Source organism: Streptosporangium sandarakinum, assembly GCF_013409935.1.
Lineage (GTDB): Bacteria > Actinomycetota > Actinomycetes > Streptosporangiales > Streptosporangiaceae > Streptosporangium > Streptosporangium nondiastaticum.
Map to the genome: position 1 here is coordinate 2,565,936 of NZ_JACCCO010000001.1, position 226,849 is coordinate 2,792,784.

224 protein-coding genes, 3 tRNA genes and 2 pseudogenes (2 of these 229 only partly in view) are annotated in these 226,849 nt (G+C 71.7%); 77 read left to right on the forward strand and 152 right to left on the reverse strand.

The window, feature by feature from the left end; all coding sequences use genetic code 11:
* The 3 genes in view from HDA43_RS11260 to HDA43_RS11270 are tightly spaced (at most 50 nt apart) and all read left to right on the forward strand, a layout consistent with a single transcriptional unit that may run on beyond the window.
* On the forward strand, positions 1-527 hold the 3' portion of the coding sequence (locus HDA43_RS11260; protein WP_179819662.1) for an ABC transporter permease. Its footprint begins 190 nt before the window's first position; only the last 527 of its 717 coding nucleotides appear in the window; its start codon lies off the left edge, out of view; the stop codon is at positions 525-527.
* Between the two features lie 50 nt (positions 528-577).
* The gene (locus HDA43_RS11265; RefSeq protein ID WP_179819663.1) at positions 578-1,930 is read left to right on the forward strand and encodes an AAA family ATPase; all 1,353 of its coding nucleotides are present in this window, start codon (positions 578-580) and stop codon (positions 1,928-1,930) included.
* Between the two features lie 2 nt (positions 1,931-1,932).
* Positions 1,933-2,400 (forward strand): hypothetical protein, encoded by a 468-nt coding sequence (locus HDA43_RS11270; RefSeq protein ID WP_179819664.1) that lies wholly within the window; start codon positions 1,933-1,935, stop codon positions 2,398-2,400.
* Between the two features lie 73 nt (positions 2,401-2,473).
* On the opposite strand, the gene glmM is transcribed toward HDA43_RS11270, so the two are convergent.
* The 3 genes from glmM to rplM all read right to left on the reverse strand — a co-directional run bounded on the left by glmM (position 2,474) and on the right by rplM (position 4,867).
* The gene (glmM, locus tag HDA43_RS11275) at positions 2,474-3,829 is read right to left on the reverse strand and encodes a phosphoglucosamine mutase (protein ID WP_179819665.1); all 1,356 of its coding nucleotides are present in this window, start codon (positions 3,827-3,829) and stop codon (positions 2,474-2,476) included.
* A gap of 1 nt (position 3,830) precedes the next feature.
* Positions 3,831-4,352, reverse strand: coding sequence for a 30S ribosomal protein S9 (gene rpsI, locus HDA43_RS11280; RefSeq protein ID WP_179819666.1), 522 nt, complete (start codon positions 4,350-4,352; stop codon positions 3,831-3,833).
* Between the two features lie 71 nt (positions 4,353-4,423).
* A complete protein-coding gene (gene rplM / locus HDA43_RS11285; protein WP_179819667.1) occupies positions 4,424-4,867 on the reverse strand; it encodes a 50S ribosomal protein L13 in 444 nt (147 codons plus the stop codon).
* A 410-nt stretch (positions 4,868-5,277) separates the two neighbouring features.
* On the opposite strand from rplM, the gene HDA43_RS11290 reads away from it, so the two are divergent.
* The 3 genes from HDA43_RS11290 (at position 5,278) to HDA43_RS11300 (ending at position 9,536) form a co-directional block, all read left to right on the forward strand.
* On the forward strand, positions 5,278-5,982 hold the full coding sequence (locus HDA43_RS11290) for a CAP domain-containing protein (protein ID WP_179819668.1): 705 nt from the start codon (positions 5,278-5,280) through the stop codon (positions 5,980-5,982).
* Between the two features lie 115 nt (positions 5,983-6,097).
* A complete protein-coding gene (locus HDA43_RS11295) occupies positions 6,098-7,336 on the forward strand; it encodes a hypothetical protein (protein ID WP_179819669.1) in 1,239 nt (412 codons plus the stop codon).
* A 106-nt stretch (positions 7,337-7,442) separates the two neighbouring features.
* Positions 7,443-9,536, forward strand: a complete 2,094-nt coding sequence (locus tag HDA43_RS11300) for a hypothetical protein (RefSeq protein ID WP_179819670.1) — start codon at positions 7,443-7,445, stop codon at positions 9,534-9,536.
* Here the strand turns inward: HDA43_RS11300 and truA are convergent.
* The 50 genes from truA to HDA43_RS11550 form a co-directional block, all read right to left on the reverse strand.
* The gene (gene truA, locus HDA43_RS11305; RefSeq protein ID WP_179819671.1) at positions 9,526-10,404 is read right to left on the reverse strand and encodes a tRNA pseudouridine(38-40) synthase TruA; all 879 of its coding nucleotides are present in this window, start codon (positions 10,402-10,404) and stop codon (positions 9,526-9,528) included. The two genes, HDA43_RS11300 and truA, sit on opposite strands and share 11 nt — an antisense overlap.
* A 119-nt stretch (positions 10,405-10,523) precedes the next feature.
* Positions 10,524-11,045 (reverse strand): 50S ribosomal protein L17, encoded by a 522-nt coding sequence (gene rplQ, locus HDA43_RS11310; RefSeq protein WP_179819672.1) that lies wholly within the window; start codon positions 11,043-11,045, stop codon positions 10,524-10,526.
* Between the two features lie 85 nt (positions 11,046-11,130).
* Positions 11,131-12,147, reverse strand: coding sequence for a DNA-directed RNA polymerase subunit alpha (locus HDA43_RS11315; RefSeq protein WP_179819673.1), 1,017 nt, complete (start codon positions 12,145-12,147; stop codon positions 11,131-11,133).
* 100 nt (positions 12,148-12,247) lie between these two features.
* Positions 12,248-12,874, reverse strand: coding sequence for a 30S ribosomal protein S4 (gene rpsD, locus HDA43_RS11320; protein ID WP_179819674.1), 627 nt, complete (start codon positions 12,872-12,874; stop codon positions 12,248-12,250).
* Between the two features lie 20 nt (positions 12,875-12,894).
* Complete coding sequence (rpsK, locus tag HDA43_RS11325; protein WP_020542285.1) at positions 12,895-13,299, reverse strand: 30S ribosomal protein S11; 405 nt, start codon at positions 13,297-13,299, stop codon at positions 12,895-12,897.
* Positions 13,300-13,344: 45 nt separating this feature from the next.
* Positions 13,345-13,725, reverse strand: a complete 381-nt coding sequence (rpsM, locus tag HDA43_RS11330) for a 30S ribosomal protein S13 (RefSeq protein WP_179819675.1) — start codon at positions 13,723-13,725, stop codon at positions 13,345-13,347.
* 216 nt (positions 13,726-13,941) lie between these two features.
* Positions 13,942-14,055, reverse strand: coding sequence for a 50S ribosomal protein L36 (rpmJ, locus tag HDA43_RS11335; RefSeq protein WP_003956441.1), 114 nt, complete (start codon positions 14,053-14,055; stop codon positions 13,942-13,944).
* Positions 14,056-14,079: 24 nt separating this feature from the next.
* Positions 14,080-14,301, reverse strand: coding sequence for a translation initiation factor IF-1 (gene infA, locus HDA43_RS11340; protein ID WP_012887858.1), 222 nt, complete (start codon positions 14,299-14,301; stop codon positions 14,080-14,082).
* 198 nt (positions 14,302-14,499) lie between these two features.
* Positions 14,500-14,988 (reverse strand): hypothetical protein, encoded by a 489-nt coding sequence (locus tag HDA43_RS11345; RefSeq protein WP_179819676.1) that lies wholly within the window; start codon positions 14,986-14,988, stop codon positions 14,500-14,502.
* 245 nt (positions 14,989-15,233) lie between these two features.
* A complete protein-coding gene (locus HDA43_RS11350; RefSeq protein WP_246423957.1) occupies positions 15,234-15,665 on the reverse strand; it encodes a DUF1707 SHOCT-like domain-containing protein in 432 nt (143 codons plus the stop codon).
* Between the two features lie 52 nt (positions 15,666-15,717).
* On the reverse strand, positions 15,718-16,536 hold the full coding sequence (gene map / locus HDA43_RS11355) for a type I methionyl aminopeptidase (protein WP_179819678.1): 819 nt from the start codon (positions 16,534-16,536) through the stop codon (positions 15,718-15,720).
* Positions 16,537-16,743: 207 nt separating this feature from the next.
* Entirely contained in the window at positions 16,744-17,394 is a 651-nt protein-coding gene (locus HDA43_RS11360) for an adenylate kinase (RefSeq protein ID WP_179819679.1), read from the reverse strand.
* Positions 17,394-18,710 (reverse strand): preprotein translocase subunit SecY, encoded by a 1,317-nt coding sequence (gene secY, locus HDA43_RS11365; protein WP_179819680.1) that lies wholly within the window; start codon positions 18,708-18,710, stop codon positions 17,394-17,396. The genes HDA43_RS11360 and secY overlap by 1 nt, the downstream gene beginning before the upstream one ends.
* Before the next feature lie 177 nt (positions 18,711-18,887).
* Complete coding sequence (rplO, locus tag HDA43_RS11370; RefSeq protein ID WP_179819681.1) at positions 18,888-19,343, reverse strand: 50S ribosomal protein L15; 456 nt, start codon at positions 19,341-19,343, stop codon at positions 18,888-18,890.
* Positions 19,344-19,345: 2 nt separating this feature from the next.
* Positions 19,346-19,528 carry a 50S ribosomal protein L30 gene (gene rpmD / locus HDA43_RS11375; protein WP_068896549.1) on the reverse strand — a complete coding sequence of 61 codons (183 nt, stop codon included), beginning with the start codon at positions 19,526-19,528 and terminating at the stop codon, positions 19,346-19,348.
* 3 nt (positions 19,529-19,531) lie between these two features.
* Positions 19,532-20,164: a 30S ribosomal protein S5 gene (rpsE, locus tag HDA43_RS11380; RefSeq protein WP_179819682.1), complete on the reverse strand. Its 633-nt coding sequence runs from the start codon at positions 20,162-20,164 to the stop codon at positions 19,532-19,534.
* 34 nt (positions 20,165-20,198) lie between these two features.
* Positions 20,199-20,582 (reverse strand): 50S ribosomal protein L18, encoded by a 384-nt coding sequence (gene rplR / locus HDA43_RS11385; protein ID WP_179819683.1) that lies wholly within the window; start codon positions 20,580-20,582, stop codon positions 20,199-20,201.
* Between the two features lie 2 nt (positions 20,583-20,584).
* Positions 20,585-21,127, reverse strand: coding sequence for a 50S ribosomal protein L6 (gene rplF, locus HDA43_RS11390; protein ID WP_179819684.1), 543 nt, complete (start codon positions 21,125-21,127; stop codon positions 20,585-20,587).
* Positions 21,128-21,144: 17 nt separating this feature from the next.
* Positions 21,145-21,543 (reverse strand): 30S ribosomal protein S8, encoded by a 399-nt coding sequence (gene rpsH, locus HDA43_RS11395; RefSeq protein ID WP_179819685.1) that lies wholly within the window; start codon positions 21,541-21,543, stop codon positions 21,145-21,147.
* 154 nt (positions 21,544-21,697) lie between these two features.
* Positions 21,698-21,883 (reverse strand): type Z 30S ribosomal protein S14, encoded by a 186-nt coding sequence (locus HDA43_RS11400; RefSeq protein ID WP_068896544.1) that lies wholly within the window; start codon positions 21,881-21,883, stop codon positions 21,698-21,700.
* 2 nt (positions 21,884-21,885) lie between these two features.
* The gene (rplE, locus tag HDA43_RS11405) at positions 21,886-22,470 is read right to left on the reverse strand and encodes a 50S ribosomal protein L5 (RefSeq protein ID WP_179819686.1); all 585 of its coding nucleotides are present in this window, start codon (positions 22,468-22,470) and stop codon (positions 21,886-21,888) included.
* On the reverse strand, positions 22,470-22,775 hold the full coding sequence (gene rplX, locus HDA43_RS11410) for a 50S ribosomal protein L24 (RefSeq protein WP_179819687.1): 306 nt from the start codon (positions 22,773-22,775) through the stop codon (positions 22,470-22,472). Before rplX ends, rplE begins: the two co-directional genes overlap by 1 nt.
* Complete coding sequence (gene rplN, locus HDA43_RS11415; protein WP_179819688.1) at positions 22,776-23,144, reverse strand: 50S ribosomal protein L14; 369 nt, start codon at positions 23,142-23,144, stop codon at positions 22,776-22,778.
* A gap of 233 nt (positions 23,145-23,377) precedes the next feature.
* On the reverse strand, positions 23,378-23,659 hold the full coding sequence (gene rpsQ / locus HDA43_RS11420; protein WP_179819689.1) for a 30S ribosomal protein S17: 282 nt from the start codon (positions 23,657-23,659) through the stop codon (positions 23,378-23,380).
* Complete coding sequence (rpmC, locus tag HDA43_RS11425) at positions 23,652-23,888, reverse strand: 50S ribosomal protein L29 (protein WP_068928352.1); 237 nt, start codon at positions 23,886-23,888, stop codon at positions 23,652-23,654. The genes rpsQ and rpmC overlap by 8 nt, the downstream gene beginning before the upstream one ends.
* Positions 23,888-24,307 (reverse strand): 50S ribosomal protein L16, encoded by a 420-nt coding sequence (gene rplP, locus HDA43_RS11430; protein ID WP_012887838.1) that lies wholly within the window; start codon positions 24,305-24,307, stop codon positions 23,888-23,890. Before rplP ends, rpmC begins: the two co-directional genes overlap by 1 nt.
* Before the next feature lie 2 nt (positions 24,308-24,309).
* Positions 24,310-25,155, reverse strand: a complete 846-nt coding sequence (gene rpsC, locus HDA43_RS11435) for a 30S ribosomal protein S3 (protein WP_179819690.1) — start codon at positions 25,153-25,155, stop codon at positions 24,310-24,312.
* The gene (gene rplV, locus HDA43_RS11440; RefSeq protein ID WP_179819691.1) at positions 25,155-25,508 is read right to left on the reverse strand and encodes a 50S ribosomal protein L22; all 354 of its coding nucleotides are present in this window, start codon (positions 25,506-25,508) and stop codon (positions 25,155-25,157) included. The genes rpsC and rplV overlap by 1 nt, the downstream gene beginning before the upstream one ends.
* 35 nt (positions 25,509-25,543) lie before the next feature.
* The gene (rpsS, locus tag HDA43_RS11445; RefSeq protein ID WP_179819692.1) at positions 25,544-25,822 is read right to left on the reverse strand and encodes a 30S ribosomal protein S19; all 279 of its coding nucleotides are present in this window, start codon (positions 25,820-25,822) and stop codon (positions 25,544-25,546) included.
* A gap of 11 nt (positions 25,823-25,833) precedes the next feature.
* Positions 25,834-26,670, reverse strand: coding sequence for a 50S ribosomal protein L2 (rplB, locus tag HDA43_RS11450; protein WP_179819693.1), 837 nt, complete (start codon positions 26,668-26,670; stop codon positions 25,834-25,836).
* 92 nt (positions 26,671-26,762) lie between these two features.
* On the reverse strand, positions 26,763-27,065 hold the full coding sequence (rplW, locus tag HDA43_RS11455; RefSeq protein ID WP_179819694.1) for a 50S ribosomal protein L23: 303 nt from the start codon (positions 27,063-27,065) through the stop codon (positions 26,763-26,765).
* On the reverse strand, positions 27,065-27,712 hold the full coding sequence (gene rplD, locus HDA43_RS11460) for a 50S ribosomal protein L4 (RefSeq protein WP_179819695.1): 648 nt from the start codon (positions 27,710-27,712) through the stop codon (positions 27,065-27,067). Before rplD ends, rplW begins: the two co-directional genes overlap by 1 nt.
* Positions 27,709-28,362 (reverse strand): 50S ribosomal protein L3, encoded by a 654-nt coding sequence (gene rplC / locus HDA43_RS11465; RefSeq protein ID WP_179819696.1) that lies wholly within the window; start codon positions 28,360-28,362, stop codon positions 27,709-27,711. The genes rplD and rplC overlap by 4 nt, the downstream gene beginning before the upstream one ends.
* Before the next feature lie 14 nt (positions 28,363-28,376).
* Positions 28,377-28,685: a 30S ribosomal protein S10 gene (rpsJ, locus tag HDA43_RS11470; RefSeq protein WP_012887830.1), complete on the reverse strand. Its 309-nt coding sequence runs from the start codon at positions 28,683-28,685 to the stop codon at positions 28,377-28,379.
* A gap of 317 nt (positions 28,686-29,002) precedes the next feature.
* On the reverse strand, positions 29,003-30,196 hold the full coding sequence (gene tuf / locus HDA43_RS11475; RefSeq protein ID WP_179819697.1) for an elongation factor Tu: 1,194 nt from the start codon (positions 30,194-30,196) through the stop codon (positions 29,003-29,005).
* Between the two features lie 155 nt (positions 30,197-30,351).
* Entirely contained in the window at positions 30,352-32,400 is a 2,049-nt protein-coding gene (gene fusA, locus HDA43_RS11480; protein ID WP_218912117.1) for an elongation factor G, read from the reverse strand.
* Positions 32,401-32,487: 87 nt separating this feature from the next.
* A complete protein-coding gene (gene rpsG, locus HDA43_RS11485) occupies positions 32,488-32,958 on the reverse strand; it encodes a 30S ribosomal protein S7 (protein WP_179819699.1) in 471 nt (156 codons plus the stop codon).
* A gap of 2 nt (positions 32,959-32,960) precedes the next feature.
* Complete coding sequence (rpsL, locus tag HDA43_RS11490; RefSeq protein WP_012887826.1) at positions 32,961-33,332, reverse strand: 30S ribosomal protein S12; 372 nt, start codon at positions 33,330-33,332, stop codon at positions 32,961-32,963.
* A gap of 516 nt (positions 33,333-33,848) precedes the next feature.
* The gene (locus HDA43_RS11495; RefSeq protein ID WP_179819700.1) at positions 33,849-37,736 is read right to left on the reverse strand and encodes a DNA-directed RNA polymerase subunit beta'; all 3,888 of its coding nucleotides are present in this window, start codon (positions 37,734-37,736) and stop codon (positions 33,849-33,851) included.
* Between the two features lie 26 nt (positions 37,737-37,762).
* Positions 37,763-41,233, reverse strand: coding sequence for a DNA-directed RNA polymerase subunit beta (rpoB, locus tag HDA43_RS11500; RefSeq protein ID WP_179819701.1), 3,471 nt, complete (start codon positions 41,231-41,233; stop codon positions 37,763-37,765).
* Positions 41,234-41,678: 445 nt separating this feature from the next.
* Positions 41,679-42,194, reverse strand: coding sequence for an Rv1363c family protein (locus tag HDA43_RS11505; protein WP_179819702.1), 516 nt, complete (start codon positions 42,192-42,194; stop codon positions 41,679-41,681).
* Positions 42,191-42,772, reverse strand: a complete 582-nt coding sequence (locus tag HDA43_RS11510) for an Rv1363c family protein (RefSeq protein WP_179819703.1) — start codon at positions 42,770-42,772, stop codon at positions 42,191-42,193. Before HDA43_RS11510 ends, HDA43_RS11505 begins: the two co-directional genes overlap by 4 nt.
* A gap of 284 nt (positions 42,773-43,056) precedes the next feature.
* A complete protein-coding gene (gene rplL, locus HDA43_RS11515) occupies positions 43,057-43,452 on the reverse strand; it encodes a 50S ribosomal protein L7/L12 (protein WP_179819704.1) in 396 nt (131 codons plus the stop codon).
* An 82-nt stretch (positions 43,453-43,534) separates the two neighbouring features.
* Positions 43,535-44,059, reverse strand: a complete 525-nt coding sequence (gene rplJ, locus HDA43_RS11520) for a 50S ribosomal protein L10 (RefSeq protein ID WP_179819705.1) — start codon at positions 44,057-44,059, stop codon at positions 43,535-43,537.
* A 421-nt stretch (positions 44,060-44,480) separates the two neighbouring features.
* On the reverse strand, positions 44,481-45,332 hold the full coding sequence (locus HDA43_RS11525; protein ID WP_179819706.1) for an SCO4651 family lipoprotein: 852 nt from the start codon (positions 45,330-45,332) through the stop codon (positions 44,481-44,483).
* A gap of 201 nt (positions 45,333-45,533) precedes the next feature.
* Entirely contained in the window at positions 45,534-46,247 is a 714-nt protein-coding gene (rplA, locus tag HDA43_RS11530; protein WP_179819707.1) for a 50S ribosomal protein L1, read from the reverse strand.
* A 167-nt stretch (positions 46,248-46,414) separates the two neighbouring features.
* A complete protein-coding gene (gene rplK, locus HDA43_RS11535; RefSeq protein WP_179819708.1) occupies positions 46,415-46,846 on the reverse strand; it encodes a 50S ribosomal protein L11 in 432 nt (143 codons plus the stop codon).
* A gap of 117 nt (positions 46,847-46,963) precedes the next feature.
* Positions 46,964-47,734 carry a transcription termination/antitermination protein NusG gene (gene nusG / locus HDA43_RS11540; RefSeq protein WP_179819709.1) on the reverse strand — a complete coding sequence of 257 codons (771 nt, stop codon included), beginning with the start codon at positions 47,732-47,734 and terminating at the stop codon, positions 46,964-46,966.
* A gap of 77 nt (positions 47,735-47,811) precedes the next feature.
* A complete protein-coding gene (gene secE / locus HDA43_RS34950) occupies positions 47,812-48,060 on the reverse strand; it encodes a preprotein translocase subunit SecE (protein WP_179819710.1) in 249 nt (82 codons plus the stop codon).
* A 77-nt stretch (positions 48,061-48,137) separates the two neighbouring features.
* Positions 48,138-48,210 (reverse strand) — tRNA-Trp (locus HDA43_RS11550).
* Positions 48,211-48,508: 298 nt separating this feature from the next.
* Between HDA43_RS11550 and HDA43_RS11555 the strand changes: the two genes are divergently transcribed.
* Positions 48,509-49,714, forward strand: coding sequence for a pyridoxal phosphate-dependent aminotransferase (locus HDA43_RS11555; RefSeq protein WP_179819711.1), 1,206 nt, complete (start codon positions 48,509-48,511; stop codon positions 49,712-49,714).
* Between the two features lie 52 nt (positions 49,715-49,766).
* Here the strand turns inward: HDA43_RS11555 and HDA43_RS11560 are convergent, their stop codons facing one another.
* Positions 49,767-50,048 carry a hypothetical protein gene (locus HDA43_RS11560; RefSeq protein WP_179819712.1) on the reverse strand — a complete coding sequence of 94 codons (282 nt, stop codon included), beginning with the start codon at positions 50,046-50,048 and terminating at the stop codon, positions 49,767-49,769.
* Positions 50,049-50,252: 204 nt separating this feature from the next.
* Between HDA43_RS11560 and HDA43_RS11565 the strand changes: the two genes are divergently transcribed.
* Positions 50,253-51,272: an adenosine deaminase gene (locus HDA43_RS11565; RefSeq protein ID WP_179819713.1), complete on the forward strand. Its 1,020-nt coding sequence runs from the start codon at positions 50,253-50,255 to the stop codon at positions 51,270-51,272.
* Positions 51,273-51,309: 37 nt separating this feature from the next.
* Here the strand turns inward: HDA43_RS11565 and HDA43_RS11570 are convergent, their stop codons facing one another.
* The 5 genes from HDA43_RS11570 to HDA43_RS11590 form a co-directional block, all read right to left on the reverse strand.
* A complete protein-coding gene (locus HDA43_RS11570) occupies positions 51,310-52,221 on the reverse strand; it encodes a hypothetical protein (protein ID WP_179819714.1) in 912 nt (303 codons plus the stop codon).
* A complete protein-coding gene (locus HDA43_RS11575) occupies positions 52,208-52,795 on the reverse strand; it encodes an RNA polymerase sigma factor (protein WP_218911684.1) in 588 nt (195 codons plus the stop codon). Before HDA43_RS11575 ends, HDA43_RS11570 begins: the two co-directional genes overlap by 14 nt.
* Positions 52,796-52,938: 143 nt before the next feature.
* Complete coding sequence (locus tag HDA43_RS11580) at positions 52,939-55,125, reverse strand: ATP-binding protein (RefSeq protein ID WP_179819715.1); 2,187 nt, start codon at positions 55,123-55,125, stop codon at positions 52,939-52,941.
* A 268-nt stretch (positions 55,126-55,393) separates the two neighbouring features.
* Complete coding sequence (locus HDA43_RS11585; RefSeq protein WP_179819716.1) at positions 55,394-57,607, reverse strand: ATP-binding protein; 2,214 nt, start codon at positions 57,605-57,607, stop codon at positions 55,394-55,396.
* 77 nt (positions 57,608-57,684) lie between these two features.
* Positions 57,685-59,877: an ATP-binding protein gene (locus tag HDA43_RS11590; protein ID WP_179819717.1), complete on the reverse strand. Its 2,193-nt coding sequence runs from the start codon at positions 59,875-59,877 to the stop codon at positions 57,685-57,687.
* 497 nt (positions 59,878-60,374) lie between these two features.
* Here HDA43_RS11590 and HDA43_RS11595 point away from each other — a divergent pair, with 497 nt between their 5' ends.
* From HDA43_RS11595 to HDA43_RS11605, 3 genes are all read left to right on the forward strand, one after another.
* The gene (locus HDA43_RS11595) at positions 60,375-61,085 is read left to right on the forward strand and encodes a class I SAM-dependent methyltransferase (protein WP_229811395.1); all 711 of its coding nucleotides are present in this window, start codon (positions 60,375-60,377) and stop codon (positions 61,083-61,085) included.
* Positions 61,086-61,310: 225 nt separating this feature from the next.
* Positions 61,311-63,185, forward strand: coding sequence for an acyl-CoA dehydrogenase family protein (locus HDA43_RS11600; protein ID WP_179819719.1), 1,875 nt, complete (start codon positions 61,311-61,313; stop codon positions 63,183-63,185).
* A 393-nt stretch (positions 63,186-63,578) separates the two neighbouring features.
* Positions 63,579-63,770 carry a hypothetical protein gene (locus tag HDA43_RS11605; RefSeq protein WP_179819720.1) on the forward strand — a complete coding sequence of 64 codons (192 nt, stop codon included), beginning with the start codon at positions 63,579-63,581 and terminating at the stop codon, positions 63,768-63,770.
* 253 nt (positions 63,771-64,023) lie between these two features.
* Here HDA43_RS11605 and HDA43_RS11610 read toward each other — a convergent pair whose 3' ends face one another.
* From HDA43_RS11610 to HDA43_RS11660, 11 genes are all read right to left on the reverse strand, one after another.
* On the reverse strand, positions 64,024-65,169 hold the full coding sequence (locus HDA43_RS11610) for an acetyl-CoA C-acetyltransferase (protein WP_179819721.1): 1,146 nt from the start codon (positions 65,167-65,169) through the stop codon (positions 64,024-64,026).
* Positions 65,170-65,244: 75 nt separating this feature from the next.
* Complete coding sequence (locus HDA43_RS11615; RefSeq protein WP_179819722.1) at positions 65,245-66,867, reverse strand: DUF2079 domain-containing protein; 1,623 nt, start codon at positions 66,865-66,867, stop codon at positions 65,245-65,247.
* A 140-nt stretch (positions 66,868-67,007) separates the two neighbouring features.
* Entirely contained in the window at positions 67,008-67,820 is an 813-nt protein-coding gene (locus HDA43_RS11620) for a class F sortase (protein WP_218911685.1), read from the reverse strand.
* 46 nt (positions 67,821-67,866) lie between these two features.
* Positions 67,867-68,826, reverse strand: a complete 960-nt coding sequence (locus HDA43_RS11625; RefSeq protein WP_179819724.1) for a hypothetical protein — start codon at positions 68,824-68,826, stop codon at positions 67,867-67,869.
* A 187-nt stretch (positions 68,827-69,013) separates the two neighbouring features.
* The gene (locus HDA43_RS11630; protein WP_179819725.1) at positions 69,014-70,459 is read right to left on the reverse strand and encodes an MFS transporter; all 1,446 of its coding nucleotides are present in this window, start codon (positions 70,457-70,459) and stop codon (positions 69,014-69,016) included.
* Between the two features lie 107 nt (positions 70,460-70,566).
* Positions 70,567-71,922: a glycerophosphodiester phosphodiesterase family protein gene (locus HDA43_RS11635; protein WP_179819726.1), complete on the reverse strand. Its 1,356-nt coding sequence runs from the start codon at positions 71,920-71,922 to the stop codon at positions 70,567-70,569.
* A gap of 101 nt (positions 71,923-72,023) precedes the next feature.
* Positions 72,024-73,499, reverse strand: coding sequence for a glycerophosphodiester phosphodiesterase (locus HDA43_RS11640; RefSeq protein ID WP_312873188.1), 1,476 nt, complete (start codon positions 73,497-73,499; stop codon positions 72,024-72,026).
* A 162-nt stretch (positions 73,500-73,661) separates the two neighbouring features.
* Positions 73,662-74,708 carry a class I SAM-dependent methyltransferase gene (locus HDA43_RS11645; protein WP_179819727.1) on the reverse strand — a complete coding sequence of 349 codons (1,047 nt, stop codon included), beginning with the start codon at positions 74,706-74,708 and terminating at the stop codon, positions 73,662-73,664.
* A gap of 30 nt (positions 74,709-74,738) precedes the next feature.
* The gene (locus tag HDA43_RS11650; protein ID WP_179819728.1) at positions 74,739-75,041 is read right to left on the reverse strand and encodes a hypothetical protein; all 303 of its coding nucleotides are present in this window, start codon (positions 75,039-75,041) and stop codon (positions 74,739-74,741) included.
* Positions 75,042-75,256: 215 nt separating this feature from the next.
* A complete protein-coding gene (locus HDA43_RS11655; RefSeq protein WP_179819729.1) occupies positions 75,257-76,120 on the reverse strand; it encodes a class F sortase in 864 nt (287 codons plus the stop codon).
* A 15-nt stretch (positions 76,121-76,135) separates the two neighbouring features.
* Positions 76,136-77,959, reverse strand: coding sequence for a hypothetical protein (locus HDA43_RS11660; RefSeq protein WP_179819730.1), 1,824 nt, complete (start codon positions 77,957-77,959; stop codon positions 76,136-76,138).
* Positions 77,960-78,251: 292 nt separating this feature from the next.
* On the opposite strand from HDA43_RS11660, the gene HDA43_RS11665 reads away from it, so the two are divergent.
* Complete coding sequence (locus HDA43_RS11665) at positions 78,252-79,397, forward strand: acyl-CoA dehydrogenase family protein (RefSeq protein ID WP_179819731.1); 1,146 nt, start codon at positions 78,252-78,254, stop codon at positions 79,395-79,397.
* A 59-nt stretch (positions 79,398-79,456) separates the two neighbouring features.
* On the opposite strand, the gene HDA43_RS11670 is transcribed toward HDA43_RS11665, so the two are convergent.
* A complete protein-coding gene (locus HDA43_RS11670; RefSeq protein WP_179819732.1) occupies positions 79,457-79,999 on the reverse strand; it encodes a hypothetical protein in 543 nt (180 codons plus the stop codon).
* 101 nt (positions 80,000-80,100) lie between these two features.
* Between HDA43_RS11670 and HDA43_RS11675 the strand changes: the two genes are divergently transcribed.
* Together HDA43_RS11675 and HDA43_RS11680 are read left to right on the forward strand one after the other, a co-directional pair.
* Complete coding sequence (locus HDA43_RS11675) at positions 80,101-80,262, forward strand: hypothetical protein (RefSeq protein WP_179819733.1); 162 nt, start codon at positions 80,101-80,103, stop codon at positions 80,260-80,262.
* A gap of 251 nt (positions 80,263-80,513) precedes the next feature.
* A complete protein-coding gene (locus tag HDA43_RS11680) occupies positions 80,514-81,389 on the forward strand; it encodes a TspO-related membrane protein (protein WP_179819734.1) in 876 nt (291 codons plus the stop codon).
* Positions 81,390-81,535: 146 nt separating this feature from the next.
* On the opposite strand, the gene HDA43_RS11685 is transcribed toward HDA43_RS11680, so the two are convergent.
* The 5 genes from HDA43_RS11685 to pdxH all read right to left on the reverse strand — a co-directional run bounded on the left by HDA43_RS11685 (position 81,536) and on the right by pdxH (position 87,673).
* Entirely contained in the window at positions 81,536-82,312 is a 777-nt protein-coding gene (locus HDA43_RS11685; protein WP_179819735.1) for an alpha/beta fold hydrolase, read from the reverse strand.
* A gap of 173 nt (positions 82,313-82,485) precedes the next feature.
* Positions 82,486-84,726 (reverse strand): ATP-binding SpoIIE family protein phosphatase, encoded by a 2,241-nt coding sequence (locus tag HDA43_RS11690; protein ID WP_179819736.1) that lies wholly within the window; start codon positions 84,724-84,726, stop codon positions 82,486-82,488.
* Positions 84,727-84,852: 126 nt separating this feature from the next.
* Positions 84,853-85,554 carry an iron-dependent transcriptional repressor DtxR gene (locus tag HDA43_RS11695; RefSeq protein WP_179819737.1) on the reverse strand — a complete coding sequence of 234 codons (702 nt, stop codon included), beginning with the start codon at positions 85,552-85,554 and terminating at the stop codon, positions 84,853-84,855.
* A gap of 159 nt (positions 85,555-85,713) precedes the next feature.
* A complete protein-coding gene (locus HDA43_RS11700) occupies positions 85,714-86,961 on the reverse strand; it encodes an MFS transporter (RefSeq protein WP_312873190.1) in 1,248 nt (415 codons plus the stop codon).
* Between the two features lie 58 nt (positions 86,962-87,019).
* Positions 87,020-87,673, reverse strand: coding sequence for a pyridoxamine 5'-phosphate oxidase (pdxH, locus tag HDA43_RS11705; protein ID WP_312873191.1), 654 nt, complete (start codon positions 87,671-87,673; stop codon positions 87,020-87,022).
* 170 nt (positions 87,674-87,843) lie between these two features.
* Here pdxH and HDA43_RS11710 point away from each other — a divergent pair, with 170 nt between their 5' ends.
* Together HDA43_RS11710 and serC are read left to right on the forward strand one after the other, a co-directional pair.
* Positions 87,844-88,950, forward strand: a complete 1,107-nt coding sequence (locus tag HDA43_RS11710; protein WP_179819739.1) for a citrate synthase 2 — start codon at positions 87,844-87,846, stop codon at positions 88,948-88,950.
* Positions 88,951-89,112: 162 nt separating this feature from the next.
* Positions 89,113-90,228, forward strand: a complete 1,116-nt coding sequence (serC, locus tag HDA43_RS11715) for a phosphoserine transaminase (RefSeq protein ID WP_179819740.1) — start codon at positions 89,113-89,115, stop codon at positions 90,226-90,228.
* Positions 90,229-90,418: 190 nt separating this feature from the next.
* Here the strand turns inward: serC and HDA43_RS11720 are convergent, their stop codons facing one another.
* Together HDA43_RS11720 and HDA43_RS11725 are read right to left on the reverse strand one after the other, a co-directional pair.
* Positions 90,419-91,081, reverse strand: coding sequence for a response regulator (locus HDA43_RS11720; protein ID WP_179819741.1), 663 nt, complete (start codon positions 91,079-91,081; stop codon positions 90,419-90,421).
* A complete protein-coding gene (locus HDA43_RS11725) occupies positions 91,078-92,169 on the reverse strand; it encodes a sensor histidine kinase (RefSeq protein ID WP_218911686.1) in 1,092 nt (363 codons plus the stop codon). The genes HDA43_RS11720 and HDA43_RS11725 overlap by 4 nt, the downstream gene beginning before the upstream one ends.
* A gap of 247 nt (positions 92,170-92,416) precedes the next feature.
* Between HDA43_RS11725 and HDA43_RS11730 the strand changes: the two genes are divergently transcribed.
* Positions 92,417-92,809: a DUF6223 family protein gene (locus HDA43_RS11730; protein WP_246423958.1), complete on the forward strand. Its 393-nt coding sequence runs from the start codon at positions 92,417-92,419 to the stop codon at positions 92,807-92,809.
* Positions 92,810-92,852: 43 nt separating this feature from the next.
* On the opposite strand, the gene HDA43_RS11735 is transcribed toward HDA43_RS11730, so the two are convergent.
* The 9 genes from HDA43_RS11735 to HDA43_RS11775 all read right to left on the reverse strand — a co-directional run bounded on the left by HDA43_RS11735 (position 92,853) and on the right by HDA43_RS11775 (position 101,076).
* Positions 92,853-93,458: a GntR family transcriptional regulator gene (locus tag HDA43_RS11735; RefSeq protein ID WP_312873192.1), complete on the reverse strand. Its 606-nt coding sequence runs from the start codon at positions 93,456-93,458 to the stop codon at positions 92,853-92,855.
* Between the two features lie 146 nt (positions 93,459-93,604).
* Complete coding sequence (locus tag HDA43_RS11740) at positions 93,605-94,258, reverse strand: rhomboid family intramembrane serine protease (RefSeq protein WP_179819743.1); 654 nt, start codon at positions 94,256-94,258, stop codon at positions 93,605-93,607.
* Positions 94,259-94,510: 252 nt separating this feature from the next.
* Positions 94,511-95,275, reverse strand: a complete 765-nt coding sequence (locus HDA43_RS11745) for a crotonase/enoyl-CoA hydratase family protein (RefSeq protein WP_179819744.1) — start codon at positions 95,273-95,275, stop codon at positions 94,511-94,513.
* 9 nt (positions 95,276-95,284) lie between these two features.
* A complete protein-coding gene (locus HDA43_RS11750; RefSeq protein WP_179819745.1) occupies positions 95,285-96,058 on the reverse strand; it encodes an SDR family NAD(P)-dependent oxidoreductase in 774 nt (257 codons plus the stop codon).
* A gap of 37 nt (positions 96,059-96,095) precedes the next feature.
* Complete coding sequence (locus HDA43_RS11755; protein WP_179819746.1) at positions 96,096-96,443, reverse strand: STAS domain-containing protein; 348 nt, start codon at positions 96,441-96,443, stop codon at positions 96,096-96,098.
* Positions 96,444-96,556: 113 nt separating this feature from the next.
* Positions 96,557-97,366 carry an energy-coupling factor ABC transporter ATP-binding protein gene (locus HDA43_RS11760; RefSeq protein WP_218911687.1) on the reverse strand — a complete coding sequence of 270 codons (810 nt, stop codon included), beginning with the start codon at positions 97,364-97,366 and terminating at the stop codon, positions 96,557-96,559.
* A complete protein-coding gene (gene cbiQ / locus HDA43_RS11765; protein WP_179819747.1) occupies positions 97,363-98,127 on the reverse strand; it encodes a cobalt ECF transporter T component CbiQ in 765 nt (254 codons plus the stop codon). The genes HDA43_RS11760 and cbiQ overlap by 4 nt, the downstream gene beginning before the upstream one ends.
* A complete protein-coding gene (locus tag HDA43_RS11770; protein WP_179819748.1) occupies positions 98,127-99,179 on the reverse strand; it encodes an energy-coupling factor ABC transporter permease in 1,053 nt (350 codons plus the stop codon). Before HDA43_RS11770 ends, cbiQ begins: the two co-directional genes overlap by 1 nt.
* A gap of 70 nt (positions 99,180-99,249) precedes the next feature.
* Positions 99,250-101,076: a glycosyltransferase family 2 protein gene (locus tag HDA43_RS11775; protein WP_179819749.1), complete on the reverse strand. Its 1,827-nt coding sequence runs from the start codon at positions 101,074-101,076 to the stop codon at positions 99,250-99,252.
* A gap of 371 nt (positions 101,077-101,447) precedes the next feature.
* Here HDA43_RS11775 and HDA43_RS11780 point away from each other — a divergent pair, with 371 nt between their 5' ends.
* Together HDA43_RS11780 and HDA43_RS11785 are read left to right on the forward strand one after the other, a co-directional pair.
* Positions 101,448-102,122, forward strand: a complete 675-nt coding sequence (locus tag HDA43_RS11780) for a hypothetical protein (RefSeq protein WP_179819750.1) — start codon at positions 101,448-101,450, stop codon at positions 102,120-102,122.
* Positions 102,123-102,320: 198 nt separating this feature from the next.
* Positions 102,321-103,061: a hypothetical protein gene (locus HDA43_RS11785; protein WP_179819751.1), complete on the forward strand. Its 741-nt coding sequence runs from the start codon at positions 102,321-102,323 to the stop codon at positions 103,059-103,061.
* Positions 103,062-103,076: 15 nt separating this feature from the next.
* Here the strand turns inward: HDA43_RS11785 and HDA43_RS11790 are convergent, their stop codons facing one another.
* Positions 103,077-103,472 (reverse strand): STAS domain-containing protein, encoded by a 396-nt coding sequence (locus HDA43_RS11790; RefSeq protein WP_179819752.1) that lies wholly within the window; start codon positions 103,470-103,472, stop codon positions 103,077-103,079.
* A 430-nt stretch (positions 103,473-103,902) separates the two neighbouring features.
* On the opposite strand from HDA43_RS11790, the gene HDA43_RS11795 reads away from it, so the two are divergent.
* Positions 103,903-105,174: a carboxylate-amine ligase gene (locus HDA43_RS11795; protein WP_179819753.1), complete on the forward strand. Its 1,272-nt coding sequence runs from the start codon at positions 103,903-103,905 to the stop codon at positions 105,172-105,174.
* Positions 105,175-105,267: 93 nt separating this feature from the next.
* On the opposite strand, the gene HDA43_RS11800 is transcribed toward HDA43_RS11795, so the two are convergent.
* The 3 genes from HDA43_RS11800 to HDA43_RS11810 form a co-directional block, all read right to left on the reverse strand.
* A complete protein-coding gene (locus HDA43_RS11800) occupies positions 105,268-106,434 on the reverse strand; it encodes an FAD-dependent monooxygenase (protein WP_179819754.1) in 1,167 nt (388 codons plus the stop codon).
* 101 nt (positions 106,435-106,535) lie between these two features.
* Positions 106,536-109,880: a BTAD domain-containing putative transcriptional regulator gene (locus HDA43_RS11805; protein ID WP_179819755.1), complete on the reverse strand. Its 3,345-nt coding sequence runs from the start codon at positions 109,878-109,880 to the stop codon at positions 106,536-106,538.
* Positions 109,881-110,041: 161 nt separating this feature from the next.
* Positions 110,042-110,647 carry a CGNR zinc finger domain-containing protein gene (locus tag HDA43_RS11810; RefSeq protein WP_312873193.1) on the reverse strand — a complete coding sequence of 202 codons (606 nt, stop codon included), beginning with the start codon at positions 110,645-110,647 and terminating at the stop codon, positions 110,042-110,044.
* Positions 110,648-110,714: 67 nt separating this feature from the next.
* On the opposite strand from HDA43_RS11810, the gene HDA43_RS11815 reads away from it, so the two are divergent.
* Positions 110,715-111,089 carry a YybH family protein gene (locus HDA43_RS11815; RefSeq protein WP_179819756.1) on the forward strand — a complete coding sequence of 125 codons (375 nt, stop codon included), beginning with the start codon at positions 110,715-110,717 and terminating at the stop codon, positions 111,087-111,089.
* 193 nt (positions 111,090-111,282) lie between these two features.
* Here HDA43_RS11815 and HDA43_RS11820 read toward each other — a convergent pair whose 3' ends face one another.
* Complete coding sequence (locus HDA43_RS11820; RefSeq protein WP_179819757.1) at positions 111,283-111,840, reverse strand: TetR/AcrR family transcriptional regulator; 558 nt, start codon at positions 111,838-111,840, stop codon at positions 111,283-111,285.
* Positions 111,841-111,898: 58 nt separating this feature from the next.
* Between HDA43_RS11820 and HDA43_RS11825 the strand changes: the two genes are divergently transcribed.
* A complete protein-coding gene (locus HDA43_RS11825) occupies positions 111,899-112,876 on the forward strand; it encodes a DsbA family oxidoreductase (RefSeq protein WP_179819758.1) in 978 nt (325 codons plus the stop codon).
* Between the two features lie 184 nt (positions 112,877-113,060).
* Here the strand turns inward: HDA43_RS11825 and HDA43_RS11830 are convergent, their stop codons facing one another.
* Together HDA43_RS11830 and HDA43_RS11835 are read right to left on the reverse strand one after the other, a co-directional pair.
* Complete coding sequence (locus HDA43_RS11830) at positions 113,061-113,717, reverse strand: maleylpyruvate isomerase N-terminal domain-containing protein (RefSeq protein ID WP_179819759.1); 657 nt, start codon at positions 113,715-113,717, stop codon at positions 113,061-113,063.
* Positions 113,718-113,920: 203 nt separating this feature from the next.
* Complete coding sequence (locus tag HDA43_RS11835) at positions 113,921-114,562, reverse strand: TetR/AcrR family transcriptional regulator (RefSeq protein ID WP_179819760.1); 642 nt, start codon at positions 114,560-114,562, stop codon at positions 113,921-113,923.
* A 128-nt stretch (positions 114,563-114,690) separates the two neighbouring features.
* Here HDA43_RS11835 and HDA43_RS11840 point away from each other — a divergent pair, with 128 nt between their 5' ends.
* The 3 genes from HDA43_RS11840 to HDA43_RS11850 all read left to right on the forward strand — a co-directional run bounded on the left by HDA43_RS11840 (position 114,691) and on the right by HDA43_RS11850 (position 117,782).
* Entirely contained in the window at positions 114,691-115,563 is an 873-nt protein-coding gene (locus HDA43_RS11840; RefSeq protein WP_179819761.1) for an SDR family oxidoreductase, read from the forward strand.
* 222 nt (positions 115,564-115,785) lie between these two features.
* Positions 115,786-116,988 carry a hypothetical protein gene (locus tag HDA43_RS11845; protein WP_179819762.1) on the forward strand — a complete coding sequence of 401 codons (1,203 nt, stop codon included), beginning with the start codon at positions 115,786-115,788 and terminating at the stop codon, positions 116,986-116,988.
* Positions 116,989-117,236: 248 nt separating this feature from the next.
* A complete protein-coding gene (locus HDA43_RS11850) occupies positions 117,237-117,782 on the forward strand; it encodes a hypothetical protein (RefSeq protein ID WP_179819764.1) in 546 nt (181 codons plus the stop codon).
* 139 nt (positions 117,783-117,921) lie between these two features.
* Here the strand turns inward: HDA43_RS11850 and HDA43_RS11855 are convergent, their stop codons facing one another.
* Positions 117,922-118,221: a hypothetical protein gene (locus HDA43_RS11855; protein ID WP_179819767.1), complete on the reverse strand. Its 300-nt coding sequence runs from the start codon at positions 118,219-118,221 to the stop codon at positions 117,922-117,924.
* A 240-nt stretch (positions 118,222-118,461) separates the two neighbouring features.
* On the opposite strand from HDA43_RS11855, the gene HDA43_RS11860 reads away from it, so the two are divergent.
* Together HDA43_RS11860 and HDA43_RS11865 are read left to right on the forward strand one after the other, a co-directional pair.
* A complete protein-coding gene (locus HDA43_RS11860) occupies positions 118,462-119,079 on the forward strand; it encodes a superoxide dismutase (protein WP_179819769.1) in 618 nt (205 codons plus the stop codon).
* 263 nt (positions 119,080-119,342) lie between these two features.
* Positions 119,343-119,753, forward strand: coding sequence for a hypothetical protein (locus tag HDA43_RS11865; RefSeq protein WP_179819772.1), 411 nt, complete (start codon positions 119,343-119,345; stop codon positions 119,751-119,753).
* Here the strand turns inward: HDA43_RS11865 and HDA43_RS11870 are convergent.
* Positions 119,677-120,192, reverse strand: a complete 516-nt coding sequence (locus HDA43_RS11870; protein ID WP_179819774.1) for a hypothetical protein — start codon at positions 120,190-120,192, stop codon at positions 119,677-119,679. The two genes, HDA43_RS11865 and HDA43_RS11870, sit on opposite strands and share 77 nt — an antisense overlap.
* Positions 120,193-121,231: 1,039 nt before the next feature.
* Here HDA43_RS11870 and HDA43_RS11875 point away from each other — a divergent pair.
* Together HDA43_RS11875 and HDA43_RS11880 are read left to right on the forward strand one after the other, a co-directional pair.
* Positions 121,232-121,975, forward strand: a complete 744-nt coding sequence (locus HDA43_RS11875; RefSeq protein WP_179819776.1) for a tyrosine-type recombinase/integrase — start codon at positions 121,232-121,234, stop codon at positions 121,973-121,975.
* A gap of 99 nt (positions 121,976-122,074) precedes the next feature.
* Entirely contained in the window at positions 122,075-122,686 is a 612-nt protein-coding gene (locus HDA43_RS11880) for an SMI1/KNR4 family protein (RefSeq protein ID WP_179819779.1), read from the forward strand.
* Positions 122,687-122,783: 97 nt separating this feature from the next.
* Here the strand turns inward: HDA43_RS11880 and HDA43_RS11885 are convergent.
* From HDA43_RS11885 to cysS, 4 genes are all read right to left on the reverse strand, one after another.
* A tRNA-Thr gene (locus HDA43_RS11885) sits at positions 122,784-122,856 on the reverse strand.
* A gap of 118 nt (positions 122,857-122,974) precedes the next feature.
* Complete coding sequence (locus HDA43_RS11890) at positions 122,975-123,853, reverse strand: DMT family transporter (protein WP_218911689.1); 879 nt, start codon at positions 123,851-123,853, stop codon at positions 122,975-122,977.
* A 335-nt stretch (positions 123,854-124,188) separates the two neighbouring features.
* Positions 124,189-125,157, reverse strand: coding sequence for a 23S rRNA (guanosine(2251)-2'-O)-methyltransferase RlmB (rlmB, locus tag HDA43_RS11895; RefSeq protein ID WP_179819784.1), 969 nt, complete (start codon positions 125,155-125,157; stop codon positions 124,189-124,191).
* A gap of 23 nt (positions 125,158-125,180) precedes the next feature.
* Entirely contained in the window at positions 125,181-126,581 is a 1,401-nt protein-coding gene (gene cysS, locus HDA43_RS11900; protein WP_312873196.1) for a cysteine--tRNA ligase, read from the reverse strand.
* Between the two features lie 420 nt (positions 126,582-127,001).
* On the opposite strand from cysS, the gene HDA43_RS11905 reads away from it, so the two are divergent.
* A complete protein-coding gene (locus HDA43_RS11905) occupies positions 127,002-128,516 on the forward strand; it encodes a DUF2637 domain-containing protein (RefSeq protein WP_179819787.1) in 1,515 nt (504 codons plus the stop codon).
* Positions 128,517-129,065: 549 nt separating this feature from the next.
* On the opposite strand, the gene HDA43_RS11910 is transcribed toward HDA43_RS11905, so the two are convergent.
* The 4 genes from HDA43_RS11910 to HDA43_RS11925 form a co-directional block, all read right to left on the reverse strand.
* On the reverse strand, positions 129,066-129,338 hold the full coding sequence (locus HDA43_RS11910) for a GlsB/YeaQ/YmgE family stress response membrane protein (RefSeq protein WP_179819789.1): 273 nt from the start codon (positions 129,336-129,338) through the stop codon (positions 129,066-129,068).
* 92 nt (positions 129,339-129,430) lie between these two features.
* On the reverse strand, positions 129,431-129,697 hold the full coding sequence (locus HDA43_RS11915; protein ID WP_179819791.1) for a GlsB/YeaQ/YmgE family stress response membrane protein: 267 nt from the start codon (positions 129,695-129,697) through the stop codon (positions 129,431-129,433).
* A gap of 303 nt (positions 129,698-130,000) precedes the next feature.
* On the reverse strand, positions 130,001-130,468 hold the full coding sequence (ispF, locus tag HDA43_RS11920; RefSeq protein ID WP_179819793.1) for a 2-C-methyl-D-erythritol 2,4-cyclodiphosphate synthase: 468 nt from the start codon (positions 130,466-130,468) through the stop codon (positions 130,001-130,003).
* A gap of 17 nt (positions 130,469-130,485) precedes the next feature.
* Entirely contained in the window at positions 130,486-130,968 is a 483-nt protein-coding gene (locus tag HDA43_RS11925; RefSeq protein ID WP_012887713.1) for a CarD family transcriptional regulator, read from the reverse strand.
* Positions 130,969-131,229: 261 nt separating this feature from the next.
* On the opposite strand from HDA43_RS11925, the gene HDA43_RS11930 reads away from it, so the two are divergent.
* Positions 131,230-131,838: a copper chaperone PCu(A)C domain-containing protein gene (locus HDA43_RS11930; RefSeq protein WP_179819796.1), complete on the forward strand. Its 609-nt coding sequence runs from the start codon at positions 131,230-131,232 to the stop codon at positions 131,836-131,838.
* A 90-nt stretch (positions 131,839-131,928) separates the two neighbouring features.
* Here the strand turns inward: HDA43_RS11930 and HDA43_RS11935 are convergent, their stop codons facing one another.
* Together HDA43_RS11935 and HDA43_RS11940 are read right to left on the reverse strand one after the other, a co-directional pair.
* Positions 131,929-132,618 carry a response regulator gene (locus HDA43_RS11935; RefSeq protein ID WP_179819799.1) on the reverse strand — a complete coding sequence of 230 codons (690 nt, stop codon included), beginning with the start codon at positions 132,616-132,618 and terminating at the stop codon, positions 131,929-131,931.
* The gene (locus HDA43_RS11940; protein ID WP_179819802.1) at positions 132,615-133,811 is read right to left on the reverse strand and encodes a sensor histidine kinase; all 1,197 of its coding nucleotides are present in this window, start codon (positions 133,809-133,811) and stop codon (positions 132,615-132,617) included. Before HDA43_RS11940 ends, HDA43_RS11935 begins: the two co-directional genes overlap by 4 nt.
* A gap of 146 nt (positions 133,812-133,957) precedes the next feature.
* Between HDA43_RS11940 and phoU the strand changes: the two genes are divergently transcribed.
* Positions 133,958-134,614, forward strand: coding sequence for a phosphate signaling complex protein PhoU (phoU, locus tag HDA43_RS11945; protein WP_179819805.1), 657 nt, complete (start codon positions 133,958-133,960; stop codon positions 134,612-134,614).
* 247 nt (positions 134,615-134,861) lie between these two features.
* On the opposite strand, the gene HDA43_RS11950 is transcribed toward phoU, so the two are convergent.
* The 5 genes from HDA43_RS11950 to mshA form a co-directional block, all read right to left on the reverse strand.
* On the reverse strand, positions 134,862-135,605 hold the full coding sequence (locus HDA43_RS11950) for a phosphoglyceromutase (protein ID WP_179819807.1): 744 nt from the start codon (positions 135,603-135,605) through the stop codon (positions 134,862-134,864).
* Between the two features lie 144 nt (positions 135,606-135,749).
* Positions 135,750-136,658: an isocitrate lyase/PEP mutase family protein gene (locus tag HDA43_RS11955; RefSeq protein ID WP_312873198.1), complete on the reverse strand. Its 909-nt coding sequence runs from the start codon at positions 136,656-136,658 to the stop codon at positions 135,750-135,752.
* A 60-nt stretch (positions 136,659-136,718) separates the two neighbouring features.
* Positions 136,719-137,600, reverse strand: a complete 882-nt coding sequence (locus HDA43_RS11960) for a cytochrome P450 (protein ID WP_179819810.1) — start codon at positions 137,598-137,600, stop codon at positions 136,719-136,721.
* A gap of 105 nt (positions 137,601-137,705) precedes the next feature.
* On the reverse strand, positions 137,706-138,185 hold the full coding sequence (locus tag HDA43_RS11965; RefSeq protein WP_179819812.1) for a type III secretion system chaperone family protein: 480 nt from the start codon (positions 138,183-138,185) through the stop codon (positions 137,706-137,708).
* Between the two features lie 121 nt (positions 138,186-138,306).
* A complete protein-coding gene (gene mshA / locus HDA43_RS11970) occupies positions 138,307-139,545 on the reverse strand; it encodes a D-inositol-3-phosphate glycosyltransferase (RefSeq protein WP_218912126.1) in 1,239 nt (412 codons plus the stop codon).
* Between the two features lie 144 nt (positions 139,546-139,689).
* Here mshA and HDA43_RS11975 point away from each other — a divergent pair, with 144 nt between their 5' ends.
* From HDA43_RS11975 to HDA43_RS12045, 15 genes are all read left to right on the forward strand, one after another.
* Positions 139,690-140,427 (forward strand): SDR family oxidoreductase, encoded by a 738-nt coding sequence (locus HDA43_RS11975; protein WP_179819818.1) that lies wholly within the window; start codon positions 139,690-139,692, stop codon positions 140,425-140,427.
* A gap of 2 nt (positions 140,428-140,429) precedes the next feature.
* The gene (locus HDA43_RS11980; protein ID WP_179819821.1) at positions 140,430-141,266 is read left to right on the forward strand and encodes a class I SAM-dependent methyltransferase; all 837 of its coding nucleotides are present in this window, start codon (positions 140,430-140,432) and stop codon (positions 141,264-141,266) included.
* A gap of 215 nt (positions 141,267-141,481) precedes the next feature.
* The gene (locus tag HDA43_RS11985; RefSeq protein WP_179819823.1) at positions 141,482-141,838 is read left to right on the forward strand and encodes a BlaI/MecI/CopY family transcriptional regulator; all 357 of its coding nucleotides are present in this window, start codon (positions 141,482-141,484) and stop codon (positions 141,836-141,838) included.
* Positions 141,835-142,761 carry a M56 family metallopeptidase gene (locus HDA43_RS11990; protein WP_179819825.1) on the forward strand — a complete coding sequence of 309 codons (927 nt, stop codon included), beginning with the start codon at positions 141,835-141,837 and terminating at the stop codon, positions 142,759-142,761. The genes HDA43_RS11985 and HDA43_RS11990 overlap by 4 nt, the downstream gene beginning before the upstream one ends.
* A gap of 163 nt (positions 142,762-142,924) precedes the next feature.
* Positions 142,925-143,464, forward strand: a complete 540-nt coding sequence (locus HDA43_RS11995; RefSeq protein WP_179819828.1) for a helix-turn-helix domain-containing protein — start codon at positions 142,925-142,927, stop codon at positions 143,462-143,464.
* Positions 143,461-143,907: a hypothetical protein gene (locus HDA43_RS12000; RefSeq protein WP_179819830.1), complete on the forward strand. Its 447-nt coding sequence runs from the start codon at positions 143,461-143,463 to the stop codon at positions 143,905-143,907. Before HDA43_RS11995 ends, HDA43_RS12000 begins: the two co-directional genes overlap by 4 nt.
* A 225-nt stretch (positions 143,908-144,132) precedes the next feature.
* Positions 144,133-144,471, forward strand: coding sequence for a DUF2516 family protein (locus tag HDA43_RS12005; RefSeq protein ID WP_179819832.1), 339 nt, complete (start codon positions 144,133-144,135; stop codon positions 144,469-144,471).
* Positions 144,472-144,649: 178 nt separating this feature from the next.
* Entirely contained in the window at positions 144,650-145,207 is a 558-nt protein-coding gene (locus HDA43_RS12010; protein WP_246423959.1) for a GNAT family N-acetyltransferase, read from the forward strand.
* Positions 145,208-145,312: 105 nt separating this feature from the next.
* Entirely contained in the window at positions 145,313-146,326 is a 1,014-nt protein-coding gene (locus tag HDA43_RS12015; protein WP_179819835.1) for a LacI family DNA-binding transcriptional regulator, read from the forward strand.
* Positions 146,313-147,881, forward strand: a complete 1,569-nt coding sequence (locus HDA43_RS12020) for a serine/threonine protein kinase (protein WP_179819838.1) — start codon at positions 146,313-146,315, stop codon at positions 147,879-147,881. The genes HDA43_RS12015 and HDA43_RS12020 overlap by 14 nt, the downstream gene beginning before the upstream one ends.
* Positions 147,882-148,138: 257 nt before the next feature.
* Positions 148,139-149,758: a cellulase family glycosylhydrolase gene (locus HDA43_RS12025; RefSeq protein WP_218911690.1), complete on the forward strand. Its 1,620-nt coding sequence runs from the start codon at positions 148,139-148,141 to the stop codon at positions 149,756-149,758.
* A 304-nt stretch (positions 149,759-150,062) separates the two neighbouring features.
* Positions 150,063-153,002, forward strand: a complete 2,940-nt coding sequence (locus HDA43_RS12030) for a glycoside hydrolase family 48 protein (protein WP_179819840.1) — start codon at positions 150,063-150,065, stop codon at positions 153,000-153,002.
* A gap of 295 nt (positions 153,003-153,297) precedes the next feature.
* A complete protein-coding gene (locus HDA43_RS12035) occupies positions 153,298-155,823 on the forward strand; it encodes a glycoside hydrolase family 9 protein (RefSeq protein ID WP_179819843.1) in 2,526 nt (841 codons plus the stop codon).
* A 192-nt stretch (positions 155,824-156,015) separates the two neighbouring features.
* Positions 156,016-157,575 carry a cellulase family glycosylhydrolase gene (locus tag HDA43_RS12040; RefSeq protein ID WP_179819845.1) on the forward strand — a complete coding sequence of 520 codons (1,560 nt, stop codon included), beginning with the start codon at positions 156,016-156,018 and terminating at the stop codon, positions 157,573-157,575.
* A 156-nt stretch (positions 157,576-157,731) separates the two neighbouring features.
* Positions 157,732-159,363 (forward strand): endo-1,4-beta-xylanase, encoded by a 1,632-nt coding sequence (locus tag HDA43_RS12045; protein ID WP_179819848.1) that lies wholly within the window; start codon positions 157,732-157,734, stop codon positions 159,361-159,363.
* A gap of 73 nt (positions 159,364-159,436) precedes the next feature.
* Here the strand turns inward: HDA43_RS12045 and HDA43_RS12050 are convergent, their stop codons facing one another.
* From HDA43_RS12050 to HDA43_RS12070, 5 genes are all read right to left on the reverse strand, one after another.
* Positions 159,437-160,780, reverse strand: a complete 1,344-nt coding sequence (locus tag HDA43_RS12050; protein ID WP_179819851.1) for an FAD-binding oxidoreductase — start codon at positions 160,778-160,780, stop codon at positions 159,437-159,439.
* Positions 160,781-160,948: 168 nt separating this feature from the next.
* Positions 160,949-161,503 (reverse strand): SGNH/GDSL hydrolase family protein, encoded by a 555-nt coding sequence (locus HDA43_RS12055; RefSeq protein WP_179819853.1) that lies wholly within the window; start codon positions 161,501-161,503, stop codon positions 160,949-160,951.
* A 368-nt stretch (positions 161,504-161,871) separates the two neighbouring features.
* Complete coding sequence (locus tag HDA43_RS12060) at positions 161,872-162,567, reverse strand: RNA-guided endonuclease TnpB family protein (RefSeq protein ID WP_376770473.1); 696 nt, start codon at positions 162,565-162,567, stop codon at positions 161,872-161,874.
* A 657-nt stretch (positions 162,568-163,224) separates the two neighbouring features.
* Positions 163,225-163,938: a sulfotransferase family protein gene (locus tag HDA43_RS12065; RefSeq protein ID WP_179819858.1), complete on the reverse strand. Its 714-nt coding sequence runs from the start codon at positions 163,936-163,938 to the stop codon at positions 163,225-163,227.
* 157 nt (positions 163,939-164,095) lie between these two features.
* Entirely contained in the window at positions 164,096-165,121 is a 1,026-nt protein-coding gene (locus HDA43_RS12070; RefSeq protein ID WP_179819861.1) for a neutral zinc metallopeptidase, read from the reverse strand.
* Between the two features lie 147 nt (positions 165,122-165,268).
* Here HDA43_RS12070 and HDA43_RS12075 point away from each other — a divergent pair, with 147 nt between their 5' ends.
* Both HDA43_RS12075 and HDA43_RS12080 read left to right on the forward strand, forming a co-directional pair.
* Positions 165,269-167,005 (forward strand): DUF2207 domain-containing protein, encoded by a 1,737-nt coding sequence (locus tag HDA43_RS12075; protein WP_246423960.1) that lies wholly within the window; start codon positions 165,269-165,271, stop codon positions 167,003-167,005.
* Positions 167,006-167,222: 217 nt separating this feature from the next.
* Positions 167,223-167,642, forward strand: coding sequence for a hypothetical protein (locus tag HDA43_RS12080; RefSeq protein WP_179819863.1), 420 nt, complete (start codon positions 167,223-167,225; stop codon positions 167,640-167,642).
* A gap of 64 nt (positions 167,643-167,706) precedes the next feature.
* On the opposite strand, the gene HDA43_RS12085 is transcribed toward HDA43_RS12080, so the two are convergent.
* Entirely contained in the window at positions 167,707-168,639 is a 933-nt protein-coding gene (locus HDA43_RS12085; RefSeq protein WP_218911691.1) for an asparaginase, read from the reverse strand.
* 72 nt (positions 168,640-168,711) lie between these two features.
* On the opposite strand from HDA43_RS12085, the gene dtd reads away from it, so the two are divergent.
* The 7 genes from dtd to HDA43_RS12120 all read left to right on the forward strand — a co-directional run bounded on the left by dtd (position 168,712) and on the right by HDA43_RS12120 (position 175,576).
* A complete protein-coding gene (gene dtd / locus HDA43_RS12090; protein WP_179819868.1) occupies positions 168,712-169,137 on the forward strand; it encodes a D-aminoacyl-tRNA deacylase in 426 nt (141 codons plus the stop codon).
* A gap of 114 nt (positions 169,138-169,251) precedes the next feature.
* Positions 169,252-170,265 (forward strand): Lrp/AsnC family transcriptional regulator, encoded by a 1,014-nt coding sequence (locus tag HDA43_RS12095; RefSeq protein ID WP_179819871.1) that lies wholly within the window; start codon positions 169,252-169,254, stop codon positions 170,263-170,265.
* A gap of 5 nt (positions 170,266-170,270) precedes the next feature.
* On the forward strand, positions 170,271-171,191 hold the full coding sequence (locus HDA43_RS12100) for a polysaccharide deacetylase family protein (protein WP_179819873.1): 921 nt from the start codon (positions 170,271-170,273) through the stop codon (positions 171,189-171,191).
* 62 nt (positions 171,192-171,253) lie between these two features.
* Positions 171,254-172,552 (forward strand): MFS transporter, encoded by a 1,299-nt coding sequence (locus tag HDA43_RS12105; RefSeq protein WP_179819875.1) that lies wholly within the window; start codon positions 171,254-171,256, stop codon positions 172,550-172,552.
* The gene (locus tag HDA43_RS12110; protein ID WP_179819878.1) at positions 172,552-173,352 is read left to right on the forward strand and encodes an SDR family NAD(P)-dependent oxidoreductase; all 801 of its coding nucleotides are present in this window, start codon (positions 172,552-172,554) and stop codon (positions 173,350-173,352) included. Before HDA43_RS12105 ends, HDA43_RS12110 begins: the two co-directional genes overlap by 1 nt.
* The gene (locus tag HDA43_RS12115; protein WP_179819880.1) at positions 173,349-174,416 is read left to right on the forward strand and encodes a ketopantoate reductase family protein; all 1,068 of its coding nucleotides are present in this window, start codon (positions 173,349-173,351) and stop codon (positions 174,414-174,416) included. The genes HDA43_RS12110 and HDA43_RS12115 overlap by 4 nt, the downstream gene beginning before the upstream one ends.
* Entirely contained in the window at positions 174,413-175,576 is a 1,164-nt protein-coding gene (locus HDA43_RS12120; RefSeq protein ID WP_179819883.1) for a M20 family metallopeptidase, read from the forward strand. The genes HDA43_RS12115 and HDA43_RS12120 overlap by 4 nt, the downstream gene beginning before the upstream one ends.
* 94 nt (positions 175,577-175,670) lie before the next feature.
* On the opposite strand, the gene ygfZ is transcribed toward HDA43_RS12120, so the two are convergent.
* From ygfZ to HDA43_RS12140, 4 genes are all read right to left on the reverse strand, one after another.
* Entirely contained in the window at positions 175,671-176,657 is a 987-nt protein-coding gene (ygfZ, locus tag HDA43_RS12125) for a CAF17-like 4Fe-4S cluster assembly/insertion protein YgfZ (RefSeq protein WP_179819885.1), read from the reverse strand.
* Between the two features lie 20 nt (positions 176,658-176,677).
* Positions 176,678-177,091, reverse strand: coding sequence for a Fur family transcriptional regulator (locus tag HDA43_RS12130; RefSeq protein ID WP_179819887.1), 414 nt, complete (start codon positions 177,089-177,091; stop codon positions 176,678-176,680).
* 96 nt (positions 177,092-177,187) lie between these two features.
* Positions 177,188-177,676 (reverse strand): DUF5946 family protein, encoded by a 489-nt coding sequence (locus tag HDA43_RS12135; protein WP_179819890.1) that lies wholly within the window; start codon positions 177,674-177,676, stop codon positions 177,188-177,190.
* A 416-nt stretch (positions 177,677-178,092) separates the two neighbouring features.
* Positions 178,093-178,602 (reverse strand): heme-binding beta-barrel domain-containing protein, encoded by a 510-nt coding sequence (locus tag HDA43_RS12140; RefSeq protein WP_179819892.1) that lies wholly within the window; start codon positions 178,600-178,602, stop codon positions 178,093-178,095.
* A 69-nt stretch (positions 178,603-178,671) separates the two neighbouring features.
* Here HDA43_RS12140 and HDA43_RS12145 point away from each other — a divergent pair, with 69 nt between their 5' ends.
* On the forward strand, positions 178,672-179,034 hold the full coding sequence (locus HDA43_RS12145; protein WP_179819894.1) for a DsrE family protein: 363 nt from the start codon (positions 178,672-178,674) through the stop codon (positions 179,032-179,034).
* Between the two features lie 29 nt (positions 179,035-179,063).
* On the opposite strand, the gene HDA43_RS12150 is transcribed toward HDA43_RS12145, so the two are convergent.
* The 4 genes from HDA43_RS12150 to HDA43_RS12165 all read right to left on the reverse strand — a co-directional run bounded on the left by HDA43_RS12150 (position 179,064) and on the right by HDA43_RS12165 (position 186,465).
* A complete protein-coding gene (locus HDA43_RS12150; RefSeq protein ID WP_179819897.1) occupies positions 179,064-179,786 on the reverse strand; it encodes a type 1 glutamine amidotransferase in 723 nt (240 codons plus the stop codon).
* On the reverse strand, positions 179,776-181,077 hold the full coding sequence (locus tag HDA43_RS12155; RefSeq protein ID WP_179819900.1) for a MurT ligase domain-containing protein: 1,302 nt from the start codon (positions 181,075-181,077) through the stop codon (positions 179,776-179,778). The genes HDA43_RS12150 and HDA43_RS12155 overlap by 11 nt, the downstream gene beginning before the upstream one ends.
* Positions 181,078-181,340: 263 nt before the next feature.
* Entirely contained in the window at positions 181,341-184,328 is a 2,988-nt protein-coding gene (locus HDA43_RS12160; RefSeq protein WP_179819902.1) for an ATP-binding protein, read from the reverse strand.
* A 175-nt stretch (positions 184,329-184,503) separates the two neighbouring features.
* Positions 184,504-186,465, reverse strand: coding sequence for a hypothetical protein (locus HDA43_RS12165; RefSeq protein WP_179819905.1), 1,962 nt, complete (start codon positions 186,463-186,465; stop codon positions 184,504-184,506).
* Between the two features lie 165 nt (positions 186,466-186,630).
* On the opposite strand from HDA43_RS12165, the gene HDA43_RS12170 reads away from it, so the two are divergent.
* The 3 genes from HDA43_RS12170 (at position 186,631) to HDA43_RS12180 (ending at position 188,950) form a co-directional block, all read left to right on the forward strand.
* Positions 186,631-187,272, forward strand: a complete 642-nt coding sequence (locus HDA43_RS12170; RefSeq protein WP_179819907.1) for a hypothetical protein — start codon at positions 186,631-186,633, stop codon at positions 187,270-187,272.
* A complete protein-coding gene (locus HDA43_RS12175; RefSeq protein WP_179819909.1) occupies positions 187,272-187,901 on the forward strand; it encodes a hypothetical protein in 630 nt (209 codons plus the stop codon). Before HDA43_RS12170 ends, HDA43_RS12175 begins: the two co-directional genes overlap by 1 nt.
* Positions 187,902-188,185: 284 nt before the next feature.
* On the forward strand, positions 188,186-188,950 hold the full coding sequence (locus tag HDA43_RS12180; protein ID WP_179819912.1) for a hypothetical protein: 765 nt from the start codon (positions 188,186-188,188) through the stop codon (positions 188,948-188,950).
* On the opposite strand, the gene HDA43_RS12185 is transcribed toward HDA43_RS12180, so the two are convergent.
* The 10 genes from HDA43_RS12185 to HDA43_RS12225 all read right to left on the reverse strand — a co-directional run bounded on the left by HDA43_RS12185 (position 188,940) and on the right by HDA43_RS12225 (position 195,562).
* Positions 188,940-190,253: a hypothetical protein gene (locus HDA43_RS12185; protein WP_179819914.1), complete on the reverse strand. Its 1,314-nt coding sequence runs from the start codon at positions 190,251-190,253 to the stop codon at positions 188,940-188,942. The genes HDA43_RS12180 and HDA43_RS12185 overlap by 11 nt on opposite strands.
* A 240-nt stretch (positions 190,254-190,493) precedes the next feature.
* The gene (locus HDA43_RS12190; protein WP_179819916.1) at positions 190,494-190,790 is read right to left on the reverse strand and encodes a DUF1416 domain-containing protein; all 297 of its coding nucleotides are present in this window, start codon (positions 190,788-190,790) and stop codon (positions 190,494-190,496) included.
* Positions 190,790-191,629, reverse strand: a complete 840-nt coding sequence (locus HDA43_RS12195; protein ID WP_179819918.1) for a sulfurtransferase — start codon at positions 191,627-191,629, stop codon at positions 190,790-190,792. Before HDA43_RS12195 ends, HDA43_RS12190 begins: the two co-directional genes overlap by 1 nt.
* Before the next feature lie 15 nt (positions 191,630-191,644).
* On the reverse strand, positions 191,645-192,040 hold the full coding sequence (locus HDA43_RS12200; protein WP_179819920.1) for a DUF4395 domain-containing protein: 396 nt from the start codon (positions 192,038-192,040) through the stop codon (positions 191,645-191,647).
* Between the two features lie 61 nt (positions 192,041-192,101).
* Entirely contained in the window at positions 192,102-192,185 is an 84-nt protein-coding gene (locus HDA43_RS36665; RefSeq protein WP_355638486.1) for a putative leader peptide, read from the reverse strand.
* A gap of 133 nt (positions 192,186-192,318) precedes the next feature.
* Complete coding sequence (locus tag HDA43_RS12205; RefSeq protein ID WP_179819922.1) at positions 192,319-192,744, reverse strand: thioredoxin family protein; 426 nt, start codon at positions 192,742-192,744, stop codon at positions 192,319-192,321.
* Positions 192,745-192,806: 62 nt separating this feature from the next.
* Complete coding sequence (locus tag HDA43_RS12210; RefSeq protein ID WP_179819924.1) at positions 192,807-193,685, reverse strand: anti-sigma factor family protein; 879 nt, start codon at positions 193,683-193,685, stop codon at positions 192,807-192,809.
* Positions 193,682-194,194, reverse strand: coding sequence for a sigma-70 family RNA polymerase sigma factor (locus tag HDA43_RS12215; protein WP_179819927.1), 513 nt, complete (start codon positions 194,192-194,194; stop codon positions 193,682-193,684). The genes HDA43_RS12210 and HDA43_RS12215 overlap by 4 nt, the downstream gene beginning before the upstream one ends.
* A gap of 302 nt (positions 194,195-194,496) precedes the next feature.
* Positions 194,497-195,177, reverse strand: a complete 681-nt coding sequence (locus tag HDA43_RS12220; protein WP_179819929.1) for an LmeA family phospholipid-binding protein — start codon at positions 195,175-195,177, stop codon at positions 194,497-194,499.
* Between the two features lie 133 nt (positions 195,178-195,310).
* A complete protein-coding gene (locus HDA43_RS12225; RefSeq protein ID WP_179819931.1) occupies positions 195,311-195,562 on the reverse strand; it encodes a MoaD/ThiS family protein in 252 nt (83 codons plus the stop codon).
* 207 nt (positions 195,563-195,769) lie between these two features.
* Between HDA43_RS12225 and HDA43_RS12230 the strand changes: the two genes are divergently transcribed.
* Positions 195,770-196,483 (forward strand): winged helix-turn-helix transcriptional regulator, encoded by a 714-nt coding sequence (locus tag HDA43_RS12230; RefSeq protein ID WP_179819934.1) that lies wholly within the window; start codon positions 195,770-195,772, stop codon positions 196,481-196,483.
* Between the two features lie 148 nt (positions 196,484-196,631).
* On the opposite strand, the gene HDA43_RS12235 is transcribed toward HDA43_RS12230, so the two are convergent.
* Positions 196,632-198,431 (reverse strand): bifunctional metallophosphatase/5'-nucleotidase, encoded by a 1,800-nt coding sequence (locus HDA43_RS12235; RefSeq protein ID WP_179819936.1) that lies wholly within the window; start codon positions 198,429-198,431, stop codon positions 196,632-196,634.
* A 129-nt stretch (positions 198,432-198,560) separates the two neighbouring features.
* Between HDA43_RS12235 and mshD the strand changes: the two genes are divergently transcribed.
* A complete protein-coding gene (gene mshD / locus HDA43_RS12240) occupies positions 198,561-199,559 on the forward strand; it encodes a mycothiol synthase (RefSeq protein WP_179819938.1) in 999 nt (332 codons plus the stop codon).
* Between the two features lie 108 nt (positions 199,560-199,667).
* Here the strand turns inward: mshD and HDA43_RS12245 are convergent, their stop codons facing one another.
* From HDA43_RS12245 to dcd, 3 genes are all read right to left on the reverse strand, one after another.
* Entirely contained in the window at positions 199,668-200,672 is a 1,005-nt protein-coding gene (locus HDA43_RS12245) for an inorganic phosphate transporter (protein ID WP_179819940.1), read from the reverse strand.
* Positions 200,673-201,290: a DUF47 domain-containing protein gene (locus tag HDA43_RS12250; protein ID WP_179819942.1), complete on the reverse strand. Its 618-nt coding sequence runs from the start codon at positions 201,288-201,290 to the stop codon at positions 200,673-200,675.
* A gap of 638 nt (positions 201,291-201,928) precedes the next feature.
* A complete protein-coding gene (dcd, locus tag HDA43_RS12255) occupies positions 201,929-202,504 on the reverse strand; it encodes a dCTP deaminase (RefSeq protein ID WP_179819944.1) in 576 nt (191 codons plus the stop codon).
* 120 nt (positions 202,505-202,624) lie between these two features.
* Here dcd and HDA43_RS12260 point away from each other — a divergent pair.
* A tRNA-Gly gene (locus HDA43_RS12260) sits at positions 202,625-202,698 on the forward strand.
* Positions 202,699-202,777: 79 nt separating this feature from the next.
* On the opposite strand, the gene HDA43_RS35915 is transcribed toward HDA43_RS12260, so the two are convergent.
* From HDA43_RS35915 to HDA43_RS12275, 3 genes are read right to left on the reverse strand one after another with little or no spacing between them, the layout of a single operon-like run.
* On the reverse strand, positions 202,778-203,101 hold the full coding sequence (locus tag HDA43_RS35915) for a tyrosine-type recombinase/integrase (RefSeq protein WP_179823127.1): 324 nt from the start codon (positions 203,099-203,101) through the stop codon (positions 202,778-202,780).
* Positions 203,068-203,361, reverse strand: coding sequence for a hypothetical protein (locus HDA43_RS12270; RefSeq protein ID WP_179819946.1), 294 nt, complete (start codon positions 203,359-203,361; stop codon positions 203,068-203,070). Before HDA43_RS12270 ends, HDA43_RS35915 begins: the two co-directional genes overlap by 34 nt.
* The gene (locus HDA43_RS12275; protein ID WP_179819949.1) at positions 203,345-203,704 is read right to left on the reverse strand and encodes a hypothetical protein; all 360 of its coding nucleotides are present in this window, start codon (positions 203,702-203,704) and stop codon (positions 203,345-203,347) included. The genes HDA43_RS12270 and HDA43_RS12275 overlap by 17 nt, the downstream gene beginning before the upstream one ends.
* 316 nt (positions 203,705-204,020) lie before the next feature.
* Here HDA43_RS12275 and HDA43_RS12280 point away from each other — a divergent pair, with 316 nt between their 5' ends.
* Positions 204,021-204,896, forward strand: a complete 876-nt coding sequence (locus HDA43_RS12280; RefSeq protein ID WP_179819952.1) for a DUF5919 domain-containing protein — start codon at positions 204,021-204,023, stop codon at positions 204,894-204,896.
* On the forward strand, positions 204,893-205,717 hold the full coding sequence (locus HDA43_RS12285) for an inositol monophosphatase family protein (protein WP_179819954.1): 825 nt from the start codon (positions 204,893-204,895) through the stop codon (positions 205,715-205,717). The genes HDA43_RS12280 and HDA43_RS12285 overlap by 4 nt, the downstream gene beginning before the upstream one ends.
* Before the next feature lie 390 nt (positions 205,718-206,107).
* Here the strand turns inward: HDA43_RS12285 and HDA43_RS12290 are convergent, their stop codons facing one another.
* Both HDA43_RS12290 and HDA43_RS12295 read right to left on the reverse strand, forming a co-directional pair.
* Positions 206,108-206,503, reverse strand: a complete 396-nt coding sequence (locus HDA43_RS12290) for a DUF6463 family protein (protein ID WP_376770500.1) — start codon at positions 206,501-206,503, stop codon at positions 206,108-206,110.
* 781 nt (positions 206,504-207,284) lie between these two features.
* Positions 207,285-207,722 carry a spore-associated protein A gene (locus HDA43_RS12295; protein WP_218911694.1) on the reverse strand — a complete coding sequence of 146 codons (438 nt, stop codon included), beginning with the start codon at positions 207,720-207,722 and terminating at the stop codon, positions 207,285-207,287.
* A 130-nt stretch (positions 207,723-207,852) separates the two neighbouring features.
* Between HDA43_RS12295 and HDA43_RS12300 the strand changes: the two genes are divergently transcribed.
* Both HDA43_RS12300 and HDA43_RS12305 read left to right on the forward strand, forming a co-directional pair.
* Positions 207,853-208,005 carry a GNAT family protein gene (locus HDA43_RS12300; protein ID WP_179819958.1) on the forward strand — a complete coding sequence of 51 codons (153 nt, stop codon included), beginning with the start codon at positions 207,853-207,855 and terminating at the stop codon, positions 208,003-208,005.
* A 1,020-nt stretch (positions 208,006-209,025) separates the two neighbouring features.
* Entirely contained in the window at positions 209,026-209,658 is a 633-nt protein-coding gene (locus HDA43_RS12305) for a hypothetical protein (protein WP_179819960.1), read from the forward strand.
* Positions 209,659-209,665: 7 nt separating this feature from the next.
* Here the strand turns inward: HDA43_RS12305 and HDA43_RS12310 are convergent, their stop codons facing one another.
* The gene (locus tag HDA43_RS12310) at positions 209,666-210,610 is read right to left on the reverse strand and encodes a DUF4279 domain-containing protein (protein ID WP_179819962.1); all 945 of its coding nucleotides are present in this window, start codon (positions 210,608-210,610) and stop codon (positions 209,666-209,668) included.
* A 32-nt stretch (positions 210,611-210,642) separates the two neighbouring features.
* Entirely contained in the window at positions 210,643-211,038 is a 396-nt protein-coding gene (locus HDA43_RS12315; protein WP_179819965.1) for a hypothetical protein, read from the reverse strand.
* Positions 211,039-211,433: 395 nt separating this feature from the next.
* Between HDA43_RS12315 and HDA43_RS12320 the strand changes: the two genes are divergently transcribed.
* The 5 genes and pseudogenes from HDA43_RS12320 (at position 211,434) to HDA43_RS12340 (ending at position 214,575) form a co-directional block, all read left to right on the forward strand.
* Positions 211,434-211,886, forward strand: a complete 453-nt coding sequence (locus HDA43_RS12320; protein ID WP_179819967.1) for a hypothetical protein — start codon at positions 211,434-211,436, stop codon at positions 211,884-211,886.
* 55 nt (positions 211,887-211,941) lie between these two features.
* Positions 211,942-212,415: a DUF3995 domain-containing protein gene (locus HDA43_RS12325; protein WP_246423962.1), complete on the forward strand. Its 474-nt coding sequence runs from the start codon at positions 211,942-211,944 to the stop codon at positions 212,413-212,415.
* A pseudogene (locus HDA43_RS12330) lies at positions 212,408-212,509 on the forward strand (IS5/IS1182 family transposase); the annotation flags it as partial. The gene HDA43_RS12325 and the pseudogene HDA43_RS12330, both read left to right, overlap by 8 nt.
* Positions 212,510-212,700: 191 nt before the next feature.
* On the forward strand, positions 212,701-213,897 hold the full coding sequence (locus HDA43_RS12335; RefSeq protein WP_179819972.1) for a sensor histidine kinase: 1,197 nt from the start codon (positions 212,701-212,703) through the stop codon (positions 213,895-213,897).
* Positions 213,898-213,921: 24 nt separating this feature from the next.
* Positions 213,922-214,575 carry a response regulator gene (locus HDA43_RS12340; RefSeq protein WP_179819974.1) on the forward strand — a complete coding sequence of 218 codons (654 nt, stop codon included), beginning with the start codon at positions 213,922-213,924 and terminating at the stop codon, positions 214,573-214,575.
* A gap of 352 nt (positions 214,576-214,927) precedes the next feature.
* Here HDA43_RS12340 and HDA43_RS36670 read toward each other — a convergent pair.
* Positions 214,928-215,143, reverse strand: a pseudogene (locus HDA43_RS36670) (GNAT family N-acetyltransferase); the annotation flags it as partial.
* 463 nt (positions 215,144-215,606) lie between these two features.
* Here HDA43_RS36670 and HDA43_RS12350 point away from each other — a divergent pair.
* Complete coding sequence (locus HDA43_RS12350; protein ID WP_179819977.1) at positions 215,607-216,215, forward strand: hypothetical protein; 609 nt, start codon at positions 215,607-215,609, stop codon at positions 216,213-216,215.
* A 290-nt stretch (positions 216,216-216,505) separates the two neighbouring features.
* Here the strand turns inward: HDA43_RS12350 and HDA43_RS12355 are convergent, their stop codons facing one another.
* Positions 216,506-217,453 (reverse strand): alpha/beta fold hydrolase, encoded by a 948-nt coding sequence (locus tag HDA43_RS12355; RefSeq protein WP_218911695.1) that lies wholly within the window; start codon positions 217,451-217,453, stop codon positions 216,506-216,508.
* 89 nt (positions 217,454-217,542) lie between these two features.
* Here HDA43_RS12355 and HDA43_RS12360 point away from each other — a divergent pair, with 89 nt between their 5' ends.
* Both HDA43_RS12360 and HDA43_RS12365 read left to right on the forward strand, forming a co-directional pair.
* Positions 217,543-218,130 carry a TetR/AcrR family transcriptional regulator gene (locus HDA43_RS12360; RefSeq protein WP_179819982.1) on the forward strand — a complete coding sequence of 196 codons (588 nt, stop codon included), beginning with the start codon at positions 217,543-217,545 and terminating at the stop codon, positions 218,128-218,130.
* A gap of 212 nt (positions 218,131-218,342) precedes the next feature.
* A complete protein-coding gene (locus tag HDA43_RS12365; RefSeq protein WP_179819985.1) occupies positions 218,343-218,846 on the forward strand; it encodes a nucleotidyltransferase domain-containing protein in 504 nt (167 codons plus the stop codon).
* Between the two features lie 116 nt (positions 218,847-218,962).
* On the opposite strand, the gene HDA43_RS12370 is transcribed toward HDA43_RS12365, so the two are convergent.
* The gene (locus HDA43_RS12370) at positions 218,963-219,865 is read right to left on the reverse strand and encodes a LysR family transcriptional regulator (protein WP_179819987.1); all 903 of its coding nucleotides are present in this window, start codon (positions 219,863-219,865) and stop codon (positions 218,963-218,965) included.
* Between the two features lie 91 nt (positions 219,866-219,956).
* On the opposite strand from HDA43_RS12370, the gene HDA43_RS12375 reads away from it, so the two are divergent.
* Positions 219,957-221,162 (forward strand): MFS transporter, encoded by a 1,206-nt coding sequence (locus HDA43_RS12375; RefSeq protein ID WP_179819990.1) that lies wholly within the window; start codon positions 219,957-219,959, stop codon positions 221,160-221,162.
* Positions 221,163-221,260: 98 nt separating this feature from the next.
* On the forward strand, positions 221,261-224,371 hold the full coding sequence (locus HDA43_RS12380; RefSeq protein WP_179819992.1) for an AfsR/SARP family transcriptional regulator: 3,111 nt from the start codon (positions 221,261-221,263) through the stop codon (positions 224,369-224,371).
* A gap of 6 nt (positions 224,372-224,377) precedes the next feature.
* Here the strand turns inward: HDA43_RS12380 and HDA43_RS12385 are convergent, their stop codons facing one another.
* The 3 genes from HDA43_RS12385 to HDA43_RS12395 all read right to left on the reverse strand — a co-directional run.
* Complete coding sequence (locus HDA43_RS12385) at positions 224,378-225,235, reverse strand: ABC transporter permease (protein WP_246423964.1); 858 nt, start codon at positions 225,233-225,235, stop codon at positions 224,378-224,380.
* Positions 225,232-226,230 (reverse strand): efflux ABC transporter ATPase subunit, DrrA-related, encoded by a 999-nt coding sequence (locus HDA43_RS12390; protein ID WP_179819994.1) that lies wholly within the window; start codon positions 226,228-226,230, stop codon positions 225,232-225,234. The genes HDA43_RS12385 and HDA43_RS12390 overlap by 4 nt, the downstream gene beginning before the upstream one ends.
* Before the next feature lie 134 nt (positions 226,231-226,364).
* Positions 226,365-226,849 carry the end of a BtrH N-terminal domain-containing protein gene (locus HDA43_RS12395; RefSeq protein WP_179819997.1) on the reverse strand. The gene runs 499 nt beyond the window's last position, so only the last 485 of its 984 coding nucleotides appear in the window; its start codon lies off the right edge, out of view; its stop codon occupies positions 226,365-226,367.

Genomic DNA, 226,849 nt, shown 5'->3' on the forward strand with positions numbered 1-226,849 from the left:
GCCTGATCGCGGGCACCGGGGTGATCGCCCCGGAGATCGAGGACGGCACGGTCGTCCACCTGCTGTCCAAGCCGATCTCCCGGCCGGTCATCGCGCGGACGAAGTTCGTCGTCGCCGCCTCCCTGCTCGCCCTGTTCGGCGCCGTCCCGACCTTCGCCGCGTCCTACCTGCTGGTCGGCTCCGAGTCCGGCATCGCGTACGGCTTCGCCGCCGGCGCCCTGGCCGGGGGCGTCGCGTACGCGGCGGTGTTCATGCTGCTGGGCATCATCACCCGGCACGCGGTCACGATCGGCATCGCCTACGCCCTGGTGTGGGAGGGCGTGGTCGGCAACTTCGTGCCGGGCGCCCGCAGGTTCTCCATCCAGCAGTGGGCCCAGACCGTCGCCGACCAGGTGTCGTCCTCGGCGTTCCTGTCCACCGGGATCACGATCGGCTTCGCCGCCGTCGCCCTGCTGGTCGTCACCATCGGCGCGATCGTCTGGGCCGGCCACCGCCTGCGAGGCTTCTCCCTCACCGGCGACGAGTAGTTCCGGTAGCATGCGCGCCCCGGCGAGGGGCGCGCATGTACCGTTCAGGTATGAGGTCTCGCCTGACGGAGCTGCGTCTCACCGAGTTCAAGACCTTCCGTGACGCGACGCTCCCCCTGGGCGGCATGACGACGCTCATCGGTCGCAACAGCAGCGGGAAGTCGAATGCGCTGGACGGTCTGGAGGTGCTGTCCCGCCTGGCGTCCGGAGCGGACCTCGTCGACGCGCTCGACAGCAGGCGAGGCGATGAGGGTCCGCTGCGAGGAGGCATGGAAGGATGCCCGCCCCACGGAAGTGACAGATTCCGACTGGGCTGCACCCTCATTTCGACGGATCGGCTGGACAGGGGATATTTCCAGGTCCTCCTCGACGTCACCGTCCAGGTTCATCCGGAACCGGAGATCCTCGGCGAGACACTCGTCGGCATTTCGGAAGACCACCGCTCGACGCGAAACCCTCAGGGCCGGATGATCCATGACCTGCTAAGAACGGCGGACGCCCAGCCGGGGTCCGGCGGCATCGACGCCACCTGGTACAACGGCCGTCCAGGCCGGGACCCGAAGGCGTCGTTCCGCTCCACGCGTCTGCTCACCAGCCAGCTTCCGCTGCGGCTCCCGGGCGAGACGGAGGCCGAGCGCCGGGTGGTCGCCGCGGCAGAGGACGTCCTGGAGGCGCTTCGCGGGGTCTTCCACCTGGACCCCGTACCCCATCTGATGCGGCAGTACGTTCCCAGCCGTGACATGCGGCTGCGGAGGACCGCGGAGAACCTCTCCGCCGTGATCGGTCACATGGAGCGGCACGACCCCGATCGGTTCCGGCAGCTCGTCACCCGCGTACGCGATCTCGTCGAGCACGACGCGACCAGGATCGAGGTCATCCGTTCCCAGCTCAACGACGTCATGGTGGCCCTGCGTGAGGACGGAGCGGTCACTCCGGCCAGGGAGATGAGCGACGGTCTGCTGAGGTTCACCGCGATCGCCACGAGCCTGCTCCGCCAGGGACGGGACCTCGACCTCGGTGTACGCGGCGCGGAGGATGACCGCAGATTCCCGACTCTGGTCATCGAGGAGTTGGAGAACGGCCTGCACCCCTCGCAAGCCAGTCAGATACTCGATCTGGTCAGGCAGGCCACACAGGAGGACGCCTCACAAGTGATCTTCACCACGCACAGCCCCGCCTTGCTCTCCGCCCTGAACGCGGACGATCACGAACATGTCGTCGTCTGCTCCCGTGATCGCGACACCGGCCTCTCCCATCTCCGGAGGCTTCCGCAGATGGAGGGGTATCCCAGCCTGATGGCCCAGGGCGATCTCGGCACGGTCGTCACCTCCGGCCTCCTGGAGCGGCCTCCCGCCCGCGAACGCGACTTCACCGAGTTCGACCGGCTGATGGGAATCGGCTGACGGTGAGACGCAGGGTGGAGTTCGTCGACACGTCGGTGCTCTGCAACATCCTCGACATTCCCGGTAAGAACCAGAGCCGGGAGAACGTGGTACGGCAGTGGCGGGAGGAGAAGAGGGATTGCGACCTCATCCTGCCCGTCACCGCGGTGATCGAGACGGGCAACCACATCGCTCAGCTCCCGGACGGCCGGATTCGCAGGGACCGTGCCGAGAAGCTTCAGCAGTTCCTCGAACTGGTCATCACCGGCCAGGCGCCCTGGGTCCTGCACACCGTCGAGTGGGGGGAGGGCTTCCTTCGACGGCTCCTCGCCGGAGCCGGCACCGGGATACCGTTCTCCGATCACGTGATGGCGAAGCTCGGCCTCGGAGACCTCTGCATTCTCACGGAGCGGGAGCTCTACCGGAGCAGGGTGACCGGGGTGGAGGTCGGCATCTGGACGCTCGACGGCCAGCTTCACTCCCACTCATGACGAAAGGGGGCATGGCCCGCGTGTGACACGCGGGTCATGCCCCCTTTCGTTCGGGCTGCGGGCCGTACGGAGGTCAGGCGCAGGCCGTGCGGACGACCTCGGCCAGGCGGCCCGCCATCAGCTCGGCCTGCTCCGCCGAGGCGGCCTCGACCATGACGCGGATCATCGGCTCGGTGCCGCTCGGCCGGATCAGCACCCGGCCGGTCTCACCGAGCTCGGACTCCGCCACGGCGACCGCCGCCGACAGCTCCGGAACCGAGGCCTTGGCCCGGTCGACGTCCTTGACGTTGATCAGGACCTGCGGCATCCGGGTCATCACCGAGGCGATCTCGGCCAGCGGCCTGCCCTCGCGGGCGACCACCTGCAGCAGCTGGAGGGAGGTCAGCACGCCGTCGCCGGTGGTGGCGTGGTCGAGCATCAGGACATGGCCGGACTGCTCGCCGCCGAGGTTGTAGCCGCCCGCCTTCATGGCCTCCAGCACGTAGCGGTCGCCCACGGCGGTCTCGATCACCTCGATGCCGGCGTTCCGCATGGCGATCTTGAAGCCCAGGTTGGACATGACCGTGGCGACCACGGTGTCGGCCGCCAGCCTGCCCTCGGCGCGCAGCGCCAGGGCGAGCACCGCCATGATCTGGTCGCCGTCGATCACCTCGCCGGTGTGCGCGACCGCCAGGCAGCGGTCGGCGTCACCGTCGTAGGCGATGCCGACGTCGGCCCCGCCGGAGACCACGGCCTCCTGGAGCCGCTCCAGGTGGGTCGAGCCGACCCCGGAGTTGATGTTGAGGCCGTCCGGGCTCGCGCCGATGGTCTCGACCGTCGCGCCGGCCCTCCGCAGGGCCTCGGGGGCGACCACGTGGGCCGCGCCGTTGGCGCAGTCGATGACCACCCGCAGGCCGTCCAGGCGGCCCGTCATGGTGGACAGCAGGTGGGACACGTAACGATCGGCCTCGCCGTACGCCTCGCGCACGCGGCCGACCGCGGCACCGACCGGGCGGTCCCACTTCTCGCCGAGCCGCCGCTCGATCTCGTTCTCCACCGCGTCGGGCAGCTTGTGACCGGTGCGGGTGAGGAACTTGATCCCGTTGTCGGGGGCGGGGTTGTGGGAGGCGGTGATCATCACGCCCGTGTCGGCTCCGAGAGCCGTGGTGAGGTAAGCGACCGCCGGGGTGGGCAGCACGCCGAGCCGGAGGACGTCCACGCCGGACGACGCAAGGCCGGCGACCACGGCGGCCTCCAGGAACTCTCCTGAAGCCCGCGGGTCCCGGCCCACGACCGCGACGGGGCGGTCGTGCCGCCCCGTACCGGCGTTGAACGCTCCGGCATCGCCGAGGACATGAGCCGCGGCCACGGACAACTCCATGGCCAGCTCGGCCGTGAGGTCGCTCCCCGCGACCCCACGGACCCCGTCGGTGCCGAAGAGGCGCCCCAACTTAACGCTTGCTGTACTGCGGAGCCTTGCGGGCCTTCTTGAGACCGTACTTCTTGCGCTCGGTGGCGCGGGCGTCACGGGTCAGGAAGCCGGCCTTCTTCAGCGGCGGGCGGTTGACCTCGACGTCCAGCGTGGCCAGCGCGCGGGAGAGACCCATGCGCAGGGCACCGGCCTGGCCGGTCACGCCGCCGCCGTCGATGCGGGCGATGACGTCGAACTGGTCCTCGGCGCCGAGCGTCACGAAGGGCTCGTTGACGATCTGCTGGTGGACCTTGTTCGGGAAGTAGACGTCCAGCGGACGGCCGTTGATCGTCCACTTGCCGGTGCCCGGCACGATGCGGACGCGGGCGACGGCCTCCTTGCGGCGGCCGGTGCCGTAGGAGTTGCCCGTCGTGATGGGCTTGCGAACGGCGGCCTCGCCGCCGGCAACGGACTCGGTGGTGTACTCGGAGGGGAACTCCTCCGACAGATAAGCTTCCTGCTCGCCCTCGATGGGCGTCTCGACACCGGTGGGCTCAGCCACGGTTCTCCTCTTACTTTCCTACTTGGCGCCGGCCATCGGGCCGACGCTGCTGGCGATAAGCAGCTGGGCGACTACTGGGCGATCTGGGTCAGCTCGAACGGCACCGGCCTCTGGGCCTGGTGCGGGTGCTCGGAGCCGGAGTAGACCTTGAGCTTCTTGATCATCTTTCGGCCGAGGGCGTTCTTGGGCAGCATGCCCCGCACGGCCTTCTCGACGGCGCGGTCAGGACGCTTGTCCATGAGCTCGCCGTAGGTCATGGAACGCAGACCACCGGGATAGCCCGAGTGACGGTAAGCCTTCTTCTGCTCCAGCTTGTTGCCGGTCAGCGCGACCTTGTCGGCGTTGATGACGATGACGAAGTCACCGGTGTCGACGTGGTTGGCGAAGGTCGGCTTGTGCTTACCGCGAAGCAGGATCGCGACGTGGCTTGCCAGCCGGCCGAGCACGATGTCGGTGGCATCGATGATGTGCCACTGACGCTCGACTTCAGCAGGCTTGGGTGTGTACGTGCGCACGGTCGTATGCCTTCTTTGCTCGCGTCTTCGGGACTGTCGGAAACGACAGCGGCTTGGTCGGTAGGTGCGGGCACACGACAGCCCGGACCTTCCGTCTCCCAATCCTCAGGAGATGACGCCGGACGCGCCGCGTATCGGTCTTGATGGAGGAGACCAATTCGCACACAACGAACTAAGAGGATACCGGCGGTGGAGGACATGGGTCAAAAAGACCCGGCCGCACGCCGATGCCTGTGACCAGTGTACCCATGACCGGCGACTGCTCCGGGATCGGCGCGCCCGGGCCCGCAGAACGGTTCCGCTACGTTCCGGGCATTCTCTTCTTCCTCTTCCGAAACATCTCTATCTTTGACAGCGGTATGTGGCAGTTCCCTCACCCCCGGCGCACCCATCGGTCCAGCCTTCGCCGCATGGGGCTGTTCGCATGCCTGACCCTCGTGCTGCTGCTGGGTTTCCTGCTCGGCAGGAACAGCCGCGAGGTGACGACCACCGGCCAGGTGTACCTGAACAACTCCGACCCGGCGCGACCCTCCCCCTCGGCCTCCGGACCGGAGGGCTTGGCCGGCCGGGCCCCGCTCGCCCGGGTCGTGCGCCCCACCGCCCCCGTGACACCGTCGCCGCAGCCGACCACGCGCGCCAGCAGGGGTCCCCGCCACCCCCTCACCGACCCCACCGACGACGCCCCCCGCTACCTCAACGGCGACGGCACGGGCACGACCCGGGTCATGACGTCCCTGAGCACGATGGAGCGCGAGGTCGTCCGGCTGACCAACGCCGAGCGCAGACGGGCCGGCTGCGCGCCGCTGCGGATCGACTCGCGGCTGGTCAGATCGGCCCGGGCCCATTCCACCGAGATGGCGACCAGCGGACTCTTCTCCCACAACTCCCCCGACGGCGCCTCGCCCTGGAAGCGGATGGAGGCGGTCCGTTACCGCGACGGGGGCGCCGAGAACATCGGCCGCGGCTACTTCACCGCCGCCGAGACGGTCCGCAACTGGATGGCCAACCCCGGCCACCGGCGCAACATCCTCGACTGCAGGCTCGCCGCCACCGGCGTCGGCCTCGCCGAGGGCCCGGACGGCCCCTGGTGGACGCAGGATTTCGGCTACAGCTAGACCGCGCCCAGGCCGCGCCGCGCGGGGCGGGCCCCCCGGCGGGGTCCCGGACCGATCCGCGCGGGCGGGCCTCCGGCGGGCGGAAGATCCGCAGCACATGGCCTAGTCTCGGCGCATGGGTTTTCCCGGTGAACCGCCGCGCCGCCAGCCGTACGTCCTGCCCGACGCGCCGACACCGCCCTCGCGCGGTGAGCGCCCGCCCGGGCCCGCGTCGCACGACCGGCCCGGAGGCCCACCCGCCGGTGACGGCGGTTGGTTCGCCTCGCCGGGCAGGCCGCACGAACAGCCGTACGACCCCTCGGAACCCGGCGGCACGTCCGCGCAGCAGCCCTACCGCATGCCCGAGCCGCCGTACGCGCGCGAGCGGAACCCCGCGTCCGAGCCGCCCTATCCGCGGGAGCCGCGCGACGCGTTCGAGCCCCCGAGCGACCCCTCCGGACCCCGCGACGAGTCGGGACGGCCGTACGGCGCGCCGGAACGCCACGGAGCCGCCTCCCCCGGGGAGGGCGCCCGGCACGGCGCCGCGCCGTACGAGCGGGACCCCCGACCGCCCGCGGGGGCGTCGCGCGCCGATGAGCGGGCCGGGGCGTCGAAGCGTCCGCGTCAGGCGTGGAGCCCCTATGACGAGGGCCCCCGCTCCTACCGGCCGTTCATCTTCATCGGGGCCGGACTGGCCGTACTGGTCGCCGCGGGGTTCGGCCTGGCGGCCCTCGCCGGCTCCGACGACGTCCCGCCGGCCGCCACCGCGAGCCCGCCGGCCCGGACCTCCGGCGCGCAGCTGCCCGACGCGCCGGGCGGCAAGTTCGGGTTCGCCGCCTCGCGGGCCACCGATCCCAGCAGGCTCACCCTCAACGAGGTGTTCAAGCGGAAGAAGGTCGCCCACGGCGGCCAGCGGTTCGAGATGACCGTCCGCAGGAACGACACCAAGTGCAAGGACGCCGTGGTGGGCGACAAGCTGCAGAAGGCGCTCACCGACGGCAAGTGCACCCAGCTGCTGCGGGCCAGCTTCCGCGACTCCTCGGGGAAGATCATCGGCACCGTCGGGGTCGCCAACCTCAAGACGTCGGCCGCGGCGTCCAAGGTCGTCTCCACGGTGCGGGGCAAGTCCCTGGAGGAGTATCTCAAGGCGCTGCCCGGTAAGGACAAAGTCACCAAATCTCTCGGCAGCGGCGAGGCGTTCGCCGGCGGATGGGCCCACGGCCACTACGCCGTGCTGATCTGGTTCCAGTACAAGGACGGGCACCTGCCGAAGAAGACCGAGGTCAAGAAGTTGAACCAGGCGGCCTTCGGGGCCGTCGACGCGACCGTCACCCCCGTTCTGGAGGCGCGCTCGCTGACCGGGAAGCGCCCCTGACAGAGCGCCCGTCCGCCCGTTTCCGGCCCGGAAACGGGCGGGCCGGAAAGGGCGCGGACGTCCATACCCGCCTGACGATCTTGCGGCTATCGCTACGCTTCCCCGTATGCGTGGCCAGGAATCCGGGTCCGAGCACGAACGCGAAGCCGAACGTTCGGCCGCACCGACGACGCCGCCGCCGAGTTTCGGCCAGCCTTCGCCGCCGGTGCAGCGGACCGCCCCCTCAGGTGACGACCAGCCCTACGACCAGTCCCGCGACCCCTCGGCGTGGCCGGAGCGGGCTCCGGGCGCGGCCCAGCCGTGGACGGTCCCCGACGACGGTGCCCCCTACGACTGGTACGCCGACCCCGACGACGAGGTGTCGACCCCACAGCCCTCCCAGCCTCCACAGCCCCCCGCCTCGCGGCGCGGCGCCCCCCAGCCGGGGGCGTCCGTGCCGCCGGAGCACTCCGGCCCGCCCTGGGCGGGCCCCGCGGCCCCGCAGAGCCCCCAGGGCCCCCAGGACGCTCAGGGCGCTCAGGGCGCCGGATCCGGGGCGCCGCCGTGGGCGGCGGCCCCCCAGGCCCCCCAGGCCCCTCAGGGCCCCTCCTCGCCGCCGTGGGCCCCGCCGGTGGGACCGGGCGGGTCCGCTCCCTCCCCGTCCGGCCCCGCCTGGGCGGGTCCACCGGCCCCGCCGGGCGCGCCGGGCCGGCCCGGCGGTCCGGGCGACGGGCCCGGCGGCCCCGTCCCGCTGACCACCGCGCCGATCGTGCCGGGGGCCCCGCCCTGGCAGCCGCCGCCGGCCTTCACCGCCGCCGCCGCCGGGATGCAGGTCTGGCCCTCCACCGAACCCGGGGCCCACGACGCCCCGAGGTGGCCGGCCGCCACCGGCGAACCGGTCTGGACCGAGCACGACGACGCCGCGGGCCGTCCCGGCGAGTCAGGTGACGCCGCCGTACGGCCGCCCGGCGCGGGCGGCCCCGGGGGCGATCCCGCCGGTACGGCCGGGCCCGGCCGTCCGGCCGCCACGGAGCGGCCCGCCGCTCCCGCCGGTACGGCGCAGGACGGGCCCGCACCGGGGGACCCGGCCGCGCACGCCGGAACGGCCGCCCCCGGTTCTCCCGGTTCCCTCCCCGCGGCTCCCGCCGTACCGGACGCGGCCGCGCAGGCGCCCGCCGGACAGGCCCGGCCCGGCACGCCGGGCCCGGCACGCGAGGGCGCGGCGGCCCCCGGGACCGCGGAGGCCGCCTCCCCCGCGCCCCCCGGCCCGGCGCCGGCCGAGGAGGCGACCCCGCCGGGCGGCATACCGGAGCTGCCTCCGCTCTTCCCGCCCATCCCCGCGTCGCAGGCGGCCCAGCCGCCCGTCCCGATGCAGGCGGTCGCGCAGGAGCGCGGCCCCTTCACCCCACCCTCGGCGGTGGCGCCCGCCCCGCCCGCGCCGTCCACCGCGCCCCCCTCCGCCCGGCGGAACCGGGTCGTGATCCTGGCGGCCGCGGCGGTGGTCCTGGCGGCCGGCGTCGGCACCGGCGTCGTCCTCGTCCAGCGGTCCTCCGACGACCCGAAGCCGCCGGCCGTGGCCGAACCGGTCCCCACCACCGGGGAGGCCGGGCCCACGGACGACCCGGCGGCCGCGGAAGAACCGAAGCTGACCGACACCCAGGTGATCAACTCGGAGAAGACCGACCCCGGCAGGATGACCGTGAAGGACGCCTTCACCAAGAAGGTCACCGTGGGCTCGGCCACCTTCGTCCGGGTCAGGACCGACGTCACCAAGCAGTGCCAGGAGGCGGCGGCCGGGAAGTTCGCCAGCGCGCTGAGCAACCGCGACTGCCGTCAGGTGCTGCGGGCGACGTACGTGGACAAGAAGCGGAAGTACGCCGTGACCACCGGGATCGCCATACTGCCTGACCGGGCGTCGGCCATCGCGGCCGACCAGGAGAAGAACCTCGGCAGCAACCTGTGGTTCCGCGGCCTGCCCGGGTCCGCCGGCTCCGGGGCCGAGCGCGTGAGCATCGCCGGCGGCTACGCGTCGGGGATGGTGTGGGGCCGCTACATCGTCTTCAGCTACGCCACCTTCAGCGACGGCCACACCCCGGCGGCCAAGGAGAAGGTCCTCGGCAGGGTCAGCGGGGCCTTCCGCGACCAGACCGCCAAGGCCGTCGAGAAGCGCGCGGTGGCCGGGCAGGCGGGTCAGACCGGCGGCGCGGCCGTCACCGACTGAGCGTGCGCACCCGGCGGGTCTCTTTGGCCCGCCGGGCCAGCTCCCCGGGCTCGGGGTAGCGCACCTCCTCCAGGCACAGGCCGTGCGCCGGCGCGACGCGCACTCCGGAGTCGCGCACGGCCCGGGTCAGCACCCCGCCCGGCCAGTCCACCGGCAGGCGGCCCTCGCCGACGGGCAGCAGCGCCCCGATGAGCGCGCGGACCATCGAGTGGCAGAACGCGTCGGCCACCACGGTGGCCACCAGGACGTCGCCCTCCCGCACCCAGTCGAGCCGCTGCAGCTCGCGGATCGTGGTGGCGCCCTCGCGTTTCTTGCAGAACGCGGCGAAGTCGTGCTCGCCGAGCAGGGTCCGCGCCGCCTCGTTCAGCCTGCCGAGGTCGAGGGGCCGGCCGTACCAGATGACCTCGTGGCGCCGGAGCGGATCCACCCCGCCGGGCGCGTCGCAGACCCGGTAGGCGTAGCGGCGGGACACCGCGGAGAACCGCGCGTCGAAGCCCTCCGGGGCCACCGTGACGCCGTACACCCTGACGTCCGGCGGCAGGACCCCGGTGAGCCTGCGGCCCAGCACGGGAAGCCGTACGGCGACGCCCTCCGCCGTTTCGAGGCCGGGGAGGGGCTCGGTCCGGCGATGCCGGCTGTCCAGCGCGCCCAGCGTCCCGGCGTCCACGTCCACGTGCGCCACCTGGCCCCGGGCGTGGACCCCCGCGTCGGTCCGGCCGGCCACGGTCAGCGCCGGCGGCTCGGGGACCCTGAGGACCTTCCCGAGCGCCTCCTCGATCTCACCCTGGACCGTCCGCCGCCCCGGCTGCCTGGCCCAGCCGGAGAAGTCGGTGCCGTCGTAGGCGAGGTCCAGGCGCAGCCGTACCACGATGTTCCTCCCATGAAGCGCGCTTTGAGCTCAGAACCCCTGACGCGGAGCCCTTGAACGCGGAACGGGCCCGGCACCCGCGAAAGGGGATGCCGGGCCCGTTCAGCGGGCCTGACGGATCAGGCTTCGTCCTTCTTGGCCTCGGCCTCCTCGGCCTTCGGGGCCTCGGCGGTCTCCTCGGCCGGAGCCTCGGCGGCCGGGGTCTCCTCAGCCTTGGGGGCCTCGGTCTCCTCGGCCTTCGGGGCCGGGGCGGCCGGAGCCGTGGTGGTGCGGACCGTGTTCAGCGGCTCGGACACCAGCTCGATGACGGCCATCGGGGCGGCGTCGCCCTTGCGGTTACCGATCTTGGTGATCCGGGTGTAGCCACCGGGACGCTCGGCGAAGGTCGGGGCGATCTCCGTGAACAGGTGGTGGACGACGCCCTTGTCGCGGACGACGGTCATCACCTGGCGACGGTTGTGGATGTCGCCCTTCTTCGCCTTGGTGATCAGCCGCTCGGCCAGCGGGCGAAGCCGCTTGGCCTTGGCGACCGTGGTGGTGATCCGGCCGTGCTGGAACAGCTGGGTGGCCAGGTTCGACAGGATCAGCCGCTCGTGAGCAGGGCTTCCACCGAGACGGGCACCCTTGGTGGGCTGAGGCATTTCGATCTCCTTGTAGTTAACCCGCCCCGGCCGTACGAGGTACCGGGGTCGGGCCGGCGGGTCCTAGGACCCCCGATGATGAAACTCAGTACTGCTCGGTCTCGACGTACGCGCTGTCGTCGTCGTCGTAGCCGCCGCCGGCCACCGCGGTCGGGTCGAACCCGGGCGGGGAGTCCTTGAGCGCGAGCGACATCTCGTGCAGCTTCTGCTTGACCTCCTCGATGGACTTCGCACCGAAGTTGCGGATGTCCAGCAGGTCCTGCTCGCTGCGGGCCACGAGCTCACCCACGGTGTGGATGCCCTCGCGCTTGAGGCAGTTGTAGGAGCGGACCGTGAGGTTCAGCTCCTCGATCGGCAGCGCCAGGTCGGCGGCCAGGGCCGCGTCCGTCGGCGACGGGCCGATGTCGATGCCCTCGGCCTCGACGTTCAGCTCGCGGGCGAGGCCGAACAGCTCGACGAGGGTCTTGCCGGCCGAGGCCACCGCGTCGCGGGGCTTCATGCACGGCTTGGTCTCGACGTCCAGGATCAGACGGTCGAAGTCGGTGCGCTGCTCGACACGGGTCGCCTCGACCTTGTAGGTGACCTTGAGCACCGGGGAGTAGATGGAGTCGATCGGAATACGGCCGATCTCCTGGCCCGGCTGCTTGTTCTGCGCGGCGGAGACGTAGCCGCGACCGCGCTCGACGGTCAGCTCCATCTCCAGCTTCGCCTTGCCGTTCAGGGTGGCGATGCGCAGCTCGGGGTTGTGCACCTCGACGCCCGCGGGGGGCGCGATGTCGGCGGCGGTGACGTCACCGGGGCCCTGCTTGCGCAGGTACATCACGACCGGCTCGTCGTGCTCGGAGGACACGACCAGCTCCTTGAGGTTCAGGATGATGTCGGTGACATCCTCCTTGACCCCCGGGACGGTCGAGAACTCGTGCAGCACGCCCTCGATGCGGATGCTCGTCACGGCCGCGCCCGGGATGGACGACAGCAGCGTGCGGCGCAGCGAGTTGCCGATGGTGTAGCCGAAGCCCGGCTCCAGCGGCTCGATGACGAACTTGGAGCGGGTCTCCTCGAGGGACTCCTCGAGGAGGGTGGGACGCTGAGCGATCAGCATGTGGGTTCTCCCCCTGGATGGCGACGCCCGCTATTTGACGTCGCTCGCTACAAACAGCATAGGTGCCGTACGGCTCAGCCGTACGGCACCCGCGTGAGCGCTACTTGGAGTAGAGCTCGACGATCAGCTGCTCCTGGACCTGCGTGTCGATCTGCTGACGGACCGGGAGCTGGTGGACCAGGATGCGCATGGCCTCGGGGGCCACACCCAGCCAGGCCGGGAAGGTACGGTCACCGGCGGTGGCGCGGGCGACCTCGTAGGGCAGGAGGTTGCGCGAACGCTCCCGCACCTCGACGATGTCGTGCTCGCGAACGCGGTACGACGGGATGTCGACCTTCTTGCCGTTCACCAGGAAGTGGCCGTGGCGCACCTGCTGGCGGGCGGCGTCGCGGGACTCGGCGAAGCCGGCGCGGTAGACCACGTTGTCGAGACGGCTCTCCAGGATCTGGAGGAGGTTCTCGCCGGTCTTGCCGCCCTTGCGGTTGGCTTCCTCGTAGTAGTTGCGGAACTGCTTCTCGAGGATGCCGTAGATGCGGCGGGTCTTCTGCTTCTCACGAAGCTGGAGCTGGTACTCAGACTCCTTCGGACGGCCGCGGCCGTGCTCACCCGGCGGGTAAGGACGGATCTCGATGGGGCACTTCGCGGACTCGCACTTCTTGCCCTTGAGGAAGAGCTTGGTCTTCTCCCTGCGGCAGAGCTTGCAGTCCGCACCCGTGTAACGAGCCATTTTCTATCTTCTCCTGGGCGTCAGACGCGACGGCGCTTGGGCGGACGGCAGCCGTTGTGCGGCACGGGGGTGACGTCCTGGATGGACCCGACCTCGAGCCCGGTCGCCTGCAGCGAGCGGATCGCGGTCTCACGGCCGGAGCCGGGGCCCTTGACGAAGACGTCGACCTTGCGCATGCCGTGCTCCATGGCGCGGCGGGCGGCGTTCTCAGCGGCCATCTGGGCGGCGAACGGGGTGGACTTACGAGAGCCCTTGAACCCGACGTGGCCGGCGCTGGCCCAGGAGATCACGTTCCCGTTCGGGTCGGTGATCGAGACGATCGTGTTGTTGAACGTGCTCTTGATGTGGGCGTGCCCATGAGCGACGTTCTTCTTCTCCTTGCGACGCACCTTCTTGGGCGCGCCCTGGCGGCTCTTAGGAGGCATTGCTTGCCTTCACTCCTGAGGTCTTCGGTCCTGCGGCTGCGCGGACTACTTCTTACCGGGCTTCTTCTTGCCGGCGACGGTCTTCTTCTTGCCCTTGCGGGTACGCGCGTTGGTCTGCGTGCGCTGACCGTGCACGGGAAGGCCGCGGCGGTGCCGGATGCCCTGGTAGCACTGAATCTCGATCTTGCGGCGGATGTCGGCCTGGACCTCGCGGCGGAGGTCACCTTCGATCTTGAAGTTGGCCTCGATGTAGTCACGCAGCGGGACGAGCTCGTCGTCCGTGAGCTGGTGAACGCGAAGGTCGCCGCTCACACCGGTGGCCTTGAGGGCCTCCAGCGCGCGGGTGCGGCCGATTCCGTAAATGTAGGTGAGAGCGATCTCCAGCCGCTTGTCGCGGGGGAGGTCGACGCCAACCAGGCGAGCCATGGTCGGGCATTCTCCTTCGTTGTGGCGGAGGTCCTGCGCCGCACTGCCCCTCCCCATGCCCAGGGGCGAGGGCCCCGGCCTCCGACCGGGGGTCTCCCGCGTGGTCCGGCCCGGTGAGGGCCGCCTGCACGGGTGTGAGACGCGCTTGCTTTCTTCGGCCCCACATGGGACGAGTCCGCCACGTGGAGCGGACTCATGTAAGGCCTTGCTCTTCGACTAGCCCTGGCGCTGCTTGTGGCGCAGGTTGTCGCAGATCACCATGACGCGACCGTGCCGGCGGATCACCTTGCACTTGTCGCAGATCTTCTTGACGCTCGGCTTGACCTTCATAGTCCTAATTCGTCCCTCAGACGCTTACTTGTATCGGTAGACGATCCGCCCACGACTGAGGTCGTAGGGGCTCAGTTCGACGACAACCCGGTCGTCGGGAAGGATCCGGATGTAGTGCATTCGCATCCGCCCGCTGATGTGGGCCAGGACCTTGTGGCCGTTGTCGAGCTGCACCCGGAACATCGCATTCGGGAGCGACTCAACCACAGTGCCCTCGATCTCGATGGCGCCGTCTTTCTTGGCCATGGCCCTCGCGTTTCACTGATCGGTCGTCTGAGGCATCGGAACACTAAGCAGCCGCGACCACGCGCTTCGATGAGAGCGACGGTTGCGAACCGCCGACGCGCAATGGTCATAGTGAACCGAAGAAGGAGTGTACGGCACCGGGCGATGAAATGCGAAACAGACGGCCGGTACCTTGACACAACCGCTATCCAGGATACCTCAGATCGGGCCGTCCCCTTGCGCCGCCGGGGTCTCGCGGTCGCCGCGCGCCCGGCGGCCGATCGCCAGCGTCAGCCCCGTCCCCAGCACCGTCACCACGGTGGCGAGCGCCCCGAACAGCCACAGCGTCCGGACGGCGGACGCCGCCTCCGCCTCCCGGTCCGGGTCCCCGCCGGAGTGCCCGGCGGGCAGCGGCGCGCCCACCGTGAACGTGCCGTTGTACGGCCCGCCCCGGACGCAGCGGACCGTGACGACGTAGGAGCCGGGGGTGGTGTCGAAGCTGACGCGGGCGGTGCCGTACATCGCGCCGTCGTGGTCGCCGAGCCGGGCGGAGGTGCTGTCGAAGGCGGCGGAGTAGGCGACGGCGGGGGCGACGCACGGGTCGACGGAGACGATCACGAGCTGTCCCGGGCGGGCCGTGGACGGGGTGACGCTCACGTCGTCCCCCGCGGCGGCGCCACCGGAGAGCACGAACACGACCGCGCACATCCCGAGGACTCTCACGCACGTCGCGACGTCGCGACCAGGCCCCATCGCCCACCCCCACCTCACGGCCCACCGATGGCGATCATGTACCCGGCCGCCCGGTGACCAAGATCCTCAGGGGGTAAAGATCACGCACAACGCCGGAAAGGCCCCCCGGCGGCGGACCGCCGGAGGGCCTTTCCGGAAGACGAGGGTCTCGTACGGCCACGGCCCGGCCGTACGGTGCCGGGCCCGGCACCGGGGGACCGTCAGGGATCCCGGCGGCGGCCCGAGCCGGAGAACATCGTGATGACCAGCAGGACCATGCCCCACGGCCCCATCACCCACAGCGGCCAGGGATAGGCGAAGTCGAGACCGCTCACCAGGCCGACGAAGAACCAGATCCCCCAGTTGACGGCGCCGACCACCGCCCAGGCCTGCCACGCCTCCTTGAGGTCGCCGGACCCCTTGCCGGACTTGGCCTTCCCGCTCCGCTCCGGCTGCCGGGAGACGGGCTCGGGAAGGCTCCGCAGATCGACGTCGGGGAGGTCGGAGGTCAGCCGGGCCAGCTCGCCGTAGGTCTTGCTGGTGTAGAGCTGCTCCAGACGCTCGTCGAACTCCTCCGTGGTGAGCCGGCCCTGCGCGTAGTGCTCCCTCAGCGCCGCGGCGACCCTGTCACGGTCTCCGTCAGAGGCTCGCATCTCCGGACCAACCGCCATCGGCATCACATCCGCTCACCGGCGGGCAGATCGCCTAGCCCGCGTCTCCCAACAGGTCGGCAAGCCGCTCTCTTCCCCCGTCAAGGGCGGTCAGTACCCACGGACCATTATCGGTCACCGCGACGCTGTGTTCGAAGTGCGCGGAGGCCTTTCCGTCGACGGTCACGACGGTCCAGTCGTCGGCCAGCACCCTGGTCCGGTCGGTGCCGAGGTTCAGCATCGGCTCCACGGCGAGGCACATGCCCGCCTCGAAGCGCGGCCCCCGGCCCGGGCGGCCGTGGTTGGCGACCCACGGGTCCATGTGCATCTCGGTGCCGATGCCGTGCCCGCCGTACTCCTGGGGGATGCCGTAGCGGCCCTGGGAACGGACGTACCTCTCGATCTCGTGGCCGATGTCGGAGAGGTGGCGGCCGACGGTGAGCGCGGCGATGCCCCGCCACATGGCCTCCTCGGTGACCCGCATCAGCTCGGTCAGCTTGGGATCCACCTCGCCCACCGGGATCGTGACGGCGGAGTCGCCGTGCCAGCCGTCGAGGATGGCCCCGCAGTCGATCGAGATGATGTCGCCCTCGCGCAGCGGGCGCCGGTCGCTCGGTATCCCGTGGACGACCTCGTCGTTCACCGACGCGCAGATCGTCGCCGGGAAGCCCTGGTAGCCCTTGAAGGAGGGGATCGCGCCCTCGTCCCTGATGGCCTTCTCCGCGATGCCGTCGAGGTCCAGCGGGGTCATCCCCGGCTGGACGCTCTCGCGGAGCAGTTGCAGCGTCCGGCCGACCACCAGGCCCGCCGCCCGCATCTTCTCCAGCTGCTCGGGCGTCTTCAGCTGGATTCCGTGCCTGTTCTTCTTGAACACGTGCGCACCCCCTGGGGTGGTTCAACGGGCGGTCGAGGGGCCCAATTCCCCCGATTCTGCCCTAAATGACAACACGCCACCCGTGGGGTTTCCATGGGTGGCGTGCTGGATGACATGTCTCCGGACTTCCGGCCCCGGCTCCGCGGGTCGTTCCCCGGGAACGGGACCCGAGCCGGGCCGTTCCCGGTCCGGGACCTGGGCGGGCCGCTAGTCGGCGAAGGGACGCAGGGCCTCCATCGCGCGCTGGGTGATCTCCTCCACCGGACCGGTGGCGTCCACGCCGACCAGGAGGTTCTCGTCGGCGTAGAAGGAGACGAGCGGGGCGGTCTGCTCCTGGTAGACCTCCAGCCGGTGGCGGACGGTCTCCTCGGAGTCGTCCTCGCGCTGGTACAGCCGGCCGCCGCAGACGTCGCAGACGTCGTCCTTCTTGTCGTCGAAGTCGACGTGCCAGATGCGGCCGCACTGGCCGCAGGTACGGCGGCCCGCCAGCCTGCGCACGACCTCCTCGTCGTCGACCACGAGTTCGAGGACGACGTCGAGGGCCGCGCCGAACTCCGAGAGCATCTTCTTCAGGATCTCGGCCTGGGGCACGTTCCTGGGGAAGCCGTCGAGCAGGAAACCGTCCTGCGCGTCGCTCTCCGAGAGGCGGTCGCGGACCATCGCGATCGTCACCTCGTCGGGCACGAGGTCGCCGCGGTCCATGTACTCCTTGGCAATCCTGCCGAGCTCCGTGCCGCCCGAGACGTTGGCACGGAAGATGTCACCTGTCGAGATCTTCGGGATGGACAGGTTCGATGCGATGAACTGGGCCTGCGTCCCCTTACCCGCTCCGGGGGGCCCGACCAGGACGAGACGCACTACTTCAGGAAGCCTTCGTAGTTGCGCTGCTGGAGCTGGCTCTCGATCTGCTTCACGGTGTCGAGACCGACACCAACCATGATCAGAATGCTCGTTCCTCCGAACGGGAAGTTCTGACTCGCACCGACGACCGCGAGCGCGACGATCGGCACCATGGAGATCAGGCCCAGGTACAGCGCGCCGGGAGCGGTCAGCCTCGTGAGCACATAGTTCAGGTACTCAGCCGTCGGCCGGCCCGGGCGGATGCCCGGGATGAAACCACCGTACTTCTTCATGTTGTCGGCCACTTCAACGGGGTTGAAGGTGATGGACACGTAGAAGTAGGTGAAGAAGACGATGAGCACGAAGAAGGTGGCCATGTACGCCGGGGTGTCGCCCCGCACCAGGTTCTGCTCGATCCACTGGACGACCTGGTTCGGCTCCTCCGCGGAGTTGCTGAAGAGGGTCGTGAGCAGCTGCGGGAGATACAGCAGCGAGGAGGCGAAGATGACGGGGATGATGCCCGCCTGGTTCACCTTCAGGGGGATGTAGGTCGAGGTCCCGCCGTACATCCGGCGGCCGACCATTCGCTTGGCGTACTGCACGGGAACCCGGCGTTGCGCCTGCTCGACCATGACCACCAGGGCGATCATCGCGATACCGGTGATGATCACCACCGCGAAGACGAAGGCGCCCTTCTGGCGGGCGATGTTCAGCAGCTCGGCCGGGAAGACCGCGATCACCTGGGTGAAGATCAGGATGGACATGCCGTTGCCGACGCCGCGGTCGGTGACGAGCTCACCCAGCCACATGATGACGCCGGTGCCGGCGGTCATCGTCAGCACCATCGTGATGATGGCGAAGATGTTGTCCTTGTCGATGAGGATCTCCTCGCGGCACTGCGGGAACAGCTGCCCGCTGCGCGCGAGGGCGATGAAGGCGGTGGACTGCAGGATCGCCAGGCCGATCGTCAGATAACGCGTGTACTGCGTGATCTTCGACTGCCCCGCCTGCCCCTCCTTCTTCAGGGCCTCCAGCCGGGGAATGACCACCACGAGGAGCTGGAGGATGATGCTCGCGGTGATGTAGGGCATGATGCCCAGCGCGAACACTGAAAGTTTCAGCAGGGCGCCACCGCTGAACAGCTGCACCATGCCGTAGATGTTTCCGGAATCGCCGGCCTGCGCCTGCTGGAGGCATCGGGCGATGTTCTCGTTGTTTACACCCGGGGTCGGAAGAACCGAGCCGAGTCGGAAAAGCGCGATGATGCCCAGTGTGAAGAGCAGCTTCTTACGCAGGTCCGGCGTACGGAACGCTCGGGTAAACGCGGTCAGCACGGTCCCTCCTGCGCGCCTGAAAGGCGAGGTCGGTCAACTATGGTGCGGGGGTGGCGCATCTTTACTATCTCAAGTCAACGAGCCCGCGTGAGTAGTCGAAGCCCACTGTCCAGCGAACTCTAACGCACTACGGGCGCGGGGGCCCATTATGAGCCCCCGCGCCACGTCATGCCATGCCTACAGCTCGGAGACGGAGCCACCGGCAGCGGCGATCTTCTCCTTCGCGCTGGCGGAGAAGGCGTGCGCCTGCACGTTCAACGCCACGGAGATGTCGCCGGTACCGAGCACCTTCACCGGCTGCTTCTTGCGAACCGCACCCCTGGCGATCAGCGCCTCGATGGTGACGTCGCCACCCTCGGGGAAGAGCTCGCCGAGCCTGTCCAGATTGACGACCTGGTAGGTCGTCTTGAACATGGCGTTGGAGAAGCCCTTCAGCTTGGGCAGGCGACGCTGGAGCGGAACGTTGCCACCCTCGAAACCGGGGGTGTTGGTGGTCCTGGCGTGCGTGCCCTTGGTGCCACGGCCCGCGGTCTTGCCCTTGGACGCCTCGCCGCGACCCTTGCGGACCTTCGACTTGTTGGCGCCGGGAGCCGGCCGCAGGTGGTGAATACGGAGCGGAGTGTTCTCTGCCATGTCTAGTCGACCTCTTCCACGGTGACGAGGTGCGTCACCACGGAGACCATGCCGCGGATCTCCGGGCGGTCCTCCTTGACGACGACATCGCCGATGCGCTTCAGACCGAGCGAGCGCAGCGAGTCACGCTGGTTCTGCTTGCCACCGATCTTCGAGCGAACCTGAGTGATCTTCAGGCGTGCCATCGCCTAGCTCACCGCCTTAGCCGCCGCGGCCTCGGCGATGCCCTCGGCACGAGCCTTGAGCATGGCCTTGGGCGCGACGTCCTCGATCGGCAGGCCACGGCGGGCGGCGATCTCCTCGGGCCTGCTGAGGCCCTTCAGAGCCGCCACGGTGGCGTGCACGATGTTGATCGGGTTGTCCGAGCCCAGAGACTTGGACAGCACGTCGTGGATGCCGGCGCACTCCAGCACGGCGCGCACCGGGCCACCGGCGATGACGCCGGTACCGGGCGAGGCCGGGCGGAGGAAGACGACACCGGCCGCCTCCTCACCCTGCACGATGTGCGGGATGGTGCCCTGGATGCGGGGCACGCGGAAGAAGTGCTTCTTGGCCTCCTCGACGCCCTTGGCGATGGCCGCGGGCACCTCCTTGGCCTTGCCGTAGCCGACGCCGACCAGACCGTTGCCGTCGCCGACGACGACGAGGGCGGTGAAGCTGAAGCGTCGACCACCCTTCACGACCTTGGCCACTCGGTTGATCTTCACGACGCGCTCGATGTACGAGACGCCCTTGTCAGCGTTGCCACCGCGGCGGTCGTCACGACGACCATCACGCCGCTCGCCACCGGCGGCACCACCGCGACGCGGTGCTCCAGCCATTAGTGGTTCCTCTTCTCATTCGTAAGACGGGCCATCAGAACTCCAGCCCGCCTTCGCGGGCGCTGTCCGCGAGGGCCGCGATGCGACCCGCGTAGCGGTTGCCACCGCGGTCGAACACGACGGCGGTGATCCCGGCGGCCTTGGCCCGCTGAGCGAGAAGCTCGCCGACCTGCTTGGCCTTGTCGGTCTTGGCGCCGGCGGCCGAACGCAGGGAGGCGTCCATGGTGGAGGCGCTCACCAGCGTGTGGCCCTGAGCGTCGTCGACGATCTGGACGAACAGGTGCCGCGTGGAGCGGTTGACGACCAGGCGGGGACGCTCGGCCGTACCGACGACCTTCTTGCGGACTCGGCCGTGGCGGCGGGCCCGCGAGACGGCGCGGGCGGCCGTGTGCTTGCCGAACGCAGTCTTGCCAGCCATGCCTACTTACCAGCCTTTCCGACCTTGCGGCGGACAACCTCGCCCTGGTAGCGCACACCCTTGCCCTTGTACGGGTCGGGCTTGCGCAGCTTGCGGATGTTCGCGGCGATCTCGCCGACCTTCTGCTTGTCGATGCCGTCCACGTGGAACAGCGTCGGCTTCTCGACGCGGAAGGAGATGCCCTCCGGCGCGTCGATGATCACCGGGTGGCTGAAGCCGAGCGAGAACTCAAGCTGGGTCGGGCCCTTGGCCTGGACGCGGTAACCGACGCCCACGATCTCCAGGGTCTTGGAGTATCCCTGGGTCACACCGGTCACCATGTTGGCGATCAGCGTGCGGGACAGGCCGTGCAGCGCACGGATCTTGTTCTCGTCGCTGGGGCGCGTGACGGTCACATTGCCGTCCTCACCCTTGGCGACCTCGATCGGCTCAGCGACCGTGTGTGAAAGCGTGCCCTTGGGGCCCTTGACCGTAACATTCCGGCCATCGATGGCGATGTCCACGCCGTTCGGTACAGGGATGGGCAGCCGTCCGATTCGCGACATGCTGTGACTTCTCCCTTCTACCAAACGAAGGCGAGGACTTCCCCGCCCACTCCACGCTTGCTGGCCTGCTTGTCGGTCATCAGACCGCCGGACGTCGAAATGATCGCGACGCCCAGCCCGCCCAGAACCCGAGGCAGGTTGTCCTTCTTCGCATAGACCCGCAGGCCGGGCTTGGAGACCCGGCGCAGGCCAGAGAGCGAACGCTCACGGTTCTGCCCGAACTTGAGCTCCACCACGAGGTTCTTTCCAACCTTGGCGTCTTCGACGCTCCAGGACTGGATGTAACCCTCCTGCTGGAGGATCTCGGCGATGTGCGCCTTGATCTTCGAGTACGGCATCGCCACGGTGTCGTGGTACGCCGAGTTCGCGTTTCGCAGACGCGTGAGCATGTCTGCGATCGGGTCGGTCATCGTCATGGCCGGTGGCCTTCCTCACCGCGGTTTCCCCAGGGGACCTGCGGTGCGGTCATGGGCGCCTGGAACGGCGCCCGGTGAATGGACTTACTGGTGTGGCCGGTGGCGCCGCGCGGCTCCACGTGCCCCGATGGGACCCGTACGGCCGCGCGGACGGCTACCAGCTCGACTTGGTGATGCCGGGCAGCTCGCCCCGGTGCGCCATCTCGCGGAAGCAGATGCGGCACAGGCCGAACTTCCGGAAAACGGCGCGCGGGCGACCACAGCGCGAGCACCGAGTGTACGCCCGGACCTCGAACTTGGCCTTGCGAGCAGCCTTGACCTTGAGCGACGTCTTCGCCATGATCAGGCCTCCTTGAAGGGGAATCCGAGGTGCTTGAGCAGCGCCCGGCCCTGGTCGTCGGTCTTAGCGGTGGTCACGACCGTGATGTCCATGCCCCGCTGGCGGTCGATCTTGTCCTGGTCGACCTCGTGGAACATGACCTGCTCGGTGAGGCCGAAGGTGTAGTTGCCGTTGCCGTCGAACTGCTTGGGCGACAGACCGCGGAAGTCGCGGATACGCGGCAGCGCCAGCGACAGCAGCCGGTCCAGGAACTCCCACATCCGGTCGCCGCGCAGCGTGACGTGGGCGCCGATCGGCATGCCCTCACGCAGCTTGAACTGGGCGATGGACTTGCGGGCCCGGACGACGGCCGGCTTCTGACCGGTGATCGCGGTGAGGTCGCGGACGGCGCCTTCGATGAGCTTCGAGTCGCGAGCGGCCTCGCCGACGCCCATGTTCACCTTGATCTTGGTGATCGTGGGCACCAGCATGATGTTCTCGATCCCGAACTCCTCGCGCAGCTTCGCGATGATCTCCTCGCGGTAGCGCTGCTTGAGGCGCGGGGCGGGCCGCGCGGCCTGGACGGTCTCGGTGGTCTCAGCGGTCATCAGTTGTCCTCACCCGACTCGTCGGAGGCGGACTTGGCCGACTCCTTCTTGGCAGGCTTCTCGTCATCCTTGAGCTTCTTGACGTTGCTCACGTGGATGGGAGCCTCCATGGTCTGCACACCGCCGGTCTTGGCGCCGCGCGGGCCCTGGTGGGTCTCCTTGGAGTGCTTCTTGATCAGGTTGACGCCCTCGACCACCACGCGCTCCTCGCGCGGGAAGGCGGCGATCACCCGGCCCTTGGCACCCTTGTCCTTGCCGGCGATGACCTGAACCAGGTCACCCTTCTTCACGTGAAGCTTCGGCATTTACAACACCTCCGGCGCGAGCGAGATGATGCGCATGAACTTCTTGTCACGCAGCTCGCGTCCGACCGGACCGAAGATACGCGTGCCACGAGGGTCACCGCTGTCCTTGATGATGACGGCGGCGTTCTCGTCGAAGCGGATGTAGGAGCCGTCGGGCCGGCGGCGCTCCTTGACAGTGCGGACGACGACCGCCTTGACGACGTCGCCCTTCTTCACGGTGCCGCCCGGAATGGCGTCCTTGACCGTGGCGACGATGATGTCGCCGATTCCCGCGTAGCGCCGGCCTGAGCCACCGAGCACCCGGATGCAAAGGATCTCCTTGGCACCCGTGTTGTCGGCGACCTTGAGCCGCGACTCCTGCTGGATCACTTGTACTCCTGTTTGTCTCGCCGGTTCTCACCCTCGGGTGAGCCTTGCGGAACCTGCTGGGTCTTTTTCCCCCGGGACAGCCCTGCGGGCGGGTCCGCCCGTCGCAGCCTACGCGGTGCGACGGGGTTCTGCCGCCTGCGGGCCGCCGCCGCAGGCGGGGCGAAGGTCTTCTTCGCCCCCTTGGACACCACCGTGGGGAGTGAACGGATCACTCCCCACGGGGCGCGCGTTCTTTACTTGGCCTTCTCGAGGATCTCGACGACCCGCCAGCGCTTGCTGGCCGACAGCGGCCGGGTCTCCATCAGAAGAACGCGGTCGCCGACGCCGCAGGCGTTGGCCTCGTCGTGCGCCTTGTACTTGGTCGTCCGGCGGATGACCTTGCCGTACAGCGGGTGCTTGACGCGGTCCTCAACGGCGACCACGACGGTCTTGTCCATCTTGTCGCTGACGACCAGGCCCTCACGGGTCTTGCGGTAGTTCCGCGCCTGGGTCGTGCTCTCAGCGGTCTCAGCCATCGATCGACTCCTTCTCAACCGTAACGATGCCGAGCTCCCGCTCACGCATCACGGTGTAGATACGGGCGATCTCGCGGCGGACGGCGCGCAGCCGCCCATGGCTCTCCAACTGGCCGGTCGCGGCCTGGAAGCGGAGGTTGAACAGCTCCTCCTTGGCTTCCTTCAGCTTCTGGACCAGGGTGTCCTGGTCCTCCGCCCGCAGCTCACCGGCGGTCAGGCCCTTAGCCATCACGCCTCACCCACTTCACGCTTGACGAACCGGCACTTCATCGGGAGCTTGTGCATCGCACGACGCAGAGCCTCACGAGCCACCGGCTCGGCGACGCCCGACAGCTCGAACATGACGCGCCCGGGCTTGACGTTGGCGATCCACCACTCCGGCGAACCCTTACCGGAACCCATGCGGGTCTCGGCCGGCTTCTTGGTCAGCGGACGGTCCGGGTAGATGTTGATCCAGACCTTGCCGCCACGCTTGATGTGCCGGGTCATCGCGATACGAGCCGACTCGATCTGGCGGTTGGTCACGTAGGAGTGCTCAAGCGCCTGGATGCCGAACTCGCCGAACACGACCCTGGTGCCACCCTTGGCGGCGCCGTGACGGTCAGGCCGGTGCTGCTTGCGGTGCTTGACCCTGCGAGGGATCAGCATGGTCAGCTCCCTTCAGCACCCGGCTGCGTAGCCGGGCCGGTCTCGGGGGCAGCCTGCGAGGCCGCCTCGTTCCTGGGGGCGCGGTCACCGCGACCGGCGCCACCGCGGCGCGGACGGTCGCCGGCGCCACGACGAGGACGGTCGGCGCCGCCACGACGGTCGTCGCGGTCGCGACGCTGACCGGCGCGGGCGCCGGCGGCGGCCGCCTCGCGCTCGGCGCGGCTGGTCGGGGCCTCACCCTTGTAGATCCACACCTTCACGCCGATGCGGCCGAAGGTGGTGCGGGCCTCGTAGAGGCCGTAGTCGATGTCGGCGCGGAGCGTGTGCAGGGGCACGCGGCCCTCGCGGTAGAACTCCGAACGCGACATCTCGGCGCCGCCCAGACGGCCGGAGCACTGCACCCGGATGCCCTTGGCGCCGCTCTTCATCGCCGACTGCATCGCCTTGCGCATGGCCCGCCGGAACGAGACACGGCTGGACAGCTGCTCGGCCACACCCTGCGCGACGAGCTGGGCGTCGATCTCGGGGTTCTTGACCTCGAGGATGTTCAGCTGGACCTGCTTCTTGGTCAGCTTCTCGAGGTCACCGCGGATCCGGTCGGCCTCGGCGCCGCGGCGGCCGATGACGATGCCCGGACGGGCGGTGTGGATGTCGACCTGTACCCGGTCGGTGGTCCGCTCGATCTCCACCTTGGAGATGCCGGCCCGCTCCATGCCCTTCTTGAGCATGCGGCGGATCGCCACGTCCTCGGCGACGTACGACTTGTAGAGCTTGTCGGCATACCACCGGCTCTTGAAGTCGGTCGTGATGCCGAGGCGGAACCCGTGCGGGTTTACCTTCTGACCCACTAGCGGGTCCTCCCCTTCGGCTCGCGGGACTCCACGATCACGGTGATGTGGCTCGTCCGCTTGTTGATCCGATAGGCACGACCCTGGGCGCGGGGACGGAACCGCTTCAGGGTCGGGCCCTCGTCGACCCACGCACGGCTCACGAAGAGCGTGTCGCGGTCGAGCTTGAAGTTGTGCTCCGCGTTCGCAATGGCGCTCGACAGCACCTTGTACACGGTCTCGCTCGCCGCCTGGGGAGCGAACTGCAGCACGGCCTGCGCCTCCGAAGCGGGCAGCCCGCGAATGAGGTCCACCACACGGCGGGCCTTCATGGGCGTGTGGCGCGCGAACCGCACCTGAGCCCTGGCTTCCATCGCTTACTCCTCTTACTTCTGCTTCGCTGAGGCGCTTACCGCCGGCTGCGGCGGTCTTCCTTGACGTGGCTGCGGAACGTCCGCGTGGGGGCGAACTCGCCGAGCTTGTGACCGATCATCGACTCGGTGACGAACACCGGGACATGCTTGCGGCCGTCGTGGACGGCGATCGTGTGACCGAGCATGTCGGGCACGATCATGGAGCGCCGCGACCACGTCTTGATGACGTTCTTGGTGCCCTTCTCGTTCTGCGAGTCCACCTTCTTCTGAAGGTGGTCGTCCACGAAGGGACCCTTCTTAAGGCTACGTGGCATTTTGGCTGCTCCTACCGCTTCTTCCGCTTGGTCCTACGGCGGATGATCAGCCGGTCGCTGGCCTTGTTCGCCGCACGAGTACGACCCTCGGGCTTGCCCTTGGGGTTCACCGGGTGACGGCCGCCGGAGGTCTTACCCTCACCACCACCGTGCGGGTGGTCGACCGGGTTCATCGCGACACCGCGAACGGTGGGGCGCTTGCCCTTCCACCGCATACGGCCGGCCTTACCCCAGTTGATGTTGCCCTGCTCGGCGTTGCCGACCTGGCCGATGGAGGCCCGGCAGCGGACGTCGACCTGGCGCATTTCGCCGGAGGGCATGCGCAGCGTGGCGTACTGGCCCTCCTTGGCGAGAAGCTGGATCTGCGCACCGGCGGACCGGCCCAGCTTGGCGCCACCACCCGGACGGAGCTCCACCGCGTGGATGAAGGTACCGGTCGGGATGTTGCGCAGCGGGAGGCAGTTACCCGGCTTGATGTCGGCCGTGGGGCCGTTCTCGATCAGGTCGCCCTGCTTGAGACCGGTCGGGCAGAGGATGTAGCGCTTCTCCCCGTCGGCGTAGTGCAGCAGTGCGATGCGGGAGGTGCGGTTCGGGTCGTACTCGATGTGAGCGACCTTGGCCGGGATCCCGTCCTTGTCGTGGCGCCGGAAGTCGATGATCCGGTAGGCGCGCTTGTGGCCGCCGCCCTGGTGACGGGTGGTGACCCTGCCGTGGACGTTGCGGCCGCCCTTGCTGTGCAGGGGCGCCAGCAGCGACTTCTCGGGCGTGCTGCGCGTGATCTCGGCGAAGTCCGAGACGCTGGCGCCGCGGCGACCCGGGGTCGTCGGCTTGAGCTTACGGATGCCCATCTTTTTCGTTCATCCTTTGTCGGTTGATCCGGCCGAATGCCCCCCGTCGTGGGACGGGGGGCGCTCCGGCCGGGTACTTACGTGCGAGCGGGTCAGCCGACCTGACCGAAGATGTCGATCCGGTCGCCTTCGACCAGGCTCACGATCGCGCGCTTGGTGCTGGGACGCTGGCCGAAGCCGAACTTGGTCCGCTTGCGCTTGCCCTGGCGGTTGATGGTGTTGACGCTGGCCACCTTGACGCCGAAGATCTGCTCAATGGCGATCTTGACCTGCGTCTTGTTGGCCGTCTTCCGCACCAGGAACGTGTACTTGTTGTGCTCGTCGATCAGGCCGTAGCTCTTCTCGGAGACAACCGGCTTGATGATGATGTCGCGCGGGTCGGCGATCTTCTCCATCAGGCGTCTTCCTTCCCGCTCTTGCCCAGACGCGCCACGACCTGGTCGTACGCCGCCTGGGTGAAAACGACGTCGTCGTAGCAGAGCACGTCGTAGGTGTTCAGCTGTCCCGCGTCCAGCAGGTGGACCTCGGGAGCGTTACGCAGGCTGAGCCAGGTGAGCTCGTCACCCTCGTCGACGACGACGAGGACGCTGCGAGCCTGCGTGATCTTCCGCAGCGACTCCAGAGCCGCCTTGGTCTTCGGGGTCTCGCCCTCGACCAGGCCGCTGACCACATGAACGCGGCCGCCGCCGGCCCGGTCGGAGAGGGCGCCGCGCAGCGCGGCGGCCTTCATCTTCTTGGGCGTCTTCTGGCTGTAGTCCCGCGGGACCGGGCCGTGGACGGTGCCACCGCCGGCGAACTGCGGGGCGCGGGTCGAGCCCTGGCGGGCGCGGCCGGTGCCCTTCTGGCGGTACGGCTTCTTGCCGCCGCCGCTGACCTCACCGCGGGTCTTGGCCTTGTGGGTGCCCTGCCGGCGAGCGGCGAGCTGGGCCACGACGACCTGGTGGATCAGAGGAATGTTGACCTTGGCGCCGAAGATGTCTTCGGGCAGGTCGACGGTGCCCGCCTTGGCCCCGCGCACGTCGAGGACGTCAATGGTGCTCACTTGGCAGCCCCCTTCTTGGCAGAGGTGCGGACGAGGACCAGGCTGCCGTTGGCGCCGGGGATCGCACCCTTGATCAGGATGAGATTCTTCTCGGCGTCCACAGCGTGGACCTTGAGGCTCTGGATGGTGGTGCGGACGTTGCCCATCCGACCGGCCATGCGCAGGCCCTTGAAGACGCGGCCCGGGGTGGCGCAGCCACCGATGGAACCCGGCGAGCGGTGCTTGCGCTGGGTACCGTGCGAAGCGCCCAGACCCCCGAAGCCGTGCCGCTTCATGACACCGGCGAAGCCCTTGCCCTTGCTCTTGCCCGTCACGTCAACGAACTGGCCGGCCTCGAAGGTGTCGGCCAGAAGCTCCTGGCCGAGGGTGTAGTCGCTCGCGTCGTCGGTACGGATCTCCGCGAAGTAACGGCGCGGGGTGATGTCGTGCTTGCGGAGGTAGTCGCCGAGCGGCTTGTTGACCTTCCGGGGGTCGACCTGCCCGAAGCCGAGCTGGATGGCGGAGTAGCCGTCCTTCTCGGCGGTGCGGACGCGGGTCACCACGCACGGACCGGCCTCGACGACGGTCACCGGGACCATCCGGTTGTCCGCGTCGAAGACCTGGGTCATGCCGAGCTTCTTGCCCAGGACGCCCTTGATCTGCTTAGCCATGTCAGTGCGTTCCCTCAGAGCTTGATCGAGATGTCAACGCCGGCGGGAAGGTCGAGTCGCATGAGCGAGTCGACCGTCTTCGGCGTCGGGTCGATGATGTCAATGAGCCGCTTGTGCGTGCGCATCTCGAAGTGCTCGCGGCTGTCCTTGTACTTGTGCGGCGAGCGGATGACGCAGTACACGTTCTTCTCGGTCGGCAGCGGAACCGGGCCCGCGACCTTAGCGCCAGTCCGCGTCACCGTCTCGACGATCTTCTTGGCCGAGCTGTCGATGACCTCGTGGTCATAGGCCTTGAGCCGGATGCGGATCTTCTGTCCCGCCATAATGGCCTCGGTGTCCTTCGCTGTCGTCTGAAAAAGTTGCGTGCGGCCTGTGGCCGCTATGTGATGGCCGAGTCCGCCGGGCCTGGCGGCCCGCGCCGTCTCCGGCGTGGCGTCCTCGTCCGTGCCCCACGTAGCAGACGCTTACGGTCTGCGCTTTCTTCCGTGATCTGGCAGTTACTTCGGTCACTTCGGCCGAACCAACTGCGAGATCACGGTTCGTGGGTCCCGCCCGGCGGCGCGCGCCGTACGGCACGGCCACCTCGTGGTGCGGCGGCCGGCCCCCTGAGTCGAGGGCCGACCGCCACTCCGCGATCGTACTACTTGATGATCTTCGTCACACGGCCGGCGCCGACGGTGCGGCCACCCTCGCGGATCGCGAACTTGAGGCCCTCCTCCATCGCGATCGGCTGGATGAGCTGGACGGTCATCTCGGTGTTGTCACCGGGCATGACCATCTCGGTGCCCTCCGGCAGGTTCACAACGCCGGTCACGTCAGTCGTACGGAAGTAGAACTGCGGACGGTAGTTGTTGAAGAACGGCGTGTGGCGGCCACCCTCGTCCTTCGAGAGGATGTAGACCTGGCCCTCGAACTCCGTGTGCGGAGTCGTGGTGCCCGGCTTGATGACACACTGGCCGCGCTCGACGTCCTCGCGCTTGATGCCGCGGAGGAGCAGACCGACGTTGTCACCGGCCTGGCCCTCGTCGAGGAGCTTGCGGAACATCTCGACACCGGTGACCGTGGTCGTGGTCTTGGTGTCCTTGATGCCGACGATGTCGACGGTCTCGTTGACCTTGACGATGCCGCGCTCGATACGGCCGGTGACGACGGTGCCGCGACCGGTGATCGAGAACACGTCCTCGATCGGCATGAGGAACGGCTTCTCGGTCTCACGGGTCGGCTCGGGGACGTTCTCGTCCACGGCGGTCATGAGCTCGATGATGCTGTCGCCCCACTTCTCGTCACCCTCAAGGGCCTTGAGAGCGGAGACGCGGACGACCGGCAGGTCGTCGCCGGGGAACTCCTGGGCCGAGAGAAGCTCACGGACCTCGAGCTCGACGAGCTCCAGGATCTCCTCGTCGTCGACCATGTCGGCCTTGTTGAGGGCCACGACGATGTAGGGGACGCCGACCTGGCGGGCCAGGAGGACGTGCTCCTTCGTCTGCGGCATCGGGCCGTCGGTGGCGGCGACCACGAGGATCGCGCCGTCCATCTGGGCCGCACCGGTGATCATGTTCTTCACGTAGTCGGCGTGACCGGGGCAGTCCACGTGAGCGTAGTGGCGCTTCTCGGTCTGGTACTCGACGTGCGCGATGGAGATCGTGATGCCGCGGGCCTTCTCCTCGGGCGCCTTGTCGATCTTGTCGAACGGGGTCGCCTCGTTGAGCTCAGGGAAACGCTCGTGGAGCACCTTGGTGATCGCCGCGGTCAGAGTGGTCTTGCCGTGGTCGATGTGCCCAATGGTGCCGATGTTTACGTGCGGCTTGGTCCGCTCGAACTTGGCCTTGGCCACTGTCTGTCTCCTTAGAGATTCTGACTTGACTTGCGTCTTTTCACTCGGGCTTGGGGAGGTCGGTCCCTCGCGGGACCGACCGGCGAGTATTCGCTCCCCGCACCCCCGGCAGGGAGGCGATCAGATCGCCTCCGCCACCGGAACGGATGCCGGACTTACTCGCCCCGCACCTTCGCGACGATCTCCTTGGCGATGTGCGCAGGCACTTCCGCGTAGGAGTCGAACAACATGCTGAAGCTGGCGCGCCCCTGCGTCTTGCTACGAAGGTCACCCACGTAGCCGAACATCTCAGAGAGCGGCACGAGCGCCTGGACGATACGCGCGCCGGCGCGCTCGTCCATCGCCCGGATCTGCCCGCGGCGGCCGTTGAGGTCGCCGATGACGTCGCCCATGTAGTCCTCGGGGGTGGTGACCTCGACGGCCATCACCGGCTCCAGGATCACGGCGTCCGCCTTGCGCGCGGCCTCCTTGAAGGCCATCGATCCAGCGATCTTGAAGGCCATTTCGGACGAGTCGACCTCGTGGAAGGCGCCGTCCTGCAGGGTGACCTTCACCCCGACCATGGGGTAGCCGGCGAGAACACCGAACTCGGCGGCCTCCTGGGCGCCCGCGTCCACCGACGGGATGTACTCCCGCGGGATGCGGCCACCGGAGACCTTGTTCGCGAACTCGTAACCGTCGTTGCCTTCGCCGAGCGGCTCGAGGTCGATGATGACCCGGGCGAACTGGCCGGAACCACCGGTCTGCTTCTTGTGGGTGTAGTCGACCTTCTCCACCTTGCGGCGGATGGTCTCCCGGTAGGCGACCTGCGGCCGGCCGACGTTCGCCTCGACCTTGAACTCGCGGCGCATCCGGTCGACGAGGATCTCCAGGTGGAGCTCGCCCATACCCCAGATGACCGTCTGGCCGGTCTCCTCGTCACGGCGGACCTGGAAGGACGGGTCCTCCTCGGCCAGCCGCTGGATCGCGGTGCTGAGCTTCTCCTGGTCGCCCTTGGTCTTGGGCTCGATCGCGACGTTGATGACCGGGGCCGGGAACGTCATCGACTCCAGGACGACCTGGTGGGCCGGGTCGCACAGGGTGTCACCGGTGGTGGTGTCCTTCAGGCCCATCACGGCGACGATCTGACCGGCGTGCGCGGACGGGCGCTCCTCGCGCTTGTTCGCGTGCATCTGGTAGATCTTGCCGATCCGCTCCTTGCGGCCCTTCACGGAGTTGATGACCCCGGAGCCGGACTCGAGGGTGCCCGAGTAGATGCGGATGTAGGTGAGACGGCCGAGGTGCGGGTCGCTCATGATCTTGAAGGCCAGCGCGGCGAACGGCTCGCTCACGTCCGCGTGACGCTCGACGGTCTCCTCCTCGTTGCCGACCGCGTGGCCCTTGAAGGCCGGGATGTCGGTCGGCGCCGGGAGGTAGGCGACGATCGCGTCGAGCAGGGGCTGGACGCCCTTGTTCTTGAACGCGGTGCCGGTCAGGACCGGGTTGATGGCGCTGGCCAGCGTCGCGCGGCGGATGGCCGCGACCAGCTGCTCCTCGGTGGGCTCGGTGCCCTCCAGGAAGAGCTCCATCAGCTCGTCGTCGTTCTCGGCGACGGTCTCGACGAGCTTGTCGCGCCACTCACGGGCGGCGTCGGCGTACTCGGCCGGGATGTCGACGACCTCGTACATCTCGCCCTTGGCCGCCTCGGCGCTCCAGAGCAGGCCCTTCATCTTCACCAGGTCGATGACGCCCTTGAAGTCGGCCTCGACGCCCCAGGGAAGCTGGAGGACCGCCGGAGTGGCGTTCAGCCGGCTGACCATCATGTCGACGCAGCGGTGGAACTCCGCGCCGACGCGGTCCATCTTGTTGACGAAGCAGATACGGGGCACGCCGTAACCGTCGGCCTGGCGCCAGACCGTCTCGGACTGCGGCTCGACACCCGCCACACCGTCGAACACGGCGACGGCGCCGTCGAGGACGCGGAGCGAGCGCTCCACCTCGATGGTGAAGTCGACGTGGCCCGGCGTGTCGATGATGTTGATCGTGTGACCGAGCCACTCGCAGGTCGTAGCAGCGGAGGTGATGGTGATACCACGCTCCTGCTCCTGCTCCATCCAGTCCATCGTGGCTGCGCCCTCGTGGACCTCACCGAGCTTGTAGTTGATGCCGGTGTAGAACAGGATGCGCTCGGTCGTGGTGGTCTTGCCCGCGTCGATGTGGGCCATGATGCCGATGTTTCGGACCTTGGCCAGGTCAAGAGCGGTCGTGGTGGCCACTTCTCTCGCGTCCTCGTCGTCTCGTCGAACCCGCTGTTACCAGCGGTAGTGGGCGAAGGCCTTGTTGGACTCGGCCATCTTGTGGGTGTCCTCGCGCTTCTTGACGCTGGCGCCGAGGCCATTGCTGGCGTCGAGCAGCTCGTTCATGAGGCGCTCGGTCATGGTCTTCTCGCGGCGGGCGCGGGAGTACTGCACCAGCCAACGCAGGGCCAGGGTGGTGCTGCGCGCGGCGCGCACCTCGACCGGGACCTGGTAGGTCGCACCGCCGACGCGGCGGCTGCGGACCTCGAGGGTGGGCTTGACGTTGTCCAGCGCGCGCTTCAGGGTGACGACCGGGTCGTTGCCGGTCTTCTCCCGAGCACCTTCGAGGGCGCCGTAAACGATGGACTGCGCGATGGAGCGCTTGCCGTCCAGGAGCACCTTGTTGATGAGCGCGGTGACCAGCGGCGAGTTGTGGACCGGGTCAGCCATGAGCTGACGACGACCAGGAGAACCCTTGCGAGGCATTCTTACTTCTCCTTCTTCGCGCCGTAACGGCTACGGGCCTGCTTGCGGTTGCGGACACCCTGGGTGTCGAGCGAGCCGCGGATGATCTTGTAGCGAACACCCGGCAGGTCCTTCACACGACCGCCACGCACGAGCACGATGGAGTGCTCCTGAAGGTTGTGGCCGACGCCCGGAATGTAGGCCGTGACCTCGATGCCGTTGGTGAGCCGGACACGCGCGACCTTGCGGAGGGCGGAGTTCGGCTTCTTGGGGGTCGTGGTGTAAACGCGCATGCAGGTGCCGCGTCGCTGGGGGCTGGCCTTGAGCGCCGGGGTCTTGGTCTTGGTGACCTTATCCTGGCGGCCCTTGCGGACCAGCTGCTGAATCGTAGGCACCGCGTCTCCGTTCGTGCTTGCCGGTGATTCGAATGTTGTTGCCTTTGCAGGTACTGCCGGTGTCATGACCTGCGAAGTGGCCGCCCACTCCGACCCACGCGGTCGGGCGTGTCGCGCACTTGTCGCGCCATCTCCGAACCTGCCCGGTGGAGGGGGCCACACGGCGCCTCTGCCGACTCCCCGTGGGAACCTGTCGACGCGCACGCATGAGAGCCCATGAAGACATGGGCACGATGGGCAAGACTACCCAGTCAAGCGCAACGCGTCAAAACCATTGCGCCTGCCGGCCGTCTCAGTGGACACCCGTATTCGTGCCATGACTCCCGCGACCGACTCACCGCCGGCCGCTGCTGGGTCCATGACGAGTTTACCGGTCGTGCGGGACTTCTCCGGCCGTTCTTCTCGTTAACATCCGGCCTCCACCGCAACATTCCGGTCAAGAGAGATCAATAAGAATTCGGCGGAAAAGCGGACGGCGCCCGCCCCCGGAGGGGACGGGCGCCGTCGGCGTCACACTCAGCGGTTGTACTGACCGAAGTCGTACTCCTCCAGCGGCACGGCCTCGCCGGAGCCCGAGCCGAAGGTGTAGTCCGCCGCGGAGCCGTCGTAGCCGCCGACCGTGTACATCGCGGCCTTGGCCTCCTCGGTCGGCTCGACCCGGACGTTGCGGTACTGCGGCATGCCGGTACCGGCCGGGATGAGCTTACCGATGATGACGTTCTCCTTGAGGCCGAGCAGGGAGTCGGACTTGGCGTGGATCGCCGCGTCCGTGAGCACCCTGGTCGTCTCCTGGAAGGACGCCGCCGACAGCCAGGACTCGGTGGCCAGCGACGCCTTGGTGATGCCCATCAGAACCGGGCGGCCGGAGGCCGGCGTGCCCTGCTCCGCCACGCACTCGCGGTTCATCCGCTCGAAGCGGGGCCGCTCGACGAGCTCACCGGGCAGCATGTCGGTGTCACCCGACTCCAGCACGTTCACGCGCTTGAGCATCTGCCGGACGATGATCTCGATGTGCTTGTCGTGGATGGACACACCCTGCGAGCGGTAGACCTGCTGGACCTCGGCCACCAGGTGCAGCTGCACGGCCCGCGGGCCGAGGATGCGCAGCACCTCGTTGGGGTTGACCGCACCGGCGACCAGCTGCTGGCCCACCTTGACGTGCTGCCCCTCCGAGACCAGCATCCGCGACCGCATCGAGACCTGGTAGGCGACCTCGTCGGAGCCGTCGTCGGGAACGATGACGATCTTCCGGGTCTTGTCGGTCTCGTCGATGCGGACCCGGCCCTCGGCCTCGCTGATCGGGGCGACGCCCTTGGGGACGCGCGCCTCGAAGAGCTCCTGGACACGGGGCAGACCGTGGGTGATGTCCGCACCCGCCACACCACCGGTGTGGAAGGTACGCATCGTCAGCTGGGTGCCGGGCTCGCCGATCGACTGGGCGGCGATGATGCCGACCGCCTCGCCGACGTCCACGAGCTTGCCGGTCGCGAGCGAACGGCCGTAGCAGGTGGCGCAGACACCGATCTTGGCCTCGCAGACGAGGGCGCTGCGGGTCCTGACGGTCTCCACTCCGGCCTCGACCAGCGCGGTGACGTGGATGTCGTTGATGTCGACACCCGCGCTCGCGATGACCTTGCCGTCCACCTCGACGTCCTCGGCCAGGATGCGGCCGTGCACGTTGCTCTCGGCGTTCTCGGCCTTGACCAGGTTGCCCTGGGCGTCGCGCTCACCGACGTGCAGCGGGACGGCGCGGTCGGTGCCGCAGTCGATCTCGCGGACGATGACGTCCTGCGCGACGTCCACCAGACGACGGGTCAGGTAACCCGAGTCGGCGGTACGCAGCGCGGTGTCGGCCAGACCCTTCCGCTGTCCGTGGGTGGAGATGAAGTACTCCAGCACCGACAGGCCCTCGCGGAACGAGGCCTTGATCGGACGCGGGATCGTCTCACCCTTGGTGTTGGACACCAGACCGCGGATGCCGGAGATCTGCCGGACCTGCATCAGGTTTCCTCGGGCACCCGACTGGACCATCATCCAGACCGGGTTGCTCTTCGGGAACGCCTGCTGCATGTCGTCGGTCACGTCGCTGGTGGCGTGGGTCCAGATCTCGATGAGCTCCTGGCGGCGCTCCTCGTCCGTGATCAGACCGCGCTCGTACTCGCGCTGAACCTTGTCGGCCCGGCGCTCGTACGTCTCCATGATCGTGGCCTTGTTCGGCGGCGCGATGACGTCCTCGATGGAGATCGTCACACCGGCCCGGGTCGCCCAGTAGAAGCCGGCGTCCTTGAGCGCGTCGAGCGCGGCCGCCACCTCCACCTTCGGATACTTCTCGGCCAGCTCGTTGACGATGGCCGAGAGCTGCTTCTTGCCGACCTGGAAGTTGACGTACGGGTAGTTCGCCGGGAGCGTCTGGTTGAACAGGCAGCGGCCGAGCGTGGTCTCCAGGCGGTAGGGGTCGCCCGGCTCCCAGCCCTCGGGGCCCTGCCAGCCGCGCGGCGGCGGGACGTCCCCGTCGACCCGGACCTGGATCCTGGCCTGGATGTCCAGCTCGCGGCGGTCGAAGGCCATGAGGGCCTCCGACACCGAGCCGAAGATCCGGCCCTGACCCGGCGCGTTCTCGCTCTCGTCCTTCTCGGTGGTCAGCGAGTACAGGCCGATGACCATGTCCTGGGTGGGCATGGTGACCGGCTTGCCGTCGGCCGGCTTCAGGATGTTGTTGGTGGACAACATCAGGATGCGGGCCTCGGCCTGCGCCTCGGCCGACAGCGGCAGGTGCACGGCCATCTGGTCACCGTCGAAGTCCGCGTTGAACGCGGTGCAGACGAGCGGGTGGATCTGGATGGCCTTGCCCTCGACCAGCTGCGGCTCGAAGGCCTGGATGCCCAGGCGGTGCAGGGTGGGCGCGCGGTTGAGCAGCACGGGGTGCTCGGTGATGACCTCTTCGAGGACGTCCCACACGACCGGGCGGGCCCGCTCGACCATCCGCTTGGCCGACTTGATGTTCTGCGCGTGGTTCAGGTCGACCAGGCGCTTCATCACGAACGGCTTGAAGAGCTCCAGCGCCATCTGCTTGGGCAGACCGCACTGGTGCAGCTTCAGCTGCGGGCCGACGACGATGACCGAACGGCCGGAGTAGTCGACACGCTTGCCCAGGAGGTTCTGGCGGAACCGGCCCTGCTTGCCCTTCAGCATGTCGCTGAGGGACTTCAGCGGGCGGTTGCCGGGACCGGTGACCGGGCGGCCGCGGCGGCCGTTGTCGAACAGCGCGTCGACGGCCTCCTGGAGCATCCGCTTCTCGTTGTTCACGATGATCTCGGGCGCGCCGAGGTCGAGGAGACGCTTGAGGCGGTTGTTCCGGTTGATCACCCGGCGGTACAGGTCGTTCAGGTCCGAGGTCGCGAACCGGCCACCGTCGAGCTGCACCATCGGGCGCAGGTCCGGCGGGATGACCGGGATGCAGTCGAGGACCATGCCGTTGGGCGAGTTGCGCGTGTTCAGGAACGCGGACACGACCTTGAGACGCTTGAGGGCGCGGGCCTTCTTCTGGCCCTTGCCGCTGCGGATCGTCTCGCGGAGGTTCTCGGCCTCGGCGTCGAGGTCGAAGTTGGACAGGCGCTCCTGGATGGCCTGGGCGCCCATGCCGCCGCGGAAGTAGCGGCCGAAGCGGTCGCGCATCTCGCGGTAGAGCAGCTCGTCGCCCTCGAGGTCCTGGACCTTGAGGTTCTTGAAGCGGCTCCAGACCTCCTCCAGGCGGTCCAGCTCGCGCTGGGCCCGGTCGCGGAGCTGGCGCATCTCACGCTCGGCGCCCTCGCGGACCTTGCGGCGCTGGTCGCCCTTGGCGCCGGCGGCCTCCAGCTCGGTCAGGTCGCTCTCGAGCTTCTTCTGACGGGCCTCGACGTCGGCGTCACGGCGCTGCTCGATGTGCTGCCGCTCGACGGAGATCTTCGCCTCCAGCGACGGCAGGTCACGCTCGCGCAGCTCCTTGTCCACGTGCGTGATCATGTAGGCCGCGAAGTAGATGACCTTCTCCAGGTCCTTCGGGGCCAGGTCGAGCAGGTATCCCAGACGGGACGGCACGCCCTTGAAGTACCAGATGTGCGTGACCGGCGCGGCCAGCTCGATGTGGCCCATCCGCTCACGGCGCACCTTGGCCCGGGTCACCTCGACGCCGCAGCGCTCACAGATGATGCCCTTGAAGCGGACGCGCTTGTACTTGCCGCAGTAGCACTCCCAGTCCCGGGTCGGACCGAAGATCTTCTCGCAGAAGAGGCCGTCCTTCTCGGGCTTGAGGGTCCGGTAGTTGATGGTCTCGGGCTTCTTCACCTCGCCGTGCGACCACTGACGGATGTCGTCGGCCGTCGCCAGTCCGATCCGAAGCTCGTCGAAGAAGTTGACGTCCAGCATTTGTAATCCCCTCCTCAGCTTCTAGATCAGACCTCTTCGACGCTGCTCGGCTCGCGCCGGGACAGGTCGATGCCGAGCTCCTCCGCCGCGCGGAAGACGTCCTCGTCGGTGTCGCGCATCTCGATGGACATGCCGTCGCTGGAGAGCACCTCGACGTTCAGGCACAGCGACTGCATCTCCTTGATGAGCACCTTGAAGGACTCGGGGATGCCCGGCTCGGGGATGTTCTCGCCCTTGACGATGGCCTCGTAGACCTTCACGCGGCCCAGCACGTCGTCGGACTTGATGGTCAGCAGCTCCTGCAGGGCGTAGGCGGCGCCGTAGGCCTCCAGCGCCCAGACCTCCATCTCACCGAAGCGCTGGCCGCCGAACTGGGCCTTACCGCCGAGCGGCTGCTGGGTGATCATGGAGTACGGGCCGGTCGACCGCGCGTGGATCTTGTCGTCCACCAGGTGGAGCAGCTTCAGGATGTAGATGTAACCGACCGAGATCGGGTGCGGGAACGGCTCACCGGAGCGGCCGTCGAACAGCTGCGCCTTTCCGTTCGGGCCGACCATGCGGCCGCCGTCGCGGTTGACCAGCGTGCTGCCGAGCAGGCCGACGATCTCCTCCTCGCTGGCGCCGTCGAACACCGGGGTGGCGACGTTGGTGCGCGGCTCGACCTCGGCGAAGCCCTTGTCGCGCAGCCGCTCGGCCCAGGCCTCCTCGATGCCGGAGATGTCCCAGCCCCGGGCGGCGATCCACCCCAGATGGGTCTCCAGCACCTGCCCGACGTTCATCCGGCCCGGCACGCCGAGCGGGTTGAGGATGATGTCGACCGGGGTGCCGTCCTCCAGGAACGGCATGTCCTCCACCGGGAGGATCTTGGAGATGACGCCCTTGTTGCCGTGCCGGCCCGCGAGCTTGTCCCCATCGGTGATCTTGCGCTTCTGCGCCACATAGACCCGGACCAGCTCGTTGACGCCCGGCGGCAGCTCGTCGCCCTCCTCACGGGAGAACACCCGCACACCGATGACCTTGCCCTGCTCACCGTGCGGCACCTTCAGCGAGGTGTCGCGCACCTCACGGGCCTTCTCCCCGAAGATCGCGCGCAGCAGCCGCTCCTCCGGCGTCAGCTCGGTCTCCCCCTTCGGGGTGACCTTGCCGACCAGGATGTCACCGGGCACGACCTCGGCGCCGATGCGGATGATGCCCCGCTCGTCGAGATCGGCCAGCACCTCCTCCGACACGTTCGGGATGTCCCGGGTGATCTCCTCGGGGCCCAGCTTGGTGTCGCGGGCGTCGACCTCGTGCTCTTCGATGTGGATCGACGACAAAACGTCGTCCTGCACCAGCCGCTGGGACAGGATGATGGCGTCCTCGTAGTTGTGGCCCTCCCACGGCATGAACGCCACCAGGAGGTTCTTGCCCAGCGCCATCTCACCGTCGTCGGTGCAGGGACCGTCGGCGATGACCTGACCGGCCTCGATGCGGTCGCCCTCGGCCACGATCGGCTTCTGGTTGAAGCAGGTGCCCTGGTTGGAGCGCTTAAACTTCGCCACCCGGTACGTCGTGCGGGTGCCGTCGTCGTTCATCACCGTGACGTAGTCGGCCGAGACCTCCTCGACCACACCCGCCTTCTCGGCGTTGATCACGTCACCGGCGTCGGTGGCGGCGCGGTACTCCATGCCCGTGCCGACCAGCGGTGCCTCGCTCTTGAGCAGCGGCACCGACTGGCGCTGCATGTTGGAGCCCATGAGCGCGCGGTTGGCGTCGTCGTGCTCCAGGAACGGGATCATCGCGGTGGCGACGGACACCATCTGGCGCGCCGAGACGTCCATGTAGCCGACCTCGGAGGCGCGCACGGACTCGAACTCGCCGCCCTTGCGGCGGACGAGCACGCGGTCCTCCAGGAAGCTGCCGTCCGCGGCGATCGGCGTGTTCGCCTGCGCGATGACGTGCCGGTCCTCCTCGTCGGCGGTGAGGTACTCGACCTCTTCGGTGACCCGGCCGTCGACGACCTTCCGGTAGGGGGTCTCGACGAAGCCGAAGGAGTTGACCCGGCCGAAGGAGGCCAGCGAGCCGATCAGGCCGATGTTGGGGCCCTCGGGCGTCTCGATCGGGCACATGCGGCCGTAGTGCGAGGGGTGGACGTCACGGACCTCGAAGCCGGCCCGCTCCCGCGACAGACCACCCGGACCCAGCGCGGACAGACGCCGCTTGTGCGTCAGGCCGGCCAGCGGGTTGGTCTGGTCCATGAACTGCGACAGCTGGGAGGTGCCGAAGAACTCCTTGATCGACGCCACGACCGGGCGGATGTTGATCAGGGTCTGCGGCGTGATCGCCTCGACGTCCTGGGTCGTCATCCGCTCACGCACCACGCGCTCCATCCGCGCCAGGCCCAGCCGGACCTGGTTCTGGATCAGCTCGCCCACGTTGCGCAGCCGCCGGTTGCCGAAGTGGTCGATGTCGTCGGTCTCCACGACGATCTCACCACCGCCGGCCCCGGCCATCGACGTCTCGCCCGCGTGCAGCTTGACGATGTACTCGATCGTGGCGACGATGTCGTCCTCGGTCAGCGTGCCCTGGGTGATGTCGGCATCGACGCCCAGCTTCTTATTGATCTTGTAGCGGCCGACCTTGGCCAGGTCATAGCGCTTGGAGTTGAAGTACAGGTTCTCCAGCAACGCCTGCGCCGACTCCCGCGTCGGCGGCTCACCCGGCCGCAGCTTGCGGTAGATGTCCAGCAGCGCGTCGTCCTGACCGGCGGTGTGGTCCTTCTCCAGCGTGGCGCGCATCGACTCGTACTGGCCGAACCGCTCCAGGATCTGCTCACTGGTCCAGCCCAGCGCCTTCAGCAGCACCGTGACCGCCTGCTTGCGCTTGCGGTCGATGCGCACCCCGACGCTGTCACGCTTGTCGATCTCGAACTCCAGCCAGGCCCCCCGCGAGGGGATCACCTTGCAGCCGTACAGATCCTTGTCGGAGGTCTTGTCGACACTGCGGTCGAAATAGACACCGGGAGAGCGGACCAGCTGGGAGACCACGACACGCTCGGTGCCGTTGATGATGAAGGTGCCCTTGCCGGTCATGAGCGGGAAGTCGCCCATGAACACGGTCTGGCTCTTGATCTCACCGGTGGTGTTATTGATGAACTCCGCCGTGACGAACATCGGGGCGGAGTAGGTCATGTCCTTGTCTTTGCACTCGTCAACGGAGTACTTGGGCGGCTCGAACCGGTGGTCGCGGAACGACAGGGACATGGTCCCGGAGAAGTCCTCGATGGGACTGATCTCCTCGAAGATCTCTTCGAGACCCGACTGGGCCGGAACGTCCTTGCGCCCGGCCTGGCGAGCCGCCTCGACCCGCCCCTTCCACTTCTCGTTGCCCAGCAACCAGTCGAACGACTCGGTCTGCAGAGCGAGAAGGTCGGGAACCTCAAGGGGTTCCTGGATGCGTGCGAACGACACACGACGGGGACCAGCGGGTACGGCGGAGGCGTTGCGCGAGGCTGCCAACAGATGTCCTTCCGAGGGCTCGCGGCGGACTGACTACACGCACGCCAGACGACCATGCATCGGAGCACCAAAAGAAGCGGGTCGTCAAAGGGCAGCGCAAAGGGGCAGTGTAGCCGAACGGCATACACCTGTCCAGTCCACTCTCGCTGCATGCTCCACGTTGGTCGCAGCATCGCCCGTCAGCGCCGAAACGTCAAGCCCGCGAGCTGACATTTCAGCCGAGGAACGGCCGAGACGCCGGGAGTTCTCCCCGCCGCGAACCGCGCGTCACCATCGGCCTCAGGACGATACCCGACGACCCGCCGAGGCTAACGCTCAGTCGCACGACGGCTCGAACGCTAGCCCATGCCGGGCCGACGATCGACACTACCGTGGCTCATCTACCCCGATCGGCACCGAACCCAAACATGAATTTTGCCGATAATTGACCGGCGCGCCACGCCGGTCAGGCGGGAGGAGGGGTGCCGAGCAGGGTGGACAGCTCCGCCACCAGCCAGCGTGAACCCTGCTTCACCATGCCCAACCGGGCACGGTTCTGGACGACCTGCCGCCGGGGCTCGCTCTCGCCGGGCGGGGTCCTGACCGTGCCGACGTTCGTGAACAGCAGCACGTCGACCCGGCCGGCCCGCACCGACTCCACCGCCGCGCCCGCCACCGTCACCTGCTGGACCGTGCGCTCCTGCCTGACCTGCGGGGCCAGCGACTTGGCGAGCTGGCGGTAGTGCTCGGTGAGGCCGCCGGTGGTGTATCCCGCCGCCCGCGTGAAATCCTGCTCGATCGTGCGGTAGTCGTACGAGAGCATGTCGGGGGCGGCCAGGCGGGCCGCCGCGAGCGCCTCGCGGCCGTCGGCCTCCTCCTGGCGCAGCCGGCTCAGGTCGCCGTACACGACCCAGGTCACCACCGCGAGCACGAGCGCGACGGCGCCCAGCGCCGCGGCGACCGTCCGGGATCCGCCCCTCACGCGACCTGCTCCACCTTCGACACGAGCCAGCCCCCGAAAGTCCTGACCAGCTGCATCCGCCACCGGTAGAACTGCTCCCGGGGGGCGCTCTCGCTCCCGTCCCCCCGGACCACCGCGTCGCCGACCACGAGCGCCACGGCCGTGTCCCCCGTCAGCGAGACGATCCCGGAGGCGCGCAGCGCCCCGGTCCGCAGGAGCCTGTCCCTGACCGTGGTCTCCCGCAGGGAGGCGGCGTCACGGGCGTACTCCGCCCGCGCCTGCCCGGTCGAGGTGTCGAGGACGCGCCGCATGTCGGCGTCGACGTTCTGGTATCCGACCGACATCAGGGTCATGGCGTGCTCCCTCGCCGCCCTGAGCACCGCCTCGCGATCGTCGGCCGCCGCCCGGGCCTCCCGCAGGCCCACGCCCGCCCACAGGGCCGCCCCGAGCAGCACCAGGATCAGCAGGCCCGGTGCGAGACCGGCGGGCCCCGGGAGGCGACGCCGGGAGGCGTTCATCGGAACCCCACCTCCCATCCCGGCCCGCGTGACGCGAGCCGGCGGCCGTACGGCGCGGGCCACCGGGCCGGTGAGCCCCATCGGGCGGATCATAACCCGCCGGCGGCCGGAGCCATCGGCCTTTCCACACCGAGGAGGACGCGGAAGAGCACGGGAGCGGGGAGGAACCCGTGGCGGAAGGTGAGAGGCGCGGAAGAAGAGCGGGAAAGGGCCGGGGACCGGAAGGCGGGGAGAGCCCTGGGAAGGAGCGGAGGGCGGGAAGGGCCCTGGAAGGGCCGGAGAAGACCCCGGAGACACGAAAAGAGCGGGCCACCGGCACCTGGTGGACCCGCTCTTTCCGCGGTGATACTTCTTACGCGACGGTCTTACTTGACGGTCACGGTGGCGCCGGCGCCCTCAAGGGCGGCCTTGGCCTTCTCAGCCTGCTCCTTGTTGACCTTGCCGTCGAAGACGGGCTTGGGAGCGCCGTCCACGAGGTCCTTGGCCTCCTTGAGGCCCAGGCTGGTCAGGGCGCGGATCTCCTTGATGACCTGGATCTTCTTGTCGCCGGCGGCCTCGAGGATGACGTCGAACTCGTCCTGCTCCTCGGCCTCCTCGGCGGCACCGGCGGCGCCACCGGCGGCCGGGGCGGCCGCGACGGCGACCGGGGCGGCGGCCTTGACGTCGAAGGTCTCCTCGAAGAGCTTCACGAAGTCGGACAGCTCAAGGAGGGTCATCTCCTTGAAAGCGTCGAGCAGCTCGTCGGTGGTGAGCTTCGCCATGGTTTCCTCCGTATGGATCTAAAAACTTAAGAACTGGGACCGCGGTTCGTGTGCGCTAATCCCCCGGGCCGCCTGCGCGGACCTACTCGCCCGCCTCCGCGCGCTTCGCACGCAGAGCCTCGGCCAGCTGAGCCATGTTGGTGGGCAGCGCGTTGAAGACAGCGGCCGCGTGGCCCTGCTTGGCCTTCAGAGCGCCGGCCAGCTTCGCGAGGAGAACCTCACGCGACTCAAGGTCGGCAAGCTTGCTGATCTCGTCCGGCGTCATCGACTTGCCGTCGACGACACCGCCCTTGATGACCAGGAGGGGATTGGCCTTGGCGAAGTCACGCAGACTCTTGGCAGCCTCGACCACGTCGCCCTTGACGAACGCGATCGCCGACGGACCCGCGAGCAGGTCGTCGAGCTGGTTGATCCCGGCCTCGTTGGCCGCGATCTTGGTCAGCGTGTTCTTCACCACGGCGAACTTCGCATTCTCACCGAGAGAGACGCGCAGCTGCTTGAGCTGCGCGACGGTGAGACCGCGGTACTCGGTCAGAACGGCGGCGCTCGAGCCTTCGAAGCTGCTCTTGAGCTCGGCTACGGCCGTCGCCTTCTCCGCCTTCGCCATGGGCCTCCTTCCATATGTGCCGCCGGCAAAGGCCCGAGAAAAGAACAAGCCCCGGCGCAGGCGCACGGGGCTCACATAAGGAAGGCATTTTCCCAATGGAAACTCACTACACACCTACGCGGGCCGTCCACGACGTGGATCCTTGGGTCGACACACCATGAGGCATGACGACGACCGGCGGTCTTCGGCACGCACAGCATACGCCCTGCCGGAACATGTGCCAAATCGCCGTACGAACCACGTCCGGCCCCGGCCGCCTCCCCTCGGCGATCCCCCCGCTCCCGGCCGCGCCGGGCCGTACGGCGCCTCACAGGCCCGCGAACCGCCGGTTTCCACCCTCGAAGCCGTACGGCCCGCGCCCCGGGCCGGAAGGGGCCGGGGCGCGGGCCGTACGAGAGATCGGTCGGGCCAGGCGGCGACGTCAGTTGCCGCCGGTGCGCCCGCGCAGCTCCTCCACCTGGTCGGCGGGCGGGGCCGCGACCTGCACGGGCTCGTTGAAGTTCTTGAAGAGCACCGTCGCGTTGAACGTGGTGCCCTGCTCCGAGCCGCTCATCGTGACCTTGCGGGGCAGGCTCTGGGCGTCGGCCCACAGGTCGAACTTCACGTCCTTGACCTCCGCGAGCTGCCGCTGGAGCTGCTCGCGCTTGGCCGGGTCGATGGCCTGGGCGGCCTTGTCCACCGGGAAGGTGCCGCTGTAGTGGGTGGTCTCCACGCCGCCCACCGTCTCGGTGCCGACCGCCTTGACGTCCTCGGACGTCGTGAGCATCTTGACCGTCCCGGCCAGGTCGAACTGCTGGGCCTGGGCCATGAAGTCGCGGATCTTCGCCTGCTCCCCGGCACCGAGGTCGGTGAGCGAGACCTTGGCCCACGGCTTGGTCGTGTCGGCGAACTGCCGCAGCGTCTCCGACTTCACGTAGACCGAGTCGTCGGTGAGGATCGCGCGCACCCCACCGGGGACGTTCTGCCCGCCGAAGGCGATCGTGCTCAGTGTGACGTCCGCGGCGAGCGCGGGCTTGCTCTGGTAGCGCACGGTGCCCTGGATCTTGCCCGTCCCCTGGTCACCGCCGGTGGTCTCGGCCACCAGGTCGGCGGTGTAGGAGGTGGCCTCCTCCGCCTTCTGCGCGCTCTGCAGCACCGCGTCGGCGGCGGCCAGCTTGATGTTCCCGAGGGAGCCGGCGCTCGTCACGCCGGAGCCGGCGCTCTGCGCACCGCATCCCGTGGCCGTGACCAGCGCGGCCGCTCCCAGTGCGAGTGCGGGAGCATATCGGCGCATTAATCATCACCCCTTCGTTTCCCCCTCAACCTGCCCCAGACACTACGCGGCGAACGTGTCGTCCGCGTCGTCCGCAGGAACGAAGGAAACACGAAGGGCCTCAACCGAATGGCCGATTCGGTTGAGGCCCCGGGGTCCGCGCGGATCCCCGCCGTGGCGGGGTCTACGCGCGGACTCTCGCGTTCGAAGAGGTGATCGCCGTCAGGCTTCGGCGTCGGCGGCCGCCACCCGCGTCACGTTCGGGTCGACCGGGATGCCGGGGCCCATGGACGTGGTGAAGGCGACCTTCTTGACATAGCGACCCTTGGCCGCGGACGGCTTGAGACGCAGCACCTCCTCAAGGGCGGCGGCGTAGTTCTCGATGAGCTGACGCTCGGTGAACGACACCTTGCCGATGATGAAGTGCAGGTTCGCGTGCCGGTCGACACGGAACTCGATCTTGCCGCCCTTGATGTCGGTGACGGCCTTGCCGACGGCCGGGGTGACGGTGCCGGTCTTGGGGTTCGGCATGAGGCCACGCGGGCCGAGCACGCGGCCCAGGCGGCCGACCTTGCCCATGAGGTCCGGCGTGGCGACGACCGCGTCGAAGTCGAGACGGCCCTTGGCGACCTCGTCGATCAGCTCGTCGGCGCCGACGATGTCGGCACCCGCGGCGCGGGCCTCCTCGGCACGGTCACCGGTCGCGAAGACCAGGACCCGGGCGGTCTTACCGGTGCCGTGCGGGAGGTTGACGGTGCCGCGGACCATCTGGTCGGCCTTGCGGGGGTCGACGCCCAGCCGCAGCGCGACCTCGACGGTCGCGTCGAACTTGGCGACGCTGGTGTCCTTGGCCAGCTTGACCGCCTCGGCGGGGCTGTAGAGGTTCTCGCGGTCGATCTGGGCCGCTGCGTTGCGGTAGCCCTTGCTGCGCTTCACTTGCTCACTCCTGGATCCGAGTGTCCGTGGTACGGGCCAGCGCCTGGCCCCTCCACATGCTTCGAGGTCGTGGTGCCGGCGCGACGTCGGCCGCGCCCGCCTCCGGGGCACTCACGGGACCGGTGGACCTCCTCGGTCCACGCCCGCTCACGCCCGGCTCGCCGTTACTAGTCGGCGATCGTGATGCCCATCGACCGGGCGGTGCCGGCGATGATCTTCTCGGCCGCCTCGATGTCGTTGGCGTTGAGGTCCTGCATCTTGGTCTGGGCGATCTCGCGCAGCTGGTCGCGGGTCAGCTTGCCGACCTTGTCCTTCTGCGGGACGGGCGAGCCCTTGGCCACACCGGCGGCCTTCTTGATCAGCTCAGGCGCCGGGGGCGTCTTCGTGACGAAGGTGAAGGTGCGGTCCTCGAAGATGGTGATCTCAACGGGGATGATGTTGCCGCGCTGGGCCTCGGTGGCAGCGTTGTACTGCTTCACGAAGTCCATGATGTTGACGCCGTGCGGACCGAGGGCGGTACCGACCGGCGGGGCGGGCGTGGCCTGGCCAGCGGGAAGCTGGACCTTGACCAGTGCCGCGATCTTCTTCTTAGGAGGCATGGTTCTCTCCGGGTCCTCTTCGGGTTGACGCGGCTCCCGCGCAGAGCGTGCGGGAGCATGTCGGCGGGCCGTGCTTCGCGGACACGGCCACCGAACGACTTAGTGTATGTGAACCGGTCAGATCTTCGAGACCTGGTTGAACGACAGCTCGACCGGGGTCTCACGACCGAAGATCGACACCAGCACCTTGAGCTTCTGCGACTCGACGCTGATCTCGCTGACCGTCGCGGGGAGCGTCGCGAAGGGGCCGTCCATGACCGTGACGGACTCGCCGACCTCGAAGTCGACGGTCGCGGCGGCGGCCTTGGAGGTCGTCTTCTTGGTCTCCTCGGACGGCTCGGGCGCGAGCAGCTTGGCGACCTCGTCGATGCTCAGCGGGCTCGGCTTGTTGGACAGGCCGACGAAGCCGGTCACGCCGGGGGTGTTGCGCACCGCGGACCAGGACTCGTCGGTGAGCTCCATCCGGACGAGGACGTAGCCGGGCAGCACCCGCTCCTTGACGAGCTGGCGCTTGCCGCTCTTGACCTCGGTCACGTGATGGGTCGGCACCTCGACCTGGAAGATGTAGTCCTCCATGTTGAGGGACTGCGTGCGGGTCTCGATGTTCGACTTCACGCGGTTCTCGTAGCCCGCGTAGGAGTGGATGACGTACCACTCGCCGTACTGGCCCCGCAGCTCGCGCTTGAATTCCTCGACCGGGTCGACGTCGGGAAGGACGTCTCCGTCCTCATCGACGGCGCCGGCCGGGGCCTCCGCGGCCTCGGTCTCGGCCTCGACGTCAGTCTCGGCTGGCTCGACCGGCGAGCTCGCCTCGACGTCGACGGCCTCTTCCGGCTCGCTCACCCGGTCCTCGGGGTGCTCGCCGGCCGTCTGTGAAGACTCGGACACGGTGACTCATTCTCTTTCCGTCGATGGCTATTGACTTACCGCGGTACGACGCGGGGATGAGCGCGCCCGGCGGCGGATCAGGCTCCGCCGAAGATCCGCAGCACACCTTCGGTGAGGATCGCGTCGAGACCGGCCACGATCGCGACCATGATCAGAACAAAACCCAGGACGATGACGGTGTAAGAGATGAGCTCCTTGCGCGTGGGCCAGATGACCTTGCGCAGCTCAGCGATGACCTGTCGGTAGAAAAGGGCAGGAGAAGTACGCTTGGCCTTCTTCTCACCGCTCGGCTTGTCTGCGGTTTCGCCGCGCGTGTCGATCGCCACAGTCCTCACCCGAAATCCGTCGTGTCCAACGCATGTCTGCGGCGCGCTAGACGCCCTGATGCGCGGACCGCTCCTCGCAGGGCACGAGGGACTCGAACCCCCAACCGCCGGTTTTGGAGACCGGTGCGCTACCAATTGCGCTAGTGCCCTAAGACATGAACCACCATACATCGGTTGGACCGAAGTTTGTCCGTGGCTCACGGTCTTGACCGCCGATTCACGCGGAGGGCGGTAAGACCATGCCGGAGTCTACGTGGGAATGGCCCGTACGTCGAACCGGCGGACGATCGTCCTGGTCACGCCTCCTTTCGACCCGCCGGGCCGCATCCCCGCGCCGGGGCCCGCCGTACGGCCCGGCGTCTCCGGCGGCTTCGCCGGTCCGGCGCGCGGACGTCCACATCATGGATGGGCGTCGGAAGGCGGGCCACGGTTCTGTAACCATGGAGCCATGACCCGTCCTCGCATCTCAGCGCGTATCTCCGCGATCTCCGAGTCCGCCACGCTCGCCGTGGACGCCAAGGCCAAGGCGATGAAGGCGGCGGGCCGCCCGGTCATCGGCTTCGGCGCGGGCGAGCCGGACTTCCCGACTCCCGGCTACATCGTCGAGGCGGCCGTCGAGGCGTGCCGGAACCCGCGCTTCCACAAGTACACCCCGGCCGGCGGCCTTCCCGAGCTGAAGCAGGCCATCGCCGACAAGACGCTCCGCGACTCCGGCTACCGGATCGAGGCGGCCCAGGTGCTGGTCACGAACGGCGGCAAGCAGGCGGTCTACGAGGCGTTCGCCACGCTGCTCGACCCGGGCGACGAGGTCCTGGTCGTCGCGCCGTACTGGACGACCTACCCCGAGGCGATCAAGCTGGCCGGCGGCGTCCAGGTCGACGTCGTGACCGACGAGACCACGGGCTACCTCGCGAGCGTCGAGCAGCTGGAGGCGGCCCGCACCGACCGGACCAAGGTCCTGCTGTTCGTCTCGCCGTCCAACCCGACCGGCGCCGTCTACAGCCCCGAGCAGGTCGAGGCGATCGGCCGGTGGGCCGCCGAGCACGACCTGTGGGTCGTCACCGACGAGATCTACGAGCACCTGACGTACGGCGACGCGAGCTTCGTGAGCATCGCCACCGCCGTCCCCGAGCTGGGCGACAGGGTCGTCGTGCTGAACGGCGTCGCCAAGACCTACGCGATGACCGGCTGGCGGGTCGGCTGGCTGATCGGCCCCAAGGACGTCGTCAAGGCCGCGACCAACCTGCAGTCGCACGCCACCTCCAACGTCTCCAACGTGGCCCAGGCCGCGGCGCTGGCGGCCGTCGCCGGCGACCTGTCGGCCGTGGCGGAGATGCGTGAGGCGTTCGACCGCCGCCGCAGGACCATGGTCCGCATGCTGAACGAGATCCCCGGCGTGGTCTGCCCGGAGCCGAAGGGCGCCTTCTACGCCTACCCGTCGGTCAAGGAGCTGCTGGGCCGGGACTTCGGCGGCCGGCGGCCGCAGACGTCCGCCGAGCTCGCCGAGCTGATCCTGGAGGAGGCCGAGGTCGCGCTCGTGCCCGGCGAGGCGTTCGGCACCCCGGGCTACTTCCGGCTGTCCTACGCGCTGGGCGACGACGACCTGGTCGAGGGCGTCAGCCGGGTCGCCAAGTTCCTCACCCAGTCGCGCTAGCCGTACGGCCGGCCCGGCCGCGGGGAGGCGAACCCCCGCGGCCGGGCCCGGCTCACTCGACGGAGACGCTGACCCCCTCCTCCACGACGGCGGCGGTGTCCGGGCTCAGCACGAGGACGACCTCCCCGGTGCAGTAGGGGCCGTTCCAGATGTAGACGTAGTCGTCGGTCTGGTTCTCGACGTCGAGCGGGAAGACGTCGGAGCCGTAGCAGCCGCTGGGGTCGTAGTAGACCGCCCCGTTGATGATCAGCGCCCCCTGGGCCGCCTGGGCGGGCTGGGAGACGGTCAGGGCGAGCGCCGCGGCCGCGGCGAGTGCGCCGAGTGTGGTGGTCACGCGTCTCATTGGTGCCTCCTGCTCGTGCGGGGCCGCCGTCTGCGACCCGGCCCCAACAACGTAAAGTAATCGCAAAGAGGCGTAGAGTAACCGCGTGGTGAAACCCGTCTTCCCCTGGAGCCCCAGCCGCCCCGGCAGTCTCCTGCGTCGGGCCGCCCCGCCGTACGGTGCGCGGGAGTGCCGCGGGTAGGGCACCATATGGAAATGGCACGTCCCCTGCGCGCACTGCCCAAGGCTCATCTCCACCTGCACTTCACCGGTTCGATGCGGCACACCACCCTGGTGGAGCTGGCCCGGGGACACGGCCTGCACCTGCCGGACGCGCTGGTCCAGGACTGGCCGCCGAAGCTGCGGGCGACCGACGAGCGCGGCTGGTTCCGCTTCCAGCGGCTGTACGACATCGCCCGGTCGGTCCTGCAGCGGGAGGACGACGTCTACCGGCTGCTGCGGGAGGCCGCCGAGGACGAGGCGGCGGAGGGGTCGCGCTGGCTGGAGATCCAGGTGGACCCGTCGGGGTACGCCCACCGGTTCGGCGGTCTCACCCGGACCCTGGAGCTGATGCTCGACGCCGCGCGCAAGGCCGCCGGGCACGCGGGGATCGGCGTGGCCGTCGTGGTGGCCGCCAACCGCACCCGGCACCCCCTCGACGCCAAGACGCTCGCCCGGCTCGCCACCCGTCACATGGACCAGGGCGTGGTCGGGTTCGGGCTGTCCAACGACGAGCGCCGGGGCCGGGCCCGCGACTTCGACGGGGCGTTCCGGCTCGCCAAGCGGGCCGGGCTGCTGTCCCTGCCGCACGGCGGAGAGCTGCTGGGCGCCGGCAGCGTGGCCGAGTGCGTCGACCTGCTCGGCGCCGACCGGGTCGGGCACGGCGTGCGGGCGGCCGAGTCCGAGCGGCTCATGGAGCGCCTGGCGGAGCGGGGGATCACCTGCGAGGTCTGCCCGTCCTCCAACGTCGGGCTCGGCGTGGCCGAGCGGGCCGAGGACGTGCCGCTGCGGCGGCTCTTCGACGCGGGCGTGTCGATCGCGCTGGGCGCCGACGACCCGCTGCTGTTCGGCTCGCGGCTGCTGCGGCAGTACGAGCTGGCCAGGGAGGTGTACGGCTTCGCCGACGCCGAGCTGGCCGAACTGGCCCGGCAGTCCATCCGGGCCTCGGCGGCCCCGGAGCACGTGCGCCGGGATCTGCTCGCGGACATCGACGCCTGGCTGGCGTCCCCGGCCTGAGCCGTACGGCGGAACCCGGCTCGGCGGGCTCAGGGGCTCAGCGGGCCGACCGGGCGATCTCCAGGGCACGCCGGAGGTCGGCGACCCCCTCCAGGCGCAGGCCCGTCCTCCCCTTCTGCCAGATGAGGGTCGGGTCCGCCCGGCGAGGACGGGCGGGTGCCTCACCGACCCCCGTGCGGGGCAGGTAGACCAGGCCGTGCGGGCCCGGGATCCACCATCCCGTCGAGGCGCCGACCGTCACCTGATCGGGCCAGGGCGGCCCCAGTTCCTTGCGGAAGACGACCTGGAGCACGCCGTCGTACTCGTCCAGCCGGATGCCCGGCCAGAGCAGCGACACCACCCGGCCGCCGTCGGCGACCCGGACGTCGGCGGGGTCCTCCAGCCCGGTGGGGACCGAGACGGGGAAGGCCGCCTGCCGCCGGGCCTCCTCCAGCGTGACCCGCCGCTCCCCCGGAAGCGGCTCGGCCACCCCGGAGGGCAGCGGCCCGGGGCCGCCGACGCGCAGCTCGATCCCGGCGAACCGCAGGACCCGCGCGACCGCCGCCTGCCCCGCCGGGGTGACCCCGAGCAGGAGGGCGGCGGCGACCACGACCGCGACGACCGCGCGCCGCCGGGTGACGCGCCCCGGCCCCCGCCCGTCACCGCGCCGCCCCGGCGCGCGCCGCGGTCCGGGACGGGAGGACGGTTCCGGGCGCGGACCGCCGCCGGGCGCCCCGGCGGGACGGCCCTCCCCGGCGGCTTCGAGCCGGGCCCGTACGGCCAGCGCCACCTCGGCCGGGGGCGGCGCGGGGACCTCCAGTGCCTCCCCCAGGGCCAGGAGCGCGGCCTCGACGCCGCCGGTGTCACCGGGCGCGGCGGCCCTGGAGGGATCGTCCCCGGACGGCACACCGCCACCGGCTCCGGCGCCCTCGGACGGGACGCCCGGCGGGGTGTCGTCAGGTGAGGTCACGGTCCACCTCCTCGCGCAGCCGGCGCAGGCCCCGGGAGGTCCGGGACTTGACGGTGCCGACCGGCAGCCCGAGCACCTGCGCGGTCTCGGCCTCGGACAGCTGCAGGAAGTACCGGCAAATGACCGCCTGGCGTTCCCGCTCCGGAAGCGCGCGCACCAGGTCGAGGAGCCGGGCGCGCCGGTCGGTGGCGACGGCCGCGTCCTCGGAGCTCTGCGACGCGCCCGGCGGGCCGAGCTCGGTGACCCGCGCGGCCAGCTCCGCGCGGCGGCCCCGGGAACGGGTCAGGTCATGGGTCTCGTTGGCCACGATCCGCAGCAGCCAGGGGCGGAACGGCGCGCCGCGCCGGAAACCGCCCAGGTGGCGGTACGCCTTGACGAACGCCTCCTGGACGACGTCCTCCGCCTCGTCGCCGGCCCCGAGCATCGCCGCCGTGCGGTGCGCGAGCGCGCTGTAGCGGGCGACCAGGACCTCGTAGGCCGCCAGGTCGCCGTCCAGGGAACGGGCGATCGCCTCGTCGTCGTCCGCCGGGGGCTCCTTCGGGGGGTGCCGCCCCGGGATCGGGGCGCGCCCCAAGATTCCACCGCATCACGGCGTCCCCGGGAAGCCCCCCGGGGCCCCGGGGGAGTCTCCGCACGAACCGCCTCACGGCCGCGGCCCCTCCCGGGAAGCCCCGGACCCGCGGGAGTCCCCGGGCACGCGCCGATCGCGGCGGCCCCTCAGCCGAGGGCGTGGAGCACCGCGGAGCCCGGGTCGTCGTCGCATCCCTCGGCGAAGGCGGCGTCGTAGGCGTCGTCGCCGAGGAGCTGCCGGGCGGTCCGCTCGGCGACCGTCCCGGGCTCGCACACGCTCTCCCGGCCGGGTCCGCGCGCCCCGGACAGGCCGCGCATCCGCTTCTCGGCGCCCTGCAGGCGGGCCGTACGGCGGGCGTCCCCCTGGATCGAGGCGATCACCGCGAGCTGGCCCAGGGCCTCCGCCGCGCCCGCCGTGTCGCGCAGGCGCCACCGGGCGGCGAGCGACCGCCCGGCCGCCCGCGCCGCCTCGTCGGCCTCACCCAGGCCGAGCCGGGCGATGGACAGCACGTGGTCGCACTGGGCGCGGGCCCAGAGCTCGCCGCGGGCCTCGCACTGCCGCCCGGCCTCCTCCAGCGTGGCGACGGCCCGGGCGAACTCGCCGCGCCAGGTGTCCGCGATCGCCGCGACCACCAGGGCGAGCGGCTCGCCGACGGTCATCACCCCGGCACGGTGGAAGTGCTCACGGACGCGCCGTACGGCGGGCCGTACCTCACCGAGGGCGCCGGTGAGCAGGGCGTGGCAGGCCAGTGCCAGCCGGGCGTGCCCGGCGGCCGCGTGGTCGGACCAGTCGAGGGCGGCCGACAACGCCGCCTCGGCCCTGCGGTGGGCGCGTTCCGGGTCTCCCTGGGCGGCGGCCACGCACGCGTCGACCCACAGCAGCCGGGGCAGGCCGGGATCGGCCACCGGTGCGGCGGCGATCACCCGCCCCAGGTGGCGGCGGCCCTCGTTCAGCCGGCCCATGCAGTGCCAGACGATCCACAGGACCCCGGCGAGCTCGGCGGACAGCGGATCGGACGGCGAGCCGAGCACGCGGCGCAGGTCGGGCAGCGAGAACCGCAGCCGGGCGGCCCATTCCTCCTGCGCCGGGCCGTACCAGCCGGCCTCGGCGCGACGGGCCAGCCCGAGGTGGTGGTGGCGGTGCCGCCGGACCATCCGGGCCTCTTCCCCGAGCCGGGCCAGCCGCTCCGCGCCGTACTCCCTGACCGGTTCCGGTTGCCGGTAGCCGCCGGGGACCGGGGTGAGCAGCCCCTTGGCCGCGAGGCCGGCCAGCAGGTCCGGCACGCCGTTGAGACGCTCGTCGCCGCACACCCACCGGGCGGACTCCGGGTCGATGGGGCCGGCGAAGACCGACAGGCGGGCCCAGAGCAGCCGTTCGGCCGGGGAGCACAGCTCATGGCTCCAATCGATCACGGCGCGCAGCCGCTGGGGGCGGAAGAACGGCGGGTGGGCGGCCGGCCGGGGCTCGAACCGCTCCTCCAGCCGGTCGGCGAGCCACTCCACCGGTCCGGCCGGGGACCCGGCGGTAGGAGAAGCGGCCGGGAGCTGCCCGGCGGCGAGTTCCAGGGCGAGCGGGACGCCGCCCAGCAGCCGGCAGATACGCTCGGCGGCCCCGATGGCCGCCTCACCCGTCACCAGGCCGGGCGCCACCGCCTCGGCCCGGTCGAGGAAGACCCGGAGCGCGTCGTCGGTCGCGGCGTCGGCCGGGTACGGGGCGGAGGTCCACGGATCCGGAGTCCCCGGTTCTGGGGTCCGCTGTTCTGGGGTCCGCTGTTCTGGGATCCGCTGTTCTGGGGTCCGCGGGACCGGAGTCCTCGGGGCGAAGGTCCTCGGGGCGGGGGGACGGAACGGCTCCACGGGCAGCACCGCCTCGTGCGGCAGTCCGAGCGGCCGCCGGGAGGTGAGCAGGAGGCGCACGCCCGGCGCCTCGGCCCGGATTCGGACGGCGAGCTCGCGGCAGGCGGCGGCGAGCCGGTCGCAGGAGTCGAGGATCAGCAGGAGGTGTTTTCCCGCGAGGAACTCGACGAGCAGGTCGTCCTGCGGCCGGGTGGACCGCTCCGGCATGCCCATGACGGCCGCGACGGCGTGCGGGAGCAGGCCGCCGTCGCGCTCGCCGGACAGCTCCACCAGCCAGGCGCCGTCCGGGTGGAAGTCGCGGCACTCCGCCGCCGCTCTGAGGGCGATCCGTGTCTTGCCGACGCCCGCCGCGCCGGTGATCGTGACCGACGACGTGTCGGCCAGGAGTTTCAGCGCCTTCGTGACCTCGGCCTGGCGTCCGACGAAACGGTTCGGTTCCGCGGGCAGGTTCCCTCGCCACCATGGATGGGGTTCCACCGGTTCGCGCTCCCTCCTGCTGGGCTTCCTGCTGAACGTGGGTCGCTCAGGAATCGCATCCCGTCAGGGTCACGGACCGGGCCACAGGCCCCTTGCCGGTGGGGGTTTCCTTCTCCTCCGGCGCATATCTCACCGCCGCGCCGAGGCCGAACTTCCCCCACGCGTAGGGAAATTACGAAAACATCCCTTTTGTCGGACCGGGGAGGGCGCGCCGAATCCGGCGGACCGGCGTGGGTCCCGGAAGGATTCGGCGCGGGTCCCGGAAGGGTCAGGTCCGGGAGGAGGCGCGTCCGGTGGGCGGGTGGACGGCGTCACCGGCGTTCCGGATCAGCGCCACGGCGACCCCCGGCGCCGTGGCCAGCCCCCGGGCGAACGCCCAATCGTGCGCGACGTCGCCCGCCAGCGCCCGGGCCCTACGTTCCGTCCGCTCCCGCCCGACCGCGAAGCCGGGCGTGCCGTACACGGGCCCGCCGTACACCGGCGTGCCGTGACCGGACCCATCCCACCCCGGTGACCCGCCCACCGGCGCACCGGATCCGGACGGGCCGCCCGCGGCGTCCGGGAGCGTGCCGTGCGCGGGTCCGCCGCCGGTGGCCGCGTCGCCGGTGAACACGCCGTTCACCGACGCGCCGGAGTCCTCCCGCGCCCGCCGGGACGCCCCCAGCAGCCAGGCGGCCCGCCGCCCGTCACCACGGCGCGCCGCCGCCGCGGCGAGCTGCTCCATCGCCAGGGCGGCGCCGATCCCGTCGCCCAGACGCCACCTGGCGTCGAGCGCCGCCCGCGCGGAGGTCTCGGCCGCGCCCGCGTCCCCCCGGCCCAGCTCGGCCAGCGAGCGCACCTGCTCGCCCTCCGCGCGCGTCCACAGTTCACCGCGTACGGCGCGGCGCGCCCGCCGGTCGAGTATCGCCACCGCCCGGTCGAACGCCCCCCGCGCGCACAGGGTCCGGGCGAGCGTCACCTCGGCGAGGGCGAGGCCGAGGTCGTCCCGGGTGTCCCGGGCGGCCCGCCCGAGCAGTTCGAACGCCGCGACCACGAGGCGCCCGGCCTCCCCCGGGTCACCGAGGGCGAGGGTGGCCGCCGCGGCGCACTGGAGCGCCCGCCCCGCGATGTCCGGGTCGTTCCCGGCCGTCGCGGCCTCGTACGCCTCCACGGCTCCGGCGCGGGCAGCCGTCGCGTCGCCGGCGGAGAGCGCGGCCTGCGCCCGCGCCCACAGGGCCAGGGTCCGTGCCGGGCCCGGCCGGGTGTGCCGGCGCAGCGAGCGGTCGAGGTAACGGCGGCCCGGATCGGCCAGGCCGAGGCAGCACCAGGCGAACCAGAGGGCGCCGGGCAGGTCGGGACCGTCGTCGCGGTCGAGGGCCGCCCGCAGGTTGGGCAGCTCCCGGCGGGTCCAGGCGGCCCACTCCCGCTGGCGCGGGCCGTACCACTCGGCCCCGGCGCGGCGCGCGGCGGCGAGGTAGTGGTCGCGGTGGCGGCGGCGTAGGGCGTCCTCCTCGCCCAGGCGGCGCAGCCACTCCCCGCCGTAGTCGCGGGTCATGCCGAGCATCCGGTAGCGGTCTCCGCGCCTCTCCAGCAGGGACGCCTCGGCCAGCCGGGCCAGCGGCGGGTCGGCGAGCGCCTCGTCGCCGCACACCGCGCGCGCGTCATCGGCGTCGAAGTCCGCGGGGAAGACCGACAGCCGGGCCCAGAGCAGGCGCTCGGCGGGGGAGCACAGCTCATGGCTCCAGCCGACCGCGGTGCGCAGCGTCCGGTGCCGCCCGAACGGCGCCGGACCGCCGCCGGTGAGCAGCCCGAGGCGGTCGCCCAGCCGGTCGGCGACCTGCCGGGCCGACAGGGCCCGCAGCCGCCGGGCGGCGAGTTCGATGGCGAGCGGGACGCCGTCCAGCAGCCGGCAGATCCGGGTCGCCTCCGCCTCGTCGAGGGTGAGGCCGGGTACCGCGGCGCGGGCCCGCTCGCCGAGCAGCCGCACCGCGTCGGAGCCGGGACCGCTCGCGTCCAGGGGCCCGACCCGCAGGACCCGCTCGCCGGGCACGCCGAGCGGGCGGCGGCAGGTGGCGATCACCCGGACGTGCGGGGCCCGGGCCAGGATCGGGCGCAGCAGTTCCGCGCAGGCGCCGCGCAGGTGGTCGCAGGTGTCCAGGACCAGCAGCAGCCGCCGGTCGGCGAGGAATCCGGCCAGCACCTCGGCCTGAGGGTGGGCCGCCTGCTCGGGCAGGCCGAGGACCGCGGCGACCCGGTGGCCGACGAGGGCTCCGTTCTGCTCGGCCGACAGCTCGGCGAACCACGTTCCGTCGGGGAAGGAGCCGCCGAGCACGCCGGCCGCCCCGAGCGCGAGCCTGGTCTTGCCCACCCCTGCGCCGCCGGTGAGGGTCACCAGCGGCGACCGGGCGACCAGCGCGGCGATCCCGCCGAGCTCCTCGCGCCGCCCGACGAGGCTGCTGATCTCCGCCGGGACGTTCCCCCGGCACGTGCGTGTCTCCCCCACCGCTCCGCACCCCCCGCGTGAGGTGGCAAGCCAACCACGGAAGCGGCGGCGAAGCCGACCCGAGCCGGCGGCGGCGGTTACGGATTCTTCTCCCCCAGCGCATAATCGACGGCGAAGGCCAGGTCAAAGGCCATTCCCTCGGTGAAGCGGGTGTCGAATCCTGCACCGCCGAGCACCCGGACGGCCTCCGCCTCGGCCCACCTGCGGATCATGGCGTCGACCGGCCAGCCGGCCGCCCGCGCCCCCTGGGAGTCCCGGGCGGCCCGGGCCGCTCCCAGCAGCCCGGCCGCCACGCGCCCGCCTGCGGCCTCCGCCTCCGCTTTCCCGGCCGCGCCCGGCGGGGTGGTCGCGGTCCAGGCGACCAGTTCGAGGCAGGCCGCCGTCAGGAGCGGGTCCCCCAGCCGCCACGCCCCCGCCAGCGCCGTCCGGGCGTGGCGCGCCGCCGTACGGCCGCGGTTCCCGATCCGCTCGATCCAGGCCAGGGCGTACTCCGTCTGGGCGTGGCTCCATTCCCCGCCCGGGTCGTCGCGCGGACGCCGGTCGCGGGCCAGCGTCTCCGCGGCCTCCCCCACCCGGCCCGCGGCCAGCAGGCTCAGGGCGGCCAGCGCGTGGCAGGCGGGCGGCTCCGGGGACATGCCGCCCCCACGGCCGCCGGGACCGCCGGGGCCTTCCGCGTCGCCGGTCGCGCGCCCGTCCGCGGCGCGGCCGAGCAGCCGGGCGGCCCGGGCGAACTCGCGGCGTACCAGGGCGACCAGGCCCTCGATCTGGAGCGCGTGGCCGGTGGCGTGGCCCTCGCGGTCCTCCGCGCGCAGCAGGTCGAGCAGCCGCCCGGCGGTCTGCGGATCCCCCTGGCGCAGGGCCACCCACGATCGGGCCCACAGGACGCGGAACCGCTCCGGGCCGGGTTCGGCGTGCATGCGCAGCGCCGCGTCCAGGCAGTGGCGGCCCTCGTCCGGCAAGCCGCAGCAGATCCACAGGAACCACAGCGAGCCGGCCAGTGCCGCGCCGGCCCGTGACCGCGCGGGATCGGCCAGGCACAGGTCGAGCGCCGCGCGGAGGTTGTGCCGCTCGGCGCGCATCCGCCCGGCCCACTCGGCCTGCCGCTCGGGCCACTCGGCGGCGCAGCGCCCGGCCAGACGGAGGTAGTGGTCGCGATGGTGGCCCCTGAGATCACCGGTCTCCCCCAGGCGGAGCAGCCATTCGGCGCCGAACTCCCGGACGGTGTCCAGCATGCGCAGCCGCGCCCCGGCCGGGTGCTCCTCCCTCCGCACGAGCGACTGGTCGGCCAGGCCGGTCAGCGCGTCGAGCACCGCCCCGGTCGGGAGCGGCCCGCCCGCGCAGACCCGCTCGGCCGCCTCCAGGTCGAACCCGGCGGGGAAGACGGACAGCCGGGCCCACAGCAGCCGCTCCACCGGACCGCACAGCTCGTGGCTCCGGCCCATGGCCGCGCGCATCGACTGGTGCCGTACCGGGCCGCCGCCTCCGGTCAGTACGGCGTAGCGGTCGTCCAGGGACCGCGCGAGCAGCGCGGGCGAGAACGCGGGCGACGCGGCGCGCAGCCGTACGGCGGCCAGCTCGACGGCCAGCGGGATCCGGTCGAGCCGCTCGCAGAGCGCGGCCAGCCCGTCCGGGTCCGGGTCCGGGTCCGGGGTCGAACCGGTGCCCTGACTGGAGCCGGGGCCTGTGCCTTGGTCTTGGCCGGAGCCGGGGTCGGGGTCGAGACCGGGGGCGGGGAAGGAGGCCGGGGCGGGGGCGATGGCCGCGCGGTCGCGCAGCAGGGCCACCGCGTCCTCGGTCCGCATCGGCGGGACGGGGTAGACGTGCTCGCCCGGCGGGCCCAACGGCCGCCGGGAGGTGACCAGCACGCGCAGGCGCGGTGCGGCGCCCAGCAGGGCGACCGTCAGGCGGGCCACCGGCTCGGCCAGGTGCTCGCAGGTGTCGAGCACGAGCAGCGACCCGCGGGGGTCCAGCCGCGCGGCGAGCGCCTCCGGCACCGGCGGGAGGGACTCGTCGTCCGGCGCGGGGCCCAGGGCGGCGGCGACGACGCGCGGCAGCTCGTGCGGGTCGGTCAGCGAGGACAGGTCGACGATCCGGAAACCGCCGGGGGTCTCCGCTCCGATCATCTCGGCCACCCGGTGTGCCAGCCGGGTCTTCCCCACGCCGCCCGGCCCGGTGAGCGTGACCAGGCGGGCCCGCCGTACCAGGCGGGTCACCTGTTCCGTCTCGGCGTGACGGCCGACGAAGGTGGTTTCCGTGACTCCTCCGCTCACCGGAGGGAACGGCCTCCCGCCTCCCTGGCCGAGGTGGACGGCGGGCAGAGCCCCTGCCCGCCCGGGACGCAGGGAACCGTACCAGGAGTGCGGTCCCCCCGCCGGGTGAACGGCGGCCGGTCCGGGTGTCGGGGGGTGGGCGGGGTGTCGGGCCGGTCAGGGGCGCGAGGCCGGTCAGGGGCGCGAGGCCGGTCAGGAGGATGTCGGGCCGGTCAGAGACGCGAAGCCGGTCGGAGGGGTGAGGCCGGTCAGGAGGGTGCGTCCGGTGGAGTGGAGGCCGGACGGGGGCGCGGAAACCGGCCGGAGGTGTGGAAGCCGAACGGCGGTGTGGAAGCCGGATGGGGGCGCGCGTCCCGGGGGGCGCGACCGTTCGCGAGGCCGTCCCGGGGTGACGGCCACTAGACTCTTGGGCTGTCCATGGCCGCGTGCGCCAGCCGGTGCCGCGGCTCCTGAGTGATCGAGCTGGACGGAACCTCATGTCTGGGTATGACCGCGTAGTGCAACCCGCGGCCGGCGACGAGGCCCTGGAGAACCACCTGGGTGGGGACGAGGCCAAGAACTACCGGCAGTACGAGTTCGACATGGTCGCCCCGCACGTGGGCCGGTCCATGCTGGAGATCGGCTCCGGCCTCGGGCACTTCGCCGAGCAGTTCCTGCCCCGGCTCGACCGGCTGGTGGTCAGCGACTTCGACCCCTACTGCGTGGAGCAGCTCAAGAAGCGCTTCGCCGGCCGCGACGACATCGACGTGCTGAAGTTCGGCCTGCCGACCGACATCCCGATCGGCGAGAAGGTCGACACCGTCGTGATGATGAACGTCCTGGAGCACATCGAGGAGGACGTCGAGGCGCTGCGCTCCCTGGCCAAGGTGACCGTTCCCGGCGGGCGGATCATCATCTGGGTCCCGGGCTACATGCAGCTCTACGGAGACTTCGACCGCAAGGTCGGCCACGTCACCCGCTACACCCCCGCCACGCTGCGCAGCACGGTCTCCCGGGCGGGCCTGGACATCGGCGTGCTCAAGCCGATCAACTTCCTCGGCGGCATCGCCTGGTGGGCCGCGGTCCGCCGCGGCGGCGTGGGCTACCCCGACCCCCGGCTGGTGAAGATCTACGACCGCACGGTGGTGCCCACCACCCGCTTCATCGAGCGCTTCATCCGCCCGCCCTTCGGGCAGACGGTCTTCTGCGTCGCCCGCGTGCCGCGGTAGGGACCGGCGGTCCGGCCGGACGGCGGTCCGCCGCGGGCGCCCGATCTCCCGGGCCTTCTTCCTGCCGTTCCCGGTGTTCCCGCCGGATCGTCCTCCCGGCGTCCCCGGTGTTCCCGGGGTTTCCCTCGGCGACGGGAACCGCCCGGGTTCCCGGGGGCCACCTGGCCTTTCTCCGGTCTGTTACCGGGGCGTAACCTCGAAGCATCCGCGTCCGAGGAGGTCAGCATGACCGATTACGCCAAGGCACGTGAGGTGGCCGAGCAGGCCCGGGAGAAGGAGTGGACCCGGCCCAGCTTCGGCAGGCAGCTCTTCCTGGGCGACTTCCGCCTCGATCTGGTCCATCCGGCACCGGTCCCGCCGGAGGCCGAGTCCGAGAAGGGCGAGCGGTTCCTGCACGCCCTGCGGCGTTTCCTGGAGACCCGGGTGGACCCGGCGCTGATCGAGCGGACCGCCCGGATACCCGATGAGGTGATCAAGGATCTCGCGCAGCTCGGCGCGTTCGGGATCACCATCGAGGAGCGGTACGGCGGGCTCGGGCTGAGCCACCTCGACTACGGCCGGGCGCTGATGCTCGCCGGGTCCTGCAACCCGGCCCTCGGCACGCTGCTGTCGGCGCACCAGTCGATCGGGGTGCCCAAGCCGCTCAAGCAGTTCGGCACCGAGGAGCAGAAGCGGGCCTTCCTGCCCCGCTGCGCGAAGGGCGAGGTGTCGGCGTTCCTGCTGACCGAGCCCGACGTCGGCTCCGATCCGGCGCGGCTCGCCACCACGGCCGAACGGGACGGCGACGACTACGTGCTGGACGGTGTGAAGCTGTGGACGACCAACGGGGTCATCGCGAGCCTGCTGGTCGTGATGGCCCGCACCGACAGGGGGATCTCCGCGTTCGTCGTCGAGGCCGACACCCCCGGGATCACGGTCGAGCGGCGTAACACCTTCATGGGCCTGCGCGGCATCGAGAACGGTGTGACCAGGTTCCACCGGGTGCGCGTCCCGGCGGCCAACCTGATCGGCAGGGAGGGCCAGGGCCTGAAGATCGCGCTGACCACGCTCAACACCGGGCGGCTCTCCCTTCCCGCGGTCTGCGCCGGGATCTCCAAGTGGGCGGTCAAGATCGCCAGGGAGTGGAGCGGCGCGCGGGAGCAGTGGGGCCGGCCGATCGGCGGCCACGAGGCGGTGGCCACCAAGATCGGCTTCATCGCGGCCACGGCCTACGCTCTGGAGGCGGTGACGAACCTGTCGTGCCGGCTGGCCGACGACGCGCGCAACGACATCCGGATCGAGGCGGCGCTGGCCAAGCTGTACGCCTCGGAGATGGCGTGGCGGGTGGCCGACGAGCTGGTCCAGATCCGCGGCGGGCGCGGCTACGAGACGGCCGAGTCGCTGGCCGCGCGGGGCGAGCGCGGTGTCCCGGCCGAGCAGTTCCTCCGGGATCTGCGGATCAACCGGATCTTCGAGGGGTCCACCGAGATCATGCACCTGCTGATCGCCCGCGAGGCGGTGGACGCCCACCTGTCGGCCGCCGGCGGAGTGATCGACCCGTCCCTGGACACCGCGGCGCGGCTCCGCGCGGCGGCGAAGGCGGGCGGGTTCTACGCGCGGTGGCTGCCGACGCTGGTCACGGGCCCGGGCAGCGTCCCCGGCTCCTACGCGGAGTTCGGGCCGCTGGCCGCGCACCTGCGCTACGTGGAGCGGACGAGCCGCAGGCTGGCCCGGTCCACCTTCTACGGCATGTCCCGCTGGCAGGGAAGGCTGGAGCACCGGCAGGGCTTCCTCAGCCGGATCGTGGACATCGGCGCCGAGCTGTTCGCGATCACCGCGACATGCGTCCGGGCCCGGGAGGACGCCACCGACCTGGGCATCAGGGCCGTCGAGCTGGCCGACGCCTTCTGCCACCAGGCGCGGCTCCGCGCCGACGCGCTGTTCGACCGGCTGTGGGACAACACCGACTCCCGCGACGCGCGACTGGCCGCGCGCGTGCTGGAGGACCGGTACGCGTTCCTGGAGGAGGGGATCATCGACCCCTCGATCGAGGGCCCGTGGATCGCGGCCGCCGAGCCCGGCCCGTCGGCCGCCGAGAACGTGCACCGGCCGATCCGCTGACGACCACCGGAGCCACCGATCCGCTGGCGACCACCGGAGCCACCGATTCACCGGGACCGCCGAGGCCCCGATCCGCCGGGGACCACCGGGGCTCGGGGCGATCGAGGGAAACCGGGGGAGATCGGAGATCGGGGGAGACCCGCCGGGACCGGCTCGGGGACGCGGCGTGCCACCGCACCCCCGGCCCGGTCCCGGGACGCCGGGATAAATGGATTGCACCGTACGGCGGGCCCGCCGTACGGTGGCCGTATGTGGATCAACTCCTAGAAGCCGGCGTCGACCAGCGATGACTGGTCCGCCCGCACTCAGCTCTCTGGCCCGTTCGTTCGACGCGGCGGCTGAGTCTCCGGCACGGCCTTCGGCCGCGTCTTCATGATCTTCGAGGAGTGGCACATGCGAATCCGTTTCACCCATCAGTCCCAGGACCCCGACCGGCCCGGCGAGGACGGCACGCCCGGGGGCTCGCCCCGCGTCCTCCCGCCCGGCCGCGGGCTTCCGGCCGCGCCCCGGCGCGTGGCGATGCCCCGCACTCCGGCCAGGCCCACCCACCAGCCGCGCCGGATTCCCGGCAAGGGCGGCCGCTGACGGCGGGCCCTCTCGGCGCGACGCGTTCCTTGAAGGCGCGTCCCCGCTAAGGCGGGCGGGTCCTCCTGTTCGGCGCGTTCCCTTGAAGGCGCGTCTTCTCGAAAGCGCGTCCCTTGAGGGCGGGCGGGTCCTCCTGGCGGCGGGCCCGCCCGGCCGGTGACGGGCGAAAGGCCGCCTCGGACCCGGAAGACCGGGCCGGGGCGGCCTTTCGCCTCGCGCGCTCCCCTCGGGAACTCTCGGGAGCCCCGGCGGGTCAGACCCGCTCGATGATGGTGACGTTCGCCTGGCCGCCGCCCTCGCACATCGTCTGCAGGCCGTACCGGCCGCCGGTGCGCTCCAGTTCGTGGACCAGCTTGGTCATCAGGATCGCGCCGGTGCCGCCCAGCGGGTGACCCAGGGCGATGGCGCCGCCGTTCGGGTTGACCTTGGCGGGGTCGGCGCCCAGCTCCTTGATCCACGCCAGCGGGACCGGGGCGAACGCCTCGTTGATCTCGGTGACGTCGATGTCGCCGATGGACAGCCCGGACCGCTGCAGGGCCTTGTGGGTCGCCGGGATCGGCGCGGTCAGCATGTAGACCGGGTCGTCGCCGGTGAGCGCCAGCGTGACGATCCGGGCCCTGGGGACCAGACCGTGGTCGCGGATCGCCTTCTCGGAGGCGATCAGCAGCGCGCCGGAGCCGTCGGAGATCTGCGAGGAGGTCGCCGCGGTGATCCGCCCGCCCTCGCGGAGGGCCTTGAGCGACGCCATCTTCTCCAGTGTGGTGTCCGGCCGCGGCCCCTCGTCGTCCTCGACGCCGTTGATCGGGGCGATCTGGTCCCGGAAGTGGCCGTTGGCGATGGCCTTGGCCGCCCGCTGGTGGCTCTCGTAGGCGTACCGCTCCAGTTCCTCGCGCTCGAAGCCCCACTTCTCGCACATCAGCTCGGCGCCGCGGAACTGGGAGATCTCCTGCTTGCCGTACCGCTCGGCCCAGCCCTCGCCGAACGGGAAGGGCATCCCCTTCTCCAGCGCGGCGGTGATCGACGAGCCCATCGGCACGACGCTCATCGACTCCACGCCGGCGGCCACCACGAGGTCCTGGGTGCCGGAGAGCACTCCCTGGGCGGCGAAGTGGACCGCCTGCTGGGAGGAGCCGCACTGGCGGTCGATGGTGACGCCCGCGACGCTCGTAGGCAGGCCCGCCGACAGCCAGGCGTTGCGCGCGATGTCCATGCTCTGCGGGCCGAACTGCATGACGCAGCCCATGATGACGTCCTCCACCGCGGCCGGGTCGACGCCGGTGCGGTCGATGAGCGCCCTGAGCGTGTGCGCGGCCAGGTCGGTGGGGTGGACGGTGGACAGCCCGCCCTTCTTCTTGCCGACCGGGGTGCGGACGGCCCCGACGATGTACGCCTCTGCCACAGTGCCTCCTGCTCATGAAACCGAGCAATGTTCGGTTACTAGGAGATTACAGGAGAAGCCTTCCCACTGTCGTGTTCAGGAGGGGCGGTTCAGCACGATGTATCCGTCGCGGTCGTAGACCTTGCGGTAGCCGTTCACCAGGGCCTCGTCCACCCGGCGCCGCTGCGAGTCGAAGTCGCCGAACGGGTAGCTCCACCGCGCCACGTCGGCCACCACCCAGGGCGCGTTGTGGCTCTGCGGCCCCCACAGCAGCACGGTCGTCCGCGCGGTGAGCGCGGGGCCGACGCTGTTGACCGCCTCGACGACCACGCCGTCCGGGACCGCGGCGACCGCCTCGCGGGCCGCGGCGACGTGCGGCTCGCCCTCGTAGAAGGACGATTCGACGAGGTTGCCCAGGGCGAATTTCGGGACGAGCGTGAGGCCGATCACGAGGATCGCGACCGCCCAGTGCGGCACCGGGTCCCACCGGACGCGCCGGTTCACCGGATCGTCCACGGACCGGTTCCCCGGGGACGTCCCTTCTTCGGGCGAACCGGCTTCGGATCGTCCGGCCTCCGGCCGCCCGGTGTCCGTCCGCCCGGCTTCGGGCGGCTCGCCTTCGGGCCGCTCGGCCGCCTCTTCTACCCCGGCCCGCCTCCCCCGGCGGGCCGCGAGCCGGCCCCGCAGCCGGTGGACGCCGTCCGCCCCGGCGCAGAACAGGATCGCGACGACGAAGGCGTTGTACTGGAAGTCCGCCCCCCACCACTGCGGCCGGTCGGACAGGAACCGCTCCACCACGAGCGGGACCGCCACCAGGGTCAGCGGCGAGGCCAGCGCGGTCAGCAGCACCGGCCACAGCAGGAACGCCAGGGTGTCGACCTTGACCTCGGGGCTGACCATCTGCCACAGCGCCCCCGCCGGGTCGCGGGCGACGGCCAGCACGACCTCCCCCAGGCTCGTGCCCCAGGCGCCGTAGGCCCAGTGGAACCCCGCCGGGGGCGACCCGGCCATCGGCATCAGTACGCCGCGGATCATCACCAGCGCGCCCAGCGAGAAGAAGACGAACGCGGCCCCTTCGAGTCGCCGCCGGGTGAGGAAGAGGTACACCCCGAACCCCGCGACGAGCAGCCCCATGTCCTCCTTGACCAGCAGCAGGCCGGCGGCGGCCGCCACACCCCAGGCCGGACGGCCGGCGTCGAACCGCTCGATCATGATCGCGCTGAGCAGCGGGACGAAGGCCGCCTCGTGGAAGTCGAACCCGGCGGCCTGCGCGACCGGCCACGACACCAGGTAGGCGGCCGCCACCAGGTGGGCCGGGACCGCCCCCAGGCGGCGCTCGGCGTAACGCCGGATCGGGATCGCGGCCAGCGCGAGCAGCACCGCCTGGGCGACCAGGAGCGTCCGCGGGTCGTCGTACAGCCAGTACAGCGGCGCCAGGACCGCGAGGATCGGCGAGAAGTGGTCGCCGAGCTGGAGGAAGTCCATGCCCATGCCGTAGGACATGCCGACCGACGGCACGGCGGGCGGCCCGAAACGCGCGTAGCCGCGCACCGCCTGGTCGAAGATGACCAGGTCGAAGACGCTCGCCTTGAAGGTGGCGAACTTGACCAGGCTCAACGTCGAGTAGGCCGTCGCCGCCAGGGCCATCAGGGCGCCCAGGATCAGGCCGTGCCGCCGCCGGCGCGCGAAGTCCGCGACGGACTCCACGGCGGTCTTCACGGCCGCGGTCTTCGCGGCGGGCTCCCCGGCGGTTTCCGCGTCCGCGGCCCTCTCGGCGGCACCGGGTCGCGGGGCCCCGGGGAACCGGGCGGCGGAGACGACCGGGCGCGGGGGCCGCCGGGCGGCCGGGAAGGCAGGGCTCATTCTCGCCGCGTTCCCGTCATCGTCGCGTAGACGATGACGTTGTCGGTGTAGTGGCCGGTGTTGCGGTCGTAGGTGCCGCCGCAGGTGATCAGATGGAGCTGGGCGTCACGCGACCGGCCGTACACCCGCTGGGTCGGGAACACCGACTTCTCCGCCTGTTCGAGCCCGCCCACGGTGAACATCGCGATCACGCCGTCCTTGCGGTGCACCTCGATGAGGTCGCCGTTGCGGATCTCGTCGAGGCGGCTGAAGACCGCGCTGCCGGACCGGGTGTCCTTGTGCCCCAGCATGATCGCCGGTCCGGCCTCCCCCGCGGTGGGCCCGGAGCGGTACCAGCCGACGAGGTTCGGCTTGCCGATCGGCGGCACCTCGATCGCGCCCTGCCGGTCCAGCCCGACGGACCTGATCGGCGCGTTGACGCCGAGCTTCGGGATGACCACGCGGACCGGCGTCGAGGGCTGCATCGGGGGCGCGGGCGGCAGGGCCGGCGTGGGCGGCGGCGCGGTCGGGGGCGCCTGGAAGTAGGGGCCGGCGCTCGCGTTCACCTGGCTGCGCGGCGGCAGCGCGGTGCGCCGGTCGGCCAGGCCGTACTCCTCGGGTCTGGCCAGCATGAGCAGCAGGCCCACCAGCACGGTGACCACCCCGGCGATGCCCGCCAGGATGAGCACCGACCGGAGCATCCTCCCGCCGTCGTCGGTCCGGCCACCGGGCCACCGCCCGTCGTACGGCGGGCCGTACCCCTCGTGCGGCGGGTACGGCGGGCCGGCCGGTCGCCCCGGGTACGGCGGCACCGGTCCGCGGGGGCGCATCGGCGGGCGGTCTGGCGGCGTCGGGAGCGTCACCGGGTCACCCCGGTCAGCCCCTGGTCGCCGTGCGGCGGCGCAGCATCAGGCCGCCCGCGGCGGCGCCCGCCACCATCAGCACACCGCCGAACATGATCACACGGGCGTCCGGCCCGGCCTCGCCGCCGCCGCCGGTGGAGGCGCCTCCGCCGGGGGTCTTCTCGATCTGCTCGTCCTCGTCGTCGTCCCCGGCGGTGCGGGTCGTGGTGATGGTGACCACCGGGTCCGGGGTCTCGGTGGCCGTGTCGGTCGGGGTGGGGGTGGGGGTGGACGTGCCGGTGGGCGTCGAGGTGGGCATGCCGGTGCCGGTGCTCGTCGCCTGGACGGTCACCAGGACCGCGGCGCCGGTGGCCGAGGTCTGGTCGACGACGCAGTCGTACAGCTCGTTCTCCGTGCCCGTGCCGGTGGCCGGGACATGGAGGAGGGTGAAGGAGTCGGGGCGGACCGCGAAGACACCGGTCGCGGTCGGCATCACCGTGACCAGCATGGTCGGGAACGACGTGATCGACCCGCCGGAGGCCACCGCCCCGGAGGTGGTCGTGGCCTGGACCGATGGCGTCGCCACGGGGGACGGCAGCGGCGAGCCGGTGACGACCACGTCGGCGTCGACGGCGATCCGGTCGCCCGCGCCGAACGCCGTGGGGGCGGCCAGGGCCGGCGCCGGCGAGCCGATCTTCAAGGTGACCACGGCGGTGGAGCTGGGCGTGGGCGCCGTGGCCGGGCCGGCCAGCTCCACCTGGAAGGTGTGGGTGGCCGAGGCGCCGCCGCCCGTGAGCGCGGTGCAGGTGTAGGTGACCGGTTTCGGCGTGGCGACCAGGGAGGCGATGGCGGGGACGGCGCCGAAGAGGACGCCCGCGCCCGCCACCGCGATCGCGGTCATCTTGGCCGCGACGCGGCGCCGCGTCCTGGACTCCAGCACGGTGCTCTCCGTTCTCTCCACGTGGCCGGTCGGCCACCCGGGGCGGTCGTCCACGATTCCAAACCATGGTCACGGTTCGGCATAGATCCTATGAACGGTGGCCTAGAGATGCACGCAACTCCACAAAACGGGCACAAATTCCTTCCAGCCCCGTCGTGGCCACCTTCCCCTTGGCCGCGGGGAGGGCCGGGTCCCACCGCGGCACCGGGAGGAGAGCGCACCCTCCCGGCGTCGCGGGAGGTCACCCGGGGTCCCGCCGGCTCCGCCCGGAGTCCCCTCGGTTCCGCCCGGGGCCCCGCCGGCTCCGCCCGGAATCACGTCGGCTCGCGAGGAACAGGGCGATCAGGAGATACGGCACGGCGGAGAGAGCGAAGATCACACCGTGCCCGGCCACCGCCGAGGCGGCGGCGTAACCCCCGTACACCCCGAGGCTGGCCACGTCCGTGGCCAGGCCGGCGACCGACGTCACGGTGGCCCGTGCCGGGCCCGCGATGGTGTTCTGCAGCCGTACGTCGGCCAGTACGGTCGCCGTCTGGAAGACGCAGAAGGCCGCCGCTATGGCGAAGAACCCGAGCGCGTTCCCGGCGGCCGCGCCCGCGCCGAGCGCCACCGCCCCCACGGCGAGGAGCACGGCGAGCCCCCGGCTGGTCAGGCGGCTCCCGGCCGCCGCGAGGAAGCCACCGGCCGCGACCCCCGCGGAGACGAGGAGCACCAGGAGCGGCACGGTCTCCGTGGCCACCCCGGTGCCGGCCGCGAGGAGGGGGACGTACTCCTCCAGCGCCCCCCACAGGGCCGCCACCGCGGGCACCAGGAGCAGGGCGCGCCGTACGGCCCGGTCACCGCGCGCCTCCCGCAGGCCCGCGCGCAGCATGCCGAGGTAGGCGCGCGGCGACGACGGCTCCGCGTCCTCCCCGGTGCCGTCGTCCCGGTCCTCCGCGTCCCCTCCGGGGCCGCCGTCACGGTCCCGCGCGTCCGACCCGGGCGCACGGTCCCGGTCCGGCACGTCCAACGCGTCCGGTGCGTCCGGCCCGGAGGCGCGGTCGCGCGCGTCCGGTGCGGGGTCGCCGTCCCGGCCGCCCGTCCCCCGGTGGGAGCGGCGCGTACGGTGCTCGGGGAAGGCGGCCGCGACGGCCGCGCAGACGAGGCAGACCAGGACGCTGGCCACGCCGACCAGCGAATAGCCGCCCGCGGCGAACAGCGGGACGGCCAGGGCGGTGGCCGCCATCACGGCGCCGGTGCCGAGCGCGCGGGCCCGGCCCATGATCCCGGCGTAGCGGCCGACGGCGCCCTCGCGCTCCAGCTCGGTGTAGACCAGCGCCTCCAGCGCTCCCGACTGCAACGCCCCCGCGGTGCCCCAGAGCACGAAGCCCGCGGCGAAGGCGCCGTAGGAGGGCACCAGGAACCACAGGGCGTAGCCGGCCCCGGCGAGCAGCGGCGCCAGGACGAGGAGCAGCCGGCGGGAGACCGTGTCGGCCCACGCCCCGGATGGGATCTCCATCACCAGGGAGGTGAGCGACCAGATGGCCAGCAGCGAGGAGATCTCGGCGGTCGACAGACCGGTGTCGGCGAACAGCAGGGCGTAGAGCGGGTAGAGCAGGGTGAAGTCGTCCAGGAACGTGTACGCGTAAAGTGTGGCGGCCAGCCGCCGCACGCGTGCGTCCGAGGCACGCGGCAAAGTGGTGATCATGAGGTCCTTCTCACGGGGATGCTTCGCGGACGGGATGCTCGGCATCCCCGGCGGTCCGCGGCAGCGTGCCCCGCTCAGGCCTCAGGTCGTGAATCATTGTCGCCAGGTCATGCCGTGATGGTATCCACCCGTCTTCGGAGTGATCCACCCCTTTTCAGCGGGTCCTCATCGGCCCGCGTCCCGGAGGCCCCCGCCCCGGTGACCCGGATCCTCACGTCGCGCGTCACGGCGGCCCCGGCGGCCCGTGTCGCGCCGCCATCGGCGCCGGTCGGCCGGACCGCCGCCGGGTGCGCCGCCCGCACCAGGTCCAGCCCGGCACGGGCGACGCCCGGATCGTCGGCGAAGATCCCGTCCACCCCGAGCCGGCACAGTCGGCCCAGCCAGCCGGCCGTGTCACCCGGGAGGCTCCGGTAGCGCGGGTCCCGGCGGTCGCCCCGGCGGTACTCGGCCGGGAGCCGGCCGTTCTGCGCGCGGACCGTCGACACGTGCACCAGCAGCCCCGCGGCGTGGGCGTCCGCGACGAGCGAGGTGGACGGCAGCGACCTGCCGTGCGGCCCGCGGGGGACGATCCGCCGGGTGACCACCCCGACGCCGTCGGCGTACCGGGCGATCTCCCGCAGGCCCGCCGGGGTGACCATGTCGTCGTAGGTGCGCGGGTCCCCGGCGGCCACCAGGTCGTACGGCGCGCCGGCGTCGGCGATGAACTGGATCAGCCGCAGATGCGTCATGGCGTGGAGCTTCTTCAGGTTGCCGGTCTCGAAGGACTGGATGAACACCGGGTCGGTCGCGTCGTCCCAGCCGTACCGGGCGAGGGTGGCCAGCAGCGGCTCCTCCAGCGGCAGCCCGATCGAGGCGAAGTAGGAGGGGATCTTGGTCTCGATGTGCAGCCCGGCGCCGCGCCGTTGCGCGAGCTGGACGATCTCGTCCAGGGTCGGGATCCGGTCCAGGCCGTCGTAGGCGGCGCTGCCGGGCCGCTGGCCGGGGCAGCGTTCCCGGGCGCGCAGGGTGCGCAGCTCGGCGAGGGTGAAGTCCTCGGTGAACCAGCCGGTCCTCGGGCGGCCGTTGACCACCTTGGTGGTCCGCCGGGCGGCGAACTCCGGGTGGAGGGCCACGTCCGTGGTCTGCGACAGCTCGTTCTCGTGCCGGGCCACCAGCACGTGGTCCCTGGTCGAGACCAGGTCGCACTCGATGTAGTCGGCGCCCGTCCCGATGGCGAGGTCGTAGGCGAGGAGGGTGTGCTCGGGCCGCAGCGCGCTGGCGCCGCGGTGCGCGATGACGATCGGCTTCCTGTCCGCGCACGCGCTCCGCCCCGGTCCGGGCACCAGCGCCGGTCCGGGCACCAGTGCCGGGGCCGGGGCGGTGACGGGTGGCCGGTCGGCCGCCGGGTGCGCGCCGTACAGGGCGGCGAACGCGGTTCCGCCCGCGAGCACGGCCAGCAGACCGCCGCGCGTTCTGCTCGGCATCCGGCACCCCCACTCAACGGCGGGGGACAGATCGATATATCCCTATATACCCGGACCGGCTCGGCGAATAACGAGCAATCCGGTCACCGGCCCCCCGCCGGTCACACGCGTGGGAACAGGCGGTCCCGCGCGGCGCGGGCGACGCCCGGGTCGTCGGCGAAGACCCCGTCCACCTTGAGGCCGTACAGCCGGTCCAGCCAGCCGGCCACGTCACCGGCGGCGCCCCGGTACCCCCTGACGGCGGGGTCGCCCAGGCGGTAGTCGGCCGGGAGCCGGCCGTTCTGCGCGCGGACCGTCGACACGTGCACCAGCAGCCCGGCGGCATGGGCGTCGTCGACGAGCGAGGTCGGCGGCCCCAGCCTCCCGTCGGGGGCGCGCGGCACGATCCGCCGGGTGTTCACGCCGATGCCGTCGGCGTAACCGGCGATCTCCCGCAGCCCCTCCGGGGTGACCATGTCGTCGTAGGTCCGCGTGTCACCGGCCGCCACCAGGTCGAACGGCGCCCTCCTGCCGCCGATGAACTGGATCAGTCGCAGATGCGTCATGGCGCCGAGCTTCTTCAGATTGCCGGTCTCGAAGGACTCGATGAACACCGGGTCCGCCGCGTCATCCCAGCCGTACCGGCTGAAGGTGGCCAGCATCGGCTCCTCCAGCGGCAGCCCGATCGAGGCGAAGTAACTCGGGAACTTGGTCTCGGCGTAGACGCCGACGCCGCGCCGCTGCGCGAGCCGGACGATCTCGTCCAGGGTCGGGATCGCCGCCCTGCCGTCGTAGACGGAACCGCCCCGCCGACCCGGGTGCCGCTCCCTGGCGCGCAGGGTGCGCAGCTCGGCGAGGGTGAAGTCCTCGGTGAACCAGCCGGTACGGCGGACACCGTTGATCACCTTGGTGGTCCGCCGGGCGGCGAACTCCGGGTGGAGGGCCACATCCGTGGTCTGCGACAGCTCGTTCTCGTGCCGGGCCACCAGCACATGGTCCTTGGTCGAGACCAGGTCCGGCTCTATGTAGTCGGCCCCCGAGCGGACGGCGAGGTTGTAGGCGAGGAGGGTGTGCTCGGGCCGCAGCGCGCTGGCGCCGCGGTGCGCGATGACGATCGGCGCCCTGCCATGGCGCTCGGCCCCGCCGGCCACGCCGCCGGGGTACTCGGCCCGGTACGCCACCGGACGCATGGTCCGGCCGTCCAGCAGACCCAGACGCCAGTCGGCGGCGGAGCTCACCCGGTGTTCGCTCGTCGATCTCGTGCTGCTCTCGCCGCCCGAGTTGCGGTACTCGTCGGAGTCCCGGTACGTCGCGGGACGCCCGTTGCCCTGCCGGGCGTGGCGGCCCGCCTCCGTCTGCGCCCGCCGTACGGCCCCCTGCCGCGGGTGCCAGCCCGTCCTCGGCCTCGTGCGCCAACCGCCCGGTGACTTGCCGTGCCGGTCGAACAGCGACTTGCCGTGCCGGTCGAACAGCGACTTCACGTGGTGCCGGTCGCCACCCGGCCTGCCGTGCCGTCCGCCCGCGTTCTGGTGGTTCAGCGCTCCGACCGCCGCCACTGCGATGAGAAGGGCCGCCGCTCCGGCCCGGACAGTGCTCACCAGCGTCACTCCCGCCACTCGTTCTCACGGGGGGAGACTGGTGTGGATCTACCCGTTCCGGCCGAACGGCTAACAGCCGGAACCTGCGCCGAAGACCCGCGCGACCGGCCCGGATCCGGGATCGCCGGGAGGCCGGTGTGCTCCCGGAACACCGGACGCGGCCTAGGGTCTGAGTTCCAGCACCAGGTTGATCGGGGTGACCGCGGCCTCGCGCGCCCGGGTGAATCCGGCCCGGCGCGCGACGGAGAGGAGCCGCTCCGGTCCGGCCTGCGCGCCCAGCACCTCCGTGCCGCCCTGCGATATCGCGCTGGGCACGCAGACCGTGGCGGAGGCGTTGCGGAAGACCCGCCCGACCGGGGTGAAGTCGTCGGGCAGCCTGCCGGTGGCGAACGGCTCGACCAGCAGCACGGTGCCGTCACCGGCCAGCGTGGCGCGGACGTGCCGCAGCGCCCCCACCGGGTCCCCCATGTCGTGCAGGCAGTCGAACAGGCACACCAGGTCGTAACCGTTGCCGGGGTAGGCCGACGCATCGGCCCGCTCGAACCTCACCCGGCCGGCGAGCCCCTCCCGCTCCGCCAGCCCGCGCGCCCGCGCGATCGACTCCCCGTGCTGGTCGAACCCGGTGAAGCGGGACTCCGGGTAGGCCGCCGCCATCACCAGCGTCGAGGCGCCGTGCCCGCAGCCGACGTCGGCGACCCGGGCGCCGGCCAGCAACCGCGCCTCCACGCCGTCGAGCGCCGGGATCCATCTCGCGGTGAGGTTGGCGGCGTAGCCGGACCGGAAGGACCGTTCGGCCCCGCGGAACAGCGCCGGGTCGTGGTCGCCCCAGCCGAGCGGTTCCTCACCGCGGTAGGCCCGCGCCACCTTGGCCTCGTCGCGGTGGACGGACCCGACGACCTCGGCGAACCCGACCATGAACGCCGGGCTGGAGTCGTCGGCGAACACGGCGGCCTGCTCGTCGGTCAACGTGTACACGCCGTCGGCGTAGTCGACGTACCCGGCGGCGGCCTGGGCGGCGAGCCACTCGGCGACGAGCCGGGGGTCCGTGCCGGTGCGCCCGGCCAGCTCCTCCGGGGTGAGCGGCCCGGCCCCGGCGAGGGCCTTCCACAGGCCCAGCCGGTCCCCCAGCATGACGGTCGCCGCCCCGAAGGCCGCCCCCATGTCGCCGGTGACCCGCTCCACCAGCCTCCGCAGCTTCGACTCGTCCATCGGTCCTCCCGGGTCTCCGGCACCGCGCCGCTACGCCAGGGGGCCGCGGCCGGGACGGAGGCGGTCGACCAGGCCCCGCGCGTAGAAGACCTCCCAGGGCTCCGACCGGTCGGCCGTCGCGTACTCCGCGTCCAGCCTGACCAGCTCGTAGACGAGCCGGCTGCGGAGCGGTTCGGTGCCCAGCGCCTCCGGCAGCTCCGAAAGGTTGACCAGCCAGTCGGCGTACCAGTACGGCCAGTCGTCATCGACGCCGTCGGTGATCCGGTAGACCCGGTCATGCGTCTCGGCCGCCTCGTGCAGGATCTCGCGGACCTGCTCCACCCGCCCGTCCATGCGCGACACCCCCTCCGGCCCCGCCGCGACCCTCGGTCCCCGGCTCCCCGCCCGCGGCCCGGCACGCGCCGCGGGCGGATACGGCCCCGTTCCCTCCAGGGTAACGATCGGCCTTCCGACCAGCGGCGACACCGTACGGCAGGCCCGGCGTGCCGGTGCCGATCCGGCTCCGCCCGCCCCGGTACGGCCGCGCGTACGCCGCCTCGGCCCGGCGGTCAGCGGCGGACGACCTTGGAGAGGGTGGCGTAGACGATGATGTTGTCGGTGTAGTGGCCGATCCTCGGGTTGTAGACGCCGCCGCAGGTGATCAGGCGCAGGGTGGCCTCACCCGTGTTGCCGTAGACCCGCTTGGACGGGAACGCCTTCTTGCTGACCTGCTCCACGCCGTCCACGGTGAACTCCACCACCGCCTTGTCCGACCGCGACACCTTGATCGTGTCGCCGCGCTTGATCTCCTTCAGGCGGCTGAACACGGCGGGACCGCTCTTGGTGTTCACGTGGCCGAGGATCACCGAGGGGCCCTGCTGGCCGGGGACGGGTCCGTGCCTGTACCAGCCCGCCAGCTTCGGCTTGCTCAGCGGAGGGGTCTGGACCTCCTTCTTGGCGTCCACTCCGAGCTGCGTCAGGGGGGCCAGCAACCCGATCTTCCCGATGGAGAGCTTGTTCGGCCGCACGCCGGCGGCGGTCCTGAGCGGCTCCGGCGGCTGGACCACGGGCAGCGGAGGCGGCGCCGTCGGGGCGGCGGCCGTCAGCGGCCCGTCCAGCCCGCCCGGCCCGACGGCCGCCGAGAGCGTCAGCGCGGGGTTCTCCTCCCCCGCCGCCACCGGCGGCGGGTTCTGCGGCGCCGTACCGGTCGCCGACTGCGACTCCGAGGCCCGGTAGTACTCCTCCTCGTCCGCCGGGGACAGGTAGGTGAGCAGCCCCGCCATGATCGCCCCGATCCCGCCGAGCGACCCGACCACGAGCAGCGCGGGCAGCAGCAGCCTCCGGGCGCTCCTGGGCGGGCGGCCGGCGCCGTACGGATCCCGGGGGTCGTGCCCGTAGGGTCCGGGGCCGCCGTGCGAGGGCCCTGAGTACATCCGGCGCCTCCTTACCTAGCTCCGGCCGCGGGCGTGTGCCGCGCGCCGCCGTACGAGCACGACGCCGCCCATCCCGCTGCCCGCGAGCATGGCGCTTCCGGCGCCGACCAGCATGAGACCCGAGGGGCCGCCCTCCTCCTCGGGGGCCTCACCGGTCTGGGCGCCGCCCGAGGGGGTGATCGCCACCTGCGGGGTGGTGGGGGCGGTCCTGGTGGGGGTGACGGTCGCCGTCACGGTCAGCGTCGGCTTCGGGGTCGACGTGTTGCCGTTGGCGCTGTTGCTCTGGGTCGGCGTGGGCGTGGTCTGGGTGGGCGTGGGGGTCGGCGTGGTCTGCGTGGGAGTCGGCGTGGGCGTGCACGAGACGGTGGGGGTCGGCGTGATGGTGGAGGTGGGCGTCGGCGTGGGGGTGATGGTGATGCACGGCGTCGCGGTGGGCGTGTGGCTGTTCGTGTTCGTGGGGGTGGCCGGCGGGCACGTCGGCGTCTGCGTCGGGGCCGGGGTCAGCGTCGGGGCGATCGGCATCCGCTCCGTCGGCGGGTCGGTCGGCGCGGGCGTCTCCGGCGGGGTGGGGGTCCTCGCGGCCTTCGCGAAACCCTCCGGGGTCGTGTCCGGATCGTCCGAGGCGCCCGGGTCGTCCTCCGTGGTGGTCGGCGTCGCGGCGGGGTCCGGGGTCGCCGTCGGCGTGCCCGTGGGGGAACCGGTGGGGGCGGGCGTCGGCGTGCCCGGAGGGAGGAGCCCAGGGGGCGGGCTCGTCGGGAGACACGTCGGCGGGTTGGTGGTCGGCGGCGGAGAGGTCGGCGGCTCGGTGGTCGGCGGCGGGGTCGTCGACGAGGGGTCCGAGATGACGACGTTCACCGACACCGGATTGCTGACGATCTTGCAGGTGACCCGGTGCGCCTTCGGCGGGGCGGCCAGCTCCTTGGTGATCACCCGGAACGCGTCGAGCTGCCCCCACTTGCCCTGCTCGTCGTTGACCACCTGGACGAAGTGCTTGCCGTAGCTGAGCCCGCGGAAACGCCACAGGGTCAGCCCGCCCTTGCCGGCGTCGGTGGACGGGGAGCCGTCGGCCTTCTTGGAGGCGTCGACGTAGGCGGGGGTGGCGGCCTCACCGTCGATGTAGAAGCGGACCTTCCCGGCGCGGTAGTCACGCTGGGCGACGTACTCGATGCCGGTGCCGGTGAACGTGAAGGAGGCGGTGTCGCCCTTCTCCTCGGTGCGGTGCAGGTCGTGGTGGTAGTCGTTGTTCTGGATGGGCTGGTCGTTCAGGTCCTTCCAGCCGCCCCCGGAGTAGTCCACCTGGGGGTCGTCGTCGTTGACCATGACCTCGCCGGCCGGGGGCGTGAAGTCCAGCACGATGTTCCGCGGCGTGACCTTGAGCGTCCCGGCCTGGTCGGTGTGCGCGAAGTCGGAGATCGTCTCGGGGAGCTTCAGGATGGTGCCCGGCTGGAGCTGATGGGGCTGCTCCGCCGCGCCCACCGGCTTCAGCGCGCCGCTCCAGACGCCCGACAGCCCTACGGTGCCGGTGGCGGTGACCGCGGCGCCGGGCGCGAAGTAGCCGGGCGAGCCGAACCTGGCGTTGCCGAGGTAGCCGAGCTTCCAGCCGATGTTGAGCGGCTGGCCCACGGTCAGCGTCGTCGGGACCGACACCCGGGTCCGCAGACGCACCGGGCCGCTCTGCGCGATGCTGTTCGGACCGTCACCGGTGCACTGGTAGTCGACCACCAGCTCGGCGGCGTTGGCGCTCGCCTGTCCCGAGGGGAGCACGACCAGTGCTCCGCCCAGCAGCCCCAGCATCGAGACCGCGACGGGCTTGCTCAGCCTGGACCGCCACCGAACCACCACAACACTCCGATCGCCGGGGCCGCTGTTTGGGGCCACCCATAGCAAACCAAGGGTAGATCGTACGGTTTTCGACATCTTTGGCGCAGCGGGATCAGCGAATCCACAGGGGACCGTGGCGCAGTTGTGATGCGCCGTTCCCCGGGAGGACACCCGGCGGGAGCGGCGCGTTCCGGCCGGTCGGGGCCCGGACGGGAGCCACACCGGCGTCATCGGCCGGACTGTACCGCGGCGACAACAGAATCGTATTCTGTTACGCACGACCTCAGGACCGCCCCGGGAGGATCCGTCGATGCAGCGAGACCTGTTCGAGGAGGAGCACCTGCTCTTCCGCGAGACCGTGCGCGAGTTCCTGACCCGCGAGGTCGTCCCGCACCACGCCCGGTGGGAGAAGGACGGCATCGTCCCCCGCGAGGTGTGGAAGAAGGCCGGCGAGGTCGGCATGTTCGGCTTCGCGGTGCCCGAGGAGTACGGCGGAGCCGGCATCACCGACTTCCGCTACAACGCCGTGATCGTCGAGGAGATCATCGCGGCCGGCGCGTCCGGTCTGGGCTTCTCCCTGCACAACGACGTGATGGCCCCCTACCTGCTGGGCCTGACAGACGACGCGCAGAAGGCCCGCTGGCTGCCCGGGTTCGTCAGCGGCGAGCTGATCACAGCCATCGCGATGACCGAGCCCGGCGCGGGCAGCGACCTGCAGGGCGTACGGACGACCGCGGTGCGGGAGGGCGACCACTACGTCGTCAACGGTTCCAAGACCTTCATCACCAACGGCATCAACGCCGACCTCGTCGTCGTGGTCGCCAAAACCGACCCGGACGCGGGCGCCCGGGGCATCTCGCTGCTCGTCGTCGAGCGGGGCATGGAGGGCTTCACCCGGGGCCGCAACCTGGAGAAGATCGGCATGCACGCCCAGGACACGGCGGAGCTGTTCTTCGACGACGTCCGGGTCCCCGCCGCCAATCTGCTGGGCGGGCAGGAGGGGCAGGGCTTCTACCAGCTCATGGCCAACCTCCCGCAGGAGCGGCTGTCGATCGCCGTGGCGGCGGTGGCCGCCGCCGAGACCGTGCTGCGGACGACCATCGAGTACTGCAGGAACCGCACGGCCTTCGGCCGCAGCGTCGGCAGCTTCCAGAACACCCGGTTCGTGCTGGCCGAGCTGGACACCGAGGTCGATATCGCCCGCCACTACGTGGACAGGTGCGTCCGGGCGCTCAACGCCGGGGAGCTCGGCGTCGTGGACGCGGCCAAGGCCAAGTGGTGGACCACCGAGCTGCAGAACAGGGTCATCGACCGCTGCCTCCAGCTCCACGGCGGCTATGGCTACATGCTGGAGTACCCGGTCGCCAGGGCGTGGATCGACAGCCGCGTCCAGACCATCTACGGCGGCACCACCGAGATCATGAAGGAGATCATCGGCCGCTCCTTCGGCTTCTGAGGTTCCGGCGGGCCTCCGGGCCTCCGGCCCAGGCCGGCCCTTCGGCTTCCGCGCCCCGGTCAGTTCGGGACGATCTCCTCGACCCGCATGGCGAAGCCGTCCTTGATCGTGACCTTGGCGTAGAGGGATTTCCCCGCCTTGAGCGCCTTGCGGAGCTGGTCCGTGGTGCACCGGTGCGGAAGCGAACCCTTCGTGCAGATGCCGCCCTGCACGTCGAGCACCTCGGTGAACGGCGTGAGCTCGGCCTGCCGCGCGGCCTCGCCCTCGGGAGCCACCGTGATCGCGTCGCTCCCCTGGAGCTGCACGTCCCCCACCAGGTCCCCGTCCAACCCCCGCATGCCGGAGACGCTCGGCGTCGCGGCGGGCGAGGCGGTGAGCGTGGCCGTCACGGTGGGCAGGGCGGTGGCGGTGGGCAGGGCGGTGGCGGGCGGCTCCGAGGCCGTCTCGGGCGCCGCGGAAGGCTCGGTCGCCGAGACGGCGGGAGCCGGCGCGGCGGACTCGCCGCCGTCACCGTCACCGGAGCAGGCGGTCAGCCCGGCCAGGAGACCGACGGCGAGGGCGGCGGCCGGCAGGATGCGCGATATCTTCGGTGAAGCGTTCATGAGGCGCAACGATCTCATGTGATCGCAGCCGGCCGTTACCCGCCGCGTGATCGGCTCCGTCGACGCATACTGGTCTGCGTGGACTCCCTGAGGCGGTGGCGATGGACAGCGGGCTGATTCTGCTGATCTTCCTGGCGATCCTGTTCGCCTGGGGTCTCAACCGGATGCGGCGGGCACTGCGGCTCGGCCCCGTCGGCTACGCCGGCATCGTGATCGTGTTCATCCTGGTGGTCCTCGCCCTGTGGGGCCGGACGTTCCGCTGACCGCGCCCGGACCTCCCGGCCGGTGACCGGCCCTGCCCGCCGGCCGGGCGTTTCCGTGGTCCGCCGTACCTCCGGGACGGGCCGGCCGCGAGCCGGCCCCTGTCGGCCGTCTCCGCCGAGCACCGGCCCGCGCCGAATGGGCGGGCCCGTCCGGGGAAGTGAGCCCGTCGAAGGGCCATCGCGGCACGCGGGAACCCGGTCGGCCGAGACGCGACGCGTCTCGCCGGGCCACTCGCGGTGGATTCGGGGACATGGGAGACGGCATGCGGCAGGGCGCGGCACGGCAGGCGTTGACGGCGGGGGCGGTGGTGACCGGCCTGACGCTGGGGGCCACCGGGAACTACGGCGACGCGAACCGGTCGCCGTCGGCGATCGTCCCGCCCAGCCGGGCCTTCGGCATCTGGGGGCCGATCTACGCGGGCTCACTGGCCTACGCCGCCTACCAGGCGATGCCGCGGCGGCGCGCCGACCACGTCCTCGGCCGCCTCGCCCTGCCCGCCGCGCTGGGCTACCTCGGCGCGGGCCTGTGGAGCCGCGCGCGGGGCACCCGGGCGTTCCTGCCCCTGGTGGGCGTCACCTGGGCGTCCGCGATGGCGGCCTACGCCCTCACCGGCCGGGACACCCTCGAGGAACGGAAGTGGGCCGAGGCCACCGAGGGACCCTTCGGCGGCGGAATCGGCTCCTGGGCCCCCACCGGGGGCTCGGGAAGCGCGGGAGGGGCCGGGCGCCCCGGCACCCCGGACGCCGCCGGGGACGGTTCCCGCGGGGACCGCGGGCGGCGTGACGGGTGGCGCTGGGCGGTGCGGGAGCCGCTCGCCGGGTTCGCGGGCTGGCTCACCCTGGCGTCCGCCATCTCGGTGCTCGACGGCACCGTCGACGGCCCCGCGGCGGCCGACCCGCAACGCCGCTGGGCGGTCCCGGCGCTGGCCGTGACCGGGGCCGTCGCCACGGCCGTGACCGCCGCCGGGCCCCGCTCGATCTCCTATCCCGCCACGCTGGTCTGGGGTCTGGCCGGCACCGCCGTGCAGCAGCGCCGCCACACCGCGACGGCGGTGACGGCGGGCGCGCTGGCCGCCGTGGTCGCGGGAGTGGCGGCATTGCGCAACCGCCGCCGCGGAACCCGGTAGGGCCGGAGAACGCCCGTCCCCCGGGACGGACCGGGACGCCCGGGGTACGCGCCGTACGACCGGCCAGACACCGGAGCCGAGGTGCGCGCCGTACCTCTGGGCAGGCGCCGGAAGCCCGGCCGCGCGCCGTACGCCCCGGCGCGGGTTCAGCCGGAGGAGCCCTCCAGGATGACGCGGGCGACCAGTCCGGGGTCGTCGCTCATCGGCAGGTGCCCGCATCCCCGCAGCAGCCGTACCCGCTGTCCCGACCACCGGGCCGCCCGCACGGCCTGGCGCCGGGGCAGCAGCCGGTCGCGCTCGCCCCAGGCGATGGTGATCGGCACCTTCGGCGGAGCAGGCGGCATCGTCCACAGGAACGCGTCGAGGGCGTCGTCGAACCCCGGGGCTCCGGCGAGCGCCTCGGTGGCGGCCGTCATCGCCTCGGCGGGCAGCCGGTCCGGGTGGGCCGTCATCAGGCCCATCGCCAGCGTCCGGCCGATCCGGTGCTCGGCGAGGGGACGGGCGCGTCCGGCCGGCAGTTCGCGCGCCAGCGACCTGGCCGCCCGGAGCACCGCGCGGGCGTAGGCCAGCTCGGTACGGTTCCAGAACCCGGCCGGGGAGAGGGCGGTGGCGGTGCGGACCACCCCTCGGGCGGCGAGTTCCAGGGCGACGTATCCACCCAGGGAATTGCCCGCGACGTGCGGCTCACGCAGGCCGAGCACCCCGCAGAACGCCTCGACCGCGTCGGCGAGCGCCTCGGGGGTGTACGGCGTGCCGGACGGCAGCGGCGGTGAGACGCCGAAGCCGGGGAAGTCCACGGCGACGACGTCCCGCTCGGCGGCGAGACGGTCGAGCACCGGCAGCCACGCCTGCCAGTGGTGCCCGATTCCGTGCAGCAGGATCAGGGGCGGACCCACCCCGCGCCGTTCGAAGGCCAGTTCCATGCCCACGAGTCAAGCACTTCGCGCGGAGGCCGACCAGCCGCCCGCGCCGTACCACCGCCCCGGCGGAGGAGAAGGCCGGAGGGCCACCGGGCCGGACGCCGCCGGGGAGGGTTCGGCGGCGGGACGGCGCTTCGGTGGGACCTCGGCGGGCCAGGGCCCGGCGGGCCGGGGCCTCAGCGGGTCTTGGTGGGGATCTCGAACCAGACGGCCTTGCCCTCCTTGGTGGGCCGTGATCCCCAGCGCCTGGCGAGCTGGTCGACGAGGTACAGGCCCCGGCCGCCCTCGTCGTTCTCCCCGGCGCTGCGGATCCGGGGAAGCCGCAGGTCCTGGTCGAAGACCTCCACCCAGACCGCGTCGCGGCCCCGGCGCAGCCGGAGCGTGAACTCCTTCTCGGCGGTGACCTCGTCGTCGAAGTCGGGGCCGTCGCCCCAGGACTCGTCGAACGACAGGGACGACAGCGAGGGGCCGTCCATCGGCAGCTCCCGCCGGGGGACGCTGGCGGTGGCGGCGTGCAGTACGACGTTGGTCACCACCTCGGAGACCAGCAGGCAGGCCAGCTCGGCGCGTTCCTCGGGGACGCTCCAGCCGGTGAACGCGTCCAGCGCCATCCGGCGGGCCTCACCGACCATGATCGGCTGGGCCGGGAACGTGCGCTCCTCGACGTCGAGGTCGTCGGGGGCGGACCTGACCACCAGGATCGCCATGTCGTCGTCGATCTCGCCCGGCACCGCGATCGTCGCCGCGTCGGCGATGCGCTCCACCGACGAGCCGGACTCCTGGACGAGCCGCCCGCGGAGGATGTCGAAGGTCTCCTCCTCGGTGGGCGCCCGGCCGTCGGCGTCGCGCACCGGGCGGCGGTCCACGAGGCCGTCGGTGTAGAGGACGAGCGCGGCGCCCGGGGGCAGGGTCCGGGTCTCCTCCTTGTAGACCAGGTCGGCGTGCATGCCCTTGGCGCGGACGCCGAGGGGCTGGCCCACCTCCTCGATCTGCAGCTCCCGGCAGACCCCGTTGTGCAGCAGCAGCGGCGGGGCGTGGCCGGCGTTGGCGAAGGAGAGCTGCCGCGACCAGGCGTCGTAGACGAGGTACTGGCAGGTGACGATGGGCGGGACACTGACGTCGGTTCCGCTGTCGTCGCGCTCGGGGGTGGCGATGATGCGGGTCCACTCGTCGAGCTTGGCGAGGATCTCCGCGGGCGGCTTGTCGTCCTGGGCGAAGGCGCGCAGCGCGGCCCGCAGCTGGCCCATGACGGCGGCGGCCTTGGCGCCGCGGCCCTCGACGTCGCCGATGACGATGCCGACCCGGCCCGCCGACAGCGGGATGACGTCGTACCAGTCGCCGCCCACCTGGGTCTGGATGCCCTGGCCGTGGCTGGCGAGCGGGGCCGCCGGGTAGTAGCGGACCGCGATCTCCAGCCCGTCGAGCTCGGGCAGCGGCGCGGGGGGCAGCAGGTACTTCTGGAAGGACTCGGCGGTGTGCCGCTCCTCCTCGAACAGCAGCGCGTTGTCCACGGCCACGGCGACGCGGGTGGCGATGGCCCCGACGAAGTCGCGGTCGAAGGCGTCGTAGTGCGGGCTGCGCCGGTCGGTGAGGTTGGACAGCCCGAGGTACATCAGCCCGAGGGTCTCGCCGCGCACGCACAGCGGCGCCACGATGGCCGAGGTCAGCCCGATCTCGGCGGCCAGACGGGTGTTGGCCTCGCCGGGGCTGGGGTAGTTGGTCTGCGCGAAGTCCTCGACCAGGACCGTCTCCTGGCGGCGCAGCGCGATGTCGGCGTAGTGGCCCGGGGGGTAGCGGATCTCGGCCCCGAGCGGCGCCCAGGTGTCCGGCGGCGGGCTCCAGCCCTGGACGTGGGTGGAGACCCTGCGGGTCAGCCGGTCGCCCTCCATCAGCTCGATGAAGCAGTGGTCGGCGAACTGCGGGACGAGCATCTCGGCGACCCGCTTGAGCGTCTCCTCGACGTAGAGGGACCCGGCGAGCCGCTCGCCGATCCGTTCCAGCAGGCCGAAGCGGTCCTTCTCCCGCTCGTTGCTGCGCATCGCCTCGCGGGCGGTGATGACGATGCCGCTGACCGACCCCGAGGGGTGGCGCAGCGGCACGGCCTGCGCCCGGACGTAGATCATCGTCCCGTCGCCGCGACGGACGTCGAAGGTGCCCTCCCAGACCCCGCCCTTGAGGACGTGCTTGGCGAGCTCACCGGCGAGCGGGTGGTCCTTCTCCATGACGCCGAGGGAGAACGCCTGTTCCCGGGAGGCCGCGGCCGCGGGGCGGCCGAAGAGCCTCTCGGCGAACGGGTTCCGGTAGAGGATGTTGCTGAATCTGTCGGTGACGACCACGGCCATCTCGGCGTGGTCGAGGACGGAACCGGCCGTGAGGTGGTCGGCGGTTTCCGGTGAGAGATCCCCCCACCGCTTCATCCGGTGACCACCCCTTGAGGACGGGTGTGCGCAAAGCGAACCACGGTTGCTCCAGCTGCAGTCTCGGCCTGGGAGTGGAAGCGGAGGGGCTCCCCAGGGGGATCCAACCAAGCAGAGGGGCCCTGGTCAGCGAGTGGAGACGAAGACGTGCGCGGCGATCTCCCGCGGAAGCTCCGCAAGATGGTTCTCCGCCTCGTCGTCACCTGTCACCCGCACACCGTCGTCGCTCGCCGCGAGCGTTACCTCGCGTCCGGGTTGTATCCCAACTTGCTTGAGTTTAAGCATCACAGCCGGATCGCTTTGCACTTGTTCGCTAATTCGGCGGACGACGACGGGTATATCTCTGGGTCCGGCCAGCGCGGCCATCGACGGCAGCGACTCCCAGCCGTTCCCGGGGCCCTCGACACCGAGCTCGTCGAGGCCGGGGATGGGGTTGCCGTGGGGGTCCTCGGTCGGGTTGTTCAGCAGGGAGACCAGCCGGGCCTCCACCGACTCCGACATGACGTGCTCCCAGCGGCACGCCTCGACGTGCACCTCCTCCCAGGGCAGCCCGATCACCTGGGTGAGCAGGCATTCGGCGAGGCGGTGCTTGCGCATGACGCGCGTCGCCAGGGTGCGGCCGAGATCGGTCATGGCCAGGTGGCGGTCGCCCTCCACGCGGACGAGGCCGTCGCGCTCCATGCGGGCGACCGTCTGGCTGACGGTGGGGCCGCTCTGCTGCAGCCGCTCGGCGATCCGGGCCCGCAGCGGGACGATCCCCTCTTCCTCCAGCTCGAAGATGGTGCGGAGGTACATCTCCGTAGTGTCGATCAGGCCGTGTGCGGTCAAGGCTCCTCCGTCCTATCTCGATGCCTCGTCCATCACGCGACGTTCCGCGAAGGGCAACGCGGGACGGAAGAAGTCTCAGACCCCGACCCTATTGGGAGATCGAGTCCGTGGTGGCATAGGACGGCAACACCGGAGCATGTCCAATACTTCCCGAACAGGTCAAACCTCGCGTGTGCCCGCACGGTAACCCCTGAACGAGGGCACCGCCAGCCCCACCACGAGTACGGCGAGCGCGCACGCGATCCCGCCGCCGACCCAGGCCCCGGTGGCGCCGAACCACGTGGCCGTGGCCCCGGCGCGCAGGTCCCCGAGGCGGGGCCCCCCGGCCACCACGACCATGAACACCCCCTGCATCCGCCCGCGCATCTCGTCGGGCGCGTGTGTTTGCAGGATCGTCTGCCGCCACACCGAGGAGACCAGGTCGGCGGCCCCGCCGAAGGCGAGCAGCGCGACCATCGCCCACAGCGCGCCCACCAGGCCGGAGGCGGCGACGCTGAGCCCCCAGGCGGCGATCACGAACGTGAGGGCCAGGCCCTGCCGCCGGATCCGGCCCACCCAGCCCGACATCAGCCCGCCGACGACCGAGCCGATCGCCATGCTCGCCGACAGCCAGCCGAACGCGATCGGGGAGTCGCCGAACCGCTCGGCCACGACCTGGGGGAACAGCGCCCGGGGCAGGGCGAAGGCCATGGCGATGATGTCCACGACGAACGACATCATCACGATGGGGTGGCCGGAGATGTAGCGCAGGCCGTCCAGGACCGACCGGAGGCCGGGGCGGGTCACCTCGCCGAGCGGCGCCAGGCGCGGCAGCCGCAGCGCGGCGTAGAAGCCGGCGGTGAACAGCACGGCATCGGCCAGGTAGGCGGCGGCGAGACCGCCCTGGGCGAGCACGACCCCGGCGGCCAGCGGGCCCACGACGCTGCCGAGGCCGCCGGCGAGGTAGTTGAGCGTGTTGGCGGCCGGGACCATCTCGGCCGGGACCAGCCTGGGGATGATCGCGGCGCGGGTCGGGCCGGTGATGGCGAAACCGGTGGCGTGCACGGCCGTGGTCGCCAGCAGCAGCCCGACGTTCGCGGTGCCGAGGGCGGCCTGGGCCAGCAGGGCGAGCGTCGCGGCCCAGGTGATGACCGATCCGGTCAGCAGCAGCCTGCGCCGGTCCACGGCGTCGGCGACGGCGCCGCCCCACAGCCCGAAGACGATCAGGGGGATGAGGTTGGCCGGGCCGAGCATGCCGACCCAGAACGAGGAGGAGGTGATGTCGTAGATCTGGGCGCTGACGGCCACCGCGGTGAGCTGGAAGCCGATGAACGACACGCCCTGGCCGGCCCAGAGCCGCCGGAAGTCCGGGATGGCGAGCGGACGGGTGTCCACCGCGAGCCGCCGCACCATGTCCCCGAACGCCACAGTTCCCCCTCGTCAAGACTGATACATGCGGATATATCAGTAATAAGGGAGTAATGCGTCAGGGGGCCAGGCGTTCCACGACCCATCCGCCACCCGCGCGCCGGTACCGCAGGCGGTCGTGCATCCGGGAGATCTGGCCCTGCCAGAACTCCATCTCCACCGGCGCGACCCGGAACCCGCCCCAGAAGTCGGGCACCGGCGGGTCCTCCGGCCAGCGCGCGGCCAGCTCGGCGTAGCGGGCGTCGAGCTCCTGCCGCGAGCCCACCACGGCCGACTGCCGCGACGCCCAGGCGCCGATGCGCGAACCGTAGGGGCGGGAGCGGAAGTAGGCGGCCGACTCCTCGCGCGCCAGCCGCGTCACCGTGCCCTCCACCCGCACCTGGCGGCGGATGGGGTGCCATGGGAACAGCAGGCTGGCCCGCGGGTTCTCCCGCAGGTCGCGGCCCTTGCGGGACTCGTAGTTGGTGTAGAAGACGAACCCGTGCTCGTCGTAGCCCTTCAGCAGCACGGTGCGGGCCGTCGGCAGCCCGCCCGCCGAGCAGGTGGCGAGGATCATGGCGTTGGGTTCGGGGAGCCCGGCGTCCAGGGCCTCGCCGAACCAGATGGTGAACTGCGTCACGGGGTCGGGCGCGAGGTCGCCCTCCGTCAGGGGAGCGCCCTCGTAGGTACGGCGAAGGCCCGCGAGCGATGGCGGGCGCGATGTGGCATCCACGGTTCGGTATTCTCCCGTGGTTGACAGCAAGAGCATGCGCGCGCCCCCTACCTGGGACGATCGCGTTCCGGTGGGTCCGGGGCCACACCACTCTCCCCCACAGGGTTGAATATGACCCGCCGGTATCTCGACATCAAGGCTTTGACTTCAAGAAAGGGAGGCGGCCGAGAATGTCCGACTTCAAACCCGGGCTCGAAGGCGTCGTAGCTTTCGAGACGGAGATCGCGGAACCGGACAAAGAAGGGGGCGCCCTTCGCTACCGGGGCGTCGACATCGAAGAGCTGGTCGGTCGCGTCTCCTTTGGACACGTGTGGGGCCTGCTGGTCGACAACAAGTTCCAGCCGGGCCTGCCCCCGGCTGAGCCGTACCCCATTCCTGTCCACTCCGGTGACATCCGCGTCGACGTGCAGAGCGCACTGGCCATGCTGGCCCCCGCGTACGGCTTCAAGCCGCTGCTCGACATCGACGACGCCGAGGCGCGCGACAACCTCGCGCGCGCCAGCGTGACCGCCCTCAGCTTCGTCGCCCAGTCGGCGCGCGGCCTCGGCCAGCCGATGGTCCCGCAGAAGCGGGTCGACGAGTGCGACAGCATCGTCGAGCGGTTCATGACCCGCTGGCGGGGCGAGCCCGACCCCAACCACGTCAAGGCCATCGACGCCTACTGGGTCTCGGCGGCCGAGCACGGCATGAACGCCTCCACCTTCACCGCCCGCGTCATCGCCTCCACCGGCGCCGACGTCTCGGCGGCGCTGAGCGGCGCCGTCGGCGCCATGTCCGGCCCGCTGCACGGCGGCGCCCCGGCGCGCGTGCTGCACATGATCGAGGGTGTCGAGCGGGTCGGCGACGCCAAGAAGTACGTGCAGTCCGAGCTCGACAAGGGCCAGCGCCTCATGGGCTTCGGCCACCGCGTCTACCGCGCCGAGGACCCCCGCGCCCGCGTGCTGCGCCGTACGGCCAAGGAGCTGAACGCGCCGCGCTACGAGGTCGCCGCCGCGCTGGAGAAGGCCGCGCTGGAGGAGCTGCACGCCCGCAAGCCCGACCGGGTGCTCGCCACCAACGTCGAGTACTGGGCCGCGGTCATCCTCGACTTCGCCGAGGTCCCCTCCAACATGTTCACCTCCATGTTCACCTGCGCCCGCACCGCGGGCTGGGCCGCCCACATCCTGGAGCAGAAGCGCACGGGCAGGCTCGTCCGCCCCAGCGCCGACTACGTGGGCCCGGCGCAGCGTTCGATCAACGACGTCCCCGGCGCCGCCGAGGTCATCGCCTCCGTCTGAGCCACCACGGCCGGACCCGGCTCCCCGGCCCGGTCCGGCCGGCCCTCCCCCGTGGCCGCCGCGCGATCCCCTCGCGCGGCGGCCGTTCCGCTTGTCAGACACGAATGTCTCATCATGCGGACCTCGTACGAGTCAGGCGGTCCGGCTCAGTAGGCTGACGGGGTGGCTGACATCGTGATTCCCACTGACATCAAGCCCGCCGACGGCCGCTTCGGCTGCGGGCCCTCCAAGGTGCGCCCCGAGCAGCTGTCCGCTCTGGCCGCCTCCGGATCGGCCCTGATGGGCACCTCCCACCGCCAGAAGCCGGTCAAGTCGCTCGTCGGGCGGGTGCGCGCGGGCCTTTCGGAGCTGTTCTCCCTGCCCGAGGGGTACCAGGTCGTCCTCGGCAACGGCGGCACCACCGCGTTCTGGGACATCGCCGCCTTCGGACTCGTCCGGGACAGGTCGCAGCACCTGCACTTCGGCGAGTTCTCCTCCAAGTTCGCCGCCGTCACCGCCAGGGCGCCCTGGCTGGGCGACCCGACGGTGATCAAGTCCGAGCCCGGCAGCCATCCGCAGGCCCGCACCGAGGAGGGCGTGGACGTCTACGCCCTCACCCACAACGAGACCTCCACCGGCGTCGCCATGCCGATCCGGCGGGTGGGCGAGGAGGGCTCGCTGGTCCTGGTGGACGCCACCTCCGGCGCCGGCGGCCTGCCCGTCGAGGCGGGCGAGTTCGACGTCTACTACTTCGCGCCGCAGAAGAGCTTCGCCTCCGACGGCGGCCTGTGGATCGCCCTGATGTCCCCGGCCGCGCTCGCGCGGGTCGAGGAGATCGCGGCGAGCGGCCGTTACGTGCCCGACTTCTACAGCCTGCCGACGGCGATCGACAACTCCGCCAAGGACCAGACCTACAACACCCCGGCGGTCGCCACGCTGTTCCTGCTCGCCGAGCAGATCGAGTGGATGAACGGCAACGGCGGCCTGGCCTGGACCACCGCCCGCTCGGCCGAGTCGGCCCGCCGCCTGTACACCTGGGCGGAGAAGACCTCCTACACCACCCCGTTCGCGGGTCCGGAGTTCCGCTCCAACGTGGTCGGCACCATCGACTTCGCCGACGAGGTGGACGCCGCGCAGGTGGCCAAGGCGCTGCGCGCCAACGGCATCGTCGACACCGAGCCCTACCGCAAGCTCGGCCGCAACCAGCTGCGCATCGCGATGTTCCCGGCCATCGACCCCGACGACGTCGAGGCCCTGACCGCCTGCATCGACCACGTGGTCGAGCGGCTCAAGCCGTAAGCCGTACCCGGCCTCCCGCGGCCCGGTTCCCGGCCGGGCCGCGGCCGGCCGGGTCACCACCGCGCGCCACGGCCGCCCTCCGAGCGGTCGCAGCCGGCGTCCCGGGTCCGGAGGGCTCGGCGCGGGTGGCGGGAGGAGCCGCGCGGGACCACCGCTCCGACCCGCTTCTCCCGGTGCCGGAGCGAAGCCGTCAGGATTCGCGCGGGACCACCAGGCCGGACTCGTAGGCGAGGACCACGAGCTGGGCGCGATCGCGGGCGTGGAGCTTCACCATGGCGCGGTTGACGTGGGTCTTCGCGGTCGTCGAGCTGATCACCATGTGGTCGGCGATCTCGTCGTTGGACAGACCCCGCGCGACCAGGGCGACGGCCTCGCGCTCGCGGTTGGTCAGCTCCTTCAGCGCCGCGCCGGCGTCGGTGCGGAGAGGCTGGGAGACGTACCGGTCGATCAGCCTGCGGGTGATCGACGGAGCGAGCAGGGCGTCGCCGCGCGCGGCGACGCGTACGGCGTGGAGGAAGTCCTCCGGCTGGATGTCCTTGACGAGGAATCCGGCCGCGCCGGCGCGCAACGCGTCGAAGACGTGCTCGTCGAGGCCGTAGTTGGTCAGGATGACGACGTGCACCCCGGTCAGGGCCGGGTCCGCGGCGATGCGCCGGGTCGCCTCGATGCCGTCCATGACCGGCATCCGGACGTCGACGAGCGCGATGTCGGGCAGGTGCCGCCTGGCCAGCGCCAGGGCCTCGCCCCCGTCCCCGGCCTCGGCCACCACCTCGATGTCGTCCTCCAGGTCGAGGAGCGCACGGAACCCGCTGCGGATGAGCGGCTGGTCGTCGGCCAGCAGAACACGGATCATGACGTCCCGTCCACGGGGATTTCGGCCTGCACGGTGAAGCCGCCCTCGCCGCGCGGCTCCGCGCGGAGGCGGCCGCCGAGGGCGGTGACCCGCTCGCGCATCCCGAGCAGTCCGACGCCGGGCGCCGGAGCGTCCTCCGACGTGGCCCTGCCGTCGTCGTCGACCCGTATGGCCAGGGTGCCGGGACGGTAGTCGATGCGGACCGACGCCGTCGCGGCGGCGGCGTGACGGGCGACGTTGGTCAGCGACTCCTGGACGATCCGGTAGGCGGTCCGGTCCACCGCGGCCGGCATGTCATGCCGTCGTCCCTCGACCGTCAGCTTCGCGTCCAGGCCGGCCGTCCGGGCGCGCTCCACCAGTTCCGGGACGTCGTCGAGCCCGTGCGGCGGGCTCTTGGCGTCGTCGCGCAGCACCTCCAGGGTCGCGCGCAGTTCCCGGGCCGCCTCGCGGCCGGCCTCCCGGATCGCCAGCAGCGCCTCCGGCACCTGCTCACCCCGCCTGCGGGCCACGTGGACGGCGGCCTCGGCCTGCACCTTGATGACGGAGATCTGGTGGGTGAGCGAGTCGTGCAGCTCCCGCGCGATGTGCAGCCGCTCCTCGTCGGCGCGGCGCCGCGCGGTCTCCTCCCGGGTGCGCTCGGCCTCCTCCGCCCGCCGCTCGGCCTGCCGCAGCGCCTCACCCGCGGCGCCGGCCGCGATCAGCCAGGCCATCTCCAGGGCTCCCCGGGCCTGCGCGAACGCCTCGCCCGTGTCGTGCAGGCCCGAGGCCAGGGCCGCGAGGGGCAGCAGGGCCAGCACGGCCACGCTCGCCGCCACCGTGACGGTACGGTGCCCCGCCCGCACGGCGGCGTACACCGCGAACAGGTACGGAACGGCCGGCACGTCGAAACCGGCCGCCTGGTAACCCACCACGCACAGCCCGGTGACGGCCAGCACGGAAACCGGAGCCCGGCGGCGCGCGGCCAGCGCCAGCCCGCCGGCCGCCAGCAGCGCGTAGCCGAGCAGGCCGGGGCCCGTGGCGGGGTGCCGCCCGGCCAGCCCGGTGACCAGCAGCGCCGCCGCCATGCCGACGGCGATCGCCCAGTCCATGACATCTGCCCGGGTAACGGACCGTCCTGCGCTCATGCGCGCACCCTAGCCCGATGTCCGCGCGGGCGACTCCTGCGCACGGATGACCGTCCGGCTACCGCGCCCGCGGTACCTCCACGGCCCCCGCGGCGTCCGCGGCAGCCGGCTGCGGCGACGGCGGCAGCGCGGATCGTCCGCGTCCGCCGGACGACCGGCGGCGGGTCCGGCGGGCATGATCGGCGACGTCCGATCCTGGGAGGAGCACTTCATGTCGTCCGTCCGTCACCTGCTCGCCACCGCCGGAACCGCCCTGAGCGGAGGTCCCGGGTCCGCCGCGCATGTCCTGGCCGAGCCGGTCGGCGTCGGCTACTTCACCACCGGGCGTATCTGGGCCCTGATCAGCATCGCGCTGGTGCTGGCCGGCGTGGTCGTCGGCTGGCCGGCCCTGCGCGCCGCCGGCCGTACCGGCCGGCAGAGGGCCGTCACCGCCATGGCGTCAGGGCTGGCCGGCACGGTCACCGGCGGCCTGGTCGTGGTCAACTCCGAGGGCGGTCCCGGCACCGGCGGCGGGATCGTCGGGGGTTACCTGGCCCTGGCGCTGGGGGTGGCCGCCATGATCCTCGGATGGCGTGCCCTGGCCCGCTCCCGCCGCACCGCCTGACCGCGCCGTCCGCCCGGCCCGGACGCCGCGCCGCCCGCCAGGCTCAGAACTCGTCGGCGCCGGTGACCTGGGCGATGGGGAAGATGTGGCGGGAGGCCGCGCAGATCGTCTCCAGGACGTGCACCGGCGTGCCGTCGTCGCCGTAGGCGGCGCGTACGATCCGCACCACCCACTCGCCGGGGTCGAGCCGGAGCGTCCCCGTCTCGGAGGCGGTGGCCGGGCGGACGACGAGATACTCCTCGGCGTGGCCGAAGCGGTGCCCGAGCGCCTCGATCCCGGCCTGCAGGGTCGGCGTGACGAAGCCGGGCGCGCAGATCGGGGTGCCGCCGAAGACGTCGAGGCGGAAGAAGCTCGTGGCGATCCGCACCGGCACGTCGTCGGCCAGCAGCAGCTTGCGGCGCGCCAGAACCTCCGTACCGGGCTCGACGCGCAGGGCCTCGGCGATGTGCCCGGCGGCCGGTTCCGGGCCGACGTGGAGCATCTGACGGCCCGGACGGACGCCCTGGGCGCCCGCCTCGGTCATGAAGAGCGACGCCGAGCCGCGCACCGCGGGCTCGGTGGGCAGCGTGCGCCTCACCAGCACGCGGGGCGCCGGGCGATGCCCTCCGGGGACGTCCGCGGTGCGATCGTCGGGTGTGGTGTCGTCCACGGCTGTTCCGCTCCCCCGGGTCCGGTGCTCGTCCGGACCACTCTAGCCAGGGGGCGGATCCGGCCCGGTGCCCGCCGTACGGCCCGGCCCGCCGTACGGTCCCGGCTCCCGTGCCGCGTCCGTTGACCCGCGGGCCCGGGGTGTCTTCAGTAGGCGGGCAGGGCGCGGCGCCTGCGGCGCAGGACCCACGCCGCCACGATCCCGCCGATCAGCCCGAACAGGTGCCCCTGCCAGGAGATGCCGACCTGGCCGGGCAGCACGCCCCAGATGATCGAGTAGTACGCCACCGCCACGCCGATGCCGATCACGATGTCCAGGGCGCGGCGGTCGAACAGGCCCCGGGCCAGGACGAAGCCGAAGTAGCCGAACACCAGCCCGCTCGCGCCGACCGTGACGTACGTCGGCGGGCTGGTGAACCACACGCCCAGGCCGCTGACCACGATGATGATCAGGCTGGCGGCCAGGAAGCGGCCGATGCCGCGCAGCGCGGCGAGGAAGCCGAGGACCAGCAGGGGCAGCGAGTTGGCCATCAGGTGGCCGAAGCCCGCGTGCAGGAACGGGGCCAGGAGGATGCCCGGCAGCCCATCGGGGTCCCAGGAGCGGATGCCGTAGGCGTCGAAGTCGGCGGGCAGCACGTAGTCGGCGATCTCGCTCACCCACATGACCGCGACGAGGAGGATGTTGACCACCGCCGCGCCCGCGGCGCCCGCGGCCAGGTCACCGGCCCTGCGGCGGAACCGGGCCGAGGAGGACGGGGAGGACGGGCCGGTCGGGTACATCCCGGTCGGGTGGTCGTTCATGCACTCTCCTGGCCGTCGGAGCCTCGCGTGGACATCACGTGCCCCCGCCCGGCTTGTCCACACCTTCACGGTATGCACTTCACGACGGAAACGCGCTCATTGCCCGGGCCTGTTTCCCACCGGCGGGCATGGCCGGCGGGAAACGGGCCCGGGACGACCGGGAGACAGGCCCGGGACGTCCCCGGAGACGTCCCCAGGACGACCTGGAAACGGACGACCCGGGACGCCCCCGGGGACGTGCGGCGCGGAGCGCTACTCGCCCCGCCACCGGGGGGCGCGCTTCTCGGCGAAGGCCGCCGCGCCCTCCATGGCGTCCTTGGAGCCGAACACCGGGTTGATGATCTCCTGCTGCCGCTCGAACATCTCCTCGGCGCTCCAGTCGGCCGACTCGACGATCACCCGCTTGGTCGCGGCCAGCGCCAGCGGGGCGTTCGCCGCGATCCGCCGGGCCAGCTCGACCGCCCTGGCCAGCGCCTCGCCCGCGGGCGTGACGTGGTTGACCAGGCCGGCCTCCCGCAGCCGGGCGGCCGGGAAGTGGTCGCCGGTGAGGGCGATCTCCATCGCGAGGTGGTACGGGATGCGCCGGGGCAGCCGCATGACCCCTCCGGCCCCGGCGACCAGGCCGCGCCTGGGCTCCGGCAGCCCGAACTTCGCCTCCTCGGAGGCGATGACGATGTCGCAGGCCAGCGCCAGCTCGAACCCGCCGGCCAGGGCGTAGCCCTCGACCGCGGCGATGATCGGCTTCTTCGGGGGCGCCTCCACGAGACCGCCGAACCCCCGGCCCGCCACGACCGGGACGTCACCGGCCAGGAAGCCCTTGAGGTCCATTCCGGCGCAGAACGTGCCGCCGGCGCCGGTGAGGACGTAGGCGGCGACGTCCTTGCGTTCCTCCAGCTCGTCCAGGGCCGCGGCGATGCCCCGGGCCACGGCGCCGTTGACGGCGTTCCTGGCCTGGGGGCGGTTGATCGTGATGACGGCGACGCCGTCCTCGACGTCGACCAGAACCTCGTCAGACACCGGTCACTCCTACTTGGGCTGGAAGCGGATACCGCCGTCGAAGCGGATGACCTCGGCGTTCATGTAGTCGTTCTCGATCAGCGCGCGCACCAGGTGGGCGAACTCCGCGGGCCGGCCCATGCGCTTGGGGAAGACCACCGGCGCCACCAGCTTGGCCTTGAACTCCTCGGCGTTGCCCGAGAAGCCGTAGATGGGGGTGTCGATGATGCCGGGGCAGATCGTGTTGACGCGGACGCCGATGGCGGCCAGGTCACGCGCGGCCGGGACCGTCATGCCGACGATGCCGCCCTTGGACGCCGAGTAGGCCACCTGGCCGGTCTGGCCCTCCAGCGCCGCCACCGAGGCGGTGTTGACGACCACGCCGCGCTGGCCGTCCTCGTCGGCCGGCTCCGTCTTGGCGATGGCCGCCGCGCCGATGCGCATGAGGTTGAAGGTGCCGATCAGGTTGACGTCGATGACCTTGCGGTAGGAGGCCAGGTCGTGCGGGGAGCCGTCGCGGTTGACCGTACGGGTGGCCCAGCCGATGCCGGCGCTGTTCACCACGACGCGCAACGGCTTGCCCGTCGCCACGGCGGCGTCCACGGCGGCCTGCACCTGCTCCTCGTCGGACACGTCGGTCTTGACGAACACACCGCCGAGCTCGTCGGCGATGGCCTTGCCGCGCTCCTCGTTGAGGTCGGCGATGACGACGGTGGCGCCGTGCGCGGCGAGCTCGCGGGCCGTGGCCTCGCCGAGACCGCTGGCGCCGCCCGAGATGATTGCTGCTGCTCCGTTCAGGTCCATGAGCGGACTTTAACGCGCGGACCGAATGAAGTTCTACTCAGGGTGGCCAAATCTCTCCTACGGCGTCGGCCACGTCGGGGTAGACCTTGATGCGCCGGTCGAGGCCGGTGGTGCGCAGGATCCGGGCCACCGGGGTCTGCGGCGCGGCCAGGCGGACCCCGCCGCTCTGGGCGGTGGCCAGCCGCCACGCCTCGATCAGCACGGACAGGCCGCTGGAGTCCATGAACGACAGGTCGGTGAGGTCGAGGACGAGCCGGGGGCCGTCGAGCTTGATGGCGTCACGGATCTCGTCCCGCAAGAAGGGAGCGGTGAACAGGTCGAGTTCTCCCTCGACGGCCACCACCACGGCGTCACCAACGGCGCGGCGAGCCAACCGCAGCTTCATAACTCCTCCTCCGGGACCCATGAGGCAGCCCCACTTTACTTCGGCATCACCGCCCGTGAGGTCCCGCGACCGCGCGGATCATCCCGCCGGATCAGGAGTTTTCCCTACAACCGTCACATATCACCAGCACCTCCCGCGCCCGCCCGTCCCGCGCCCGCGCCGCCCGGGATCGCGAAGCCGTACGGCAGCTCCAGGCGGTGGGCGGCGAGCAGCTCCGGATCGGCGAGGATCTCCCGCGTCGGCCCGTCGGCGACGATCACGCCCCCGGAGAGGATGAGCGAGCGCTCGCACAGCTCCAGCGCGTACGGCAGGTCGTGCGTGACCATCAGCACGGTCACGTCCAGGCCCCGCAGGATCTCGGCCAGCTCGCGGCGGGAGGCCGGGTCGAGGTTCGACGACGGCTCGTCCAGCACCAGGATCTCCGGTTCCATGGCCAGCACGGTCGCCACCGCGACCCGGCGGCGCTGGCCGAAGGACAGGTGGTGCGGCGGCCGGTCGGCGGTCTGCAGCATGCCCACGCGCTCCAGCGCGGTGACGACCCGTCGCTCCAGCTCGGCGCCCCGGACGCCCATATTGGCCGGGCCGAACGCGACGTCCTCGCGGACGGTGGGCATGAAGAGCTGGTCGTCGGGGTCCTGGAAGACCAGCCCGACCCGCCTGCGGATCTCCATGAGCGAGTCCCTGCCCACCGGCAGCCCGGCCACGGTCACCGTGCCGTGGCCGGCGGTCAGGATGCCGTTGAGGTGCATCACCAGCGTGGTCTTGCCCGCGCCGTTCGGGCCGAGCAGCGCCACCCGCTCCCCCCGCTCCAGGCGGAGGTCCACGCCGAACAGGGCCTGCGTGCCGTCCGGATAGGCGTACGCCAGCCGGCTCACCTCCAGCGACGGCACCGTACCCGTGCCGGCGCCCGTCCCAGCGCTCAAGCCAACCCCCAGACTCCCAGCAGCGCCACGAGCGCCACGCCAGGCAACATACCGGCGGCCAGCCACTGCCGTGACGAGGCGGACGGGTCGGCGAGCACCGGCATCGACCCGGTGTAGCCGCGGCTGAGCATCGCCAGGTGCACCCGCTCACCCCGCTCGTAGGACCGGATGAACAGCGCGCCCGCCGACCTGGCGATCACCGGGATGTGCCGGACGTCCCGCGCGGCGAAGCCCCTGGACTCCCTGGCCACCCGCATGCGCCGCATCTCGGCGAGGATCACGTCCAGGTAGCGGAGCATGAACATGGCGATCTGCACCAGCAGCGACGGCAGCCTGAGCCGCTGCGCGCCCAGCAGGATCATCCGGGGTTCGGTGGTGGCCGCGAGCAGGACGCTCGCCAGCACCCCCAGGGTGGCCTTGACCAGGATGTTCCACGCCGCCCACAGGCCGGCCACGCTGAGCGACAGCCCCAGGAACGGCGTCCGCTCACCGGACCCGACGAACGGCAGCGCCACGGCGAACACCACGAACGGCACCTCGACCGCCATCCGCCGCAGCAGGAAGCCCGGCGGGATCCGCGCGATCACCGCCACCGCGGCCAGCAGCGCGCCGTAGCCGGCGAACAGGCCGAACCACTCGCGCGGGGTGGCGACCACCACCAGCGCGAAGCACACCACCGCCGCCAGCTTGCACTGCGGCGGCAGCCGGTGGACGAGTGAGTCTCCCGACAGATGGAGGCGGTGGTGGTGCCCGGCGCCCATCAGGCCGCGACCCCCTCCCGCGTACGGCGCCGCACCGCGGCGAACAGCCCGCCGCCGACCGCCAGCGTCACCCCGGCGCCGATCAGGCCCGCCACCCCGACCGGGAGGCCGCCCTGCTCGCCGTAGTCGGCCAGCGGCTGGTCGCCCAGCGCGTGGTCGGTGGCGCGGTCGGCGAAGCCCTTGTCCTCGGCGACCCGCTCCAGGCCGTCGGGCGAGGCGGAGGCGTAGAAGCTGACCCCGCCGGCCAGCACCGCGGTCAGCGCGATGGCGGCCGGGGCGAACCAGCCGAGACGGCGGCGCGAAGTCGCCTGCGCGGGGACGGCCACCGTATCCCCGGCGTCCCCGGCGTCCCCGGCGGCCCCGGCCTCACGCTCCTCGCCGCCGGGGCCGCGCAGGACCAGCGGGGCGGCCAGGCCGCGCGCGCCGTACACCAGGTCGGGGCGGACGGCCAGGACGGTGCTGACGGTGACCGCGGTGATCAGGCCCTCGCCGATGCCGATGAGCGTGTGCACGCCGCCCATGGCCGCGGCGACCGTGCCGACCGAGACGGGCGCGGTGCCGCCGAGCCAGAACAGCAGGGTGAACGTCAGCGCCGTGGCGGGCACCGAGAGCAGCGCGGCGGCGAAGGAGGCGGCGACGACGGCCCCGCGGCCCCGCGCGCTCCGGGTGATGAGCCGGAAGACACCCCAGGCGACGAGGACCGAGACGATGCCCATGAGTGTGATGTTGACGCCCAGCGCGGTCAGGCCGCCGTCGGCGAAGAAGAAGCCCTGCACCAGGAGCACCACGGCTATGCACAACACCGCCGTGTACGGTCCCACGAGGATCGCGGCGAGCGCGCCGCCGAGGAGGTGGCCGCTGGTGCCCGCCGCCACCGGGAAGTTCAGCATCTGGACCGCGAAGACGAAGGCGGCGACCAGGCCCGCCATCGGGGCCGTCCGGTCGTCGAGCTCGCGGCGGGCGCCGCGCAGCGCCACCGCCACGCCCGCGGCGGCGACGACCCCGGCCGACAACGAGACGGCCGGAGTGAAGAATCCATCGGGTACGTGCACGGCGAACCTCCCAAATGCGGCATCGCCCCCATACTTTAGGCCATTGACTTGTAGTTGCAATGAAGTGGCATTAACGGAGCAGTCTCCGGACGAACGCTCCGGGGGTGAGGGTCCGCACCGCCGTGCTCAGCCGCCCCTTGCCCGCCGTGGCGTAGGGGCGGACGTTCCGCCGGACCAGGCCGCGCCACCAGGTGCGCGGCGGCGCGATCGCCTCCGCCGGCGCCTCGATCCGGAAGAGCGTGGGCGGACCGCCGAGATCGAGCTCCAGGTAGGCGTCCCAGGTGCCGGGCCCGAGCCGGTTCGCCGCCTGCCTGACCGCGAACGCGCCGCCCTCCCCGGCGACGACCGGCTCGCGGCGCTCCCGCCCCGAGCACCGCTCCCGCCAGACCAGATGCCGTACGGCGCGCGCCGCCGGCCGGGCCGCGCCCACGGTGACCTCCCCGTCGATCGCCAGCCGGTGGCCGAACATCCAGCGGGTCCGCGTCAGGCGCACGTTGCCCGGGACGCTGACCACGTGGCCGCCGACGTCGACGCTGAGGTTGCCGTGCGGCCGGGTGAAGTACGGCAGCGCCACGACGCCGCCCGCCACCCGGGGCACCGGCGGGACGATCCGCCCGTCGCGGTCGGCGCCGAGCCGGGCCAGCCGGGCGACCCCCTCGCACTCGATCCGCACGTGGACGTCCCAGACGCCGGAGGACAGCGCCGCGACGTCGACCGCCCCGGTGAAGCCCTCGGGCCCGCCGTCGACCGGGACCACGACGTCGCGGGGCCGCTCCGGGCCCTCGTGACGCCGCCGCAGGACCAGCACGAGGCCGCCCACGTCCGGCTCGGGGCCGTCGCCCCCGACCGGCGCGCTGAGCGCGACCCGGCCGGAGACGGCCAGCCGTCCCCCGGCGTCCCAGCACAGGCCGGTGAGCTCGCGGCGGACCACGGCCGACTCGACGTGCGCCAGCCGGACGAGGCGGTCGATGTCCCTGAGAGCGGCGAGCCGGCTGCGGTCGATGGCCCGCAGCCGGTCACGCACCCCGTCGGTCAGCCAGCGGTCGCACAGGTCGGCCACCTCGGCGGCGATCTCCTCCCGCTGGTCGGGACCCGCCTCCAGGAACGGCCTGCCCAGGCTGCCGAAGGCGTCCATCCGGAAGTGCCGCCGCAGCAGGTGGTCGCGGAGCGCCCCGGGCCGCACGTGGGAGGTCATCACCTCGATCGGCCTCCTGATCATCCGCAGCCAGGCGACCGGGTCGCGGCTGCCCGGCCGCTGCATGATGCTGCTGCCGTCGGGCCGGTCGACCAGGTGGTAGCAGTCGTAGTCGGCGACCACCGAGATCACCTCGGCGTGGCAGTAGGCGTGGGTGGTGAAGACCACGTCCTCGCCCACCAGCAGGCTCTCGTCGAAGCGGATCGCGTGGCGCTCCAGCATCTCCCGGCGGAACAGCTTGAAGCAGCTCAGGCTGTTGTAGACCGCGCTGTCACCGAGCGGCACCCGGTCGGCGTTCTCGTGGAACATCGAGACCGGCGCCCGGCGGCCGTGCCCGACGATCTTCCCGAGGACGATGTCGGAACCGTTGCGGTCGGCCATGGCGAGCATCCGCTCCAGCGCCTCGGGGCCGAGGTGGTCGTCGGCGTCGCAGAAGAACACGTATCTGCCGCGGGCGTGGGAGAGCCCGACGTTGCGGGGACGGCCCGCGCCGCCGGAGGGCCCCTGCCGGAAGACCCGCACCACGCCGGGATGACAGGCGGCGTAGAGGTCGAGCAGGTCGGCGCCGCCGTCGGTGGAGCCGTCGTCCACCACGACGATCTCCCGGGAGACCCGCTGGACCAGGATGGACGTCAGGCACCGGTCGAGGTAGGGGCGGCAGTTGTGGACCGGCACGACGACGCTGACGTCGATGTCGCGCAACACGTCCACCCGGGACGGAGCCCCCGCGCGGGCCGCCCCTCTGCGCCCGGCCCCTCCGGAGGTGCCCGCACCCGCCGCCTCCCCGCCATGGCCGGTCCGGACTCGCTGAAGGATCGTCCCCGTCACCGCCGCGCCCCTCGTCGGTTACTTTCCGTTTTCTTGGCGATACAGTATGTGCCGCGGAGCCCCCCGCGCGCGGCGGATCCGCGGTGTTGGTCCGCCGCTCTTCGGGCCGCCACGCCGCCGAGGGGTGAGGAACGCCCGTTTCGTACGACTTGCCGCCGGAACGGTCCCCGGCGACGGGACGACATGGAACTACCCTGATCACGGCGTGAGTTTGTTTTGCCGCCCCACCAGCCAATCTCCACGGCATGAACGTGACACCGAACATCCACGGCATGACCGGAACGCACGTCCAGGGCCCGAGCCCGGCGCCGGGCGGTGACCGCCGCCCGGAGGACCGCCCCGCCGTCTCCGCCCGCGCCCTCGTCCTGGCGGCCTGCGCGATGTCGCCCGCCCTCTGCCTCCCCGTCCCCGCCTCGGCCGCCGCGCCGGCCGTCGTCCCGGCGGCCGTCTCCACCCCGGCCGTCACGGTCCCGGCCACCGGGCCGGAGACGCCCGCCGACGAGACCGCGCCCCTGCGATTCCGGCTGCGGTCGACGGCGAGCTCCAGCCAGGTCAGCGGCGGGGCACGGGAGTTCGTCATCAGGGTGGACGTGCAGAACCTCAACAAGGGACCCGTGACCCTCGTCGGGATCGGCCGCAACGGCCCGGGGCTGCGGCTGATGTCCGCGGACGACAGCCCCCAGACGCTCAAGCCCAGGGAGCGGGTGAGCTACGAGCTGCGCTACCGGGTGACCGACTGCGACGCCGTGCCGCGGAAGGACTGGCCCATCCCGGTCCGCGTCCGGCAGGGCGCGGGCCAGCGGGTCGTCGAGGTCCCGCTGGCCGGGTTCGCCCCGGACGCCATGGAGGGCGGCGAGGAGTCGTCGGCGACCGTCCCGTGGCAGGCGGCCATGGCCGGGGAGGTGTGCCGGATCTTCTGACGGCCCCCCGGCCGGGTAAAACGTTCCGCGGTTCGGCGCCGAACCGCGTCCCCGGCCGGGCGGCCCGGAGTACCTTCGGGGTGCTCCGGGCCTTCCCCGGAGGCGGCGGCCGTACGGCCAGGCGGCCCCGTTCCGCGTCCCCTCCCGCCAGGGCGGAGAGGCCCCGCGTGGAGGCAGTGGAGGCAAGTGAGGCGAGTGATGACAGTCATCGCGGCGGTGCTGCTCGCGACCGGCCTTGTGGTCTCCGGCTGCGAGGCCGGGAACGCGGGGGTGCCGGGAGACCTCGGCGGGCCCGCCGCGCCGCCCGGCGGTCCCGCGGGCCCCGAGCGGCACGAGACCGTCTCCTACGACGTCAACGGCCCGCTGACCGGCCTGCGGGTCGCGACCGGCGGGACCATCGAGGTGACGGAGACGTCCCGGTCCGGCGCCCACGTCACCGAGAGCCTCCGGTGGACGGACCGCAGGCCGGTCACCCGGCACCCCGTGCTGGACGGCACGCTGACGCTCGACCACACGTGCCCGCCGGTGTCCGACGGGATCGGCCGGACGTGCGTCGTGGACTACCGGGTGGAGATCCCGCGCGGCCTGCGGGTCAGGGCCGACAGCGGGGCCGGGCCGATCGGGCTGCACGGCCTGTCGGGCCCGGTGGAGGCGAGTTCGGGGGCGGGTGACGTCGTGGCCGACGGCCTGACGGGCCGGCAGGTGGCCGCCGCGACCGGCGCCGGCGCCGTACGGCTGGGGTTCGCCGGTCCGCCCGACGCGGTGGACGTGCGGACCGGCACCGGCGACGGCGTGGTACGGCTGCCGCCCGGGACCTACCGGGTCGTCACCGGCACCGCCACGGGGCTCACCCGGGTCGCCATCACCGACGACCCGGCCTCGCCGCGGCTGGTGCGGGTCCTCAGCGGCACGGGGAACATCGACGTCTCCCCGGCGTGACCCGGGGACCCGGCGTCACGGGCGGCGCTTCAGCCTTCCGGGAGCGGTGACCGCGCGGAGGGCGTCGTCGCAGGTGGGGTGGATGTCGAAGACGTTGTGCAGCCCCGTGGCCCACAGCAGCCGCTCCAGGCTCCCGTGGACGCCGCTGAGCGCCAGCCGCAGGCCCTCGGCCTCGCTGCGGTGCAGCGCCAGGACCAGCTCGCTCATCCCCACCGAGTCGCAGAAGGAGACCTCGACCAGGTCCACGACCAGCGCCGGGGCGGCGGGCCGCTCCGTGGCCTGCCGCAGTCGCTCACGCAGCACCGGCGCGGAGCCCATGTCGAGTTCCCCGTGGGCGCGGAGGACGACCGCTCCGTCACGCGGCTGGGACGAGATGGTGAGCGCGGTGGCGCTTTGCGGCTGGGACACCATGATCATTTCCTCATATCCGTATTCCGTGAACCGCGACAGGTGATGGACACGTCCGGCGCCGGACGCGGCAGAACACGGGGATGTCACCCTCATGACCGGCCGGACCGCTGGACGAACGCCGAAAAAAACGGTGTTATCCGCTCGTGGACCCCCTCACCCGCACGCGATGGCCAGCCGTCGCCGGCGACCGGTCCCGCTCCACGCCGGATCCCGCCGGAGTGGAGACAGCCACGCCTCCCTACCCGATCACCGCCCTGTCACACCGGTTCCGCGAGACGCAAGCCTTTCAGTCGTCACCCAATGGCATTCCCAAAACCGGGAGAAATACCCTGAAAATGGTCATAAATCCTGTTTTAGGGATGGATGTCCGGGCACGCGTGTCTCGCCTGGCGCCTCCCGGCCCGATCCGAGGAAGGAGCGCCGATCCGCCGTGCCCGATCGCCATGACCCGCCTCAGGAAGCCCCGTCCAAGGCCGCGCGGGAGCCGGGCACGCCGACGGCCACCGTCCCCCGGAAGGTCGCCGTCTCCGAGCTCACCCTGGGCATGGAGGAAGAACTCCTGCTGGTCGATCCACGGACCGGCCTGGCGCTGCCCCTGGCGGCGGAGGTGCTCGGCCACGTGACCGGCCCGGCCCGCGGCCGGATCGTGCCGGAGCTGACCAGGATGCAGATCGAGATCAACAGCGGCGTCCACACCGGACTGCGCGACCTCGCGGACGACCTGCTGCGGCTGCGCGGCGCCGCGGCCGAGGCCGCCACCGTGTCCGGGGCCGCGCCGGCCGCGTGCGGCACGTGCCTGGCAGGGGACGGCGGCATGCCGCCGCTGACCGACTCCTCCCGCTACCACCGCATCCACGGGCACTACCGGGCGCTGCTGCGGGGCCAGGTGGTGTGCGGCTGCCACGTGCATGTCGGGGTCCCCGACCGGGAGGAGGCCGTCCAGGTGATGAACCACGTGCGGCCCTGGCTGCCGACCCTCCTCGCCCTGTCCGGTAACTCCCCCGTCTGCGACGGCGCCGACACCGGGTACGCGAGCTGGCGGGCGATGCTGTGGTCCCGGTGGCCGAGCGTCGGGCCGCCGCCCGTCTTCGAGTCCGCCGCGCACTACGACGCCCTCGTCGAGACCCTGCGCGCCGGCGGGACGATCCTGGACCACGGAATGGTCCACTGGCTGATCAGGCCCTCCCACCACCTGCCGACCCTGGAGTTCCGCACCGCCGACACCTGCGCCACCGTGGAGGAGGCGACGGTACTGGCCGGGCTGATCCGCGGGCTGGTCGCCGTCCTCCTCGCCGACGTGCGGCGCGGTGTCCCGCCGCGCCCGGTCGACCAGACGCTGCTGCTCGCCGCGTACTGGCGGGCGGCCCGCGACGGCATCGAGGGCGACGGGGTGGAACTCCCCTCCGGCCGCCGGGTACCGGCCTGGGTGACGGCGGGCCGGCTGCTGGACCGCGCCCGCCCCGGCCTGGAGGAGAGCGGCGACCTCGGCCTGGTGACGGCCGGGCTGGAGCGGATCCGGCGCCTCGGCTCCGGCGCGGCCCGCCAGCGCGCCGCCTACCACCGCCGCCGGCGGGTGGCGGACGTGGCCGAACTGGTCGTCCGGCAGACCCTGGCCGTCCCCGGCTTCCTCGCCGGCCGTCCCCCGCGGCCGCGTCTGGCCGCCGACCATCCCTCCGCCTCCCCCGGCACCCTCCGCCCATGACGGCGTCCACCGTTCCCGGCCGCGTCCTCCACTCCCGGCGGCGGCCATCGTTCCGGCGGCGGGCTCGGCGGGCGCGGGGGCGCGGTCCCGGTGTCACCTCGCGGCGGAGGCCGCGACGAGCGAGGGATAGTCCTTCAGCTCGATGTCCGTGGCGAACCGGTCGGTCAGCTTCACCATGAGCGCGAACATGAGCCGGCGCCGGAACATCCAGTTCCGCATCCTGATCCTCCCGCGGGTCGACGGGGCGAGGAAGGCGCCGGCGTCGCCCTTCCGGGTCACCTTGGCGTAACCGCGGAGCAACTCCTCGTACCCGCGGAACCCCGCCCGGTGGTCGCCGCCGGCCAGCGCCAGCTCCCCGGCCAGCACGTACGCGCCCACGACGGCCATGCCGGTGCCGAAGCCGCCGAGGGTGTTGCCGTAGGCGGCGTCGCCGAGCAGCACCACCCGCCCACTGGCGTACCGGTCGATGTGGACCCGGCTGATCGAGTCGAGATAGAGCTCGCGGGCGTGCGGCAGACGGGTGAGGATCTCGGGCACCCGCCAGCCCGCGCCCCGATAGGCGTCGGCCAGGATCCGCCGCTGCGCCTCGACGTCGTAGCGGTCGTAGTCGATCGGCGGGGAGGCGAAGACGAAGAAGACGGGCGAGCTGGGGCCGCCGAGCGAGACCATCCGGCCGGGCTCGTTGTACATCCCGGTGCCGAGGCCGGCGCCGAGGTCGGCCAGCGCGTAGTGGTACCCGAGGAAGCGCACGTAGTCGGACTCGGGGCCGAAGGCCAGCCGCCGCACGTTGGAGTGGATGCCGTCCGCGCCGACCACCAGGTCGAAGGTGCGCGGCGCGCCGCGTTCGAAGGTGACGTGCACGCCGTCCGCCGTCTCGGTGAGCGAGGTGATCGAGTCGCCGAAGACGTACTCGCAGCGGCCCGCCGTCCTTTCGTACAGCAGGGCCGACAGGTCGCCGCGCAGGATCTCGACGTCGCCGCCGGTGAACTCGCCCGGCAGGACCGCCAGCCGCCGGCCCTCGGCGTCGACGATGTCCTGGTCCGTCCCGCCGGTCTGATGGCGCCGCACCTCCTCCAGGATGCCCATCCGCCTCAGCACGGAGAGCTGGGCCTCGCCCTTGAAGTCGACGGCCTGGCCGCCGGGGCGCAGTGAGGGCGCCCGCTCGACGACGGTGACGGCGCAGCCATAGCGGATCAGCCAGTAGGCGAGCGCGGGGCCGGCGATGCTCGCGCCGGAGATGAGGACCGTGATGTTCTTCATGCCCCGACCTTCGCCAGGGGCGCTGACAGCCCGCCGACCACCGGCTGACACCCGCGCTCCCCCGCCGCCGGCCGCTGTCAGCCGCCGTCAGCCGCCGTCGGTCACTCCCCCGGCTCCGCCTCCGCGTCCCGCCGCTCCACGTCCTCGGCTCCGCGCGCCTCGGTGTCCTCGGCTCCGCGCGCCTCCGCGTCCTCGGCTCCGCGCGCTTCGGCGTCGAGCACCGCCCGCGCCTCGTCGCGGCGCATGGCGGCCCCGCGGGCGAACGCCGCCGCGAACGCCTCCACGCCGGCGAGGTCCCGGGCGCCCGCGGCGGTCCGCGCGACGTCGCGGTCCCCGGCCACGGCCGTGCCGCGCAGCGCCACCGCCGCCCCCAGCAGCAGGGCCGCCCGCTCCCCCGCCACCCGCGCGCTCTCCCCGGCCCGCGCCGTACCCGACGCGGGCCGCCCGGTGCCCGCCATGGCCGTCCCGGGCCGCCCGGGACGCCCGGTGCCCGCCGTACCCGACGCGGACTCCGCGGTCGCGGGACCCTCCGCGGTCGTCGCCGGCTCTCCCCCGTGTTCCAGCAGTACGGCGCCCGCCCACCCCTCGGCGGCGGCGGCGAGGTCCGACGTCAGCGGCGTCCTGCGGGCCGCGGCCAGCGCCCGCCGGTGCCGGAGCCGGGCCCCGGCGGGGTCGCCCTCGGCCTCGGCCAGCCGCCCGAGCGCGGTGAGCGCCCGCGTCCGCGTCCCCGCCGCCAGGGGCCCGTCCTCCACGGCGCGCAACGCGGCGCCGAACAGCCGGCGGGCCTCGGCGAGGTCGCCCCGATACCACGCGATCCGGCCCAGGCCCAGGTGGACCTCGGCGGGAGCGTCCGGCCAGCCCGCCTTGCGGGCGAGCTCCCCGGCCCGCCGGTAGTCGGCGACGGCGGCGGCCGGATCGCCCTGACGCACCAGCGCCTCGGCCCGGTGCGCCAGCAGGTCGGCGCTCTCCTCCAGGGCGCCGAGCTCCTCCATGAGCCGCAGCGCCTCCCCCCACGGCTCCCGGGCCCGCGCCCACTCGCCGCGCAGCCCCGCGATGAGGGCCAGCCCGTCGAGGGCCTGGGCCGTCCCCCAGCGCTCACCGAGGTCGCGGAACCCCGTCAGCGCCTCCGCGAACTCCCGCTCTCCCCGGGCGATCTCGCCGCCGAACACCGCCAGCAGCCCCCGGCTCAGCCGTCCCAGCGCCCGGTTCCACGGGTCGGAGCCGAGCAGCCGCTCCGCCTCGGGCCCGATCGGCCCCGACGGCGGCCCGGCGAGCATGCCCCACAGCGCCACGGTGAACGGGTGGCGCGTCGGCCGGTCCAGCGACCGCATGATCTTCCCGGCCCGTTCCCAGTGCCCGGCCGGCGCCCGCGGCACGGCGTGAGCCACGCACACGACGTACTCCTCCTCCAGCCCCTCGGGCGGCCCGCCGGCCGCGTCGAGGAGCTCTGCGGCGGCCTCCCCCGCCTGGGCGCGCCGCCCGCTCAGCCACCAGTAGATCGCCAGCGCGGCGACCAGCCGCATCGCCGTACCCCGGTCCCCGCGTACGGCCCAGCGCAGCGCGGCCATCAGGTTGCCGTGCTCGGCCGACAGCCGCTCCAGCCACCGCAGCTGCCCTGCCCTGAGCAGGTGGGGGGCGGCGCGTTCGGCGAGGCCGAGGAAGTGGCGGGCGTGGGCGGCGCGCAGGCGCTCCTCCTCCCCGGATTCGGCCAGCTTCTCGGCGCAGAACAGCAGGATCGTGTTGAGCATCCGGTAGCGGTCGCCGTCCGCCTCGACCAGCGACCTGTCCACCAGGTCGGCCAGCAGCCCGGCGGCGTCGTCCACGCCGCAGACCTCCTCGACCGCCTCCAGGGACGCCCCGCCGGTGAACACGGCGAGCCGCCGGGCCAGCGCCCGCTCTTCCGGGGTGAGGAGGTCCCAGCTCCACTCCACCACCGCGCGCAGGGTCCGGTGCCGGGCCGCCGCCGTACGGTCGCCGCGCGACAGCAGCCGGAACCGGCCGTGCTCGGCCAGCCGTCCGGCGATCTCCTCCGCGGTGAACGACCGCAGCCGTGCCGCCGCCAGCTCGATGGCCAGCGGCAGCCCGTCCAGCGCCGCGCAGATCCGGACGACCGCCGCCGCGTTGTCCGGACCCACCTCGAAGCCGGGCCGTACGGCGGCGGCCCGGTCGGCGAACAGGCGGACGGCGGGGTAGGCGGCCGCGTCCCGCGGCGGGAGATCCGGGGGCGGAGTGGGCAGCGGCGCCAGCGGCACCAGCGTCTCGCCGGTGATGCCGAGGGGCTCGCGGCTGGTGGCCAGGACACGGAGCCCCGGGCACTCGGCCAGCAGACCGCGGGCCAGCGCGGCGGTACCCGCGATCACGTGCTCGCAGTTGTCGAGGACGAGCAGCGACTCCCGGCCGGCGAGCGCCGCCACCAGGCGGTCGGCGGGGTCGGCCGTGCGGAGTGACTGGAACCCGGTCTCGCGCAGCCCGAGCGCGCCGAGCACCGCCCGGGGCACCTGGTCGTCGTCGGCGGCGGAGGTCAGGTCGACGAAGCACGCCTCGCGCCGGTCCCGCCCGGCCGCCTCGATCGCCAGCCGGGTCTTGCCGGTGCCGCCCGGTCCGGTGATCGTGACGAGCCGGGAGTCGCGCAACGCGCCGAGCCGCCCCAGTTCCCGCTCGCGTCCCACGAAGCTGGTGAGCTGGGCCGCGAGCCGCCGCCGCCGTGGCGGCGCGGGCTCGGCGGCGCGCAGCACCGCCAAGTGGACGGCGGCCAGCTCCGGTGAGGGGTCGGCACCGAGCTCCTCGGCGAGCGTCCGCCGGGTCTCCTCGAAGACCTCCAGTGCCTCGGCCTGCCGCCCGGCCGCGTGCAGGGCGCGCATGAGCTGGCCCCTGAGCCGCTCCCGCAGGGGATGCGCGTCCGCCAGCCGCCGCAGCTCGGCCACCGAGGTCCCCTCGGGGAGGGCGAGCTCGGCCTCGACGAGGTCCTCCGCGGCGGCGAGCCGCAGCTCCTCCAGGCGCGCCTCCCGCTCCCGCCGGAACGACCCGGGCGGCAGGTCGGCCAGAGCGGGTCCCCGCCACAGGCCGAGCGCCTCGCGCAGCGTGCCCGCCGCGGCCTCATGGTGGCCCGCGGCCAGCAGCCGCCGCCCCTCGCGGGCGAGCCGCTCGAACCGGTGGACGTCGACGTCACCGGGATCGACCGCGAGCCGGTACCCGGCCCCGTGGAACTCCACGACACCGGCGGGAAGGTTCCGGCGCAGCCGGGACACCTGGGCCTGCAGCGCGTTCGCGGCGCCGGCCGGGGGGTCGTCGCCGTACTGGCCGTCGATCAGCTCCGTCACGCCGACCACCCGGCCCGCGTTCAGCAGCAGCATCACCAGCAGGGCACGCGGCCGGGGGCCGCCCACCGGGATCTCCTCACCGGCGGCGGACCGCACCTCCAGGGGCCCGAGAACGCCGAACTGCACGGTGCCGATTGTCCCCCATGCCCGGCATGCGCCCGCCGGGCCGGGACGGACGCGCCTTTCCGACACGGGCGGGAAGCGGTCGTGAGGCGCGGGCCGCCCGGGGCGCGCCGGGTGGACCACCGGCCGGGTGTCCCGTGAGGGCGGGATCGTGTCGTTCGTCGTCAGTGACCGGCATCCGCGGGCCGTGGAGCGCGGTCGCGGCGGGTGCGGAGCTTGTACCGGTTGCCGCAGCGGTCCATCGAGCACCAGCGGCGGGCGCCGGGCCGGGAGGTGTCCAGGAAGATGAGGAGGCACCGCTCCCCGCCGCACACGCGCACCCGGGAGGCCATCGGCCCGCCGAACAGCTCGACGGCGTCCCTGGCGACCGCGGACAGGAACTGCGCGCCGGTCACCGGCGTCGCCCAGCCCCGCTGGAAGGACGGCGTGACCACGGGCACGGGAGGCGGGGCGGCGGCGAACTCGTTCAGGACGGCGAGCGCGCCCTCCGGATCGGCGGAGTCCCCCACCCCAGTCGCACGCTCGGCCAGGGCCTGGATCGCGGCGCGCAGTCGTTTGGCCTCGGCCAGGTCGGCCTCGCCGACCACGACCTCGTCCGGAAGGCCGAGCCGGGACAGCGGGATCCAGGCCGCCAGGTCCTCCGGCGCGTGCAACTGCTCCCACTCCGGAAGCGCGCCGGTGAGCAGGAACTCCAGGCACAGCGTCCCCGCGTCGAACCGGAAGGTCTGACCGTCCCGAGGCGTCAGAAGGATGCCGTTTGCGTTGTTCACCCCACCAGTCTAGCCTCTGACACCAGTTAAACCGGTGTCACCATCCGGTGTGAACGAAAGGCGAGACATGCAGGAGATCATCGATCTGATGGACCGGGCGTGGGAGGCCAACCGGAACGGCGACGCCGACTTCTACGACGGCTTCCTCACCGACGACCCGGTCAGCGTGTCGCCGTGGGGCGTGGTGACCGACCGCGACGCGATCCTGAAGGGGTTCGCCGAGAACCGGAACCCCTACACCCGCACCGACCAGTCGGACCACCGGGTGATCACGCTCGACTCCGGCAGCGTCGTGCACACCAGCAGGGTCGAGATCGACATGCTGGTGAACGGCACCGACCCGCAGACCATGGCGGTCTTCGCCACCACCGCGCTGACCAGGGACTCGGACGGGGTCTGGAAGGCGGCCCTCTTCCAGATCACCCCCGCGCCGGCCCGCTGACGGGGTCGCCGGGCCGGCCGGGCGGACCCGACGGCCGGCCGGGCGGACCCGACGGCCGGCCGGGCGGACCCGACGCCGGGTGGCCGCCGCCCCGGGCCGGCGGGCTCGACGGCCGGCGCCGGCGGGCCCTGCGGCCGGTGCGCGAGCCCGCCGGGACGCCGTACGGGGGCGGGGGGCCGGGTTCGGGCGGGTGTCAGGTGCGGAAGAGGCGCCAGAACGCCAGCGCGACCTCCTCCGCGGGCGCCGGGGGGTCGCCGGTGACCCAGTGGGCGATCACACCGGTGAGGGCGCCGGCCAGGTAGGCGGCGTGCGTCTCCGTCGGGACGTCGTCGAGCCCTCCGGCGCGGTGCCCGCCGGCGAAGCGCCCGGCCAGCTCGGCGGTCAGCCGTTCACGCATGCGCACGACGAACAGCGCGCTGCCCTGGGGGCCCAGCATCCGCCGGTACAGCGGGGCCGCGGCGGCCACGTGCCCGAACAGGACGGTCAGCGGCTCGGGGGTCCGGTCGCGGGGCGCGTCACGCGGGCACAGCGCGGCGGCCCGGGCCACCTGGGCCACCGCCTCCTCCATGGCGTCGGTCACGAGCGCGTCCACGTCGGGGAAGTGCAGGTAGACCGTCGCCCGGTTCACCCCGGCACACCTGGCCACCTCCGACACCGTGATGGCGCCCACGTCCTTCTCCGCGGCCAGGGTGAGGACCGCGGTGCGCAGCCGCGCCCGGGTGCGCCGTACTCGGGGATCGTCCGCCTTCATGCCCCGGACTATACAACAGGTGTTGCATAATCAACACATGTCGTATAAGTTGCCGGGCATGCGAATCGAGATCTGGGCGGACGTGGTCTGCGGATGGGCGTACATCGGCAAGCGGCGGCTGGAGGCGGCACTGGCCGACCCGGCCTTCGACGGTGTTCCCGTCGAGGTCGTGTGGCGGCCGTTCCGGATCGACCCCACCTCGCCCGCGCGGTCCACCCCCCTTGAGGAGGCGCTCGCCGACCCCGCGGTGGACAACGCGCTGCGCGTCTGCGCGCCCGGCCTGTCCCCCGGGGAGAACCGGACGCGGGTCTCCGACATCGCCGCCGCGGAGGGGATCGGCCCGCGCTGGGGAGCGGCCTGGCGGGCGAGCAGCCACGACGCGCACCGCCTGCTGTTCCTCGCCCACGAGCACGGCGGCGCGGAACTGCAGAACGCCGTGGCCGAGCGGGTGATGCGGGCCCACTTCGTCGACGGGGCCGACATCGGCGACCGCCGGACGCTCGCCGCCGTCGCGGCCGAGGCCGGCTTCGCCGACGGCGCCGCGCTGCTGGAGACCGGCGCGGGCGAGGACGAGGTGCGGGAGCTGCTCCTCATCGGCAAGGCACGCGGGGTGGCGACCTCGCCGACGATCGTCGTCGGCGACCGCGCGCTGGCCGGCGCCCAGCCGGCCGAGGTGATCCGGGAGTTCATCGCCCGGGGCGGCCACCGCCGCGAGCTGCCCGACGAGGTGGAGCGGCTGCGCCACGCCGAGGCCCTCCTCGACCGGCGCGACCCGCTCGGGTCGCTGGTCCTGCTGCGGCCCCTGCTCGACGCGTACGGCGACGACCGCAACGTGCTGATGCTCGCCGCCCGCGCCTACTTCGCCTCGGCGCAGCTCGGCCGGGCCCGCGCCACGCTGGAGCGGCTGGTGGGCGACACGCCGGACGACTCCTACGCCCGGCACCTGCTCGGCCGCACCCTCCAGCGGCAGGGCCTCGCCGAGGAGGCCGCCCCGCACCTGAGCATGGCCGCCGCCATGTCCCCGGAGTACGACTGATCCCCGCTCCCGATGACGCCGGTCATCCTCCGGGGTACGGCTGAGCCCTGCTTCTGACTCGGCCGGCCCCGGTGACGCCGGTCATGCCCCCGGGGTACGGCTGAGCCGCGCCCGGCCGCCCGGCCGTACTCCCCTCACGGGTGATCGGCTGTGCCGTCGCCGGACGGGCGGGGTGCCCGGCGGGCTACGGTCGCGGCTCGCCGTACCAGCGCCAGGAGGTCAGGCGGGGACGGCCGGGGAGCTCGCCGCGCCCGGTGGCCCACAGCAGGGTGGGCCAGGGGCCGGTGTCCCTCGGGGCGTCCGGGAACAGCCTGGCCAGGACCCGCTCGCACAGTCCGGCGGGCGGCGCCCCGCCGAGCCCGAGTCCCCCGGCCAGGTCGTGGGTGTGCACCAGTGCCTCGACGATTCCCATCGCGGCGAAGCCCTCGGGGTCGGATGCCCCGAAGACGTGGTGGGCGCGGAGCTCCGGCGGTGTCGTGCGCACCATGGCGGACAGCAGCGCGCCGCTCGTCTCCAGCACCTGCAGCAATCCGTCCGGCCCCGCCGCGCGATCGGCGTGGATCGTGTTCCGCGGGCCCCCGGGCCTGCGCCGCTCCAGGCGGAAGGGCACCTCGCGGTCGCCGGGCGGCGTGCGGAGGCCGAGCTGTGCGGCGTAGGCGAAGAGGTCGTCGCCGAGGTGCTCGACGGTCTCCCAGCGGCTCCACTCCAGCGAGCCCGCCATGTCGTCCCAAGCGGTCGCGGGCACCCGGCGGACGACGTCCATGGCGAGCCGTACGGCCTCGTCGAGGTCGTCGGCGGTGACGGGAGAGCGGGGCGGCGCGGCTTCACGGGACTGCGACATGTCACGGACCATACCGCCCCGTGGAAACCGGACCGTCGCATCGTCGAAGCAGACCGCCGCGACCGCGAGGTCGACCACCGCGACCGCGGAAACCGGCCACCGTACCGCGGAAACCGGCCACCGTACCGCGGAAGCCGGCCACCGTATCGCGGAAGCCGGGCCGTCGCGGCCGTCGCCCGCGCGGGACGGGAGAGGGAGGTCGTTCAGGGGCGCATTCCGCCGAGGGCGGTCTCGACGAGCGCGGCGGCGTACTCGTGGGTGAGCGGGCCTTCGCGGTGCAGCCAGCGGACGAGCAGCGGACTCCACAGGAGATCGACCGCGACGTCCAGGTCGAGGTCCGCGGCGAGCTGCCCGGCCTCCTGGGCAGCGCGAAGACGCCTCTTCTTGAGCTCCCGCATCGGCCGGTTGAGCCGTTCCGCGTAGAGGGCGGCGAGGTCGGCGTCGTGGGCGATCTCGATGCTGAGCGCGCGCATCGTCCGGTCGTAGCGGGGATCGTTCAGCTCGTCCACGGTCGCGAACATGACCGTCTTCAGGTCGGCCTCGATGTCCCCGGTGTCGGGGAGGGCGGCCTCCTCGACGGACTCCCCGCCACCTTCCCCGCCGCCTCCCTCACCGGGTTCACCCGTCGTGAACATGAGGAAGGCGTCGAAGAGCACGGCGCCCTTGGACGGCCACCAGCGGTAGATGGTCTGCTTGCCGACTCCGGCCCGCGCCGCGATGCCCTCGATGCTGAGCTTGGCGTACCCGACCTCGGCCGCGAGCTCGAAGGCGGCGGTGAGAACGGCTCGCCGGGAGGTCTCGCTGCGCCGGGCCACGCCGGCGGACGGACGGCGCTGATCAGTCATGACGTCACCGTAACACATACATGAGACGAGACGGTCCGTCTTGACATAGGGCGATCGATGGGACATGGTGAAGGGCATCTCGACGAGACGAACCGTCTCGTCACAGCTTCGGTCAGTGGAGGCCCCCTTTGGAAACCCCGCACACCCCCAGGACCTGGTTCGTCACCGGTGCCGGCCGCGGCCTGGGCCGCGCCTTCACCGAGGCGGCGCTGGAGCGCGGCGACCGGGTGGCCGCCACCTCCCGGGACGTCGGACCGCTGCGCGACCTCGTGAGCGAGCACGAGGGCCGCCTGCTGACCATGCCCCTCGACGTCACCGATCGTGACGCCGTCCTCGCCGCGGTGACGGCCGCCCACGAGCACTTCGGCCGGATCGACATCGTCGTCAACAACGCGGGCGCCATGTCCTCGGGAATGGTCGAGGAGTTCACCGAGGCCGAGGCGCGTGCTCAGATGGAGGTCAACTTCTTCGGCGCGCTGTGGGTGAGCCAGGCCGTCCTGCCGCACCTGCGTGCGCAGGGATCGGGACACATCCTGCAGATCTCCAGCATCGCCGCCCTCGGCGGCTTCCCCAGCACCGGGATGTACAGCGCGAGCAAGTTCGCGCTGGAGGGCATGAGCGAGGCGCTCGCGATGGAAGCCGCGGCGTTCGGCGTGAAGCTCACCATCGTCCAGCCCGGCGGCTACTGGACCGACCTCTACACCCGCATGACCTCGACCGCTCCTCTCCCCGCCTACGCCCCGTTGCGTGCCGAACTGGAGAGGCAGTGGGCCGAGGGCTCCGTGGACAGCGAACCCCGCCTGGCCGCCGAGGCCGTGCTGAAGCTCGTCGACAGCCCGAACCCCCCGCTGCGACTCCTGCTCGGCAGCATGGTCTACGACCTGGCCCTCGACGTCTCCCGGCGGCGCATGGACACCTGGGCCGCCTGGGAGGAGGTCAGCCGCGCCGCCGAACACGCCGTCCCGGCCCCGGACGGGTACGGCGCGGACCACGACGCCTGACCGGTTCCAACCGGTTGCCTGTGCCGCGTCGCTCCTGGATGATCCACATATGGGGTGAGGCGTACCGAGGGGCGACGATGAAGGCATTGCTGGTGCTCATGGGTGTCGCCGCGGTGAGCGCGCTGGTCGCCGTCCTCCTGTTACTGCGGGCCCCGGCGGACGGCGGTGCCGGCGCGGAACGCGTGGCCGCGGATTCCGCCGTCCCGCCCTCGGCTCCCCCCCGTGGCCGGGAAGAGCGTCCTGCTGGACGTCGAGGGCGCCGTCATCGAGGAGTTCTCCGGCGACTGCGCCGGCAGCGGATATCCGTATCTCTGCCGGCATGTCAGGGAGCGGCTGCTCACCGAGGACCCGCGGCTGCTCACCCGCGACGGCCTGACGATCCGGACGACGATCGACCAGCGGCTCCAGCGGCTCCAGCGGGCCGCGCAGCGGGCCATCGACGCCCACGTCCACCGCGACGACGCGCCGGTCGCCACCCAGGTCATGATCGTCCCCGGCGAGGGCGCCATCAGGGCCATGGCCACCAGCCGCGGCGCCGGTGACGGGGCCGCCCTCCAGCAGGGCACCACGGCGATGCCGTACACCCTGGCCGCCGCGCTCGCCGCCGGCCTGCGGTACGACGACGGTTTCCCCGCCTCGGACGTCTACCGGGCCCCGGACCACACGGCGTTCAGGAACTGCGCGGGCCAGTCCGTCGGCGAGCCCTCCCACGTCATCTTCGACCTGGAGAAGGGCGGGGACCGGTTCGTCACCCTGCGGTCGAGCACCCTCGGCGCGATGAACATCTTCTACATGCGTCTCGCGGAGAAGACCGGCCTGTGCGAGACCGTCAGGACGGCCGAGTCGCTCGGGCTCAGGCGCGGCGACGGGGCGCCGCTCCGGGAGCTGGAGACGTTCACGCTGGGCGTCAACGAGGCCGATCCCGTCTCGGTGGCCGGCTCCTACGCGACTCTCGCCGCCCGCGGCCGCTTCTGCGAGCCGACGGTGATCACGGAGATCCGCGACGGCTCGGCCGCCCCGCGTCTCTTCCCACCGCGCTGCCGGCAGGTCCTGGACCCGGCGGTCGCCGACGCGGTCACCGGAGTGCTGTCCGAAGCCCTGACGGAGAGCGCGCTCGGCGGCGTCGGCCGCGAGGCCGCGGGCATGCCCGGAACGACCAGCGGCTTCACCGCCGCCCGGTACGCCGGTTACACCCCCGGCCTGGCCTCGGCCGTCAGCCTCGGCGACCCTCGCGACGGGTACCGGTACCCGCTGACGGACGTCACCATCGGAGGTCACCGCCACCCGAGGGTGGACGGCGCGTCGGTTCCCGGCTCGATCTGGAAGGAGACCATGACCGAGGCGGTGCGGGGGACGCGGGAGACCGGCTTCGTCCGGCCGGACACCGGCCGCTTCGGCGGCTGCCGCGACGCCTGCCCGAACTGACCACCGCGCATGACGGTCCAGGCATCCGGCTCCGTATGACCCAAGCAGACCACCGCCTTCGTGGCCAGAGGCAGGTCAGCATGGCCCATCAGGGATAGACGCGATGGTCTTTAGTGGCCCAGGGTGAGGCCATGGCACGGAGAGTGACGTCCTTCGGAGATCGGCTCGGAGACGCCGCGCGTAAGTACCCATGGCCGGAATGGGCGGACGGGAGCCCGTGGGAGATCCGGCGGGGTGAGGACTACGACGTGGCGACGGAGAACATGCGGGTCAACCTTCACATGAAGGCGAAACAGCTGGCCTGTAAGGTGCAGACCCGCAAGATCACGGGATCGGACGGCGAAGGCCTGATCTTCCAGTTCCTGCTACCCGAGGCGGAGAAGGACATGGATGAATCCGTATCGGCGACCGACAAGGCGGCTACCGAAGCCCTGTACAAGGACTGCTGCCACATCTATGAGACCGCTCGGCAGGAGGTGACGATCCCCCGCAGCGACGGAACCCGGCAGAAGTACGCGGCGGTTCGCTTCATGCAGCAGATGAAACGAGCCCACGATGAGAGGCGGCTGATCGATGCCGTGGCGCAGACGGTCGAGCGTCGCACCCAGGGGTTCGGGCACCTTGAGGCGGCCGGCCGCGACGACCTCATGCTTGAAAGCTTCGTGCTCGACAAGAGCAAGCCGTACCACCGCCTGTTCAGCGCTCAGACGGTGCGGGCGGCACAGGACCGTATGACCGAGTACTACCGCCGGCATCCGCAGCGGTACGACCGAGACCAGGAATCGTCCTCATAACCGCCGGGTCCGCGAAAGGTGCCGCCTGGTGACAGTGCGGCGATCGCTGAGAACAGCGTCGGGCTGGGCTGAGGGTCGGCTGAAAGCTCCACGACTCCCCCAGGAAAACGGCAGGGCCGCCCCTCCTCGGTGAACTCGCTCAACAGGCAGGGGCGGGCACTCCCGCTTCCCGGCGGTCAAGGACATCCGCGAGGGCGACAACGGCAAGCGTGCCCTCCGATGCGGCCTCGCGAATCCGATCCGCCTCGGGATCGATGTCGAGCATCGCCTCGCACCACCAACGGCACAGGACCGCCTCGGCCCGACTCAAAGGCACCTGCCCGAACTCACAGCGGAACTCCACCCGCCGACCATCCTGAGGTGCGGCGGCGATCCCGTCGACCGTACGCGGCACCCGAAGCTCTCCGGGAACGCGCAGGTGGGCAGGCCGAGCGCCCATGTCGTGAGGGTGGTCGCAGGAGGAGTTCCGCGCCGGAAAGACAGTCCGACCTCCGGAAACGACGAGCCCCCGACGACATGACCCCTGTTCAAAGGCCTTTCACCAACGAGCCAGCGAGGGAGCCGAATCCCTGACCCACCGCTCACAGGGCCGGAGCGGCCTCCCCAAGATCGAGTGTTATTGCTTAAATGGTGCTATTGCAAGTAAGTTGCAACTACGTCGATCGCGAGGAGAACGCCGATGGGGAACTACACCCTGCCGGACATGCCCTACGACTACGCCGCGCTGGAGCCGGCCATCACCGGGGAGATCCTGGAGCTGCACCACGCCAGGCACCACGCCGCCTACGTCAAGGGCGCCAACGACACCCTGGAGCGCCTGGCCGAGGCCCGCGACAAGGGCGAGTTCGGCGGCCTGGTCGGCCTGGAGAAGACCTACGCCTTCAACCTGTCCGGCCACGTGCTGCACTCGATCTTCTGGCAGAACCTGTCCCCGGACGGCGGCGACCGCCCCGACGGAGAGCTCGGCGACGCCATCACCGAGCACTTCGGCTCCTTCGAGTCGTTCGCCAAGCAGCTCACCACGGCGACGACGACCGTGCAGGGCTCCGGCTGGGGTGTGCTCGCCTGGGAACCGCTGGGACGCCGCCTGATCGTCGAGCAGGTCTACGACCACCACGGCAACGTCGGGATGAACACCACCCCGCTGCTGGTCTTCGACGCCTGGGAGCACGCCTACTACCTGCAGTACCGCAACGTGCGCCCCGACTACGTCGAGAAGCTCTGGGACCTGATCAACTGGAACGACGTCATCACCCGCTACACCGCCGCCAGGAACGCCACCCCCGCCGTCTCCTGACGACGCCGTCCGAATCCCGGGCCCCATGAACCCGGTGCCCGTACGCCGGCCTTCCTTGCGCGATGGTCCACCCGGCGTGCGGGCACCGAACCCTCTCCCCCCATTCGAGCCCTCCCGCCCGGCCCCCTCCATCCGAGCTCATACGCCCGAGCCCCTCCACCCGGACCCTTCCGCCCGGACCACTTCACCCGAGTCCCTCTGCCCGTCCGGCTCCTCGGTGCGACCACGACACGGACCGGCCGGTCCCCGCAGCGAGGACGCCGATGCCCCACCGGTGTCACCGCCACGACGCCGCCGACGCCATACGGCTGCCGGCCGACATCGTCGCCCTGTACGAGCGCTGTTACGGCGCACCGCCCTGGTCGGAGACGCCCGAGCGGCTGCGCGCTTACCCCACCCGGCTCGCCCGGTCGCTCGCCCGGCCCGGCTTCACCGCCTGGACCGCCCACGACGGCGACCGGCTGACCGGCGTGTGCTACGGCCGGCCCACCCCGGCCGCTCCGCCGGGCAACCACCTGCACGAGGCGATCATCGGCGCGCTCAGCCTGGACACCGCCCGTCGCCTGGGGCACGCAACGGGCACGGCCGCCAGGCATGTCACAAGCAGAACCAGCAGTAGAGCAGCTGATCATGTTCTCTCGCGCGACGTGCCAGACCGACAAGATCCTTGGTGAGCGACAGCATGTACCCGTCGTCATCATCGGTGAAGTGGGAGAACTCCTCTATGGCCGCCCACTGCCCCGCCAGCATCGGCAGGCGGGCGTCGTCCACACCGGCGAGCATGTCACGAGCCTTCGCCGACAGCTCCATGATGCCGGGCCCTTCGAGGTACGGGGAGCCTTCGGGTAGGGCATCCCACTCCTCCTCGCTTCGCGGCGCACCCTCCGGCGGTGGATACAGCACCACCGTCTCGACCAACCCCAGGCGATAGTCGACTTGGCCGGCGAACGCGACGAGCTGACCCAGGACCACATCGGGGTCGATCCATTTGGTCACCACCACATCGAACTCCGGAACTCCACGCGAGGCATCGGCGATCTCACGGAAATGCTCGGGTTGGACGGTCGCCGCAGCACGGTCCACGGCGCGGTAGTACTCATAGAAGACACCCACGTAAGCGCTCCTGTCCGGTTCCATGGCGACGTGACCGCCCTGTGGCAGGTGGACACGCTAGGGCATGCGACTGACAGTACGAATGGGCACGACCCGCTTGAGGCAAGCGCACCTTCCGCAGCCGGTGACGGGCATCGAGTGAGCCCTCGGTCTACTGATGGAAGGAAATCATTCCGAGCGTGCGCTGTTCCTCGGCCTGGAGGGTCGCTTGTGCGACGTCCATGAGCAGTACGGCAGCCCAGAGGAACACCTTGGGGTCACCGAGACCTGAGTCAGTGAGCCGTTGAGCGGCCCGGCGCGCGTCCTGCTCATCCTGGATCAGCCCCCAGGACCCCGGCTGGACGCCGGTGGCTCGGTAGACATCGGCGACGAGGCCGCCCAGGCAGGTCCAGGTGTGCCAGCGCCCGCTAGCGATCTTTTTGGTACCGGCTTGGGTCTGCGTGCACCTTCATCTTCTGCGGGTGGATCGGGGCTGGTGCGGTGTTCGGGCTCTCCGGGTTTCGCGGGCCCATGCCGGATGCTTGACTGACAGGACTGTGGGTGTTTCTCTCGCTGGGCATTCTGCTCAAGCTTGTTGCCGGTGCCGTATATCTGGTGCGAAAGCGAACCGGCCAGGATGTGAAGGGCGACCCCGTCGTTGGGTGACCGGCTGCAGGGATACCCGGACTGGGTTACAGGCTAGAGGGATGTGCGGCAGCTCGACTGGCCGGATGCGGCGCCGGACCGGCTCGGTGGTGGGTAGCGGCGGTGTGCCGGCGGTCGGCGCGTTGGTTAGCCGCGGTGCGGCAGCCGTACGGCGATGCCCCGCGCGCAGCCCGCGCCGTGACCGGCCCGGCAATATCGTCCGCTGGCTTCCGAAGAAACGCCATGCCCTCGGCCGGCGTTGATCTCAGCCGATGTACGGTACCGCCGGATCGGCTAGGAAGTGACTGATCCGCAGCCGCTGACGAGTTCGCGAAAACGCCGGCGCCGGGGCTGATCGCCCAGATCGTCGTGGACTCCGTCGCTCTCCCCCAACACGGTCAAGCACGTCCACACCGTGCTCCGCAAGGCTCTGGGGGACGCGGTCACCGTTGACGAGATCCTCGCCAGCAACCCGGCGGCGCGGGTGAAGCTACCCCGTGTCCAAGCAGCGGAGCTCGGTCTCGTGTGGACTCCCGCCCGGCTCCGGGAGTTCCTCGTCACGGTCGGCGATCACCGGCTGTCGGCGTTCTTCCGGTTGGCCGCCTACGCAGGTGCTCGCCGCGGGGAGCTGCTCAACCTGCGTTGGTCGGACGTCGACCTGGACGTGCCGCAGATCCGGATCACCGGAACGACCGCGGTCATCGATGGCAGACGGGTGGAGGGTACGACCAAGGGTGGCCGGTCCCGCGTGGTGAGCATCGACGGCGAGACAGCCGGCTTCCTGCGCCGCCACCGGGAGCAGCAGCGGGCCGACCGCGACAAGGTCGGAGACGGATGGAAGGGGGCCGATGGCTACGTATTCACCATCGGATGGGGTGAACCGATCTATCCCGACACGGTGAGCGCCCTCATGCCGAAGCTGATCAGCGCGCACAACAGTGCGAGACCGGATTCCCCGCTCCCCCACGCACGGCTTCATGACCTTCGCCACGTCCACGCGACCACGCTCCTCCTGGCCGGCGTCCCCGTACACGTGGTGGCGGCCCGGCTCGGGCACGCCGATCCGGCGATCACCCTTCGCGTCTACGCTCACGTGATCCACGAGCAGGCGGCAACGGCCGCCGATGTCTTCGCCAAAGCGATCGAAGAACCCACGTAGAACATCCCCTTCATTAGAGGACTCCCGCCCGATCGGCCGGAGTCCTCTCGGCATTTCCGGCATTCTTAACCAGTGCCTGCCGCCCCAACAGGAGAACCCATGCGTTCGGACATCAGCTTGGATGAGCTGGCCACGGAACTCGGCCAACTCAGCGACCATGCAACGATCACGCCCCTGCCGGAGGCGACGGTCAACGACCTGGAAGAAGTGATCGGCGCGCCGCTCCCGAAGGAGTTCCGTTCCTTCCTGCTCCGGTTCGGTCTCGGCGTCGCCCCCGGACCGTTGCTCAACCTGGACTGGATCATTGAGGAGACCCGCTACGAGCGGGAGCGCTTCTTGGAGGAACCGAGCATCGCCGCTCATCCCTGGGAGCCGTTCCCCGTGTCCCAAGCCGATGTTCTTCGTCTTCGACGGCTCGCCGACGAAGACCGGCACCCGCTCTTGGAATTGGGCAGGCCACTCCCCGGCACCATGCTCCTGCACAGCCACGGATGCTCGTGGATCAGCATGCTCGCCATGAACGGGGAGTTCGCCGGCACCGTCTGGCTTACCGAGATGGGGTGGGTGGAGGACATGCTGTGGTGGCCCTCGGCCCCTTGGCTCGACGCGAACGGCCCAGGCCCCCTGTACAGCGGCTGGACCGAACCGGTTCCCTTCCTGGACTGGTACATCCGCCGGACGAGGCGGGACGCCACGCGATCCCAGGGTTAGCGCCGTTAGCAAGAGCGTTAGCAAGAGCGCAGAATTGCCCCGGCAAGCAGAAGGCCCCTGACGGCATAACACCTGTTCAGGGGCCTTTCTCTTTGCGAGCCGACGAGGGGAATCGAACCCCTGACCTTCTGTTTACAAGACAGATGCTCTGCCGATTGAGCTACGTCGGCATGGTCGCCTCCTGAGTTTAGTCGGCTCCCGGCCTGGACGTCACCAACCTGGTGGCTCGGACGTCACCGATCCGGAGGAACCTCGAAGCGACGAGAAGGAGACGAGGGGACGAGCGCATCACCGAGTTCTCGGTTTCGACTCCGGGCGCGGGGGTGCGGCCTGTTCCGACTTGGCCAGGAACGGTGATCGGCCGAGTATGAAGATCCCCGTCACCATCGCGATCAGGCCGATGACCTCTCCCGCCAGCGCCCCGGACGTGACCCGTACCTTCTCGGAGAAGATCACGATGCCCAGCACGATCCCGACGATCGGTTCGGCGGCGGTGGTGGCGGGCAGCGAGACCCGGAGCGGCGCGGCGTCGAAGGCGCTCTGGCCGAGCAGCAGCCCGACCAGGGCGACGCCGACCAGGACGTACGGCTGCCAGCTCACGGCGAGCACCTCCGTCCCCTCCCGCAGCCTGAGCAGCGAGCCGCGGGTCAGCACGTCCTGCACGCCGTACAGCATTCCGGCGGCACCCGCTAGCAGGGACGCCTCCACCTGCAGGGAGCAGCGGCGCCCGATCAGGACGAGGACTGCGGCGATCACGACCACGAGGGGCACCGTCAGCCAGCGCGAGGAGTCCGGGTCGGGTGAGCTGCCTCCGTGCGGCTGCCCGAAGACCAGGAAGAGCGCCACCCCACCGCTGACCAGTACCGCGCCCAGCCATTCCATCCGGCTCAGATGTTCTTTGTAGACCACGTGGGCGGCGGTCAGGGCGAACAGGAGGCTCGTCGCCAGGAGCGGCCCCACCTTGCTCAGGTCGTCCTCGTACAGCGCCACCGCGCTGACGATCTGGCCGGCGAGCATCAGGCCGATCCCGGTCAGCCAGAGCCGGGAGCGGATGAGGTGCAGCAGCAGGCGCGGATGGAGGATCTCTCCCAGCGGCTCACGGTACGCCGCGTGCTGCTGGGCGACGAACCCGAGGCCGAGCAGGCACGCCGAGACGAGAGAGATCAAGAAGATCAACGTGCGTCCTCCGGGGTCGGCCCGCCGCCGTCCGGTGTGTCCGGCCGGGCGGGCGCCGCGAGGGAGCGTTCTCGTCTCCCGGACCCCGCGGCCCGCCGGAGGCGGCGCTCCCACCTCTCTGGGAGATCTCCCGCCCGGCGGCGGTCCGTACGGCTCCCGCGGGCGGTCGCCGTCGGGCGGGTTTCCCGCCCACTACCTACCCGGGACGCCGAATCCCTACCTGACCAGGGAGGACTCCTTCGGACGACCGCCGCCCGCCCACGCCGTACGGCACCGCGCCCGGCACCCGTACCCGGCTCCCGCCCCGTGCCCGGAGGCTCGGCGCGTCACCGCTTGCGGTGGCGGGAGACCTCGTAGAGGGCGATACCGGCGGCGACGCCCGCGTTGAGAGACTCGGCCGCGGCGTTCATCGGGATGCGGACCACCAGGTCGCACGCCTCGCGGACCAGGCGGGACAGGCCCTTGCCCTCCGAGCCGACGACCACGACCAGCGGACCGTCGAGGAGGTTGGCGTCGGCGAGGTCGACGGTGCCCTCACCGTCCAGGCCGATGACGAAGAGCCCGGCCTCGCGATACTCGCGCAGCGTGGCGGTCAGGTTCGCCGCCCGGGCGACCGTCAGGGTGGCCAGCGTGCCCGCGGAGGTCTTCCAGGCGCCGCCCGTCACTCCGGCCGAGCGGCGGGAGGGGACGACCAGGCCGTGGGCGCCGAACGCGGTGGCCGAGCGGGCGATGGCGCCGAGGTTGCGCGGGTCGGTGACGCCGTCGAGCGCCACGATCAGCGGCACCTCGGCGGCGTCCTGGGCGATGGCGACCAGGTCGTCGGGGTGAGCGTAGTCGTAGGGCGGGATCTGCAGGGCCAGCCCCTGGTGGATCCCGCCCTCGGTGAGGCGGTCGAGCTTCTCCCTGCCGACCTCGAGCATCGCGATGCCGCGGTCGGCGGCGATCCGCATCGACTCCTTGACCCGGTCGTCGCTGTCGATGCGCGTGGCGACGTAGAGGGTGCTGGCGGGCACCCCGGCCCGCAGCGCCTCCACGACGGGGTTGCGCCCGCCGATGTACTCGGGGGCGTCCTCGCCGCGCTTGGCGCGGGCCAGGGGGCGCGAGGAGGCGGACTTGCCGGTCCGCTCCTCACGCTCGACCCGCTGCGTGCGCGCCTTGTCCTTGTACCAGTGCCGCATGTGCGCCGGCGGGGTCGCCCCCTTGCCCTCGAGGCCGCGGCGGACATTGCCGCCCGTGCCCTTGGTCGGACTCTTCTTCTTCGCGGGCCGCCCGGACCCTCTACCCCCACCAGCCATGTTGTATAGGGTACGGCCTGCGCTTACCGGGACAGTTCCCAGCGGGGGCCCTGGGGGGTGTCCTCCACGGTGATCCCGGCCTGGGCGAGCTGGTCGCGGATGCCGTCGGCCGCCGCGAAGTCCTTGCGGGCCCGGGCCGCCTGGCGCTGTTCCAAGGCCACACCGACCAGCGCGTCGACGGTGGCGCGCAGGCCGGTGTCACCGCCGGAGGAGCGCCACTGCTCCGAGCGCGGGTCGAGACCGAAGACGTCGAGCATGTTCTGCGTCTCGGCGAGGAGCCTGGCGACCTGCTCCTTGTTGCCCTGCGCCAGCGCCACGTTGCCCTCGCGGACCACCTCGTGGACGACCGCGAGCGCCTGGGAGGTGTTCAGGTCGTCGTTGAGGGCGTCCACGAACGACTCGGGCAGCGGCGCGTGCGCGTCGACGTCGTGGATGACCTCGGCGGCACGGGTGACGAAGCCCTCGATGCGCTGGTAGGCCGCGGCGGCCTCGAACAGCGCCTCCTCGGAGTACTCGATCGCGGAGCGGTAGTGCGGGGCGGCGAGGTAGTAGCGCAGCTCGACCGGACGGATCTTCTTGGTCACCTCGGGCACCAGCAGGGAGTTGCCGAGCGACTTGCTCATCTTCTCCGCGCCGATCTTGAGCATGCCGTTGTGCATCCAGTAGCGGGCGAAGCCGTCCCCGGCCGCCTGCGACTGCGTCAGCTCGTTCTCGTGGTGCGGGAAGACCAGGTCGACGCCGCCGCCGTGGATGTCGAAGGTCGGCCCGAGGTACTTGGTGGCCATGGCCGAGCACTCCAGGTGCCAGCCGGGGCGGCCGCGGCCCCACGGGGTCGGCCAGTTCGGCTCGCCGGGCTTCTCGCCCTTCCACAGCGCGAAGTCGCGCGGGTCACGCTTGGCGGAGTCGGTGTCGGTGTCGCCCGCGGCGCGGAGGTTCTCCAGCTTCTGGTTCGACAGCGAGCCGTACCGGTCGGCGTAGGAGAGGACGTCGAAGTAGACGTCGCCGTCGGAGGCGTAGGCGTGGCCGCGCTCGATCAGCCGCTCCATGAGCTCGATCATCTCGGGCACGTGGCCGGTGGCCCGCGGCTCGACGGTCGGCGGCAGGCAGCCGAGGATCTGGTAGGCCCAGGTGAAGGCGCGCTGGTTGCGCTCGGCGACGACGAACCACGGCACGCCCTCGGCCGCCGCGACCCGGATGATCTTGTCGTCGATGTCGGTGACGTTCCGGCAGAAGGTGACGTCGTAGCCCGACCGGATCATCCAGCGGCGGAGCACGTCGAAGTTGACTCCGGAACGGACGTGCCCGATATGGGGAGGAGCCTGCACGGTGGCGCCACACAGGTAGATCGACGCCCGGCCGGGTTCGACCGGAACGAATTCGCGGACCGTACGTACGCTGGTGTCGTATAGGTGCAGGGTGCTCACGAAGGCAAGGCTAACGCCTTACCTCACCTCACAAGCCGGGTTACGCGACGTTGACGTCGCTCAGGCGAGTCTTTTGCGGCCATTGACCGCCAATGGCATCAATGCCCATTTACGCGTGGCTTCGTGGCGAGCGCCCCGCCGGTGACACGACCGCGCCCGACCACCCGGCCGCGGGTCGGCACGGTCACCACCGCGACGTCGCCGGCCCGTCCGGCGGGCCATGTCCACCCCTGCGCCATGACCACCGCCGCGACGGCGCCGGTCCATCCAGCGGACCACGTCCACCCCCACGCCATGATCGCCGCCGTGCCGTATCGGTCCGGAGAAGGGCGGGCCCGCCGTACCGGACGCCCACGCCGGTCTGTCGTACGGTTCGCCGGACCGATCATTCCGTGACCGATTCTGTAGGCTCGAAGGGCCATGGACGTGAAACCCCCCGCGGCGGCAGACCCGGTCTCCCGCCCGTCTGCGCCCCTGCCCGCACCCGCCCGGCCGAGCAGGACGGCGATCGTGTTACGCCGCGCCGGAATCGCCCTCGCCGGGATCTGCGTGGCCGCCCTCACCGCCGCCGCGTGCGTGCTCTCCTTCGAGGATCTGCGCGCGCTCGCCGTGACCGGCGAGGCGGATCCCGGACTGGCCTACCTGTACCCCGCGGCCTTCGACGCGCTGCTCGTCATCGCGATGACCGCCGCGCTGCTGCTGTGGAACGGCCGCTGGCCGGCCCGTCTGCAGGCGGGCCTGGTGCTGGCGTTGCTGCTCGCCGCCGCGTCCGCCGCCGAGGTGACCACGGCGATGCGGGCCCCGGTGGACGTACGGCAGGCGGCCGTCGGGGTGGCCGTCGCCCCGTGGGTGATGGTGCTGCTGGCGCTGTGGCTCTGGTTCCTGCTGATCAAGCACGGCGCCGGCCGGCGGACCGCGTCCGGCCCGGGTACGGCGGGCCGGAACGGCCACGGCGGGTACACCGGGGGCACCGGGGACGAGGCCGGGTGGCGGGACCGCGGTGACATCGTGCCGTTCCCGGACGCCGCCTCCGGCCCCGTCGCGGGCACGTCCTCCCCGGGCGGCGCCTCCGGCCCCATCGCGGACGGCCCCTCGGCCACCGCGAGCACGCGTTCGCCGAGCGCCACCCCATACGCCGCCCCGACCGACGCGACGGACGACACAGCGGACGGCACAGCCGACGGCGATCGCCCGCGGGCCGCCCGTCCCGTGGAGCGTGCCCCGCACACCCCGCCCGGGGAACCGGTCCATCACGCTCCGGTGGAGACCCCGCTCGATCCGCAGGCCGCCCCGCCGCTGGAGTCGGCGCCGCACCACGACCTGCCGCCCGCCGTTCCGCTGGTCGGCCCCACCCCGGCCCCGGAGACCCCCGAGGTCGACGAACTGCCGCCGACCGGCGATCCGGACCCGGACCCCGTCCCTGCGCGTCCTACGGCTCCCGAAGCGCCCACCGGTTCCAGGCCCTCCACCGGATTCGAGCCTTCCGGCTCCGAGGACTCCACCGCCCCCGAGCCGACCGTCGAGCCGCCCGTCGTCCGGGAGTCCTCCGAGACCCCGCCCGCCCCCGAGCCGACCGCCGCTCCCACGCCCGGCAGGCCGGTGCGCTGGGGGGATCTGCTTCGTCCCTCGAAGGGTGACGTGCTGGTCCATCCGCTCCGCCCCGCCGCACCGGAGGCCGGGGCCGCCGGGCAAGAGGCCGACGAGCGCGGGGCCGACACCCAGCCGATGCTCGCGATCCCCGACAAGGACGAGAGCGGGGACGAGGAGCGGGATCCGGCGGGGAGGTCCGGGGCGGCGGGTTCTGTCCCGGATCCCGATCCGGCGCACAGCGCCGAGACCGCCGACCCCGGCGAGGGGTCCGCGGACGGCGGCTCGGCCACGGCCCCGCCGCCCTCGGGGCGCATGCGGAGCACGCCCACCCCGCCGGACGAGTGAGGTCCTGACCGGCCGTCCCCGCGCCACCGTGCGACCCGTCCCCGTGACGCCGTACGCTCGCCCGGCCTCGGCCGGCAAGGTGCCGACCCATGACAGAGGGCGGTGGCCGCGTCGTGACGCGGCCACCGCCCTCTGCCCGATGCCGGACCGGCCCGCAGCTATTCGCTCACACCTCGGTGAGCGGCGCCCCACTGCGGACCGGCGCCCTGCTCACCTCCGCGCCCGTCCCCGGATGGACCGGGGCCGACCACCTCACGACATGTCGGGAAATGGTCGGAACGGTGGTGACCTACTCGCCTGTCGGGCCAGCCGAGCAGGTCACCCGCGAAGGCGGTGGCGCCGTGCGGGCCGCCGCCTTCACCTCCGGGCCGGAGGGCGTTCTTCCGGGTCACGGCGAGGCGATCGGGGCCGGGCCCCGCCGTACCGGTCGTTCTATTCCGCGGGACCGCCGCCGGGTCCCGTTCCGCGGATCTCCCGCCCGCTGCGGGGGAGATCCGCGGAACGGGACCCGGCGGCGGCTCACGTCGCGGGCCGTTACACGCCGATGGCTCACACCCTGGAGCGCGACCGTCGCAGACCGGCGACCAGGCCGACACCGACGGCGGCGAGGACGATCTGCATGACAAGCTCGATCCAGTCGATGCCGTCCGTGGTGGCCACGCCGAGGGACTGGGCGATCGCGGTGCCGATGAGCGCGGCGACGATGCCGACGGCGATGGTCAGGAACCAGCCGATCGGCTGCCGGCCGGGAAGCACGAGACGACCGAGGGCGCCGACGATGGCGCCGATGACGATGGCCCCGAGGATGGACGCGATGGTCATATCAACCTCCTCAATGGGATGAGATCTTCACCTCACGGGAAGCTCGCTACCCTCCGGGCCGGAGTTATGCGCGGCGGCCGGGAAATCCTGGATCAGGGACTTTTCCGCGGCTGCATCTGGGCGACGGCCAGCACCCCGATGACCGCGAGTGCGAGCTGGATGAGGTGTTCCCACCAGTCGATCCCCGGTGTGTCGGCGAGCCCGAGAGCGGCGGCGATGGCGGTGCCGATGAGCGCGGCGACGATGCCGACGATGACCGTCATGCCGATGGAGATGTTCTGCCGGCCGGGAAGGATGAGGCGCGCCAGCGCCCCGATGACGGCGCCGATGATGATCGCGGCGATGATGGATCCGAGCATGTCCGGCTCTCCCCCCGATACGGAGCATGTCATCAGGGGGTTACCCAGGACGTTCACCGGTCATTCGGGAAAGGTGGTGGCCCGCACCGCGCCAGTTGACGGGCCACCGCCCCGAATACCTCGGCGGGCATTCCGCACCGCCCGCCGGAACGCTTTCGCGTTCGTAAAGGAGACGTCCGCCTCCCGGTTCGGGTTCACCCGCCGGGGGACATCCGCCTCCGGGTCCTGGCGCGCCGCGCCAGGAGACGCTCCCGGGTCCGACGACGCCGCGTCAGGCGAGGCCCTCCCCCGGGTTCCGAATCGTCATGACGGGTTCCGGCTCATCACGATCGCGGTCGCGACGGCCGCCACGCCCTCACCGCGCCCGGTGAGGCCCAGGCCGTCGGTCGTGGTGGCGCTGACGCTCACCGGTGCGCCCACGACCGCCGAGAGCGCCCTCTCCGCCTCGACCCGTCGCGGCGCGAGCTTGGGCCGGTTGCCGATCACCTGGACGGCCACGTTGCCGATCTCGAAGCCGGCCGCGCGCACCGTACGGGCGGCCTCGCCCAGCAGGGTGACGCCGGAAGCGCCCGCCCAGCGGGGGTCCGCGGTGCCGAACAGCCCGCCGAGGTCACCGAGACCCGCCGCGGACAGCAGCGCGTCACAGGCGGCGTGGGCCGCCGCGTCACCGTCGGAGTGCCCGGCGAGACCGGTCTCTCCAGGCCAGTGGAGCCCCGCGAGGTGCAACTCGCGACCGGATGCGAACGGGTGGACGTCGACTCCGACGCCCACCCGCGGAAATATCGTGTTCAGGAGTTGAGAACCTCGTCCAGAAGTGCCTCGGCCTTGTCCTCGTTGGTCTTCTCCGCGAGCGCGAGCTCGCTGACCAGGATCTGCCGGGCCTTGGCCAGCATTCGCTTCTCTCCTGCGGAGAGCCCGCGCTCCTTGTCTCGTCGCCACAGGTCGCGAACGACCTCGGCCACCTTGTTGACGTCACCGGACGCCAGCTTCTCCAAGTTGGCCTTGTAGCGGCGGGACCAGTTCGTGGGCTCTTCGGTGTGAGGCATGCGAAGCACGTCGAAAACGCGCTCAAGGCCCTCTTGACCGACGACATCGCGAACGCCGACGAGTTCGGCGTTGTCTGCCGGCACCTGGACGGTAAGGTCGCCCTTGTCGACCTTGAGGACCAGGTAGGTCCTTTCCTCACCCTTGATGGTCCGGGTCGTGATTGCCTCGATCCGAGCAGCCCCGTGGTGGGGGTAGACGACAGTGTCGCCGACCTGGAAAGTCATGTGACAAGTACCCCTTCCGCTGTACTCAAGAGTACCACGTATCCACAGCCTCCCGGAACAGTGAAATCACCATAACTGCAGGTCAAAGCGGCATCTTATGGCTTGACAAATATTCTCTCCTGTGAATCGGCAGGCTGAAAAGCGGTCCCCACCTGCATTCGGCACTCCTCCGCGATCAGGTGGGCCGCCGGAAAACCCGGTATTGGACACGGATAGGGTTGGCCCTGTCCTGCATCCAGTGTGACAAGGAGACCCCGTACCGTGACCCGCAACAGCCGTCGCTGGGCGATCGCCGCCGCCGCGTTCCTCGCCGCCGCCCCCGTCCTGGCCGGCTGCGGTACCGGGGAGGACGCCAACACCAGCAAGCCCTACCACCCGACCGAGGCCGTCACCGTCAGGCAGAACGGCATCGACATCTCCCAGGCGTTCTTCCTCGGCCCCGAGCCCGGCTCGAAGATCCAGGCCGGTGGGGCGATCCCGCTGTACATGTCGCTGGTCAACAGCGCGCGGACCGCCGACCAGCTCGTCGGCGTCGGCATCGACCCGGCCGTGGGCACCGCGAAGATCCCCGCACCCGTCGAGCTCAAGACGGGTCAGGGCGTGCGGATCGGCACGCCCACGCCCACCATCGTGGTGGAGGGCCTGAAGCAGCCCCTGGGCGGCGGGGAGAGCATCAAGATCCAGCTGCAGTTCGCCAACGCGGGCATCATCCCGGTGACGGTTCCCGTCATCACCCGTAGCCGCGAGTTCGCCACCCTGGCCCCGGCGCCGGGCGGGGACCAGTCGTCCACGCCGTCCGCCACGCCGTCGGCGAGCCCCTCGGAGGGCGCGACGGCGTCGCCGTCCCCCAGCCCCTCCACCACCGAGTGACCGGCGGCGGCCCGCGCGATTCCGCGTCGGCCGCGCCACCGTGAACATGCGAAGGGGGCGTGCGGGACGACTTCCCGCACGCCCCCTTCGTCAGCCCTCCACGGGGTCGAACTTGTAGCCCAGCCCGCGGACCGTGAGGATGCAGCGCGGGTTGGAGGGATCCGCCTCGACCTTGGCTCGCAGCCGCTTGACGTGCACGTCCAGGGTCTTGGTGTCGCCCACGTAGTCGGCGCCCCAGACCCGGTCGATGAGCTGGCCCCGGGTGAGCACCCGGCCGGCGTTGCGCAGCAGCACCTCCAGCAGCTCGAACTCCTTCAGCGGGAGCTGCACCTGGTCACCCCGGACGGCGACGACGTGCCGGTCGACGTCCATCCGGACCGGGCCGGCGGTCAGCACCGCCGACTCCGTCTCCTCGGTGTCGCCCTGACGGCGCAGCACCGCGCGGATGCGGGCCACCAGCTCCCGGGAGGAGAACGGCTTGGTCACGTAGTCGTCGGCGCCCAGCTCCAGCCCGACGACCTTGTCGATCTCGCTGTCCTTGGCGGTGAGCATGATCACCGGGACGTTGGAACGCTGGCGCAGCGAGCGGCAGACCTCGGTCCCCGGCAGGCCGGGCAGCATCAGGTCCAGCAGCACCAGGTCTGCGCCGTTGCGGTCGTAGGCGTCCAGCGCCTCGGGGCCGGTGGCCGCGACCGCGACCTCGAAGCCCTCCTTGCGCAGCATGTAGGACAGGGCGTCGGAGAAGGACTCCTCGTCCTCGACGACAAGCACGCGGGTCACTGCGCGGCCTCCAGGGGGATCGGGGTGTTACGGGGTACGGCTACCGCCTGTCCGCCGAACGCGGGCAGGCGGAGGGTGAAGGTGGAGCCGGAGCCTTCCTTGCTCCACACCGTCACCGCGCCGTTGTGGGCGGCGGCGACGTGTTTGACGATGGCCAGGCCGAGGCCGGTGCCCCCGGTGGCGCGCGAGCGGGCGGCGTCGACGCGGAAGAACCGCTCGAAGATCCGCTCCTGGGCGCTCTCCGGGATGCCGATCCCCTGGTCGCTCACGCTGATCTCGATCGACTCGTGGTGCGGGCCCACGGCACGCGCGCTGACCACGACCCGGGTCTGCTCGGGGCTGTAGGCGACCGCGTTGTCGATGAGGTTGCGCAGCGCGGTGACGAGGAGCTCGTCGTCGCCCCAGATCCGCAGGCCCTCGACGCCCCCGGTGACCAGGCTGATGTTCTTGGCCGCGGCGGTGGTATTGCAGCGGTCGATGGCCTCGTGCACGGCGTCGTCGATCGGGACGGGCCCCGGGGTGGGGATGGGTTCGGCCCCCTGGATGCGGGAGAGCGTGATGAGGTCCTGGACGAGGTAGGTCAGGCGGGCGGCCTCGTGCTGCATCCGCCCGGCGAAGCGGGTGACCGCCTCGGGGTCGTCGGCGGCGTCCTGGATGGTCTCGGCCAGCAGCGACAGCGCGCCCACCGGCGTCTTGAGCTCGTGGCTCACGTTGGCGACGAAGTCGCGGCGCACCGCCTCGACCCGGCGGTGCTCGGTCTGGTCCTCGGCGAGCACGAGCACCTGGCCGTAGGAGCCCAGCGGGGCGACCCGGACCGCGAAGCAGGTGGAGTCCTGGCCGAACTTGTGCCCGGCGACCTCGATCTCGTTCTCCCGGATCTCGCCGTCCCGGCGGACCCGCCTGGCCATCGCGAGGAGCTCGGCCACCACCAGGTGGTCACCCTTGACGAGGCCGAACGCCCGGGCGGCCGAACTGGCCCGGAGCACCCTGTCGTCCCTGTCGAGCACGACCGCCGAGGACGGCAGCACGGCCAGCACGGAGGCGACGCCCGGTGGCAGCGCACCGGGCGCGACGTCGTCCACCGGCGTCAGCACGACACGCCGTCCCTCGATGTTGTGCCGGACGACCATCACGGCCAGCGCTCCGACGACGAAGCCGGCCAGCGCGGCCAAGCTCGCCAGCAGCTCACTCATGCGGTCCTCCTGTAGGCTTCACGGTCCCGATGGTAGGCGGGCGTTTTCCCCTTCAGGCAGCTCAGAGCGGCACTACAACGGCCTTTCCCGCAATGTTCACTTTACGGTCGGGGTTCGTTCACCGTCGCCCGCGTACGTTGAGGGCCATGCGCGACCTCTATCACGAAGAACTCGACGCCCTCACCGACCGGCTGATCGAGATGACCCGCCTGGTGCGTTCCGGGATCTCCCGGGCCACCACCGCCCTGCTGGACTCCGATCTCCAGCTCGCGGAGAGCGTCATCTCCCAGGACGAGGAGGTCGATCGGCTCTTCGCGGAGATGGAGGCGTCGATCTTCGACCTGATGGCCCGGCAGCAGCCGGTGGCCGTCGACCTCCGCATGGTCATCGCCGCCCTGCGGATGGGCACCGACCTGGAGCGGATGGGCGACCTCGCCGAGCACGTGGCCAAGGTCGTACGGCTGCGCCACCCGGAGTCGGCGATCCCGCCGGAGCTGCGCGCCACCATCCTGGAGATGGGGCAGGTCGCCGAGCGCCTGGTCACCAAGACCGGCAGCTGCATCGCCTCGCGCGACGTGGAGTCCGCCATGGAGATGCACGGCGACGACGACGCCATGGACCGGCTGCACCGCCGACTGTTCAAGATCCTGCTGGCCGACGACTGGAAGCACGGCGTCGAGCCTGCCATCGACGTGACGCTGATCGGCCGCTACTACGAGCGCTACGCCGACCACGCGGTCCGCATCGCCAACGACGTGGTCTACCTGGTGACCGGTTCCCGGCCGCAGGACGGCGTCCTGTAGCGGAACCGCGGGACCACGGAATCACCGGATCGGGAGCCGGTGGGCACCGTCACCGCGGAAACCGGGAGCGGAAACGCGGGATCGGGGGAGGGGGAAGGGCCCGTCGGCGCGGCGGGCCTCTCCCCTTTTCACGTGGTTTCCCGTGGTTCCCATGGTTTCGCTTTCGGCCGGGGGCGGGCCTTTCCCGTGGCCTCGTTCTGGGCCGGCGGCGGGCCGCTCCGGTCACGCCGGGGCGGCCCCTCGGGGCCTACCGGCCCTGGTTGGCCACGGCCTCGATGGCGGACGCGGCGGCCTCTGGGTCGAGGTACTCGCCGCCCTTGACCACCGGGTGGAAGTCGTCGTCCAGCTCGTAGCGGAGCGGGATGCCGGTGGGGATGTTGAGCCCGGCGATCTCGTCGTCGCCGATCTGATCGAGGTGCTTGACCAGCGCCCGCAGCGAGTTGCCGTGCGCGACGACCAGGACGGTACGGCCCGCCGCCAGGTCGGGGACGATCCGGTCGTACCAGTAGGGCAGCATCCGCTCGACGACGTCCTTGAGGCACTCGGTCCGCGGCATCAGCTCGCCCGGCAGCAGGGTGTAGCGCGGGTCGCCGGCCTGCGAGAACTCGTCGTCGTCGGCGATCGGAGGCGGCGGGACGTCGTAGGAGCGGCGCCAGAGCATGAACTGCTCGTCACCGAACTCGGCCCGGGTCTGGGCCTTGTCCTTGCCCTGGAGCGCGCCGTAGTGACGCTCGTTGAGCCGCCAGGAGCGGTTGACCGGGAGCCAGAGCAGGTCCGCGGTGCCCAGCGCGAGGTTCGCGGTCTGGATCGCCCGGGTCAGCACCGAGGTGTGGAGCACGTCGGGCCGCACCCCGGCCTCCACCAGCAGCCGACCGCCGCGCCGCGCCTCCTCCTCGCCCTTTTCCGACAGCCCGGCGTCCACCCACCCGGTGAACAGCCCCTTGGCGTTCCATTCGCTTTCGCCATGCCGCAACAGCACCAAAGTCGCCATGCGGACAAGCCTAGAGCGTGCCCGCGCCCCGCTACGGAGCGGCCACTGCGTCGGGGTCCTCCGCCCGCCGGGTCTTCTCACCGTCGAGGTCCGCCGGCCGCCGGATCTCCCCTGCCGCCGGAACCCGCCGCCCGCCGGGCCTCCTCACCGTCGGGGTCCGCCGGTCGTCGGCCCTTCCTCGTCCTCGGGACCCGCCAGCCGCTGGATCTCGTCGTAGGAGGGGACCTCGGCGACCGGGTGGCCGCCCGCGGCGACGGCCCGCGCCGTACCCGTGATCGCGCCCAGCGCCGCGCGGAACAGCAGCGAGCCGAAGCTGATCCGCCGCACCCCCAGCTCCGCCAGCCGGGACTGCGGCACCCCCGGCTGGACGAGCACGTTCAGCGGCACCCCGGCCGCCGCGGCGAGCGTCTCCAGGTCCCGCCCGGCGGTCGCGCCCGGGACGAACACCCCGTCGGCTCCGGCGTCGGCGTAGATCCGCACCCGCCGTACGGCCTCGGCGAGGGCGCCGGGCATGCCCAGCCAGAACGGGTCGGTGCGGGCGTTGACGAACAGGTGCGGCGCGCTGTCCTTGATCGCCTTGATCAGCTCCGCCTGCTCGGCGGGATCGGCCAGCCGGTCACCGCGGCCGTCCTCGACGTTGACGCCCGCGATCCCCATGGCGGCCAGGCTCCCGGCCAGTTCGGCGACCTGGGCGGGTGAGCCGCCGAAACCGTCCTCGATGTCCACCGTGACCGGAACGTCCAGATGCGCGATCCGGCGGGCCAGCGCCAGCGTCTCGGCGCGTGTCGCGCCCGCGGCGTCCGGCTTGCCCGCCGCGGCGGCCACCCCCAGGCTGGTGGTCCCCACGGCCGCGAACCCGGCCGCCGCCAGCACCGCGGCCGAGGCGTGGTCCCAGGCGTTGGGCAGCAACAGCGGCTCCGGGCCGTGGTGCAGCGCCCTGAAACGCTCGAACGCCGTCGCCGTCGCGCCACCCGCCGTCTTCGCCGCTTCCATCCCCGCCACCCTCGTCTCCCTCGTCCCCATCGCCGCCTCCGTACCCATCGCCTTCGTCACTCCCATCCCTCCGGTCATCGCCGTACCGCCTCGATCGTCATCGCCGTACCGCCTCGATCGTCATCGCCGTATCGCCTCGACCACACCGGCCGCCAGCGCCAGCGCGATCCGCTCGGCGGGGCAGGGCCGCGGTCCCGCCCCGAAGGTCAGGTGCCGCGGGGAACGGCCGGGCCGGAAGCGGTCCGGGTCGTCGAACACGTGCGGATCCCGGTTGGCCGCGGCCACGTCCAGCAGCACCGTCGTCCCGGCCGGGACTCCCCCGGCGGCCTGCCGTACGGCGACGCGGCGCAGCGTCCGCACCGGCGGGTCGTGGCGCAGCGTCTCGGCCAGCAGGTCCTCCACCGGGCAGGGGCCGGCGTCCGCCGCCAGCGCGTTCCGGACGAGATCGGCGGTCGCCGCGCACGCCTGGGCGAGCAGCCCGGCCAGTACGGCGAGCCGCTCCGGCTCCGGGTCGCCGAGCAGCCGCGACAACTCGGCCAGGCCCGCGTCGGCCGCGGCATCGTCCGGGGCGGCCTGGACGGGCGAGGCGACCGGGGAGGGCGGGGTCGCGGGGGGCAGGTAGGCCGGGGCGAGGGCCGCGACCGCCCGTGCGGCCCGCGCGCCGTCCTCGGCCCGCACACCCAGCGCGACGGCCAGCACCTCGACCGGCACCAGTTCCGGGCCGGGATGCCCCGCCGCCCGCCGGAACGCCTCGGCGCGCAGCGCCCGCTCGTCCAGTCCGGCGAGCACGCCCACCGACGCGGCCCGGCGGGCGGCGTGCACCGGGCCGTCGGCGAAACGGCCGACCGCGCCGCGCAGCCAGGCCACGGTCAGCGAGAAGGGCGGCCGCGGCACGGCGGGCACGGTCAGGGCGGGATCGGCCAGGAGCGCCCGCACCTCGTCGTAACGGCTCACGACCACCGGCTGGGCCGGCCGGGCCGCGCTGTTCGGCTGAGAGGTCATGACCCGTACGCTAGGCGCGGAACCCTTCGGCGCCGACCGAAACGTCCGGCGGGGCGCGGCCGGGCTCGGCGAACCGGGCTCAGTGGCCGGGCCCGGCAGCCGGGCTCAGTGGCCGGGCTCGGCGAACCGGGCGAACGCCCTGAGGTTGGCCAGCGACTCGCCGCGCTTGGCGCGCCACTCCCACTCGCGCCGGATCGAGGAGGCGAAGCCCAGCTCCAGCGCCCGGTCGAAACCCTCGTCCGAGTAGGTCAGCACGCAGCCCAGCAGCCGGTCGATCTCCTCCTCGGAGACCGCGGCGAGCGGCACCCGGCCGACGAGGTAGACGTCGCCGACGGGGTCGAGGGCGAAGTGCACACCGTACATGGAGCCGTTCTTGGTCAGCAGCCAGCGGTAGAACTCGACGTGGTTCTCGTCGGGCTGGCGGCAGAAGAACGCCTCGACGTGCAGCGCCTGGTCGCCGACGATCAACCATGTCATGGTGGCGAGCTTGTGCTGGCCGGGGAGTTTGACCAGGAATGCCCCCGGCCGGGGCTCCTCGTAGGAGACCTCAGCGCCTTTCAGCGCCGCCTCGATCACTTCGCGCATGCGTCCACCCTACGAGCCGCCCGCGAGGAGGGGCGCGACTCGGAGAGCGGGCGGGCGGCGGGAGACGGCGGGACGGAGACGGACGACGCGGGAGGTCGGCGGGAGACGGCGGGACGCGGGGTCAGCAGGAGACGGCGATCGGGACGCGGTGCAGGTGCGCCATCGCTCCGGCGTAGACCTCCGAGAGGCGGGCGGCGGTGGCCGACCACCCGAAGGCCGCCGCGTGGTTCACCGCGCCCGCCGACAGCGCGTCGCGCCAGGCGGGCCGGTCCACGAACCGGGTGAGCACCCGCCCCCAGTCGTGCGGGTCGTGACCCTCGACGAGCACGCCGGAGACGCCGTCGCGCACGGCGGTGCGCAGGCCGCCCACGGAGGCCGCGGCGACCGGGGTGCCGCAGGCCTGCGACTCCAGGGCGACCAGGCCGAACGACTCGTTGTGCGAGGGGACGGCGGTGACGTCGGCCGCGCGGTACCAGTCGGCCAGTTCCGGCTGGGGTGCCGGCGGGACGATCCTGACGACGTCCTCGATGCCCAGGGAGGCGGCCAGGTCGGACAGGTACGAGGGCCGGCTCAGGCCGTTGCCGCTGAGGCCGCCGACGCAGGCGACGATGAGCGTCCGCCGGAGCGAGGGACGCTGAGCGATCATCCGGGCCGCGGCGCGCAGCAGCACGTCGGGGGCCTTGAGCGGCTGCACCCGGCCCACGAACAGCAGCACGTGGGCGTCGCGCGGCAGGCCGAGCCGGTGGCGGGCCGCCCTGCGGGACCCGGGCCGGAAGACGCCGAGGTTCACCCCGGGGCTGACGACGGCGACGCGGCCGGGGGTGGCGCCGTACAGGTCGACGAGCTCGCGGGCCTCGGTCGGGGTGTTGGCCACCAGGCGGTCGGCGATCTGGACGACCTGCTCCTCGCCCAGCACCCGCCCCGCGGGCTCGGGCTTGTCGTCCTCGGCCAGCAGGAGGTTCTTCACCTTGGCCATGGTGTGCATGGTGTGCACCAGCGGCACGCCCCAGCGCTCCTTGGCCAGCCAGCCCACCTGGCCCGACAGCCAGTAGTGGGAGTGGATCAGGTCGTAACGTCCCGGGTCGTACATCGCCTCGGTGCGCAGCACGCCCGACAGGAAGGCGCAGAGCTGGCCGGGCAGGTCGCCCTTGTCGAGCTCCTCGTACGGTCCCGCGGTGATGTGGCGGACGGAGACGCCCGGGACGATCTCGGCGATCGGGGGCAGGTCACGGGCCGTCTGCCTGGTGAAGATCTCGACCTCGATCCCGAGATCGGCCAGGCGTTTGGCCACCTCCACGATGTAGACGTTCATGCCGCCCGCGTCCCCGGTCCCCGGTTGGTCCAGGGGGGACGTGTGCATGCTGATCGTCGCGACCCGGCTGACCCGCCGTCGCCTCACGGACACCACCTCCGAAAACGCTTTAACCACTCAATACTTCGCAACATTCCCAGCATCCGGACTCCCCGGGGGTACCGGTGAACCGCCCTGGCAGGATGGGACGCCATGAGGAAGACAGCGGTCGTCACGGGTGCAAGCAGCGGGATCGGCGCGGCCACGGCGCGCCGGCTGGCCGCCGAGGGGTTCGACGTGGTGGCGGGCGCGCGGCGCCGCGACCGGCTCGACGCCCTGGCCGCCGAGGTGCCGGGGATCCGCCCGGTGACCCTGGACGTGACCTCCCAGGAGTCGGTGGACGAGTTCGCCGCCTCGCTCGACCGCTGCGACGTCCTGGTGAACAACGCGGGCGGCGCGATCGGCCTCGAACCGGTGGCCGGCGCCGACGTGGCCGACTGGCAGCGGATGTACGACGTCAACGTGCTCGGCTCGCTCCGGATGACCAGGGCCCTGCTGCCCCGCCTGATCGAGTCGGGCGACGGCGTGCTGCTGATGCTCACCTCGGTGGCCGGGCTGGTCTCCTACGAGGGCGGCGGCGGTTACGTCGCGGCCAAGCACGCCCAGAGCTCGATGGCCGAGGTGCTGCGGCTGGAGCTGTGCGGCGAGCCGGTCCGGATCGTCGAGGTGGCTCCGGGGATGGTGCACACCGAGGAGTTCTCGCTGAACCGCTTCCGGGGCGACTCCGCCGCCGCCGGCCACGTCTACCAGGGCGTCCCCGACCCCCTGTCGGCCGACGACGTCGCCGACGCCATCGCCTGGTGCGTCACCCGCCCCGCCCACGTGAACATCGACCGGCTGGTCATCCGGCCCCGCGCCCAGGCCGCCCAGCACAAGGTCCACCGCGTCTGACGATGGCGAAACCGGTCGGGGAGATCACCAGGGGGACCACGGGCCACAACCGGCTGCGGCGGGTGGACCGCTGGATCACCGCCGCCTGCGGGCGGCTCCTGCGGTCGGCGGACCGCCCACTGGTGGTCGACCTGGGCTACGGGGCCTCGCACATCACGACCCTGGAGCTGTTCGAACGGCTGCGCGCGGTCTGCCCGTCGGTCGAGGTCGTCGGGGTGGAGATCGACCCGGCCCGGGTGGCGGCGGCCAGGCCGTACGAGCGGCCGGGGCTGTCCTTCAGGCTCGGCGGCTTCGAGCTGCCGGTGGGCAGGCCGCCGCTGCTGGTGCGGGCCTTCAACGTGCTGCGGCAGTACGGCGAGGCCGAGGCGTGGGAGCACTGGGCGCTGCTGCGGAGCCGGATCGCGCCGGGCGGGATGATCGTCGAGGGCACCTGCTCGGAGGTGGGGCACCGGGCGACCTGGGTGGGGCTCGACGAGCACGGCCCGCGGACGCTGACCTTCGCGGCCCGGTTCGACGCCTTCGACCGTCCCTCCGACCTCGCCGAGCGGCTGCCCAAGACGCTGATCCACCGCAACGTCCCCGGCGAGCCCGTTCACGCCTTCCTGCGCGACTTCGACCGGGCCTGGGCGGTCAACGCCGCCCTCGGCGCCCACGGCGCGCGGCAGCGCTGGATCGCCGCCGCCCGGATGCTCGCCGCGGCCTGGCCGGTGGCCGTGCGCCCGCCGCTCGGCGGCGAGGGCCGCTGGCGGCTCGGCGAGCTGACCCTCGACTGGGCGGCGGTCGCCCCCCGGAACCCGGGCCGGCCCCCGGAGCCCACGGCCGACGTCCGTGACCGGTGACCGGTGACCGGAATCCGCGACCGGCCGCCGGGAAGCCTCGACCGGCCGTTCCCGGGGTCCCGGCCCGCCCTTTCGCGTCCGGAGATCCGGGGCGTCCTCCCCGGAGCCCCGGGCCGATCACCTCGAAGCCGGAAACCCTGACGGGAAGGCCACTTCCGCGTGACTCGACAACCCGTAGTACTACCCCTCGTGGTGCGGGAGCTAGGCTTGTTCCCGTGAAGGGTCTGGGCGAGTTGGAACGCAGCATCATGGACATCATCTGGGCGCAGTCATCCCCGGTGACGGCGCGCGAGGTCGGGCGTCTGATCGCCGACCGGGACCTCGCGCCGACCACCGTGATGACCGTGCTCGACCGGCTGACCCGCAAGGGCTTCCTCGTGCGCACCCGTTCCGGGCGCGCCTGGCGCTACGAGCCGGCCGAGAGCCGCGACGCGTACGTCGCGGAGCTTATGCTTGAGGCGTTGGACATGACCGGAGACCGGTCCGCCGCGCTCACCAGGTTCGCCCAGGCCGTTTCCGGTAGCGAGGCGGAGATCCTGCTCAGAGCCCTTTCGGAGCTGGAGGACGAGTGATAGCCGCTGCAGCCCTGGCGATACTCGCCGTGGTCTGCGCGATTGGAGCCTGGCGGTTCACCCACGCACGGTGGACCTACCGCGCTCCCCATGTGGCCATCGTCCTGTGGCAGGCACTCGGGGTGACCTGGGGCCTCGCGGGGACGGGGGCCCTGCTGGCCTATGCCCTGGAGCCCTACCGGCAGGGTGTGCTGCACGGTCTCCTCTCCTTCGTCCACTCGGCCTTCGACGGCGGCTACGACGCCCCCGGCCCCTACGACGTGCCGAGGATCCTCGCCCTCATCACGGGACTGACCGCGCTGTCGGTGCTGGTCGTCGTGCTGCTCACCGCGGCCTCCCAGACGCTCCGTGCCCGGCGCCGTCACCGCGTCCTGCTGGCGCTGGTCTCCCATGACGACCCCGACGTCCCGGGCGTGCGGGTCCTCGACCACCCCGGCGCCACCGCCTACTGCGTGCCCGGCCTGCGTTCCCAGGTCGTCGTCAGCGCCGGCACCTTGAAGCTGCTGTCCCCCGACGAGCTGACCGCGGTGCTCGCCCACGAGAGCGCGCACGTCCGCGAGCGCCACGACCTGGTGCTGCTGCCGTTCGCCGCCCTGCACCGGGCGCTGCCCTGGTCGCGGCTGGTCAGACTGATACAGAGCGAGGTCGGCCTGCTGGTGGAGATGGCCGCCGACGACGCCGCCCGCCGCTACTGCTCACCCCGCCGCCTGGCCACCGCCCTGCTGCGCTTCGGTACGGCGGGCAGCGTCCCCGCCCCGCAGGGAACGCTCGGCGCGACGGGGACCTGCGACACGGTGATGGCCCGGGTGCAGCGCCTGGTCAACCCGGTGCCGGACCTGCCCCGGCGGATCCGCTACGCCATCGTCGCCTTCTCGGTCACGCTGACCTCCTCGGCCCCGCTGCTCTGGCTGATCCCGCACTGACCACGCCGGCCGTACGGCCGTGGCGCCACGCCGGCCGGGCATGCCCGCGCACGGCTCAGGACGCCGCGCCGGCCGCTCCGTTCCGCCTCATCGCGCCGGCCCGCGTTTGCTGGTGTTAGCCACCGTGTTTGCATTTGCAAGCAGAGTGGTGCACACTGGACACATGGCACTACCGAAGGTCGGTTCGATCGGCGAGTACATCCGGGAGCAGCGGACGCAGGCGAAGATCTCTCTGCGCCAGCTGGCGGCCTCGGCGGGGGTCTCCAACCCCTACCTCAGCCAGATCGAGCGCGGCCTGCGCAAGCCCAGCGCGGAGATCCTCAACCAGATCGCCAAGGGCCTGCAGATCTCCTCCCAGGCACTTTACGTTCAGGCCGGCCTCATCGAGGATCGCGAGCCCGACAGTGACGTGCTGACCGCCATAAGGGCCGATCGCAACATCACCGAGCGGCAACGCCAGGTGCTGATCGACATCTACGAGTCGTTTCGCAAGGAGAACCGGTCGGAGACACCGGCCGAGGGCGCGTGGACCACGGGGGACGCGCACCCGGCGGCGGAGTCTCCGGGGGGCGGCACGGACTCCTCGCCCGACGACACGCCCTCGCCCGAGGACCGCGTGACCACGCCGGAGGACGGCGGGTCCCCGAAGGCGGCGGCGAAGCCCAAGACGTCAAACCGGAAAACCAGGAGGACTGATCAATGACGTTCACCACCGAGGTCAAGAAGCTGGCCGACTCCAAGCCGTTCTACGCCGTGGCGGGCGCGGGCGACTACGCGGTCGAGAAGCTCCGCGAGATCCCCGACCAGCTGCAGCGGCTCCAGGACCGCCGCGAGGAGATCCGCGAGGCCGCCAAGGAACTGCCCGAGCGGGCCAGGACGTTCGCCGACAAGGCCGAGGTCTACGCCAAGGACTTCCCGGAGAAGGCCCGCGTCTACGCCGACCAGTTCACCAGCATGGCGGCCGGCCTCTACGAGGAGTTCGCCACCCGTGGCCGCAAGGTCGTCTCCCGGGCGAGCGGCGAGGCCGCGCTGGAGCTGGAGGAGGTCTCCGAGACCGCCGAGCCGGCGATCGCCGCGTCGGCCACCAACGCCTCGCCCCGGAAGACCACCCGCACCACCAAGCCGAACAACGCCGCGCGCGCCTGACGCCGGCACCGCGCCCGCCCCGCGCCCCCGTCCGCTTCCGCGGCGGGGCCGCGGGGCGGGCGCTTTCACATCCCGCGCGCCCCGGAAGCCGGTCCGCGCACCGCGGGCGTCCTCCGGGGCGCCGGCCCGCACGCGCCCGCGGGCGGCTCCGGTTCGCGTGCCGCACACACGTTCCGGCGGCATTAGTCTGAGAGACACCAGCGAGGCGAACGTTTAGGAGAGGCGATGCTCCAGATCCACGGCGTGTTGGACCTGATCTTCTGGGTGCTTTCCATCGCCGCGTTCGCCATGTCGGCCTGGGCCCTCTTCCACGCCGTACGGACGTCGGCGCGGGCGTTCGCGGTCGCCGGCAAGCAGAGCAAGAAGTTCTGGCTGATCGTGCTGGGACTGGCGGCCCTCTTCTCGTTCGCCTCCGCGGTGGGCTACTTCGGGGTCGGCCTCGGCCAGCTCAACATCTTCGCCATCGCCGCGGTGATCGCGGCCGGCATCTATCTCGCCGACGTGAAGCCGGCCGTCGGCGAGGTCGGCCGGGGCGGCAACTCGGGCCCCTACGGCCCCTGGTGATCGCCGCCCCTCCGTTCGGCCCGCCCGGACCCGCGACCCGTTCGCCCGGACCCGCGACCCGCCTGCTCGGCGGCCCTGCCGCCGGGACGCACGGCCCGGCCACCCGGGCACACGGTCCGTCGCCCCGGACGCCGTAACCCCGTTGCCCGGCGGGCGGCGGACCAGGTAGACATTCCGGATGATGTTCGCCGACAAACCCATCCTGTCCGGGGACCGCGTGACGCTCCGCCCCGTCGGCCCCGAGCACGTCGAAGGGCTGTGGGAGCTGGTCAACGACCCGGAGACCGGCCGGCTGACCGGCTCGCACGCCAAGTCCGACCATGAGGCGATCAAGCGCTGGTACGCCTCGCGCGGCGAGCACGACAACCGGCTGGACCTGGCGATCTGCGCCAACGACCAGGACGGCGCCTACGTCGGGGAGATCGTTCTCAACGATCTCGACACCGACAACCTCTCCTGCAACCTGCGCATCGCCCTGATCGGCCCCCGGGTGTTCGGCAGGGGGTACGGCGGCGAGGCGATCCGGCTGGTGCTCCGCCACGCCTTCACCACCACGCCGCTCCACCGTATTCACCTTGAGGTCTTCACCTTCAACGAGCGGGCCCTGCACGTCTACCGGAAGGCCGGCTTCGTCCAGGAGGGCGTGCATCGTGACGCCCTGCGGTGGGACGGGGAATGGCACGACTCGATCACCATGGCGGTACTGGCCCCTGACTGGAAAGTCAGAGAGATTTGACATACATGTAGTGATTTTTTGGAAATATCTTTTGACACTTCCGAAACAATGCTACGTTCACTGGGAGCGCTCCCACCTGTGCGGAATGTTGGTGTGGAGGAAGTTATGTCGGATCTACCCACACTTGCCCAGGTCGCGGCGGAAGCGGGGGTCTCCCCCGCCACGGCGTCCCGGGTACTCACCGGTTCGGTGCGGGTCAGCACGTCGACCCGCAGGCAGGTGCACGACGCGATCTCACGTCTCGGTTACGTCCGGCACCGCGCCCCCAGGGGCGGCGCCGGACGCCGGTCCGACCACATGGTGGCCGCGGTGCTCTGCGAGCCCGTACACCGTCTGTTCACCGAGCCGTTCTACGCCAGGCTGATCACCGCGGCGGAGGAGGTGCTCACCCGCCACGGCGTTCCCCTCGCGATGATGACGGCCACCGCGGCGACCTCGACCGTCGCCACGCCGCCGCTGGTCTCCGGCGGCGTCGACGGCGTCCTTCTCATCGGCGCCAGGGAGCGGCACCCGCTCGCGGTCACCCTGGCCGCCTCCGGAGTCCCGATACGGTGCCTGGGCAAGCCGCCGGAGGGCATCGAGCTTCCACACGTCGACATGGACAACCGCGACGGCGGACGGCAGGCCGCCGAGCACCTGCTGCTCGGCGGGCGGAGGTCCGTCGCCGTCATCTCGGGCCCGCCAGGGCTGCCGGCGGCGCGGGACCGGCTCGACGGCTTCCTGCAGACGCTCGCCCTGGCCGGGATGACCGGGGTGCCGGTGGCATACGGCGACTTCAGCCACAACTCGGGCGTGCACGGCATGCAGTGGCTGCTGCGCCGGATGCCGAACGTGGACGCGGTGTTCGCGGCCTCCGACGTCATGGCCGCCGCGGCCGTCCAGACCCTCCGGCGGGCGGGACGCAGGGTGCCGGACGACGTGGCCGTGATCGGCTTCGACGACGCCCCCGTCGCCCGGCGGACCTCTCCCCCGCTGACCACCGTGCGCCAGCCCGTGGAGGAGTTCGCCGCCCTGGCCGCCCGCCTGCTGCTGCTGGCCATGTCGTCACCGGCCACGGCCGGCGGCGCGGGCAACAACCCGGTCCTGCCCACCGAGCTGGTGGTCCGTGAGTCCGCCTGAGCCCGGTGGACTTCAGGCGGGAGACGTCCTCGCCCGTCGTTACGACCTGGTGGAGCCGATCGCGGCGGGCGGCATGAGCGTCATCTGGCGTGCCTTCGACCGGTCCCTGCAACGGCAGGTCGCGGTCAAGGTGCTGGACGGCGATCTCGGCTCCGACCGGGGAGACCGGGAGCTGATCCGCCGGGAGGCCCGCGCCACCGCGCGCCTCATCCACCCGGACGCGATCGAGGTGTACGACTACGGCGAGACGGTCACCACCCGGGGCCGCCTCGCCGCGTACGTGGTCATGCGCCTGCTGGAGGGCCGGCCGCTGGCCGACCGGATCGCCGAGGGGCCGCTGCCGTGGCGGGAGGCGGCGGCCATCGCCGCCCGGCTGGCCGCCGTGCTGGCCACCGCCCACGCCCGCGGCATCGTCCACCGGGACGTGACCGCCGAGAACGTGCTGCTGACCGCGGACGGCGCCAAGCTGCTCGACTTCGGCATCGCCGCGTTCATCGGCGAGGGCGATGACGACCACGCCTCCGACTACGGCACCCCTCCCTACGTCGCGCCGGAGCGGCTGACCGGCACGACGGCCGACCCGGCCGGCGACGTGTACGCGCTCGGCGTGCTGCTGTTCGAGATGCTCACCGGCGGCCCGCCGTACCCGGAGCGGACCTGGGAGGAGATCGAGAACGCGAGACGGGAGGGACCGCCGCCGGAGGTCCGGGCGCCGGGCCTGCCGTCCGGGATCGCCGCGCTCTGCCGGAGCTGCCTGTCGGCCGACCCGGCGGAGCGGCCGAAGGCCCGCGAGGTGGCCGACCGGCTCTCCCGGCTGCCGTCCAGGACCCGTACGGCGGCGCGGACCGTGATCGTGCGCTGGACGCTGGTGGCGGCGGCGGTGGTACTGGCCGCGGGAGCCCTGACGTGGTATCAGGTGCTCGGCCCGGGAGGCCAGCGGGCCGGGCCGGGCACGGCGCTCGGGCCCGCCACGCGGCCCGTCCCGTCCGCGACGCCCCGTCTCGGCGCCTCTCCCACCCCGGGCCGGGCCCGCTCCCCGGACCCCCCTTCCCCCGTCTCTCCAGACCGGTCCGCGGGCTCCCCTGACCAGCCCGCGGACCTTTCCACGCCGCCCGCGGACCCCCCTGACCGGTCCGCGGGCACCCCTGAGCGGTCCGCGGCCACCCCGGACGGATCCGCCGGTTCCCCCGAGCGGTCCCCGGGGACGGTCGAGCGGCCACGCGCGGACCGGACGGCCCGCGCGTGGCGGTCGCCTCCGGACCGCGGGGCGCCCGAGACGGCCCCGGTGGCGGAGGTCCCACCGGTGCCGGACCTGGAGGGAAGCGTGCGGGGCTTCAACGCGCTGCTCGCCGAGGGGCAGAGCAGGGGCGGGATACGCCCGGACGTGGCGCTGGACCTGCGGCAGGTGCTGGACGGCGTCGTCTGCTGCTCCGGCGACCTCGCCGTGGTCCGGGAGAAGATCGACACCCGGCACCGGGAGGGCGCCCTGTCGGACGGGTTCCGCGACGCGCTGAGGGACCAGCTCCGGTACGTGGCGCTGGCGCTGACCGGCTGACCGGCCGGCCGGCCGGCCGCGCCCCGCCGCGTCCGCGGGGCGCGGCCGGTGAAACTTTCACGGAACCCGGGGGCGGGCCGGAGCCGTACGGTGCCGGGACGGCGCAGGTCACGCGGCCCGCGGGGGAGACGGGACGGTCGACGGGCGGTTGACGGGCGTCCGCCGGGCGGCCAAGCATGACGACGCGACCGGCCGCACCTCCCTCGCGGGGAACCCCCCGCGGGCAGATCCGTCCTCGACTCCTCGAAGGGCACCCGATGAGAGTCCTGCGTGTTCGCAGGTGGATGGCGGCGCTGGCGGCGCTCGCCGTCACCTCGGCGCTGGCGGTCGTGTTCGTCTCCTCCCCCGCGGGCGCGGCGGGCGGCACCGGAACCGGCTACCTGCACACCTCCGGCAACAAGATCGTCGACAGTGCGGGGGCGACCGTCCGGCTGACCGGCATCAACTGGTTCGGCATGGAGACCGACAACAGGACCTTCCACGGTCTGTGGTCGAGCAACCCGTGGCGGAGCCAGATCGACAAGATGGCCTCGCTCGGCTACAACACCTTGCGCGTGCCGTTCTCCAACGACGCGCTCAAGCCCGGCGCGACGGCCACCAGCGTCAACGACTACGTCAACCCCGACCTGGCCGGGAACACCCCGCTGCAGATCCTCGACAAGGTCATCGCCTACGCGGGCGGCAAGGGAATGCGGATCATCCTCGACCGGCACCGTCCGACCTCCGCCGGGCAGTCGGCCCTGTGGTACGTCTCCGCGACGCCGGAGAGCACGTGGATCGACGACTGGAAGGCGCTCGCCCGGCGTTACGCGGGCAACACCACGGTGATCGGCGCCGACCTGCACAACGAGCCGCACGCCGAGGGCACCAACCCGGCGGCCACCGGGTCCTGCTGGGGCTGCGGCGACCCGGCGCGCGACTGGCGGCTGGCGGCCGAGCGGGCGGGCAACGCGGTCCTCTCGGTCAACCCCGACTGGCTGATCTTCGTCGAGGGCGTGAGCTGCCCGAGCGGCGGTCTGTCCAACGTCTGGGACAACGACCCGAGCAACGACGAGGACTGCGGCTGGTGGGGCGGCAACCTGTCCAAGGCCGGGCAGTTCCCGGTACGGCTCAGCGTGCCGAACCGCCTGGTCTACTCGCCGCACGAGTACGCCACGTCCGTCTACCGCCAGGCGTGGTTCGACGACCCGTCCTACCCGGCGAACATGCCCACGATCTGGGACCGGTACTGGGGCTACCTCCACCGGCAGAACATCGCCCCGATCATGATCGGCGAGTTCGGCAGCACCATGCAGTCCCCGATCGACAAGGTCTGGCTCCAGGAGCTGCTGAAGTACACCGGCACCGGGGTGAACGGCATGTCGTTCACGTACTGGTCGTGGAACCCCAACTCCGGTGACACCGGGGGCATCCTCAAGGACGACTGGACCACGGTCGACCAGGTCAAGCAGGACATCATCCAGCCCTACCTGATCCCGCCGTCCGGCGGGAACGGCGGGACCCCGGGGCCCTCCCCGTCCGGCACCCCCACCGCCACCCCGACGGCCACCCCGACGGTCTCTCCCACGGCCGGCCCGGCCTCGTGCACCTCGTCGTACAAGCTCGTCAACTCCTGGCAGGGCGGCTTCCAGGGCGAGCTGACCATCAAGAACTCCGGCGGTTCGGCGCTGAACGGCTGGAAGGCCACCTGGACGATGCCCTCGGGCGTCACGCTCGCCAGCGCGTGGAACGCCGTCGTCACGACCAGCGGCACGACCTGGACGGCGCAGGGCCCCGACTGGGCGCGGAACCTGGGCGCCGGGCAGTCGGTCGCGGTCGGCTTCACCGCCAACGGCACGGCGGGCGAGCCGTCCGGCGTCACCTGCTCCGGATCCTGACCCCCTCCGGGGAGCCCCGGCGGCCGGTCCCTTCCCGGTGACCCGGCCTCCCGGGGCCCCCGGCACCTCCGCGGGTACGTGAAAGTTTCAGACGGCGGGAAATCCCCCGCCGGGATCTCAGCAGCCTGGCGGCCCGCGGCGTGAAACGCGGGTGTAACCCGGAATCCATCCCATTGACATCCGGACACCCAGCCTCAAAAAATCCCTTTTGGGAGCGCTCCCACCCCCCTTTCCCCCGGCTCCAACCGGCACGTGACCGCAACCAGCGGTTTTGTGCCGACCCACCCCCTGGAGGACCTTCCCGATGCCTCAATCCCCGCAAAGAACGGGAGCGCTCCCACGCTTCCGGAGACGGATCGCCGGGCTGGCGCTGCTCAGCGTGGCGGCCGGGATGACCACCGCGCTGGCCGCCGCGCCCGCGCAGGCGGCCGTCGCCTGTGAGGTGACCTACACCACCAACGACTGGCAGGGCGGCTTCACCGCCAATATAACGATCAAGAACCTCGGCGACCCGCTGAACGGCTGGACTTTCGGGTTCGCCTTCCCGGACGCCGCGCAGAAGATCCAGCAGGGCTGGAGCGCCACCTGGTCGCAGAGCGGCCAGAACGTCACCGCGAAGAACCTCGACTGGAACGGCAGCCTCGCCACCGGCGCCTCGACCAACATCGGCTTCAACGGAAGCTGGTCCGGGTCCAACCCCAAGCCGAGCAGCTTCTCGATCAACGGCTCCACCTGCGGCGGGTCCGGCCCCGTCAACAAGGCGCCCACCGCGAAGATCACCAAGCCGGTCGCGGGCGCCACCTTCACCGCGCCCGCCACGGTGGACATCACCGCCGACGCGGCCGACTCCGACGGCACGGTCTCCAAGGTCGAGTTCTACAACGGCACCACCCTGCTGGGCACCGACACGACCGCGCCGTACGCCTACAGCTGGACCGGCGTGGCGGCCGGCGACTACTCGATCACCGCCAGGGCGACCGACGACAAGGGCGCCTCCACCACCTCCGACCCGGTCGGGATCAGCGTGCGGGCCGACAGCGCCCCCGCGGTCGTCCTGAGCCCGGCCACCCTCGCCGTCCCCGAGGGCGGCAGCGCGAACCTGTCGGTCAGGCTCTCCAAGGCCCCGGCCTCGAACGTCACCGTGACGACCACCAGGACCAGCGGTGACACCGACCTGACGGTCGCCTCCGGCGGAACGCTGACCTTCACCCCGGCCAACTGGAACACCGCCCAGACGGTGCGGATCGCCGCGGCCGAGGACGCCGACAAGACCTCCGGCACCGCCGAGTTCACCGCGGCCGCCGCCGGCCACACCTCGGCCAAGGCGACCGCCACCGAGGTGGACAACGACACCACCGGCGGCGACAACGAGTACGTCCAGCGCTTCACCACGATGTACAACAAGCTCAAGGACCCCGCCAACGGCTACTTCTCGCCGGAGGGCGTGCCGTACCACTCGGTGGAGACCCTGATGGTCGAGGCGCCCGACCAGGGGCACGAGACCACCTCCGAGGCCTACAGCTACTACCTGTGGCTGGAGGCCGCCTACGGCAGGGTGACCGGCGACTGGACCAAGTTCAACGCCGCCTGGGCCTCGATGGAGAAGTACATCATCCCCTCCACCGCGGACCAGCCGACCAACTCCTTCTATAACCCGTCCAAGCCCGCCACCTACGCCGGCGAGTGGGACGACATCAAGCAGTACCCGTCCAAGCTGGACGGCGGCGTGAGCGTCGGCGTCGACCCGCTCGCGAACGAGCTGAAGAGCGCCTACGGCACCAGCGACGTCTACGGCATGCACTGGCTGCTGGACGTGGACAACACCTACGGCTTCGGCCGCTGCGGTGACGGCACCACCAGGCCCGCCTACATCAACACCTACCAGCGCGGCCCGGAGGAGTCGGTCTTCGAGACCATCCCGCAGCCGTCCTGCGACACCTTCAAGCACGGCGGCAAGAACGGCTTCCTCGACCTGTTCACCGGGGACAGCAGCTACGCCAAGCAGTGGAAGTACACCAACGCCCCCGACGCCGACGCCCGCGCCGTCCAGGTCGCCTACTGGGCCCACACCTGGGCCAAGGAGCAGGGCAAGGAGTCGCAGGTCACCGCCTCGGTCACCAAGGCCGCGAAGATGGGCGACTACCTGCGCTACGCGATGTACGACAAGTACTTCAAGAAGCAGGGCTGCACCAGCACCTCGTGCCCGGCCGGCACCGGCAAGGACAGCTCGGCCTACCTGCTGAGCTGGTACTACGCCTGGGGCGGCGCGCTCGACAGCTCCGCCGGCTGGGCCTGGCGGATCGGCTCCAGCCACAACCACTCCGGCTACCAGAACCCGATGGCGGCCTGGGCCCTGTCCAGCGTGGACGCGCTCAAGCCCAAGGGCACGACCGCCGTCCAGGACTGGACCACCAGCCTGAAGCGGCAGCTGGAGTTCTACCGCTGGCTGCAGTCGACCGAGGGCGCGATCGCCGGTGGCGCCACCAACAGCTGGCAGGGCCACTACGCCAGCCCGCCGTCGACCCTGCCGACCTTCTACGGCATGGCCTACGACTGGCAGCCGGTCTACCACGACCCGCCGTCCAACCAGTGGTTCGGCTTCCAGGCGTGGTCCATGGAGCGCGTCGCGGAGCTCTACTACGCGACCGGCAACGCCGACGCCAAGCTCGTCCTGGACAAGTGGGTCAAGTGGGCGACCGACAACACCACGGTCAACGCCGACGGCACCTTCCAGATCCCCTCGACCCTGGTGTGGACCGGCCAGCCGGAGACCTGGGACCCGAACAACCCGCGTCCCAACACCGGGCTGCACGTCAGCATCCGCGACTACACCACCGACGTCGGTGTGGCCGGCTCCTACGCCAAGGTGCTGATGTACTACGCGGCCAAGGCCGGTGACGCCAAGGCCCAGAGCATCGCCAAGGGGCTGCTCGACGGCATGTGGAAGAACAACCAGGACGCCAAGGGCGTCTCCACCCCGGAGACCAAGGCCGACTACAACCGCCTCGACGACCCGATCTACGTCCCGGCCGGCTGGACCGGCAAGATGCCGAACGGCGACGTGATCGACTCGAACTCCACCTTCCTGTCGATCCGGTCCTTCTACAAGAACGACCCGGACTGGCCGAAGGTGGACGCCTACCTGAAGGGCACCGGTCCCGCGCCGACCTTCAACTACCACCGGTTCTGGGCCCAGGTCGACGTGGCCGTCGCCCTGGCGGAGTACGGCCGGCTCTTCGGCTGACCCGCACCCGGCCCCGGCGGGGCAGGGCCGGCCCGGCCGGCCCACCCCCGCCCTGACGGAGCGGGGCCGGCTCCCCGGCCGGCCCGCCCCCGCGAGACCTCGGGGCGTGACGGTACCCCTGACCTGCCGTCACGCCCCGAGCACCATCGACCGCCCCGCCGCTCCCCTCCCTCACGGGCCCGCCGTACCCCGGCGCCCGCCGTACCCCCCTCACCGGCCCGCCGTACCCCCGGCGCCGATCCGCGGAACCCGTCTCGTCCACAGCACCGTCTCGTCTCCCGAGAGGCACCCCCCGATGAGGAAACACCTGGCGGCACTCGGCCTGGCGGCCGTGGTCGCCGCCCCGCTGCCCGCCGTGGCCCAGGCCGTGCCGGCGAGCGCCGCCCCGGCGTTCGCCTACGGCGATGCCCTGCAGAAGTCCATCTGGTTCTACGAGGCCCAGCAGTCCGGCAAGCTGCCGAGCTGGAACCGCGTCGGCTGGCGCGGCGACTCGGCGCTCAACGACGGCAAGGACGCCGGGCTCGACCTGACCGGCGGCTGGTACGACGCCGGCGACCACGTCAAGTTCGGCCTGCCCATGGCGGCCAGCGCGACGATGCTGGCCTGGGGGGCGGTGGAGTACCGCGACGCCTACGACTCCGCCGGGCAGCTCACCCACCTGCTGAACAACCTGAAGTTCGTCAACGACTACTTCATCAAGGCCCACCCGTCGCCGAACGTGCTCTACGGGCAGGTCGGCAACGGCGGCAAGGACCACGCCTGGTGGGGTCCGGCCGAGGCGATGCAGATGGAGCGGCCCGCCTACAGGATCGACGCCTCCTGCGGCGGGTCGGACCTCGCCGGGGAGACCGCGGCCGCGATGGCCGCCTCCTCGATGGTCTTCCGCCCGACGAACCCGTCCTACGCCGACACGCTGCTGACGCACGCCAAGCAGCTGTACACCTTCGCCGACACCGTGCGGAAGAAGTACAGCGACTGCATCTCCGACGCCCAGGGCTACTACAACTCCTGGAGCGGCTACAACGACGAGCTGGTCTGGGGCGCCATCTGGCTGTACCGGGCCACCAAGGACGCCTCCTACCTCGCCAAGGCCGAGTCCTACTACGACAACCTCGGCACCGAGCCGCAGTCCACGACCAGGTCCTACAAGTGGACGATCGCCTGGGACGACAAGTCCTACGGCGCCTACGTGCTGCTGAACAAGCTGACCGGCAAGCAGCGCTACCTCGACGACGCCAACCGCTGGCTCGACTACTGGACGGTCGGCGTCAACGGCCAGCGGGTGAAGTACTCGCCGGGTGGCCAGGCCGTACTCGACCGGTGGGGGTCGCTGCGCTACGCCGCCAACACCGCGTTCGCGGCGCTGGTCCACGCCGACACGATCACCGATTCGACCCGCAAGGCGCGCTACCACGACTTCGCCAAGCGCCAGATCGACTACGCGCTCGGCGACAACCCGCGCAGCTCCTCCTACGTGATCGGGTTCGGCGACAACCCGCCGAAGAACCCGCACCACCGCACCGCGCACGGCTCGTGGACCGACCAGATGACCAATCCGGCCGAGACCCGCCACACCCTGTACGGCGCGCTCGTCGGCGGCCCGCCCGACCCCGACGACGCCTACACCGACAAGCGCGACGACTACGTGATGAACGAGGTCGCCACCGACTACAACGCCGGCTTCACCGGCGCGCTCGCCCGCCTGTACTCCGAGTACGGCGGAGCCCCGGCGACCGGCTTCCCCAAGGCCGAGACGCCCGACGGCCCGGAGATCTTCGTGGAGGCCGGGGTGAACGCCTCCGGCACGACGTTCACCGAGATCAAGGCCATCGTCCGGAACCAGTCCGCCTGGCCGGCCCGCGTCCTGGACAACGGTTCGTTCCGCTACTACTTCACCCTCGACGGCGACACCACCGCGAGCCAGGTCACCGTCTCGTCGGCCTACAACCAGTGCAAGGCGCCCACCGGGCCGACCCTGCTGTCGGGGAAGACCTACTACGTCACCGTGGACTGCTCGGGCACCTCGATCGCCCCGGCGGGCCAGTCGCAGCACCGGCGTGAGGTGCAGTTCCGCATCGCCAGCACCGGCGCGTGGGACCCGTCCAACGACTGGTCGTACAAGGACATCCCGACCACCCCGGGCGCGACCCCGGTCCGCACGCCGAACATGACCCTGTACGCGGGGACGGCCAAGATCTGGGGCAACCCGCCCGGTGACGAGCCGCCGCCGGTCGAGGACGAGGTCGCGCCGACCGCGCCGGGCAAGCCCGCCGTGTCGGCCGTCACCTCCTCCGGGGCGACGCTGACCTGGACCGCCGCCACCGACAACGTCGGCGTCACCGGCTACGACGTCTACTCCGGCACCACGAGACTCGGCTCGGCCACCACCGCCTCCCTCACCCTGACCGGCCTCACCCCGAACACCGCCTACACCGTCCACGTCGTCGCCCGCGACGCCGCCGGAAACACCTCCCCGGCCTCCGCGAGCACGTCGTTCACCACGACGGCGCCCCCGGTCGGCGGCTGCACCGCCGCCTACAAGGTCACCAGCTCCTGGGGCGGCGGCTTCCAGGCGGACGTGACGGTCAAGAACGAGGGCGCCTCGGCCATCAGCGGCTGGACCGTGAGCTGGAAGTTCGCAAACGGCCAGACCGTCACCCAGCTCTGGAACGGCTCCCACACCCAGAGCGGGGCGGACGTGACCGTCAGGAACATCTCCTGGAACGGCAACCTGGCGCCCGGCGCCACGGCCGCCTTCGGGTTCACCGGAACCCAGAACGGCGCCAACGCCGTCCCCGCGGTGACCTGCGCCGCGAACTGACCCCGTACGCCGGAGCCACCGGCCGCGGCGGGCCGGTCCCGGAACGCCGCGCCCCGGTGCCCCCGCCGCGGGCGCGGCCCCAGGCCCGGCCGGACGTGACGGACCCCTCCGTCCGGCCGGGCCCCTCTCTCCCAGCCCCTACGACACCCCCGCCCTCGTACGACCTCCGGGTCACCCCCGGAAGAGGCAGGCATGAGAACCCGACTCGCATTCCTCGTCGCGCTCCTGGCGTCGTTCTTCGTCTGGGCGCCCCCCGCCCACGCCGCCACCGGACTCCACGTGAGCGGCACCAAGATCCTTGAGGGGAACGGCACCCCGTTCGTCATGCGCGGCACCAGCCACGCGCACACCTGGTACCCGTCCCAGACCGCCTCCTTCGCCGGCATCAAGTCCCTCGGCTCCAACACGGTCCGCGTGGTGCTGAGCGGCGGGCGCTGGACCCCCAACACCGCCTCCGACGTGGCCGATGTCGTCTCGCTGTGCAAGCAGAACAAGCTGATCTGCGTGCTGGAGAACCACGACACCACCGGGTACGGCGAGCAGAGCGGCGCCTACACCCTCGACCAGGCCGTCGACTACTGGATCAGCGTGAAGAGCGCGGTCGCCGGCCAGGAGGACCACGTCGTCATCAACATCGGCAACGAGCCGTTCGGCAACAACGCCACCACCCCCGGCTGGACCCAGGCGACCTCCGCCGCGATCAAGCGGATGCGGGACGCCGGGTTCCAGCACATGCTCATGGTCGACGCGCCCAACTGGGGCCAGGACTGGAGCTTCACCATGCGCGACAACGCGGCGACCGTGTTCGCCGCCGACCCGCAGCGCAACACCGTCTTCTCCATCCACATGTACGGCGTGTTCGACACCGCCGCCGAGGTCACCGACTACATGCAGCGCTTCCAGACGGCGAACCTGCCGCTGGTGGTCGGCGAGTTCGGGTTCAACCACTCCGACGGCGACCCCGACGAGGACACGATCATGGCCCAGGCGCAGTCCCGGGGCATCGGCTACCTCGGCTGGTCCTGGAGCGGCAACGGCGGCGGCGTCGAGTATCTCGACCAGGTGACCAACTTCAACACCGCCGACCTGACGAGCTGGGGCCAGCGTCTCTTCAACGGGGCCAACGGCATCGCGCAGACCTCCCGCGAGGCCACGATCTACGGCAACCCCGGCACCCCCGACACCCAGAAGCCCGGCAGGCCCGGCAAGCCCGCGGTCTCCGAGGTCACCTCCACCGGCGCCAGGCTGACCTGGACCGCCGCGACCGACAACGTCGGCGTCACCGGCTACGACGTCTACTCGGGCACCACGAGGCTCGGCTCGGCCACCACCGCCTCCCTCACCCTGACCGGCCTCAACCCGAGCACCGCCTACACCGTCCACGTCGTCGCCCGCGACGCCGCCGGGAACGTCTCCGACGCCTCCGACTCCGCCTCCTTCACCACCCTGGCCGGACAGGCGAGCGGCTGCACGCCCTCCTACAAGCTGGTCAACTCCTGGCAGGGCGGCTTCCAGGGTGAGATCACCATCAGGTGCGCGAGCGCCGTCACCTCCTGGAAGACCACGCTGACCTACCCCTCCGGGGTCGGCATCACCCAGGTCTGGAGCGCCAAGGTGACCGGCGGCGGGCCCGCCTACACCTTCACCAACGCCGACTGGAACGGCACGATCCCCGCCGGGGGCTCCACCACCTTCGGCTACATCGGCTCCTGGAACGGCACCGGCACCCCGCCCGCGCCCACCTTCTCCTGACGGCCCCTGACGACCCCGCCCACGAGGGGGTACGGCCCGGCCGGCCGTACCCCCTCCCCTCACGCCGGCTCCGAAAGTTTCGGACTAGCGACACAAGTTTCTGACACCCGGGTCCCGGCCCCGCCGGGCCCGCCTCCCCCCAGGAAGGAACCACCCATGTCACGAACCCGCAGGGTGATCGCGATCGGAGCGCTCGCCCTCCTGCCGGTCGCCTCGGCCGTCGTCGCGGCGTCGCCCGCCCACGCCTCGGAGCCGCTGCGCGCGCACGCCGAGGCGCGCGGCAAGTTCATCGGCACGGCGGTGGCCACCACCCAGCTGGCGAACGAGGCGTCCTACCGGACCATCGCGGCCACCGAGTTCAACCAGGTCACACCCGAGAACGCGATGAAGTGGGACGCCACCGAGCCGAGCCGGAACCAGTTCAACTTCTCCGGCGCGGACGCCGTCGTCGCCTTCGCCGCGCAGAACGGCCAGCAGGTGCACGGGCACACCCTGGTCTGGCACAGCCAGACGCCGAGCTGGGTGGAGAACCTCGACGCCACCACCCTGCGCTCGGCGATGAACAACCACATCGCCACGGTCGTCGGACGCTACGCCGACAACCCCGTCGTCAAGTCCTGGGACGTCGTGAACGAGGCGTTCAACGAGGACGGGACGATGCGTGACTCGTTCTGGTACCGGAAGCTGGGCAGCGGCTACATCGCCGACGCCTTCCGCGCCGCCCGCGCCGCCGACCCGGACGTCAAGCTGTGCATCAACGACTACAACGTCGAGGGCGTCAACGCCAAGAGCACCGCCATGTACAACCTGGTCAAGACGCTGCGCGGGCAGGGCGTGCCGATCGACTGCGTCGGCTTCCAGGGCCACCTCTCCCTGCAGTACGGCTTCCCCGGCCAGGTCAAGGAGAACGCCCAGCGCTTCGCCGACCTCGGGGTCGACGTCCGGTTCACCGAGATCGACGTCCGGATGGCGGTCCCCCGCGACTCGACCAAGGACGCCCGGCAGGCCACCTACTACCGCAACGTCATGGACGCCTGCCTCGCGGTGAGCCGGTGCGTGGGCGTCACGATCTGGGGCTTCACCGACAAGTACTCCTGGGTGCCCGACACGTTCCCGGGTGAGGGGGCGGCCCTGCCGTACGACGAGAACTACGGCAGGAAGCCCGCCTACACCGCGATCCACGACGCGCTGGCCGCCGGCGGTCCCGACCCCTCCGACACCACGCCGCCGACCGCGCCGGGCAGGCCGTCCGTGTCGGCCGTCACCTCCTCCGGGGCGACGCTGACCTGGGCCGCCGCGACCGACAACGTCGGCGTCACCGGCTACGACGTCTACTCCGGTACCACGAGACTCGGCTCGGCCACCGGCACCTCCCTCACCCTGACCGGCCTCACCCCGAACACCGCCTACACCGTCCACGTCGTCGCCCGCGACGCCGCCGGGAACACCTCCCCGGCCTCCGGGACGGTGGGCTTCACCACCCTGGCCGGGCAGTCCACCGGCTGCACGCCCACCTACAAGCTGGTCAACTCCTGGCAGGGCGGCTTCCAGGCCGAGATCACCATCAGGTGCGCGAGCGCCGTCACCTCCTGGAAGACCACGCTGACCTACCCCTCCGGGGTCGGCATCACCCAGGTCTGGAGCGCCAAGGTGACCGGCGGCGGGCCCGCCTACACCTTCACCAACGCCGACTGGAACGGCACGATCCCCGCCGGGGGCTCCACCACCTTCGGCTACATCGGCTCCTGGAACGGCACCGGCACCCCGCCCGCCCCCGCCTTCTCCTGACGCCTCCCCGCGACCCGGCGTGGCCTCCACCGCTCCCCCGCGGAGCCGGCCGCGCCGGGCGCGCTCTCCGGCCTCAGTCCAGGACCGGGTGGTTGCTCCGGAACACCCCGCGCGGGTCGCGGGCCCGCTTGACGTCGCGGAGCCGGGCCAGGGCGTCGTCCGGGAAGGCCGCCGCCGCCCGCTCCCCCTTCCCGAGATAGGTGAACGGCTTGCGCCCGCTGACGTACCGCGCGAGACGGGCCACGATGGCCTCCTGCCGGTCCGCCACCGCGGGCACCAGCTCGGGGGCCGGCACGACGCCGATCAGGCCGAGGATGTACGGCTCGGCGAAGTGACCGCAGGCGCCGCCGCCCTCGGCCGGGCGGGCCAGCGCCCCGCCCAGGTGGCGGAGCTGCACGACGGCCAGCGGGGCGGTGGGCTCGGCCAGCAGCGCCCCGGCCACCGTGTCGTCCAGGGCGGTCAGCAGCTCCCCCCGGGCGAGGCTGTGCGACGGGGCGGTGGGCTCGGCGCAGATGCCGCCCAGCTCGGCCACCGGGAGCGTCCCCCGGCTGTCAATGATCGACCCGTCGATCTCGTCGAGGCGGCGCAGCAGTGCCCGGGCCTCACCCTCCTCGCCCAGGAACGTGGTGTCCACGGTCACCACGGACCGGCCCCGCAGGAACTCCGGGAGCTCCGGGAGCGGCGGCAGGTTCAGCAGCTGGAACCACACGGTCAGTTCCTCGGGGGCGTCCTCGGTGATCTCCCGGAAGGCGGCCAGCACCTCCGGGGCCCGCTCGACCGGCCACATGACGCGCCCGCCGTACAGGGCGGGCGCCGGGTGCAGATCGAACTCGATGGCGGTGACCAGCGCGAAGTCCCCGCCGCCACCGCGCAGCGCCCAGAACAGCTCGGCGTCGGAGTCGGCGGTCACCGTACCCCGGCGGCCCTCGACGTCGACGACCTCGAAGGCGCGGACGCTGTCGGCGGCGAAGCCGTACCGGCGGCTGAACCAGCTCAGGCCGCCGCCGAGGGTGTAGCCCACCACGTTGGGCGCGGGTGAACTGCCCGCCAGCCCGGTCAGACCGTGCGGGCTCGTCGCCGACAGCACCTCGCCCCACGCCACGCCCGCCCCGACCCGGGCCGTGCGCCGCTCCGGCCGCACCTCCACGCCGCCGAGCCGCCGGGTCCGCAGCAGGATCACCCCGTCCGTGTCACCGGACGCGCCGTGGCCGCTCGGCTGGGCGGCCACCGACAGTCCCACCCGGTGGGCGTGGGCGGCCAGCGCGGCCACATCGTCGGCGTCCTCGGCCTCCACCACGGCCCTGACCCGCTGGTCCACCGAGAGGTTCCAGGCCTTCCCGGCCTGTTCGAACCCCTCGTCCCCGGCGACCAGTACCCGTCCTCTGACCGTGCGCCGCAGGTCGTCCCCGAATGTCATGATCTCTCCTCTTCCTTCGCGCCGCCATCGTCACGGAGGCGACTTGCGGAAGAGCTGGGAGCGGTTTGCATACGGCTTGAGCCCGGGAGCGGCGGCCGGTCGTCCCGGGGGCCCGGCCGGGCCGGAGGGTGCTGCGGGCCGGGGGTACGGCGGGCCGGCCGCGGGGTGTCAGCGGACGTCCCGGCCGATCCCGTGCTCGCGGAGCGCGGCGACGAGCCAGCGGGCCAGGCGAATGTGGCCCTCGCGGGTGGGATGGACCCCGTCGGGCAGCAGCGCGTCACCGCCCCAGCGCCGGTCGATCGGGTCCAGGAAGGGCGCCCGCTCCCCGGCGGCGACGGCCGCGACGGCGTTCCGCACCTCGTGGGCCCACGGGGGCGCCGGGGTCATCCAGATGGGGCCGACCACGGCGATCCTGGTGCCCGGCCAGCGGGCCCGGACCGCCTCCAGCAGGATCCCGGCCGCCTGTCCGACCCGGCCGGGGGAGACACCGCGGTCGTTGTGCCCGCCGGAGACGATCAGCAGGTCGGGGGCCGGCCGCCAGGAGAGCTCCAGAGCGAAGGAGCCGAGGAACGTGCGTCCCACCCTGCCGGGGTTGACGTAGCCCGTCCCGGGCGCCCCGGCGGTGACGAGCTGCCAGCCCAACTCGCGGGCCGTCTCGGCGGCGTAGGTCTCCCACGGCTCGACCGGACCGGAGCCGGCGGTGAAGCTGTCGCCGATGACCATGACCAGCGGGGCCGCCCGGCCGGGCCCGAGGTGGTCGCCGGGCGCCCCCGTCTCCGGTCCGGCCGTCCGGGTCCCCCCGGCCGTGCATCCCGAAATAAGGCAGCAAATCCCGACAAGTAAGGCGAGTGTCCATGCTCGGGGTCGTCCAGGCACGGGCCCGCGCATGTCACCTCGGGGATCTCTGGGCTGCCGACAGGGGTGCCGGCGGGGGCCGGTCCCGCGGGCGCGGCGGCTCGCGCTCGCCATCCGGAGCGCCGCGCCGACCGGGCGAGGACTCCGGCGCCGCCGCCCGGCGGGACCGTCATGAGCAGACCGGCATCTTGACGCGCTCCCCGGCCTGAAGGCCCGGGGATTCAGCCCGTGCCGCGTCATGCGGCGCCTCTGTGGCTTCCTGCTTCGCCGACCCGCGCCACCGCGAGCGGTGGTCTTACCGGGTCTCCACAGGCGTTTCGCCTGTCCGCCCGTCCGGCGGCCAGGACGTTGATCGCCGCGTTGACGTCCCGGTCATGATCCGCCCCGCACGGGCAGGTCCATGACCGGACGGAAAGCGGCATCGATCCGGCGACGGCCCCGCACGCCGAGCACAGCTTCGACGAGGGAAACCAGCGGTCGATCCTGGCGAAGGTCCGCCCGTACCGGGCGGCCTTGTACTCCAGCATGGCCACGAAGGCCGACCAGCCTGCGTCATGGACGCTCCCGGCCAGCCTCGTGCGCGCCAGGCCCCTCACCGACAGGTTCTCCACGTACACCGCTTGGTTGTCGCGGATCAACGCGGCAGAGAGCTTGTGGGCGAGGTCCCGGCGCGCGTCGGCCGCCCGGGCGTGCGCGCGGGCGACCCCGACGACGGCCTTCTTACGGTTGTTCGACCCCTTCACTTTCCGGGAGAGGGCCTGCTGCGCCTTGCGCAGGCGTCTGTACGGCAGGCCCGCCTCGCGGGCCTCGGTTCGTGCGCGCAACCCGTCGTTGAACACCACGCGGGCGCACCCGAAGGCCCGCGCCAGCGCCTGGCGCCGGGCGGCATTCGGACAGAGCCGGTATTGGTAACGAAGCCGCACGGCCATCATCGTGCCACTCGACCATGACCGAGCGTAGGGGAATCCGGGCGATCCGTGAACACATCGGCGCCCGCGCCGACGCCGCCCACCACCTCGGCGAGCACACCATCGCCGAACGCGGGTGGCCGGTCCTTCGCCGTCCTGATGTCCCACGCCTGGTGGGCCGAACGACAGGACCAGGAAGGTCAGGGCACGCCCGCGCCCTGGCGGGCACTCCCGCGCGGGCCTTCACCTCCGGTCTGAAGACCGGAGCACCGGCCCGCATTTCGGTAGCCCGGACCGGGAGCGCCGGTCCGGGGATCGTGGAATTCCCCGGCACGGATCCGGCGGCGGGATCACGGGGACGACGGGCCCCCAGCCGCCCCTTCGATCCCTTTCGTTCACTCCCGCCTCATCCGGCCTGCCGCCAGGGGTAGGTTTTTGAAATATTGCAGGTTGGGCCTTGCCCAAAGCATCACAAATAGGCAGTATCTGGCATTACGGGCCCCCTACCTCAGCCTCGTGTCGTGGTCACCGCCACCTCGTAGTACCGGTAGGGCGGCCCGTCCAACGCGGCCCGGGTCCGGCAGGCCGGAACCACCCGCCCGGAAGCACCGGCGGAATCCCGCCCGGCCTTATCCGCTCCCGAGCCCCGGCCCGCCGTACGGTCCCGCGCCGGAGGCCGGCTCAGCCGCGCCGGCCGCCCCCGAAGGGACTCTCGACGCTGCCCTCGGTCACCAGCCGCTCCATCATCCGCCGCATGGTGTCGGAGTCGTTCAGGTGCGGGAACGGCTCACCCTCGGGAACGTCGACCCCCAGGAAGTCGCACAGCGGCTCCCAGCCCTCCCGGACGTCGAAGATCAGCAGCCGGTCGGCGGGCAGGCTCTTCTGGACCGCGTCCACGTGGCGGTGGAACGCCTCCACGGCGACCTTCTCGCTCGGCAGCTTCTCCCCGAAGCTCCAGGTCTCGCCGAAGACGCTCCGTCCGATCATGTCCAGGACCGGGCGGAGCCTGGCCATCGCCTGGAACACGGCGATCGCCCCCTCCGGCATGCCCGGCGGCAGCTCCCGGCCGGGCCCGTTGGCGAGCAGGGTCCCCATGCTGTCGTACCAGCGGTGGGGGTCGCGCACGGTCAGGACGACCTTGGCGTCCGGATACGCCTCCGCCTGCTCGCGCCAGAAGAAGCTGGCAGGCCAGTCCTGGCTGGACCGGTAGCCCTCGAACACCCGCTCCCAGTCCAGCGGCTCGCCGGAGGCGGCGGGCAGCCACCGGTCGACGTGGTCCGGGTTGGAGAGGATCTCGAACATGTGGTAGCAGGGGCCGAACCCCAGCCGCTCCAGCGCGGCCTTGGTCGAACTGGTCCCGGTGCGCGGGAACCCCGCGCCGATCACCTTCAGCATGCCGTCCCTCGCATTCGACGATCTCCGTACTCGTCCTCCGGCGGCATGCCCACGGCACCGTCCGCCCAATCCGCCGGGATTCGTCCTGTCCTGGAACGGCCATCCGGGACGGCGGCCCACAAGGGTGACGCGCGGGACGGGAACGGCCCCTGCGGGGTCAGCTGACCTGGGAGGAGGGGACGACCCAGGTGTTGCAGTAGCCGACCTTGGCGTATCGCCAGCCCTGGTGGATCCAGGCGGCGAAGTGCTCGCCGCTGCCGTGGTCGCGCAGGCCCACGCCGTTCTGGTCGTCGCCGCGGCCGTACTCCGACTCCAGCACCTCCTGCCAGCGTGAGCCGGTGATGGCGAGCGGGGTGCGGACGCTGCGGGCGAAGACCCCGGCCAGGCACTGCGCCTGGAGCTCCGACCGGCGGCTGTAGGCGTTCTGGGCGGCCTTGGACCGGTCGGAGACCTCCCACCACCAGGCACCGCCGATGCCCGCCATGGACTGCACGTGGTGGCCGTACTCGTGGGCGAGGACCGTCAGGTAGGGCACGTGGTTCCCGGCCGGGTTCCGCCCGCCGGTCTGCTCGATCACGTGGCCCAGGCCGATGTACATGCCCCGGTTGGCGGGGCAGTAGTAGGCGGCGGCGTTCGGGGCGGGGTAGGTGCCGCAGGGGCCGCGGCCCGGACGGGACCAGTAGACCCGGCGCGGAGCCTGGAACACCGCCCCGGCCTGCGAGAACTTGCCCGCCCAGGCCCGGTCCAGGCAGGAGGAGACGGCGTCGAGGTAGGCGAGCATGTCCTGCGACCGAGTCGAGGGGCGCGGGGCGCGGCAGGCCGTGGGAAGCATCACGCCGGTGCCGTACAGGGGGTTGCGCTTGAGACGGGCGGCGGTGTCGGCCCGCCGCATGGTGCGCAGGTCGACGACCTGACGGCGGGCGGCGGCCAGCGCGACGCGGGAGCCGGCGGCCGAGCCGAGGTTCAGCCGCTGCGGGGGCCGGAAGCTGGGCGGGGCGACCTCGGCGCCCTCGATCGGCTCGGGTCCGGGACCCTCGGTGGCCACGGGACCCGACCCGGGGGCGGCCGGGGCCTCGACGTCGTCCCCGCCGGTCAGGCCGGCGACGACCACGACCGCGGTGAAGGCCGTGGCGAGGAGTCCGAGAACGCCGAAGACCAGGGGACTCGACCCGCGCGACCGCATGTGACCGCCTTCCCGAAGAATGATCTACGCCCGGCAATCTAGCGGATACACACATATGTAGGTTTAAGGACTGAAAAATTGGTTATCGCCCGGCCGCCACGGAATGGGTGGTTCTCGATAGGCTCCCGAGCCATGGCGGGATCTTTGATGCATCGAGCGGCGAGTGGCCTGGCCGTGGCCGCCACCCTCGCGCTCACCCTGGGCGCGTCCCCGGCCCTCGCGGCGGGCGCCACCGTACCGGCGGGACGGACCACGGAGGCCGCGCAGGCCGGACGGGCCGCGGTGACCGTACCGATCACCGGGCCCGGACGCGCCGCGGAGGCCCGGAACGCCGCGCCGGACGGGAGGGTGACGAAGGACGCCGTCGAGCTCCAGCTGCGGCCGGACGGCGTCCTGCACGTCAAGGAGACCCTGGAGTTCACGGGGACGGGGCCGACCCGCAAGCTGGTCACCCGGACGCGCTACGACGACGGGAACGACCGGGTCTACCAGGTCACCAACCTGCGGGGCGGCACCCTGCGGGGAGACTCGCTCACCGTCACCGGCCGGAGCCCCGCCACGCTGGAGTACGACGTCAAGGGCGTGGTGACCCCGCTGGGCGACGCCCAGGAGCTGCGCTGGTACGCCGTGGGCGGCTGGCCGGTCCCGGTGGAGCTGGCCACGGTGAAGGTGACCGGGCCGGCCCAGCTTCAGAGCCTGTCCTGCTTCGCGGGCGTGCTGACCTCCGCGATCGGCTGCACCGCCGCCTCCCCCGACCACACCGGGACCACCGCGGACTTCGAGCAGCAGGAGCTCGGGGCGAACGAGGTGCTGACCGTCGTCGTCGGCTACCCGGCGGGCGCCACCAAGGGCGCGCCGATCCTGCAGCGCCGCTTCGAGCTGTCCAACGCCTTCACGCTGAACACCGTCACCGGAGGCGCGCTGGCCGGCCTGCTGGTCCTGCTGCTCGGCGGCCTCGGCCTCCTCTACTGGACTCGGGGCCGCGACGCCCGCGTGGTCGGCCACGAGTCGGGCGCGCTCGACGCGGTGCAGAACGGCCACTTCGCCCCGCCGGACGGCGTGCGCCCCGGCCAGATCGGCACGCTCGTGGACGAGCAGGCCGACGTGGTCGACGTGACCGCCACCATCGTGGACCTGGCCGTCCGCGGCTACCTCCGCATCGACGAGCAGCCGCGCCAGACCTACGACGCCCCCGACTGGACGCTCGTGCGGCTGCCGGGCGCCCAGGTCGGCGCGCTCATGCCGTACGAGCGGGCGCTCTACGACGCGATCTTCGACGGCCGCGACGCGGTGCCGCTCTCCCAGCTCAAGGGCACGTTCGCGGCGAACCTCGGCAAGGTGCGCGACGCGCTCTACCGGGACGTGGTCACCCAGGGCTGGTTCGCCCGCCGTCCCGACACCGTCCGCACCCGCTGGACGACCGTCGGCGTGGTGCTCACCTTCGCCGGGGTGCTCGCCACCGTCGCGCTCGCCTGGTTCACCACGTACGGCGTGCTCGGCCTGGCCCTGATCATCGCGGGCGCCGCGCTGGCCGTGGGCGGGCAGTACATGCCGGCCAAGACCGCCAAGGGGTCCGCGGCGCTGGCCCACACCCTCGGCTTCCGGGAGTATCTCGCCCGGGGCGAGGTCGGCGCCGACGTGCCCCAGGCCCAGCGGGTGGAGCTGTTCTCCCGCTACCTGCCGTACGCGGTGATCTTCGACAGCGTGGACCGCTGGGCCCGCGTGGTCTCCTCGGTCACCGGCAACGGGCAGCAGGCCGACAACCTGTACTGGTACCACGGCCCCGCCGAGTGGGACCTGTCGAAGTTCGCCGACTCGATGCGGACGTTCACCACGACGACGTCGGGCGCGATCTCCGCGACCCGGCAGCTCCGCTCCCTGTAGACGGTTCCGGACGGCGCCTCACCGGGAGCGCGGCGGGCGGTCCGGAGCGACGCCGGGCGAGGAGGCCTCGGACGGTCCGGGGCGGCACCGGATGAGGAGGCCGCGGGCGGTTCCGGCGGTTCCTCGCCAAGAAAGGATCAAATCGGGCGTGCGCCTCGCGGGCGGGGGAAGGACCACGGTCCCCCGCCCGTCTCACCGACGACTGGGAGGAGCCGCCATGAGGATCACCGCCCGACCGCACCAGCTTCCGGCCCGCGTCGCCGCGGGGCTCGTCATCCTGGAGTCCGGGCTGTCCATGGCCGCCTCGAACGGCGAGCGCGCCCGGCAGACCCACGGCATGGCCGCCGGGACCTACCCGTTCCTCAAGGACCTGGACCCGGAGGAGTTCACCCGCTGGCTCGCCAAGTCGGAGATCGCCCTCGGCGCGGCTCTTCTGCTCCCGGTGGTGCCGTCGGCGCTGGCCGGCGCCGCCCTCGCGGCCTTCGCCGGCGGGCTGATGGGCCTGTACCTGCGGACCCCGGGCCTGCGGCGGCAGGGCAGCCTGCGCCCCACCCCCGAGGGGCTCGGCATCGTCAAGGACGTCTGGCTGCTGGGCATCGGGGCGGGGCTGGTGGCCGAGGAGCTCCGCGGGGACTGACCGCCGCGCGACTCCGTGCCGCCCCGGCGGCGGGTGACCGCCGGGGCGGCGCGACCGCGGGCGGTCAGGAGCGGCGCAGGCGGACCTCGCCGACCGGCCGGCCGCCGCCGTACAGCACCCCGGCAGCCAGCTCGTCGAGGTCGGCGCCGGAGAAGCCCAGCGCGCGCAGCGCCTCGACCGTGACGGGGGTCCGCGCCCGCTGGCCGCCGTCCTCGATCTTGACGGTTCCGGCGCGTCCGTCGCTGAAGGCGAACGCGTCGAACGCCTCGGCGCCGGCCTTGAGCATCAGGCCGGGCACGGCGCGCATCAGCCGGGCCTCGGCCCGCCGGGTGCCGGACGTCCACTCGGGGTGGGCGCGGAAGGCGTCGGCGATGCGCCGCTCGGGGGTGCCGGGCTCGGCCAGCACGAACGCGCGGAACGCCCGGGTCACGCCCACCATCGAGACGAAGAACAGCGGGGCGCCGCAGCCGTCCACGCCGGTGGCGGCGACGCGCTCGCCGGTCAGCTCCTCGACCACCTCGCGGATGGCCCGCTGCAGCGGGTGGGCCGGGTCGAGGTAGGTCTCCACGGGCCAGCCGTTGGCGACGCAGGTGGCGAGCATCGCGGAGTGCTTGCCGGAGCAGTTCATGTGGACGCGGGCCGGTCCGCCGCCCGACCGCAGCACCTCGTCGCGGGCGGCGTCGTCCCCGGGGAGGTCCTCCGGGCAGCGCAACGCGCTCTCGTCCAGCCCGGCCCCGGACAGGATCTTCCTGGCCCCCTCCACGTGGAACGGCTCCCCGGAGTGGCTGGCGCACGCCAGCGCGAGCAGCTCGCCCTCCAGGGCCAGGCCGTGGCGCACCATGGCCAGGGCCTGGAGCGGCTTCATCGACGAGCGCGGTGAGACCAGGGCGTCGACCGCGCCGTGCACCCTCACCGGAGACCCGTCGGCCTCGACGGCCAGCATTCGCGCCCGGTGGGTGGACTCCACGAACCCCGAGCGGACAACCTCGACAACCAACGACTCAGCAGACACCTTTGTCTCCTTTCGCGTGGATTCTAGGGTCGCCGGGTGCGCGAGATGATGGGGGGCATGCGTGCGGTGGTACAGCGGGTGAGTTCCGCTTCGGTGACTGTGGACGGCGTGACGGCCGGGGCGATCGACGAGCCCGGCCTGCTGGTGCTGGTGGGGGTGACGCACACCGACACCCCGGCCGAGGCCGCGAGGCTCGCCGCCAAGCTCTGGGGCCTGCGGATCCTGTCCGGCGAGAAGTCCTGCTCCGACGTGGGCGCGCCGCTGCTCGTGGTCAGCCAGTTCACCCTGTACGGCGACGCCCGCAAGGGCCGCCGCCCCACGTGGCAGGCCGCCGCGCCCGGTCCGGTGGCCGAGCCGCTGGTGGAGGCGGTCTGCGCCGAGCTGCGCGCGCTGGGCGCCCGGGTGGAGACCGGGGTGTTCGGCGCCGACATGAAGGTCGCCCTGGTCAACGACGGGCCCATCACCCTGGTCCTGGACGTCTGACCGGCGACCCGCCCCCTGTCCACTATGTCCGACTAACCAGATTTTACCTTCCAATCGAATATTGCGTCACTTTAGGCTTGCGTTTGGGGGATTCCGTCAGGAATTCTGTGTCGCATGCAACCTGGCGTCCCTGTCGACGAGCTGGACCGCGCGATCGTCGCGGCCCTCCAGCTGAACGGGCGGGCCCCCTGGAGCCTCGTCGCCCGCCTCGTCGGCGCGAGCGAGTCCACCGTGGTCCGCCGCGCCGCCCTGCTCGGTGAGAGCGGCATGCTCCGCGTCATCGGCGTGGTGGACGTGCTGCGGTGCGGTCTCGGCGTGCCGGTCCTCACCCGGTTCCGCTGCCGGCCCGGCACCACCTACGACGTCGCCGGCGCGATCGCGGCCCGGCCCGAGGCGCGGTTCGTGGCGGTGGTGTCCGGCGCCGCCGACTGCGTCGCCGAGCTCGTCGTGCCCGACCACGCCGCGCTCGGCCGGGTGATGGTCGCCGACGTGCCCGGCGGCGACCGGGTCATCGAGAGCGAGACGCACGCGGTCATCCGCACCTTCGTCTCCAACCACGACTGGAACCCCGGCGTCCTCGACCCGAAGGCCGCCGCCGAGCTGCGGGACGCGGCCGAGCTCCCCTTCGAGGACCGGTTCCGGGACGACTCCCCGGAGCGGCTCGACGAGCTGGAGCAGGCGATCGTCCAGGTCCTGGGCCAGGACGGGCGGATGCCGTACAAGACCCTCGCCGCGGCCGTCGGCAGCAGCGAGTCGACGGCGAAGCGGCGGGTCGAGTCGCTCGTCCGGCGGGGCTGCCTGCGGTTCCGCACGCTCGCCGAACCCGAGGTGCTCGGCTACGCCGTGGAGTTCATGCTGTGGCTGGAGGTCGAGCCCGGCCGGCTGGAGACCACGGGCCAGCAGCTCGCCGCGCACCCCCTGACCCGCTACCTGTCGGCCACCACGGGGCGCTTCAACCTCGCCGCCCAGGTGGCGCTGCGCCACTACGGCGACCTGTTCCGCTACATGACCGACGACGTCGGCTCGCTGCCCGGCCTGCGGGCCGCCGACGTCACCCTCCAGCTCACCACCTTCAAGCGCGCCTGGGTCCCCATCCCCACCGCCCTGTCGGACCGGAAGGAACCGTGACCGCCATGACCGCCCGTGTCCCCGACCCCACCGAAGCCCCCGAGCAGCAGCCCTGGCAGTGGTCCGAGCAGACCTGGCGCGGCCACGTCGACCGGGTGCGCGCCGGACGCGGCCTCACCCCCGCCTCCTGGCCCGGCGGCGCCCGGGTCGCCGTCGCGCTCTCCTTCGACTCCGACCACGAGACGATCCCGCTGCGCGAGGGCGAGACCCGGCCGGGCAAGCTCTCCCAGGGGGAGTACGGTGCCCGCGCCGGCACGCCCCGCGTCCTGCGCCTGCTGGACCGCCACGGCATCCCGGCGTCGTTCTTCATGCCGGCGGTGTCAGCGCTGCTGCACCCCGGCGAGGTGCGCGACTACGTCGCCGCAGGCCACGAGGTCGCCATGCACGGCTGGATCCACGAGCGCAACATGCTGCTCGACCCCGCCGACGAGCGGGAGCTCGCCCTCCGCGCCGCCGACACGCTGGAGCGGCTCAGTGGCACCCGCCCGGTCGGCATCCGCACCCCCTCGTGGGACTTCTCCGACCACACGCTCGCCATCACCCGCGAGCTGGGCCTGGTCTACGACTCCTCGCTGATGGCCGACGACGAGCCGTACGAGCTGCTGGCCGACGGCGAGCCGACCGGCATCGTGGAGATCCCGGTCGAGTGGATCAGGGACGACGCGCCGTACCTGATGATGGAGCGCTACGGCGCGCTCCGGCCGTACACCCCGCCGCGGGACGTCGCCGACATCTGGCGCGACGAGTTCGACGCCGCCTACGCCGAGGGCGGGCTGTTCCAGCTCACCATGCACCCCCACATCATCGGGCACCGCTCCCGGATGGCGGCGCTCACCGAGCTGCTCGACCACATCGCCGGGCACGACGGCGTCTGGTACGCCACCCACGCCGACATCGCCGAGTACGTCCTGCGGGAGTCCACGTGAGCCCCGCACCCGCCCGCCGTACGGCCGGCCCGAGCGCCCGAGAGAGCACCGAAGGAACCCCCATGAACGTCCAGACAGCCGCCGGAGCACCCGCCACGCGCCTCACCCCGGCGCAGCGCAGGGCGATCGTCGCGGGCGCGATCGGCAACACCGTCGAATGGGTGGACTGGGCCATCTACACCACGTTCGCGTCGGTGTTCTCCCGCCAGTTCTTCCCCTCCGGCAACCCCACCGCGAGCCTGCTGTCCACCCTGGTGGTCTTCGCCGTGGGCTTCCTCATGCGCCCCATCGGCGGCGCGATCCTCGGCGCGTACGGTGACCGGCACGGCCGCAAGAAGGGCATGACGCTGACCATCACGCTGATGGCGGCGGCGTCCTTCGTGATCGCGATCTGCCCCGGCTACGACACCATCGGCATCGCCGCCCCGGTCGTCCTGGTGCTCGCCCGGCTGGTCCAGGGCTTCTCCGCCGGCGGCGAGTTCGGCACCTCGTCGGCCTTCCTCATCGAGTCGGCCGCGAGCGGGCGGCGCGCGTTCGCCGGGTCCTGGCAGCAGGTCTCGGTCGGCGGCGGCGTGCTGATCGCCTCGGCGCTCGGCACCGTCCTCACCTCCTTCCTCGACGACGCCGCGCTGAGCGGCTGGGGCTGGCGCATCGCCTTCGCCGTCGGGGGCCTGCTCGGCCTGATCGGCCTGTGGCTGCGGGTCTCGGTCCCCGAGACCGAGGCGTTCGCCAAGGTCGAGGCGTCCGGCCGGACCCGCGCCAACCCGCTCACCGCGATGTTCAGGGAGCACCCGCGGGCCGCGCTCCGCGTGGCCGGCGTGACCATCGCCGGAACCCTCCTCTACTACATCTGGGTCAGCTACATGCCGACCTACGCCCACGTCGACACCGGCATCCCGCTGAACGAGGCCCTGCTCGCCAACACCATCGCGGTCGTCGTCTTCCTGATCCTGCTGCCGTTCGGCGGCCTGCTCTCCGACCGGATCGGCCGCAAGCCCACGATGACCGCCTTCGCCCTGGGCTTCCTCGTCATCGCCTGGCCGGCCTTCCACTTCCTCGACGGCGGCTTCGGGGCCCTGCTCGTCATCGAGATCATCGGCATGGTCTTCCTGGTCGGCTACTCCGCCAACTGCGCCGCCATCATGGCCGAGCAGTTCCCCGCCGAGGTCCGCACCACCGGCATCGGCCTGCCGTACGCCCTGTCCGTCGCGATCTTCGGGGGCACCGCCCCGTACGTCACCACCTGGCTCAGCTCGAACGGCTACCGCGACCAGGTGTGGCTCTACGTGGTCGCCGCGGCCCTCGTCGGCGTGATCGTCTACACCACCATGCCCGAGACCAAGGGAAAGGAGCTGACCTGATGGCCGGGCCACGTCACGTGCTCGTCACCGGAGCGGCCAGCGGCATCGGCGCCGGGATCTGCGAGCTGTTCGCCTCCGCGGAGGGAGCGCGGATCACCGCCGTCGACGTGCGGGCCGACACCCTGGCCGACCTGGCCGGACGGCTGCGCGCCGATCACGGCGCCGACGTCGGTGAGATCGTCGCCGACCTGGCCGGCGCGGACGCCGCGGCGGAACTGCTCGACCGGGCCTGGCGGGACCGCGGGCCGGTCGACGTCGTGGTCAACGCGGCGGGCATCTACCCGGCGACGCCGTTCCTGGAGATGACCGCCGCCCAGTGGGACCGGGTGCAGAACGTCAACGTGCGGGCGCCCATGCTGGTCACCGCGGCCTTCGGCCGGGCCTGCGCCGCCGCGGGCCGTACCGGCTCGGTGGTGAACATCGCCTCGGGCGCCGCGCTGCGGGCCCGCCCCGGCGCGGCGCACTACTGCACGTCGAAGGCCGCCCTGGAGATGCTCACCAAGGCCGCGGCCGTCGAACTCGGCCCGCTCGGCGTCCGGGTCAACGCGGTCAGCCCGGGATTCGTCACCGTCGACAGCGCCGCCAACCCCGTCACCGAGGAGTACGCCGACGCCGTCTCCGCCAACCCGCTGGGACGGCGCGGCCTGCCCCTCGACATCGCCCGGGCCGTGCGCTGGCTGGCCGGGCAGGAGGCCGAATGGGTGACCGGCACGGTGGTGCGGGTCGACGGCGGAGCCTCGGCGGGCACGACCGCCCTGCCGTTGCACTGGAAGGGAACGAGCGAGGTGCAGACCGCATGACAGACCGGAACACCGACACGACCGACACCGCCGACACGACCGGGGCCACGGGAGTCGCCCCGGGCGCGCCGTACACGATCGTCGGCGGCGGGGCCATCGGCGGGAGCGTCGCCTTCCACCTCGCCAGGGGCGGGCACGACGTGCTGCTCGTCGACGCCGACCCCGCGCACGTCGCCGCGGTCCGCCGCGACGGGCTGGTGCTCCGCCGGGCGACGGGCGACGAGACCGCGCGGGTCCGCGCCGCCACCCCCGAGGAGGTGGACGGCCCGCTGCGGCACGTCCTGCTGTGCGTGAAGGCCCAGGCCACCGACGGCGCGGCCGGCTGGATCGCGCCCCGGCTCGCCCCCGACGGCTTCGTCGTCTCGGTGCAGAACGGGCTCAACGAGCGGCTCATCGCCGAGCACGTCGGAGCGGACCGCGTCGTGGGCGCGTTCGTCAACCTCTTCGCCGACGTGGTGGAGCCGGGCGTCATCCGCGACGGCGGCCCCGGCGCCTTCGTGGTCGGCGAGCTGTCGGGCGAGTCCGGTCCCCGGGTCGACCGGATCGTCTCCGACCTCGCCGGGCTGGGCGCCAAGGCCACCGGGAACATCAACGGCTACCTGTGGTCCAAGCTGGGCTTCGGGATCATGCTGACCGCGACCGCGCTGGCCGACGCGCCGATGGCCGACCTGATCGACCGGCACCGCCCGCTGATGCACGCCCTGGTGGCCGAGGTGTTCGCGGTCGCCGCGCGGCTGGGCCACCGGCTGGAGCCGTTCGACGCGTTCGACCCCGCCGCCTACCTGCCCGGCGCGCCGGAGAACGTCCGCGAGGCGGCGACCGACCGGCTCACCGCCTGGCTGCGCACCCAGCCCAAGGACCGCAGCGGGATCTGGCGCGACATCGCCGTACGGCACCGCCCCGTCGAGGTGCGCGACCACTACGGGGCCGTCTTCGCCGAGGCGGACGCGGCCGGCGTCGCCACCCCGCTGGCCCGCGGCGTGCTCGCCCGCCTCACCGACGTCGAGACCGGGCGCGCCCCGATGAGCGAGGACCACCTGCGCGACCTGGAGGCCGCCCGATGAGCGCGGAAGCCGTGACGGACGCGCGGGCGCTGCACGCCTGGATCGCGGAGCACCGCGCCGACATGCTCGCCGACCTGTCGGACTACGTCTCGCTGGAGACCCCCAGCAACGACAGGGCGCTGCTCGACGCGGGCCTCACGTGGCTCGACGGCTACCTGACCACCCGGCTGGGCGCTCCCGCGGCCACCCGGCGCGTCGACGGCGGGCCGTACGGCGACATCCGGGTCAACGACTATCCCGGCCGGGGGACCGCGCCGATCCTGCTGCTCGCCCACTACGACACGGTGTGGCCGGCCGGCACCCTCGCCTCCTGGCCGTTCACCGTCGAGGGGGACCGGGCGAGCGGCCCCGGCGTCTTCGACATGAAGGCGGGGCTGGTCCAGCTCGTCTGGGCGCTGCGCGCGCTCGACGCCGCCGGGCTTCCCCGGCCGCCGCTGCGGCTGCTGCTCAACGGCGACGAGGAGATCGGCAGCCCCGCCTCCCGGCCGCTGATCGAGGAGGCGGCCGGCGACGCCGCCGCGGCGCTGGTGTTCGAGGCGAGCGTGGACGGGGCACTGAAGACCGAGCGCAAGGGCGTCGGCATCTTCCGCCTGGAGTTCACCGGGGTCGAGGCGCACGCCGGCCTCGAACCGGCCAAGGGCGCCAGCGCGATCGACGAGCTGGCGCGGGCCGTACGCCTGCTGCACGACCTCACCGACCTCGACGCCGGGACGACCATCAACGTCGGCGTCGTCTCGGGCGGCACGGGCTCCAACGTCGTCGCCGGCGCGGCCCGCGCCGAGGTGGACGTCCGCGTCGCCAGCCAGGCCGAGGCGGCCCGGGTGGACGCGGCCCTGGCCGCCCTGCGCCCGCACGACCCCCGCGCCTCGATCGAGGTCACCGGCGGGTGGAACCGTCCCGTCATGGAGCGGAGCGAGGGCACCGCCCGCCTGTTCGGGCGGGCCCGCGACGTGGCCGCCCGGCTGGGCCTCGACCTGTGCGAACGCTCGGTCGGCGGGGCCAGCGACGGCAACTTCGCCGCCGCGCTGGGCCTGCCGGTCCTCGACGGGCTCGGCGCGGTCGGCGCGGGCGCGCACGCCCGGCACGAGCACGTCAGCGTGGACGGCATGCTGGAGCGCGCCGCCCTCACCGCCGCGCTCCTGCGCACGCTGGCCTCCTGACCGGCGGCAGCCGCCTTTCCGGCGAGCCGGGACCGCCGGACGGCCCGGCCCTTTTCCGAGGCGCCGGGCCGTTCCTCAGGGGCCCGCCGCCGTCTCAGCGGATGCGGCGGCGCAGGGCGGGGTCGATGGCGACGTTGCGGCCGGCGTCCGGCGGCACGACGACCTCCTGCGCCGCGGCCACTCCCCCGGCCTGGAGCGTGGCGTCCACCGGCACGGTCCGCTTGACCATGGCCAGCGCGACCGGGCCGAGCTCGTGGTGCCGGGCGGCGCTGCCGACGAAGCCGATCTCCGCGCCGTCGTGGGTCACCGGGTCGCCGTGCCGGGGCAGGGTGTCCACGCTGCCGTCCAGGTGCAGGAAGACCAGGCGGCGCGGCGGGTGGCCGAGGTTGTGCACCCGGGCCACGGTCTCCTGGCCCCGGTAGCAGCCCTTGCTCAGGTGCAGCGCCGGGCCGATCCACCCCACCTCGTGGGGGATCGTCTTGTGGTCGGTCTCGAAGCCCAGGCGGGGGCGGTGCCCCTCGATCCGCAGCGCCTCGTAGGCCCACAGCCCGGCCAGGGCCATGCCGCCCAGCCGGTCGGTCAGCAGCGCCCGCGGCAGCAGCACGTCGCCCCCGATGACGACGGACCCCTCGGGCGGGGCGACCGGCGTCCCTTCGGCGACGGACACGACCGCGTAGTCGCCGGTCACGTCGGCGATCTCGACCCGGAGCATGAACCGCATCTTCTCCAGGAACGCGACCAGTTCGGCCGACGTGCCCGGCTCGACGTGCGCCCACACGGCCTCGCCGTCGTCGACGAGCGTCAGGTGGTGCTCCACGCGGCCCTGGGCGTCCAGGAACAGCGTCTGGGTCGGCACGCCGGGCTTGAGGTCATTGAGCTTCTGCGACGTCAGGTCGTTGAGCCAGCTCAGCCGGTCGGGCCCGGAGATCCGTACGACCTCGCGGTTGCTCCGGTCGACCATCGCCTCGCCCGCGAGGAACGCGCGCTGCTCGGCGAACGGGTCGCCGTAGTGTCCGGCGACGTCGGCGTCGGGGGCCTCGGCCGCGACCGCGCCGGGAGTGTCCAGCAGAGGGCTTCGCATGGTCCCAAGCCTACGAGCCCTCAGCGGCACTTACGGCAACGCCCGAACACCGTCAGGTGGTGGACGTTGACCGCGAACCCCATCTCCTCGTCGAACCTGGTCACGAGGTCCTGCACCAGCTCGGGCGCGACCTCGTCGATCTCGCCGCACTCGTGGCAGACCAGGTGCACGTGGTCGGCGTCGGCGGCCAGATGGTAGGTCGGGGCGCCGTGCCCGAGATGGGTGTGGGTGACCAGGCCGAGTTGTTCGAGCAGTTCGAGGGTGCGGTAGACGGTCGAGATGTTCACCCCGCGCGCGGTCTCCCGCACCTTGGCGCAGATCTCCTCGGGAGTGGCGTGCTCGGCGGCCTTGATGGCCTCCAGCACCAGCTGGCGCTGCGGGGTGACCCGGTAACCGTGCGCCCGCAGTTGCTCGTGCCACGACGTCTCGGACATGCCCAGAGTCTAGGGTCTGTTCCGCCGCGGGAGCAGCCCGCCGCGGGCTCGGCCCGGGTCACGTCCAGCGAGGTGGTGTGGAGCCGCCTCCGGGTCTCACGCCTGGACGGATCTCCAGGACTCCACGGTCGCTCCGACGATGGCCTCGATGCGGTCTCCGTACGTCGAATGACCGTCGGACACGAAGCTGCCGTCCCTGAACGGCAACCCGCAGAATGTGGCGCGGAAGTGCCGCGGAGGTCCACCGGGCGGGAGCGGTTCGTATGCCGCCAACGGTGCCATGTCGTAGCCCGACCCTACCCCGTGCCTGTTCCGCGCCACCTGATGAGCCGCTACGCGAAGCAGCGCGTCGAGACCCTTGTCCAAATAGAGCTGCATCTGCCGGAACTGGCCGTCGAGATACTTCTCATGAGCTCTGGAGGGATGCTGCAGGAGGTATGCGCAGACCACAGGCGCGTGCCACCGGTACATCTGAGGATCAGCCTGCTCCTCGGCGAGGATCGCGTGGTAATAGTCCGCGCACACGCCCAGCGGGCCGGCCACCGCACCACAGTCGCACCGAGCCGCAATGGGATCGTCTTCCATGATCTGGAACATAGGGGGTCGGCGACGGCCTCGTCGACGAGGTTTCGGCACCACCGCCCGCGGCGGGGCCGGAGTGATCGTTTCGGCAGGCGGAAAAAGGTTTGCCCGCGGCTGACCCGAGCGCATAGCTTTGGGGCACGCAGAAAGGAGGTGGTCCAGACAATGGTTGACAGTTCTTGGGCTAGCGAGGTGGCTGTCCGCTAGGACGCCGCGACTCCGGACTCTGTCCGGACGTCTCGCGACGTTCGGCGAATCCATGACGATCACCGGAACCCCGGGCTGCCGGAGGGCGGGACGCGAAGAGCCCGTCTATGGTCCATCCGGCCCCGCCGCGAACGGCGGGAGCAGGCCCGGGGTTCTTTTCTTTTCCCGGCCGCCTTGCGCGCGGCCTCCCCGGGCTCTTCTCCCCGGCGGCTCTAGCCGGCCTCCGGCACGAAGTCGGCCACCTTCTTGAGCTCGGCGGAGATGTGCGACTGGATCGGCTGTCCCACCGCGCCCATGTCGTAGGCCCACATCAGGTTGCCGTTGACCAGGCCGTAGAGGCGGTGACCCGCGGTGTACTCCTTGGCGGTGGCGGTGCGGGCGACCACGTCGGTGTGCAGCTCGATCTTGTGGAAGACGACCTCGCCGACGTAGATCTCCACGACCCCGGTGGGGTGCGTCAGGCACACCTCCAGCTGGCGGTCGGGAAGCTGCCGCCAGTAACCGGTCTCGGTGGCCAGTTCGCGGACCCGATCGCCCGCGTCGTCCAGGAGCCAGGTGCGGCTCGTGTAGGTCAGGAACGGCTTGCCGTTGTGACCGAAGACGATCTCCTGCCCGAAGTTGAAGCTCTCGATCGTCGGGTATCCGCCCACTCCGGCGCCCTCCCACCGGCCCAGGAGGAAGGCGATCGGCTCAAGGCCGGGGTGCAGTTCGGGAACGTCCATGGACACGAGCCTAAGGCCGCCCCGGTACGGCTCGCGCCCCCGGTTCCCGCCCGCATTAGGCTGCGTACCATGGCACGTTCACTGGTGATAAAGGTGACCGCCGGCGCGGACGCCCCCGAGCGCTGCAACCAGGCGTTCACGGTGGCCGCGGCGGCGCTGGCGAGCGGGGTCCCCGTCTCGCTGTGGCTGACCGGCGAGGCGTCGTGGTTCGCCCTGCCCGGCCGGGCCAAGGAGTTCTCGCTCCCGCACGCGGCCCAGCTCGGCGACCTGCTCGACGCCGTCCTCGCCGGAGGCCGGGTGACGCTGTGCACCCAGTGCGCGGCCCGGCGGGACCTGACGGCGGACGACCTGATCGACGGCGTGCGCATCGCGGGAGCCTCCACCTTCGTCGAGGAGGTCCTCGCCGAGGGCGTCCAGGCGCTGGTCTACTGAAGGGCGGCGACCCGCCGGGAGGCGGGCCGTCAGGCCTGCTGGGGGAGCACCGCCGTCAGCCGCTCCTGGCGGAGCCGGTCGTACCACGAGTCGTCGATCGGCGGGAGCTGCGCGCCGACCGCCCAGGTGAGCAGGAGGTCGGCCAGGCCCGGGTTGCGGGCGAGCGCCGGGCCGTGGAGGTAGGTGCCGACGGTCTTCCCGGCGTAGCAGCCCTCGGTGCCGTCGCCGTTGCCGGTGCCGACCGCGGTGCGCGCCAGCGGGCGGACGCCGGGCCCCAGCCGGGTGACGCCCATGTGGTTCTCGAACCCGGTGAGCATCGGGATGCCGAGCGCGGGGTCGGCCTCCCCGGCCAGCTCGCCGACCGCCCGGCCGGCGCCCCGGCCGCTGGCGATGTCCAGCAGGCCGATGCCCTGGACCGGCTGGCCCTCCTCGCCGCCGAACGTGCTGCCCATGATCTGGTAGCCCGCGCAGACCGCCAGCAGGGTCGCGCCACGCGCCACGGCCCGGTTCAGGCCGCCGTCGCGGCGCAGCCGTTCCGCGGCCAGGATCTGCGGCCGGTCCTCGCCGCCGCCGATGAGGTAGATGTCGCCGCTCTCCGGCACCGGGTCGGCCGAGCGGACGTGGATGGTCTGCACCGGGATGCCGCGGCGCTGGGCGCGCTGCTCCAGGATCAGGACGTTGCCCTGGTCGCCGTAGGTGCTCAGCAGGTCGGGGTAGATCCAGACGAGCCGCAGGATGCTGTCAGACTGCACGGTCGAACTCCGCTCGGATCTGCTGGAAGGCGGTGTAGTTGGCGATCACGTCGACCTTGCCCGGCGGCTGCGCGGCGAGCGCCTGCTCGAAGGACGCCACGAGCTGGAACGGCACGTTCGCCACGTCCAGCCGGAGCGCGAGGTCGAGCATCCGCTCCCCGGTCACGAAGACCGGCCTGCCGCGCAGTACGCGGTAGTCGACGTCCCACAGCCAGGAGGTGTCGCGGCCGTCGGGCCCCTGGGCGTTCACCGAGAGGATGACCGGCAGCGAGCGGTCGAGCACGTCGAACGCCTCCAGCCAGCCGGCGGGGTTCTTGGCCAGCAGCAGCCGGGCGCGGCGGCCGTCGCGCTCGACCGTGGTGTAGCGGCCGGCGACGGACCTGACCTCACGCAGCCGGGGCAGCGCCGCCTGGACCGGCAGGCCGAACGCCTCGGCGGTGGCAAGCGCGATCGCGGCGTTCGCCCGGTTGGCGCGGCCGGGAAGCTGGAGGTCGAGGACCCAGCGCTGCCCGCGCGGGTCGATCACCGCGTCGTCGTCGAGGAACCAGGAGGGCTGGGGCCGGCGGAAGGAGCACTCGCGGCAGGCCCAGTCGTCCTCGACCGGGCGCGGGACCATCGCCAGGGGGGCCGCGCCGGCGACGTGGCCGCCCGGCGGGGTGTAGTCGACCCCCTTGCGGTCGAGCGGGCCGCCGCACTCGGGGCAGCACCAGGAGTCCTCCTTCCAGGGCTGCCCGGCCGCCACCCAGGTCACCCGGGCGGCGGTGGAGGCGCCCCAGGCGACCAGCGGGTCGTCGGCGTTGGCGATCACGTGGGTGTTCTTGCCGGCCAGGGCCCGCCGCCACTTCTGGGCGAGCAGCCAGATCTCGCCCGCCCGGTCCATCTGGTCGCGGCTGAGGTTCATCAGGGCGATCACACCCGCGCCGGTGGCGTCGATCACCGCGGGGAGGTACTTCTCGTCGACCTCCAGCACGCCGTACGGAGCGTCCTTGGCCGACGCCAGCGCCGACACGTGCCCGGCGGGCATGTTGGCGCCGAAGGCGTTGGTGGCGACGTCGCCGAGCTCCTGGAGGGCGGAGGTGATCAGGCGGGTCGTGGTGGTCTTGCCGTTGGTCGCGCTCACCAGTGCGAGCCTGCGGTCCCGGGCGAGCTGGCTCAGCAGGTCGGGCTCCAGCGCCAGCCCGATCCGGCCGCCGATCACCGATCCGTCGCCGCGGCCGGTGGCCCGGGACAGGGTCGCGGCCGTCCGTCCGAGAGCGCTCGCGAGCTGAGCCCGCAGCGGAAGCTGTGTCATGACCTCTCCTCGCCCAGCGGCCCCGTCGCGGGACGACTCAGCATCCGGGGCTGGTCCGCCGAATCGTTCATGCCGCGATACTAGCCGGGGTTCGGCATGGTCACGGTCCGGCAACGCCCGCGAAAGGGCCGATCACGAAGGTCGCACCGTCCGTCCCGTTCGTACGGCGTGCCTGGCTCGCCCTATCACAGGGTGCCGCCTCCGAGGCGTCCGAGCCGCCCGCGCCGCCCCGGCCGCGCCGCCCGCCGTACGGCGCGCGCCGGTCAGTCGGTGAAGGCGAGTTCGACGTCCTCCGGCGCGGCGGCGTCGAACGGCAGCACGAACCGGCGCGGCCACGCCAGCACGGTCTCCAGCCACCCCGCCCCCATCGTCTGGGCGACGTGCCGGAGCCGGTCGGCGGGAGCGACGCCGATCGTCACCGTCTGGATGTCCCGCTCCACGCTCTCGCGCTCGTCGTCGCCGAGGATGACCCGCCAGGCCAGCGCTCGGTTTCGGTCGGCCTCCATGGACAGCGGGTGGTGGCGCAGCGCCCTGGCCCGATGCCCGAGCAGCTCGGCGCCGCCCGGCGGAGGCGTGACCAGCGGGTAGTCCGGGGCCGGAGCGGGCGAGCGCGGATCGGGCGCGGGCCGGTCGTGCGGGAACAGCCGGTCCACCTCGTGCAGCCAGCGGACCTGCGGGATGACCCACTCGGAGCCGGGCCGCTCCGCGCCCTCCCGTTCCGGGCCGAGCAGCCGGGTCGCGGTGGCCGCCACCCGCTCGGTCAGCTTCGCCGGGTCGGCGACGGTCCGCAGCGACCACGCCCGGGGGGCCACGGCTCGCTCCACCGCCGTGGCCAGCAGGCACTCGCGGCGCCGCAGCGGCAGCTCCGCCCACAGGTCCGCGAGGGCCCGCGGCACCCCCGGCAGCGGCCGGTCGGTGCAGAAGGCCAGCACCAGCGTGTCGGTCCAGATGCGCAGCCACGCCCACTCGGGGGCGTCGGCGAGCAGGTCGGCCTCGCGCAGCTCCACGAGCGTGCAGGCCCGGCCGGTCCGGCACTCCCGGCCGCAGGCCGCCGAGCGGCGCCCGTTGATCGGCGGCGTGTGGCCCAGGGCGCCGGGCACGGCCCGCTCGCGATCCTCCCCCAGCGGCACCCGGATCCGCAGCGGCCGGTCCATCCCGTCGGCGAAGACCGCCGCGGTCCCCGGCTGGAGGGAGACGACCTGCCGCGACTGCTCCTCGCTGAGGTTCATCGCGGCCCCGACGAGCTGCCGGTCGTCCTCGGCCGGCAGGCGGTGCACCACCTTCAGCGCGGTGTTCTTCACCACGTCGGAGACCAGCTTGGTGGGGATCTGCTCGGCCACCACGATGCCCTCGCCGTACGCGCGGATCTCGGCGAGCATGCCGGCCAGCAGCTCGACGGCGTGGGTGCTGGCCCGCCCGGCGCCGCGGTCGCGCAGCAGCCGGTGCGCCTCCTCGATCACGATGACGTGCCGCAGGCCGCTGCTCCGCTCGGTCCTGGCCCGCATCCGCAGGTGCTCCACGATCCGGATGATCAGCGTGCCCATCAGGAACGCCTTGTCCTCGTCGTTGGCGACGTCCTCGATGGCCAGCACCACGTTGCGCCGGAGCAGGTCGCCGATGTCGGCGGGGTGGCCGCCCTCGAAGAACCGGCCCGCCGAGCCGACCCGCAGCGACCGCAGCCGCAGCGAGATGAACCCCTCGACGTCGGCCTGGACCTCCCGGCCGTAGCCGATCTCCTGGATGACGTCCATGGCGTGCTGCTGGAGCTGCGCGAGGGTCGGCACGGCCGGCCGTACGGCGGCGCCGGGCGCGGCCCAGCCGGTCACCACGTCCCAGCCGTTGGCCTCGTAGACCCGCTGCAGGGCCAGCGACATGATCTGCGGGAACGGCTCCTCGGCGTCGAAGGCGGCCATGAACAGCGCCCGCACCATGTCGATGTGCGCCTGGACCGGGTAGCCCGGCTCGGGCGCGAGCGGGTTGACGCTGAACGGCACCGCCTCGGGGGCAGACGGGTTGATCACCGTCACCGGGGCGAGGTGCTCGACCCGGCCGCCCATCGCGGCGTACTCGGACTTGGCGGGCTCGATGGCCAGCCACGGGATGCCCGCGCCGGTGAGCTGCTCCAGCAGGTGCCGGACGGTCTGCGACTTGCCGGAGCCGGTGGCGCCGGTGACGAAGGCGTGCCGGTTGAGGGTGGCGAGCGGCACCCGGAACGAGCCGACCGCCCGGTTCTGGCCGTCCAGGATCGACCCGAGCTCGACGGTCCCGGCCCCGGAGGCGGCCTCCGCCTCGCTGGTGACGTCGAAGAAGCCCGCGTCGAGCACCCGGACCCCCGGCACCTCCCGGCGCGGCAGCCCGGCGAGCGCCGCCAGCGCCCCCGCGGTCGCGGCGAACGGCGCGGCGCTGCCGTCGGCCGGGTCCTGCAGGGTGACCGACAGCGCCTCGGCGAAGCCGTACACCGGGCCGGACAGGGCGCTGCGCAGCCGGTAGGGGTGGTGGCTCATCTCGGCCGAGCCGACCAGGACCGGCGCGATCTGCCGCAGCTCCTCGGGCCCGGCGGCCCCGGCCAGCACCCGCACGCTCCACAGCCCGGCCTCGCGGAAGGCGTCCAGCTCCTGCATGCGCCGCTCGGCGCGTTCGGCGTCGTAGCGGGAGCGCTCGGAGGCGTCGCCGTACTGACGCAGCACGTTGAGCTGGGTCCGCAGGTGCGCCACCTCGGCGTCCAGCAGGTCGGTCCGCTCGGCCACCACCAGCCAGGCGAACGGCCGCGACATGAGCGTGACCAGCGTGGACTCGAACAGCGTGGGCCGCCTGACCTCGTCGGCGTCCGGTTCGCGGCGCCCGCCGAGCGGCGGGGCCTGCCGGCCGGGGCAGGCGGTCCAGGCGAGGTCCGCCAGGTCGCGCAGCCACTCGTCGCCGATCCGCACGCCCCTGGCCCCGGCGGGGAACAGCAGCGGCTCCGAGGCGGCCGGGACCGGATCGGTCTCGGCCGTCATGTCGGCCGCCCGGCGCGGCGGGCGCGGCGGGGTCAGCGGCCCGGCGTTGGTGACGAGCTCCAGCGGGGCGCCGGAGCCGCGCGACAGCCAGCCGACCACGAACGGCCGGTTGCGCTGCGCGGCCGACAGCACGGCCGGCAGGACCGTGACGAAGTCCCACTCCGCCGACGAGCTGCGGGACGGCGCGGTGATCGCCTGAATCCGGTACCAGGGGCCGGTCAGGCCGCCGGCGGGAAGGGACACGCTTGGCTGCATCTGTTGGTCTCCACCCGGGGGACCCGGCTCGACGCCGGGGTGTTGACGCGTCATGGGCGGCCCCGCCGTACCGGCCGGTGCGGGCCGGGAGGCGGACCACCCCGGCGACCAGGGTCGGACCTCCACGGTGGAGGACACCCGCCTGCTGACCATCCCCTTACCGGAAAAGAACGCTTCATTGACGCGTGCGCCAGTCGAGCCGGGCCGGCGGAGGGCCCAGGTTGGGCGGCGCGTCGGCGAACGGACCCGGCGCGGGGACCTCCGGCTCCTCCTCCCGCCGTCCGCGCTCCAGCACGGCCTCCTTGATCTCCTCGAACTCCCCCAGCGTCGTCTTGGGGAAGGTGAGGATCGCGGGGTTGGCGTCGGCGAGGCGGACCCGGCGGCCGTGGGCGGTGGCGTCGGTGACGATCACCGAGGTGGTGGGGAGCTGCTGCAGCTCGTGCGGCTCGACGAGGAACTCCCTGGAGCGGTGCAGCACCCGCTCGGTCTCGCCCATCGCCTCGGTCGCGCGGCGGCCCCACTCGGTGGAGGAGGTGATGTCCTCCTTGAGGTCGGGGCGGCCGGCGTCGCGGTCGTCGCCGTCGTCGGTGTGGCCGACGGTGGAGACGTAGCCGCCGTCCATCCCGGCCCCGGCGGCGCTGATCGTCTCGGTGAGCTGGGCCAGCTCCAGGCGGTGCTCGGTGCCGACGTGCTCGCTGGCCACCCGGGCGTCCTCGGCGTTGCCCAGCCGCATGAACGTCACCGCCGCGTGCCCCCGGCCGAGCCGCTCCCGCACGGTCGGGGTGAGTGACCGGTAGGTCAGCACCAGCCCGGTCCTGGACGTCTCGCAGGCGTCCATCAGCCGGTCCAGGACGTCGCCGCGGAGCTTGTCGGCGCCCGCGACGACGATCGTGTGGTACCAGGGCCGCTCGGAGGCGGGCGACTGGCGCAGGATGTGGGTGAGGGCCGTGGCGACGTACGTCCCGAGGACCCGGTTGCCGAACACACCCGCCTGGCGGTCCATCGACACCACGCGCAGCCGCGCGGGCGGCAGCCGTACGGCCTCGGAGCCGAGCGTCTCCAGCTTGCGCAGCTGCGACTCCAGCGCCCAGGCCCGCTCGATGACCACCCGGTCGCTGACGCCCCGGCCGAACAGCGTGCCGATGCGCTCCAGCTGGGTGGCGGTGATCAGGCCGAGCCTGAGGTCCTCGCGGGGGTCGCCGACCTGGGCCAGCGCCCGCAGCGCGGCGGTGACCTGGTTGATCGTGGCGTTCTCACCGAGGACCTCAAGGACCCGCTCCAGGATCGCGTTGTCGAACGACAGGTCGCGGGTGGTGCGGTGCTCCTCGCTGACGCTCACCACGTGCGCGAGCACGTCGGCGAACGCCTCGGGTGCGAGCGTCGCGCCGAGGTCGAGCCGGGGCAGGTCCACCGGGAGCACCCACACCAGCGGGTCGTCGCCGCCGCGGCGGGCCAGCTCGATCAGGTCCTTGGCGACCGCGCCCTCCGACAGGTCGAGGACGGTCAGGTGGCCGCCGCTGTAGAGGCGGGTCGCGCCGAGCAGGGTGATCAGCGCCGACCAGCCGGCCAGCGTGCCCCCGGCGACGTCGATCCGGTCGAGCTCGTCCGGCACGGTCACGGCGTACCAGGTGAGCTGGCGGTCGTGGCGCTCCTTCTTCTCGGCCCACTCCCGGTAGCGGGCGGCGTGCTCCTCCTGGGCGCGGTGCAGGCTCCTGTCACGTTCCCGGCGCAGCCGGTCACCGGCCTCCTCGTGCTCGCGGATGCGGTGGCGGACCGCCCTGCCGCCCTGGTGGATGGAGTAGCTGCAGAACACCGCCACCCCGCAGGTCGCGACCAGCCCGGCGACCGCGAACGACCAGCTCAGCAGGTGGCTGACGCCGAGGACGAGGATGAGCGCGGCGAGCACGCCCATGAACGCGCGGAAGGTCCGCATCGGCCGGTTCAGCAGGTTCTCGTTGAGCCGCTCCCGGCGCGCCCACTCGGGGTCGATCTTCGGCAGGTCGGCCGCGACGGTCTCGTCGGCGGGGGACGGACGTCTGGGCGCGGGACCCGGGTCGGGGTGAAGCAGGGCATACTGCCAGCCCAGGTAGATCCGGTCCGCCTGGAGCTGCGCGTGCTCGGGATGCACGTCCGCCACGGAACCTCCGCCATAGGACCCTCGCCGCCTCGGTGACAGCGTAGGAGCTGGATCTCCGTTCCGGGCGGCGTTCCCACCAATCTGCTGTATTTTCCGTTGGTTATCCAGTGCTGGTGGGACCTGTGTGTCGAACGACAGGAAGATCAGCGATTACCATCCTGTGCCATGACGTCTCCCCCCGGCGGCGCGGCGACCCGACGGCGTCGCCCGGTCGCGGTGCCGGTCGCCGCGCTCGTCGCGGCCGCCGGCCTGGGGATCACCGCGGCCCTCGGCGGCCTCGACGAGGCGCCCGACGACCCGCCCAGGCGGCTGGGGCCCGGCGCCGTCCTCGACCAGGGGGAGTTCACCACGAGGTTCGTGGAGTCCCGCGCCACCACCCGGCCCGGCCGGTACGGCGGGCCGGACAAGCGGTACCTGGAGATCGTGTTCCAGGTGACCAACAAGGGGGACGAGACCACCGGCGTGGGGGCGCCGGGGCAGGGCGGGAAGCCCGGCTACTTCTTCGCCGGGTCCCTGCTGAGGATGACCCCGGAGATCAGGAGCGACTTCGGCCCCGACGTGTTCGTCCAGGCCGACGGCGTGCCCGGCAAGCAGCTGCATCCGGGGATGGAGTCCACCGTCGTGGTGCGGTACGAGCTGCCCGAGGGGCGGCGCCCGCCCGGGCAGGTGCGGCTCGACGTCGGCACCTTCGAGCACCCCGAGGGGTTCACCCAGGAGATCGGCTGGCTCCTGGCCAAGGACGACGACGGGCCCCCGGTCGTCGCCGCGCAGGTCACCCTGCCCGTCCGGCGGAAGGCGGCCGGGTGATGGCCAGGTCGGCCCCCGGCCGGTGGCGCAGGCTGGGCGGTCTGCTCACCGGGGCGGTCCTCGCCACGGCGGCGGTCGCCGCCCAGTCGTTCGCCTTCTCCCGCGACGACTACAGCGGCCCCCTCACCTGGACCGGCGGCCTCGGGGAGACGGTCACCGCCTCGCGGATATCGGTGCGGGCGGAGGGGGTCCACGCCGCCAGGGCCATCGAGGCCGGCACGTCCCCGGGCACCTCGTCCGGCACGGGACAGCGGGCCACCACCAAGGGGATCTTCCTCGTCGTCGACCTGGCCGCGACGTCCACCCGCGTCCCGCAGCGGATCGCCCCGCCGGTCCTCCTGACGGAGAGCGGACGCCGGTACGCCGCCACCGACAAGGTGAACGGCGACCTGACCATCACGGGCCCCTTCATCCAGTGGGGCTGGTGGGTGAGGAAGGCCGCGGTCTTCGAGGTCCCGCCCGCCGAGCTGGCCGGGGCCCGGATCGTGGTGCATCCGCAGGAGGGGAACGGAGGGCTGATCGAGCCCTCCGCCCCCGAGGTGGAGATCGACCTCGGGCTGGACGAGGCCGCCGCGGCGCGCCTGGTCTCCACGGCGAAGGACGTCCACACACTGGCGGGCAAGCCGTGACGGCACCCCCCGGCGGCCGGGACTCCGGCGGCTGGTTCACCCCGCGCGCCCAGGACGCCCCTCCCCACGGCCCCCGGTCCGCGGCGCCGGTCCCCGGGCGGGGAACGGCGTCCCCCGGCCCTGTGACGCCCGCGCCGGCTCCCCGTCCGAGCGGCCCCGGGACGGCTCCGGCTCCCCGTCCAGGCGGTTCCGAACCGGCTCCGGCTCCCCATCCGGGCCACCCCGGACCGGCTCCGGCGCCCCACCGGGGCGGTCCCGGGCCCGCCACCGGCGGGGCGCCCTGGATGTCCGGTGAGCGCCGTGCCTTCCCCGACCGCCAGGTCTGGCCCCCCGTGGCCCGGGAGGATTCGGGAGGCGCCTCCACGCAGCCGTTCCCCGCGGTCAGGTCGGCCCCGCTGCCCCGGTCCGCGCCGCCGCCCGGCCCGCTGGAGATCCCCGGGACCGCGCGCGGAGACCTCCCCGCGTCCCCCGCCCCCGCCGGGCGTCCGGCCCGCACCGCGCTCCGGGTCACCGCTGCGGTCCTGGCGCTGGCCGTGGCCGTGGCCGTCCCGACGTGGGACGGGTACATGACCTACAAAGACGCGCGGCCGGACGACCGTGTCCACACGTTCGCGGCCGGCCGGACCGCCACGTTCCAGCACGTCTCCTGGAAGGTGGCCGTGGAGGAGTCGGACGGCCTGCCCGGCGACCGCCCGCTGGAGCCGGACAGGCGGTGGCTGAGGATCAGGCTGACCCGGACCGCCCTGGACCCCGAGGGCGTGATCCGGCGCGGCATCCCCGACGTCGAGGTGCGCCACCCCGACGGCCGGTCCTGGATGGCGCAGATCACCGAGGACGACGTGCCCCTCACCGCCGCCGAGCACAGGGTCGGCACGCCGTACCACTACGACGTGCTCAGCCTGGTGCCCAGGGCCCTCGCCCGCGAGGTGTCGGTGTGCGTGCGCCCGAGCTCCTTCCGGACGATCGAGAACGAGTCCTTCGAGGACTCGATGAAGCGCACCGCGCGGGAGAGCGAGCTGAACGACAACGTCCTCTGCTTCAGGCGCTGACGGCCTCGCCGGTCTCCCTGGCGCGGGTGGCGGCGATGTCGAACGTCGCCGCCAGCAGGCAGATCGTCAGCGTGTCGACGACGAGGTCGCGCAGGACCGACGCGGCGGACCCCCACGCCACCCAGCTGAAGGGCTCCGAGTTGCCGATCAGCATCTTGACGCCCTGGGTGGCGTGGTCGGCGCCCACCCGGACGAGCACGTAGCACAGGCAGAACATGCCGAACAGCTCGGCGCCCCCGCGGGCGGCGAGCCGGAAGGCGTTCACCGGCGGCACCCAGCGCTCCCGGAACCCGGCCGTCATCCGCGTCATGGTGGAGCGGGTGAGGGAGTGGGTCCGCTCCATCCGTCCGGCCACGGCGTCCAGCCGGGTCCCCCGCACGACCGACCTCGTGTCCTCGGCGAACGCGCCGTAGACGAGCGCCGCGACCGTCAGCCAGGTCAGCGGCCCGAGCAGCGCGTCCACGACGTACGGCCAGACCTCCCCGATCCGGGCCGCGACCTCCTTCCAGCCCGGGACGCTCTCCTCCAGCCGCTTGACCTGGTCACCGAGCGCGTCGACGACCACCCGGTGGGACAGCCAGTCGGAGCGGGCCTGGACGAGGGTGAGCATCGCGTTGATGCCGTAGAACGCGAACGCCAGCTCGAAGAAGGCGGTCAGCATCCCGCTGCCCTTGACCCTGCCCTGCGTGTGCCACCAGCCGAAAAGCTCCCTGAGCAGGTAGGCGGCCACGGCGATGGCGATGGAGAGCCGGACGTCGAGGGCGATGAGGCCCGTCCCGGTGGTGGACTCCTCACCGGTGAGCGGCCGGAGCAGCAGGTCCTCACCCGCGTTATGGGTGCGGTCGAGGGCGACGAACTCCCTGGCGTCCTCGACGTGGAAGCTCCAGGCCAGGTAGATGGTGGCGAAGACCAGCGTGGCCCGATTGAGCGCGCCGAACAGGCTCTCGTCCGCCTCGTCTCCGGCCCGCCGTACCCGGATCTCCCGGAGCGCGCCGCGCACCGAGTGCAGCATGCCCACCGTGACCACGAGCTCGTTCAGCACGATCAACGTGAAGATCAGCATCGTGACGACGAGCCGCACCTGCCGGTGGTCGCCGTGGGAGACCTCGGTGCCCGCCCACATCAGGCCGGCGCGGACGGCCCGTCCCGCCGAGAACCACAGCACCAGCGAGGCGGCGCGGGACCCGAGTATCCGCAGCGCGTGAAGGGGCAGCGAGTACGCGGTGGGCGCGGCCGGGGCCCGGCCGGCGGTCCGCGGCGGCGTCGGGGCTGACGTCTGGGGCATGACAGGCGTTCCGGACACCCGACGAATCGTAGCGATCGGCGTCGCCGGCCGTACCGGACCCGCGTGCCCGCCCGGGACCCGAGCCCGGCGCCGGCCACGCGGGAGCCCGGCCCCCGGACGGCGCCCGAGCCGGAACGGGAGCCCGGCAGGCGTCCCCGCCGGGAACGCGAGAGGGCCGGCGCCCCCTCGCGGGGAACGCCGGCCCTCAGAGCCGTGACGCGGGCCGGACGGGCCGGCCGCCGGAACGGGTCCGGACGGTCAGACCGTCACGCTGAGCTGGGTCACCTCACCCAGGCGGGCCTGGGCGGGGATGTCCTTGGTGACGCCGCCGCCCGCGATGATGCGGACGGTCCAGTCGCCGGGGGCGGCGAAGAAGCGGAAGACGCCCTCGTCGGACACCACGACCTCACCGGTGAACTCGCCGGAGTGGTCCAGCAGGCGCGCGTAAGCGGTGCCGGCGCCGGAGACCACCCCCTGGATGACGGCCTGGGTCGAGAGGTCGATCCCGGCCGGAAGAGCAACAGTCTGCTCCGGAGCAGCGCATCCGTCAGTCATTATCGGGCCTCTCCCAGTTCGATCGGCACGCCCACGAGCGAGCCGTACTCGGTCCACGAACCGTCGTAGTTCTTGACGTCGGCCTGGTCGAGCAGCTCGTGCAGCACGAACCACGTGTGGGCCGAACGCTCGCCGATGCGGCAGTAAGCGATGGTGTTCTTGCCGAAGTCGACACCGGCGGCCTCGTAGAGGGCCTTCAGTTCCTCGTCGGACTTGAAGGTGCCGTCGTCGTTCGCCGCCTTCGACCAGGGGATGTTGCGCGCGGTCGGCACGTGGCCGGCGCGCTGCGCCTGCTCCTGCGGGAGGTGGGCGGGGGCGAGCAGCTTGCCGGTGAACTCGTCGGGCGAGCGCACGTCGACCAGGTTGAGCTTGCCGATCGCGGCGACGACGTCGTCACGGAAGGCACGGATGGAGCTGTCCTGCTCCTGGGCGCGGTACTGGGTGGCCGGACGCTCGGGGACGTCCTTGACCAGCTCGCGCGACTCCAGCTCCCACTTCTTGCGGCCGCCGTCGAGGAGCTTGACGTTCTCGTGGCCGTAGAGCTTGAAGTACCAGTAGGCGTAGGCCGCGAACCAGTTGTTGTTGCCGCCGTAGAGGACGACGGTGTCGTCGTTGGAGATCCCCCTGGCGGACAGCAGCGCCTCGAAGCCCTCGCGGTCGACGAAGTCGCGGCGGACCGGGTCCTGGAGGTCGGTCCTCCAGTCGATCCGCACGGCGCCCCGGATGTGACCCTTCTCGTATGCGCTGGTGTCCTCGTCGACCTCGACGAGGACGACACCGGGCGTGCCGAGGTTGGCCTCGACCCAGTCGGCGTCCACCAGTGTGGCGGAACGGCTCATGGCAATCCTCCGGAATTATCTTGCGGGCAGTGATCGGCGGATGATCAAAAACATCTCGCAGCCGAGGCAGAAGCCGAAGACGGCGTTGAGAAAGGCGGCGAAGAGGGCCGCGGCGGTGGCGCCGAGGGCCAGCGGCGTGATCCGTGTGATGTATCCGACCAGGGCCGCCAGGGCGAAGGCGAGGCCGACCCCCTGCGCGAAGCGCGGCGGGGCGGCGTCCTCCAGCACACTGGGCGGGCTCTTCACTATCCCTTTGAAGACCATCCCGTACGGCGACGCTCCGAAGACGCCCAGTCCGAAGACCACGGCCTGGGCGGCGAGCAGCCACGTGCTCCCCGTGATCAGGACGATCGCGAGAACGGCGGTCGTCACGGTCGCGGCGAAACGGAGTGCTCTGGGATCGACGTGCATCGCTCGATGCTCCCCAAGGGTGTGCGGATCGGCGCGGCGCGGGGGCCGCTTGAGATCGCCCTTAGGAAAAGCGACAGAGCGCGGTGGTCACGCGGCAGAAGTCGACCGCGCGCCGCTTCGTCAGCAGCTCTGTCGTCAGGATCATACGAACGACATTACCCCGACGTCCCGCCCTCTGTCACATCCCCGTCCAATTCGTGAGACATCCATGTTCGGCGGACGGGAGAGCCGTGGCTCGGAGGACCACGGTCAGGAGACCCCGGTTCGGAGGCCCCGGTTCAGTCGCCGACGGCGAGTCCCAGCGCCCCGATCACATCGGCCTTCCTGGGCTGCCCGGAGGCGCGTCTCACCACGCGGCCCGATCCGTCGAGAACCAGCACGGTGGGCGTGCGCAGGATGTTCAGCGCGCGGACGAGGTCGAGCCGCGCCTCGGCGTCGATCTCCACGTGCGCCACGCCGGGCACCATCCCGGCGACCTCGGCGAGGATCCGGCGGGTCGCCCGGCACGGCTGGCAGAAGGCGCTGGAGAACTGCACGAGCGTGGCCCGCTCCCCCAGCTCCGCCGCGAGCTGCTCGGACGTCAGGCGTCCCATGTCGCCTCTCCTCCCGCCTCCCGTGTCGCGCGGCACGGCGCGCCGCCGCAGCGCCACCCCGGTCAGCGTCGCCAGGGCGAGCGTGACGAGCAGCACCGCGAGTCCGGTCACGGAGCCGACAACGCGCCACCGGCGGCGGTCATTCCCGTCCGCCCGTCAAGAGGCACCGGCCGTCAGCGGGGGGCGAGGCGAAGCAGCACCCTGCCGCCGGCGACGACCTCGAACCGCTCGATGTCCTCGGGCCGGAGCGCCGTGGTCCCGGTGACCGCGCTCCCGGCGGAGACGCCGGGGCTGCCGTGGACGGCCCGGCCGACGGTCCACTCGGTGACCGTCCGGCGGACGCCGTCCGCGCCGACCGCCACCAGGCGGCAGCGGGTCCCGCCGGGCACCCCGGACACCGTGACCGTGACCGTGCTCGGCGCTCCGCCCCGCTCCGCGCCCGCCGACGCGGCCGGTCCCGCGCTCGGCTCGGCGCTCGGCCCGGCGCCCGCCGTCACCATCGCAGTGGCGTGGGCGGCGCCGTCGCGGCCCTCGAACTCGCGGCCCCGCGGGGCGTCCAGCAGGATCCTGACCTCGCCCTCGGGGTTCTCGGACGGCGCGGAGCGCTCCGGCGCGGCTTTGCCGTACCTCTGGAGGGTCCCGCTCCGGGAGGCTTCCGACCGGGACTGCGAGATCGCCGGGGCCGCGGCCGGATGGTCCGCGGCGGGCTGCCCGGCGGTCATCCACACCGTCCCGCCGATCCCGGCGACCACGACCGAGGCCGCCACGGCGAGCAGCGCCCGGGCCGTCCGGCGCTTCCTGGCCCTGTCGTCGTGCAGCCGCTCGCTGAGCAGCCGGTCGAGCACCACCCGGGGTGGGCTGACCGCCTGCGCCACGTCCTCCTCGGCGACCCGGCCGAGCAGGGCCGCCACCCCGCCCAGCTCCTCGGCCTCCGTCCGGCAGGCGGCGCACTCGGCGAGGTGCGCCTCCACGAGCACCCGTTCCTCGGGCTCCAGCGCCCCCAGCGCGTAGACGCCGAGCGACATCCGGACCTCGTCACACGTCATCATCATGGCGCGAGCCCCCGCTCCTCCAGCGCCAGCTTCAGCGCCCGAAGCGCGTAGTACGTGCGCGACTTCACCGTTCCGGCCGGCACGCCCAGCGTTTCGGCCGCCTCCTTGACCGACTTCCCCCGGTAGTAGACCTCGGCCAGCACCTCGCGGTGCTCCGGCCGCAGCGTGGCCACCGCCTCGGCGACGGCCCATGACTCGACGGCCCGCTCCAGCTCGTCGTCGGCGGGCAGTACGGCGAGCGCCTCATCCCCCGTCTCCGGGGGACGCGCCTTGCGCGCCCGATGCTGGTCGACGACGAGGTTGCGGGCCACCGTGAACAGCCACGCCCGGATGGGACGGCCGCTGAGCGCGTCGGGATGCCGCCAGGCCCGCAGAAGCGTCTCCTGCACGACATCCTCCGCTCTCCCCGGATCGCCCGTCAGCCGCAGGACGTAGCCGTAGAGTGGCCCGCCGTGTTCGTCGAAGAGCGCCCTGACGAGCTGCTCGTCGGCGGTTCCGGCTCGGCTCACACCCCCATGACGTACGGCGGGGCGGATCGGTTCGGACACCCCTCCAGTCGACCACGGAAAACGACCGGCTCCGGACGTCTCTCCGGTCGGCCATGGAAAACGACCGGTCCCGGACACACCGGCCCGTCCCGCACGACGGTTCCTCATGGCGGCCAGGCGCGGCGGCCCTGCGCGGTGGTCCTGCGCGGTGGTCCTGCGCGGTGGTCCTGCGCGGTGGTCCTGCGCGGCCGGGCGGGGAAGCGCAGCGGCCGGGCGGGGAAGCGCGGCGGCTCGCGGACCGGAGTCCGGCCGGGGCGGCCGGGTCAGCCCTGAAGGGGGACGTCCGTCGCCTCGCCGGAGATCCGCAGCCCCTCCGGCACGACGTTCACGCCCGTCACCTTGAGGTTGAACGGCAGGTTCCGGAGCGGGATCCGGTAGGAGATCGCCTTCTCGGCGTTCGGCACCGGGATGCCGCCGGCCAGGGTGACCTTCTCCGGGACGATCCGCAGCCCGTCCCCCTCGACCCCGATCCTCATCCGGGCCTCCGCGGCCACCTTCCGGCCCAGGACGGTCAGCTCGCCGTCCACCTTGAGGGCGTCGCCGTCCACCGCGACCTTGAACCCCTGCGGGGCCCTGCGGTTCAGCGTGTCCAGCGAGACGACCGCGGTCCCGGCGACCCGGTCGGCGCGGACCTTCGCCTTGCCGCCGTCGAGCACCAGGTCCCGCAGCGGGGCGGTGACCCCGTAGAGGGTGAAGTCGACGCCCGCCAGCCGGATGCCGGAGACCTCCAGGGCGCCGGTGGTGACCCGGACCTCGTCGTACCGCCCGGAGATCGCCTGGGTCAGGAAGGGAATGCCTTTGATGTCCACTTCGGGCGGGGAGGCGAGGTCGTACTCGGCGGTCGCCCGGGTGGCGATCTCCCGCTCCACCCCGGCGGCCGCGACCCGGTCGAGGACACCCACGAGAACGAGCAGCACAATCAGAAAAGCGACCAGCTTACGCATCCGACTCCCTGTCCGTCCCCGGTTCCGGCCCGAACGCCACGGCGGCGCCCCCGGGTAATTTCCCGGGAAACACCTCATCATTACCAGGTGTGCGACGTTTTCGGCCTCTTGTCGCCGGGGCGGAGTCCGGCCGTCACCCTCCGGCGAAGGGCGGGAGCACCTCCACCGTCGCCCCCTCGGGAAGCGCGACGGCGTCGTGCGCCCGCAGCCCCACCGGGTCACCGTTCACCAGGAACGACGACCTCCTGACGACCTGGGCGAGCGACTCGCGGCCCGCTGTGACATCCGCCACGAGATCGGCCAGGGTCTTCGCCTCGAAGGGCTCCTCGGCGACGCCGGCCGCGTCCTTCGCGGCGGCCCAGTAGCGGATCACACCTTTCGCCATCTTCTGACCAACTCCTTCGGAACACGTATGGTGACGACGTCGTCACGGGTAACTCACCGGATGTAACCGGTGTTCATCAGGTGGACGGCCGCTGGTTCCTTCGACCCCGTGGGCTATCCTCACCTACTACGGGACCTGGGCGACGTAGCCCCCGGGTCCTTTACGTGTTTGTACGGCTTTTCGCCGCACGACGCGGAAGGAGGCACTGTGAGCAATCTGCTGCTGCTCACCAACGCCCTTGAGCCCTCTGCGGAGGTGCTCCCGGCGCTGGGGTTGCTGCTGCATCCGGTCCGGGTCGCCCCCGCGGAGGCAACCGCCCTGATAGACGCGCCGCCCGCGGACACCGTGCTGCTCGACGCGCGCCGCGACCTCGTCCACGCCAAGAGCCTGTGCCGGCTGCTGCGGACCACCGGCATCACCTGCCCGCTCCTCGTGATCGTCACCGAGGGCGGGCTCGCGGCGATGACCGCCGAGTGGGGCGCCGACGACGTCGTCCTCAACACCGCCGGCCCCGCCGAGGTCGAGGCCCGGCTCCGGCTGGCCATGGGCCGGCTGAACCAGGCCGCCGCGGAGGAGGCCCCCGACGAGATCCGCAACGGTGACCTGACGATCGACGAGGCCACCTACACCGCCCGGCTCCGCGGCCGCGCGCTGGATCTGACCTTCAAGGAGTTCGAGCTCCTGAAGTATCTCGCCCAGCACCCAGGGCGGGTCTTCACCCGCGCCCAGCTCCTGCAGGAGGTCTGGGGTTACGACTACTTCGGCGGCACCCGGACCGTGGACGTCCACGTCCGGCGGTTGCGCGCCAAGCTCGGCGCCGAGTACGAGGCGCTGATCGGCACCGTGCGCAACGTAGGGTACCGCTTCGTCCCCGAGCGGGGCGAGGAGGCCACCGACAGACGCGAGCCCGCACGCAAGTAGCGGCGCACGCGCGAGGACCCTCGGAAAGCGAGGGCCGGGGCCCGCCCCACGGGCTCCCGGGCACGGCGACGGGCCGCACGCGGCGGGCCCGGGAGCCGGACCGCCCCCCGCGGGTTGCGGGAGGCGGCCGGTCGGGCTTCGCGCCGGGTCAGGGCGCGACGGTGATGTGGTTCGGGACCGGCGGCGCGATCGTCCCGGCCGTGGTCAGGTAGGCGGTGAAGGCGTCGATGTCGAGCGGGCCGCTCCACAGGTCGGTGCCGGCCGTGAAGCCCTGGAACGCGTCACCGCCGCCGACGAGGAAGTTGTTGGCGGCGACCCGGATCGTCTGGGTGTCGGTCACGGCGACGCCGTCGATCTTCATGTCGGAGACCTTCGAGCCCCACGGCGCGCTCGCGCTGTAGGTGTAGGTGAAGTTCGACGACGGCTGCAGGATCTTGGTGAACGGCTGGGCGTTGGGCCCGCCGGTGAACTGCTGCTCCAGGACGGTCTTGAGCTGGGCGCCGGTGAGCGTGACGACCTGCGTGAGGTTGTTGAACGGCTGCACCGCGAAGGCCTCGCCGTACGTCACGACCCCGTCGCCCTCGCCGGCGGGAGAGCTCGCGTAGGTGAGCTTTTCGCGCACGCCGCCCGGGTTCATCAGCGCGATCTGCGCGTTGCCGCCGGTCTTCGTCGCGGCGAGCTGGGCGTCGGCGATGAGGTTGCCCAGGGGCGACTCCCCGGACGGGGAGGCGGTGTTGGTGATGTCGGCGGTGATCTTCCCGATCGGCCTGTCGGCGATCTGCGAGACGCGGTCCTTCCACGTCTGGACGAACGTGGAGGTGTCCTCGTCCGGGTCCACGGTCCGGGTGACGACCTGGTTGTCGGCCGCGACCGTGGAGCGCACGACGTCACGGGTGCGGACGTCCACCTGGAAGTCCACCTTGGTGATCACCCGGCCGAACGAGGCGCCCTGGCTGAACAGGCGCTTGCCGCCCGCCGGGTCGGTCACCTGGCACAGGTACGCCTGGTGCGAGTGGCCGCTGAGGATCATGTCGATCTGGGGGTCCACCTGGGTGGCGATGCGGGTGCCCGCGCCCGGCTCGGCGCTGCACGAGTCGGGCGACTTGCCCACGGCGGCCTGGTCGCCCTCGTGCATCAGCACGACCTGCGCCTTGACGCCGACCAGCGACAGGAGTTTGGAGGCGACGTTGGCGGCCTTGACCTCGTCGATGAACCGCAGGTCCTTGATGCCCTCGGAGGTGACGATGCCGGGGGTGCTCTGGGTGACCAGGCCGATGAAGCCGATCGGCACGCCGTTCATCCAGCGGATGGCGACCGGGGGCAGGGCCGGAACGCCGTAGTCCTTCAGCAGGGCGCGCAGTGCGGCCGCGTTCTTCGGATCACCGAAGGCGGCGAGCGCCTGCTTCTCGGCGGTCCCGGTGGGCTGCTTGAACAGGACGTTGGCGCCGAGGTAGTCGTACCGCGCGCCCTTCCACTGCCCGGCGGGCGAGCAGCCGTCCACCGGGTGGCAGCCGCCGTACATGATGCGCCGCAGCTCGCCGTACCCCTCGTCGAACTCGTGGTTGCCGACGGCCGAGGCGGTGACGCCGAGCCTGCCGAGGAACTCCACCGACGGCTCGTCGTGGTAGGCGGCGGAGATCAGGGGGCTGGCGCCGATCAGGTCGCCCTGGGCGACCTTCAGCGTGTTCTTGTCCGTCATCTGCGCCATGTGGGTGGCGATGTAGGCGGCGCCACCGGCGTAGACGGTGGCGCCCGTCTCGTCGACCATCCGGCCGGAGGACCCGGTCGAGGCCTCCAGGTTGCCGTGGAAGTCGTTGAGGGCGAGCAGACGGACCGGCACCGTCTTGGCGGACCGGTCGACCGCCTGGGCCGGCCCCACCGCGAGGGCGAGGCCGCTGCCGGCGAGGGCACCGGCGAGGGCCAGCCGCTTGAGGGAGCGAGACATCATGACCCACGACCCTAAAACGGCAATCTATGTAAACAATGTCCAGGAGGTAACGATTCACCCCGCCGGAAGGGGGTGATTCAGCCGGTCCGGACAACCTTCGCATCCCGGGCTCCGCCTAGAGTCCAGAGCATGAACGTGCGTGTGGAACAGCGAGGAAGGCTCGGCGAGGCGGAGGTGGCCGCCGTCATGGAGGTGGTCACGGCCGCCACGGAGGCCGACGGTGTCAGGCCGCTCAACGAACACGTGATGCTCCATCTCCGCTACGGCGGCGACGACCGGGCGGGAGCCGTGCTCCTCTACGACGGGGACGCCCTCGCGGGCTACGCCCACGTCGATCCGACCGACCCGGTCGAGGGGCCGAGCGGGGAGTTGGTGATCCATCCGGCGTTCCGTCGGCGCGGCCACGGACGGCGCCTGCTCGCGGCCGTGCTGGAGCGGACCGGGGGACGGCTGCGTCTGTGGGCGCACGGCGGGCACCCGGGGGCCGAGGCGCTGGCCACGTCGGCGGGGTTCGGCAGGGTCAGGTCGTTGTGGCAGATGCGCCGCCCGCTGACCGATCCCCTCCCCTCTTTCGAACTGCCCGCGGGCGTACGGCTGCGCACGTTCGAGCCCGGCTCCCCGGACGAGGAGGCGTGGGTCGCCCTCAACGCGAAGGCGTTCGCCCACCACCCCGAGCAGGGCGCGTGGACGCTCGACGACCTGCGGCGGCGCGAGCGTGAGCCGTGGTTCGACCCGGCGGGCTTCTTCCTCGCCGAGCGGGCGGCCGAGGAGCCGCCGGGCGGGGAGGCCGGCGCGCCGTACGGCGGAGCGGCCGACGAGCCGTACGGCGGGGCGGCCGGTGGGCGTGCCGGGGGCGGGCGACTGGTCGGCTTCCACTGGACCAAGGTGCACGGCGACGGCGACCACGCGCACGACCCGATCGGGGAGGTGTACGTGGTCGGCGTGGACCCGGACGAACAGGGCGGCGGGCTGGGCAGGGCGCTCACCCTGGCGGGCCTCGCCCACCTGCGCTCCCGAGGCCTTTCGCAGGTCATGCTGTACGCCGACGAGAGCAACGTCGCCGCGGTCCGCCTCTACGAGAAGCTGGGCTTCACCCGGTGGGACGTCGACGTCATGTACCGCAGGTAGGACGCACCGTCCGGCCCCGGAGACCGTGAAGACCGGGAAGGCGGCGGAGACGGCGGAGCGCCGGCCGGGGAAGTCCCCGACCGGCGCTCCGTTCGACCGCTCGATTCGCTACTCGACCAGCCAGTGGACCGCGAAGTAGCACACCGCGGCGACGGCCGCGGCGGCGGGGATCGTGAGGATCCAGCCCATCACGATGTTGCCCGCGACGCCCCACCGCACCGCCGACAGGCGCTTGGTGGCGCCCACACCCATGATCGCGCTGGTGACCGTGTGCGTGGTGGAGATGGGGGCGCCGAAGCCGATGGCCGCGGTGTAGAGGACGGAGGCCGCGGCGGCCTCGGCGGCGAAGCCCTGCGGGGGCGTGAGCGCGATGATCCGGCGGCCGAGCGTCCGCATGATCCGCCAGCCGCCGGCGTAGGTGCCCAGCGAGATGGCGGCCGCAGCCGAGAGGATCACCCACTGGGGGATCGCGTCACCCTCGTGCTGGAACCCGCCGACGACGAGCGCCAGGAAGATGACTCCCATGGTCTTCTGCGCGTCCTGCAGGCCGTGGCCCAGGGCCATGGCCGCGGCCGAGACGGTCTGGGCGTGCCGGAAGCCCCGGTTCGTCTTGGCCGGCTGGGAACGGCGGAAGCCCCAGAGGATGGCGATCATGACGATCGCCGCCAGGACGAAGCCGATCAGCGGCGACAGGATCATCGGGATGACGACCTTCTCGATCACGCCGTCCCAGTGGACGACGCTCGACGAGGCCAGGGCCGAGCCGACGAGGCCGCCGATCAGCGCGTGGCTGCTCGACGAGGGCAGGCCGAAGTACCAGGTGATGAGGTTCCAGGAGATCGCCCCGACCAGCGCGGACACCACGATCACCAGACCGTGGACCCCTTTGGGGGCGTCGATGATGCCTTTGCCGACCGTCGCCGCCACCTGTGTGCCCAGGTGGGCGCCCAGGAAGTTCATGGCGGCGGCCATGAACAGGGCGGCCCGGGGCGTCAGCGCGCGGGTCGAGACCGAGGTCGCGATCGCGTTCGCGGCGTCATGGAAGCCGTTGGTGTAGTCGAACGCCAGCGCCACGGCGACCACGCCGATGACGAGTACGAGCGTGAGGTCCACTTAGCTTTCCTTGACCGCGATCGACTCGATCGTGTTCGCCACGTGCTCGAAGGCGTCGGCGGCCATCTCCAGCTGGTCGATGACCTCCTTCATCTTGAGAACGGTCAGCGCGTCGTACTCCCCGCCGAACAGCTTGGCGAGCAGGCGCCGGTAGACCTGGTCGGCCTGGTTCTCCAGACGGTTGATCTCGATCCAGTACTCGTTGAGGTTCCGCATCGAACGCAGCCGCGGCATGGCCTCCGCGGTCAGCTCGGCGGCGCGCTCCAGGACTTCCACCTGGCGGACGACCTCTTTGGGGAGGTGGTCGATCTGGTACAGGCCGATGAGGTCGGCGGCGGCCTCCATGTAGTCCATCACGTCGTCGAGGTTCGACGCGAGACGGTAGATGTCCTCGCGGTCGAAGGGCGTGATGAAGCTCTCGTTGAGCCGGTTCATGATCGCGTGAGTGCGCTCGTCACCGGCGTGCTCACAGGCACGCATCTTCTCGGCCAGGGCGTCCCTGTCCGATCCGTCGCTGATGATCTCGACCAGTAGACGGGACGCTGTGACGAGGTTGTTCGCCGAGTCGGCGAACAAGTCGTAGTAGCTGTCCTCACTAGGCGTGAGACGCAGGCGCACGTCGTTCTCCAGATGTGCGGGGATGGTCCGCAGAGAAGGGTACGGGTTACCAGCGGAAATCCGAACTTCACCCAGTAGACGCCTACTCTTCCAACTGCCGCTGCCCGGTGTATACCTGGCGGCACCCTTCCGGAGGAAGCCTTGGGCTCATCTTTCCGATGACCGTTTTGCTGGTTTTGGGCCATATTACGCCGAGCCGGGGCCGGCAAGAAGGACCGCCAGCTGTGGCTTGACCCGCCCGTCACGCTTTCTTCTCCCCGGGCACGCCCTCCCCCGCCCCTCGCGCGCGGGCAAGCCCTTTCACCTGCGATGACAGGGCCCCGGCCATCCAGGGGTTTCGGACGGCGACCGTGATTTCGGTCACTCCGCCACTCGAATACCTCGTTCCCCGCCAGACCGAGTGGATCTTTTTGGCCCCATGTTCATCTGATATTCACTTTGCGTTCACTTTCCAGGGGCTTCGCCGTACCGCCGCCTCCCGCGGGCCACCCGGCCCTGGCCGGGCCGGCGGTCGGGCGGCCCGGTACGGGCCGGCGGTCGGGCGGCCCCGATCGGGCCGGCGGTCCGGGTGCCTCGGTCCGGGTCGAGCAGGCTGGGCGGCCCGGCTCGGCTCGGCGGACGGCCCCGGTCCGGGTCGCTCAGATCGTGGTCCGGTGGAAGTTCAGATAGGAGCGGCTCGGTGTCGGCCCCCGCTGCCCCTGGTAACGCGAGCCGTACCGCTCCGAGCCGTACGGATGCGCGGCGGGCGAGCTGAGCCGGAACATGCACAGCTGACCGATCTTCATCCCCGGCCAGAGCTTGATCGGCAGCGTCGCGACGTTGGAGAGCTCCAGGGTCACGTGGCCGCTGAAGCCGGGGTCGATGAAGCCGGCGGTGGAATGGGTGAGCAGACCGAGCCTGCCCAGCGAGCTCTTGCCCTCCAGCCGCGAGGCGATGTCGTCCGGGAGGCTGACGACCTCGTAGGTGCTGGCGAGGACGAACTCCCCCGGGTGCAGGACGAACGGCTCGTCGCCGTCCGGCTCGATCAGCCGGGTGAGGCCGGGCTGCTCGACCGCCGGGTCGATGTGCGGGTAACGGTGGTTCTCGAAGACCCTGAAGTAACGGTCCAGGCGCACGTCGATGCTGGACGGCTGGATCATCTCGGGGTCGAAGGGATCGAGCTTGACCCTGCCAGATTCGATCTCTGCGGCGATGTCACGGTCGGAAAGCAGCACGTGAGGCAACCTACCAACGCCACGCCGCCGGTCGCGCCGGGAAATCTCCTCCTCCGCGGACGGCGCAGACGGTGAGAGTGGTCGGAGTTTCCGCTACAGTGGTGGACGCGGCACACCGCTGCGGGTGTAGTTCAATGGCAGAACATCAGCTTCCCAAGCTGACAGCGCGGGTTCGATTCCCGTCACCCGCTCCACCTGAAAGGCCCAGGTCAGGGATCAGATCCCGACCCGGGCCTTGATTGTTTTCAGGGCCTCTCTCACCTTCCGTGCCCGTTACGTGCCCGATCCCTGCTGATCTTCGTTCTTCAGTGCCTCCTCGGCGAGCCTGCCCATGCCGTCGGCGATCTTCCGGTCCCGCTCACTCTCGGTGTGCAGATAGATCAGCGCCGCTCGTGTAGTGGAGTGGCCCATCCGGTTCATCAGCTCACGGAGCGTCGCTCCCGACTGCGAGGCGAACGTGTTGCCCGTGTGACGGAGATCATGGAAGTGGACACCGGAGAGGCCGGCGTCCTTGTCCGACCCCCTCCGTCTTTCGGCCGGACCGACCGCACCGTCACACCCGTCTACCGAGCGCGTCCGGACAGCACCCCCGTCCAGACTGCCCGCGCCTCATCGATCGGCCACAACCGCGTCTGATGCACCCGATGGCCCTGGTCGTGCTGCACCGTCCGCCGGATGAACCCCTGGCCGGCTCCCGCGCACAGCTCGTAGACCATCGCCAGGCACGCGCAGGTCCAGGCTGTCACCCGCACTCGTTCCAGCACCGGGTACGGCTCCCGCCACTCCAGCGGCACGTGATCACGCTGAACCATGGCGACGTGCGGGCTGAACCCGGCGCAGTCATCGCGGAGTGGCATCGCCGGCCTGCCCGAGCGCCTGGGGAAGTGGGCGCTGCCGTACGAGTTCGGCGTAACGGAACGCCACCCGGCGCGCGGCCCGGTCCGGTTCCATCGCCGAGTGCCAGGCGTAGACGGCCCGACGCCGCCGCTCATCCCAGCCACCCGTCTGCCACCAGAACCGCAGGCCGTCCGACCACACCACCAGACCGGCCCAGACCGACACCACGGCCAGCCCGTAGCCGTCGATCACATCGGCGGGGATGCCCAACCGGTGAAGCGCGCCGCGCAGCCCCTCCCCGGCCTCCACCGGGGAGAACACCTCATCCCTTACGGCGTCCGCGGAACCGATCGCACTGTTCATGACCGCTCCTGCTCCGCCGCAAAGGCGCCGATCCCCTGACAGGCCGAGCAGGCGTCTCGCACCCGCGGCATGGAGGCGACCGGACCACCGGGGCCGGCGATCAGAGCCCGCCGGAAGCTGACGTACTTCCAGCCCCGGCCCTCGCAGGACAAGCACGGTTCAGTCATGAAGCGAGATTCGCCGAACACCACGTCGCGTCTCGACACCGCGCGTGTATCACCTTCGATCATGACGTCTTGCTTTGTCTCGTCTTTGTCTCGTCTCGATCGCTAATCTGGGCGTGCGAGGGGCCTCCGCCTACCGAAGGGCACGGAGCATGGCTGATCGACAGGTCCTGTTGAAAACGCTCTTGCACCAACGTCACTGGCAGACCTACAGCACGTTCTGCAAGGAGTACGACAAGGCCGCCCGATCGGTGGACCCGGCGCTGGAAGGCAAGAGGCCGAGCCGGGCGCAGCTCCATCGCTGGCTCTCCGGTGAGCTCAAGGGCCTGCCCTACCCCGATCACTGCCGCGTGCTGGAAGCCATGTTCCCCGGCCGGACAGCCCAGGAATTGTTCTCCCTCTCCCCGAACGGAACCGGTACGGCGACGCCAACGGTGCCGGCCCAGCCGCCCAACGGCACGGCGCAGGCAGCGGTCAACCCGATGTCGCAGATGGCCGACGTGACGGCGGTGTTCAGCAGCCGGTCGGCGTTCGCCGCCGCGTTCCCTCCGACGGCGCTGTTCGACGACGCCCAGGAGATCCACGCCGCCGGCCTGTCGCTCAACATGCTGTGCCAGAACTACCCCGACCACCAGCTCAAACGGCTCCTGGAGAACGGCACGCGCATCCGCTGCCTCTTCCTCGACCCCGAGGGCAGCGCCATCCGCGCCCGGGAGCAGGAGGAGAACCATCCCCCCGGGACGCTCACCACCCTCACAGCACTGAACATCAGCGTCCTGTCCCGGCTGAAGGCCGGCCTTGTCCCGGAACCGGCCGAACGCCTGGAGGTACACCTCTACGACGAGACGATCCGCTTCAACATCCTCATCGTGGACGGAAGGACCTGCGTGGTTCAGCCCTACCTGCCCCAGGCCCGCGGCGTGGACTCCCCCACGTTCGTGATGAACGACAACACCGCGGCCAACGGCCTGTTCCCCGTGTTCGAGCAGGTCTTCACGTCGATGTGGGAGCGGAGCCGCCCCGTATGAACCTCCCCGTCACGTCGCTTCTGGAGATCGCCGAGGAGGCTGTCACCCTCGCCGGCCGGATCGTGCGGACCACGCTGCCCGGAGCCGTCACGGCCAAGGGAGACCGCGACATGGCAACCGAGGTGGACTACGCCGTCGAGCAGGCCGTCCGCGACTTCCTCGGCCGCGAGACACCTGAGATCGGATTCCTCGGGGAGGAGGAGGGGGTGACGAGGGGTGCCGACGCCGCGCTCACCTGGGCGCTCGACCCCTTGGACGGCACCGCCAACTTCCTGCACGGCATTCCGCTGTGTGGTGTGTCCCTGGGGCTGATCCACCGTGACGTCCCCGTGGTCGGCGTGATCGACCTGCCATTCCTCGGTTCCCGCTACACCGCCGCCGAAGGCCACGGCACACGGGCCAATGGGACTTCCGTCTGTGTCTCGCAGGCCGCCGACCTGGAATCGGCGATCGTCGCCATCGGGGACTACGCCGTCGGCATCGACGCTGCCGAAAAGAACCGCCCCCGGCTGGCCCTCACCCAGCACCTCGCCGCCCGCGTCCAAAGAGTTCGCATGTTCGGATCGGCGGCCATCGATCTGGCCTGGGTCGCCGAGGGAAAGATCGACGCCAGCGCCATGTTCAGCAACAACCCCTGGGACACCGCCGCAGGCGTCCTCATCGCCCGCGAAGCCGGAGCCATGGTGGTGGACCTCGACGGCAGCCCCCACACCATGAACTCCCGCGGCACCATCGCGGCCGGCCCCAAAATCCTGGGCGAACTGGTCACACTCATCGCAGACGCACGGCAGGCCGCCGAGCGGACAGGCAAGCATCGCTGAGAATTGCCGAATTGTCCTTATAGGGATCAAGCGGCGGCGCGGCGCGCCGCCGTACCCCCGGCCCTCCGCCCGCCCGCCGTCCGGGCGTGCGGCCTGGGGGCCGGTCCCGGACGGCGGCGGGACACCGGGCCGGGCACCGCACGCCGGCCCCGCCGTACCAACCGAACGCCCCGACCGGGGTTGCCACGCCGCCGCACAGATGCGCCCCTCACGATCGCCACGGCATGGTCCGCCGCCGTACAGGTCGGGGGCGATCGACGGTCCAGGGCTTCGTTCCTCAGCCCTGGCCCACCGGGCAATGCGGTTGCGGGCTGCTTCCAAGCCAAGGCAAGTCCTTGAGCCTTGCGATCAGCGGGAGCCGTTAAAGGTGGGTCAACCGGCGAGACTTGCTCAGGACGAAGCGCGGGGGTGTCGTCTGGCGGTGATGTTCGCCGCAATGAGCAGCCCGGCAGGAACAGCTGCGAGAAGGAAACCGCTCGGTCCGATCAGGCTGACGGCCAGCGCTCCCCAGGCGAGGATCACCCAGCCGACATACCCGGGGACGTTTTGTCCCTGCCGCCCCGCCCGCGCCACCAGTAGCCCTAGCAGCACCAGCACCACAACGAATCCACCGGGCAACGCCCAGAACGTTGCCACCGAGTCGCTGTCCGCGGCACGGTTGCGGAGGTCCCCGGCGAGCCAGCTAGACCAGGGAGCGAGGCGGGCGAACACGGCGGTGTGCGCCACGGCGATCAAGATCATGCTTCGGCCGGCCCAGATGGTGAGCCGACTCGGGGGCGCGGACAATGCAGGTGGGTAGGCCGCGGGTGTAGTGCTCATGGTTGCCAGCTTCTCTGAGCCGCGGTCCGGTGTGACTCCCCCCGCAGGGGGATGCCGCTCCCTCGCTCCGGTGAGTGGCACAGGTGTGGCGCCTACAGTCGCAGCCGTGGTCGACTCTTTGCGCCATAGCGCCAGGATGACAGTCACTCGCGCTCCAGATCTGCGCCGCCAGCCTGTACAACGAGGCCGTTCTGGGAGCCACCTTGGGAGCCCCCCGGACGGACGATCACGAACTGAGCCGAACGAACCTGAACGGCGGGGCGACGGCCGACCAGCCCGGCGAACGCGTCCGGACGGCTCTGAAGATCGTTTGGGGACCTACGGATCAGAAGGCATGACCGTGCCCGTCGCGTGCCCGGCGGGAAGGAGATCAAGGGGGACTCACGGGGAACCACGGGCACTCGATCCACTCCCCCGCAGGTCAGTGTCTCCCCAGCTCAGCGACCCGCCGCCATAGAGACTTCCCAAGCTGACAGCGCGGGTTCGATTCCCGTCACCCGCTCTCACTGTGAAGACCCAGGTAGGGACACGATCCCCGTCCGGGCCTTGGCTCATACCGCCGACCCTAGGCAGAAGGTCTCTGTCGGTGCGCAAGTACGGTCACTGCGCGCCCGGCCGAGGTGGAACGCAAGCGTGCGGGCAGTCATTCTCGACACCAGTCGTTCGCCCGCGCACGGAAGGGGACTCGCGCCCCGGTGAACCCAGGGCCGAGTCACCCCGACGTTGAAATGACGGCCTGTCTCGATGATCAGCCGCAGTGAGTCCAGCTCGATTGCCAGCCCTCACCGACACCGGCGCTGTTCGAAGCATGGCCTCCCCACGAGACACAGGTGCCGGCAGCGTTGACCTTCACGGGACCGGCGTAGATCTTGTAGGAGCCGGTGTCACTAATCTTGCTGCCGCCCTTCCTTTGAATGGTGGCCCCCGTAAGGGTGTAACCGCCCTGGTACTTGCTGCTCTTCCACGTCACCACACAGTTGGTGCTGCCGTTGTAGAGCAGGTAAATCGTGGCGAGCCCGCTGATGGCGTGGCTGTCGATGACGTGGTAGCTGCCGCCGCCGCACGCCGCGGTCGGCGATGACGCGGCCATTGCCGGGCTGCTCATGACCACGGAACTGGCAAGTGCGACTGCCGTGGCGACCGTGAACACCGCTGCCTGCTTGAATCTACGCATTGTCTGGCTCACTCTCCTCAAGATCATACTTTGACGCTGGGCAGCGTAACGGATCGTCACCATGCATCGTGATGAAGCTAGACATTTCGTAGAGCCTCACTCCGGGCTGCGGCTCATTCTGGGTGCGCCCATACTTAAGATCATGGAACCGACCACGCCTAGGCTGCTGCTGCGTGACTTCCGTGCCAGTGATCACGCAGCCGTGCACGCGTTCGCCGGCGACCCAGAGGTGACCCGCTACACCGACCGGCCCGGGATGCACGCGTCGCGCGAGAAACACCAGGTCGCAGACTGATCACCGGGCCATTAGCGGGCCATTAAGAGGGGTGACGAGGGGTCAACCACGGTCACTCAGGACCAGCCTTCCGCCCAGCTCAGTGCCCCAGCGGGCCGTGATCGATGCAGTTCCCAAGCTGACAGCGCGGGTTCGATTCCCGTCACCCGCTCCACTTGAAAGGCCCAGGTCAGGGGCTGGACCCCGACCCGGGCCTTGATTGTTTTCAGAACATTCTCGATCTTCACGGGCCATCAGCGGGCCGTCAGGTTCCGGATCACCCCGCCGCCGCCCCGGTGCCCTCGTCCTCATCGCGCGCTTCGAGTCACCGGTCGATCGCGTCCATGATCACTCTGCCCGCACCGCGTACGGCACGCTGACAGATCATCATCGTCCGCACGTTGTCGTGACCCATACGGGCCATCAGATCCTTGAGCCCGGCACCTGACCCGGCGACGAGCATGTCACCCGTGTGACGCAGATCATGGAAGCGTAGACCGGGCAACCCCACCTTCCGGACCACATCCCGGGGCGGCGTCCATGACCGCGACCTGCCACACCGGCTCTCCGACACCAGAGCAAGAATCCAGATCATGAGATCGGAGGTTGCGAAGCTACGGCGTTGGAGCGGTGTCACCCTGACCCTGTTGACCCTGCTCTGGCTGCTGGTCCCTCCGATCCTGCTCGTGAAAGGCATCGCGGCAGGCTGGGATCCCCCGTCGACCGAGACCACATCTCGCGGCTTATGGCTGCGGCCGGGATCGTGGTGGTCGGGGTTCCTTCGATGGCGGCAGTCGTTGCAGCACGGAGTGGCCGGAAGACCGCCGTATGGCTGTTCGGCACCGGGACGATCTTGTCCTTGCTGATCGTCCTCGCCTTCATCGTGAGCGACTAGAACGGCCCGGTCCTGCCTCTCGGCGCGCCGGCACCCGTCTTGCCGCGCCGAGTGCAACGGCAACGCAGAGGACAGATGCAGAGACGGCTCGCGGTTACGAACGACGATCGTAAGCGGCGGTGATCTGCTTCCTCTAACCTGCCGCCGTGCCCACCGATATTTACGGCTTCATTGAGGCTCGTCACCCGTCCGCTGCTGAAGAGTGGTACGAGGGAGAGCCGTGGCCGGTGGCCATGCCCCTCTATCCGCTGTACGACGGTGATGACCACGTGGCGTTCGGTTGCCTCTTCGGCGTCCGTAACTGGCTCGGCTGGACCCCGGTCGCGGCCGGCCGCGGTTTACCGGCTGACGTGTCAGAGCATGTCCGTACCGATTACGAGGGTTCCGTAAGGGTTGATGCCGCCACGCATGGCTGCACGTGGGTCGCCTGGTCGGAGCTGCGTGATCTTGACATGTCCGCCCGCCCGGCCGCGCGCGGAATACTTCAGGTCCGCTCAGGGCCGGGCTCCTCGACCTACCGCATCCACAGGTATCGAATCGATGACCGGTGGCCCAGCGAGATGGTCGAGCAGTATGGCATGTCCCCTCTGGGAGGCTCGCCTGTCGAGGCGCCGGCAGGCCGCTGGGAAGCTGCCGGAGCGACACTTGAATACGGCCCGGTGACACGGCTGCACGCGCTGGGGCCGGGCACCGGGTGGGAACACGTCTTCGAGGTGATGCGAGCTCTGGCGGGGCGGTTCGGAGACGATGGCGTGCGACTGGTGGTCTGGTTCGATTAGAGGCCGATCATTCGATCGGATAGGCGTCTTCCAGCTCGTACCGGTCCGCAGGGAGCAGTGCCTCCACCACGGCCGGCGCCGTACCCGAAGCGTCCCGAGCCGCGCCGTAGACGGCCGGCAGCGGTGTGTTCTTCGGCATGTCGGGCCGCTTGGTCTCGTCGGCCGTGGGCATGCGCGCGGTGATCTGTTCCACGATGTGATCGAACCGCACGCCCTTGCGAGACCGGAGATGTTCCCGGAGACCCTGCGGAAGCGGTTCGGCGCTGGTCAGGTCGGTGCCCTGAGAGAGTTCCACCGGCACCCACGGCGAGACCGTCTCGGTCGGCTCCCCGTCCGGGCGTGCGGCGTGGGCGCCGGTCCCGGTCGGCGGCGCCCCGGGCCGTAGCCGCACCATGCACCCGCCGTACCCGACGAGACTCGCCGGCACCAGCGACGCGCCGCCGGTGAAACCACTCGGCCAAGCTATGGGCGGGCACATAGCCAGAGCGGCACTGATCGATGACCAGAGGGTGTCCCCGTACTCATCGACGTCGAGTTCCGCCCGAGTGGTCTGCAAGAAGTCGAGGACACGGCGGTCAAGGTGCCAGCCCAGTGGCCGGGGTCGAGTTGTTCGCTCTTCCTCGGAGTTCTTGTCATCGTCACCGAAGAAGCGAACCACTTGTAGGACGGCAGTGTGTCCGGGCTCATGCCGATCCAGTTCGTCGGCGAGTGCTCCGATCGCTGGGGCGTATGGCTCCAATCGGTCGACCAAAGCTGCGATCATGTCGTCAACGGGCAGGCTCGATCCGGGAACGTTGATCTGCCAGATGTGCACCGCTGGACGAGGGGGCTCAAGCCTCTTACCGGCTCGAATCGTGACCTCATCCGCCTCAAGTCCCAGTCGCGTGGCCATCTCCTCTGCAGACATGCGTTCGCTCTTGAGAGCGAAGTACACGTACTGATCCACTTCCATGGGGCGACTCTAAACAGCCGAGAACCTCCGACTCACCCAAACGACCTGGAAAGATCAAGCGCCTGACTGCCGTGCCTTCGTGGTGGTGCCGCACCCATACCGCCCTGACGATCGCCTGGCGATGGCTGATCTCCGTAAGAGGCTGGGAGCGAACGACGGTCCGGGGTTTCGTCCCTCAACCCCGGCCCACCGAGCATCAGTGCGCGGAAGCGGCCGTCATGGGTGCGGTCGGCCCGGCCGTCCATCCCCACCTTCCACAGCGCCCGCTCGGCATCCACCCGGCCGGTGAAGACCTCCGGGTGGGTGCGAATCTCGCCGTGCCGCCGGAAGCGCAGCCGGTAGGCGTTCTCCTTGAGCTTGCGGACGTTGCCGACCGGTCGGCGGCCCACCAGGTCGGCCGGCTCGAAGACCTGGGCCACGGTCAGCACCGGCCGTTCCCGTCGGTCCAGGTGAAACTGATCTGAAGGGGCAGGATCAGGACTGCTGATGCGGTTTGGGTTTACCGCCCATCCGGGATTCAAATTCCCGAGCCTCCGCATTTCAGAGACCCCCTCCCGAACCTTGGGAGAGAGCCTTTGATTCTGAACCCTGTCAGGGTTGCGATTCTCACGCCCCGTCCCTGCCGAGGGTGTCTTCCCCATCTCGCTCAGCCTCGTCGCGCTTGGCCTGGACGTCGGCCCGGAACCCGGTCAGCCACCGGTCTTCGGGATTCGGGAGGGCCGGGAACGTGCTCGAAGGGACTGCTGGTGCTCCCTCGTTCGGGGGAGGCGCTTCCCCTGCTGTGGGGAATGACGTTTGACGTGCGGCTTCTACTCTCGTGATCATGGTTACCTCTGATCGCCGGCGACGCTGGCCGGCGTACGCGGTGGCGGTGCTGTTCCTCGGTTACGCCGCGGGGAAGGCCGCTTTTGCTCTGCAGGCCCGGCTCGGGTTCCCGGGCGGCCCTCCCGTATCGGCTGCCGAAACCGGAAGCTATTTCATGGAGGCGGCCACCGCACAGTGGCTCGCAACCGCTTCCGGCGTGTTGGGTGCGTGCGTCGCCCTCGCCACGGTCACGGCGCTGGGGCGTCGGGTGCCGAGAACGTTGATGCTGCTCGTGCTGGCCGGGATGCTGCTGGCCGTTGGCGGCGGCGCGGGGATCATGATCGTGGACGGGTTCGTCGGCATCGGTGTGGGCTGGCAGTGGTACCACGGAGTCCTTGGAATCCTCGTGATCGGGCTGTTCCTGGAGATGACCCGGTCCTACGCGGCGGCGACGAGACGTGTCGCGGGCTGATCGCGCACGGGTGGGCGCGTACGGGGCCGTGGTGTGCGCCGCGGCGTACGGATCGATGAAGCTCGCTCAGGCGCTGGGGGCCAATGCACTGGCCGACAAGGACCCGCTGCCCCCGCACCTGCGCGAACAGTTGCTTGCCCGTGATCCCTTGTTCGTGGCAAGCCACTGGTTGCTGGCCGGTGCCGCAATGGTCGGTGTCATCGTCGCGCTGGCCACCGTGAGGCCCTGGGGTGCGAGAGTGCCGCGCCGGTTGCTGCTCGCGATCACCGGGACGCTCGGAGTCTTCATGATCGCCCGGTCGATCGGCGTGCTCGGGTTCGGCTTCGTCGGCGACGTGCTGCTGTTGACCGGGGTTCGCCCGCCCCCGGTCGAGCATGCCTCGCTGGCTCGCGACCTGGCGCGTTGGGATCTGCTGCTGTGGTCGCCGTTCTTTCTTCTCTGGGGGGTGTGCTGGGCAACGGCCGGATGGCGGCTGGGCAGAGCGAGCAGGGTCGCGCCCGTGAGGCGGTGTGAAAGCTCGACGAGGTAGGTGCCGTGGGCAAGACATCATCCCGCGCACCGCTCGCCGTGGGATCGAATCCCGCCGGCGCCTGGGACGGCACCGCCGGGTCGTCGAGCGGACGGCCTCCTGACCGGCGGGATGCCCTCATTCACCACCGTCTGGTCACCGAATGAGACGACGCACGAGGAGACGAGCACTCCCTGCTGGCATGTGTCCGTTCCTCTGGAACATCGGGACGGTCATCACCACGCTGGTCTACGCCCACTGGACTCGCCCGCCGTACGGTGTCCACGGTTGAGGATGATTGAAGGCATGTTGTCACCCCTTGTCTGCCGCGCCACCTATCTGCGGTGGGCCTGTCTCGTCCTCGGCGGAGCGCTGCTGATGCCGTACGTGATGGTGGGCTCCATGATCGGTGGCCTGACCGGGTTGTCGGCCGCGTCAGGCGACTTGCTCCAGCCGCTGGTTTTCCTGGCGGTGCTGCCGCTGGTGGCACTGACCGGGCTGGTACTGCCGGTCCGGGCGCTGGAGGTGGCGGCGGCGCGTAGCCTGCTGGGCGCCGAGATCGACCCACTGCCCGCCGAGTGGGCGTCCGGGAGGCGAAGCTGGGGTGAGCGGCGGCGCACCGCCACCTGGTTCACCCTGCACCTGGGGGTCGGCGGGGTGATGGCGGGACTGACGCTGGCGACGGTTCCGTTCGTGGTCGTGGCGATTCTGCTGCCGGTCACCGGTGCCCCGTTCGACCTGTGGATCGTGTCCACCTTGCGGGCGGTCTGGTGGGGCGGCCCGCTGCTGGGCGTCGTCCTCCTGGTCGCGCTCGTCTACCTGATCGCCGGGATGGGCGCGCTGCTGGCCCGGTCGGCGCCGAAGCTGCTAGGTCCCTCACCCGCCCAGCGGCTGGCGCTGCTGGAGGAGCGGGTCCGCCGCCAGGCGGTCCGCAACGGCCTGGCCCGTGAACTGCACGACTCGATCGGGCACGCGCTGAGTGTGGTGACCGTGCAGGCCGGGGCGGCCGCCCGGGTCCTGGACCGCGACCCCGTGGCGGTCCGGGCCGCGCTGGGGGCGATCGAGGAATCGGCGCGCGCGGCGTTGGAGGAGCTGGACCAGGTGCTGGGGGTGTTGCGCGAGCAGGAAGACGAGCCGTCCACGGCCCCAGCGCGGACGCTCGCCGACCTGAGCGGCCTGGTACACGGGACCGGCGCCGCCGCTGAGGTCACCGGCGACCTGGCCGCTGTGCCAACCGAGGTCTCCCGGGAGGTCTACCGGATCGCCCAGGAGTCGCTCACCAACGCCCTGCGCCACGGGACCGGTCCGGTACGGCTGGCGCTGGCCGTGCACGACGACCATCTGGAGCTCGACGTGCGCAACCCGGCGGGACGGGCGCCTGGCAGGAGTGGACGCGGCATCGGTGGCATGCGCGAGCGGGTCACGCTGCTGGGCGGCGACTTCGCTGCCGGTCCCGCGGATGGAGAGTGGCACGTGTCGCTACGGCTGCCACTCCGTCCCTGAACGGTGGTGGATAGTGTCGGGCGCATGCCGATTCGTGTGGTCATCGCCGATGACGAGGATCTGATCCGGACCGGTCTGCGGATCATCGTCGACGCCGAACCCGACCTGGAGGTGGTGGGCGAGGCGGCCGATGGAGCGGCGGTGGTGCCGGTGGTTCGGACGGCGCGGCCCGACGTGGTGCTGATGGACGTGCGGATGCCCGCGGTGGACGGCATTCAGGCCACCCGGCTGCTGCTGGCGCTGTCTCAACCGCCCAAGGTCATCGTGGTGACCACCTTCAACAACGACGACTACATATATGACGCGTTGCGCGCGGGGGCCAGCGGCTTCCTGCTCAAGCGCAGCCGGCCCGACGACCTGGTCCACGCCATCCGAATCGTCGCCGCCGGGGAATCGCTGCTGTTCCCGGCCGCGATCCGCGCGCTCGCCGCGAACCGTCAGAGCCGGTACGCCGCCACCCGTGCCGTCCCCGGGCTCGGGAAGCTGACCGCGCGGGAGGCCGACGTGCTGCGGTTGATGGCCTGCGGCCGATCCAACATCGAGATCGCCGCCGAGCTGGTCATCGGGGCTGAGACGGTGAAGACCCACGTCGGCAACGTCCTGGCCAAGCTGGGGGCGCGCGATCGCACCCAGGCCGTCATCACGGCCTACGAGTCCGGTTTCGTCTCCCCCGGCTGAGCTGAGGGGCCACGGTGCTTCCGGGCAGCGGAGTCATCGGCCGCCTCTCCATGGCCACCGCCGAAAAAGCAAAGCCTTACTCGACAGCCTCACCAACGGCTTCAGCGAGGTGCTCAACCTCTTCACGAAGCGCTGTGAATGAGCCGGATGACGTCACCCCTCACGAGGCAAAGAGCGACGTGAAGACCGTGAGGGTCTACGGGAATGTGGCCTTCACCCTTGGTGTGGCACTGGCCCTCTTGTTCCTTCAGCCGTGCCACTGCTCCGCGAGCAGTCCGTAGATCAGAGTGTCGGCCCACTCGCCTTTCATCCAGTAGTCCCGGCGCAGGTGTGCCTCCTTGACCATGCCCACACGTTGGCACAGTCGCGCCGATGCCTCGTTCCGCGCATCGAGTCGAGCAATGACCCGGTGCATGCCGCAGCGCTCGAAGGCCACGCCGATGAGGGCTCGAACCGCCTCTGTGGCAAACCCGCGGCCCGACATCGATGGATGGAAAATCCAGCCCATCTCACCCCGAGACGGCGTCTCGTCGGCCGGCCACAGAACAACATCGCCGACGATGACCAGGTTCTGGTGTCCGGCGGTCTCCCGGTCGGCGGTGTACGGCTATCCGGACCGTCCCACACTGCTCAAGCTCTGCGACTACGCCCAAGCCCTCGACGCCGAGCTCCGAGGAGACGACGGCGAGGACCACCCCGGAGTAAAACCAAGCGCGCCTCCCCGCTCCCTCCATGAGCGAGGGCCTCGCCTCCGGAACCATTGCCGCGATCATAAGACGAGGTCGCGACTGGCTGAGGTAGAAGTCTTCTCGTCCCGTCTTCATCGACAAGAGGGAGCACCGGGTGACCGTTCGCGCATGGAAGCGACCTTCAGGATGACTCGTCACGTCAGCGGATCAGGCCCGGGAGAAGTGTGCGCGTCCGCGCATGATCCGAATCCCGTCACCGACTCCACGCCAGGAGACCGACGGCTTCCGGTCGGTCGGGTAACCCACGTGCTCAAGCGCACGACCTGATGCCACACTGTCGCGGTGTCCCGAGCCGACCTCAGCGAGACCGAATACCTTCGTCACATCGAGCACCTGGCGCGCGCCATTGTCGACGCGGCGGACGGCGAAGGGTGGCTCGCTCTCACCGGTGTCTCCGATGAAGTCACTCCCCTTCAGCGAGCAGTGATCGAAACGGCCCGTCAACTCCGTCACCATCACTTCGACGGGGACGGCTGCCTCGGCGGAGAGCTTCCGCTCATGAAACTCGCCGGAGTCATCGTCCTCCGACCGCATACCGTCCCCGCCGATATGAAAGAGAGCTACATCGAGATCTGCACCCGCCTGGGAGTCGAAGCCCGGCCCGAAGGATGGGCGATCTGGAACACCTGGGCCATGGACGGCCAGCCCATCTCGCTCGTCCTGGTCGACTCCAGCGGCACCGAAGGACTGCTCACGAACTGGTCACGCGGCATCGAGGCCTACCCGATCACCCCGCTGCCGGCTCAAGTGGTCCTGACCCTGCAAGGGTGGGTCACCCCTATGACCCTGTCTCCAGCCGGTACCCGGAGACTGGGGGCGACCCGACCCACCTACCGAACGCTCCCCATGAACCCCGATGCCTCCGGCGGGAGCGCTTCACCTGCGGGATGATCGAACGACTCCGGGCCATCACCGCCGGGTCCATCGTCAAGCCGATCTGGAGCCTTGATCGCCGTGCCATCAGCGTGCCATCAACCAGGGTGGCGAGGGGGCGGCCACGGTCACTCATGACCGGCCGAACGCCCAGCTCAGACGCTCTACGAGGCGCGATCGACGTACTTCCCACGCCGACAGCGCGGGTTCGGTTCCCGTCACCCGCTCCATACGGAGGTCGGGTCCCCATCGCCTGTCCGCGATGAACGCCCGCGCCGTTCGGGAGCGCGCTTCACCGGCTCGTGTCATCACGGCGTGTCGCCGGCGTGGCCGGTGCGGTCGATCTCGTCGATGAAGGCGAGGACCCGGGCGTTGACGCGCTCGGGGAACTCGCCGTTGATGGCGTGGGAGGCGTCCGGCCACAGTTCGACGACGCCACGGGCGAGCAGGCGGTGGGCGCGCAGGGTGGCCTTGCGCGGATCGTGGATGATGCTGCGCCCGGCGATCAGGGCGAGTACCGGCACGTCGACTCCGGCCACCTGGTCGTCCGTGGGGTACGTCGGAGGCGGCAGGAAGGCGGTGAAGTCCCGCATCCCGGCCGATATCAGGTTGGCGACGGGTTCGTCCTCGGAGGCGTCGGCTCCGCCGGAGATCCAGCTCAGCAGCCCCCGGCGCCACGACTCGGGGAAGAACGGCACCACCGATCCCAGCGAGACGACGACGACCTTCCAGGTCAACCGGCCGAAAAGGCTGGCCGGATCGAGCAGGCTCACCGAGGCGACCTTCTCCGGAGCGTGCAGGGCGAGGTGAAAAGCGCTCCACCCGCCGATGGACACTCCGACGAGGTGCACCCGGTCGTGGCCGAGCCGGGCCAGCAGCTCCGCCAGCCAGTCGGCCTGGTCGGCCGCGCTCGTGAACGCCCGGGTCTGTACCGACAGGCCGGGCTCGCCGAGCAGGTCGACCGTGTAAACCGGCCGGTGGCCCGTGAGGCCGGCCAGGTTCGCCTCCCACATCGGGGTGGACGCGGTGCGTCCCGGCAGCAGGAGAAGCGGTACGCCGTCGCCGGTGCCGAAACGATAGATCCGGACGGTCCCGAAGCGGGTCGCCACGTCCTGGATCTGATCGGGTTCGGGAAGCCGGGCCATGGCCTGGTCGTAGGCGTTCCGGTAGCGCGCGAAGGCGGACGCGTCACGGAAGTGGCCGAGCCGCCGCGGGCGGAACGCGGCTCCGATGTTGGGTTCCACGAGGTCGTTCACGTACGGGATCCTCCGTTCGCCTTTTGCAATACGATCGCATCGCATCAATATCACGATACACTCGTATCGCAAAGAGAGGAGGCCGGGCCGTGCCGAAGCAGGTGGACCACGCGGCGCGGCGGGCGGAGATCGCCCATGCCGCCCTCAGACTGTGCGCCCGGGACGGCCTGGCCGGTGTGAGCATCGGGCGGGTCGCCCAGGAGGCCGGCGTCTCCAAAGGGCTCGTGCAGCACTATTTCGCGGCGAAGGCCGACCTGCTGCGCGCGAGCGCACATCTACTCAGGCAGGAAATCGAGCACCATGTCCGCGCGGCGCTGCAGGACGCCGACAGCCCGGCCGACACGCTGCGGCGCACGTTGCTCGCCATCGTCGAGCTGGGCGTGCGCGCTCCCGTACTCCTGCTCGCCGGGCACGCGTTCCTGGCCATATCCGTCGCCGACCCTGAGGTACGCGGGCTGTACCGCGCGGGCGGCGATGCGGTCCATCGCGAGATCACCGCGCTCGTGGCCGCCACCGCTTCGGGACCCGGCGTCGATGCCGGCGCCGAGGCCCACGTGCTTCTCGGGCTCGCGCGCGGCCTGGCCGACGGCGTGCTGGTCGGGGAACTGGGCGTCGCGGAGGCGGTCGCGGTCCTCGACCACCAGCTCGGCCGGATCGGCTTGCCTGCGGACTCGTGATGGGAAGGCGGATCCCCGAAACAGGTCGACGGCGACGGGGGAGGCTCCGGTGGTCGCCCGCCGGCGCTCCCGGGCGGACTCGACGCGCCTGAAAACCGTCACCGGGGCGACGGCCGGGCTCCTGCACCCTGCCCGGTGGATCTCTCGAACGGTCGCGGGTCCCGCCGCGACCGGCTCACTCGGGCGGAGCGATGGCAGGTAGGGTCTTCGCCATGTTCGAAGCCAGAGACGTCATCGAAGTCATCGGGCTGCTCCGCGATGGTGGATGCAGGGTCTGGGTCGGAGGCGGCTGGGGCATCGACGCGCTCGTGGGCGAGGTCACCCGCCCCCATCGGGACCTGGACCTGATGCACGACGCCACCCAGGAGCCCACCCTGATCGAAATCCTGGAGAACACCGGTTTCGCCGAAAGGCACGACATCGTCCCCGGACGGCCTGCCCGGTTCGTCATGCGCCATCCCGACGGGCGGGAGCTCGATCTGCACCCGCTGACCTTCCAGCCCGACGGCTCCGCCGTGCAGCCGGCCAACGACCGGGGGGACGTCTTCCCCTACCCCGCGAACGCCTTCGCCACCGGCACGATCCTCGGCACGAGCATCGCCTGTCTGTCGGTCAGGCAGCAGGTCCACTTCCACCAGGGTTACGAGCCGACCGACCGGGACCGGCACGACATGGCACAGCTGCGCAGGATCTACGGCATCGCCACCCACTTCTGATACGGGCGGTGCGGGCGAGCACCTCCCGGCGAGGGCCGGCCCGGCCTCCGACCGGCTCCGGGCCCCAACGGGATCCGCCGGCCGCGAGACGTTCCGGGACCGTCTGCCGCCATGGCTCATGCCACCAGGACCGCTCTCCCGAGTGCGTGCCCGACGGCCGTCTCGTTGAACGCCCGGACGGTCGCCGTCTCCGCCGCCTTCACCCAGGCCAGGCCGAGTATCGAGGGAGGCAATCCCGTGACGGGGATGAAACTGACGTCCGGGCGCCTGTGGTAGGCCGCCGTGGGGGTGCAGAGCAACATGCCACCCCGGTTGAGCGCCACCTGGGTCAGGCCCTCCTGACTGGTGGTCACCGTACCGGCCCTGGGAATGGGACGGCCGGAGGGGGTGGCGGACGGTGCCGTACGCTCGCGCCACGCGCGCGGAGCCGGGCCGTCCAGTCCGATCAGGGAAACGCCGGCCAACTCCTCCGCGCTGATGCTCGAACGGGCGGCCAACGGATGGCGCGAGGACACGCCCAGCCGGTACGAGACCCGGTTCAACCCTTCGCCCGTCGCCAGGTCGGGCTCGTCCACCGGGAGCAGCGTGAACGCGATGTCCACCTGCCCGGCCCGCAGCTTCCCGAAGGGGTCGGAGAGCGGGATCTCCACGAGCTCTGTCAGGCATCCCGGGTACCGGCGCTCGAAGGCGCACACGCTGCCGGTGACGACCTGCGTGGGCGTGGCCAGGAAGCCGATCCGGATCACGCCCGTCACCTCGCGGGCGTCCGCCTTGGCCCGGCTGACCGCGTTCGCGAGGCCGTCGTAGGAGGGGCGCAGGTCGGCCAGGAACCGTTCGCCCAAGGGCGTGAGGCTCACGTGCCTACTGGTCCGCTGGAAGAGCCGGCCGCCGATCCTGTCCTCCAGTGAGCGGATGAGCTGGCTCACCCGGCCGGGTGACAGGTAGAGGCGCTCGGCCGTACGCGCGAAGTGCAGTTCCTCACCGAGCACGATGAAGCACTCCAGTTCCCTGAACTCCATCCCCGCCTCCGCCTGGTCGTTTAGTCCACCTAAACCAAGCCTTCGGCCTTCGGCGTTGTTCCCGCCGGTGGACGGCAGAAGGCTGAACGGCATGACCATGACTGACGTCTCCACCGCCGCCCGAGCGCGCTGGCTCGCGGTTTTCTCGGTGGCGGTGGGCACCTTCACCGTCGTGACCAGCGAGATGCTGCCCGTCGGCCTGCTGACCTCGATCTCCGCCACCCTCGGCGTCTCCGACGGGACGGCCGGGCTGATGATGTCGGCGCCCGGGCTGGTCGCCGCCGTCTCCGCGCCGGTGCTGGCGATCACCGCTCGACGGCTCGACCGGCGTGTCACGTTGCTGGGGCTGATGGCGCTGCTGGCGGTGGCGAACCTGGCGGGCGCGTTCGCGCCGAACTACCCCGTCATGCTGGCCGCCCGGGTGCTGACCGGGGTGAGCATCGGCGGGTTCTGGGCCTTCGCGGCAGGGCTCGGCCTGCGACTGGTGCCCGAGAGGTCCGTCGGCCGGGCCACATCGATCATCTTGGCCGGGGTGTCGGTGGCGTCGGTGCTGGGGGTGCCCGCGGGGACCTTCATCTCCTCGTTCGCGGGGTGGCGGACCGCGTTCGTCTCCATGGGGGTGCTGGCCCTGGCCCTGCTCGCGCTGCTGGCCGCCGCCCTGCCGCCCCTGCCCGGCGAGTCCCGGGCGGAGGCGGCCGAACCGGCGCCCCACGGGCCCCCCTCCCCCGCGCCGAAGAGGTCGCTCTCCCGGCTCTCCGGCCCGCTCAAGGTCGTCCTCGTCCTGACCGTCCTGATCGTGGCCGGCCACTTCGCGGCCTACACCTACGTCCGGCCGTTCCTGGAGCAGGTCTCACACGCCGGTCCCGCCTTCGTCAGCGTCGCCCTGCTCCTGTACGGCGTCGCGGGCGTGGTCGGCAACTTCGCGGCGGGCGCGTGGGCGGCCAGGAACCCCAGACCGGTCCTGGTCACACTGGCCGCGCTGATCGCGCTCTCCACGGCGGCGCTGCCTCTGGCCGGCCTGCCCCTGATCATGCTCGTGGTGTGGGGTCTGGGCTACGGCGGCGTGGGTGTGACGCTGCAGCTCTGGATCATGCGGTCGGGTGGCGGCGAAATGGGCACGGCTCTCTTCGTCGGCGCCTTCAACGTCTCCATCGCGCTCGGCTCGTTCGCCGGCGGCCGGATCGTGGACGGTGTGTCGCTCTCCGCGGTGATGTGGGTGGGAGCGACGCTCGCCGTGGTCAGCGCGGCCGTCTCGGGCATGAGCAGGACGGCCGCTTCGTCGGAGGGCCGCGTCTGATCCGGGTAGGACCGGTGAAAGCGGCAACGGGGGGAGGGCCGCCGGGACCGGTGAAAGCGGGAACGGGGGGAGGGCCCGGTGAAGCCTAGACTTGCGGCATGCCGATCCACCTGACCCTGCTCGACGGTGTGCGGTGGCAAGGGCGGCCGGTGGTCGGCGAGAGGGCTCAGGCGCTGCTCGCGGCCCTCGCGCTCGCCGGCCGGACCGTGAGCGCGGACCGGCTCGTCGCGGAGGTGTGGGGGGACGGCGAACCGGCCAATCCGGCGAAGGCGCTGCAGGTCCTGGTGTCCCGGGCCAGGTCGGTCGTGGGGTCCGCGTCGCTGGTCACGGCGGGGAACGGCTACCGGCTCGCGGTTCCGCCCGACCTGGTCGACGCCGGTCGGCTGCACGGTCTGGCGGGCCGGGCGGGGGTGCTGCTCACCGAGAATCCCGCCGCGGCGGCCGCGGCGGCGGAGGAGGCGCTCGCGCTGGGCGCCGGGACGCTGCCGCCCGAGGGCGGCGGTCCGCTGGCCGAGGTGCGCCGCCGCGCGGAACACGACCTGGCGTCCGCGCGGATCGTGCTCGCCCGGGCCCGGAGCCGGAGCGGCGACCACGACCCGGCCCTGCCCGGGCTGGAGGACGCCGCGCGCGTCCGTCCCGAGGACGAGGGGCTGCTCGCCGACCTCCTGCGCAGCGAGGCGGCGGTGCGCGGAACGGGTGCCGCGTTGGACCGCTTCGAGCGCCACCGGTCGGACCTGCGCGACCGGATCGGCGCCGACGTCGGCCCGGAGCTGCGGCGGGTCCATCGTGAGCTGCTGGCGCTCGACAGCCCCGTGCGCGCCGGCGTGCGGTTCGACGCGACCCCGCTGCTCGGCCGCGCCGACGACCTCCGGCGGGTGCGGGCACTGCTCGCCGCCTCCCGGGTGGTCTCGATCCTCGGTCCCGGCGGGCTCGGCAAGACCCGGCTCGCCCACGCCGTCGCCCGCGAGGCCCCGCAGCCGGTGGTGCACTTCGTCGAGCTGGCCGGCGTGACCGCGCCCGAGGACCTGGTCGGCGAGGTCGGGTCGGCGCTCGGCGTCCGCGACTCGGTGACCGGACGCCGCACGCTCACCCCGCGGCAGCGCGCCGACGTCCGTGCCCGGATCGCCCAGCAGCTCGACCTGGCTCCGGCGCTGCTGGTGCTCGACAACTGCGAGCACCTGGTGGAGGCGGTCGCCGACCTGGTCGCCTATCTGACCGCGACCACGCGGGAGCTGCGCGTCCTCACCACGACCCGCTCGCCGCTGGCGATCGCCGCCGAACGCGTCTATCCGCTGCCCCAGCTGGGAACCGGTGACGCCGTCGAGCTGTTCCGCGACCGCGCGACCGCGGCCCGGCCCGGTGTGCGCCTGGACGAGGATGACGTGGGCGCCGTCGTGGCCCGCCTGGACGGCCTGCCGCTCGCGATCGAACTGGCCGCCGCGAAGGTGCGGGTGATGTCGCCGGCCGAGATCGCCCGCCGGTTGGAGGACAGGTTCGCGCTACTGCGCGGCGGTGACCGGAGCGCCCCCTCGCGGCACCAGACGCTGCTGGCGGTGATCGACTGGTCCTGGAACCTCCTCGGTGAGCGGGAGCGCCGGGCCCTGCGCCGCCTCTCCGCCTTTCCGGACGGCTTCGCCCTCGACGCGGCGGAGGAGGTGCTCGGCGGCGACGCCCTCGGCGACGTCGAGGAGCTCGTGGAGCAGTCCCTGCTCACCGTCGTGGAGACGGCCGGCGGGGTGCGGTACCGCATGCTGGAGACGGTGCGCGAGTTCGGCCGGGTGCGGCTGGACACGGCCGGTGAGACCGCCGGCGCGCGGGCCGCCGTACGCGCGTGGGCCGTGGGGTACGCCGACCGGCACGGCGCCCGGCTGTACTCGCCGGAGCAGGTCGACGCGGTGGACCGGCTGCGTTCGGAGGAGACGAACCTCGCCGACATTCTGCGTGAAACCCTCGCCGACCCCGACCCCGAAGCGGTCGTGGTGCTGTTCTCCACCCTGGGCGGCTACTGGACGATCCGCGGAGATCACCCGCGCTGCATCGTCCTCACCCCGGCCGTCACCGCCGCCCTGGACGGCTGGGCGCCTCCGCCCCGGCTCCTCGACCGGGCCCGGATGGCCCTGGGCATCGCGCTGTTCAGCACCGTCATGGCCTCCCCCGAGGAGATCGGGACGCCGGCCCGGCTGCTGTCCGGGCTGGGCGCCGACTCGGCGAACCCGGCCGTCCGGGCGCTGGTGACCGCCCTGCTCACCATGGTGCCGGATTCCGGGAAAGGCCTGGACGAGCTGGCCGCCGACCCCGACCCGCTGATCCGCCGGATCGCGCTGCACTGGCTGAGCCACGGCCGGGAGAACGCCGGCGACCCGGTCGGCGCGATCGAGGCCGCCCGGGCCGCCCTGGAACTCGTCGGCGACGACGGCGGCCCCTGGCACCGGGCGATGCTGCACACCCAGCTGGCCGGCATGTACGCGCAACTCGACGACTCCGCGTCGGCGTCCAGACATGCCACCGAGGCGCTTCCGGTGCTCGAACGCCTCGGGGTGATGGAGGACGTCGTCCAGATCCGCGCCACCCTCGCCATGACGGCGCTCGCCGAGGGGCGCCGTGACGAGGCCGCACGGATGACCGACGACCTGGAGGCGCTCGCCTCCCAGGGCACCTACGGCGAGGTCCTGTCGGCCGCCGCCGCCAGAGCCGAGCTGGCCCTCGCCGACGGTGACATCGCCGGGGGGCTGCGGCGGTACCGCGAGACGGCCCGGGTGCTCCGGAACCTGCGTGTCCCGGGCGCGCCGGAAGGTTCCACGCTGTGGACCATCCTGGGCGAGGTCATCGCGCTCTCGGCGTTCGCGCAGTACGGCGAGGGCGACGACGGCGCGGACCTCTTCGAGGCGCTGCGTGCCGAAGTCCTGGTCGTGTTCGACCCGGACCGCGCCTTCCCGGACCTCCCGGCGATGGGGATGGTGCTCGCCGGGCTGGGCATCTGGGGTCTGCTGAAGGGAGCGATGCCCGCCGAGGAGGCGGTCCGGATGCTCGTGCTCGCCGACCGGTTCGCCTACAACCGGTTCACCCCGACGATGCGGTGGCCGGTGCTGGCCGCGCACGCCGAACGGGTCGCCCCCGGCGTCATCTCCCGGATCGAGGCCGGGTACGGAGCACGGCGCGGCCCCGACCTGCTGGCCGAGGCCCACGCCGTCCTGGAGCGGGTGGTCTGACACCGCCTACATCTTGCGGGAGTAGGAGCGGACCGCCAGCGGAGCGAAGATCGCGACGACGACCGCGCAGCCGATGACCGCCCAGCCGACCTCGGCCGTCACGGCCCCGTGGTTGAGCAGGTCGCGCACCGCGGAGACGACGTGCGACACCGGGTTGACCTTCACGAACGCCTCCAGCCAGCCGGGCAGCGTCTCGGCGGGGACGAAGGCGTTGGACAGGAAGGTCAGCGGGAACATGATCATCATTGAGATGCCCTGGACGCTCTGCGCCGAGCGCGCCATCGTGCCCAGCCAGGTGAAGATCCACGCCAGCGACCAGCCCGCGATCACGGTGAGCGCGATGCCTCCGACGCAGCCGAGCACGCCGCCGCCGGGTCGGTAGCCGATGATCAGGCCGGTGACGAGCGTCAGCACCGACGCGATGCCGTAGCGGATCAGGTCGGCGATCATCGGACCGGCCAGGGGGGCGATCCTGGCGATCGGCAGGGACTTGAAGCGGTCGAAGACCCCCTTGTCCATGTCCTCGCGCAGCTGCACGCCCGTCGCCATGCAGACGGTCAGGGCGGTCTGGGCGAGGATGCCGGGGATCAGCACCGGGAGGTAGTCCGACACGCTGCCGGAGATCGCGCCGCCGAAGATGAACGCGAACATCGCCGTGAACAGCAGGGGCTGGATGAGAACGTCGAAGAACTGCTCGGGCTTGCGGCGCATCTTCTTCAGGGCCCGCCACGCCATCGCCAGGGTCTGGACCAGGGTCTCCTGAAGCGAGCTGTGGGACGTGGTGCGGGCGACCGCGGCGGACGGGTCGACGCGCCGGGGGGCGCCGGGGGCAGGGGTCATCGGGGTCGTGACGCTCGTGGTCATCGGGCCGCCTCCATCCGGGGTTCGCCGGCCTGGGATTCGCCGGCTCGGGGTTCGTCGGCGCCGTGGCCGGTCAGCGCCAGGAAGACCTCGTCCAGCGTCGGCTTGGCGACGCTCACCGAGGAGATGCCGATGCCCGCTTCCCGCAGGCCGATCAGGACGTCCGCGGCCCGGTTCGGGTCGGGGAGGGGGATGTTCACGCGTCCCGACTCCGGGGTCAGGACCGGGTCCTCGGCCAGCAGCCGGCGGACGATGTCCGCGGCCAGGGCGAGGTCGGAGCCGTCCGCGAGGCCGAGTTGCAGGGTCGAGTCGCCGACCTGGGTCTTCAGGGCGTCGGGGGTGTCCTCCGCGACCTTCCGGCCCCGGTCGATCACGGCCACACGGTCGGCCAGCTGGTCGGCCTCGTCCAGGTACTGGGTGGTGAGGAGGATCGTGGAACCGTCGGTGACCAGCTCGCGGATGGTGTCCCACATCTGTCCCCGGGTCCTGGGGTCGAGGCCGGTCGTGGGCTCGTCCAGGAAGATCAGGGGTGGGCGGGTGATCAGGCTCGACGCCAGGTCCAGGCGGCGGCGCATGCCACCGCTGAACTGGGACAGGGGGCGGTCGGCCGCCTCCTGGAGGCCGAAGCGTTCGAGCAGGTCACCGGCGATCGCCTTGGCCCGGGCGCTCGTCAGGCCCTGCAGGCGGGCGAACAGCCGGAGGTTCTCCCGGGCTGTCAGGTCCTCGTCCACCGAGGCGTACTGGCCGGTGACGCCCACCAGCTGCCGGATCCGGTGGGGTTCCCGCCGGACGTCGACGCCGAAGATCTCCGCGTGGCCGCCGTCGACCGGGAGCAGGGTGGCGAGCATCCGGAGCGTGGTGGTCTTGCCCGCTCCGTTGGGGCCGAGGACTCCGAAGATCTCGCCCTGCCGTACGTGGAGGTCGATCTCGTCCACGGCCCGGAAGTCCCCGAAGTCCTTGACCAGACCGTCGGCGCGGACGGCATCGAGGTCCGCCATGACACGTCTCCTCTCTCCGCCGGGTATCTCCCGGCGTCGGAGAAGAGCTTCCGCGCTGTCGGCTTCATCGCGGCTTCACGGTGGTTTCACCGCCGAACCGCCGGTTTCACCGGCCGTGCGCGATCCGGGTGGGGCTACAGCCGGCGCAGCACCTGCATGGCGTCGCTCTCGATGCGCGAGAGGTCGCGGAGAATGACGCCGGCCCGTTCGAGGTGCCCCGCGTCGCCGCTCTCCCCGGCCTTCGTGATCAGGCCGGCCACGTCCGTCCACAGGGTGGCGGCCTCGGCGTACAGCCTGTGACCGGTGCGGAGGCCGCTGTCGTCGATCAGCCGGGCGCACTCGCCGAGGAAGTCGCGATAGAGGGCGCGGAACAGGGCGCCGCCGGTGCCGGCCTCCTCCATGAGGACGGCCGCCTGCGGCAGGTCCCGCCGCGGGTCACCGGCGCGCAGCAGCCATCCGGGCACCCGCTCGGCGGCCTTCCCGATGCCCCGGTGGCCGAGGTTCGCGATGGGAGCGGACAGGAAGGCGTCGGCGCAGTCCCTGATGGCGGGGATGATCTGGTCCTGCCAGCGGGGCGGGTGCTCCGGCAGGGTGATGGTGAAGGATCGGTTCCTGGCGG

Bases quoted from the DNA above. Each gene is read 5' to 3' on its own strand.
- HDA43_RS11265 (WP_179819663.1), top strand. From the start codon at position 578: ATGAGGTCTCGCCTGACGGAGCTGCGTCTCACCGAGTTCAAGACCTTC.
- HDA43_RS11290 (WP_179819668.1), top strand. From the start codon at position 5,278: ATGGGGCTGTTCGCATGCCTGACCCTCGTGCTGCTGCTGGGTTTCCTG.
- HDA43_RS11295 (WP_179819669.1), top strand. From the start codon at position 6,098: ATGGGTTTTCCCGGTGAACCGCCGCGCCGCCAGCCGTACGTCCTGCCC.
- HDA43_RS11300 (WP_179819670.1), top strand. From the start codon at position 7,443: ATGCGTGGCCAGGAATCCGGGTCCGAGCACGAACGCGAAGCCGAACGT.
- rplQ (WP_179819672.1), bottom strand. From the start codon at position 11,045: ATGCCTCAGCCCACCAAGGGTGCCCGTCTCGGTGGAAGCCCTGCTCAC.
- HDA43_RS11315 (WP_179819673.1), bottom strand. From the start codon at position 12,147: ATGCTGATCGCTCAGCGTCCCACCCTCCTCGAGGAGTCCCTCGAGGAG.
- rpsD (WP_179819674.1), bottom strand. From the start codon at position 12,874: ATGGCTCGTTACACGGGTGCGGACTGCAAGCTCTGCCGCAGGGAGAAG.
- rpsK (WP_020542285.1), bottom strand. From the start codon at position 13,299: ATGCCTCCTAAGAGCCGCCAGGGCGCGCCCAAGAAGGTGCGTCGCAAG.
- rpsM (WP_179819675.1), bottom strand. From the start codon at position 13,725: ATGGCTCGCCTGGTTGGCGTCGACCTCCCCCGCGACAAGCGGCTGGAG.
- rpmJ (WP_003956441.1), bottom strand. From the start codon at position 14,055: ATGAAGGTCAAGCCGAGCGTCAAGAAGATCTGCGACAAGTGCAAGGTG.
- infA (WP_012887858.1), bottom strand. From the start codon at position 14,301: ATGGCCAAGAAAGACGGCGCCATCGAGATCGAGGGCACTGTGGTTGAG.
- HDA43_RS11345 (WP_179819676.1), bottom strand. From the start codon at position 14,988: ATGTGCGCGGTCGTGTTCGTGCTCTCCGGTGGCGCCGCCGCGGGGGAC.
- HDA43_RS11350 (WP_246423957.1), bottom strand. From the start codon at position 15,665: ATGCGAGCCTCTGACGGAGACCGTGACAGGGTCGCCGCGGCGCTGAGG.
- rplO (WP_179819681.1), bottom strand. From the start codon at position 19,343: ATGGCAGAGAACACTCCGCTCCGTATTCACCACCTGCGGCCGGCTCCC.
- rpmD (WP_068896549.1), bottom strand. From the start codon at position 19,528: ATGGCACGCCTGAAGATCACTCAGGTTCGCTCGAAGATCGGTGGCAAG.
- rpsE (WP_179819682.1), bottom strand. From the start codon at position 20,164: ATGGCTGGAGCACCGCGTCGCGGTGGTGCCGCCGGTGGCGAGCGGCGT.
- rplR (WP_179819683.1), bottom strand. From the start codon at position 20,582: ATGGCTGGCAAGACTGCGTTCGGCAAGCACACGGCCGCCCGCGCCGTC.
- rplF (WP_179819684.1), bottom strand. From the start codon at position 21,127: ATGTCGCGAATCGGACGGCTGCCCATCCCTGTACCGAACGGCGTGGAC.
- rpsH (WP_179819685.1), bottom strand. From the start codon at position 21,543: ATGACGATGACCGACCCGATCGCAGACATGCTCACGCGTCTGCGAAAC.
- HDA43_RS11400 (WP_068896544.1), bottom strand. From the start codon at position 21,883: ATGGCGAAGACGTCGCTCAAGGTCAAGGCTGCTCGCAAGGCCAAGTTC.
- rplE (WP_179819686.1), bottom strand. From the start codon at position 22,470: ATGACCGCTGAGACCACCGAGACCGTCCAGGCCGCGCGGCCCGCCCCG.
- rplX (WP_179819687.1), bottom strand. From the start codon at position 22,775: ATGCCGAAGCTTCACGTGAAGAAGGGTGACCTGGTTCAGGTCATCGCC.
- rpsQ (WP_179819689.1), bottom strand. From the start codon at position 23,659: ATGGCTGAGACCGCTGAGAGCACGACCCAGGCGCGGAACTACCGCAAG.
- rpmC (WP_068928352.1), bottom strand. From the start codon at position 23,888: ATGGCTAAGGGCCTGACCGCCGGTGAGCTGCGGGCGGAGGACCAGGAC.
- rplP (WP_012887838.1), bottom strand. From the start codon at position 24,307: ATGCTGATCCCTCGCAGGGTCAAGCACCGCAAGCAGCACCGGCCTGAC.
- rplV (WP_179819691.1), bottom strand. From the start codon at position 25,508: ATGGAAGCCAGGGCTCAGGTGCGGTTCGCGCGCCACACGCCCATGAAG.
- rpsS (WP_179819692.1), bottom strand. From the start codon at position 25,822: ATGCCACGTAGCCTTAAGAAGGGTCCCTTCGTGGACGACCACCTTCAG.
- rplB (WP_179819693.1), bottom strand. From the start codon at position 26,670: ATGGGCATCCGTAAGCTCAAGCCGACGACCCCGGGTCGCCGCGGCGCC.
- rplW (WP_179819694.1), bottom strand. From the start codon at position 27,065: ATGGAGAAGATCGCCGACCCGCGCGACATCATCATCAAGCCGGTTGTC.
- rplC (WP_179819696.1), bottom strand. From the start codon at position 28,362: ATGGCTAAGCAGATCAAGGGCGTCCTGGGCAAGAAGCTCGGCATGACC.
- rpsJ (WP_012887830.1), bottom strand. From the start codon at position 28,685: ATGGCGGGACAGAAGATCCGCATCCGGCTCAAGGCCTATGACCACGAG.
- fusA (WP_218912117.1), bottom strand. From the start codon at position 32,400: ATGGCCCACATCGACGCGGGCAAGACCACCACGACCGAGCGCATCCTG.
- rpsG (WP_179819699.1), bottom strand. From the start codon at position 32,958: ATGCCTCGCAAGGGTTCTCCTGGTCGTCGTCAGCTCATGGCTGACCCG.
- HDA43_RS11495 (WP_179819700.1), bottom strand. From the start codon at position 37,736: ATGCTGGACGTCAACTTCTTCGACGAGCTTCGGATCGGACTGGCGACG.
- HDA43_RS11510 (WP_179819703.1), bottom strand. From the start codon at position 42,772: ATGGGGCTCACCGGCCCGGTGGCCCGCGCCGTACGGCCGCCGGCTCGC.
- rplL (WP_179819704.1), bottom strand. From the start codon at position 43,452: ATGGCGAAGCTCACCACCGACGAGCTGCTCGACGCTTTCAAGGAGATG.
- rplJ (WP_179819705.1), bottom strand. From the start codon at position 44,059: ATGGCGAAGGCGGAGAAGGCGACGGCCGTAGCCGAGCTCAAGAGCAGC.
- HDA43_RS11525 (WP_179819706.1), bottom strand. From the start codon at position 45,332: ATGCGCCGATATGCTCCCGCACTCGCACTGGGAGCGGCCGCGCTGGTC.
- rplK (WP_179819708.1), bottom strand. From the start codon at position 46,846: ATGCCTCCTAAGAAGAAGATCGCGGCACTGGTCAAGGTCCAGCTTCCC.
- HDA43_RS11555 (WP_179819711.1), top strand. From the start codon at position 48,509: ATGACCCGTCCTCGCATCTCAGCGCGTATCTCCGCGATCTCCGAGTCC.
- HDA43_RS11565 (WP_179819713.1), top strand. From the start codon at position 50,253: ATGGCACGTCCCCTGCGCGCACTGCCCAAGGCTCATCTCCACCTGCAC.
- HDA43_RS11600 (WP_179819719.1), top strand. From the start codon at position 61,311: ATGACCGATTACGCCAAGGCACGTGAGGTGGCCGAGCAGGCCCGGGAG.
- HDA43_RS11605 (WP_179819720.1), top strand. From the start codon at position 63,579: ATGCGAATCCGTTTCACCCATCAGTCCCAGGACCCCGACCGGCCCGGC.
- HDA43_RS11620 (WP_218911685.1), bottom strand. From the start codon at position 67,820: ATGCGCCCCCGCGGACCGGTGCCGCCGTACCCGGGGCGACCGGCCGGC.
- HDA43_RS11630 (WP_179819725.1), bottom strand. From the start codon at position 70,459: ATGATCACCACTTTGCCGCGTGCCTCGGACGCACGCGTGCGGCGGCTG.
- HDA43_RS11635 (WP_179819726.1), bottom strand. From the start codon at position 71,922: ATGCCGAGCAGAACGCGCGGCGGTCTGCTGGCCGTGCTCGCGGGCGGA.
- HDA43_RS11645 (WP_179819727.1), bottom strand. From the start codon at position 74,708: ATGGACGAGTCGAAGCTGCGGAGGCTGGTGGAGCGGGTCACCGGCGAC.
- HDA43_RS11650 (WP_179819728.1), bottom strand. From the start codon at position 75,041: ATGGACGGGCGGGTGGAGCAGGTCCGCGAGATCCTGCACGAGGCGGCC.
- HDA43_RS11655 (WP_179819729.1), bottom strand. From the start codon at position 76,120: ATGTACTCAGGGCCCTCGCACGGCGGCCCCGGACCCTACGGGCACGAC.
- HDA43_RS11665 (WP_179819731.1), top strand. From the start codon at position 78,252: ATGCAGCGAGACCTGTTCGAGGAGGAGCACCTGCTCTTCCGCGAGACC.
- HDA43_RS11670 (WP_179819732.1), bottom strand. From the start codon at position 79,999: ATGAACGCTTCACCGAAGATATCGCGCATCCTGCCGGCCGCCGCCCTC.
- HDA43_RS11675 (WP_179819733.1), top strand. From the start codon at position 80,101: ATGGACAGCGGGCTGATTCTGCTGATCTTCCTGGCGATCCTGTTCGCC.
- HDA43_RS11680 (WP_179819734.1), top strand. From the start codon at position 80,514: ATGGGAGACGGCATGCGGCAGGGCGCGGCACGGCAGGCGTTGACGGCG.
- HDA43_RS11685 (WP_179819735.1), bottom strand. From the start codon at position 82,312: ATGGAACTGGCCTTCGAACGGCGCGGGGTGGGTCCGCCCCTGATCCTG.
- HDA43_RS11690 (WP_179819736.1), bottom strand. From the start codon at position 84,726: ATGAAGCGGTGGGGGGATCTCTCACCGGAAACCGCCGACCACCTCACG.
- HDA43_RS11710 (WP_179819739.1), top strand. From the start codon at position 87,844: ATGTCCGACTTCAAACCCGGGCTCGAAGGCGTCGTAGCTTTCGAGACG.
- HDA43_RS11720 (WP_179819741.1), bottom strand. From the start codon at position 91,081: ATGATCCGTGTTCTGCTGGCCGACGACCAGCCGCTCATCCGCAGCGGG.
- HDA43_RS11725 (WP_218911686.1), bottom strand. From the start codon at position 92,169: ATGGACTGGGCGATCGCCGTCGGCATGGCGGCGGCGCTGCTGGTCACC.
- HDA43_RS11730 (WP_246423958.1), top strand. From the start codon at position 92,417: ATGTCGTCCGTCCGTCACCTGCTCGCCACCGCCGGAACCGCCCTGAGC.
- HDA43_RS11740 (WP_179819743.1), bottom strand. From the start codon at position 94,258: ATGAACGACCACCCGACCGGGATGTACCCGACCGGCCCGTCCTCCCCG.
- HDA43_RS11750 (WP_179819745.1), bottom strand. From the start codon at position 96,058: ATGGACCTGAACGGAGCAGCAGCAATCATCTCGGGCGGCGCCAGCGGT.
- HDA43_RS11755 (WP_179819746.1), bottom strand. From the start codon at position 96,443: ATGAAGCTGCGGTTGGCTCGCCGCGCCGTTGGTGACGCCGTGGTGGTG.
- cbiQ (WP_179819747.1), bottom strand. From the start codon at position 98,127: ATGGGCGCCGGGCACCACCACCGCCTCCATCTGTCGGGAGACTCACTC.
- HDA43_RS11780 (WP_179819750.1), top strand. From the start codon at position 101,448: ATGAACGTGACACCGAACATCCACGGCATGACCGGAACGCACGTCCAG.
- HDA43_RS11785 (WP_179819751.1), top strand. From the start codon at position 102,321: ATGACAGTCATCGCGGCGGTGCTGCTCGCGACCGGCCTTGTGGTCTCC.
- HDA43_RS11790 (WP_179819752.1), bottom strand. From the start codon at position 103,472: ATGGTGTCCCAGCCGCAAAGCGCCACCGCGCTCACCATCTCGTCCCAG.
- HDA43_RS11800 (WP_179819754.1), bottom strand. From the start codon at position 106,434: ATGAAGAACATCACGGTCCTCATCTCCGGCGCGAGCATCGCCGGCCCC.
- HDA43_RS11815 (WP_179819756.1), top strand. From the start codon at position 110,715: ATGCAGGAGATCATCGATCTGATGGACCGGGCGTGGGAGGCCAACCGG.
- HDA43_RS11820 (WP_179819757.1), bottom strand. From the start codon at position 111,840: ATGAAGGCGGACGATCCCCGAGTACGGCGCACCCGGGCGCGGCTGCGC.
- HDA43_RS11825 (WP_179819758.1), top strand. From the start codon at position 111,899: ATGCGAATCGAGATCTGGGCGGACGTGGTCTGCGGATGGGCGTACATC.
- HDA43_RS11830 (WP_179819759.1), bottom strand. From the start codon at position 113,717: ATGTCGCAGTCCCGTGAAGCCGCGCCGCCCCGCTCTCCCGTCACCGCC.
- HDA43_RS11835 (WP_179819760.1), bottom strand. From the start codon at position 114,562: ATGACTGATCAGCGCCGTCCGTCCGCCGGCGTGGCCCGGCGCAGCGAG.
- HDA43_RS11855 (WP_179819767.1), bottom strand. From the start codon at position 118,221: ATGGGCGCTCGGCCTGCCCACCTGCGCGTTCCCGGAGAGCTTCGGGTG.
- HDA43_RS11860 (WP_179819769.1), top strand. From the start codon at position 118,462: ATGGGGAACTACACCCTGCCGGACATGCCCTACGACTACGCCGCGCTG.
- HDA43_RS11865 (WP_179819772.1), top strand. From the start codon at position 119,343: ATGCCCCACCGGTGTCACCGCCACGACGCCGCCGACGCCATACGGCTG.
- HDA43_RS11880 (WP_179819779.1), top strand. From the start codon at position 122,075: ATGCGTTCGGACATCAGCTTGGATGAGCTGGCCACGGAACTCGGCCAA.
- rlmB (WP_179819784.1), bottom strand. From the start codon at position 125,157: ATGGCTGGTGGGGGTAGAGGGTCCGGGCGGCCCGCGAAGAAGAAGAGT.
- HDA43_RS11905 (WP_179819787.1), top strand. From the start codon at position 127,002: ATGGACGTGAAACCCCCCGCGGCGGCAGACCCGGTCTCCCGCCCGTCT.
- HDA43_RS11910 (WP_179819789.1), bottom strand. From the start codon at position 129,338: ATGACCATCGCGTCCATCCTCGGGGCCATCGTCATCGGCGCCATCGTC.
- HDA43_RS11915 (WP_179819791.1), bottom strand. From the start codon at position 129,697: ATGCTCGGATCCATCATCGCCGCGATCATCATCGGCGCCGTCATCGGG.
- HDA43_RS11925 (WP_012887713.1), bottom strand. From the start codon at position 130,968: ATGACTTTCCAGGTCGGCGACACTGTCGTCTACCCCCACCACGGGGCT.
- HDA43_RS11940 (WP_179819802.1), bottom strand. From the start codon at position 133,811: ATGAGTGAGCTGCTGGCGAGCTTGGCCGCGCTGGCCGGCTTCGTCGTC.
- phoU (WP_179819805.1), top strand. From the start codon at position 133,958: ATGCGCGACCTCTATCACGAAGAACTCGACGCCCTCACCGACCGGCTG.
- HDA43_RS11950 (WP_179819807.1), bottom strand. From the start codon at position 135,605: ATGGCGACTTTGGTGCTGTTGCGGCATGGCGAAAGCGAATGGAACGCC.
- HDA43_RS11960 (WP_179819810.1), bottom strand. From the start codon at position 137,600: ATGACCTCTCAGCCGAACAGCGCGGCCCGGCCGGCCCAGCCGGTGGTC.
- HDA43_RS11965 (WP_179819812.1), bottom strand. From the start codon at position 138,185: ATGCGCGAAGTGATCGAGGCGGCGCTGAAAGGCGCTGAGGTCTCCTAC.
- mshA (WP_218912126.1), bottom strand. From the start codon at position 139,545: ATGCACACGTCCCCCCTGGACCAACCGGGGACCGGGGACGCGGGCGGC.
- HDA43_RS11975 (WP_179819818.1), top strand. From the start codon at position 139,690: ATGAGGAAGACAGCGGTCGTCACGGGTGCAAGCAGCGGGATCGGCGCG.
- HDA43_RS11980 (WP_179819821.1), top strand. From the start codon at position 140,430: ATGGCGAAACCGGTCGGGGAGATCACCAGGGGGACCACGGGCCACAAC.
- HDA43_RS11995 (WP_179819828.1), top strand. From the start codon at position 142,925: ATGGCACTACCGAAGGTCGGTTCGATCGGCGAGTACATCCGGGAGCAG.
- HDA43_RS12000 (WP_179819830.1), top strand. From the start codon at position 143,461: ATGACGTTCACCACCGAGGTCAAGAAGCTGGCCGACTCCAAGCCGTTC.
- HDA43_RS12005 (WP_179819832.1), top strand. From the start codon at position 144,133: ATGCTCCAGATCCACGGCGTGTTGGACCTGATCTTCTGGGTGCTTTCC.
- HDA43_RS12010 (WP_246423959.1), top strand. From the start codon at position 144,650: ATGATGTTCGCCGACAAACCCATCCTGTCCGGGGACCGCGTGACGCTC.
- HDA43_RS12015 (WP_179819835.1), top strand. From the start codon at position 145,313: ATGTCGGATCTACCCACACTTGCCCAGGTCGCGGCGGAAGCGGGGGTC.
- HDA43_RS12025 (WP_218911690.1), top strand. From the start codon at position 148,139: ATGAGAGTCCTGCGTGTTCGCAGGTGGATGGCGGCGCTGGCGGCGCTC.
- HDA43_RS12030 (WP_179819840.1), top strand. From the start codon at position 150,063: ATGCCTCAATCCCCGCAAAGAACGGGAGCGCTCCCACGCTTCCGGAGA.
- HDA43_RS12035 (WP_179819843.1), top strand. From the start codon at position 153,298: ATGAGGAAACACCTGGCGGCACTCGGCCTGGCGGCCGTGGTCGCCGCC.
- HDA43_RS12040 (WP_179819845.1), top strand. From the start codon at position 156,016: ATGAGAACCCGACTCGCATTCCTCGTCGCGCTCCTGGCGTCGTTCTTC.
- HDA43_RS12045 (WP_179819848.1), top strand. From the start codon at position 157,732: ATGTCACGAACCCGCAGGGTGATCGCGATCGGAGCGCTCGCCCTCCTG.
- HDA43_RS12050 (WP_179819851.1), bottom strand. From the start codon at position 160,780: ATGACATTCGGGGACGACCTGCGGCGCACGGTCAGAGGACGGGTACTG.
- HDA43_RS12055 (WP_179819853.1), bottom strand. From the start codon at position 161,503: ATGGTCATCGGCGACAGCTTCACCGCCGGCTCCGGTCCGGTCGAGCCG.
- HDA43_RS12060 (WP_376770473.1), bottom strand. From the start codon at position 162,567: ATGATGGCCGTGCGGCTTCGTTACCAATACCGGCTCTGTCCGAATGCC.
- HDA43_RS12065 (WP_179819858.1), bottom strand. From the start codon at position 163,938: ATGCTGAAGGTGATCGGCGCGGGGTTCCCGCGCACCGGGACCAGTTCG.
- HDA43_RS12070 (WP_179819861.1), bottom strand. From the start codon at position 165,121: ATGCGGTCGCGCGGGTCGAGTCCCCTGGTCTTCGGCGTTCTCGGACTC.
- HDA43_RS12075 (WP_246423960.1), top strand. From the start codon at position 165,269: ATGCATCGAGCGGCGAGTGGCCTGGCCGTGGCCGCCACCCTCGCGCTC.
- HDA43_RS12080 (WP_179819863.1), top strand. From the start codon at position 167,223: ATGAGGATCACCGCCCGACCGCACCAGCTTCCGGCCCGCGTCGCCGCG.
- dtd (WP_179819868.1), top strand. From the start codon at position 168,712: ATGCGTGCGGTGGTACAGCGGGTGAGTTCCGCTTCGGTGACTGTGGAC.
- HDA43_RS12095 (WP_179819871.1), top strand. From the start codon at position 169,252: ATGCAACCTGGCGTCCCTGTCGACGAGCTGGACCGCGCGATCGTCGCG.
- HDA43_RS12100 (WP_179819873.1), top strand. From the start codon at position 170,271: ATGACCGCCCGTGTCCCCGACCCCACCGAAGCCCCCGAGCAGCAGCCC.
- HDA43_RS12105 (WP_179819875.1), top strand. From the start codon at position 171,254: ATGAACGTCCAGACAGCCGCCGGAGCACCCGCCACGCGCCTCACCCCG.
- HDA43_RS12110 (WP_179819878.1), top strand. From the start codon at position 172,552: ATGGCCGGGCCACGTCACGTGCTCGTCACCGGAGCGGCCAGCGGCATC.
- HDA43_RS12115 (WP_179819880.1), top strand. From the start codon at position 173,349: ATGACAGACCGGAACACCGACACGACCGACACCGCCGACACGACCGGG.
- HDA43_RS12120 (WP_179819883.1), top strand. From the start codon at position 174,413: ATGAGCGCGGAAGCCGTGACGGACGCGCGGGCGCTGCACGCCTGGATC.
- ygfZ (WP_179819885.1), bottom strand. From the start codon at position 176,657: ATGCGAAGCCCTCTGCTGGACACTCCCGGCGCGGTCGCGGCCGAGGCC.
- HDA43_RS12130 (WP_179819887.1), bottom strand. From the start codon at position 177,091: ATGTCCGAGACGTCGTGGCACGAGCAACTGCGGGCGCACGGTTACCGG.
- HDA43_RS12135 (WP_179819890.1), bottom strand. From the start codon at position 177,676: ATGGAAGACGATCCCATTGCGGCTCGGTGCGACTGTGGTGCGGTGGCC.
- HDA43_RS12140 (WP_179819892.1), bottom strand. From the start codon at position 178,602: ATGGACGTTCCCGAACTGCACCCCGGCCTTGAGCCGATCGCCTTCCTC.
- HDA43_RS12145 (WP_179819894.1), top strand. From the start codon at position 178,672: ATGGCACGTTCACTGGTGATAAAGGTGACCGCCGGCGCGGACGCCCCC.
- HDA43_RS12155 (WP_179819900.1), bottom strand. From the start codon at position 181,077: ATGACACAGCTTCCGCTGCGGGCTCAGCTCGCGAGCGCTCTCGGACGG.
- HDA43_RS12160 (WP_179819902.1), bottom strand. From the start codon at position 184,328: ATGCAGCCAAGCGTGTCCCTTCCCGCCGGCGGCCTGACCGGCCCCTGG.
- HDA43_RS12170 (WP_179819907.1), top strand. From the start codon at position 186,631: ATGACGTCTCCCCCCGGCGGCGCGGCGACCCGACGGCGTCGCCCGGTC.
- HDA43_RS12175 (WP_179819909.1), top strand. From the start codon at position 187,272: ATGGCCAGGTCGGCCCCCGGCCGGTGGCGCAGGCTGGGCGGTCTGCTC.
- HDA43_RS12180 (WP_179819912.1), top strand. From the start codon at position 188,186: ATGTCCGGTGAGCGCCGTGCCTTCCCCGACCGCCAGGTCTGGCCCCCC.
- HDA43_RS12190 (WP_179819916.1), bottom strand. From the start codon at position 190,790: ATGACTGACGGATGCGCTGCTCCGGAGCAGACTGTTGCTCTTCCGGCC.
- HDA43_RS12195 (WP_179819918.1), bottom strand. From the start codon at position 191,629: ATGAGCCGTTCCGCCACACTGGTGGACGCCGACTGGGTCGAGGCCAAC.
- HDA43_RS12200 (WP_179819920.1), bottom strand. From the start codon at position 192,040: ATGCACGTCGATCCCAGAGCACTCCGTTTCGCCGCGACCGTGACGACC.
- HDA43_RS36665 (WP_355638486.1), bottom strand. From the start codon at position 192,185: ATGATCCTGACGACAGAGCTGCTGACGAAGCGGCGCGCGGTCGACTTC.
- HDA43_RS12210 (WP_179819924.1), bottom strand. From the start codon at position 193,685: ATGATGATGACGTGTGACGAGGTCCGGATGTCGCTCGGCGTCTACGCG.
- HDA43_RS12220 (WP_179819929.1), bottom strand. From the start codon at position 195,177: ATGCGTAAGCTGGTCGCTTTTCTGATTGTGCTGCTCGTTCTCGTGGGT.
- HDA43_RS12225 (WP_179819931.1), bottom strand. From the start codon at position 195,562: ATGGCGAAAGGTGTGATCCGCTACTGGGCCGCCGCGAAGGACGCGGCC.
- HDA43_RS12235 (WP_179819936.1), bottom strand. From the start codon at position 198,431: ATGATGTCTCGCTCCCTCAAGCGGCTGGCCCTCGCCGGTGCCCTCGCC.
- mshD (WP_179819938.1), top strand. From the start codon at position 198,561: ATGAACGTGCGTGTGGAACAGCGAGGAAGGCTCGGCGAGGCGGAGGTG.
- HDA43_RS12270 (WP_179819946.1), bottom strand. From the start codon at position 203,361: ATGCCACTCCGCGATGACTGCGCCGGGTTCAGCCCGCACGTCGCCATG.
- HDA43_RS12275 (WP_179819949.1), bottom strand. From the start codon at position 203,704: ATGAACAGTGCGATCGGTTCCGCGGACGCCGTAAGGGATGAGGTGTTC.
- HDA43_RS12280 (WP_179819952.1), top strand. From the start codon at position 204,021: ATGGCTGATCGACAGGTCCTGTTGAAAACGCTCTTGCACCAACGTCAC.
- HDA43_RS12285 (WP_179819954.1), top strand. From the start codon at position 204,893: ATGAACCTCCCCGTCACGTCGCTTCTGGAGATCGCCGAGGAGGCTGTC.
- HDA43_RS12300 (WP_179819958.1), top strand. From the start codon at position 207,853: ATGGAACCGACCACGCCTAGGCTGCTGCTGCGTGACTTCCGTGCCAGT.
- HDA43_RS12310 (WP_179819962.1), bottom strand. From the start codon at position 210,610: ATGGAAGTGGATCAGTACGTGTACTTCGCTCTCAAGAGCGAACGCATG.
- HDA43_RS12320 (WP_179819967.1), top strand. From the start codon at position 211,434: ATGGTTACCTCTGATCGCCGGCGACGCTGGCCGGCGTACGCGGTGGCG.
- HDA43_RS12325 (WP_246423962.1), top strand. From the start codon at position 211,942: ATGAAGCTCGCTCAGGCGCTGGGGGCCAATGCACTGGCCGACAAGGAC.
- HDA43_RS12335 (WP_179819972.1), top strand. From the start codon at position 212,701: ATGTTGTCACCCCTTGTCTGCCGCGCCACCTATCTGCGGTGGGCCTGT.
- HDA43_RS12340 (WP_179819974.1), top strand. From the start codon at position 213,922: ATGCCGATTCGTGTGGTCATCGCCGATGACGAGGATCTGATCCGGACC.
- HDA43_RS12365 (WP_179819985.1), top strand. From the start codon at position 218,343: ATGTTCGAAGCCAGAGACGTCATCGAAGTCATCGGGCTGCTCCGCGAT.
- HDA43_RS12370 (WP_179819987.1), bottom strand. From the start codon at position 219,865: ATGGAGTTCAGGGAACTGGAGTGCTTCATCGTGCTCGGTGAGGAACTG.
- HDA43_RS12375 (WP_179819990.1), top strand. From the start codon at position 219,957: ATGACCATGACTGACGTCTCCACCGCCGCCCGAGCGCGCTGGCTCGCG.
- HDA43_RS12380 (WP_179819992.1), top strand. From the start codon at position 221,261: ATGCCGATCCACCTGACCCTGCTCGACGGTGTGCGGTGGCAAGGGCGG.
- HDA43_RS12385 (WP_246423964.1), bottom strand. From the start codon at position 225,235: ATGACCACGAGCGTCACGACCCCGATGACCCCTGCCCCCGGCGCCCCC.
- HDA43_RS12390 (WP_179819994.1), bottom strand. From the start codon at position 226,230: ATGGCGGACCTCGATGCCGTCCGCGCCGACGGTCTGGTCAAGGACTTC.